Origin of the sequence: Buttiauxella ferragutiae (assembly GCF_022637515.1) — a bacterium.
GTDB classification, from domain to species: domain Bacteria; phylum Pseudomonadota; class Gammaproteobacteria; order Enterobacterales; family Enterobacteriaceae; genus Buttiauxella; species Buttiauxella ferragutiae.
The window spans coordinates 4,897,195-5,127,880 of sequence record NZ_CP093332.1 but is presented as its reverse complement, the minus strand read 5'-3'; the positions used below and the strand labels follow the sequence as shown (position 1 = coordinate 5,127,880).

Sequence of the window (230,686 nt, the reverse complement as noted above, 5' to 3'; positions counted from 1 at the left end):
ATCACCAGCAGCGCAGCCTTATACATTGCCACTGAGCTGCAATCCAGACTGTTTAACGCCAGCTCAATGACGTGCTCATATTTCTGCTCATCAAGGCCCAGCAATGCCGTGCCTCTTTCTTCGGCTTTGCGGGAATTGTCGTGAAATGCGGCGATATAACATTTGATCGGCGATACATCGCCAGCAGTCAGGAGCCTGGCCGCCCGTTTTCTTACTAGCTCGTTGCGATCCAGCAACAACGGTAAGAGTAACGATGGCGAAACAGGCAGTTTTTCCTCAACAATATAATGCAGCACCGCTTGTTTAATCGGTGCGTAGCTGTCTTTAAGCAGCCTGGCTATTCGTTCTGTTGTCACCATCGCGGGGCGCATCAACAATGCGTTGGTTGCCACTAACCTCACTACCGCGTCGTTGCTTTGTTTTGCGCGCTGAAAAAGCACATCTTCAGAGAAGATCTGATGCTCAAGCAGTACTCGCAGGGCTGCTCTGGCAACATTTTTATCTTGAGAAACCAATATATCTAATAGCACACCCCGGTTTTCAGAGAGTGCCAGGAAGTGAATAATTTGATTCACCAGCGACTGATGATCGTCACGCTTGCCGTCGAGCAGACGAAATAAATTGGGTAAGCAATTCGCCAGTGATTGTGCGTTTTCTGGTTTTATAAACCGCAAAATGCTCGTGCGGGCGGCCCTTCTGACCTGCATTGCCCAGTCATTTACCCTTTCAATCAGAGCTGGTAATGCCGGGACTGTCCCCATCAAACCCAGGCATAAAACGGCGCGTTCCCGAACGTGGCCGTTGTGATGTCGGGTTAATTGCTCAAGACGTTTTGCCAGGTCTGGCTCGGGCTTCTGCGAGTACCAAAAATCCCGGTTATTTGGCTCAGCCATAAATGCATCAAGCTGGCGCAGTAAGAATAATTCCGTTGCCATTAATTTAATCCTCAAACCATCACTGTTTTAAACAACAAGGCATCCAATGCCGCTGTGCCCTGCATCCGGCTTTCGGGAAGCAGCATTCGATCTTTATCAGTATTCAGCTCTTGCAGGATGAACTCGTGGATTCGTGGCCTGCGTGGGCCATATTTCGCTTCGCCTGCATTCTGTTTTACCTCCAGCAACTGGTGGATTTCCTCAAGAAGCAGGGGGTCAGTTACCGTTCCTTCCATTAATTGGTCGAAACGCACGGGTGGAAATCCTTTTCCTGCTTCCAGCCACTGCACTGCCAGTAAAGGCCGCAGCACATAGAAGTATTTTTTGAGGCGAACTTCATCTTCTTGTAGATAGCCGCGAAAGTTTTTGCGAGCCATCGAGAAGTAATGCCATCTTGCTCGCTGTGCCGAAAACCAATCTGGAACCTGTGCTCGTAGCGCATCCATACATTCATTGTCTTGTTCATAGACCAGCGGGGAGTGAAGCCACTCTTGTAACGTAGGGTTGGCGCTTTTTAACAGCCCCAGCGCTTTACGCCATTCCCAGCCGCAAACATCCAGCTCGCTGTCTATAGGCAGCTCAATCACATCACGCTGTGGCTCAACCCGCAAATACCACTCAGGTGGATGAACATAGAGAAATCGCACGTCATAATCGCTGTCTGGCGAAGCAAAGCCCCAGCCACGGCTGCCGGATTCGCAGGCATACAGCACGCGCACGTCGTGGCGTTTTTCGATATCCCGCAGCGCCTGTTGCACACGGCTACGCATAACCGCATCAACACTATTCAGTCCCGTTTTCATCTCTTATCCTTTTACACACACGACCTGGCGCAAAGTGTGAACAATTTCTACCAGCGAAGACTGCGCCGCCATTACTGCGTCAATATCTTTGTAAGCCATCGGTATTTCGTCGATAACGTCGCTGTCTTTACGGCATTCCACATGGGCCGTGGCGCGGATTTGATCCGCTACGCTAAAGCGCTTTTTTGCCTCTTTGCGGCTCATAGTACGCCCCGCGCCGTGGCTGCATGAGCAGAAGCTTTCTTCATTACCCAGGCCGCGCACGATAAAGCTTTTTGCCCCCATCGAACCGGGAATAATCCCCATCTGTCCTTTTTGCGCAGAGACTGCACCTTTACGTGTCACCAGTACCGATTCACCAAAATGAGTTTCCTGCTGCACATAGTTGTGGTGGCAGTTAACCGCTTCCTGCTGAGTGGTGAAGGGTTTTGTCACAATGCGCGAAAGTGCTGCCAACGTGTGTGCCATCATCACTTCACGGTTATGGCGGGCAAAATCCTGCGCCCAACTGACTGCCTCCATGTAATCCTCAAAATGCTGGCTCCCTTCTTCAAAGTAGGCGAGGTTACGATCCGGCAAATTGGCGATGTGCTGCTGCATATCTTGCTGTGCGAGCGAGATAAACAACGAACCGATGGCGTTGCCTACTCCGCGCGATCCGCTATGCAGCATTACCCAGACCTGCTGTGTTTCATCAAGGCACACCTCAATAAAATGGTTACCTGTTCCCAGTGTTCCGAGGTGCTGATAGTTATTGGTTTTCGCCAACTGCGGGTACTTATCCGTCAGGTGCTTGAAGCGTGGTGCCAGTTCGGCCCAGTGCTTGTCTACTTCTTGCGGAGGGGTTTCCCATGCTCCACGATCCCTTTTCGAACGGGTTGAAGTACGCCCATGTGGTACCGCCTGTTCGATGGCGCTACGCAAACCGGCAAGGTTATCCGGCAGGTCGCTTGCCAGCAGTGACGTCCGCACGGCAATCATTCCACAGCCAATATCAACGCCAACGGCCGCCGGGATAATTGCACCACGGGTGGGAATAACGCTGCCGATAGTCGAACCCTTACCCAGATGTACATCCGGCATTACGGCCATGTGTTTAAAAATAAAAGGCATTTTTGCTGTATACAGCAATTGCTCTTGTGCTCTGGGTTCCACAGGTACGCCCTGAGTCCACATTTTTATCGGCGCACCGTTGGTTTGATTCAAAAGTTGGTAATCGTTCAATATTTTGCTTTCCATAGTCTTGTCCCTTTTTGATTGTTGTCCCTGTAGATATAGCGAAAGCTGTGCCAATAACGAAAATAGCCATAAATATACTTTTAGTTATATGAAATTTAAGGATAAAAAATAATTACTTCGCTTGTGGTTAAATATCGCTTTGTAAGATATTTTATTTTTAAGGATATTGGTTTATATGAAGGGATAAAATGAAACGCAATGTTGTTATTGGCGTATTGGGGACCACGCTGGATAAACGAGGCAAGCGAGAAAATCGGTGGACGAAATGGCGCCCCACAATAGGGCTGTGCCAGCAGGATTGGCTAACGGTCGATCGTCTGGAATTATTGCACCAGCCTAAAGATAAAGGTATGGCTTTACAGGCTGCGGAGGACATTGGCAAAGTTTCACCCGCGACTCAGGTCGTGTTAAACGAAGTGGAGCTGAGTGACCCCTGGGATTTTGAAGTGGTCTACAATGCGTTGCTCGATTTTGCCAGCCGTTATCCTTTCGATACTGAATCAGAAGAGTATTTGGTACATATCACTACCGGTACGCATGTGGTGCAGATTTGCTGGTTCTTGCTGACAGAAGCACGCTATCTCCCGGCAAGACTGCTGCAAACGGCACCGGGGGAAAAAACCGATCGTGCGAACAGCCCCGAAGGAACGGCATCTGTCATTGATTTGGATCTCAGCCGCTATGCCACGCTGACCAGCCGTTTCTTGCGTGAACAGCAGCAGTCGGTCTCTTTCCTGAAATCCGGTATTGAAACCCGTAATAAAACGTTCAACACACTTATCGCTCAAATTGAACGAGTGGCGCTGCGCTCTGATGCACCAATGCTGCTGACTGGCCCGACGGGTGCCGGTAAATCATTTCTGGCGCAGCGAATCTACGCGTTGCGCGAATCCCGGCATCTGGTTAAGGGCAGTTTTGTTGCGGTGAACTGTGCCACGCTGCGCGGCGATAATGCGATGTCTACTTTATTCGGCCATGTGAAAGGGGCTTTTACCGGTGCGTTGCAAGCACGAACCGGGTTGCTTAGGGAAGCTAATGACGGTGTGCTGTTCCTTGATGAGATTGCTGAACTAGGGCTGGATGAACAGGCAATGTTGCTAAAAGCCATTGAAGAGAAAAAGTTCTTTCCCTTTGGCTCTGATAAAGAAGTCAGTAGTGATTTCCAGCTTATTGCTGGTACTCACCGCAACATGCAAGAGTGGATCGCGCAGGGCCGGTTTCGTGAGGATTTATACGCTCGTATCAACATGTGGACTTTTCGATTACCAGGACTTGCGGAACGCTGTGAGGATATCGCACCTAATATTGAATACGAATTACAGCGCTTTGCCCGTAATCAAAAAAGCCAGGTTCGCTTCGACAAAGGCGCAAAGGAAGAATATCTGGCTTTCGCGTGTTCTTCGCAAGCCACCTGGCGCGGTAACTTCCGTGAGTTGAGCGCCTCAATAGCGCGTATGGCAACGCTTGCAGAACAAGGGCGCGTGACAAAGGCGCTGGTTGATGAAGAGGTTGTCAGGCTGAAAACTAACGGGCAGGAACGAGGTTCAAGTACGGTATTTAGCGCCGTGCCCGAGCATATCGATCTCTTTGACAGACGTCAGTTGGAAACTGTTATTGAAGTGTGTCGCAACTCGCCTTCACTTTCAGAAGCGGGGCGACGGCTTTTTGCGGTGTCACGTGAACAAAAGAAACAACCCAATGACGCAGACAGGTTACGTAAGTATCTGGTGCGCTTTGGGTTGAGTTGGGATGACGTCAAAAATAGCTGAGTTAATTACGATACAGCACTTTGATGATGTGGTAACCAAACTGCGTGTGCAGCGGGCCGTATGGTTCGAGCAGCGGGCAGGAAAACACCACTTTATCGAACGCAGGAACCATCTGGCCCTGACGGAATTCACCTAAGTGACCGCCTTTTTTGCCTGATGGGCAGGTGGAATGCTTTTTAGCCAGTTTTTCGAAGTCGCCGCCATTCTGAAGCTGCGCCAGAATTTCCTGGGCCAGTTTTTCTTCCTTAACAAGGATATGCAATGCTGCTGCGGTTTTTGCCATGATAGTGCCTTGAGTCGCATGGATTAGGCTCGCTATACTACCACGCTCTTTTTCCCCTTCGTACCTTCCTGACTTCACTGAGTGACCTTATGCGTTTAAACCCTGGCCAACAACAAGCCGTCGAATTTGTCACCGGACCCTGCCTGGTCCTGGCGGGCGCAGGCTCGGGCAAAACACGTGTGATTACCAATAAAATGGCGCATTTGATTCGCGAATGCGGCTATCAGGCACGTCACATCGCAGCGGTCACGTTTACTAACAAAGCGGCCCGCGAGATGAAAGAGCGTGTGGCGCAAACGTTAGGGCGCAAAGAAGCACGTGGTTTGCTGATCTCCACTTTCCATACCTTAGGTCTTGAGATTATTAAACGCGAGTACGCAGCGCTGGGGATGAAGGCTAACTTCTCACTATTTGATGACACCGATCAGACGGCGTTGCTCAAAGAGCTAACCGAAGGTTTGCTCGAGGACGATAAGACTTTATTGCAGCAGTTGATCTCGACGATCTCAAACTGGAAAAACGATCTGATGACGCCTTCGCAGGCGGCTGCGCAGGCCAAAGGGGAGCGCGACCGAATCTTTGCTCACTGCTATGGCTTGTACGATACACATCTGAAATCCTGCAATGTTCTGGATTTTGATGATCTGATTTTGCTTCCAACACTGCTTTTACAGAGCAATGAAGAAGTTCGTGAGCGTTGGCAAAACCGCATCCGCTATTTGCTGGTGGATGAGTATCAGGATACCAACACCAGCCAGTATGAACTGGTGAAGTTGCTGGTAGGGGCGCGAGCAAGATTTACCGTGGTGGGTGATGACGACCAGTCGATTTACTCCTGGCGCGGCGCAAGGCCGCAAAACCTCGTCTTGCTAAGTCAGGATTTCCCGGCACTTCAGGTGATTAAGCTTGAACAGAATTACCGTTCTTCCGGGCGTATTCTGAAAGCGGCAAACATTCTGATTGCCAATAATCCACATGTGTTTGAAAAACGTCTCTTCTCTGAACTGGGTTATGGCACCGAATTAAAAGTAGTGACGGCAAACAGTGAAGATCATGAGGCTGAACGCGTTACTGGCGAGCTTATTGCCCATCACTTCATAAATAAGACTAATTACAAAGATTACGCCATTCTCTATCGCGGAAATTTCCAGTCGCGCGTGTTTGAGAAGATGCTGATGCAGAACCGCATCCCGTATCGCATCTCAGGTGGCACCTCGTTCTTCTCGCGACCGGAAATCAAAGACCTTCTGGCTTATCTGCGTGTACTGACCAACCCCGATGACGACAGTGCATTCATGCGGATAGTGAATACACCGAAGCGTGAAATAGGCCCGGCGACTCTGCAAAAGCTGGGTGCCTGGGCGATGCAGCGCAATAAAGGATTGTTTAGCGCCAGCTTCGACATGGGGTTGAGCCAGACGCTGAGTGGGCGTGGTCTGGAGTCGTTACAGCGCTTCACTCAGTGGTTACGCGATGTGGCGACTTTGTCAGAACGCGACCCCATTGCTGCCGTGCGCGATTTGATTCACGGCATTGATTATGAAAGCTGGCTATATGAAACCTCACCCAGCCAGAAAGCCGCCGAAATGCGCATGAAAAACGTCAATACATTGTTTAGCTGGATGACGGAAATGCTTGAGGGGTCGGAAATCGATGATCCAATGACGTTAACTCAGGTGGTCACTCGCTTTACGCTGCGCGATATGATGGAGCGCGGGGAGAGCGATGAAGAAGCCGATCAGGTTCAGCTCATGACGCTTCATGCTTCAAAAGGTCTCGAATTCCCGTATGTCTTTTTAGTCGGGATGGAAGAAGGGCTGCTGCCGCATCAGAGTAGTATCGATGAAGATAACATTGAAGAAGAGCGCCGTCTGGCGTACGTGGGAATTACTCGTGCGCAAAAAGAACTGACTTTTACGCTCTGCAAAGAACGCCGCCAGTATGGTGAGCTGATTCGCCCAGAACCCAGCCGTTTCTTGCTGGAATTACCACAAGATGATTTGCTGTGGGAAACGGAACGTAAAGTGGTATCAGCTGAAGAACGGATGCACAAAGGCCAGAATAATGTAGCCAACATTCGTGAAATGCTGGCAAAAGCACGTAAAAGCTGAGTTATTTGATAGTCAGCGACCAGTGGACATAGCTTTGCCACAGGCTTTCTTGTTCGAGTAATTCAGCTCCGAGTGGGTGGCATTCCAGCCACTTTTCGGGAAGCTCAAGAATTAAAGTTTCGCCTTCCACCTTCAGCGTAATATCCGGCAGAATGTCATCGCGACGGCGACTGGCGAAAATAATAGCCAGGCGTAACAGGCGGCAAAGATATTCTGCAATACGCGGTGGTACGGCATTTTGCTGGTGGAGAGACGAGAGATCAACGGGGTTTGTCTGGTTCAACATCAGTGTCGCCAGCAGTTTTTTCTGGGCTGGTGTATAACCCGGAAGATCGAGATTTTTCACCAGATAGGCGGCGTGCTGGGGCGCTTGCTTAAAGTCGACGCTCAGGCCAATTTCATGCAGCAGGGCCGCGCTGTCGAGCATTTCTACACTCAGTGGCGTCAGATTCCACGAATCCGTTACCTGGTTGGCTAGTGCCTGTGCCAGTTGCTGCACGCGTTCTGCTTGCCCGGTATCAACCATAAAACGACGCTGAATATTGCGTATGGTACGGCTGCGGATTTCCTGGTTAACGGACAAATGAAGCATTCCGTACACCAGACCTTCACGCAGCGCACCGCCAGCCAGCGTCATACAATTGATCGATAACTCTTCGAATATCGCGATTAAAATGGCGAGACCGCTTGGAAACACTAGGGCTCTTTCGAGCGTAAGCCCTTCAATTTCCAGCTCTTCGAGTCGCCCACATTGAATGGCTCTCTGCTTTAACTGCTGAAGCTTTGCAAGCGTAATTCGTTCGTCCATTCCCTGCGCCATCATGATTTCTTGCAAGGCTTGTACGGTGCCTGAAGCGCCAACGCAGACTTTCCAGCCATGATGTTTTAACCGATCGCAAATCGGCCTGAGAACCTCTTTTGCAGCGGTTTCGGCAGCATCAAAGTTTTCTTTTGCCAGATTTCGATCGCTAAAAAAGCGTTCAAGCCAGGTTACGCAACCCATTGATAAGCTAAAGAGTGCGGTTGTTTGCGCCCCCGAGCCTGTCACCAGTTCCGTGCTGGCACCACCGATATCAACCACTAAGCGCTGATCGGCACCGCCCGTCGTATGGGCAACACCCTGATAAATCAGGCGTGCTTCTTCTTCGCCGCGGATGATTTGCACCGGACAACCGAGGATTTTTTCAGCCTGCTGGATGAATTCATTGGCGTTGGTAGCCAGGCGTAGTGTCGCGGTGGCGACAACTCGAATTTGTGACTGAGGGATATCTTGTAGACGTTCAGCAAATAAGCGCAGGCATTGCCACCCGCGCTCCATCGCTTCGCGTGAAAGCGTATTGTCGCTGCTTAAACCAGCAGCAAGGCGTACTTTCCGTTTAATCCTGGCAAGGGTTTGTATGCTCCCCGCCACCTCACGTACAACCAACATATGAAAGCTATTTGAGCCTAAATCAATTGCTGCATACAGCGAGGTGGAGCTGAGCATAAATTTTTAACCTGTGCGACGACGATTACCACGGGAGGCGCCACCATTACGGCGAGGACCGTTACCCGGACGGGAACGTGTCAGACGCTTTGGTGGAGGAAGTTCGCTTAACAGTGCTTCAGTTTTGTACTTACTGACTGGGATTGAGTGACCGATATAGGTTTCAATGGCAGACAGGTTTAACGCATAGTCTTCACAAGCAAGGCTGATGGAATGGCCACTTTCGCCAGCACGACCGGTACGGCCAATACGGTGAACGTAGTCTTCGCAGTCATCCGGTAAATCGTAGTTGAAAACATGAGTGACAAGCGGGATGTGTAAACCACGAGCGGCAACATCGGTTGCAACTAAGATGTCGAGATCGCCACGAGTGAATTCATCAAGAATGCGCAGACGTTTTTTCTGAGCCACATCGCCGGTTAACAGACCAACACGATGCCCATCAGCAGCCAGATGACCCCAGATATCTTCACAACGGTGTTTGGTGTTAGCAAAGATAATGGCACGGTCTGGCCACTCTTCTTCGATTAGCGTCTGTAACAGGCGCATTTTCTCTTCGTTAGAAGGGTAGAACAGCTCTTCCTGGATGCGGTGACCGGTTTTTTGTTCCGGTTCAACTTCCACGTATTCCGCGTTGTTCATCTGTTCGAACGCCAGTTCACGCACACGGTAAGATAAGGTGGCAGAGAACAGCATGTTCAGGCGTTGGGTAACAGGAGGCATGCGGCGGAACAACCAACGAATATCTTTAATAAAGCCGAGATCGTACATACGGTCAGCTTCATCAAGCACCACAACCTGAATTGCACCTAAGTTGATGTGGTTTTGTTTGGCATAATCAATCAAACGGCCAGTGGTACCGATAAGAATATCAACACCGCTTTCCAGCACTTTAAGCTGTTTGTCGTAGCCGTCGCCACCATAAGCCAGGCCGAGTTTCAGGCCGGTCGATTGTGCAAGTGGCTCTGCGTCAGAGTGAATTTGTACTGCCAGTTCACGAGTCGGTGCCATGATTAAAGCACGCGGCTGGTTCACCTGGCGATTCTCTGGAACCGGGTGAGAGAGTAAATAATGGAACGTTGACGTTAAAAACGCCATCGTTTTGCCAGTACCGGTTTGCGCCTGCCCTGCAACGTCACGATTCGCTAGTGTCAGCGGTAGTGCCAGTGCCTGAATTGGGGTGCAGTTATGGAACCCTTTATTTTCAAGGGCTTCAATCACCTTAGGGTGCAGGGCGAAGTCGGAAAACTTCTGTTCGGTCAAATGTGTTTTGCTCATAGTGTGGTAGAATATCAGTTTACTATTGCTTTACGAAAGCACATCCGTTGAAATAAACGGGGTGAAATAAAGTCACCCCAAGTTGGTTGAGGCTACACCAACAAGGTAGACATAATCCTGCGGAGTAGAACATGAGCGATAAAATTATTCACCTGACTGACGACAGTTTCGACACGGACGTGCTAAAAGCTGATGGGTTGATCCTGGTTGATTTCTGGGCAGAGTGGTGTGGTCCATGCAAGATGATCGCCCCGATTCTTGATGAAATCGCTGATGAATATCAGGGCAATCTGACCGTTGCTAAACTGAACATCGATCAGAACCCGGGCACCGCACCGAAATACGGTATCCGTGGTATCCCAACTCTGTTGCTGTTCAAGAATGGTGAAGTGGCTGCGACCAAAGTTGGTGCGCTGTCTAAAGGCCAGTTAAAAGAGTTCCTCGACGCTAATCTGGCATAATGGAATCTCAGCCGGTGCGTGCGGGTTCGCAATTTTTTGTGAGCTGCTGGACGCCCGGCGTCAGTCATGCTAAGTTACTTTTACTGCATTTTGAACTTGTCTTGTAGTTTGAATCTTTGTATTACCCAATGCTTCCAGTTAACTTTCACTAAGACGCTGTTTTACAGTGAACATATGGTCGCAAAATCGATTTCGGGCATATCACCCATTCCGTCGTGTCGTTTCAGTTCTGCGTTTTTCCTATGACCAGACAGCGATAAGACATGTGGTGGTGGCCATTAAACAGGCATGGATGATCCTGCCATACCATTCACGATCATGTTCGAGATTTACCCCGAGTTTAAGAACCCACCATTATGAATCTTACCGAATTAAAGAATACGCCGGTTTCTGAGCTGATTACTCTCGGCGAAAATATGGGGCTGGAAAACCAAGCCCGTATGCGCAAGCAGGACATTATTTTCTCCATCCTGAAGCAACATGCTAAGAGTGGTGAAGATATCTTTGGTGACGGTGTGCTGGAGATATTGCAGGACGGATTTGGTTTCCTCCGCTCTGCAGACAGCTCCTACCTCGCCGGTCCTGATGACATCTACGTTTCTCCCAGCCAAATCCGCCGTTTCAACCTCCGCACAGGGGATACCATCTCCGGTAAGATTCGCCCGCCGAAAGAAGGTGAGCGTTACTTTGCACTGCTGAAAGTAAACGAAGTCAACTATGACAAACCGGAAAATGCGCGTAGCAAAATCCTGTTCGAAAACTTAACCCCGCTGCATGCGAACTCTCGTTTACGCATGGAACGTGGTAACGGTTCTACCGAAGACTTAACCGCACGCGTACTGGATCTGGCATCGCCAATCGGTCGCGGCCAGCGTGGCCTGATTGTGGCACCGCCGAAAGCCGGTAAAACCATGCTGCTGCAAAACATCGCTACCAGCATTGCGTATAACCATCCTGATTGTGTACTGATGGTTCTGCTGATTGACGAGCGTCCGGAAGAAGTGACCGAGATGCAGCGTCTGGTTAAAGGTGAAGTTATTGCTTCTACCTTTGATGAGCCAGCCTCGCGCCACGTTCAGGTTGCCGAAATGGTCATCGAGAAAGCAAAACGTCTGGTTGAGCACAAGAAGGACGTAATTATTCTTCTCGACTCCATCACCCGTCTGGCTCGTGCCTACAACACCGTGGTACCGGCATCAGGCAAAGTGTTGACCGGTGGTGTGGATGCTAACGCCCTGCATCGTCCAAAACGCTTCTTCGGTGCGGCTCGTAACGTGGAAGAGGGTGGTAGCCTGACTATCATCGCAACGGCTCTGGTTGATACCGGTTCTAAAATGGATGAAGTTATCTACGAAGAATTTAAAGGTACCGGCAACATGGAACTGCATCTGGCGCGTAAAATCGCTGAGAAGCGTGTGTTCCCTGCCATCGACTATAATCGTTCTGGTACCCGTAAAGAAGAATTGCTGACTACCCAGGAAGAACTGCAGAAAATGTGGATCCTGCGTAAAATCATCCACCCAATGGGTGAGATTGATGCCATGGAATTCCTCATCAACAAGCTGGCGATGACGAAAACCAACGAAGACTTCTTCGATATGATGAAACGCTCGTAAGCCATAAAAACTCGGGGAACGCCACGCTTAGTCGTGGCGTTTTTCTTTTCTGGTATATACGATATAGAATCAACTATCACGGTTAAGCATCAACCGTGGCAATGGATGCCATGATGTTATTAGTCGCAACGCTTGGATAGTGTTGTTTAAATAATAAACGGGTTGTTCAGGGATTCGATGTATATAACCATTGGACGGGGCAGACTTCGATTGAGTTTTCCTTGACCTTTTATTTTGCAGAGAGCTTGCACTGTGAATTTAATCACCGCTGGAACTGACCTGGTAAGTATTTTTTTATTCACTACCGTTTTTCTTTTTTTCGCTCGTAAGGTGGCAAAAAGAATCGGTCTGGTAGATAAACCAAACTTCCGCAAACGCCACCAGGGACTCATCCCTTTGGTCGGAGGCATTTCTGTTTATGCCGGGATCTGCTTTACTTTCCTGATTGCCAATTATTACATCCCACACGCATGGCTTTATTTGACCTGTGCCGGGGTACTGGTGTTCGTCGGTGCTCTGGATGATCGCTTTGATATCAGTGTAAAAATTAGAGCCTCGATTCAGGCATTAATTGGCATTGTTATGATGGTTGTCGGGAAATTATACCTGGTCAGCCTTGGGTATATATTTGGTTCCTGGGAAATGGTTCTCGGCCCATTCGGTTATTTTTTAACCCTGTTTGCCGTCTGGGCTGCAATAAACGCCTTCAATATGGTTGATGGTATTGATGGCCTGTTGGGTGGGCTTTCTTGCGTATCCTTTGCAGCAATGGGAATCATCCTTTATTTCGATGGGCAATTGAGCCTGGCGATGTGGTGCTTCGCAATGATTGCCGCCATCTTGCCTTATATTCTTTTAAACCTCGGGATACTTGGACGTCGCTATAAAGTATTTATGGGGGATGCGGGTAGCACGCTCATCGGATTTACGGTTATCTGGATCCTACTGGAAACCACTCAGGGTCAAACTCATCCAATCAGTCCAGTCACTGCTTTGTGGATTATTGCTATTCCTTTGATGGACATGATTGCCATTATGTACCGCCGTTTACGCAAAGGCATGAGTCCATTCTCCCCAGACCGCCAGCATATTCACCATTTAATCATGCGTGCTGGGTTTACTTCCCGTCAGGCTTTTGTGCTTATCACAGCCGCAGCAGCATTGCTTGCGAGTATTGGCGTGGCTGCTGAATATATTCATTCCATACCCGAGTGGGTAATGTTGGCATTATTCTTGCTTGCATTTGTCCTATATGATTATTGCATCAAACGCGCCTGGAAAGTGGCTCGTTTTATAAGACGCCATAAGCGTCGGCAACGTAGAAACAGCAGTAGCATTTCTTAATTCTGAATGTAATTGGGGAAGTGATGAAACAAAACGTGCCAGGAAATAACCCGGGAATGGTAGACAACGAGTTGGACATTCGTGGTTTATTCCGGACACTTTGGCAAGGGAAGCTGTGGATTATTGGCGTGGCAGCTTTGTTTGCTGCCGTAGCGCTGATCTATACTTTCTTTGCCAAGCAGGAGTGGAGTGCTAACGCGATAACCGATCGTCCAACCGTGAATATGCTGGGTGGTTTTTATTCTCAGCAGCAATTCCTGCGCAATCTTGACCTCAGATCTAACATGTTGCCGGTCGATCAGCCGTCGGTGATGGATGAAGCTTACAAAGAATTCATCATGCAGCTGTCTGCTTACGATACCCGTCGTGATTTTTGGCTGCAGACTGACTATTACAAACAACGTCAGGTTGGCAATAGTAAAGTGGATGCCGCGCTATTGGATGAAGTCATTGATAACATTCAATTTACTGCTGGTGATGCCACCCGTAACACTAGCGATAGCGTGAAGCTAATTGCTGAAACTGCCGCTGATGCTAACAACTTGCTGCGCCAATATGTCGCTTTTGCCAGCCAGCGTGCGGCAAGCCATCTCAATGAAGAACTGACGGGGGCCTGGGCTGCTCGTACTGTTCAGATGAAAGCGCAAGTTAAACGGCAGGAAGCAGTAGCGAAGGCAATTTTTGACCGCAAAGTGCACAGTGTCGAGCAAGCGCTGAAAATAGCACAGCAGCAAAATATTTCTAAAAGTGAAACAGAAGTTCCTGCCGACGAGTTACCAGATTCTGAAATGTTCATGTTAGGACGTCCTATGTTGCAAGCACGCCTTGAAAGCTTGCAAGCGGTAGGTCCAGACTATGACATCGACTATGACCAGAATCGAGCCATGCTGTCGACGCTGAATGTTGGGCCGACGCTCGACGCTCGCTTCCAAACCTACCGCTATTTACGTACCCCTGAGGAACCTGTGAAGCGTGATAGTCCGCGCCGGGCATTCTTGCTGATTATGTGGGGTATGGTTGGGGCCCTGATTGGTGCTGGTGTGGCATTAGCCCGCCGTCCAAAATTGTTATAACGCCCTCACCCGGTGAAAGCTCGATGGACGGCTTTCACCTTTTTTAATTAAAGAGAATCGCTGTGAAAGTGTTAACTGTTTTTGGCACGCGCCCAGAAGCCATTAAAATGGCTCCACTGGTTGATGCGTTGGCAAAAGACCCGTTTTTTGACGCAAAAGTCTGCGTGACAGCACAGCATCGCGAGATGCTGGATCAAGTGCTGAATCTATTTTCTATCGAGCCGGATTATGATTTAAACATCATGAAACCGGGGCAAGGGTTGACGGAAATCACCTGCCGCATCCTCGAGGGACTAAAGCCGATTCTTGAGTCATTTAAGCCGGATGTGGTTCTGGTACATGGCGATACCACAACGACACTCGCCACTAGTCTTGCTGCATTTTATCAGCGTATTCCCGTTGGGCATGTTGAAGCGGGTCTGCGTACTGGCGACCTGTACTCCCCGTGGCCAGAAGAAGCGAACAGAACCATTACCGGGCATCTGGCGATGTATCACTTCGCGCCAACAGAGAATTCCCGACAAAACCTCTTACGTGAAAATATCAGCGACAGTAAGATCTTCGTTACCGGTAATACGGTGATTGATGCGCTGATTTCCGTCCGCGATCGCGTGTTGGCTGATGATAGCTTGCGCAGCTCTTTGGCGGAGTGTCATCCGTTCCTCGATAACAGCAAAAAACTGATTCTGGTTACCGGTCACCGCCGCGAAAGCTTTGGCGATGGTTTTGAACGTATTTGTCACGCGCTGGCTGAAATTGCTAAAGAAAACAGCGATGTTCAGATTGTTTATCCTGTGCATTTGAATCCAAATGTTAGCGAGCCTGTGACGCGTATTCTTGGTGATGTTAAAAACGTGGTGCTGATCGACCCACAGGAATACTTGCCGTTTGTCTATTTAATGAACCATGCCTACCTGATTCTGACCGACTCCGGTGGTATCCAGGAAGAAGCGCCATCGCTGGGAAAACCCGTATTGGTGATGCGTGATACTACAGAGCGCCCGGAAGCGGTTGATGCAGGAACCGTTCGTTTGGTGGGTACGGATACTCAAGAGATTGTCCGCCAGGTAACGCGTTTGTTGAAAGACCAAAACGAATACGAAGTGATGAGTCGGGCACATAATCCTTACGGCAACGGTAAGGCCTGTGAACAAATTTTGGCTGCATTGAAGAAGAATCAGGTGACACAACAATGAGTTTTGCAACCATCTCTGTGATTGGTCTTGGCTATATCGGATTACCTACTGCGGCTGCATTTGCCTCTAAACAGCAACACGTCGTAGGGGTTGATATCAACCAACATGCTGTAGACACCATAAATCGTGGTGCTATTCACATCGTTGAGCCTGACCTGGATAAGGTGGTCAAAACTGCTGTGGAAGGTGGTTTTTTACGCGCCAGTACCAGGCCAGTTGAAGCTGATGCTTTTTTGATTGCGGTGCCAACGCCATTTAAAGGCGATCACGAACCGGACATGGTTTATGTTAAAGCTGCCGCCGAGTCCATCGCTCCCGTCCTCAAGAAAGGGGCTTTGGTGATTCTGGAGTCCACTTCTCCGGTCGGTTCAACCGAGCAAATGGCGCAATGGTTAGCCGAACTTCGCCCTGACCTGACATTCCCTCAGCAGGCTGGTGAAGCAGCAGATGTTAACGTGGCTTACTGCCCGGAACGAGTATTGCCAGGCCAGGTGATGGTTGAACTTATCAAAAACGATCGGGTTATTGGCGGCATGACGCCAATCTGCTCGGCTCGTGCCAGCGAACTGTACAAAATCTTCCTGGAAGGTGAGTGTGTGGTGACGAACTCCCGCACCGCTGAAATGTGTAAGCTCACTGAAAACAGCTTCCGCGATGTGAATATTGCCTTCGCCAACGAGCTGTCGCTGATTTGTGCCGCACAAGGGATTAACGTCTGGGAATTAATCCGCCTGGCGAACCGCCACCCGCGCGTCAATATCTTGCAGCCGGGTCCGGGTGTTGGTGGGCATTGCATCGCGGTTGACCCATGGTTTATCGTCGCGCAGAACCCAGAGCAAGCACAGTTGATCCGTACCGCGCGTGAGGTCAACGATGGCAAGCCGCACTGGGTTGTCAACCAGGTGAAAGCCGCCGTAGCTGACTGCCTGTCAGAAACAGGAAAGCGCGCCAGTGAAATCACTATTGCCTGCTTTGGCCTTGCGTTTAAACCTAACATTGACGACCTGCGTGAAAGCCCTGCCATGGAAATCGCTGAGCTTCTCAGCACCTGGCATAGTGGTAAAACTCTGGCAGTTGAGCCCAATATTCACCAGCTGCCGAAAAAACTGCTCGGACACTGTGAATTAGCCACTACGGATGAAGCCCTTTCACAAGCTGACGTGTTGGTGATGTTAGTCGATCACCTGGCATTCAAAGTTATTCCGGGTACACAAGTTCAGCAACGCTGGATTGTTGATACCAAAGGAGTCTGGCGCTAGTTCTCGCCAGACGCAGATGAAGCCGATGACGTCTAACTCTGTACCCGTTCACGCAAGAATTGAATCTCTCGACTGGGAGAACCAATTCTTTGCGGTGAATAGCGGAATTCTTCGTTTTGAAGATGACGCGCCCTTGCTGACTCCACCACTCCTTGCGGCGTTTACCCGTGTGCAGGCAAAAATCGCTACCCAGCAAACCCTCTTGCTTGATGGTTTGCAGCAACTCGGTTTTAAACTGGTTGAAGGAGAAGTCGATCTTGCACTGAAAGTTGGCACGCAACATGCTCCATCTTCTCTACAGCTAGCCACAGATGCGGATATCCCTGTATTACGGGATTTAGCCGCTAAAATTTTCACACAAAGCCGTTTTCGTGCGCCCTGGTATCAACCAGCTGATAGTGGAAATTTCTATGCACAATGGGTTGAAAATGCAGTGCTTGGTACTTTTGACCACGAGTGCCTGATATTGAAAAATGGTGATGTGATACAAGGCTTTGTCAGCATGCGCCAACTCAATGAGCGCGAGGCGCGTATTGGTTTACTGGCGGGACGTGGTGTGGGTGCCGAATTGATGGATACCGCGCGTTTATGGTGTCAGCAGCGTGGGTTACAAACGCTGCGCGTGGCTACACAAACCAGCAATACCGCAGCTCTGCGACGTTATATTCAAAGCGGTGCCAACATAGAAAGCACCGCCTTCTGGTTATACAGGTGAAAAAATGATTCCATTTAATGCTCCGCCAGTTGTAGGTACGGAAATCGAATACATGCAGGCTGCGATGGGTAGCGGCAAGCTCTGTGGCGACGGTGGTTTCACCCGTCGCTGTCAGCAATGGATGGAGCACCGTTTTGGCAGCAAAAAAGTGCTGCTGACACCTTCTTGTACCGCATCGCTGGAAATGGCCGCGTTGCTGCTGAATATTCAGCCCGGCGATGAAGTGATTATGCCAAGCTATACCTTTGTTTCTACAGCGAATGCCTTTGTTCTACGTGGCGCCAAAGTTGTCTTTGTTGATATTCGCCCGGACACCATGAACATCGACGAGAAGCTGATTGAAGCAGCCATCACCGAGAAAACGCGAGCCATTGTTCCGGTTCATTACGCGGGTGTTGCCTGCGAAATGGACACCATTATGGCGATTGCGACAAAACATAAACTCTTTGTGGTGGAAGATGCCGCGCAGGGTGTGATGTCGACCTACAAAGGCCGCGCCTTAGGGACAATCGGCCATATTGGTTGTTTCAGCTTCCATGAAACCAAAAACTACACTGCCGGTGGCGAAGGGGGAGCGACGTTGATAAACGACGCTTCACTTATCGAACGCGCGGAAATTATTCGCGAAAAAGGCACCAACCGCAGCCAGTTCTTCCGTGGGCAGGTCGACAAATACACCTGGCGCGATATTGGTTCAAGCTACCTGATGGCAGACCTCCAGGCTGCATATCTTTGGGCGCAACTGGAAGCCGCTGAAAAGATTAACCAACAGCGCCTGAAACTGTGGCATGCCTATTACGACGCGCTTGCACCACTGGCTAAAGCCGGGCGAATCGAATTGCCATCGATTCCAAAAGACTGTGTACAGAATGCGCACATGTTTTATATCAAGCTGCGTGATATCGAAGACCGCAGCGCGCTGATTGCGTATCTCAAAGAGGCAGAAATTATGGCGGTGTTCCATTACATCCCATTACATGATTGCCCGGCTGGCGAGAAGTTTGGTTACTTCCACGGCGAAGACCGTTTCACCACACAAGAAAGCGAGCGCCTGCTGCGTTTGCCACTGTTCTACAACTTGTCTCCAGCGAACCAACGTACCGTTATCAATACGTTGCTAAGCTTCTTCTCCTGATATGTCACTCGCGAAAGCCTCAGTGTGGACCGCAGGGTCCACACTGGTAAAAATTGCTGCCGGTTTGCTGGTGGTGAAACTGCTTGCGGTGGCATATGGCCCAGCTGGCGTCGGTCAGGCGGGAAACTTCCGCCAGATGGTCACGGTATTGGGCGTGCTTGCCGGCGCGGGGATCTTCAACGGCGTGACAAAATACGTCGCGCAGTATCACGATCAGCCCGAGCAATTACGCAAGGTTATCGGCACGTCGTCGGCGATGGTGTTGGGTTTCTCAACACTTTTAGCCATCATTTTTGTGGTTGCAGCAAAGCCCATCAGCCTTGGTTTATTTGGGCATGAGAATTACCAGGGATTAGTGCGTCTGGTGGCGTTAGTGCAGATGGGTATCGCCTGGGCGAACTTGTCGTTAGCCATCATGAAAGGTTTTCGTGATGCGCCTGGTAACGCGCTGGCACTGATTGGTGGCAGTCTTATTGGCGTGATGGCGTATTACCTTTGTTATCGCCTGGGCGGATATCAGGGGGCGTTGCTGGGGCTTGCGTTGGTGCCTGCGTTGGTACTTATTCCGGCAGGCATCATGCTGGTTCGCCGCGAGCACGTACCATTTGGCTACCTGAAACCGCAGTGGGATAAAGTTTACGCCAGTAGCCTTGGTAAATTCACGATCATGGCGCTGATCACCTCTGTGACGCTCCCAGTGGCTTATGTCATGATGCGTAACCTGCTTGCTGCTCACTACAGTTGGGAAGATGTCGGGATTTGGCAGGGCGTAAGCAGCATTTCGGATGCCTACCTGCAATTCATCACCGCTTCGTTTAGCGTTTATTTGCTGCCAACGCTTTCACGCTTAACCAACAAAACCGACATCAGCCGCGAGATTGTTCGTTCTCTGAAGTTTGTTCTGCCTGCGGTTGCGGCGGCAAGCGTCACCGTCTGGCTGTTACGCGACTTTGCTATCTGGCTGCTTTTTTCGCATAAATTCATTGCGATGCGCGATCTTTTTGCCTGGCAACTGGTGGGCGATGTGCTGAAAGTGGGCTCATATGTGTTTGGTTATCTGGTGATAGCCAAAGCCTCGCTTCGCTTCTATATCTTGACTGAAATCAGCCAGTTCACATTATTGACCGGTTTTTCACATTGGCTTATACCTGCGCATGGTGCCTTGGGGGCCGCGCAGGCATATATGGCAACGTACATCATTTACTTCACGCTCTGTTGCAGCGTTTTCCTCATTTATCGTAGACGAGCATGACGACACTGATTCACGTTTTGGGATCGGATATCCCACACCATAATCAAACGGTACTGCGCTTCTTCAATGACGCACTGGCTGTTTCAAATCTGCATGCCCGCCAGTTTATGGTGGTGTCAAAGGACGACGCTTTGCTTTCCGCTTTTCCGGCACTTACCGTAACGCTTTACCCAACTAAAAAAGCGCTGGCGCAGGCCGTGGTGGAAAAGGCGCGGGCTAATCGCCAACAACGCTTTTTCTTCCATGGGCAGTTTAACAGTGCGCTATGGATTGCCTTGCTGACCGGTGGTTTGAAGCCCACCCAGATGTACTGGCATATTTGGGGCGCTGATCTTTACGAGGCCTCGAAGAGCCTCAAGTTTCGGGTATTTTATCTGCTGCGCCGTATTGCGCAGGGGCGGGTGGGGCGAGTTTTTGCCACGCGCGGCGACCTGAACTACTTCCATAAACGTCACCCGAATGTAGCTGGCGATCTGATTTATTTCCCGACGCGCATGGATTCGTCGCTGAATACTTTGGACCCTGGTGACGTGATAACCGGCAAAATGACACTGCTGGTGGGCAATTCTGGCGATCTTAGTAATCAACACATTGTGGCGTTGAAAGCGATTCATGCCCAGTTTGGCGACACGGTACGCGTGGTGGTTCCGATGGGCTATCCCGCTAACAACGATGCGTATATTCATGAGGTACAGCAAGCAGGCCGAGCGTTGTTCAGCGAAGAGAACCTACAAGTGCTGACGGAAAAAATGGACTTCGACGACTATCTGGCGCTGTTGCGTCAATGCTCGCTGGGATATTTCATTTTTGACCGCCAGCAAGGAATCGGCACGCTTTGCTTGCTGATTCAGGCGGGCATTCCGTGCGTGTTGAGTCGCAAAAACCCGTTCTGGCAGGATATGGCTGAACAGCATATTCCCGTGCTCTTTGCTGGTGACACACTGGATGAGTCGATCGTCCGCGAAGCGCAGCGTCAACTACGCTTACTGGATAAACAACAAATTGCCTTCTTCAACCCTAATTACATTGACGGCTGGAAACGGGCGCTGGACATCGCTTCGGGAGAAACCGCATGAGTATGCTGCAATTTGGCGGTTTGTTTGTGGTCTGGTTCTTATCAGTGATGTTCATTGGCACGTTAACGTACCAGGAATTTCGCCGGGTGCGTTTCAATTTTAATGTGTTCTTCTCGCTGCTTTATCTGCTGACATTTTTCTTTGGCTTCCCGTTTACCTGCACGCTGGTGTTCCGCTTCGGCGTGGCGGTCGTACCGGCCGATGTGTTGCTACAAGCACAACTTGCAGCAGTCTGTTTCTACGGTATCTACTATGTTGCCTACAAAACGAGGCTGCGTGCGAAGAGAACTGAAACGGTGCGCCGTCCTGTCTTTACCATGAACCGGGTCGAGACTCATCTGACGTGGGTGATGTTGATGGTGGTGGCGCTGGTCAGTGTTGGCATCTTCTTTATGCATAATGGTTTTTTGTTATTTAAGCTGCACTCCTACAGCCAGATTTTCTCCAGTGAAGTGTCGGGCGTTGCGTTAAAGCGCTTCTTCTACTTCTTTATCCCCGCCATGCTGGTGGTCTATTTCCTTAAGCAAGATGGCCGCGCCTGGATGTTCTTCCTGGTCAGCACTGTAGCGTTTGGCTTGCTGACTTACATGATTGTTGGCGGGACTCGCGCCAATATCATCATCGCGTTCGCCATCTTTTTGTTCATCGGTATTATTCGCGGTTGGATTTCGCTGTGGATGCTGGCGGCGGCTGGCGTCTTCGGTATCGTCGGCATGTTCTGGCTGGCATTGAAACGCTACGGTCTCAATGTGAGTGGTGATGAAGCGTTTTATACCTTCTTGTACCTGACGCGCGATACCTTCTCTCCGTGGGAAAACCTGGGATTACTGCTGCAAAATTACGACAAAATTGAATTCCAGGGGTTGGCACCGATAGTACGTGATTTCTATGTCTTTATTCCGACATGGCTGTGGCCCGGTAGGCCTGGTATTGTACTGAATAGTGCGAACTACTTTACCTGGGAAATTCTCAACAACCATTCTGGCCTGGCGATTTCACCAACCTTAATTGGCTCGCTGGTGGTGATGGGCGGTGTGTGGTTTATCCCGTTGGGCGCAGTGGTAGTGGGGCTAATCATCAAATGGTTCGACTGGTTGTATGAGCTGGGGAATCGGGAAACCAACAAGTACAAAGCAGCCATTCTGCATAGTTTCTGTTTCGGGGCGATCTTTAACATGATTGTTCTGGCACGAGAGGGCCTGGATTCCTTCGTCTCACGCGTTGTATTTTTCCTGATGGTATTTGGTGCCTGCTTGCTGCTGGCTAAACTGCTCTACTGGTTATTTGATAGTGCGGGGCTGATACATCAACGGTTAAGACGTTCCCCGCAAGCTGTCTCAGGCACCCAAAAAGCATCACAAGGAATATCATGAACCGACTGACTACCGCCCCTTCCTATGCCATTCGCGGTCTGAACCTTCTGGGCTGGCGCGATATGCAGCATGCTTTGGATTACCTCTACACAGAAGGAACACTGCGTAGAGGTACGCTGGTGGCGATTAACGCAGAGAAAATTCTTGCCGCAGAACGTGAGCCGGAAGTGCGAACGCTGATCGAAGCCGCGGAATACAAATACGCCGACGGAATTAGCGTGGTGCGTTCCATTCGCAAAAAATTCCCTGGAGCGGTTGTGTCACGAGTGCCTGGTGCTGACCTATGGGAAGCTTTGATGCAGCGTGCGGGGCAAGAAGGTACACCAGTTTTCCTCATTGGCGGCAAACCAGAAATACTGGCGCAAACCGAAGCCAAACTGCGCGAACAGTGGCAGGTTAATATTGTCGGTTGCCAGGATGGTTACTTCAAAGCGGAACAGCAAGCGGCTTTGTTTGAACGTATTCGGGACAGTGGCGCGGCTATTGTGACGGTAGCGATGGGGTCGCCGCGGCAGGAAATCTTTATGCGGGATTGCCGTAAGGTTCATCCTGATGCGTTATATATGGGAGTGGGTGGTACCTACGATGTGTTTACCGGCCATGTGAAGCGTGCACCAAAGATATGGCAGAACCTTGGTCTGGAATGGCTTTATCGTTTGTTGTCGCAACCGAGCCGCATCACACGCCAAATAAAGTTGCTGCGTTATCTGGCCTGGCATTACACCGGTCGGTTATAAAACGCTACCCGACACACCGTTAAAGTGAGTTTTACGGCTGAATTTGGCTGGATAATCATCAGAATGTGCAAAGCATAACCAAATGCGCATTTTATTTAAATAAGCACTAGACAGGTGGGCATGAAGCCCGTAATATCCGACCCCGCAACGGCGCTATGCGCCCGTAGCTCAGCTGGATAGAGCGCTGCCCTCCGGAGGCAGAGGTCTCAGGTTCGAATCCTGTCGGGCGCACCATTAATTGAATGGCGCTGGAGCTGCGGCGGTACTTCTTCTTAGGAAGGTAGACCGCGCGAAAAGATTTACAGTGGTGGCTATAGCTCAGTTGGTAGAGCCCTGGATTGTGATTCCAGTTGTCGTGGGTTCGAGTCCCATTAGCCACCCCATTAATTTAGTGATATTGCGAAGGTGGCGGAATTGGTAGACGCGCTAGCTTCAGGTGTTAGTGTTCTTACGGACGTGAGGGTTCAAGTCCCTCTCTTCGCACCATCTCTAATTTAAAAGCAGTAAGAAGTAAAAGCAGTATTTCGGCGAGTAGCGCAGCTTGGTAGCGCAACTGGTTTGGGACCAGTGGGTCGGAGGTTCGAATCCTCTCTCGCCGACCAAATTCAAGAAAGCCCAATCGAAAGATTGGGCTTTTTTACGTCTGTAGTTTGCCGTTTCGTAGGTCGGATAAGCGCAGCGTCATCCGACACCCTTGCGAAAACAGTCCATCTCAATCCCAGTCTCTTATTCGCGACATTCCTGCTTTTGTTGTCGCCGTTTGGTGACTATTAACTCATTGATAAAAATGAATAATACCAGGATTGAGTTTATGTGTCTCTAAACAGAGACACTATTGCGGAAAACCTAAAGTCCAGACAAAACCCATCAGCTGCCAGTGCTATCAACGATAACAACATGAATACCAAACGATTATAGGTTCATGGCAATTATGGATTCAAACCTGGCACACATCGTGCAATAATATACAGGTAGATGCTCATTCCACTTCTTATGTTTGCTTAGGCTTCATAAACCCAGGAATGACGCAGAGCCGATTACGGTGCTTATCGTCCACCGACAGATGTCGTCTTTCAGACCTCATCCGACACCATGGACATAACGTTGAGTGAAGCACCACTTAGTTGTCATACAGACCTGTTTTAACACCTGCCAATTGGCAGGTGTTTTTTTTTGCATGCAGTAAGGGAAAGCGAGAAAGGGAAAAGGGCGAAAGATTTCGCCCCTGGGATCTACGGATTAGGATTATTTTGCAGAGTTAACAACAGGCCATCGCGACGCATGGTCGCGGCTTCCTCAGGTTGATGCAGCCTGTCCAGGCAATCAGCCAGCCAGGCGTAATCAAACGCATCAGGGCGTTGTTTAATGGCTTCGCGGAAGGCCTCGCATGCTGGCTGCCACTCACCGTGCTTCATCAGCAACTGGCCGAGAGTGCTGTACAACAACGGACGATCGCCTTGCGTTTTAATCTGCTGGCGAAGGGCTTTCTCGAGTTGCTCTGGGTTTCCAGATTTCAAACGCGGCATCAGTAACACCAGGCGTTCGTCAAACTGGCGTTTCAGGCCATCGAGAATGATTTCCTGCGCGGCGTCATGATCGTCACATTCAATCAGATGCTCTGCCATAGCGACCTGCAACACTGTCTCGTGGCGCGTTTTACGGCTTTGGTTTTTCCACCAGCTTTTCAGGCCATCGTTACCTTGATCTGCCATTGCCTGATCCATCAACCCAATCCATGCCTGGCGCTGAAGCTCTGCACGATGGGCTTCATCACTCACCTGAACTTTGTTCATTGCCGGTAAAATATCAAGCAGCGAGCCCCATGCTCCGGTACGGACATAGGCCATTTCAGCCAGACGCAGAACTTCCGGATGACGCGGAGCGGTTTCCAGCAATTTATCTACACCATGACGCGCCGCGTGATTCTCGTTACGAGCCAGTTGCAGGCGCACGCGAGTAATTTCTACCGGTAATTGATCGTGGTCTGCCAGTTCAGCTGCACGTTCTAGATGCTGATTTGCCCGGACTTCATCACCGCGCTGTTGTGCCGCTTCGGCTGCCAGCAAATAGTTCACCACTGGTTGTTCCGCATGATCGGCATTTTTCAGCATCAGCTTCTCAACCTGCTGGTAATCGCCTTCTGCCAGTTTCAGCAATGCCGCTTTGGTTTGCTTACGCGCACGGCTGCTTTTACGCCCTACGAACCAGCCACGAGTACGGGCACCGGTGCGGAAAACACGACGCAGCACCCATTCAATGGCAAACAGCACAACCAGACTTAAGATCAGAATGATCACCAGACCTGTGACGCTGGTTTCCACGTTGTAATTATCTGTCTGGATCAGCACATAACCCTGATGGCCCGCCAGCATTGGCCCGAGCACGATCCCGGCGATCAACAGCAGAAAGAGTAATAAGACTTTAATCATGCTTATTCTCCTTGAGTGGGTGCGGGAACCGGTGCAGGCGCGGGTTCAACTGGGGCAGGGGATGCCGTGCTGGCTGCGGGCTGGGCGAGTAAATTGCGTACCCGAGTCTGCATCAGCTTTTCCAACAGCGGCTGGCTTTCCAGCGTTTGCGGCACATCCATATTGATGCTTTGCTGGCTCAAAGAATCCAGTTCATCAAGGAACGACTTGGTGACGCTGTCATTGGTATCGTAATAAGCCCGAACCCATGTGGAGACATTCTCCAGCGATTGCTTATAGGTTTCATCCTGATGACGTGGAACAGCTTGCGCAGCAACCAGCAGACGTGAGCGGATATTCTCACGCAGATAAACATCCTGATTTGGTGCCAGCAGTGGCACCGCCGTTTCATCGCGACGGCGGATAGTAATGAAGCTATCCATAAAGTTGTGCCAGCTTTTTGCCAGGTTTTGACGCCATTCTGTGACAGTGCTTGAGAGCTCGTTACCGTCAGAGTCCATCGGCGTGTCATCGGTATTATTATCCGCAAGACGCAGGTTATCGACTTGATTAGATAGCTGATTTAGCTTGAGGATAATCCCGTCGTAATCCACCTGAGTAATCGCGGACAACGCAGAAATATCATCCGTTAGCGCACGGCGAGCAGCCAGCACGCTCGGGTCATTCATATCCGCAAGGCTGGCATCTGCACTTTTCAGAAGTGCTGCCGCGGTGGTGACATCCTGATCGCTCCACAGTTTTCGCCCTGCCAATTTCACCAGGAAATCGGACTGCGCTAGCAACCAGGTTTTCGCATCACTCCCGGAAATGGTCGCCACTTTTTGCTGCACTTCCTCAAGCTCACGCGCCAGATTCGCTTGTTGGCGATTCGACTCTTCGAGAGCAGACGCTTGCTGCTTGATAGTGGTTTCCAGCGTGGATTGCTGCTGTTCTTGCTGCTTTTGCAAGGCGATTAATTGTGTTGCCAGCGCATCGGTATTGGCAGTTTGCGCCGCCGACTGATGCTTGCCATAACTGTAAAGACCGCCACCTAACGCCAGCGCAATAGCAATGGCGATAGCACCCAGCGCAATTCCGGCAATACCACTACGATTTTTTTGTGGTGGTTGTTCTGGAAGCGGTGCGCTTTCCAGCCCTGGTTTGGTCTCTTCAACCATGGCGGAGTTAGTCTGTTGTTCCGTCATTGTGGCGTCCCATGTTATTGATTTATTGTAACGCGCGAAGCAGCGCATCATTGTCTGCGTTATCGGCGACCCGAATATCCTGCCAGCCCAGATCCCGGGCAAGGTCTGCCAGACGCTCACTAACAACTAATAGTTGGCAGTGTAGTAACCAGTTCTTTCGATACCATTCGGGAACGAGAGCATAAAGCTGTTGTAGCATTTCACCACTCGTCACGACCAGCGTTGAAACTCCACGTTCGCGCCAGCGAAAGGCTTCTTCCGTTCCGTCATAAATTCTGGCATTTCTTTGATAACATTCGCAGAAAGTGACTTCTGCACCGCGCGCTGTCAGCGTTTCGCCTAACAGTTCACGGCCACCATTGCCGCGTAAAATGAGTGCACGTTTACCAGCAACATTCTGTAATTCAGGTAATTGTAGCAAGACTTCCGTTGTTTCCCTGTCTTGCGGATAGCGAACCGGCAAATGGCTCACGGTATGAAACGCTAACGCAGTGGTGCGCCCAATAGCAAACCAGGCAAGATTTGCAGGCCATGGCATACCATTTTGGCTTAATTGCGGCTGGGCGTACTGTATGACGTGTTGTGATAACACGAACACCGGATCGCCTGTGGACAGGCTCGCTAGCATAGACGGCAGTTTGTCCAACTGCCGACCAGGGGAAAACTCGATGAGAGGGAAGCTATACGCCACCTGCCCCAGTGCGCGCAGTCTGCTCACTAACTCGTCCCCTGCTGGGGAAGGGCGGGTGACAAGGATCGTCATGCCGGGGCATCTCCGTCATAAACCGCGGCCAGAATTTCACGGGCTCCTTTATCAAGGAGTTCTTCCGCAAGAGAAATTCCCATCACTTCGGCCTCTTCTGGTTTACCACGGCGCTCACCACGAACCAGGATTGAGCCGTCTGGTGCGCCCACTAATGCTCGCAGCCAGAGCTCACCGTTAATCAACTCGGCATAACTGCCGATTGGCACCTGGCATCCGCCCTCAAGACGCATGTTCATGGCTCGTTCTGCGCTGACGCGAATCGCGGTTTCTTCATGATTCAGCGACTCAAGTAACTCTTGAGTGCGTATGTCGTCAAGACGGCACTCGATTCCTACTGCCCCCTGACCCACAGCAGGCAGGGATACTTCTGCTGGCAAGGCGTAGCGAATACGTGATTGCAGCCCCAGTCGATTAAGCCCGGCAACCGCAAGAATAATTGCATCGTAGTCACCGTTATCGAGCTTGCCCAAACGAGTCCCGACATTACCGCGTAATGAGCGAATGACCAGGTCTGGGCGGCGCTCAGCAATCTGGCACTGGCGGCGGAGGCTGGAAGTGCCGACTACGCTGCCAGCAGGCAGAGAGTCGAGGTCGGTGAAATTATTGGAAACAAAAGCATCACGCGGATCATCGCGCTCGCAAATGGTCACCAGACCCAGGCCTTCAGGAAACTCGACTGGCACATCTTTCATGGAATGTACTGCGATATCCGCGCGCCCTTCAAGGAGTGCAAGTTCTAACTCTTTGACAAACAATCCCTTGCCACCTACTTTCGCTAGCGGTGTATCAAGAATGATGTCGCCACGCGTAACCATTGGCACCAGTTCAACCGTGAGCTGGGGATGGTTCGCCTCGAGGCGTTGTTTGACATAATGTGCTTGCCAGAGTGCTAATGGACTTTGGCGGGTGGCAATTCTTAATACATTGTCTAACATTGCTAGTTACCGTAATTATCGTCCCTGACCATCCTACCACTCTTCACAGAAGACTGTCAGTTTCAACGGTTTTGCGGAAAAGAGGGACGTCTTTCGTATTATGGAATATAAAGCAGGGAGCCGGTAAGGAACTTGGCGCGTAGCGCATCTTTCTTTACGGTCAACCAGCAAGGTGTTAAATTGATCACGTTTCCAGCAATTCTTTGCCTTGTCGTTTATAATAGAGGCAACAACCGGGAAACGGGTTTTTTCGAAATACTGAAACCATCAGGCGATATGTCTTGTACCTCTATATTGAGACTCTTAAACAGAGACTGGATGCCATTAACCAACTGCGTGTAGATCGCGCACTTGCTGCCATGGGGCCTGCTTTTCAACAGGTCTACAGTCTTCTGCCAACATTGCTACATTATCATCACCCGCTGATGCCAGGTTACCTTGAGGGTAACGTTCCACACGGCATTTGCATTTACACGCCTGATGAAACCCAACGCCACTACCTCAACGAACTCGAATTGATGCGCGGCATGCCGCCGCAGAAAACCGAATCTGGCGAATTACCGATCACTGGCCTCTATTCAATGGGCAGCACATCGTCCGTTGGGCAAAGCTGTTCTTCCGATCTGGATATTTGGGTTTGTCACCAGTCATGGCTCGATAACGACGAGCGCCAGTTGCTGCAACGTAAATGTAGCGTACTGGAAAGCTGGGCCGCCTCTTTAGGCGTTGAAGTCAGCTTCTTCCTGATTGACGAAAACCGCTTCCGCCACAACGAAAGTGGTAGCCTGGGCGGCGAAGACTGTGGTTCAACACAACACATCTTGCTGCTTGATGAATTCTACCGCACCGCAGTGCGCCTGGCCGGGAAACGTATTCTCTGGAGTATGGTTCCGGGTGATGAAGAAGATCATTACGACGATTACGTGATGAGCCTCTACTCGCAGGGTGTGCTCACGCCAAACGAGTGGCTCGATCTCGGTGGTTTAAGCACCCTTTCGGCCGAAGAGTACTTTGGTGCCAGCCTGTGGCAGCTTTATAAAAGTATCGACTCCCCTTATAAAGCGGTGCTGAAAACACTGTTGCTGGAAGCTTATTCCTGGGAATACCCGAACACTCGTTTATTGGCAAAAGACATTAAGCAGCGTTTGCATGATGGCGAGATAGTCTCCTTTGGGCTTGATCCTTACTGCATGATGCTGGAGCGTGTGACTCACTACCTCACGCAAATAGAAGATACCGCACGTCTGGATTTAGTTCGCCGTTGCTTCTATCTCAAAGTGTGCGAAAAACTTTCCCGTGAACGCGCCTGCGTAGGCTGGCGTCGTGAAGTCTTGAGCCAACTGGTCAAAGACTGGGGTTGGGACGAGCCACGTCTGGCGATGCTGGATAACCGCGCTAACTGGAAAATTGACCAGGTTCGGGATGCACACAACGAGTTGCTTGATGCGATGATGCAAAGCTATCGCAACCTGATTCGTTTCGCGCGCCGTAATAACCTGAGCGTCAGCGCAAGCCCGCAAGATATCGGGGTGTTGACCCGTAAATTGTATGCCGCGTTTGAAGCGCTGCCAGGCAAAGTCACGCTGGTTAACCCGCAGATCTCCCCTGATTTGTCAGAACCGAACCTGACCTTTATTCATGTGCCGCCAGGCCGTGCTAACCGTTCAGGCTGGTATCTCTACAACCGTGCACCAAACATGGATTCCATCGTCAGCCATCAACCGCTGGAATATAACCGTTATCTTAATAAGCTGGTGGCCTGGGCCTACTTTAATGGCCTGCTGACTTCCCGCACCCGTCTGTTTATTAAGGGCAACGGTATTTGCGATTTGCCAAAACTTCAGGAGATGGTGGCTGACGTTTCGCACCACTTCCCGTTGCGTTTGCCTGCGCCAAGCGCGAAAGCGTTGTACAGCCCATGTGAAATTCGCCATCTGGCAATTATTGTGAACCTCGAATACGACCCGACGGCGGCATTCCGCAACCAGGTCGTGCATTTCGATTTCCGTAAGCTGGATGTGTTCAGTTTCGGGCAGCAGCAGCAGTGCCTGGTGGGCAGCGTTGACTTGCTTTATCGCAACTCCTGGAATGAAGTGCGTACCCTGCATTTTAACGGTGAGCAATCGATGATTGAGGCGCTGAAAACCATTCTGGGCAAAATGCACCAGGATGCTGCGCCACCAGATAGCGTGGAAGTATTCTGCTATAGCCAGCATCTGCGTGGGCTTATTCGCACGCGTGTTCAGCAACTGGTTTCGGAATGCATCGACTTCCGTTTATCGAGCACTCGCCAGGAGCCTGGGCGCTTTAAAGCGCTGCGTATTTCTGGCCAAACGTGGGGGCTGTTCTTCGAGCGCCTGAGCGTTTCAGTGCAAAAACTGGAGAATGCAGTCGAATTCTACGGCGCGATTTCGCACAACAAACTTCATGGCCTGTCAGTGCAGGTTGAAACCAACCAGGTTCAGCTACCGTCAGTGGTCGATGGGTTTGCCAGTGAAGGGATCATTCAGTTCTTCTTTGAAGAAGCGAGTGAGGACCACGGCTTCAATATCTATATTCTTGATGAAAGTAACCGCGCAGAGGTTTACCACCACTGCGAAGGAAGCAAAGAAGATTTAGTGCGTGACGTGAGCCGTTTCTACTCTTCGTCACACGATCGCTTTACCTACGGTTCAAGCTTTATCAACTTCAACTTGCCGCAGTTCTATCAGATTGTGAAAGTAGAGGGGCGCTCGCAGGTTATTCCGTTCCGTAACCAGGCTATTACAGCAGCGACGCCAGCTAATCATGACGACAGCAATACGCCGCTGCTTCAGCAGTACAGCAACAGCTAGCTAAAACTCACAGGCTCGCCCGCTTGCTGCGTGCAAGCTTCTTCCAGCAACGCCCAAAACTCAGCGCCGCTGCGATCGCAAATCCACTTATCGCCCTGCAAATTAAAATGGTAACCGCCGTTTTTGGTTGCCAGCCAGACCTGATGCAAAGGCTCCTGGCGATTAATAATAATCTTGCTGCGGTTCTCAAAACTCAGGCTCAGTACGCCACCGTTGATTTCACAGTCAATATCGCTGTCACCATCCCAGTCATCCAGGCGTTCTTCGATTGTTGACCACAGACCGTCGGCCAGGCGATGAAATTCACTGTCATTCATATCTGTTTCTCAGTTGTTCGTCTTCACGGCAGTATAGCAACAGTCGCGAAGAGAAAAGAGTATTGCTTTTCAGGGATCACCTGCGATGATAGAAGGCAGAATATTGGATTACAGGCATCTCAATAATGAAGAAAATTTTCTGCCCACTGGCATTTATGCTGGCACTTTTCAGTCTTTCTGGCTGCGGTCTTAAAGGTCCTCTGTACTTTCCACCTGCCGATGGCACAACCAAACCCACGAGCCAGGTCACTCCTGTAAAACAGCAGCAACCGGCGACCCCAGACCGAAATAACCGTGGTACGGATAACGCACCGACTCAGGTTGCCTACTAGCAAACTATTGATAAGTAGCCGCGTATATGGAGCAGAAGATGCAGTTTTCGAAGATGCATGGCCTCGGTAATGACTTTATGGTCGTCGACGCGGTGACTCAAAACGTCTATTTCTCCCCGGAGCTGATTCGCCGTCTGGCTGACAGGCATTTGGGAGTAGGGTTTGATCAGTTGCTAGTGGTTGAACCGCCTTATGATCCTGATCTCGATTTCCATTACCGTATTTTCAATGCCGATGGCAGCGAAGTTTCCCAATGTGGTAATGGTGCACGATGTTTCGCGCGATTTGTGCGCCTGAAAGGGTTGACTAACAAACGCGATATTCGCGTCAGCACCGCCAATGGCCGCATGGTTCTCAGTGTGACTGAAGACGAACTGGTGTGCGTAAATATGGGGGAGCCGAATTTCGAACCCTCTGCCGTACCGTTCCGCGCAAACAAAGCAGAAAAGACCTATATTATGCGTGCTGCCGAACAAACCATTATGTGCGGCGTCGTATCGATGGGTAACCCGCATTGCGTTATTCAAGTCGATGATGTGACGACAGCGGCCGTGGAAACTCTGGGGCCAGTGATGGAAAACCATGAACGTTTCCCGGAGCGAGCGAACATCGGTTTTATGCAGGTTGTCACCAAAGAACATATCCGCCTGCGTGTGTATGAACGTGGTGCCGGAGAAACACAAGCTTGTGGCAGTGGCGCTTGCGGCGCAGTTGCTGTGGGTATCTTGCAAGGAATACTTGCGGAACAGGTTCGCGTAGAGCTGCCTGGTGGCCGTCTTGATATCGCCTGGAAAGGGCCGGGAACTCCGCTGTTTATGACCGGTCCGGCGGCCCACGTCTATGATGGATTTATACATCTATGAAGAACGCCGAGGAACAGCAAGAAGCCGTACTGGAACTGGATGACCGTATGGTGGCGGAATATCTGCTGCGTCATCCTGATTTCTTTATTCGGAACGCTCAGCATGTAGAACAAATGCAGGTGCCACACCCGGTTCGTGGCACCGTTTCGTTGGTTGAATGGCATATGGCGCGTAGCCGTAACCACATCAATTTTCTTGAGGAAAACATGACCCTGCTGATGGAGCAGGCGAGTGCCAACGAAGGGCTGTTTTACCGCTTACTGAAGTTGCAAGGCCGGCTGGCCTCCGCCACCAGTTTGCAGGAAATGTTGAATCGTCTGCACCGTTGGGCGCGTGAAATGGGCCTCGCGGGCGCAAATGTGCGTCTTTTTGCCGATCGCTGGCGGATTGGTGCCCCTTCTGATTTCACTCACCTGGCGCTGAATCGACAGGCTTTCGAGCCGTTGCGTATTCAGCGTCTGGGCGACAGGCAACATTATCTCGGGCCGCTAAATGGCCCTGAATTACTGGTTGTTTTACCGCAGGCTAAAGCTATCGGTTCGGTTGCTGTTTCTTTGATGGGCAGCGATGCGGATTTAGGCGTGCTGGTTTTCAGTAGTCGCGATCCTCAACATTATCAGGATGGACAAGGTACACAACTCCTTCATGAACTGGCGCTGATGTTGCCAGACTTGCTGGAGCGCTGGGTCGAACGAGTATGACGGCCTCTCCGCTGCAATCTTTAGTCGATGGTTTCCTGCGCTACCTGAAAGTAGAGCGCCAGTTAAGCCCGCTGACACTTCTCAATTATGGCCGCCAGCTCAGCGCAATAATCGCTCTGGCGGGCGAGATGAAAATGAGTACCTGGCAACAGTGTGACGCCGCAGCGGTGCGTTCAATCACGGTTCGCAGCCGCAAGGCTGGCCTCGGCCCATCAAGCCTCGCATTACGTCTTTCCGCACTGCGCAGTTTCTTCGACTGGTGTGTCAGCCAGGGCGAACTCAAAGCCAATCCCGCAAAAGGGATAACCACGCCGAAAGCTGGCCGCCATCTACCCAAAAATATCGATGTTGATGACGTTAGCCGTCTGCTGGATATCGATATCAACGATCCGCTTGCGGTGCGTGACCGCGCCATGCTGGAAGTGATGTACGGCGCGGGTCTGCGCCTTTCAGAGCTGGTTAATATGGATTGTCGCCATATCGACCTCACCACGGGCGAAGTCTGGGTGATTGGTAAAGGCAGCAAAGAACGACGCGTGCCGGTGGGGAAATCCGCTGTTAGCTGGGTTGAGCACTGGCTCGATCTGCGCGAGCTTTTTGGCCCGGACGACGACGCGCTATTTCTCTCTAAACAAGGGAAGCGTATCTCGACGCGCAACGTCCAGAAACGCTTTAGCGAGTGGGGAATAAAACAGGGGCTGAACAGCCACGTGCATCCGCACAAACTGCGTCATTCGTTCGCCACGCATATGCTGGAATCCAGTGGGGATTTGCGCGGCGTGCAGGAATTATTGGGCCACGCCAACCTTTCGACCACACAAATCTATACCCATCTCGACTTCCAGCACTTAGCCACAGTGTATGATGCTGCGCATCCACGCGCTAAACGAGGGAAATCGTAATGCACTTTTATCGCCCGTTAGGGACTATTGCCGCGCTCACATTTGATCTCGACGACACGTTGTACGACAACCGCGCGGTGATTGAACGTACCGAACGTGAATCAATGAGCTTTGTGCAGAATTACCATCCAAAGCTTAACCATCTTCAACGCCCTGATTTTTTGCGCATCCGTCATGCGCTGCGGCTTGCAGAGCCGGATATTTATCACGATGTGACCGAATGGCGCCGCCGTGCAGTTGAACAAGCCATGCTGGACGCGGGCTTGTCAGCAGATGAAGCTGCCGCTGGCGCACTGGCTTGTATGGCGAATTTCGCCCACTGGCGCAGCCAAATCGACGTACCGCAAGAAACGCACGATACATTAGCGAAACTCGCTGAAAAGTGGCCGCTGGTGGCGATCACCAACGGTAACGCCGAACCGCATCTTTTTGGTCTCGATCATTACTTTAAGTTTGTGTTACGCGCTGGCCCACATGGCCGCTCCAAACCATTTAACGACATGTATCACCTGGCGGCAGAGAAGCTGGATGTGCCGCTTGCTCATATTCTGCATGTTGGCGATGACCTGACGACAGACGTCGCCGGAGCCGTTCGTTGCGGGATGCAGGCGTGCTGGATAAACCTGCGTGATGGCAACCTGATGCAGATAGATGACAGCCGCTTATTACCACATCTGGAAATTTCGCAGTTGGCATCCCTCACCGCGCTGATATAATCAACAAGTCTGTATAAAATTCCAGTATATTTTTATCTCCTCAACGGCGGTGCCAATGGACGTTTCTTACCTGCTCGACAGCCTCAATGACAAACAGCGCGAAGCCGTCGCAGCCACGCGAAGCAACATGCTAGTGTTGGCCGGGGCGGGCAGTGGTAAGACACGCGTATTGGTGCACCGTATCGCCTGGTTGATTAGCGTGGAAAACTGCTCGCCGTACTCCATTATGGCGGTGACGTTTACCAACAAAGCGGCAGCAGAAATGCGCCACCGTATCGGCCAGTTGATGGGCACCAGCCAGGGCGGCATGTGGGTCGGGACTTTCCACGGTCTTGCGCACCGCTTACTGCGCGCGCATCACATGGATGCCAACCTACCGCAGGATTTCCAAATCCTCGATAGCGAAGATCAGCTGCGTTTGTTAAAGCGCCTGATCAAAGCCATGAATCTCGATGACAAACAGTGGCCTGCACGCCAGGCGATGTGGTTTATCAACGGCAAAAAAGACGAAGGTTTACGCCCTCATCACATTGAAAGTTACGGCAATCCGGTTGAGCAAACCTGGCAAAAAATTTACCAGGCTTATCAGGAAGCGTGCGATCGTGCGGGTTTGCTGGATTTTGCCGAGCTGCTGCTGCGCGCGCATGAATTGTGGCTGAACAAACCACACATTCTTAACCACTACCGCGAGCGCTTTACCAACATTCTGGTGGATGAATTCCAGGATACCAACAGCATCCAGTATGCGTGGATTCGCATGCTGGCGGGTGAAACGGGCAAAGTGATGATCGTCGGTGACGATGACCAGTCAATCTACGGCTGGCGCGGCGCGCAAGTTGAAAACATCCAACGTTTTCTGACCGACTTTCCTGGCGCACAAACCATTCGCCTTGAACAAAACTACCGCTCGACCAACAACATTCTGAATGCTGCCAACGCCCTGATAGCCAACAACTCTGGTCGTCTGGGTAAAGAGCTATGGACGGATGGCAGTGACGGTGAGCCGATCTCACTGTATTGCGCATTTAACGAATTAGACGAAGCGCGTTTTGTGGTTAACCGCATCAAAACGTGGCAGGAAAGCGGCGGTGCGCTTGAGCACTGTGCGATTCTCTATCGCAGTAACGCCCAGTCGCGTGTACTGGAAGAGGCGTTATTACAGGTCGGTATGCCATACCGTATCTATGGCGGCATGCGCTTCTTCGAACGCCAGGAAATCAAAGATGCGCTCTCCTATCTGCGCCTGATTGCCAACCGTAACGACGATGCGGCGTTTGAACGCGTGGTTAACACGCCAACGCGTGGCATCGGTGACCGCACATTAGACGTGGTGCGCCAAACGTCGCGCGACCAGCAACTGACAATGTGGCAAGCCTGCCGTTTGTTGCTGCAGGAAAAAGCGCTGGCGGGGCGTGCTGCTTCTGCTCTGCAACGCTTTATGGAGCTTATCGACGCGCTGGCACACGAAACCATCGATATGCCGCTGCACGTCCAAACCGATCGGGTGATTAAAGACTCGGGTTTGATGATGATGTACGAGCAGGAAAAGGGCGAGAAAGGCCAGACGCGCATCGAAAACTTAGAAGAACTGGTCACGGCAACGCGCCAGTTCAGCTATCAGGATGAAGATGAAGACTTGATGCCGTTGCAGGCATTCTTGTCTCATGCAGCACTTGAAGCCGGCGAAGGGCAAGCCGATACCTGGCAAGATGCGGTGCAATTGATGACGCTGCACTCGGCGAAAGGGCTGGAATTCCCGCAAGTGTTTATCGTCGGCATGGAAGAAGGCATGTTCCCAAGCCAGATGTCGCTGGATGAAGGTGGCCGCCTGGAAGAAGAACGCCGCCTGGCGTATGTTGGCGTGACGCGTGCAATGCAAAAACTCACACTGACCTACGCTGAAACCCGCCGCCTGTATGGCAAAGAGGTTTATCACCGCCCGTCACGCTTCGTTGGTGAACTGCCAGAAAACTGCGTCGAAGAAGTCCGCCTGCGAGCCAGCATCAGCCGCCCGGTCAGCCATAAACGCATGGGCACGCCAATCTCTGAAAATGATTCTGGCTTTACCCTCGGGCAGCGTGTGCGCCATGCCAAATTTGGTGAAGGGACGGTCGTTAACCTTGAAGGCAGTGGTGAACATAGCCGAATCCAGGTGGCATTCCCTGGGCAAGGGATTAAGTGGTTAGTCGCCGCTTATGCGCGACTGGAAACGGTGTAAGTTAGCGAAATAACTCATCGTTTTTCACGCTTTTGCTACCTTATAAATATCACCTTAGTTTATTAGCCTATGGTGTCCCGTTGCGTGTTGACGCCATATTTTTGCTGGCGTAACATGCGCGCACGATTACGCTAAGAGGACACTCGCCTTGGACACACCCAGTAAATACTGGCTCAATAACCTGTCATCCAGGTACAACTTCTAAGGCTATCCTCGTATGCTGATAGCCTTAGTGGTTGTCGGCGACCTCATATCTCGTATATCCCGTCGCAATGAGTCAGACTTTTTAATGGTCTGAAACCTCGTTAGTTTCTGTCTGTGTGCCAACCGAACTGTCCCTGATATTTTTTGCATTGGGAGTACCGGTCATGCTGAGCGCATTTCAACTGGAAAACAATCGTCTGTCCCGTCTTGAATTAGATGAGACCGATAACCTGAGCAATTCTGTTTGGGTTGATTTGGTCGAGCCTGAAGAGAGCGAGCGTCAGCGCGTGCAAACGGAACTTGGTCAAAGCCTGGCAACCCGCCCGGAACTGGAAGACATCGAAGCATCCGCTCGTTTCTTTGAAGACGAAGACGGCCTGCACATTCACTCATTCTTCTTTTACGAAGATGCCGACGATCACGCGGGCAACAGCACCGTGGCATTTACCATTCGTGAAGGCCGCCTGTTTACGCTGCGTGAACGTGAATTACCGGCGTTTCGCCTTTATCGCATGCGCGCCCGTAGCCAGAGCATGGTGGACGGCAATGCTTACGAACTACTGCTCGACCTGTTTGAAACCAAAATCGAACAGCTGGCAGACGAAATCGAAAACATCTATAGCGATCTGGAAAAACTCAGCCGCGTGATTATGGAAGGGCACCAGGGCGATGAATACGACGCCGCACTTTCCACACTCGCAGAGCTGGAAGATATCGGCTGGAAAGTCCGTTTGTGTCTGATGGATACCCAACGCGCCCTGAACTTCCTGGTGCGTAAAGCGCGTTTGCCGAGCGGCCAGCTTGAGCAGGCGCGTGAAATCCTGCGCGATATCGAATCCCTGCTGCCACACAACGAATCGCTGTTCCAGAAGGTGAACTTCCTGATGCAGGCGGCGATGGGCTTTATCAACATCGAGCAGAACCGCATCATCAAGATCTTCTCGGTGGTATCGGTCGTTTTCCTGCCGCCAACGCTTGTGGCATCCAGCTACGGGATGAACTTCGAGTTTATGCCTGAGTTGAAACTGAGTTTCGGTTACCCGGCGGCGATTATCGTGATGATTCTCGCGGGCCTGGCACCGTATCTCTACTTCAAGCGCAAGAACTGGTTGTGAAATTGTCGGGTGGCGCTGCGCTTACCCGACCTACAAAACCATTTGATCGTAGGGTGGATAAGCGACAGCGTCATCCACCGTTAGGCTATTTTGCGCAACTTACGCTGGGTATAAACCGCATCAAGAATAAATAACGCCAGCGCTGCCCAAATAAACCCAAAGGTCAGCAACTTATCTTTGCCTATTACTTCACCGTAGAACGTTACTGCCAGCAGGAACATTAGCGTCGGGCCAATGTACTGGAAGAAACCCAGCGTCGAGAGGCGCAGGCGCGTTGCCGCAGCGGTGAAACACAGCAATGGGATCGTTGTTACCACGCCCGCAGCAATCAGCAGTAAGTTCAGCGACAGTGAGTTTTGCCCCATATGGCTGGTCGAACTGTCTGCGATGCCAAACAAATAGATGGCGGCAATCGGCAGCAACCACAGCGTTTCCACCAACATTCCGGTTTGCGCATCCACGGCAATTTTCTTACGCACCAGCCCGTAAAATGCGAAGCTGAACGCCAGACCAAGTGCGATGATCGGCAGCGAGCCAAACGTCCAAAGCTGAACTAAAACCCCACAGGCCGCCAGTGCCACGGCGACCCACTGCATGCGACGGAAACGCTCACCAAGGAAAATCATCCCCAGCACCACGTTAACCAGCGGGTTGATGAAGTAGCCGAGGCTGGCTTCCAGCATGTGATGATTATTCACCGCCCAGATATACAGCAGCCAGTTGCCGCCAATTAGCACCGCAGAAACCGCCATCGCCAGCACCTTTTTACGGTTCTGACAGGATTTTTTCACCTGCGGCCACTGGCGGCTAATGCTTATCAGCGCCACCATAAAGAAGAAAGACCAGATGATGCGATGAGTGAGGATTTCATCAGCCGGTACATCCTGGATCAGTTTGAAATAGGCGGGTGCAATGCCCCAAATAAAATACGCGATAAGTGCAAGAATCACGCCCTGGCGGGTTTGTTTCGCATCCATGAAATAAACTCTGAGAAAAATAGTGTGCAAATAGTAACAGGATTTATCTTCTCACCCCACCATGTAGGTCGCCGTGGCGCTGGCGATATGTAGCTTATCTTCGTTGTGTAACTCCACACGGGCAACCGCTACCTTATTCCCGGCACGTAGCAGGCTGCTGCTGGCGGTAAAGCGTTGCCCACGTCCCGGACGTAAATAATCGACGCGCAAATCGATAGTGCCCATTTTTGACAGGCGTTGGCGCAGCTCTTCTTCGTTAATGCTGTCGTGGCGCGTAAGCGTACTACCGACGCAAACCAGGCCTGCCGCGACATCCAGCGAAGAGGCAATCACCCCGCCATGCAGGATGCTTTGCGCCCAATTCCCGACCATCATGGGTTGATTATTAAAGCACAGCTCAGCGTAGTCTTTCTCATAGCGTATAAGCTCCAGACCCAGCGCGCGGTTAAACGGCATGTGATAAACAAAAATCTCACCGACCAGTTGCAAGGCGGCTTCAGGGGTCAGAAATGCGGTAGACATGGATCATCCTCGATCAAAACAAAATCATAATGTTAACCAATTGTTTATTTTATGCTTCGAAATCGTTGATTGCCACTTTAAGAAATGTAGACAGAGCTTGCGCATCCATATCTATGTAGAATGTGTCCGAGAAAATAATTTGAAACCTTTTTGTTCAGGAGAATATTGCCGATGCGCATGTTTCTGGGATGGCTATTGGCTGCCAGTCTGTTGCCAATGACGGCTTACGCACAGGAAGCCACGATTAAAGAAGTGCATGATAAACCTGCTGTTCGCGGCAGTATCATCGCTAACATGCTGCTGGAACACGATAATCCGTTCACACTGTATCCGTATGAAACCAACTATTTAATTTATACGGTGACAGATGACCTCAATAAAGAAGCGATCAAAAGTTACAACTGGTCTGATAACGCCAGAAAGGATGAAGTAAAATTCCAGCTTAGCCTCGCGTTCCCTATCTGGCGCGGTATTCTCGGCTCAAACTCGGTATTAGGTGCGTCGTATACCCAGAAATCATGGTGGCAGTTATCAAACAGCGGCGAGTCTTCACCTTTCCGCGAAACTAACTACGAACCGCAGGTTTTCCTCGGTTTCGCGACCGATGAGTCCTTTGCTGGCTGGACATTACGTGACGTGGAGTTTGGTTATAATCACGACTCCAACGGTCGCTCTGACCCGACTTCCCGTAGCTGGAACCGTTTATACACGCGCCTGATGGCTGAAAATGGTAACTGGATGGTTGAAGTGAAACCGTGGTATGTCATCGGCGACACCGACGACAACCCGGATATCACCAAATACATGGGCTACTACCAGTTGCGCGTTGGCTATCAATTTGGTGATGCGATCCTGAGTATGAAAGGCCAGTACAACTGGAATACCGGTTACGGCGGCGCGGAATTTGGCTTTAGTTATCCGGTCACTAAGCACGTTCGCCTCTATACCCAACTTTATAGCGGCTACGGCGAGTCATTAATTGATTACAACTTTAACCAGACACGCTTCGGTGTCGGCGTTATGCTTAACGATCTGTTCTAAAAATTTGGCGGTTTTTGTGGTGGGGAAAGCGTGACACAGGCGGAAGTAATTAATCAGGCAGTGCTGGCCAGACAGGTTTTGCAAGATACCTTTGGCTATCAACAGTTCCGCCCGGGTCAGGAAACCATCATCGAAACGGTGCTGGAAGGGCGTGATTGCCTGGTTGTCATGCCGACTGGCGGTGGTAAATCACTGTGCTATCAAATCCCGGCCCTGGTATTCGGCGGGTTGACCGTGGTGGTTTCCCCGCTGATTTCCCTGATGAAAGATCAGGTCGATCAACTGCTGGCAAACGGCGTTGCGGCGGCCTGTCTTAACTCCACACAAAGCCGCGAGCAGCAACAAGACGTGCTCGCCGGTTGCCGCACCGGGCAGATTCGCCTGCTTTACATCGCACCAGAGCGGTTGATGATGGATAACTTCATCGAGCAAATCAGCCACTGGCACTTGTCGATGGTGGCGGTCGATGAAGCGCACTGCATTTCGCAGTGGGGCCACGATTTTCGCCCGGAATATGCGGCACTGGGCCAATTGCGCCAGCGCCTGCCGACGGTGCCGTTTATTGCCCTCACCGCTACAGCAGACGACACCACACGTGCTGATATTGTTCGCCTGTTAGGTCTGCAAGATCCGTATATCGAAATTAGCAGTTTTGACCGCCCAAATATTCGCTACATGCTGATGGAGAAGTTTAAGCCTCTCGATCAACTGATGCGTTACGTGCAAGAACAGCGCGGGAAATCCGGCATTATTTACTGTAATAGCCGCGCAAAAGTCGAAGACACCGCCGCACGCCTGCAAAGCAAAGGGATCAGCGCTGGTGCGTATCACGCCGGGCTTGAACACCAGGTGCGTGCTGAAGTGCAAGAAAAATTCCAGCGTGATGATCTGCAAATCGTGGTAGCTACCGTGGCATTCGGTATGGGCATCAACAAGCCCAACGTCCGTTTTGTCGCACACTTCGACATACCACGTAATATTGAATCCTATTATCAGGAAACGGGCCGCGCCGGGCGTGACGGCCTGCCTGCGGAAGCGATGCTATTTTACGATCCGGCTGATATGGCCTGGCTGCGTAAATGCCTCGAAGAAAAACCCGTCGGGCAATTGCAGGACATCGAGCGCCATAAACTGAATGCGATGGGCGCGTTTGCTGAAGCGCAAACCTGCCGCCGCCTGGTACTGCTGAATTACTTTGGCGAAGGTCGCCAGCAGTCTTGCAGCAACTGCGATATTTGCCTCGATCCACCGCGCCGTTACGACGGGCTGATGGACGCGCAAAAAGCACTATCCTGTATCTATCGTGTCGGTCAGCGCTTCGGCATGGGGTATGTAGTCGAAGTGCTGCGCGGGGCGAATAACCAGCGTATTCGCGAATATGGGCACGACAAACTCAAGATCTACGGCGAAGGGCGCGATCATACGCACGAGCACTGGGTTAGCGTTATTCGTCAGTTGATTCACCTTGGTGTGGTGACGCAAAACATTGCTCAACACTCTGCGTTGCAGTTAACCGAAGCCGCTCGTCCATTTTTACGCGGTGAAGAACCTTTAATGCTCGCAGTGCCTCGCGTTGTGGCCATCAAATCGAAATCCAGCCCGAAAGTGTTCGGTGGCAACTACGACCGCAAGCTGTTTGCCAAGCTGCGTAAACTGCGCAAAGCCATTGCCGATGAAGAAAACATCCCGCCATACGTGGTATTCAACGATGCCACATTGATTGAAATGGCCGAGCAAATGCCGCTCTCGCCGGGTGAAATGCTGGGTGTGAACGGTGTGGGTACGCGGAAGCTTGAACGCTTTGGGCGCGAGTTTATGGCACTTATTCGTAGCCATGTCGACGGCGAAGATGAGTAGTAGCCAGCCCTGGCTGCAACTCGTATAGTTATTCTCCAAAATAATAATCCAGCGAGTTATTTCCTATGTTGACGCTTTTTCTGACCGTAGCGGTATTGCATATAGTTGCGCTGGTCACTCCCGGCCCGGATTTCTTTTTTGTTTCGCAGACCGCGGTGAGCCGTTCCCGTAAAGAAGCGATGATGGGCGTGCTGGGTATTACCGGTGGCGTGATGGTCTGGTCAGGTGTGGCGCTGCTCGGCCTTAACCTGATCCTCGAAAAAATGGCCTGGCTGCATAACATCATCATGATTGGTGGTGGCTTGTATTTGTGCTGGATGGGCTATCAGATGCTGCGTAGCGCACTGAAGAAAGAAAAGGTCACCCAGGAATTGCCAGCGGTCGAATTAGCACATGGCGGGCGCAGCTTCCTGAAAGGTCTGCTCACCAACCTGTCGAATCCTAAAGCTATTATTTACTTCGGGAGCGTGTTCTCGCTGTTTGTTAGCAATGATGTAGGAAGCGCTGAGCGTTGGGGATTATTTGTGATGATTGCGCTGGAAACTTTCGCCTGGTTTACCATCGTTGCCAGCTTGTTCGCACTGCCGCAAATGCGCCGGGGTTATCAGCGCCTTGCGAAGTGGATTGATGGTGTTGCCGGTGCATTGTTTGCCGGATTCGGCATCCACCTGATTATTTCCCGCTAATCCTTCCTTGTATACCCAAAATAATTCGAGTTGCAGCCAACACCCCTGCAACTTGAAGTATGACGGGTATTACTGGCGTGCTGAGGTGAGGAGTGCGCCAACCAACATAAACAGCGAACCAAACACGCGGTTCAACGCTTTCATCTGACGTGGCCCTTTAATCCAGCCCGCAATGCGTGTCGCAAGCCCCGCATAGCCAATCATCACAATAATATCGACCACCACCGTGGTGACACCGAGTATTAAATACTGCGCCGCTTGCGGCTGATTTGGTGCGATAAATTGCGGGAAAAGTGCCGCGAGAAAGACAATGCTTTTAGGGTTGGTGAGATTCACAAAAATCGCCCGTTTAAACAGGCGGCTACGTGGCTGGCTGGTGGCGAGCGTATTTAAATCAATCGCCCCTGCGGCACGCCATTGCTGAATACCCAACCAGACAAGGTAAGCGGCACCCGCCCATTTCAATATTTCAAATGCCAGCAGCGAGTGCGAAAAAATAGCGCCCAGTCCAATCCCCACCAACACGATATGAATCGCCAGGCCGGTTTGCAGCCCGGCAATGGACGCAGCCGCGCCGCGATAGCCGTGGCTGATGGCGGTGGTCATGGTATTAATCGCCCCAGAACCGGGGGAAAGACTCAGGATTATTGTGGTCACAAGATAGGTAAACCACCACTCAACACTCATGTGAAATTCCCTGAAAGAACACTTTTATGCCACAATACGCTATTGTTGATGAGCGTGCTACGAATCACAAAAAAGCGATATGACTCAGCATAAAAATGGATGGTCAAACAGGGAAAGCGCCTTTGCAGCTTTCACCACCGGTCCACTGATGGACTTCTGGCGGCAGCGCGAAGAGTGTGAATTTTCAGGCGTCGATGAAGTGCCGGTACGCTACGTACGCTTTCGCGCGCAGGATCATGACAGAGTGATTGTGGTTTGCCCTGGGCGTATCGAAAGCTACGTAAAATACGCTGAACTGGCTTATGACTTGTTCCACTGTGGGTTCGACGTTTTAATTATCGACCACCGTGGCCAAGGGCGATCCGGGCGAATGCTATCGGATTCACATCGCGGGCACGTGGCGAAGTTTAGCGACTATGTTGACGACTTTGACCGCTTTTATCAGCACGAAGTCGCCAATGGCCCGTGGAGAAAACGCTACGCTTTAGCGCACTCTATGGGCGGGGCAATCATCACCCTGTGGCTTGAAAAAAATTCACAATGCTTTGATGCCGTTGCGCTGTGTGCACCGATGTTTGGTATCGCCTTGCGCTGGCCTGACTGGATGGTGCGCCATATTCTTGATTGGGCGGAAGGCCATCAACGTATTCGCGAGGGTTATGCAATCGGAACTGGCCGCTGGCGCGCATTACCATTTAGCGTTAATGTCCTGACCCATAGCCGTGAACGTTACCGCCGCAATCTGCGTTTTTATGCTGATGAGCCAGCATTGCGGTTGGGTGGGCCAACGAATCACTGGGTAAGAGAAGGGATACTCGCAGGAGAACAGGTTTTAGCGGGAGCCACTGCTATCACCACGCCGATATTTATCCTGCAAGCAGAAGAGGAGCGCGTTGTTGATAACCGCGCGCATGACCAATTCTGTGAACTTCGAGCTGCGGCGGGCAACCCTTGTGAGGGGGAAACACCTTACGTCATAAACGGTGCGTATCATGAGATCCTGTTCGAAAAGGACGATATGCGAACCGAAGCGCTGAATGCCATCATCGCGTTTTTTGATCGGCATCGTTAATTTTCTTCACCAGAGGTTTACTAATCCTATGTACCATGTCGTTGCGTCTGACTTAGATGGCACGTTGCTGTCCCCCGACCACCTTCTGACCCCGTATGCTAAAGAAACGCTGAAACTGCTCACCGCTGAAGGCGTTCACTTCGTTTTCGCGACCGGTCGTCACCATATTGATGTCGGGCAAATCCGCGACAACCTCGAAATCAAAGCCTACATGATCACCTCAAACGGTGCGCGCGTTCACGATACAGACGGCAACCTGGTGTTCAGTCACGACCTTGATACCGACATCGCTCATGATCTGTTTGGTGTGGTGCATACCAATCAAGATATCGTGACCAACGTCTACCGTGGTGACCAGTGGTTTATGAACCGCCACCGCCCGGAAGAGATGAAATATTTTAAAGAAGCGGTGTTCAATTACAGCCTGTTTGAGCCTGGTTTGCTGGAATCCGATGGCGTCAGCAAAGTGTTCTTTACCTGCGATTCGCACGAAAAACTGCTGCCGCTTGAGCAAGCGTTAATTGCCCGTTGGGGTGACCGCGTCAACGTGAGTTTCTCAACCCTGACTTGCCTGGAAGTGATGGCGGGTGGCGTATCGAAAGGCCACGCACTGGAAGCGGTATCCAAAGCGATGGGTTATAGCTTGAAAGAGTGCATCGCTTTTGGCGACGGCATGAACGACGCTGAAATGCTCAGCATGGCGGGTAAAGGCTGCATCATGGGCAACGCTCACCAGCGCCTGAAAGACTTGTTGCCAGAGCTGGAAGTGATTGGTACCAACGCGGATAACGCCGTTCCACATTACCTGCGTAAAATGTTCCTCGGTAAAGATTAATTCGTGAAAAACGAGTGGTGAATTAATCACCACTCGTCAACCAAATAATTCAACTCCGCGTCATACCCTTCGCTACAATGGTGAATAAATTGCCTGTTGTAGAGACTTCATCGTGCCGTTACTCATCATCACCACCATTCTGTGGGCCTTCTCTTTTAGCCTGATTGGCGAATACCTTGCCGGGCATGTCGACAGCTATTTTTCCGTGCTGATGCGCGTCGGGCTTGCGGCGTTAGTGTTCTTGCCGTTCCTGCGTTTTAAAGGCTACAGCGTGAAAACACTGCTGCTTTATATGCTGGTGGGTGCGCTGCAACTTGGTGTGATGTACCTGTTTAGCTTCCAGGCTTATCTCTACCTCACCGTTTCGGAATTCCTGCTGTTTACGGTGATGACGCCGCTGTATGTCACGCTGATTTACGATTTGATAAGCGGTAATAAATTGCGCTGGGGATATGCATTGAGTGCAGGACTGGCGGTGATAGGTGCGGCGATTATTCGCTATGATAAAGTCAGCGATCACTTCTGGATTGGCCTGCTTTTGGTACAGGCGGCAAACATCTGTTTCGCCATCGGTATGGTCGGCTACAAACGCCTGATGGAAACGCGCCCGATGCCGCAGCACTGCGCATTTTCATGGTTTTATCTTGGCGCTTTTATCGTGGCGGTGACGGCATGGTTTGCGCTGGGGAACCCACAAAAGCTCCCAACGACCCATCTGCAATGGGGCATCCTGATATGGCTCGGCGTGGTGGCATCCGGGCTGGGTTACTTCATGTGGAACTATGGCGCGACTCAAGTGGATGCGGGGACACTCGGCATCATGAACAACGTGCATGTTCCGGCAGGGCTGCTGGTTAACCTCGCCATCTGGCAAGAGCAACCCCACTGGCCGAGTTTCATTATTGGTGGGACGGTGATAATGGCTTCGCTATGGGTGCATCGCCGTTGGGTCGCTCCGCGTTCCGCACAAACGGCAGATGCTCGCACGCGTGTGAACGCGTCGAGCGAATAAACGCTTCCGTAGCGGGTTGCCGCTGTTCGCCATCGCGCACGGCGGCATACAACCGGCTCCACAGTCCCTCGCCCAGGGTTTTGGTCACCACCAAACCCTGGCGTTCAACATTCTCCACCACCCAATGCGGCAGTGCGGCAATGCCCATGCGTGCTGATACCATCTGGATCAATAACAATGTGTTATCGACACTCTTCAGCGATGGGCTAACTCCAGCCGGTTGCAAGAAATGGCGCCAGATATCCAGACGTTGGCGCTGCACCGGGTAAATCAACAACGTTTCGCTGCTCAAATCTTCTGGCTCAATACGCGTTTTGTTTGCCAGCGAGTGATCCGTGGCCAGCACCAGGCGCACTTCATAATCAAACATCGGCGAATAGTGCAGGCCACTGCGCGGCAGAATGTCCGAGGTTAAAACGATATCCAGTTCGCTCTGCTGCAAAGCAGGCTGTGGGTCAAACGTCACGCCTGATTTGAAATCCAAATCCACCTGCGGCCAGCTCTTGTGGAAGTTCTCCAGCGCCGGTGTCAGCCACTGAATACAGCTATGGCATTCGATGGCGATTCGCAGCGTAGTCTGGTGTGGTTCGTTACAAGCCTGAAGGGCACGGCTTATTTGTGGCAGCACCTGTTCAGCCAGTTGTAACAGCACTTCGCCCTGCGGAGTAAAGCGCAGTGGCTGGCTTTTACGAACAAACAAGCGGAACCCAAGGCGCTGCTCCAGATCGCTGAACTGATGAGAAAGCGCCGATTGGGTTTGATGCAACGCGGCGGCGGCGGCGGCTAAAGAGCCGCAATTTCGTAACGCCTGTAGCGTCCGCAGGTGTTTGATCTCGATCATGAATGTCCTTCACTTCGGCATGAGCAAATTGCGCTTGAGGATTATACAGTACCTGTTGATTATAGATGTGTAAACATCTGGACGGCTAAATGCGTCGAATAATGAATATTGAGGAAAGAACATGACTATTAAAAATCACACCCTCGGCTTCCCCCGTGTTGGCCTGCGTCGCGAACTGAAAAAAGCACAAGAAAGTTACTGGGCGGGCAACTCCACTCAGGAAGAATTACTGGCGGTGGGCCGCGAACTGCGTGCCCGCCACTGGGAACAACAAAAAGAAGCGGGTGTGGAATTACTGCCTGTAGGCGACTTCGCCTGGTACGATCACGTTCTGACCACCAGCTTGCTGCTTGGCAATGTGCCGGCTCGTCATCAGAACGCGGACGGCAGCGTCAGTCTCGATACCCTGTTCCGCCTGGGCCGTGGCCGTGCGCCAACGGGTGAACCTGCCGCAGCCGCTGAAATGACCAAATGGTTTAACACCAACTACCACTACATGGTTCCGGAATTCACCCAAGGCCAGCAGTTCAAACTGACCTGGACGCAGCTTCTGGATGAAGTCGACGAAGCGCTGGCACTCGGCCACAACGTGAAACCTGTGCTGCTTGGCCCGGTCACTTATCTGTGGTTGGGTAAAGTGAAAGGCAAGCAGTTCGACCGCCTGAGCCTGCTGAAAGATATTCTTCCGGTTTACCAGCAGGTGCTGGCTGAACTGGCAAAACGCGGTATCGAATGGGTGCAAATTGACGAACCAGCGCTGGTGCTGGAGTTACCGCAAGTTTGGCTGGATGCTTTCAAACCGGCTTACGACGCGCTGGCTGGCAAAGTTAAGCTGCTGCTAACCACCTATTTTGAAGGCGTGACGCCAAACCTGAATACCATCACCGCGCTGCCTGTGCAGGGTTTGCACGTTGACTTCGTGCATGGCAAAGACGACATCAACGCGCTGCATCAGCAATTGCCTGCTGGCTGGCTGCTGTCAGCCGGCGTGATTAATGGCCGCAACGTCTGGCGTGCGGATTTGACTGAGAAATATGCGCAGCTTAAAGACCTTGTTGGTAAACGTGATCTGTGGGTTGCCTCTTCTTGCTCACTGCTGCACAGCCCAATCGACCTGAGCGTTGAAACACGTTTGGATTCAGAAGTGAAAAGCTGGTTTGCCTTCGCTCTGCAAAAATGTGCCGAATTGTCTTTGCTGACTGACGCGCTGAACAGCGGTAACACAGAAAAACTGGTTGAGTGGAGTGCGCCGATTCAGGCTCGCCGTCATTCACAACGCGTACATAATGCGGCAGTAGAACAGCGCCTGGCGACGATCACTGCGCAAGACAGCCAACGCCAGAACGACTACACCGTTCGTGCTCAGGCTCAGCGTCAGCGCTTCAATCTGCCAGCCTGGCCGACAACGACGATCGGTTCGTTCCCGCAAACCACTGAAATCCGTGGCCTGCGCCTCGATTTCAAAAAAGGCAATCTGGACGCCAACAACTACCGCACCGGTATTGCTGAACACATCAAACAGGCTGTTGCTGAGCAGGAACGTTTAGGTCTGGACGTGCTGGTTCACGGTGAAGCCGAGCGTAACGACATGGTGGAATATTTCGGCGAACACCTCGACGGCTTCGTGTTTACCCAAAACGGTTGGGTGCAAAGCTACGGTTCTCGCTGCGTGAAACCACCGGTTGTTATTGGTGACATCAGCCGCCCGGAAGCTATCACGGTGGAATGGGCGAAGTACGCGCAATCCCTGACCGACAAACCAGTGAAAGGCATGCTAACTGGCCCGGTCACCATTCTTTGCTGGTCATTCCCCCGCGAAGACGTGAGCCGTGAAACCATCGCTAAACAAATCGCCTTAGCGCTGCGTGACGAAGTGGCAGACCTGGAAGCTGCAGGTATCGGCATCATCCAGATTGACGAACCCGCACTGCGCGAAGGTTTACCGCTGCGCCAGTCCGACTGGCAGGCGTATCTGGAATGGGGCGTGGAAGCCTTCCGCCTGAATGCCGCCGTAGTGCGCGACGACACGCAGATCCACACTCACATGTGTTACTGCGAGTTCAACGACATCATGGATTCCATTGCGGCGCTGGATGCAGACGTGATCACTATCGAAACCTCACGTTCCGATATGGACTTGCTGGAATCGTTTAAAGAGTTCGAATACCCGAACGAAATTGGGCCGGGCGTGTATGACATCCACTCGCCAAACGTGCCAAGTGTGGAATGGATTGAAGCATTACTTAAGAAAGCGGCAGAGTCTGTTCCGGCTGAGCGCTTGTGGGTGAACCCGGACTGCGGGCTGAAAACCCGCGGCTGGCCGGAAACCCGCCAGGCGTTGGCAAACATGGTAAAAGCGGCACAGAACCTGCGTAGCGCTTGATTTTTTGCCCTCACCCTAACCCTCTCCCTCAGGGAGAGGGTATTCGTACATACCGTCGACTTAGCCAATTATTGATATTCCTGCTCCGATCACCATCGTCAACCCTGGTTTATTTTTTCGATTTTCCAGTTTCTCGGGTCGATGGTCTTACAGAGTTCTAAATCGGTAACATAATAGGCGCCGAGTCTTTCCTGAGGGCAGTTGCTATAAGGTGAGAACATCAACCATATAGGGAGCAGGAATGCGATAATTAAAAATATAAGAAATGTGAAAACACTAAATGCCCCCCCAAATAAGCTGATGCTGAAAGCAGCAATGCTACATTAGCGAACTTAATAATAATCCAATGTAAAATAGTCTCTTTACTCATTTTTTAGCTCGATGCATTAGAGAATAGATTGAAAAATAGCGACGTATGTTGGCTATTCCACTCCTTTGTTCGCTGTTCTTGTTGCGAGTGCAATGCGAAGTTTTTCTTTTAGGCTGGCAGATAAACCCATTTCGTTATCTAACGTATTTAACCCTACATTTAGACCGATACCTATTGCAATAATAAAAAATGTTGTAAGAACTATTGGTGCACTTAACAAAATTGCAATACCACCCACAAGCTTTAATGTTTTTATTTTTTTTCCGATAATATTGAGATGCAACATTTTTATAAATGAATTATCAACAATGAAATATTTATATGGTTAAGTGATAATTCATTGGTGGAAGGTATGTATTGTTGTGGCGGGAATGTAGTTTTCTATTTATTATTCTAATCAGAGTGACATGTTGTTTATCTCATTTACGCTATTTCCTTCACCCCTCCTTTGGTTAATACCCTGACCATGGCCAGGGTCGTATTCGTTACTTCTTCGCACCATAGCGTACGAACCACTGCAACATGCGTAGCCAGCCATCTTTTGCGGACTCTTCATGATAGCTCGGGCGGTAGTCAGCATTGAACGCATGGCCCGCTTCCGGGTAAACAATGATTTCTGCGTTGGCATTTGCGGCGCGCAGCGCATGACGCATGGTCTCCACAGTTTCAGGCGGAATACTGGTATCTTCTGCGCCATACAATCCCAAAACCGGCGCGTTCAAATTAATGGCAACGTCTACAGGGTAATGCGGTGAATTTAACGACTTTTCGCCGACCAGCTTGCCGTACCACGCTACCGCTGCTTTTAATTGAGGATTATGCGCGGCGTACAGCCAGGTAATCCGTCCGCCCCAGCAAAAGCCAGTCATCATCAGGCGATGAGCATCACCGCCGTTACGAGCCGCCCAATTGGCGACATGATCGAGGTCGGCCAGCACTTGTGCATCAGGTACTTTGGATACCAGCCCGCTGAATAAAGTTGGAATGTCGGCATACTCATTAGGATCGCCCTGACGGAAATAAAGCTCTGGCGCGATGGCGAGATACCCTTCCAGCGCCAGACGGCGGCAAATGTCGCGAATATGTTCATGCACACCGAAAATTTCCTGCACCACAATTACGATAGGCAAAGAACTTGCCGCGTCTTTTGGGCGGGCGTGATAAGCGGGCATATTCTCGCCCCGGGTGGGAATCGAGGTTTCCCCGGCCTGAATTGCGTCATCTGGGGTATGCAGTACTGTTGAAGCAGGTGGGGAGGCCGCTGGCGCAAAATTCCCGCCCGGCAAATGACCTGTGGCTTGTTCTTCTTTCATTAGCATTCTCCTTTTTGATTAGCGCAGTGCGATAACTATAGCCAGGATTTATTTAGGCTAATCTCCAGACTAAAATGTTTTCGCTGTCTGAAAAAGGAACAGGTAGCACGCTTAAATGTGACAGGAGTCACCAAAAAATATGAAATTGATGTAATTTGTTTCATTCAAAGTGAAATGCGTCACGAAATTTTTTGCAGGGGTTCTGTAAAGTACCTTCTTGAGGCGCAAGCCAATCTATTCAACGCAGGAGTTCTGTTATGTCCAAGTCTGATGTTTTTCACCTCGGCCTAACCAAAAGTGATCTGCAGGGGGCAACACTTGCCATCGTCCCGGGTGATCCTGAGCGAGTTGAAAAAATCGCTGTGCTGATGGACAAGCCGGTCAAACTGGCTGCCCACCGTGAATTTACTACCTGGCGTGCGGAATTAGACGGCAAGCCAGTTATCGTGTGCTCTACCGGTATCGGCGGCCCGTCTACTTCAATCGCTGTGGAAGAACTGGCACAACTGGGTATTCGTACCTTCCTGCGTATCGGGACGACAGGCGCTATTCAGCCGCATATTAATGTTGGTGATGTTCTGGTGACCACCGCGTCTGTGCGCCTTGACGGTGCCAGCCTGCACTTTGCACCAATGGAATTCCCAGCAGTTGCAGATTTTGCTTGTACCACCGCACTGGTTGAAGCCGCGAAATCTATCGGCGCGACCACGCACATTGGCGTGACGGCATCTTCTGATACCTTCTACCCGGGTCAGGAACGCTACGACACCTTCTCAGGCCGCGTTGTTAACCGCTACAAAGGCTCCATGGAAGAATGGCAGCAGATGGGCGTGATGAACTACGAGATGGAATCTGCGACCCTTCTGACCATGTGTGCAAGCCAGGGCTTGCGTGCGGGTATGGTTGCTGGTGTGATTGTAAACCGTACTCAGCAAGAGATCCCGAACGCTGAGACCATGAAGAAAACCGAAAGCCATGCGGTGAAAATCGTCGTGGAAGCGGCTCGCCGCTTAATCTAGTTTCCCCAAAGCCGGTGCAAGCCGGCTTAATTTTTACGCTTTGCGTAACACCTCGCAGGAAATCCCTTTTCATCTGGACATTTATACAGCAGAATTTTATTTTGCTGGGGTTTGGCATGGCTTGTAGGAGTGACTGTGGATCTTTCTATTTTATTCGGCATCGGCGTTACGCTGGTGGGGGTTTTGACGGGTTGGTTGCTGGCAAGTTTGCGGGCTGCCGGGCGGCAATCCGCACTGCATGAAGAACAACGAGAAATCTACGGCGAACTGACTGCGGCCCGGCAAGAGTTGCAGCAAAATCAGCACTGGAAAGCGGAGTGTGAGCAGCTTAATCGCGAGCTACGCACCCAGCTCGAAATCAACAGTGCGCAAGAAGCTGATATTCGCGAACTCTCCACATTGCTGGAACAAACCCGCCTGAATGCCGATGACAAACATCGCCAGATGCTCAACAGCGAACAACGCCTGAGCGAGCAATTTGAAAACCTCGCTAACCGTATTTTTGAGCAAAGTGGCCGCAAAGTTGAAGAGCAAAACCGCCAGAGTTTGAACGGGTTACTGTCGCCGCTGCGTGAGCAACTGGATGGTTTCCGCCGCCAGGTCCAGGAAAGTTTTGGCCAGGAGGCTCGTGAACGCCACACGCTGACTCATGAAATCCGCAGCCTGCAACAGCTGAATGCCCAAATGGCGCAAGAGGCACTGAATCTCACCAAAGCCCTGAAAGGGGATAACAAAACTCAGGGCAATTGGGGCGAAGTGATCTTGACGCGGGTGTTGGAGGCGTCAGGTTTACGCGAAGGTTATGAATACGAAACACAGGTGAATATTCAGCTCGAAAATAACAGCCGTATGCAGCCTGATGTGATCGTGCGTTTGCCACAGGGTAAAGATGTGGTGATCGACGCCAAGATGACGTTAGTGGCCTATGAACGTTATTACAATGGCGACGACGAGTTAACGCGAGAAAGTGCGCTCAACGAACATATTGCAGCGATGCGTAACCACATTCGTATGCTGGGCCGCAAAGATTATCAGCAATTACCGGGTTTGCGTTCGCTGGATTATGTTTTGATGTTTATCCCCGTCGAACCCGCATTTTTACTGGCGATTGACCGCCAGCCTGAACTCATCAGCGAAGCCCTGAAAAATAACATCATGCTGGTTAGCCCGACGACCTTGCTGGTGGCGTTAAGAACCGTTGCCAATTTGTGGCGTTATGAGCATCAAAGCCGGAATGCGCAACAAATTGCCGAACGTGCCAGTCGCCTGTATGACAAAATGCGCCTCTTTGTGGATGACATGTCGGCGATAGGCCAAAGCCTGGATAAAGCCCAGGACAACTACCGGCAGGCGATGAAAAAGCTCTCTTCAGGACGCGGTAATATTCTCGTGCAGGCCGATGCGTTTCGTGGGCTGGGCGTTGAGGTTAAACGTGAGATTAATCCAGAATTGGTCGAGCAGGCCAGATTTGAAGAAGACGAGAATTCAGTTCGCCACGAGCATGAAAACGACGAAGAAAAGAGCACGGACAACAGTTTAGAGAACCGACGTATCGTTGGTGAGCGTTAAGTTCAGGTTAATCCCTGCAGCTTGAAGCATAGGGCTTTAGGGCTCGTTCTGTTACACTTCATGAACATTTTTTGGATAAGCAGGCATTGAGATGGTTGAAGAATCCCAGGAAACAACACACTTTGGTTTTCGCACTGTAGCGAAAGAACAAAAGGCCGATATGGTCGCTAATGTGTTCCACTCTGTGGCCGCAAAATACGACGTCATGAATGACCTGATGTCATTCGGCATCCATCGCATCTGGAAGCGTTTCACCATTGATTGCAGTGGTGTCCGTCGTGGTCAGCGTGTACTCGATTTAGCGGGAGGCACCGGTGATTTAACCGCTAAGTTCTCCCGTCTGGTTGGCGAAACGGGCGAAGTGGTTCTGGCGGATATCAACGACTCAATGCTGAAAATGGGGCGCGAAAAACTGCGCAACATCGGTGTGGTTGGCAATGTGAACTATGTTCAGGCTAACGCTGAAGCCTTGCCTTTCCCGGATAACTTCTTTGACTGCATCACTATCTCTTTCGGCCTGCGTAATGTGACCGATAAAGAAAAAGCACTGCGTTCAATGTACCGCGTATTAAAACCAGGTGGTCGCCTGCTGGTTCTGGAATTCTCCAAACCGATTATCGAACCCCTGAGCAAAGCCTACGATGCCTATTCTTTCCATATTTTGCCGCGTATCGGTGAAATTGTTGCACAAGATGCCGAAAGCTACCGTTACCTGGCTGAATCTATTCGTATGCACCCGGATCAAGAAACATTGAAAGCGATGATGGAAGAGGCTGGCTTTGAAAATACCACCTACTTCAATCTGACCGCTGGCGTGGTTGCACTGCACCGTGGTTATAAATTCTGACAGGGAACTCGTGATGCCATTGCTGCTTTCTTCAGGTACGCCGCTAATCACTGCTGGAATAGAAAATATCCTCAATACATTTCTCTGGCGTGACCGTGGATTGAAAGCCGCGCGTCAGCGCTTAGTGGGTAAGGTGTTGCGTGTTGAACTCAAAGAGTTCTCATCGCCGATTGTGCTGGTCTTCAGCGAGCAACAACTTGATGTGTTAGCGCAGTGGGAAGGCGAAGCCGACTGTCTGGTGAAAACTGGGCTGAGCACATTACCGAAATTGCGTGACCGACAGCAGCTTACCGCGCTCATTCGCAGCGGTGAGCTGGAGGTGGAAGGCGATCTTCAGGTGGTCCAGAATTGGGTCGCGTTGATGGATCTGGCTGAGTTCGACCCTGCTGAATTATTAGCTCCGTATATCGGTGATATTGCTGCGGAAGGCATCAGCAAAGTGATTCGCGGTGGCGGTAAGTTGTTGAAAAAAGGATTTGCCCGTAACCAACAATACCTTTCAGAAGCCATTACTGAAGAGTGGAGAATGGCACCGGGGTCGTTGGAAGTCGCATGGTTTGCCGAGGAAACGGCAGCAGTCGAACGTAAGGTTGACGCACTCATTGCGCGACTGGACAAACTGGAGAACAAATGACGCCTGGAGAAATTCGTCGCCTCTATTTCATTATCCGTACTTTTCTCAGTTATGGTCTGGATGAGCTGATCCCATGCATTCGTATTACGCTGCCGTTACGCATCTGGCGGCGCATGCTTTTCTGGATGCCAAACCGCCATAAAGACAAACTTCTCGGCGAGCGTTTACGTCTGGCATTGCAGGAACTGGGGCCGGTATGGATCAAGTTTGGGCAGATGCTCTCTACCCGTCGTGACCTGTTCCCACCACAAATCGCTGACCAGCTCGCTATGTTGCAAGACCGTGTTGCACCTTTTGACGGGGCATTGGCTAAGAAACAAATCGAAGAGGCGATGGGGGGGATTCCCATTGAAACCTGGTTTGACGATTTCGACATAACACCGCTCGCATCGGCTTCTATCGCGCAAGTGCATACTGCTCGCCTGAAAGAGAATGGCCGAGATGTGGTCATCAAAGTGATTCGCCCGGACATCCTGCCAATCATTAAAGCGGATATGAAACTCATCTATCGCCTCGCACGCTGGGTACCGCGCTTGATGCCGGATGGCCGCCGTTTACGCCCGCTCGAAGTGGTACGCGAATATGAAAAAACCTTGATCGATGAGCTGAATCTGTTGCGTGAATCGGCAAACGCCATTCAGTTACGCCGCAATTTTGAAGACAGCCCGATGCTGTATGTGCCGGAAGTGTTCTCTGACTATTGCAGCCAGGACATGATGGTGATGGAGCGAATTTACGGTATTCCCGTTTCAGATATTGCGATGCTTCACAAGCAAGGCACCAACATGAAACTGTTAGCGGAACGCGGCGTGCAAGTGTTCTTCACCCAGGTTTTCCGCGACAGCTTCTTCCATGCGGATATGCACCCTGGAAATATTTTTGTCAGCTACGAGCATCCTGAAGATCCGCAATACATTGGTATCGACTGCGGCATTGTCGGCTCGCTCAATAAAGAAGACAAACGCTACCTGGCTGAAAACTTTATCGCTTTCTTTAACCGTGACTATCGCAAAGTTGCTGAACTGCACGTTGATTCAGGTTGGGTACCTCCAGAAACCAATGTTGAAGACTTCGAGTTTGCTATTCGCACCGTTTGCGAGCCTATTTTTGAAAAGCCATTAGCGGAAATTTCCTTTGGCCATGTGCTGCTGAACCTGTTCAATACGGCACGCCGCTTTAATATGGAAGTGCAACCACAGCTGGTTTTGCTACAAAAGACACTGCTTTACGTTGAAGGCCTGGGAAGGCAGCTTTATCCACAGCTGGATTTGTGGAAAACCGCCAAACCTTTCCTGGAAGACTGGATTAAAGATCAGGTTGGTATTCCGGCTCTTATTCGTACACTTAAAGAAAAAGCCCCGTTCTGGATAGAAAAAATGCCAGAACTTCCAGAACTGATGTACGACAGTTTGCGTCAGGGTAAACAATTGCAGCACAGTGTTGATAAAATAACGCGCGATTTGCAACGCAACCAGGTACGCCAGTCGCAGTCACGCTATCTGTTTGGTATTGGTGCGGTGTTGATGCTCAGTGGTACTTTGCTGTTGATTAATAAGCCAGAGTGGGAATTTATGCCCGCCTGGATAATGGCCGGTGGCATCGTGGCCTGGTTGATTGGCTGGCGGCGCTCATCCTGAGCTGTTTTTAATCGTTTTTAACGGACAACGTGCGGTACAATACAGACCGTAATCTATTCATCACAGTGATTTGAGGCAACATTATGGGTGGTATCAGTATTTGGCAATTGTTGATCATTGCTGTCATCGTGGTTCTGCTTTTCGGTACTAAGAAACTGGGTTCTATCGGCTCTGATTTGGGCGCATCCATCAAAGGCTTTAAAAAAGCCATGAGTGACGATGAAGACAAAGAGAAAGATAAATCTGCTCAGGATGCTGATTTCACAGCAAAAACACTGGCCGATAAGCAACCAGCTGATGTGAAAAAAGACGAAGCAAAGAGCAACGATAAAGAGCAGGTGTAAACCGTGTTCGATATTGGTTTCAGTGAGCTGCTACTGGTTTTTGTGATTGGCTTGATCGTACTCGGGCCACAGCGTTTGCCTGTGGCCGTTAAAACGGTCGTCGGTTGGGTCCGTGCTTTGCGTTCGCTGGCAGCAACTGTACAAAACGAACTGGTTCAGGAGTTGAAAATCCAGGAGCTACAAGACAGCCTGAAGAAGGTTGAAAAAGCGAGCATGGATAACCTCACTCCGGAACTAAAGGCATCAATGGATGAGCTGCGTCAGGCAGCAGAGTCGATGAAGCGCTCGTACACTCTCGGCCCTGAAAAGGCGAGTGACGAAGCTCACACCATCCATAACCCACTAGTGAAAGATGCCCAGGACAGCCATGATGGCGTGACTCCAGCTACTGCTGCGCATCAGGCCAGCGCGCCTGAGAAAGCGCCCGCTGTTGAAACTGAAGCAGTTGTTCCTGCATCAGCTGCAGCGGCAGCAGAGGTTTCTGAAGAGCTGATTCAACCTCAGATTAAACCTGTAGCAGAGCCCGTCAAAACTCCAGCGTCTTCCCCAACTTCGAGTGATAAACAGTAAACATGGCCGTTGAAGATACCCAACCGCTTATCAGCCATCTGATAGAGCTGCGCAAGCGACTGTTAAATAGCATTATCGCTGTGCTGGTGATTTTCCTGGCACTGGTTTACTTTGCCAATGACATCTATCAGATTGTCGCCTCACCGCTGATTAAGCAGATGCCTATTGGCTCAACGATGATTGCGACTGATGTGGCGTCACCGTTTTTCACCCCAATCAAACTGACGATTTATGTTTCGGTATTTTTGTCTGCACCGGTCATTCTTTATCAGATTTGGGCGTTTATCGCCCCTGCGCTCTATAAGCACGAGCGCAAGCTGGTTATGCCGTTACTGTTTTCCAGCTCAATGCTGTTTTATATCGGCATCGCTTTTGCTTATTTTGTGGTGTTCCCGCTCGCATTTGGTTTTCTGACAAAAACCGCCCCGATAGGTGTGGTGGTGTCGACTGACATCAGCAAGTACCTTGATTTTGTCATGACGCTATTTATGGCATTTGGCGTGGCTTTTGAAGTCCCCGTTGCCATTATTCTGTTGTGTTGGATGGGTGTAACAACGCCTGAAGCGCTTAAGAAAAAGCGTCCGTATATTCTGGTTGGTGCATTTGTTGTTGGCATGTTGTTAACGCCGCCTGATGTTTTCTCGCAAACGCTGCTGGCAATACCGATGTACTGCCTGTTTGAAGTTGGTGTATTTTTCTCTCGTTTCTACGTCGGTAAAGGGCGCAGAGGTGGAGAGGAAGACCCGGAAGATGCTCCAGAAGCAGAAGACGATCACTCTAAAAAAGAATCATAATTTCAGACCGCCCATTAGGGCGGTCGTCGTTTGGAAGACGCTATGTTTGATATCGGTGTAAATCTTACCAGCTCACAGTTTGCTAAAGACCACGCTGACGTTGTGGCTCGCGCACATCATGCCGGCGTGAGCGGCATGCTGCTTACCGGGACAAATATTCACGAAAGTCAGCAGGCATTGTTACTGGCACAACAGTATCAGGGCTGCTGGTCTACTGCGGGTGTTCATCCGCATGATGCCAGCCAATGGCAAGATGAAACTGCGGCTGTGATTTGCGAGCTTGCGGGTGCGCCGGAAGTGGTAGCTATTGGTGAGTGTGGCCTGGATTTCAACCGTAATTTCTCGACGCCAGCTGAACAAGAACGCGCTTTTACCGCACAACTGGCCCTTGCTGCAGACCTGATGATGCCGGTATTTTTACATTGTCGGGAAGCACACGAACGCTTTATTGCTCTGCTGGACCCGTGGCTGGATAAGTTACCGGGTGTGGTTTTGCACTGTTTTACCGGAACAGAAAATGAAGTTCGTGAATGCCTGGCCCGAGGCATTTTTATAGGTGTCACTGGCTGGGTATGCGATGAGCGCCGCGGCCTTGAATTACGTGAGCTGCTACCGGTAATCCCAGCACATCAACTGTTGCTGGAAACTGATGCCCCCTATTTGTTACCGCGGGATCTAAAACCAAAACCTGCTTCCCGCCGGAACGAACCCTGCTACTTGCCGCATATCCTGAACAAGGTAGCCGAATGGCGTCGAGAAGACCCCACCTGGCTTGCGCAAGTAACAGATGACAATGCCCGCCGTCTTTTCCGGCTGGCTTAAATCAGGAGAAAATTAATGAGCTATGCATTTCCCGGTACGTTTCCTGGCCGCCGTATGCGCCGCGTTCGTCGTCACGATTTCAGCCGCCGCCTGGTTGCAGAAAATCAGTTAACGGTTAACGACCTGATCTACCCTGTGTTCGTGATGGAAGGTCAAAACCGTCAGGAAGAAGTGTCGTCAATGCCGGGCGTTTACCGCATGACTATCGATTTGCTGCTCAAAGAAGCGGAGGCCGTTGCGAAGTTGGGTGTGCCGGTGCTGTCCCTGTTCCCGGTCATCGAGAGCGCAGGAAAGTCGCTGCATGCTGAAGAAGCTTATAACCCGAACGGCCTGGTTCAGCGTGCGGTTCGTGCACTGAAAGATGCCGTGCCAGAACTGGGTTTACTGACTGACGTTGCGCTTGATCCGTATACCACTCACGGCCAGGACGGCGTGATTGATGCAGACGGTTACGTTATCAACGACATTACTCGTGAGATTCTGGTACGTCAGGCGCTGTCTCATGCAGAAGCCGGAGCCGAAATCATCGCGCCAAGCGATATGATGGATGGGCGCATCGGCGCGATTCGCGATCAGCTTGAGCTGGATGGTTTAGTGAACACCCAAATCATGTCTTATGCAGCGAAGTACGCATCCTGTTATTACGGCCCGTTCCGCGACGCAATTGGCTCATCCGGCAACCTGAAAGGCGGCAATAAAAAGACCTATCAGATGGACCCGGCCAATAGCGATGAAGCATTGCAGGAAGTTGCGCAGGATTTGCAAGAAGGCGCGGATATGGTGATGGTGAAACCGGGTATGCCTTATCTGGATGTGGTTCGCCGCGTGAAAGATACTTTCGGCGTGCCGACATTTGCCTATCAGGTTTCTGGTGAGTATGCGATGCATATGGCGGCGATTCAAAACGGATGGCTGGCAGAAAAACCGGCCATTATGGAATCACTGTTGTGCTTTAAACGTGCCGGCGCAGATGGTGTGCTGACGTACTTCTCGAAGCGTGTCGCACAATGGCTGCACGACGAGCAAATGCAGCGCTAGGAACGGAATACAGACTAAGAGGCCAGCAATCGCTGGCCTTTTTTACGTCTTTTTGAAATCGGTATTCTTCACACTCTGCATCACTTGTTTATTCAACAAATTCAGCAGCAGCATAGAGCGGGCTTCACCGTCCGGTTCGCTGAAGATAGCTTCCAAACCTTCGAATGCCCCTTCAGTTATCACCACGCGATCGCCCTGATAAGGGGTGTCTGGGTCAGTCACGTTTTCTGGCTGATGATGGATAAGTTGTTCAATCACATCATTCGGTACAGTGGCTGGAAGGCTGCCGAAGCGGACGAAATGGCTGACGCCACGCGTTGAATGTATTGTCGTGGTGTGAATAGTCTCAGGATCAAAGCGGACAAACATATAATTTGGAAACAATGGTTCGTCGACCGCAGTGCGTTTTCCTCGCACGATCTTTTCAATTTTGATCATCGGGGTGAGGCAATTCACTTCCTGACGCTCAAGATGTTCTTGCGCCCGCAGTAATTGACCCCTTTTGCAGTACAAAAGATACCAGGATTCCATAATGTCTCTTTTTCCTAATCAGCCGCGGAAGAATAGCAAAAGGCTGGTATGAGAGATAGACAGCAGAAGTATAACCAATGACTGTTTGGTCATCAGGCAACCATCTACACCTTTTTAACAAAAATACAGCATGCGCTGCATGAAGCCCGTATAATGTCCGCCAAATCCTGACGATGATTAATGGCATGAAATACCACGACCTACGCGACTTTCTGGAACTACTTGAACAACGCGGCGAGCTAAAGCGTATCGCAATGCCTGTCGATCCGTACCTGGAAATGACTGAAATTGCCGATCGTACTTTGCGCGCTAATGGCCCGGCTCTGTTATTTGAGAATCCAAAAGGGTACGACATGCCGGTGCTGTGCAACCTGTTCGGCACTCCGAAACGCGTCGCGATGGGAATGGGGCAAGAAGATGTTTCTGCGCTGCGTGAAGTCGGGAAATTACTGGCCTTCCTGAAAGAACCCGAGCCACCGAAGGGTTTCCGCGATTTATTCGATAAACTTCCGCAGTTTAAACAAGTCCTGAATATGCCGACTAAGCGTCTGCGTAATGCCCCATGCCAGGAACAAATCTGGGAAGGGGATGAAGTCGACTTATCTCGTATTCCGATTATGCAGTGTTGGCCTGAAGATGCCGCGCCGCTGATTACCTGGGGTTTGACGGTAACGCGTGGTCCGCATAAAGAACGGCAGAATCTCGGGATTTATCGCCAACAACTGATTGGCAAAAATAAACTGATCATGCGTTGGCTTTCGCATCGCGGCGGCGCGCTGGATTTCCAGGAGTGGTGTGCTGAACATCCTGGTGAGCGGTTCCCGGTTTCTGTTGCACTGGGTGCTGATCCGGCAACCATTCTTGGCGCGGTCACTCCAGTGCCAGATACTTTGTCAGAATATGCTTTTGCTGGTTTGCTACGTGGTACAAAAACCGAAGTTGTTAAGTGTATTTCTAACGATCTTGAAGTGCCAGCTAGCGCTGAAATTGTGCTGGAAGGGTATATCGAGCCTGGCGAAATGGCACCTGAAGGGCCATATGGTGACCACACGGGCTACTACAATGAAGTAGATGACTTCCCTGTGTTTACCGTGACGCATATAACCCAGCGCCAGAATGCGATTTATCATTCAACGTACACCGGTCGCCCGCCAGATGAGCCTGCGGTTCTCGGCGTGGCATTGAATGAAGTGTTTGTGCCCATTCTGCAAAAGCAGTTCCCGGAAATTGTCGATTTCTACTTGCCGCCGGAGGGGTGTTCTTATCGCCTTGCGGTTGTCACTATCAAGAAGCAGTACGCTGGCCACGCGAAACGCGTGATGATGGGCGTCTGGTCTTTCTTGCGGCAGTTCATGTATACCAAGTTTGTCATTGTCTGCGATGACGATGTTAATGCGCGTGACTGGAACGATGTAATTTGGGCCATCACCACGCGGATGGACCCGGCACGTGATACCGTTCTGGTAGAAAACACGCCAATTGATTACCTGGATTTTGCCTCGCCGGTTTCCGGCCTTGGCTCAAAAATGGGATTGGATGCCACCAATAAATGGCCTGGGGAAACCCAGCGTGAGTGGGGGCGTCCTATTAAGAAAGATGCAGAAGTATGTGCGCGTATTGATGCTATCTGGGATGAACTGGCTATTTTCGACGACAGTAAAAACGCCTGATCGGCGGGTTTTACCGTTTTGCATTATTGACCCGACAGAGGGGAAGCATGACAACCTTAAGCTGTAAAGTGACCTCGGTAGAAGCGATAACTGACACGGTGTATCGCGTTCGATTACTGCCGGAAGCGAAATTCTCCTTTCAGGCCGGGCAGTATTTGATGGTGGTGATGGATGAGCGCGATAAACGCCCGTTCTCCATGGCATCCACGCCGAGCGACCAGGAGTTTATCGAACTGCACATTGGCGCATCAGATATCAATCTGTACGCCATGGCGGTGATGGATCGCATTCTGAAAGAGAAAGAAATCGTTGTTGATATTCCACACGGCGATGCCTGGCTGCGTGAAGATGAAGATCGCCCGTTGATTCTGATTGCTGGCGGGACCGGCTTCTCTTATGTGCGTTCTATTTTGCTGACGGCGCTGGCGCGTAACCCGCAGCGTGAAATCGCCATTTACTGGGGCGGCCGTGAAGATAAACATCTTTATGATCTGTCTGAGTTAGAAGCGCTGTCCGTGGTTCACCCGAATCTGCGTGTTGAAGCGGTGGTTGAGCAACCGGAAACAGGCTGGCGTGGGCGTACTGGCACTGTGTTAACCGCGGTGATGCAGGATTACGGAACGCTTGCCGGGCACGACATCTATATTGCCGGACGTTTTGAAATGGCGAAAATTGCCCGTGACCTGTTCTGCAATGAACGTAGTGCGCAGGCCGACCGCATGTTTGGCGACGCGTTTTCGTTTATCTAATGCAATAAAAAACCCGCCCCTGACAGGCGGGAAAAACGGCAACTAAACTTTTTTCTGCGTCCTTGGTGTTGTAACTTTGTTGGCTGCATTCGCTCACCCGAATCACTTACTTTAGTAAGCTCATCGGGATTCGCTCATTTGCCGCCGCGTTACAACATCAATGACTTTGAAAATTGGATCAATTCCTTAAACGCGTTCAATAACTGTGGCAATCCCCTGACCCAATCCGATGCACATGGTGGCGAGGCCAAACTGCGCATCGCGACGTTCCATCAAATTGAGCAGCGTGGTGCTGATTCGTGTACCGGAACAACCCAGCGGGTGACCCAGTGCAATCGCACCGCCATTCAGGTTAATCTTCTCGTCGATCTTATCCATCAGCCCCAGATCTTTAATACATGGCAGGATCTGTGCGGCGAAGGCTTCGTTCATCTCAAACAGGTCTATGTCGGCGGCAGTCAGGCCCGCTTTTTTCAACGCCAGTTGTGATGCCGGAACTGGGCCGTAACCCATAATGGATGGATCGCAGCCAACGACTGCCATAGAGCGAACATAAGCGCGGATCTTCAGGCCCAGCTCTTTGGCGCGTGACTCGCTCATCAGCAACATCGCTGAGGCACCATCGGAAAGCGCGGAAGAACTGCCTGCTGTAACGGTGCCATTGACCGGATCAAACGCAGGTTTCAATGCCGCCAGACCTTCAACTGTAGTTTCCGGGCGAATCACTTCATCGTAATCAAAACGTTTGAGCACACCGTCTGCGTCATGGCCGCTGGTTGCCAGAATTTCATTTTTGAAATGACCCGCTTCGGTTGCAGCCCAGGCTCGCTGGTGTGAACGTGCAGAAAACTGATCCTGCATTTCACGGCTGATACCATGCATACGAGACAGCATTTCGGCGGTTAAGCCCATCATGCCAGCTGCTTTTGCAACGTTGCGGCTCAGGCCTGGATGGAAATCAACACCATGGCTCATCGGCACGTGGCCCATATGTTCCACGCCGCCTACCAGACAAGCATGCGCATCACCGGTCTGAATCATACGAGCAGCATCGTGCAGCGCTTGCATCGAAGAACCACACAGGCGGTTCACTGTAACCGCCGGTACTGAATGTGGGATTTCTGCCAGTAGCGAGGCGTTACGAGCAATATTAAAACCTTGCTCCAGCGTCTGCTGCACACAGCCCCAATAAATGTCATCCAGTGCAGCGGCTTCTAAAGCCGGGTTGCGTGACAAAATGCCACGCATCAGATGGGCAGAAAGATCTTCCGCACGCAGATTACGAAACGCACCGCCTTTTGAACGGCCCATCGGGGTGCGGATGGCATCAACAATTACAACCTTTTCCATAATCACTCCTCAGGCACTTTTCAGGTCACTGGCTGGGCGCGCTGGCTCAACGGGTGGATAGTACGGCTCGTTACGGGACGCTTTAGTACGCAGACCGTCCGGCACCTGGTAAAGCGGGCCAAGATGTTCGTACTGTTGCGCCATATCGAGATATTTCGCGCTGCCGATGGTGTCTAACCAACGGAATGCGCCGCCGTGGAACGGAGGGAATCCCAGGCCGTAAACCAGTGCCATATCTGCTTCTGCCGGGCTGGCGATAATGCCTTCTTCCAGGCAGCGCACGACTTCGTTGACCATTGGGATCATCATGCGAGCGATGATCTCTTCGTCGCTAAAGTTTTGGCGCGGTTTGCTGACATCAGCCAACAAGCTATCGGTGGCTTCGTCTTGTTCTTTACGCGGTTTGCCTTTGCTGTCTTGTTTGTAGCGATAGAAACCCTGCTGGGTTTTCTGGCCATAACGGCCTGCGTCAAACATGGCGTCGACCGCATCGCGATAATCTTTCTGCATACGCTGTGGGAAACCGGCAGCCATAACAGCCTGCGCGTGGTGCGCGGTATCAATACCGACTACATCCAGCAGGTATGCCGGGCCCATCGGCCAGCCGAACTGCTTTTCCATTACTTTGTCGATCTGGCGGAAATCGGCACCGTCGCGCATCAGCTGGCTAAAGCCGGCAAAGTACGGGAACAGCACACGGTTGACGAAGAAGCCAGGGCAGTCGTTCACTACGATTGGCGTTTTGCCCATTTTGCTGGCCCACGCAACAACCTTCGCGATAGTTTGCTCAGAGGTTTTCTCGCCGCGAATCACTTCCACTAACGGCATGCGGTGCACAGGGTTAAAGAAGTGCATGCCGCAGAAGTTTTCCGGGCGCTTCAGGCTGTTTGCCAGTTCGCCAATTGGAATGGTGGAGGTGTTCGACGCCAAAACGGTATCCGCACGAACTTTATCTTCCACTTCTGCCAGAACGGCTTTCTTCACTTTCGGGTTTTCTACCACTGCTTCAACTACCACATCGACACGCTCAAAACCGGCGTAATCGAGTGTTGGATGAATGGTGGCAATCACACCCGCCAGTTTCATGCCGTCAATTTTGCCGCGTTCCAGCTGTTTGTTCAGCAGCTTGCTGGCTTCGTTAATACCCAGCTCCAGCGACTTCTCGTTAATGTCCTTCATTAATACCGGTACGCCTTTCCAGGCAGACTGGTAAGCAATGCCGCCGCCCATGATCCCGGCACCAAGAACGGCTGCCTGTTTCGGGGTTTCGGTATTTTTGGTCAGCTTCTTCGCCTGACCTTTTATGTATTGGTCGTTAAGGAAAATCCCGACCAGCGCACGGGCCTCATTGGAACGCGCCAACGGCACGAAACTTTGAGTCTCCAGTTGTAATGCTTCGTCACGGCCCATTCTTGCCGCGGCTTCGATGGTTTTGACTGCCGTCATCGGGGCAGGGTAGTGCTTGCCCGCAATCTGCATCACCATGCTTTTAGCAATGGTGAAGCTCATGGTGGCTTCGATTTTGCTCAGCTTCAGCGGCTGCAGTTTTGGCGCGCGTTTGGCTTTCCAGTCCAGATCGCCATTAATCGCCTGGCGTAATACCGCCAGTGCGCCGTCGCGCAGTTTCTCAGTTTTAACGATGCCGTCGACTAAGCCGAGCTTTTGCGCTTCAACCGCGCCGACATCTTTACCGGCGGTGATAATTTCCAGCGCGCTATCAGCACCCAGCAAACGAGGTAAACGTACAGATCCACCGAAACCAGGCATGATGCCGAGTTTGGTTTCTGGCAGGCCAATACGGGTATCTGGTGTTGCCAGGCGATAATCGGTTGCCAGTACACATTCACAACCGCCGCCAAGGGCGTAACCATTCACTGCTGCAATGGTCGGAACCGGCAAGTCCTCCAGACGATTGAAGACGCTGTTGGCAAATTGCAGCCAATGAGTCAGTTGCTCCGCAGGAACCAGGAACAGCGACAGAAATTCAGTAATATCCGCACCAACGATAAACGCGGCTTTGTTGGAACTGAGCAGCAGGCCTTTCAGACCAGGCTGCTTTTCCAGTACATCCAGCGCGTGGCCCAGGCTTGCTACGGTCGCGGTGTCGAGTTTGTTCACTGAACCGGGGGCATCGAATACCAATTCTGCGATGCCATCTTCCAGCCAGTCGAGATGTAAGGTTTCACCTTGGTAGAGCATGTCAGTCTCCTGAATCCAGCAATGGAATCTGGTCGTACCAGATGAAGGTGAGTGTGGAATTGATGTTAATGAAATGCAAATAACTCTTTAAATATTTGCAAAGATGATCACAGCCGCTGGAAATAAGTTCGCTCTGTTTACGGTGTGCTAAGATGCGTGGCGTTCAGTTTATAAAAAACCAGAAGGGTAAATCATGGATTCACTGGCCTCACTTTATAAAGATCATGTGGCAACTTTGCAGGAGCGCACCCGCAATGTTCTGGCGCGCTTCAATCTTGACGCGCTGTTGATTCACTCGGGCGAGCTAGTCAACGTCTTCCTCGATGATCATCCATATCCGTTCAAAGTTAACCCACAATTCAAAGCCTGGGTTCCGGTGACACAAGTGCCAAACTGCTGGCTGCTGGTGGATGGTGTTAACAAACCGAAGCTGTGGTTCTATCTGCCGGTTGATTACTGGCACAACGTTGAGCCGCTGCCAGAATCCTTCTGGACTGACGAAATTGAAGTGATTGCGCTGCCGAAAGCTGATGGCATTGGCAGCCAGTTGCCTGCCGCGCGTGGCAATATCGGTTATATCGGGCCGGTTCCAGAGCGTGCCGTACAGCTTGAAATCCAGGGCGCTAACATCAACCCGAAAGGGGTGATTGATTACCTGCATTATCATCGTGCTTATAAAACTGATTATGAGCTGGCATGTATGCGTGAAGCGCAGAAAACCGCAGTGGTTGGTCATCAGGCGGCTCACGAAGCGTTCCTGTCTGGAATGAGCGAATTTGACATTAATCTCGCGTATCTGACCGCAACCGGACATCGCGATACCGATGTGCCTTATGGCAACATTGTTGCGCTCAACGAGCACGCAGCAGTTCTTCATTACACCAAACTTGAGAACCGCGCACCTGCCGAAATGCGCAGTTTCCTGTTGGATGCTGGCGCGGAATATAACGGTTATGCGGCTGATTTAACGCGTACCTGGTCGGCAAAAAGCGATAACGATTATGCACAACTGGTTAAAGACGTTAACAGCGAGCAACTAGCGCTGATTGATACCCTGAAAGCAGGTGTGCGCTACACCGATTACCACATCCAGTTCCATCAACGTATCGCGAAGCTGCTGAGCCGCCATAAATTGGTTACCGGGATTAGCGAAGAAGCGATGGTTGAAACCGGCATCACTGGGCCATTTATGCCACATGGTCTGGGCCACCCGCTGGGTTTGCAGGTGCATGATGTTGCAGGCTTTATGCAGGATGATTCCGGTACACACCTTGCTGCACCTTCTCAGTATCCGTATCTGCGTTGCACGCGTATTCTTGAACCGCGTATGGTTCTGACCATTGAACCGGGCATTTACTTCATTGAATCTTTGCTCGCACCGTGGCGCGAAGGCCAGTACAGCAAGCACTTTGACTGGCAGCGCATTGAGGCAATGAAACCTTTCGGTGGCGTTCGCATTGAAGACAACGTGATTGTTCATGAAAATAGTATTGAAAACATGACGCGCGATCTGAAACTGGCGTAATGGATAGTTGGCTGATTCCCGCTGAAACCGTTGCGTTCAGTGAGGAAATCAAGAAAAGCCGCTTTATTACTCTGGTCGCTCATACGACTGGCGTAATTGCGGCGAAAGCATTTCTTGAAAAAGTACGTTCAGAGCACCCGACGGCCCGGCATCATTGCTGGGCCTGGGTGGCTGGTGCGCCAGATGACTCGCAGCAGTTAGGCTTTTCTGATGATGGTGAGCCTGCTGGCACAGCCGGTAAGCCGATGCTTGCCCAGCTTATGGGAAGTGGTATTGGTGAAATTACCGCAGTCGTCGTACGTTATTCTGGCGGCATCAAACTAGGTACTGGCGGCCTGGTGAAAGCCTATGGCGGCGGGGTGCAGGCAGCGTTAAATCAATTGCCTACCGTGCTCAAAACTCCGTTAACCGAATATACTTTGCAATGTGAGTACGCGCAGCTTGCCGGAATCGAGGCGTTGCTTAAACAGTGTGACGGCGTTGTGGTGCAAAGTGATTTTCAGGCGTCTGTTTTATTACTTATCGCGTTACCACACGCGAAACTTGCTGACTTTTCAGTCAGACTTGCTGATTTTAGCCGCGGTGCATTGCATTTATTGCCGGCTGAACAATAATCCCCACTCGTATTTTATTGATAGTTAAGGAAGCGGCTGAAATGCATTTTCGCGCCATAACCCGAATCGTTGGTCTGTTAGTCATTCTATTTTCCGTGACCATGATTATTCCTGGGTTGGTAGCTTTAATTTATCGCGATGGTGCTGGCCGAGCTTTCACCCAGACTTTCTTCGCAGCGCTACTGATTGGTTCTTTTTTGTGGTGGCCTAACCGGCGGCAAAAAAGTGAGTTGAAACCACGAGAAGGGTTCCTGATCGTCGTCTTGTTCTGGACGGTGTTGGGGAGCGTGGGTGCGCTGCCTTTTATCTTCGCGGAACAACCGAATCTCACTATTACTGATGCATTCTTTGAATCGTTCTCGGGTTTAACTACCACCGGTGCGACAACGCTTGTCGGGCTGGATACGCTTCCTCACGCCATTCTGTTTTATCGGCAAATGTTGCAGTGGTTTGGCGGCATGGGGATCATCGTGCTGGCAGTGGCCATTCTGCCGATTCTGGGCGTCGGCGGGATGCAGCTATACCGTGCCGAAATGCCGGGGCCGCTTAAAGATAATAAGATGCGCCCGCGTATTGCAGATACCGCAAAAACTCTGTGGATTATTTATGTTCTGTTAACTGTCGCTTGTGCGTTGGCACTTTGGTTTGCAGGGATGCCTGCGTTTGATGCAATAGGTCACAGCTTTGCGACTATCGCGATTGGTGGTTTTTCTACTCATGATGCCAGCGTCGGTTATTTCGACAGCCCAACCATTAATACAATTATCGCCATCTTCTTGCTGATTTCCGGTTGTAACTATGGCCTGCACTTCTCTCTATTAAGCGGGCGTAATATAAAAGTCTATTGGCGTGACCCTGAGTTCCGCATGTTTATTGGCGTGCAACTGACGCTGGTGGCTATCTGTACCTTAGTACTCTGGTTCCACAACACTTACCAAACCGCCCTGCTTACGCTAAACCAGGCATTCTTCCAGGTGGTCTCGATGGCGACGACCGCCGGGTTTACGACTGATAGTATTGCTCGCTGGCCTCTATTCTTACCGGTGCTGTTGTTGTGCTCTGCTTTTATAGGGGGGTGTGCTGGTTCGACCGGTGGTGGTCTGAAGGTCATCCGTATTCTGTTGCTGTTCAAACAAGGCAACCGCGAACTGAAGCGACTTGTTCACCCCAATGCGGTCTATAGCATCAAGCTTGGCAATCGAGCCCTGCCCGAACGTATCCTTGAAGCAGTATGGGGATTCTTTTCTGCCTATGCGCTGGTGTTTATCCTCAGCATGCTCGCGATTATCGCCACCGGCGTGGATGATTTCTCCGCCTTTGCTTCAGTGGCGGCAACGCTGAATAATCTCGGCCCAGGTTTGGGGGTTGTGGCTGATAACTTCGCCAGCATGAATCCTGTGGCAAAATGGATATTGATAGCCAATATGCTGTTTGGTCGTCTTGAAGTGTTTACTTTACTTGTACTGTTTACGCCAACCTTCTGGCGAGAGTAATCGGAGCCTGCTGTGAGAACGTTGATTCTATTTTCGACCCGCGATGGTCAAACTCGCGAGATTGCTTCTTATATAGCATCTGAACTTAAAGAGCTGGGCGCCGAGAGTGATGTGGTTAATCTGCATCGCAGTGGCGAGATCGCCTGGGGAAACTACGAACGCGTCGTTATTGGCGCTTCTATTCGCTATGGGCATTTCCATTCGTCAGTGGCTGCGTTTGTGAAAAAGCATCAGCAAGCATTGAATAAGATTCCCAGCGCTTTCTTTTCCGTAAACCTGGTCGCCCGTAAACCAGAGAAGCGTTCTCCTCAAACCAACTCTTATACGCGTAAGTTCTTGCTGACCTCCCCGTGGCAGCCAAATCATTGCGCGGTGTTTGCGGGTGCACTGCGTTATCCGCGTTATCGCTGGTATGATCGCGTGATGATTCGTTTGATTATGAAGATGACGGGCGGTGAAACAGATATCAGCAAAGAAGTTGTTTATACAGATTGGCCTCAGGTGGCGCGTTTCGCCCACGAGATAGCGCACTTAAACAGCAAATAGTGTCCAAAACACCCTGTTTGATGAAAAAAGATGCGCTCAGTCATTTATTTGCAATAAACACTTGTCAGCTCCCAGAAAATCCCTATACTGCGCCTCCACTGACACGGCACAACGGCTTACAAACCGGCCCGTCAGCCAGATGAAAAGCGAAAATAAACGCTTGACTCTGAAAGAGGAAAGCGTAATATACGCCACCTCGAGTTAGCAAGCGAAAGCGCCTGACTCACTGCTCTTTAACAATTTATCAGACAATCTGTGTGGGCACTCGCAGGATTGATATCTCAGATACCTTCGGGTATCAAAAAAATATCAAGTCTTGAAGAGTGACCAAGCAGTAATTCATTTAGTTGAATTATTACGAAAGTTAATTTTTGAGCACCGCTTCACGAGTTGAAGAAAATCAAGCTTTTAATTGAAGAGTTTGATCATGGCTCAGATTGAACGCTGGCGGCAGGCCTAACACATGCAAGTCGAGCGGTAGCACAGGGAGCTTGCTCCTGGGTGACGAGCGGCGGACGGGTGAGTAATGTCTGGGAAACTGCCTGATGGAGGGGGATAACTACTGGAAACGGTAGCTAATACCGCATAACGTCTTCGGACCAAAGAGGGGGACCTTCGGGCCTCTTGCCATCAGATGTGCCCAGATGGGATTAGCTAGTAGGTGAGGTAATGGCTCACCTAGGCGACGATCCCTAGCTGGTCTGAGAGGATGACCAGCCACACTGGAACTGAGACACGGTCCAGACTCCTACGGGAGGCAGCAGTGGGGAATATTGCACAATGGGCGCAAGCCTGATGCAGCCATGCCGCGTGTATGAAGAAGGCCTTCGGGTTGTAAAGTACTTTCAGCGAGGAGGAAGGCATTGTGGTTAATAACCGCAGTGATTGACGTTACTCGCAGAAGAAGCACCGGCTAACTCCGTGCCAGCAGCCGCGGTAATACGGAGGGTGCAAGCGTTAATCGGAATTACTGGGCGTAAAGCGCACGCAGGCGGTCTGTCAAGTCGGATGTGAAATCCCCGGGCTCAACCTGGGAACTGCATTCGAAACTGGCAGGCTAGAGTCTTGTAGAGGGGGGTAGAATTCCAGGTGTAGCGGTGAAATGCGTAGAGATCTGGAGGAATACCGGTGGCGAAGGCGGCCCCCTGGACAAAGACTGACGCTCAGGTGCGAAAGCGTGGGGAGCAAACAGGATTAGATACCCTGGTAGTCCACGCCGTAAACGATGTCGACTTGGAGGTTGTTCCCTTGAGGAGTGGCTTCCGGAGCTAACGCGTTAAGTCGACCGCCTGGGGAGTACGGCCGCAAGGTTAAAACTCAAATGAATTGACGGGGGCCCGCACAAGCGGTGGAGCATGTGGTTTAATTCGATGCAACGCGAAGAACCTTACCTACTCTTGACATCCAGAGAATTTGCTAGAGATAGCTTAGTGCCTTCGGGAACTCTGAGACAGGTGCTGCATGGCTGTCGTCAGCTCGTGTTGTGAAATGTTGGGTTAAGTCCCGCAACGAGCGCAACCCTTATCCTTTGTTGCCAGCGGTTCGGCCGGGAACTCAAAGGAGACTGCCAGTGATAAACTGGAGGAAGGTGGGGATGACGTCAAGTCATCATGGCCCTTACGAGTAGGGCTACACACGTGCTACAATGGCGCATACAAAGAGAAGCGACCTCGCGAGAGCAAGCGGACCTCATAAAGTGCGTCGTAGTCCGGATCGGAGTCTGCAACTCGACTCCGTGAAGTCGGAATCGCTAGTAATCGTAGATCAGAATGCTACGGTGAATACGTTCCCGGGCCTTGTACACACCGCCCGTCACACCATGGGAGTGGGTTGCAAAAGAAGTAGGTAGCTTAACCTTCGGGAGGGCGCTTACCACTTTGTGATTCATGACTGGGGTGAAGTCGTAACAAGGTAACCGTAGGGGAACCTGCGGTTGGATCACCTCCTTACCTAATAGATACGAACTTGCGTAGTGCTCACACAGATTGTCTGATGAAAGTAAATGAGCAAAAAGCGATATCCTGCAAAGGATTATTCGTGTCCCCATCGTCTAGAGGCCCAGGACACTGCCCTTTCACGGCTGTAACAGGGGTTCGAATCCCCTTGGGGACGCCATCTTAAGATAATGATGTGAAAGACATTATCACCGAATATCTCAAAACTGACTTTCGAGTCACGTTTGAGATATTGCTCTTTAAAAATCCGGAACAAGCTGAAAATTGAAACGACACACTGTTTCCTTTCTCCGTAATAAGAAAGGAAAATGCGGTGTGTTCGAGTCTCTCAAATTTTCGCAACATCGATTGTGTCTTACGAGACATCTTCGGGTTGTGAGGTTAAGCGACTAAGCGTACACGGTGGATGCCCTGGCAGTCAGAGGCGATGAAGGACGTGCTAATCTGCGATAAGCGTCGGTAAGGTGATATGAACCGTTATAACCGACGATTTCCGAATGGGGAAACCCAGTGCAATTCGTTGCACTATCGTTAAGTGAATACATAGCTTAACGAAGCGAACCGGGGGAACTGAAACATCTAAGTACCCCGAGGAAAAGAAATCAACCGAGATTCCCCCAGTAGCGGCGAGCGAACGGGGAGCAGCCCAGAGTCTGAATCAGTTTGTGTATTAGTGGAAGCGTCTGGAAAGTCGCAGGGTACAGGGTGATACTCCCGTACACAAAAATGCACATGCTGTGAACTCGAAGAGTAGGGCGGGACACGTGGTATCCTGTCTGAATATGGGGGGACCATCCTCCAAGGCTAAATACTCCTGACTGACCGATAGTGAACCAGTACCGTGAGGGAAAGGCGAAAAGAACCCCGGCGAGGGGAGTGAAACAGAACCTGAAACCGTGTACGTACAAGCAGTGGGAGCCTCTTTTATGGGGTGACTGCGTACCTTTTGTATAATGGGTCAGCGACTTATATTCTGTAGCAAGGTTAACCGTATAGGGGAGCCGCAGGGAAACCGAGTCTTAACTGGGCGTTAAGTTGCAGGGTATAGACCCGAAACCCGGTGATCTAGCCATGGGCAGGTTGAAGGTTGGGTAACACTAACTGGAGGACCGAACCGACTAATGTTGAAAAATTAGCGGATGACTTGTGGCTGGGGGTGAAAGGCCAATCAAACCGGGAGATAGCTGGTTCTCCCCGAAAGCTATTTAGGTAGCGCCTCGTGAACTCATCTTCGGGGGTAGAGCACTGTTTCGGCTAGGGGGCCATCCCGGCTTACCAACCCGATGCAAACTCCGAATACCGAAGAATGTTATCACGGGAGACACACGGCGGGTGCTAACGTCCGTCGTGAAGAGGGAAACAACCCAGACCGCCAGCTAAGGTCCCAAAGTCATGGTTAAGTGGGAAACGATGTGGGAAGGCACAGACAGCCAGGATGTTGGCTTAGAAGCAGCCATCATTTAAAGAAAGCGTAATAGCTCACTGGTCGAGTCGGCCTGCGCGGAAGATGTAACGGGGCTAAACCATGCACCGAAGCTGCGGCAGCGACGCTTATGCGTTGTTGGGTAGGGGAGCGTTCTGTAAGCCGTTGAAGCTGGACTGTGAGGTCTGGTGGAGGTATCAGAAGTGCGAATGCTGACATAAGTAACGATAAAGCGGGTGAAAAACCCGCTCGCCGGAAGACCAAGGGTTCCTGTCCAACGTTAATCGGGGCAGGGTGAGTCGACCCCTAAGGCGAGGCCGAAAGGCGTAGTCGATGGGAAACAGGTTAATATTCCTGTACTCGGTGTTACTGCGAAGGGGGGACGGAGAGGGCTATGTTAGCCGGGCGACGGTTGTCCCGGTTTAAGCATGTAGGCGGAGAGTTTAGGTAAATCCGGACTCTTATTCAACGCTGAGGTGTGATGACGAGGCACTACGGTGCTGAAGTAACAAATGCCGCACTTCCAGGAAAAGCCTCTAAGCATCAGGTAACATCAAATCGTACCCCAAACCGACACAGGTGGTCAGGTAGAGAATACCAAGGCGCTTGAGAGAACTCGGGTGAAGGAACTAGGCAAAATGGTGCCGTAACTTCGGGAGAAGGCACGCTGTCGGTAGGTGAAGCGATTTACTCGTGGAGCTGAAGGCAGTCGAAGATACCAGCTGGCTGCAACTGTTTATTAAAAACACAGCACTGTGCAAACACGAAAGTGGACGTATACGGTGTGACGCCTGCCCGGTGCCGGAAGGTTAATTGATGGGGTTAAGCGCAAGCTGAAGCTCTTGATCGAAGCCCCGGTAAACGGCGGCCGTAACTATAACGGTCCTAAGGTAGCGAAATTCCTTGTCGGGTAAGTTCCGACCTGCACGAATGGCGTAATGATGGCCAGGCTGTCTCCACCCGAGACTCAGTGAAATTGAAATCGCTGTGAAGATGCAGTGTACCCGCGGCAAGACGGAAAGACCCCGTGAACCTTTACTATAGCTTGACACTGAACACTGGTCCTTGATGTGTAGGATAGGTGGGAGGCTTTGAAGCGAGGACGCCAGTTCTTGTGGAGCCAACCTTGAAATACCACCCTTTAATGGCTGGTGTTCTAACGTAGACCCGTAATCCGGGTTGCGGACAGTGTCTGGTGGGTAGTTTGACTGGGGCGGTCTCCTCCTAAAGCGTAACGGAGGAGCACGAAGGTTAGCTAATCACGGTCGGACATCGTGAGGTTAGTGCAAAGGCATAAGCTAGCTTGACTGCGAGAGTGACGGCTCGAGCAGGTGCGAAAGCAGGTCTTAGTGATCCGGTGGTTCTGAATGGAAGGGCCATCGCTCAACGGATAAAAGGTACTCCGGGGATAACAGGCTGATACCGCCCAAGAGTTCATATCGACGGCGGTGTTTGGCACCTCGATGTCGGCTCATCACATCCTGGGGCTGAAGTAGGTCCCAAGGGTATGGCTGTTCGCCATTTAAAGTGGTACGCGAGCTGGGTTTAGAACGTCGTGAGACAGTTCGGTCCCTATCTGCCGTGGGCGCTGGAGAATTGAGGGGGGCTGCTCCTAGTACGAGAGGACCGGAGTGGACGCATCACTGGTGTTCGGGTTGTCATGCCAATGGCATTGCCCGGTAGCTAAATGCGGAAAAGATAAGCGCTGAAAGCATCTAAGCGCGAAACTTGCCCCGAGATGAGTTCTCCCTGACCCTTTAAGGGTCCTGAAGGAACGTTGAAGACTACGACGTTGATAGGCTGGGTGTGTAAGCGTAGCGATACGTTGAGCTAACCAGTACTAATGATCCGTGAGGCTTAACCTTACAACACCGAAGGTGTTTTGGTTGAGAGACTAAGCATTTGATTTTCAGCTTGAACCGAGATTAAGTTGATGGTTGTGTGAATAACGCAACGGTTAACAAAACAGAATATGCCTGGCGGCACTAGCGCGGTGGTCCCACCTGACCCCATGCCGAACTCAGAAGTGAAACGCCGTAGCGCCGATGGTAGTGTGGGGTCTCCCCATGCGAGAGTAGGGAACTGCCAGGCTCCAATTAAGCAAAAAGCCCTGTACTGACGTACAGGGCTTTTTGCTGTCTGCAATAAAATAGTCGTGAACAATGTTGAACACCGCTGGCGGTGGTCCCGGAGGGGAGTACCAGGATGATATGAGTAATTTATCAACCTCCTGGTATAACCCCTGTCACGCAAGCGAACCCCTGGCATATAAGGTAAACTAACTGGGTTTAAACTCAGGAAAGATACCCAACATGAGCACTTCTCTTAAACCTTTCAATACATTTGGTATTCAGGCTAACGCTTCACGTATTGTCATTGCTGAAACAGTACAGCAATTAAAAGACGCCTGGAGTGAGACAGTGGCAGCAAATATGCCCGTTTTGATCTTGGGTGAGGGAAGTAACGTTCTCTTTCTTGAGGATTACTCCGGTACCGTAATTGTTAACCGAATTTCAGGCATTCAAGTTACAGAAGAGCAAGATGCCTGGTATTTACATGTTGGCGCGGGGGAAAACTGGCATCATCTGGTTGAATATACCTTACAGCAAGGAATGCCAGGGCTTGAAAACCTGGCTTTAATTCCAGGATGTGCCGGATCTTCACCTATTCAAAATATCGGTGCCTATGGTGTAGAGCTCAAAAGCGTCTGTCATTACGTTGATTGTGTCGATTTGCTCAGCGGTGAGATGCATCGCCTGGATAATTCACAGTGCCAGTTTGGCTATCGCGACAGTATTTTTAAGCATGAATATCAGAATCACTATGCAATTATTGCTGTGGGATTACGTTTGCCAAAATTATGGCAGCCAGTATTAAGTTATGGTGATTTAACCCGGCTTGACGCTGCAAATGTCACGCCGCAGGAAGTGTTTAATGCAGTTTGCCATATGCGTATGACAAAACTTCCGGATCCGCGTGTTAACGGAAATGCGGGAAGCTTTTTCAAGAATCCAGTCATTACTGCCGAACAGGCATCTGTGCTTATTGCTACTTTCGCCGCCATTCCACATTACCCTCAGCCCGATGGGTCAATAAAACTGGCGGCAGGCTGGTTAATCGATCAGTGCCAGTTGAAGGGTTACAAGGTTGGTGGTGCAACAGTGCATCAACAGCAAGCTCTGGTATTAATAAATGAAAACGGCGCTTCCAGCCTGGATGTTGTGGGTCTGGCTCATCACGTTCGCCAGTGTGTCGGGGATAAATTTAAAGTATGGTTGGAACCCGAAGTTCGCTTCATAGGTACGTGTGGCGAAGTTAGCGCTGTGGAGACCATTGCATGAAAGATAATAAAATTCCTCTGACACTAATTAGTATTCTTGCAGATGGCGAGTTTCACTCTGGTGAGCAGTTAGGTGAGCAGCTTGGTATGAGTCGGGCGGCCATAAATAAACACATCCAAACTTTAAGAGATTGGGGTGTTGATGTTTTTACCGTGCCTGGAAAAGGGTATAGCCTACCCGATCCCATTCAGTTGCTTGATGAAGAACTTATAAAATTGCAGATTGATACAGGCTCAGTTACGGTTCTCCCTGTCATTGACTCCACCAATCAGTTTTTACTCGACCGACTTGAAACACTTCACTCGGGGGATGCCTGTATTGCTGAATATCAGCAGGCGGGTCGAGGTCGTCGAGGACGTCAGTGGTTTTCACCCTTCGGTGCTAATCTTTACCTGTCCATGTACTGGCGACTCGAGCAAGGTCCTGCGGCAGCTGTTGGCTTAAGTCTTGTCATTGGGATTGTTATGGCCGAGGTACTACGTGAACTAGGTGCTGAAGATGTCAGAGTTAAGTGGCCAAATGACCTATATCTCAACGATCGTAAACTTGCTGGTATTCTGGTTGAATTGACTGGTAAAACTGGAGATGCCGCGCAGATTGTTATTGGGGCAGGTATTAATCTTGCAATGCGTAATGTAGCGACGGATGTGATTAATCAAAGCTGGATTAATCTTCAGGAAGCCGGAATTAATATAGATCGTAATGCGTTAGCTATTAGAATCATAAAAGAATTGCGAAAAGCATTACAGTTATTTGAAGATGAAGGTTTAGTACCTTTCCTGCCGCGTTGGGAGCCACTGGATAACTTTATTCATCGCCAGGTGAAGTTAATAATTGGGGATAGAGAAATACACGGCATTTCAAGAGGGATTAACGAGCAAGGTGGATTGTTATTAGAGCAGGACGGAGTCGTTAAACCTTGGGTGGGTGGAGAAATATCACTGCGTGGCGTTAACTAATTCGCACGGGGGATTTTATCCCCCCGCTTTTTTATTTCCTTAGCCGTACGCACTCAACTTCGTGATTTGAGCTTTTCGTCATGATCAGGCTGGCACGCTCACGAGTTGGTAGTATATTTTCTTTTAGGTTCCGCCAGTTAATCTCTTTCCATAGCTGTAATGCGACATTAACAGCTTCATCCTCTGAGAGCTTCGCATAGCTGTGGAAATAAGAGTCAGGGTCGGTAAATGCACCTTCACGGAACTTCAGGAATCGCGTGATATACCAATCTTGTAGCAGATCTTCTGGCGCATCGACATAAATCGAAAAATCGACAAAGTCTGATACAAATACATGATGTGGATCGTGTGGGTAATCCATGCCGCTTTGCAAAACATTTAATCCTTCAAGGATTAAAATATCAGGCTGAGCAACTGTTTTATCACCATCAGGAATAACATCATAAATAAGGTGAGAATAGACTGGTGCAGTCACATTCGGTGCCCCTGATTTAATATCAGAAACGAACTTCACCAAACGGTGCATATCGTAGGATTGTGGGAATCCTTTTTTCTTCATCAGATTGCGTTCTTTCAACACTTTATTCGGATGCAGAAAACCATCAGTGGTAATCAATTCCACACGACGATGCTCAGGCCAGCGACTCAGCAGAGCTTGCAGCACGCGAGCGGTTGTACTTTTCCCGACCGCAACGCTTCCGGCGATACTAATGACGTAGGGAATACGTTGCCCATTAGTGCCGAGAAATTGCTCTAACACTGCCTGTCGGCGTAGGTTTGAACTGATATAAAAATTCAATAGCCGTGAAAGAGGCAGGTAAATTTCTGCAACTTCCTCTAAAGAGAGGTCCTCATTGATACCCTTCAACTGAGCGATCTCACCTTCAGTCAAGGTCATCGGTACTGAGTCGCGCAAGGCTGCCCATTGGTTGCGGTTGAACTGCATATAAGGAGTCGTCAACATTTGCTCTTTATTACTCATAAGCATGCTTCTGCCTGTAATTCAGGACAAAAATGAACGTAGTACGCGGACTGAGAAAAGGATACTCATCTCAGGAAATCAAAGGCGTGCAACGTATATTACTTTTCACAATGGGCAGGAGGGTAACACCAGATGAGTGAGAATAATAAGAAAAAAACAAAGTGATGATGCTTTCAGAGGAAAGCATCACGTTGTGGTGTGACTTCAACTTGCTATGCGCTGCGCAAATTGATTAACGGCGTATAAGCTATTTGTAATAGATGACGGCGGGAAGATAAAAGCCGTATGACGAACCGGTATAGTCAGGCAACACCCCAAACAGCGGTATCTTCATTCCTTCTCTTTGGTGGGCATATCAAACTCATGCCTCACTCAAACAAGTAGTGTTCCAAACGCCGCGTAGTGGGTATATCCATTGTTTCCAGACACCGGACACGAAATTTACATAAAAGAGCACATCGAAAAGAAAGGAATGCATGACGAAGATGCATTAAAGCGTGAAAAAAGGCAGTTTGAATACATCACCTCCGTATCCCGCGTACAAAAATCACTCTGTAATGATGATTAATCCACCAGTTTTACGAGCTATCGCGCAAAATATAAGCGGTAGTGCATTTTCTTTAATTTTTTTGTTGCATCATGGAGCCGGTGTTCCTAGAATGCGCGCTACTTGATGCCGACTTAGCTCAGTAGGTAGAGCAACTGACTTGTAATCAGTAGGTCACCAGTTCGATTCCGGTAGTCGGCACCATCAAGTGCTTGGTGGGGTTCCCGAGCGGCCAAAGGGAGCAGACTGTAAATCTGCCGTCATCGACTTCGAAGGTTCGAATCCTTCCCCCACCACCATTTTCAGGCAACGCTATGCGTAGCCCGAGGCGACGAGATCCAACTAGTCGACTCGAATACTAAGGAGCCTCTCCTTAGTTAAAACAGAATTCAAGCAGGTAGCCGAGTTCCAGAGATGCGGGCATCGTATAATGGCTATTACCTCAGCCTTCCAAGCTGATGATGTGGGTTCGATTCCCACTGCCCGCTCCAGATGTGCTGATATAGCTCAGTTGGTAGAGCGCACCCTTGGTAAGGGTGAGGTCGGCAGTTCGAATCTGCCTATCAGCACCACCTCCTTTATCCTTCCTGTTTCTCTTCTGTTAATGAATTCAACAAATTCAGGCTTTCGCCTGGTTGATGTGGTGATATCACCGATTTATCCGTGTCTTAGAGGGACAATCGATGTCTAAAGAAAAATTTGAACGTACAAAACCGCACGTCAACGTCGGTACTATCGGCCACGTTGACCATGGTAAAACCACTCTGACTGCAGCAATCACTACCGTTCTGGCTAAAACCTACGGTGGTTCTGCTCGTGCTTTCGACCAGATCGATAACGCACCAGAAGAAAAAGCTCGTGGTATCACCATCAACACTTCCCACGTTGAATATGACACCCCGACTCGCCACTATGCGCACGTTGACTGCCCAGGGCACGCCGACTACGTTAAAAACATGATCACCGGTGCTGCTCAGATGGACGGCGCTATCCTGGTTGTTGCTGCGACTGATGGCCCAATGCCACAGACTCGTGAGCACATCCTGCTGGGTCGTCAGGTTGGCGTTCCTTACATCATCGTGTTCCTGAACAAATGCGACATGGTTGATGATGAAGAGCTGCTGGAACTGGTAGAAATGGAAGTTCGTGAACTTCTGTCTATGTACGACTTCCCAGGCGACGATACTCCAATCGTACGTGGTTCAGCGCTGAAAGCACTGGAAGGCGACGCGGATTACGAAGCTAAAATCATCGAACTGGCTGGCTTCCTGGATACTTATATCCCAGAACCAGAACGTGCTATCGACAAGCCGTTCCTGCTGCCAATCGAAGACGTATTCTCCATCTCCGGCCGTGGTACCGTTGTTACCGGTCGTGTAGAGCGCGGTATCGTTAAAGTTGGTGAAGAAGTTGAAATCGTTGGTATCAAAGATACCGTGAAATCAACCTGTACTGGCGTTGAAATGTTCCGCAAACTGCTGGACGAAGGCCGTGCTGGTGAGAACGTTGGTGTTCTGCTGCGTGGTATTAAACGTGAAGATATCGAACGTGGTCAGGTACTGGCTAAGCCAGGCTCAATCAAGCCGCACACCCAGTTCGAATCTGAAGTTTATATTCTGTCCAAAGATGAAGGCGGCCGTCATACTCCGTTCTTCAAAGGCTACCGTCCACAGTTCTACTTCCGTACAACTGACGTGACTGGCACCATCGAACTGCCAGAAGGCGTTGAGATGGTAATGCCGGGCGACAACATCAAAATGGTTGTTACCCTGATCCACCCAATCGCGATGGATGACGGTCTGCGTTTCGCAATCCGTGAAGGCGGCCGTACTGTAGGTGCGGGCGTTGTTGCTAAAGTTATCGCTTAATCGCTGATAACATTTGACGCAACGCGCAAGAAAAGGGCATCATTTGATGCCCTTTTTGTACGCTCTCTACCCAGAACCTGGCTCATCAGTGATTTTTTACTCATAATCATTGCTGAGACAGGCTCTGAAGATGGCGTTATACCGAATAGCACCTGAGTAATAGCCGTTCGGTTTGGTTTTGCCTCGCATATGCGGGGCAAAAATGTTTGTCTGAATTACTGTGACGGGTTGGTTTATGAGTGCGAATACCGAAGCTCAAGGAAGCGGGCGCGGCCTGGAAGCGATGAAATGGCTGGCAGTTGCTGCTCTGCTTATTGTGGCGATCGTGGGCAACTACATTTATCGTGATGTGTCTCTGCCTCTGCGTGCCCTGGCAGTGGTTGTGCTGATTGCTGCAGCGGGTGGTGTCGCGCTGTTAACGACGAAAGGCAAAGCGACAGTTGCTTTCGCCCGCGAAGCGAGAACCGAAGTTCGTAAAGTGATTTGGCCAACTCGGCAGGAGACTTTACACACCACCTTAATCGTGGCGGCTGTTACAGCTGTAATGTCACTGATTTTGTGGGGGCTGGACGGTATTCTTGTCCGCCTGGTTTCTTTTATTACTGGCCTGAGGTTCTGAGATGTCTGAAGCCCCTAAAATGCGCTGGTACGTCGTTCAGGCGTTTTCCGGTTTTGAAGGCCGCGTAGCAACATCGCTGCGTGAGCATATCAAATTGCACAACATGGAAGAGTTGTTTGGTGAAGTCATGGTTCCGACCGAAGAAGTGGTCGAAATCCGTGGTGGCCAACGTCGCAAAAGCGAACGTAAATTCTTCCCGGGCTATGTTCTGGTCCAGATGGTAATGAACGATGCTAGCTGGCACCTGGTGCGCAGCGTGCCTCGAGTGATGGGTTTCATCGGCGGTACATCTGACCGTCCTGCACCAATCAGCGATAAAGAAGTTGATGCGATTATGAACCGCCTGCAGCAGGTTGGTGACAAGCCGCGTCCTAAAACGCTGTTTGAGCCAGGCGAAATGGTACGCGTCAGTGATGGTCCATTTGCCGACTTTAACGGTGTGGTTGAAGAAGTAGATTACGAAAAGAGCCGCTTGAAGGTTTCTGTATCTATCTTTGGTCGTGCTACGCCGGTTGAGCTGGATTTTGCTCAGGTAGAGAAAGCCTAATAATTAGGTTGTAAAAGCAGCGATTATTCGTTGCACAAGGCGCGAGATTGGACTACAATTTCGCGCCTTTTGTTTTTATGCGTCTTGTACGTATGAAACGATTTATTCACGGGGAGCCTTCATTGTGTAAGGCGCTATAACCCACTAGAGGAAATTAAGATGGCTAAGAAAGTACAAGCCTACGTCAAGCTGCAAGTTGCAGCTGGTATGGCGAACCCAAGTCCACCAGTTGGTCCAGCTCTGGGTCAGCAAGGTGTGAACATCATGGAATTCTGTAAAGCGTTCAACGCCAAAACTGATTCCATGGAGAAAGGTCTGCCAATTCCGGTTGTTATTACCGTTTACGCTGACCGTTCTTTCACTTTCGTTACTAAAACTCCACCAGCTGCTGTTCTGTTGAAGAAAGCTGCAGGTATCAAGTCTGGTTCTGGCAAGCCGAACAAAGACAAAGTGGGTAAAGTGACCCGTGCTCAGGTGCGTGAAATCGCAGAAACCAAAGCTGCGGACATGACTGGTTCTGACGTTGAAGCGATGACTCGCTCCATCGAAGGTACTGCTCGTTCCATGGGCCTGGTAGTGGAGGATTAAGAAATGGCTAAACTGACCAAGCGCATGCGCGTGATCCGTGACAAAGTTGATGCAACTAAACAGTATGACATCAACGAAGCCGTTGCTCTTCTCAAAGAGCTGGCCACTGCGAAATTCGTAGAAAGCGTTGACGTTGCTGTAAACCTCGGCATCGACGCTCGTAAATCTGACCAGAACGTACGTGGTGCAACTGTACTGCCGCACGGTACTGGCCGTTCAGTTCGCGTAGCCGTATTTGCCCAAGGCCCTAACGCTGAAGCAGCTAAAGCTGCTGGCGCTGAGCTGGTAGGTATGGAAGATCTGGCTGACCAGATCAAAAAAGGCGAAATGAACTTTGACGTTGTTATCGCATCTCCAGATGCAATGCGCGTTGTTGGCCAACTGGGCCAGGTTCTGGGTCCACGTGGCCTGATGCCTAACCCGAAAGTTGGTACTGTAACTCCTAACGTTGCTGAAGCGGTTAAGAACGCTAAAGCTGGTCAGGTTCGTTACCGTAACGACAAAAACGGCATCATTCACACCACCATCGGTAAAGTGGATTTTGACACTGACAAACTGAAAGAAAACCTGGAAGCTCTGCTGGTTGCGCTGAAAAAAGCTAAACCATCTCAAGCTAAAGGCGTTTTCATTAAGAAAGTTAGCCTGTCTACCACTATGGGTGCAGGTGTTGCGATCGACCAGTCTGGTCTGAGCGCAGTAGTGAACTAAGATTCACTGCTTTACGCGGGCGTTCGATTAGTCTAAAATCTTACGCCCGTTGCCTTGCAATGCAGGGCACACAGAATTTTCGGTTGGAGCCTGGCCTTATCCAGGCCTCCGTCCAAGACCGCAGGAGTTTCGCAAGAGACTTAATCCCCTGCGTAGACGGTGACAGAACCTGAAGAATATTTTTGATAGTCTTTGGCTTGTTTCTGCTCACCGTATGTCGACGTTCATTATCGTTTTGGTAATGAATGAAGTGAGTTCCGGGGGAAACCCCGGCTAATATCCAGGAGCAAAGCTAATGGCTTTAAATCTTCAAGACAAACAAGCGATTGTTGCTGAAGTCAGCGAAGTAGCCAAAGGTGCGCTGTCTGCGGTTGTTGCGGATTCCCGTGGCGTGACCGTAGGTAAAATGACTGAACTGCGTAAAGCAGGTCGTGAAGCTGGCGTTTACATGCGTGTTGTTCGTAACACCCTGCTGCGCCGCGTTGTTGAAGGTACTCAGTTTGAGTGCCTGAAAGACACGTTTGTTGGTCCAACCTTGATTGCATATTCTATGGAACACCCGGGCGCTGCTGCTCGTCTGTTCAAAGAATTCGCTAAAGCGAATGCAAAATTCGAGGTTAAAGCTGCAGCCTTTGAAGGTGAGCTGATCCCGGCGGCCCAGATCGATCGCCTGGCAACTCTGCCAACTTACGAAGAAGCAATCGCACGCCTGATGGCAACCATGAAAGAAGCCTCTGCAGGCAAACTGGTTCGCACTCTGGCTGCTGTACGCGATCAGAAAGAAGCTGCTTAATAGCACTTTTCTTTCTCACGCATTTGCTTACGTATAAACTTATTCTGATTTTCAGGAACAATTGTTATGTCTATCACTAAAGATCAAATCATTGAAGCAGTATCCGCTATGTCTGTAATGGACATTGTTGAACTGATTTCTGCAATGGAAGAAAAATTCGGTGTTTCCGCTGCTGCTGCTGTTGCAGGCCCTGCTGCTGCTGCTGAAGCTGTAGAAGAGAAAACTGAGTTCGACGTTATTCTGAAAGCTGCTGGCGCTAACAAAGTTGCCGTCATCAAAGCAGTACGTAGCGCAACTGGTCTGGGCTTGAAAGAAGCTAAAGACCTGGTTGAATCCGCTCCAGCTGCGCTGAAAGAAGGCGTGAGCAAAGATGACGCAGAAGCACTGAAAAAATCTCTGGAAGAAGCTGGCGCTGAAGTTGAAGTTAAATAAGCCAACCTTTCCGGTTGCAGCCTGAGAAATTAGGCTGATGGCTGGTGACTTTTTAGTCACCAGCCTTTTTGCGCTGTAGGGTACCAGTAGCGTTTCACACTGTTTGACTGCTGGTTTCCATTCAATGTTTGTCTCTATCTACGCCTTAATATACTACGACTTTCTACGCCGGGAGTTCCGGGGTAAAGCGTAGCGAAATGGTTTAAGAGTGATAGAAACAGGTATTGCGGAAAGTGTTCCACTTTCCGGTCCACAAAATAGTGTTGCACAAACTGTCCCCTTGTCGGGCAGATGGGTCGACTTGTCAGCGAGCTGAGGAACCCTAATGGTTTACTCCTATACCGAGAAAAAACGTATTCGTAAGGATTTTGGAAAGCGTCCACAAGTTTTGGACATTCCTTATCTCCTTTCTATCCAGCTTGACTCGTTCCAGAAGTTCATCGAGCAAGATCCTGAAGGCCAGTACGGTCTGGAAGCGGCTTTCCGTTCCGTGTTCCCTATTGCAAGCTACAGCGGTAACTCTGAGCTGCAATATGTGAGCTATCGTCTGGGTGAGCCGGTATTTGACGTTAAAGAATGTCAGATCCGCGGCGTGACGTATTCCGCTCCCCTGCGCGTAAAACTGCGTCTGGTGATCTACGAGCGTGAAGCGCCGGAAGGCACCGTTAAAGATATTAAAGAACAAGAAGTCTACATGGGTGAAATTCCACTCATGACTGATAACGGCACCTTCGTTATCAACGGTACTGAGCGTGTTATCGTTTCTCAGTTACACCGTAGCCCAGGCGTGTTCTTCGATAGTGACAAAGGTAAAACCCACTCTTCCGGGAAGGTGCTGTATAACGCACGTATCATCCCTTACCGTGGTTCCTGGCTGGATTTCGAATTCGACCCGAAAGACAACCTGTTCGTGCGTATCGACCGTCGCCGTAAACTGCCTGCGACTATCATTCTGCGTGCATTGCAGTTCACCACTGAGCAGATTCTTGATCTGTTCTTTGAGAAAGTTTATTTCGAAATCCGTGACAACAAGCTGCAGATGGAATTGGTGCCAGAACGCCTTCGTGGTGAGACTGCATCCTTTGACATCGAAGCTAACGGCAAAATCTATGTCGAAAAAAGCCGCCGTATTACAGCGCGCCATATTCGCCAACTGGAAAAAGACGATATTAAGCTTATCGAAGTTCCGGTTGAATACATTGCTGGTAAAGTCGCGGCTAAAGACTACGTTGATGCATCGACTGGCGAACTGATTTGCCCGGCGAACATGGAACTGTCTTTGGATCTGTTGGCAAAACTGAGCCAGTGTGGTCATAAGCGTATCGAAACGCTGTTTACCAACGACCTGGATCACGGCGCATACATTTCTGAGACCATCCGTGTCGACCCAACCAACGATCGCCTTAGCGCACTGGTTGAAATCTATCGCATGATGCGTCCTGGCGAGCCACCAACTCGCGAAGCGGCTGAAAACCTGTTCGAGAACCTGTTCTTCTCCGAAGACCGTTATGACTTGTCAGCGGTTGGTCGTATGAAGTTCAACCGTTCCCTGCTGCGTGATGAGATCGAAGGTTCAGGTATCCTGAGCAAAGACGACATCATCCAGGTAATGCGTAAGCTGATCGGCATTCGTAACGGTCAAGGCGAAGTGGATGATATCGACCACCTCGGCAACCGTCGTATCCGTTCCGTAGGCGAAATGGCGGAAAACCAATTCCGCGTTGGCCTGGTACGTGTTGAGCGTGCGGTGAAAGAGCGTCTGTCTCTGGGCGATCTCGATACCCTGATGCCTCAGGATATGATCAACGCCAAGCCTATCTCTGCTGCGGTTAAAGAGTTCTTCGGTTCCAGCCAGCTGTCTCAGTTTATGGACCAGAACAACCCGTTGTCTGAGATTACGCACAAACGTCGTATCTCCGCACTCGGCCCGGGTGGTTTGACCCGTGAGCGTGCAGGCTTCGAAGTACGTGACGTACACCCAACCCACTACGGTCGTGTATGTCCAATCGAAACCCCTGAAGGTCCGAACATCGGTCTGATCAACTCCCTGTCTGTTTATGCACAGACTAACGAATACGGTTTCTTAGAAACTCCGTATCGTCGCGTTGTTGAAGGTGTTGTCACTGACGAAATCCATTACCTTTCTGCAATTGAAGAAGGTAACTACGTTATTGCTCAGGCGAACACCAATCTGGACGAAGAAGGCCGTTTCGTAGACGACCTGGTAACTTGCCGTAGCAAAGGCGAATCCAGCTTGTTCAGCAACGACCAGGTTGACTACATGGACGTTTCCACCCAACAGGTAGTTTCCGTCGGTGCGTCCCTGATTCCGTTCCTGGAACACGATGACGCCAACCGTGCATTGATGGGTGCGAACATGCAACGTCAGGCCGTTCCAACTCTGCGTGCTGATAAGCCGCTGGTTGGTACTGGTATGGAACGTGCTGTTGCCGTTGACTCCGGTGTTACTGCGGTTGCTAAACGTGGCGGTACTGTTCAGTACGTTGATGCGTCTCGTATCGTTATCAAAGTTAACGAAGACGAAATGCTGGCTGGTGAAGCTGGTATCGACATCTACAACCTGACCAAATACACCCGTTCGAACCAGAACACCTGCATCAACCAGATGCCATGTGTTTCTTTGGGCGAACCTGTTGAACGTGGCGATGTGTTGGCAGACGGTCCGTCTACTGACCTCGGTGAACTGGCTCTTGGCCAGAACATGCGCGTAGCGTTCATGCCGTGGAACGGTTACAACTTCGAAGACTCCATCCTCGTATCCGAGCGTGTTGTTCAGGAAGATCGTTTCACCACTATTCACATCCAGGAACTGGCATGTGTGTCTCGTGACACCAAGCTGGGGCCAGAAGAGATCACCGCTGACATCCCGAACGTGGGTGAAGCAGCTCTCTCTAAACTGGATGAATCCGGTATCGTTTATATCGGTGCTGAAGTGACCGGTGGCGACATTCTGGTTGGTAAGGTAACGCCTAAAGGCGAAACCCAGCTGACTCCAGAAGAGAAACTGCTGCGTGCAATCTTCGGTGAGAAAGCGTCTGACGTTAAAGACTCTTCTCTGCGCGTACCAAACGGCGTTTCCGGTACCGTTATCGATGTGCAGGTCTTTACCCGCGATGGCGTGGAAAAAGACAAGCGCGCGCTGGAAATCGAAGAGATGCAACTTAAGCAGGCGAAGAAAGACCTGACTGAAGAACTGCAGATCTTTGAAGCTGGTCTGTTTGCTCGTATCCATGCTGTGCTGGTTGCTGGCGGTGTTGAAGCTGAGAAGCTCGACAAATTGCCACGCGATCGCTGGTTGGAACTGGGTCTGACTGACGAAGAGAAGCAAAACCAGCTGGAACAGCTGGCAGAGCAGTACGACGAGCTGAAGCACGAGTTTGAGAAGAAACTTGAAGCTAAGCGCCGCAAAATCACTCAGGGCGATGACCTGGCACCTGGCGTGCTGAAAATCGTTAAAGTGTATCTGGCCGTTAAACGTCAGATCCAGCCTGGTGACAAGATGGCAGGTCGTCACGGGAACAAAGGTGTTATCTCCAAGATCAATCCGATCGAAGATATGCCTTACGATGAAAACGGCACGCCGGTAGACATCGTACTGAACCCGTTGGGCGTACCATCTCGTATGAACATCGGTCAGATTCTGGAAACCCACTTGGGTATGGCTGCTAAAGGCATCGGCGAGAAAATCAACGCTATGCTGAAGAAGCAGGAAGAAGTTTCCAAGCTGCGTGAATTCATCCAGAAAGCCTATGATTTGGGTTCTGATATTCGTCAGAAAGTTGACCTGAACACCTTCACTGATGATGAAGTTCTGCGTCTGGCTGAGAACCTGAAAAAAGGTATGCCGATTGCTACTCCTGTCTTCGACGGTGCAAAAGAGTCGGAAATCAAAGAGCTGCTGAAACTGGGTGACCTGCCGACTTCTGGCCAGATCACACTGTTCGACGGCCGCAGTGGTGAGCAGTTTGAGCGTCCAGTAACCGTAGGTTACATGTACATGCTGAAACTGAACCACTTGGTTGATGACAAAATGCACGCGCGTTCTACCGGTTCTTACAGCCTGGTTACTCAGCAGCCGCTGGGTGGTAAGGCTCAGTTCGGTGGTCAACGCTTCGGTGAGATGGAAGTGTGGGCACTGGAAGCTTACGGTGCTGCTTATACCCTGCAGGAAATGCTGACTGTTAAATCTGATGACGTTAATGGCCGTACCAAGATGTATAAAAACATCGTGGATGGTAACCATCAGATGGAACCAGGCATGCCGGAATCCTTCAACGTATTGTTGAAAGAAATCCGTTCGCTGGGTATCAACATCGAGCTGGAAGACGAGTAATTACTCGCATCTGCTGTACTGGTTACAGGATGTCCGGGTCACACCGGACGTCTCTGAGAAGTCTCACTCCGACGGGAGCTAATCCGTGAAAGACTTACTTAAGTTTCTGAAAGCGCAAACTAAGACCGAAGAGTTTGATGCGATCAAAATCGCTCTGGCATCGCCAGACATGATCCGTTCTTGGTCGTTCGGCGAAGTTAAAAAGCCGGAAACCATTAACTATCGTACGTTCAAACCAGAACGTGACGGTCTGTTCTGTGCTCGTATTTTTGGGCCAGTAAAAGACTATGAGTGCCTGTGCGGTAAGTACAAGCGCCTGAAACACCGTGGTGTAATTTGTGAGAAGTGCGGCGTTGAAGTAACCCAAACTAAGGTGCGCCGTGAGCGCATGGGTCACATCGAGCTGGCTTCCCCAACTGCACACATTTGGTTCCTGAAGTCACTGCCGTCTCGTATCGGCTTGCTGCTGGATATGCCACTGCGTGATATCGAACGTGTACTTTACTTCGAATCTTATGTGGTTATCGAAGGCGGTATGACCAACCTCGAGCGTCGTCAGATCCTGACTGAAGAGCAGTATCTGGATGCGCTGGAAGAGTTCGGTGACGAATTCGATGCGAAGATGGGTGCGGAAGCTATTCAGGCCTTGTTGAAAAACATGGATCTGGAGCAAGAGTGTGAAACTCTGCGCGAAGAGCTGAACGAAACCAACTCCGAAACCAAACGTAAAAAGCTGACCAAGCGTATCAAACTGCTGGAAGCGTTCGTTCAGTCTGGTAACAAACCAGAGTGGATGATCCTGACAGTTCTGCCGGTTCTGCCGCCAGATCTGCGTCCATTAGTTCCGCTGGATGGCGGTCGTTTCGCAACGTCAGATCTGAACGATCTGTATCGTCGCGTTATCAACCGTAACAACCGTTTGAAACGCCTGCTGGATCTGGCTGCTCCTGACATCATCGTACGTAACGAAAAACGTATGTTGCAAGAAGCGGTAGATGCCCTGCTGGATAACGGCCGTCGCGGTCGTGCGATCACCGGTTCTAACAAGCGTCCTCTGAAATCTTTGGCTGATATGATCAAAGGTAAGCAGGGTCGTTTCCGTCAGAACTTGTTGGGTAAACGTGTTGACTACTCTGGTCGTTCTGTAATCACCGTAGGTCCATACCTGCGTCTGCATCAGTGCGGTCTGCCTAAGAAAATGGCACTGGAGCTGTTCAAACCGTTCATCTACGGCAAGCTGGAACTGCGTGGTCTTGCTACCACCATTAAAGCTGCGAAGAAAATGGTTGAGCGCGAAGAAGCTGTCGTTTGGGATATCCTGGACGAAGTTATCCGCGAACACCCGGTACTGCTGAACCGTGCACCAACTCTGCACCGTTTGGGTATCCAGGCATTTGAGCCAGTACTGATCGAAGGTAAAGCTATCCAGCTGCACCCGCTGGTTTGTGCGGCATATAACGCCGACTTCGATGGTGACCAAATGGCAGTACACGTTCCACTGACGCTTGAAGCTCAGTTGGAAGCGCGTGCGCTGATGATGTCTACCAACAACATCCTGTCACCAGCGAACGGCGAGCCAATCATCGTTCCTTCTCAGGACGTTGTATTGGGTCTGTACTACATGACCCGTGACTGTGTTAACGCCAAAGGCGAAGGCATGGTGCTGACTGGCCCTAAAGAAGCTGAGCGTATCTATCGCGCAGGTCTGGCCTCTCTGCATGCGCGTGTAAAAGTGCGTATCACCGAGTACGAAAAAGACGAAAACGAAGAGTTCGTTGCGAAAACCAGCATTATCGACACCACCGTTGGTCGTGCGATTCTGTGGATGATCGTACCGAAAGGTCTGCCTTACTCCATCATCAACCAGGCGTTGGGTAAGAAAGCAATCTCCAAAATGCTGAACACTTGTTACCGCATTTTGGGTCTGAAGCCGACCGTAATCTTTGCTGACCAAACCATGTACACCGGCTTTGCCTATGCGGCACGTTCAGGTGTTTCTGTTGGTATCGATGACATGGTCATCCCAGCGAAGAAAACTGAAATCATCTCTGAAGCGGAAGCTGAAGTTGCTGAAATTCAGGAACAGTTCCAGTCCGGTCTGGTAACAGCGGGCGAGCGTTATAACAAAGTTATCGATATCTGGGCTGCGGCGAACGATCGTGTATCCAAAGCGATGATGGACAACCTGCAAACCGAATCCGTTATTAACCGTGACGGCGTCGAAGAGCAGCAAGTTTCCTTCAACAGCATTTACATGATGGCTGACTCCGGTGCTCGTGGTTCTGCGGCACAGATTCGTCAGTTGGCAGGTATGCGTGGTCTGATGGCTAAGCCAGATGGCTCCATCATCGAAACGCCAATCACCGCGAACTTCCGTGAAGGTCTGAACGTACTCCAGTACTTCATCTCCACGCACGGTGCTCGTAAAGGTCTGGCGGATACCGCACTGAAAACTGCGAACTCCGGTTATCTGACGCGTCGTCTGGTTGACGTTGCACAGGATCTGGTTGTTACCGAAGACGATTGTGGCACCCTGGAAGGTATCACGATGACTCCGGTTATCGAAGGCGGCGACGTTAAAGAACCACTGCGCGATCGCGTACTGGGTCGTGTAACGGCTGAAGACGTCCTGAAACCAGGTACTGCTGATATCCTGATTACACGTAACACTCTGCTTCATGAGCAAATGTGTGACCTGTTAGAAGCTAACTCTGTTGATAGCGTGAAAGTACGTTCTGTTGTGGGTTGTGAAACTGACTTCGGCGTATGTGCACACTGCTATGGTCGTGACCTTGCGCGTGGCCACATCATCAACAAAGGTGAAGCAATCGGGGTTATCGCGGCACAGTCCATCGGTGAACCTGGTACTCAGCTGACGATGCGTACGTTCCACATCGGTGGTGCGGCATCTCGTTCTGCTGCTGAATCAAGCATTCAGGTTAAGAACAAAGGTAGCCTCAAACTCAGCAACGCTAAGTCGGTTGTGAACTCTGCCGGGAAACTGGTCATCACTTCTCGTAACACCGAGCTGAAACTGATTGACGAATTCGGTCGTACTAAAGAGAGCTATAAAGTTCCTTATGGTGCGGTAATGGGTAAAGGTGATGGCGAGCAGATTGCAGCGGGCGAGACCGTAGCAAACTGGGATCCGCACACCATGCCAGTCGTTTCCGAAGTAAGTGGTTTCATCCGCTTTACTGACATGATCGACGGCCAGTCCATTACTCGTCAGACCGACGAACTGACAGGTCTTTCATCTTTGGTTGTTCTGGATTCTGCAGAACGTACCACCGGTGGTAAAGATCTGCGTCCAGCGCTGAAAATTGTTGATGCCCAGGGCAATGACGTACTGATTCCAGGTACCGATATGTCTGCGCAGTACTTCCTGCCAGGTAAAGCAATTGTTCAGTTGGAGGATGGTACTCAGATTCACTCTGGTGACGCCCTGGCGCGTATTCCTCAGGAATCCAGTGGTACCAAGGACATCACCGGTGGTCTGCCACGCGTTGCGGATCTGTTCGAAGCACGTCGTCCGAAAGAGCCTGCGATCCTTGCTGAAATCAGCGGTATCATCTCGTTCGGTAAAGAAACCAAAGGCAAACGCCGTCTGGTTATCTCTCCACTCGACGGCAGCGATGCTTACGAAGAGATGATTCCGAAATGGCGCCAGCTGAACGTGTTCGAAGGTGAACGTGTTGAACGTGGTGACGTTGTTTCCGATGGTCCAGAATCTCCGCATGACATCCTGCGTCTGCGTGGCGTGTATGCTGTGACTCGTTACATCACCAACGAAGTGCAGGACGTTTACCGTCTGCAAGGCGTTAAGATTAACGATAAACACATCGAAGTCATCGTGCGTCAGATGTTGCGTAAAGCAACTATCGTTAGCGCTGGTGGTTCTGACTTCCTGGAAGGTGAGCAGGCTGAATACTCTCGCGTCAAGATCGCTAACCGCGAACTGGAAGCGAACGGCAAGATCAACGTGACCTTTGCGCGTGATCTGCTGGGTATCACCAAAGCCTCTCTGGCAACCGAGTCCTTCATCTCCGCGGCATCGTTCCAGGAGACAACTCGTGTGCTTACCGAAGCAGCTGTTGCGGGTAAACGTGACGAACTGCGCGGCCTGAAAGAGAACGTTATCGTGGGTCGTCTGATCCCAGCTGGTACCGGTTATGCGTACCACCAGGATCGTATGCGCCGTCGTGCAGCGGGCGAAGCGCCAGTTGTACCTCAGGTGACTGCAGCAGATGCAACTGCCAGCCTGGCAGAATTGTTGAATGCAGGTAATCTGGGCGGAAGCGATAACGATTAATCGTTAGAGACGCCAAAAACAAAAACCGCTCGAAAGAGCGGTTTTTTTTATGCCTGAAATAAATCAAAAATCAGTTAGCTAAAGGCAGGCGACGATACAGTTCAATCATGTCTTCGGCTAAATCCTGAATCACCATCGCATTCATCAGGTGATCCTGCGAATGAACAGTAATCAAGTTAACTGGCAGTTTGCCAGTACCTTCGTCTAAGCCGATAAGCTGGGTCTGGATTTTGTGAGCATGTTTCACAAACTCACGGGATTCTTCCATCGCTTGTTGAGCTGCTGCAAAATCACCTTTGCGTGCCATTTGCAGAGCTGTCAGTGCCTGGCTACGTGCGCTACCGGCATTGACCAACAATTCCATGATAATCGTTTCTAAATCTTCCACGTCTTATGACTCCATCATTTTCATGGCTTTATCCAGCACGACATCGCCTTTCATCATGCCGTAATCCATCATATCGATGACAGCCACGGTTTTACCCATGGGTTCTGCAATCGCCTGTAGCTTGGCGTGTTCATATTTAACTTGTGGGCCTAACAGCACAATATCGGCGGTGTCGATATTGTCTTTGAATTCGGCAACCGGCACTGCCTTGATAGAGACTTCAATACCTTTCTTCTGAGCGGCGTCCTTCATGCGTTGGACCAAAATGCTAGTCGACATACCCGCTGCACAACACAAAACGATATTCTTCATAGATCTGCTCTCAGTGTCCGTTGGATATACAGATAATTATCCGTGACGCCTCGATACAACAACCGCTTTGCGATGATTGTGTGTGAGGTATCACAAAAGAAACTCGTATGAGCTGAAACCGGTTACATATCGCGTTTCCCTGGTAGCTTGCGATTGTGGAGCTGCTCACAAAACCAGCTTAATCCTGGTAAACCTCATTGTGCTCCATTGACAGAAAACCCTGAACTACATAGTCTTCAATTTAGTGGTATATACCACTTACATCAAAACCAGCACAGTGAGCCACAACATGCAAAATTTCACTGCTTTTATGGAAAGGAAAATATTGCCTCTGGCAATGAAGATTGAAGGGAATGATTATCTCTCGGCCATTAAAGATGGCTTCATTCGGATTATGCCATTTTTAATTATTGGTTCTTTCTTTTTGCTGATAGCGAATTTACCTATTCCCGGTTATAGCGAATTTATTATTCGAATTTTCGGTGAGCATTTTATTGGGCAACTGAATTATATTCTTGATGCCACTTATTCTGTGATGGCATTGCTGGTGGTAGTCAGTACCAGTATCAGCCTCGCAAAGCGCTGGCAGTTAAATGAAATATCCTGTGTGTTAATTTCACTGGTGGCTTTTTTAATTGTTACGCCGTTCAGAATGCCACAAGAAAATGGCGGCGCAATCACGGATGTCATTCCGACCTTTGCGCTTGGTGCGCAGGGGCTTTTCCTGTCTTTAATTGTCACGCTGGTGGCGGTTCGGCTCTACAGGTTGTTCAACCATCCACGGCTGATGATTTCAATGCCGGACAGCGTTCCGCCAGCGGTTGCCAATAGCTTCAGCTCGCTCATTCCGTCATTTTTGATTGTTGTTATCTTCTGGCTGCTTCGTCTGGTCTTTGAAATCACGCCGTTTGGTACGGCCCAGGAGATGATTTTCAAAGTGCTGCAAGCACCGATGATGCATCTTGGTAACACGCTACCATCGCAGATGGTTGCAGAGTTCTTTGTCAGCTTCTTCTGGTTTTTCGGGCTGCATGGCGACTCTATCGTTACTGCCATCATGGGGCCAATCTGGCGTTCATTAACGCTTGAAAACATGCAGGCAATGAAACAAGGATTACCACCGGTCAACATCATTACTCAACAGTTTCGTGATGTGTTTTTGATTTGTGGCGGGACTGGATTTACCCTGGCGATGCTGTTGGTGATGTTGTTCCGCGCGAAGAGCAAACGCATGCGTGAAATCGCCAAACTTGCCTCTCCAGCCGCCATTTTTAATATTAATGAGCCCATTATATTTGGCGTTCCCATTGCTCTAAATCCACTGTTGTTTATCCCCTTTATTATCGTTCCGGTTGTGCTTTGCGTCATAACCTATAGCGCTATGGCTTTTGGCTGGCTGCCATTGACATCGGGTCTGGAAATTCCCTGGACTACACCTATTTTCATCAGCGGTTTTTTAATCTGCGGCTGGAAAGGTATGTTGTTCCAGGCCATTAACCTCGCGGTCGCGATGACAATTTATTATCCGTTCGTTATGACGCTGGATAAGCAGTATCTGCGAGAAGAAAACGAGCTGGAAGAAAATATCGTTAATCAGGATGAAATAGCCCTGGAATATAAAGAAGGATTACGTAATGAATAATAAATTAAAGATAGTGACCATCGGTGGCGGCAGTTCATATACGCCGGAGATTATCGAAGGTTTTATCCAACGCTATGCAGAAATGCCGATTAAAGAAATCTGGCTCGTGGACGTAGAAGCCGGACGCGAAAAGCTCGAGATTGTTGGAAACCTGGCAAAACGCATGGTTGAGGCTGCTGGCATCGACTGCCAGGTACATCTCACCCTCGACAGGCGTGAAGCGCTGAAAGATGCTGATTTTGTCACCACCCAACTACGTGTGGGGCAACTTGATGCGCGTATTAAAGACGAACGCATTCCATTGTCACATGGGTTAATTGGGCAGGAGACAAACGGTGCGGGCGGGCTGGCCAAAGCTTTGCGCACCATTCCGGTCATTCTGGATATCTGCCGCGACATGGAAGAGCTTTGTCCGGACGCGTGGCTGATTAACTTCACCAATCCGAGTGGCATCGTCACTGAAGCGGTTATCAAGCACAGCAAAATTAAATGCGTTGGGCTATGTAATTTATCCCAGTCAATGCAACGCATGGTGGCAGAAATTCTCGGTGTAGATAAATCTCGCTTCTTGCTGCAACTCGTTGGCTTAAACCATTTCCTGTATGGCACCCATGTCTACATGGATGGCAAAGATGTCATGCCAGACGTGCTGAAAAACCTTAAATATGACACTGAACACAAACCGAAAAATATCCCGGACATTCCGTGGCTTCAGGAGCAAATCCAGCATCTTGGCGTGATCCCATGCCCATATCACCAGTATTACTACGCCACCAGTGATGTGCTGGAAAAGCAGCTTCAGGAATTCGAAGAACATGGAACTCGTGGCGAAGTGGTGCAAGCGGTTGAGCATGAGTTATTTGAGCTGTACAGAAATCCACAGCTGCATGAAAAACCAAAACTGCTTGAGCAGCGCGGTGGGGCTTATTACTCCGAAGCAGCCTGCGAGCTAATCAGTGCAATTTACAACGATAAAAATCTCCTGATGACAGTTAACGTGCGCAACAACGGGGCAATTCGTTCACTGCCGGATAACGTCGCCATTGAAACGACCTGCGTTATTGGGCGCTACGGTGCGATTCCGCTGAACAACGATCCGTTGCCTGCCACTGTTTCAGGTTTAGTTTCTCTGATGAAAGCCTGGGAAGAAATGGCGGTCGAAGCCGCTGTCACCGGTGACTACGGTGCAGCTTTGCAAGCGTTAACCCTGAACCCGTTGGTTCCTTCGGGAAAAGTAGCAAAAGTGGTGCTTGATGAATTACTCGAAGCGCACCGCGAATATCTGCCGCAATTCTTTAAGGAATGAGATTTTTACGGCTGCGCATTCTGAAGAGGTCGCCACGGTTGTAACTCCACGAGTAGTTAAACACCGTGCCGTCCTCAAGCCAGGTGCTCTCTTTGATGTGCAACATGGGGGAGTTAACGGGGATGTCTAGCAGGGCCGCCATTACATCGTCAAACAAGCTGGCTCCTACCATTGAGTCTGTGCCGCCGATTTTTTGCTGGCACTTCTCTTCGATGAAGGCGTAAAGCGAGTGGTTTTGCAGAACGTCGTCGTCAATGGCATCGACAATCGCTAACGGAATGTAGCTGTCCTCAACTAGCACCGGCGTGCCATCAAACAGGCGAACGCGGCGGATAGCATGTACAGGCTCGTTTTCAGGCACGCCAAACTGGTTTGCAAGGTATTCACCGGCAGGTTGCTGGACATGGTAAATCAGCCGGCTGGTGATGGTGACTTTGCCACTGAGTTCTTTCGTGACGCCTAGCGCACTGCTTTCGCCGTCTGGGTTGAGCAAATAAACCGGTGGCGCAAAAGCGCGATTTACGTAGGTACCTTTGCCGACCACTTTTTTAACCAGGCCTTCTTGTTCCATATGGGCAATGGCTTTTTGCACCGTAGCACGCGTGACCTGGTAGGTTTCCGCCAGTTCGCGTTCAGAAGGGATCAGGGAGCCAACCGGGTACTTTTGGTTCTGAATATCGCTTTTCAGCGTATCGCGAATAAGGATGTACACCGGTTTCATGGTTCCCCCGATAGGGTTGTTAACGAATAAAAGTGCGAGTGTCGGCATGCTAAAGCAATTTTCCGGCGCGGCGCAAGTTCCATAAGAGGTGGAAAATAAACATGTTAAATCATAATGAAGCGTACTGGCAGCAAAAGGGAGCCAGTTTAACCGTTGAAGCCATCGTGGCTCAGCCACGTCTGTGGGAAGAAGGGCTAGCACAAATCAAAGCGCGTCAGTCGGATGTTGAAGCATTTTGGGCTAAATGCGATCCCGGTATGCGTATCCTCATTACTGGCGCGGGTTCATCTTTGTTGGCTGCACAGGCGAGCGTGAATTGGTTGCGTAGTGTGGTACCAAATCAAATTGATGTGGTGCCGGCAACCGACCTGGTACTCATGCCTGAAAGCTTACAAGAAAATACCGTGTTGGTTTCTGTGAGTAGTTCAGGTAACACACCAGAAACCGTTAAGGTTGTGGAGCGTGCTCTCGCAACGTATCCGAAAATGCGCCACCTCGCGGTGACAAATAATGCCAGTAGCCGCCTGGCTCAGCTTGCGCAGCAGCATCCCGAAGGGCTTTTTGTCCCGGTACCAGAGGGCACCTCTAACGGTAGCTTTGCCGCCACTTCCGAATTCACGGTTCCCCTGTGGTATTTGATGTTGCTGGTGGCTCCCGCGGGCTGGCCTGAAGCAGAAAAAGTCCTGCCGATTTTACAACGTGGTTTGAACCATTTCCTGGGCACCTATGCCGCGGATATCGAACAGTGGGCGGCAGAGTCTCGCAACAATGTCGTGGTGGTGGGTTCCCTGTCGCTAAAAGCCGTTGCCTGTGAAACCAGTCTCAAACTGCTGGAAATGGGTAACGGCCAGGTGATGACAGCCTGGCATTCAATGCTGGAATTCCGCCATGGGCCAAAGCTTATTATCAACCGCGATGCCACCGTCATCGGTTATCTTGCCGCGCGTGCCGACATCCACCGCTATGACAGTGACATGATGGCGGAGCTGACACGTGAGCGAAGCGCCACCGCGCAAATTATTGCCATCGGTCATGATGCTCTACCTGCTAGCGCTAAACCGGGGGATCGTTATTTTCATTTTGCCTCTCCGGAACTGGCGGATTACCACGAATCGTGGGCTACGTTAATTTATGTGGTGTTCGCACAACTGGCTGGGCTTTACCGTGCTATTGAGCTGGGCGTCACGCCTGATACGCCTTCCCGTGATGGTAAAGTCGCGAAGGTCGCGAAAGTCACCGTCTACTAATGGGAAGGTGGGGCGGCAATGAGAAGGGATGAGTTGCCGCCCCAGCCGGGTTTGCATTCCGACAGGGGCGACAATATTTTACTGAAGCCATCAAGACAACGGTGAATGAACCACTCTTCGGCACGGCTCGGGAAGCATTTTGCTTGTCCTGCAAACTTGCAATGCTACTGCGAGGCTCTTCCCAAAAAACTATCCCAATCCTTCCAGACAGGTTGTAAACCGGAATGTGTTAAGGCGGCTGCAACTTCTGCAGGTGTGCGTCCGTCGTGTGGCGCAAACTGTTCAAGCTCGGGATGATTATCGGCGTAGCCTCCGGGCTGGGTTTTGGAGAATGCACTGACGTTATTAATCGCAAGCGGGATCATATGGTCGCGGAACCAGGGCGATTCACGGGTAGAAAGCGAAAGCTCCACGTCTGGCGAAAGCAGACGAAACGCGCAAATCACCTGCACCAGCTGGCTTTCTGTCATCACCGATGCCGGTTCTACGCCACCTGCGCAAGGGCGTAATCGTGGAAATGAAATCGAATAGCGGCTTTGCCAGTAGTTTTGCTGAAGCCATAGTAAATGCTCTGCCACCATAAAACAGTCGGTACGCCAGCTATCCGATAAACCAATTAACGCACCGAGGCCAATTTTATCGATCCCCACACGACCAAGCCTGTCCGGTGTTTCCAGCCGCCAAAAGAAGTCCTGTTTGTTACCGCGCAAATGATGTTGCGCATAGACTGCCTGATGATAGGTTTCCTGATAAACCATGACGCCATCCAGGCCGAGGGTTTTCAGTTCGCCATACTCATGTTCATCCAGCGGCTGAACCTCCATTTGCAGCGAGCTGAACTGGCGACGAATCGTGGGCAGGTGCTGGCGGAAATAATCCATTCCCACTTTGCTCTGGTGTTCACCGGTCACCAACAGCAAATGCTCAAAGCCTAATTTGCGAATCGCCGCGCATTCCCGTTCAATCTCGTGCTCGTCCAGTGTTTTACGTTTGAGTTTGTTGCTCATCGAAAAACCGCAGTACGTGCAGTCGTTAGCGCACAGGTTCGAGAGATAAAGCGGCACGTAAAAACTCACCGTGTTACCAAACCGCTGGCGAGTTAAATGCTGTGCCTGCTGTGCGAGCGGTTCCAGATATTGGCTGGCTGCGGGCGAAAGCAGTGCCATGAGATCGTCGCGAGTAATTTTGCTGCTGCTCAATGCCCGTTCTACATCGGCAGCTGTTTTGCTGTTGATGCTAAGCCGGATGTCGTCCCAGTCCAGTTCACGCCAGCGGTCAGTGAAAGTTCGGGCCATCACGCATCCTCCTGGCCGAATTGCAGAAATTGCGTTAGTGGGCTGGAAGCCTGCGCATGCTGGTGGCGAGAGCCCAGTCCAGACTGCGCCGCGATTGCACCAGCTTCCACGGCCAAACGAAAAGCGTGTGCCATCTGAACTGGGTCGCGTGCCACAGCAATGGCGGTGTTAACCAGCACTGCGCAAGCCCCCATTTCTAACGCTTCCGCGGCGTGGCTTGGCGCACCAATTCCCGCATCAACTATCACCGGCACCCGGGCTTGCTCGATGATAATCTCCAACAGCGCCCGGGTTTGTAAGCCCTGATTTGACCCAATGGGAGCGCCTAACGGCATTACCGCCGCGCATCCTGCCTCTTCAAGCCGTTTGCATAAAACTGGATCGGCACCGCAATAAGGCAGTACCACAAACCCCAGTTTGACGAGCTTCTCAGCCGCTTTCAGCGTTTCGATCGGGTCGGGTAACAAATAGCGAGCATCCGGATGGATTTCCAGTTTTAGCCAGTTTGTGCCGAGCGCTTCACGTGCCAATTGGGCAGCAAAAATCGCTTCTTCAGCTGTTTTTGCACCGGAAGTGTTAGGCAGCAATTGCACGCCAGATTCGAGTAATGGCGCGAGGATAGCATCGTTATGGTTACGCAAATCGACACGTTTCATCGCCATCGTGACTAACTGTGAGCCAGAAGCGCGAATCGCTTCAACCATCATCTGTGGTGAGGAGAATTTCCCGGTGCCAGTAAACAAGCGTGATGAGAAAGTTTTATCAGCAATCTTTAGCATGTTAGCCCCCGGCTATAGCCTGAAAAAGCAGGATCTGGTCGCCATCACTCAACAAATAAGTTTCCCATTGCTCACGCGGAATGATGGTCTGGTTGATCGCCAGCGCGACGCCTGGCTGCAAGAAACGCAATTGTTCCAGCAGCTTTGCCAATGTCAGGTTTTCCACGCATTGTATCGGCTCGTCGTTAAACTGAATGTGCATCTTGCCCTCCGCATACCGGGCAGCCCGCCGCTTTCTGCATAGCGAGGGTGCGCCAGCTATGTTGACGGCCGTCGAACAGGCGCAAAGAACCGCTGGCCGGGAGCATTCCGCTCAGTAGTTTTATCGCTTCCAGTGCCTGCAATGTTCCCATTACACCCACCACCGGGCCGATGATTCCTGCGGTGCGGCAATTACGTTCCGGCTCGTGTTCATCCGGCCACACACAGCGATAACAGCCATTTTCCCACGGCGGTGTCAGCACCATCAGTTGCCCGCCAAAACCGACTGCGCTGGCGGAAATCAGCGGCTTGCTATGCGTAACGCACGCCGCGTTAATAGCATGACGCGTTGCCAGGTTGTCGCTGCAATCCAGTACTAAATCGGCGTTTTTTACCGTCTGCCTGAGTAATTTTCCCGCCAGCCGTTCACTAATAACCTGAAGTTCGATATCAGGATTAAGTTGCTGTAGATGGCGTTGGGCGACCAGGGATTTTGGTTGGTCTAGATCGTTTGAAGTGAACAAAATCTGGCGCTGAAGATTGCTAATATGCACAAGGTCATCGTCAGCCAGAATCAGCGTACCAACGCCCGCCGCAGCCAGATACAGCGCGGCTGGCGAACCTAGTCCGCCAAGCCCGACGATTAACACTTTGCTGGCGAGCAGTTTTTGCTGCCCTTCAATGGCGATGTCTTCCAGCAGCATCTGGCGGCTGTAACGCATGAAATCGGCATCATTCATCGCCGGCTCCCACAAGCTCCAGTAGCTGTGCGGTTGCCGCTCGCCAGTCTGGAGCCAGAGTAATTGCGCTCACCACCGCGACACTTCCAACGCCCGTGGCGAGTACCGCCGGAACGCGTTCAATACTTATCCCACCGATGGCGACAGTCGGGTAATCGCCCAACGTTTTGATATGCGCTGCGAGTTGCGAAAGCCCTTGCGGGGCCGACGGCATCTGCTTGGTGTTGGTAGGGAAAACATGCCCCAGCGCAATGTAAGAGGGGCGCGCCGACAGGGCGCGATCCATTTCCATATTGTCATGCGTGGAAAGCCCGAGGCGCAGGCCCGCATCGCGAATGGCATCCAGATTGGCAACGTCCATATCTTCCTGGCCCAGATGTACGCCGTAAGCGCGATGCTTGATTGCCAGTTGCCAGTAATCGTTGATGAACAGACGAGCTTTGGAGCTATGGGCGAGTTTGATTGCCGCAACAATATCGGCTTCAACCTCATCGTCACGCTTATCTTTGATACGCAACTGAATAGTGCGCACGCCTGCTTCTAGCAAACGGGCAATCCATTCAACGCTATCTACTACCGGATACAAGCCCAGCCGTCGTGGGACAGGGGGGAATGCGGATTGATTTATCACACTTCCTCCTGACGCAGATAAATTTCGCCACCTTTCGCACGGAAAGATTGCGACATGTCTTCCATACCAACTTCAATGGCTTGTTTGGCGGCGAAATCGCGGACTTCCTGGGAGATTTTCATTGAGCAGAACTTTGGCCCGCACATCGAACAGAAGTGCGCAACTTTGCCGGATTCCTGCGGCAACGTTTCATCGTGATAAGCGCGCGCGGTGAACGGGTCTAACGCGAGATTAAACTGGTCTTCCCAACGGAATTCGAAGCGCGCTTTTGACATGGCGTTGTCGCGGATTTGTGCGCCAGGGTGGCCTTTTGCCAGGTCTGCGGCATGTGCCGCAATCTTGTAAGTAATCAGCCCTTGTTTCACATCTTCTTTGTTTGGCAGGCCGAGATGCTCTTTTGGCGTGACATAACACAGCATCGCGCAACCAAACCAGCCGATCATCGCAGCACCAATGCCTGAAGTGAAATGGTCGTAACCTGGTGCGATGTCTGTGGTTAACGGCCCGAGGGTATAGAATGGTGCTTCGTGGCAATGCTCCAGTTCTTCGGTCATGTTGCGGCGGATCATCTGCATCGGCACATGTCCTGGGCCTTCAATCATCACCTGTACGTCATATTCCCAGGCGATTTTGGTTAACTCGCCCAGCGTGTGGAGTTCAGAGAATTGAGCTTCATCGTTGGCATCCTGAATAGAGCCGGGGCGCAGGCCGTCGCCTAAAGAGAGTGAAACGTCGTAAGCCGCGCAGATTTCACAGATTTCGCGGAAGTGTTCATACAGGAAGTTTTCCTGATGATGCGACAGGCACCATTTCGCCATTATTGAGCCGCCGCGCGAGACAATGCCAGTGAGGCGTTTCGCGGTCATTGGCACGTAGCGCAGCAGCACACCAGCGTGAATCGTGAAGTAGTCCACACCTTGCTCGGCTTGTTCCAGCAGTGTGTCGCGGAACATTTCCCAGGTCAGGTCTTCAGCGATGCCATTTACTTTTTCCAGCGCCTGATAGATAGGCACGGTGCCGATTGGCACTGGGCTGTTACGTAAAATCCATTCGCGGGTTTCGTGGATATAGCGGCCAGTGGAGAGGTCCATTACCGTGTCTGCGCCCCAACGCGTTGACCACACCAGTTTTTCTACTTCTTCTTCAATGGACGATGTGACCGCCGAGTTACCGATATTGGCATTCACTTTAACGAGGAAATTACGCCCGATAATCATCGGTTCGGATTCAGGATGGTTAATGTTGGCTGGGATAATGGCGCGGCCAGCCGCGACTTCTTCGCGCACAAATTCAGGCGTGATATTTTCCGGCAGCCGGGCACCAAAGCCCTGGCCTGGATGCTGGTGGCGTAACACTTCATCCCGAATGCGTTCCCGGCCCATATTTTCACGGATCGCGATGAACTCCATTTCCGGCGTCACGATTCCCTGGCGTGCATAGTGCAGTTGCGTGACGGTTTTCCCGGCTTTAGCGCGCTGAGGCGTGAGTTGTGTTTCAAAACGCAATTCGTCCAGACCGTCATCAGCAAGGCGCTCTTTGGTGTAGACAGAGCTGCGGTCGGTCAGGATTTCGCAATCATTACGTTCGGCAATCCAGTTTTCCCGTAGTGGCGACAACCCGCGCAGCACATCAATGTTGATAGCCGGGTCGCCGTAGGCGCCAGACGTGTCATACACCGGAATGGCATCGTTAGGGATGAATTGCGGCTTTTCTTTGCTGCCACCCGTGGTGGTTGGGCTTAGTTGGATTTCACGCATTGGCACGCGAATATCATCACGCGAACCAGTGAGGTAAATACGCTGAGAGTTAGGGAAAGCGGTGCCTTCCAGGGTATTGATAAAATGTTGGGCAGCAGCGCGCTGTTCGCGGCGGTTTGATTTTTTTTCAGTAATAGACATAGCTCATTCCAGTGGTTATCAGGAAGTGGCTTGTCAGAACAACGGAGGAGTAATGAATGTGGACCGCCCGAACACGGGGGAACCCAAAAGCAGAATTACTCTTGTTCCCTTCGCAGGTATTAGCCTGATCAGGTTCCGCGGATCCCGAATTAACGGTCTCAGCCGGTGCTTGACGCACTCGGCACTCCGACAAGAAGAAACCCGTATTACTACGGGTCGCTATGTAAACTACTCGTTAACAACGCAGAACTCAAGCAGGGCGTGCCAGCCCGCCGCTCTCATTAGCACTGTTATCTAAATCGTGGTTGGATGCTAACAGAATGAGCTTATCTTCCAGCGAAAAACGTGATTCCAGCGCTTCACCGATACCGGACAACGCTTTCTGGAACTCAATGTAGTTATCATCATCGATCGCGCTCTCGAGATGCGAATCGTAGAAATCCATGATGTGCTGGGTATTGGCTTCAATCTGAGAGTAGAGGTGAGTGGCGGCTAAATGTGGGTTACTGCCTTCCATTTCACTGATAATACGTTCATAAATATTGAAATGGCCGGATGAAAGATAATCCACCAGGTTGTGGCAAAAAGTATCCAGAGCCTTTTCATCGAGCGCAGTATGGGATTCCTTGTTAGGCTTTATCCCAACCATATTGTAGTAAGCCACCAATAATTGTTTGCGGGCATGAAGCCATTGGTCGATTAACGCATTACTACCACCAACGCGCTCAGTCAGATTTTCTAACTGGTTAAGCATGATTGACTCCGTGAGTAAAATGTAGCGCAAACGTACCCAAAATAGTTATGACTATTTGTTTATACCAGCGAACTCGGGGATGTGCACCAGGTTATGGAACGTGTAATTCAAAAGTTAGATCAAGGCTGGTTTATCGTCAGTCATGAGCAAAAATTGTGGTTACCAAAAGGTGAACTACCTCACGGAGCAGCGCAAGAATTCCAGCTTGATGGTGCGATGGGGATGCCCATCGGTGAGTGGGAAAATGAGCCGGTATGGCTGGTGCGGCAAAATCGCCGTGCGGATATGGGCTCTGTTCGTCAGGTCATTGACCAGGATGTGGGGTTGTTCCAGCTCGCCGGGCGTGGTGTGCAACTGGCGGAGTTCTATCGCTCGCACAAATTCTGCGGTTATTGCGGCCATGAGATGCACGTCAGCAAAACCGAATGGGCGATGCTGTGCAGCCATTGCCGCGAACGCTACTACCCGCAAATCTCACCGTGCATCATTGTGGCTATTCGCCGCGATGACCATATCCTGCTTGCCCAACACACGCGCCATCGCAACGGGATTTACACGGTATTGGCTGGGTTTGTTGAAGTCGGGGAAACCCTTGAACAAGCGGTGACACGGGAAGTCATGGAAGAAAGCAGTATCCGCGTGAAGAATTTACGCTATGTGACGTCGCAGCCGTGGCCGTTCCCGCAATCGCTGATGACCGCATTCATGGCGGAATATCACAGCGGTGAGATTGAAATCGACCCGAAAGAGTTACTTGATGCAGGTTGGTATCGCTACGATCAATTGCCATTATTGCCTCCGCCAGGCACGGTGGCGCGCCGTTTGATTGAAGATACTGTCGCCCTGTGTCGCGCGGAATATGAGTGATAAACTGGCGGCATACAGCCAAAGGAAATTAAACATGACTGAACTGAAGAACGATCGTTACCTACGGGCGCTGCAACGCCAGCCTGTAGATACCACGCCAGTATGGATGATGAGGCAGGCGGGTCGTTACTTGCCAGAATATAAAGCGACGCGTGCCCAGGCCGGCGATTTTATGTCACTGTGCAAAAACGCTGAGTTGGCTTGCGAAGTGACTCTGCAACCGCTGCGTCGCTACAAGCTTGATGCAGCGATCCTCTTCTCTGACATCCTCACCGTGCCTGATGCGATGGGGCTTGGTCTCTATTTTGAAGCGGGTGAAGGCCCACGTTTTCGCGCACCGATTACCAGCCGCGCCGATGTTGAAAAACTGCCCATTCCTGATCCAGAAGATGAACTGGGTTATGTGATGAATGCAGTGCGTACCATTCGCCGTGAGCTAAAAGGCGAAGTACCGTTGATTGGTTTTACCGGCAGCCCGTGGACGTTGGCGACTTATATGGTTGAAGGTGGTAGCAGCAAAGCCTTTACCGTTATCAAAAAGATGATGTATGCCGACCCGCAAGCGCTGCATCTTCTGCTCGACAAGCTGGCGCAAAGCGTCACGCTGTATCTGAATGCGCAAATCAAAGCGGGTGCGCAGTCGGTGATGATTTTCGATACCTGGGGCGGCGTGTTGACCGGGCGTGATTATCAGCAGTTCTCGCTGTATTACATGCATAAGATCATTGATGGCCTGCTGCGTGAAAACGAAGGTCGTCGTGTGCCGGTGACGATGTTTACCAAAGGCGGCGGCCAGTGGCTGGAAGCAATGGCTGAAACCGGCTGTGATGCGCTGGGGTTAGACTGGACGACCGACATTGCCGACGCTCGCCGTCGTGTGGGCCATAAAGTGGCGTTGCAGGGTAATATGGACCCGTCCATGCTGTATGCGCAACCGGCTCGCATTGAAGAAGAAGTGGCGACTATTCTGGCTGGGTTCGGTAAAGGCGAAGGGCATGTCTTTAACCTGGGCCACGGTATTCACCAGGATGTTCCACCAGAACACGCGGGTGCATTTGTCGAAGCGGTGCACCGTTTGTCGAAGCCGTATCACCAGTAAGGATCGGGGATGGATCTTGCAAGCTTGCGCGCACAACAGATCGAACTCGCTTCACAGGTCTGCCGCGAGGATCGCTTTGATCAAGATCCTCCCCGGTTAATCGCCGGGGCTGACGTTGGTTTTGAGCAGGGTGGTGATGTGACACGAGCCGCAATCGTACTGTTGAAATATCCTTCCCTCGAGCTGGTTGAATATCAGGTGGCGCGTGTCGCCACCACCATGCCTTATATCCCCGGATTCCTTTCGTTTCGCGAATATCCCGCACTGCTTGCCGCGTGGGAAATGCTATCGCAAAAACCTGACCTGCTGTTTGTCGATGGCCACGGCATTTCGCACCCACGGCGTTTGGGCGTTGCTGCCCATTTTGGCCTACTGGTGGATGTGCCGACGATTGGCGTTGCCAAGAAACGCTTGTGTGGGAAGTTTGACGCGCTCTCTGAAGAACCTGGCGCTTGCCAGTTGCTGACCGACAAAGGTGAAGCGCTTGCCTGGGTGCTGCGCAGTAAAAAGCGCTGCAACCCGCTGTTTGTCTCAACAGGCCATCGTGTCAGCCTTGATACCGCGTTGTTATGGGTTAATCGTTGCCTGGCAGGTTACCGTTTACCCGAGCCGACTCGCTGGGCGGATGCCGTAGCTTCGGGGCGTCCGGCTTTCACTCGGTGGCAAGCAATTCAAGGGTGATTAAGGTAAACTGCCGCTAATATTCCGTCTTTGAGACATCGTTATGTTACAAAACCCAATCCATCTGCGCCTTGAGAAACTGGAAAGCTGGCAGCATGTCACTTTCATGGCTTCTTTATGCGAACGTATGTACCCGAATTACGCCATGTTCTGCCAGCAGACCGAATTTGGTGATCCTCAACTGTATCGCCGCATTCTCGATTTGATTTGGGAAACATTGACGGTCAAAGATGCGAAAGTTAACTTTGATAGCCAACTCGAGAAATTCGAAGAAGGTATTCCAGTTGCTGATGACTACGATATTTACGGTGTTTATCCGGCAATCGATGCTTGCGTTGCGCTGAGTGAATTACTTCATTCACGTCTTTCAGGGGAAACGCTGGAACACGCAATTGAAGTCAGCAAGGCATCAATTACGACTGTTGCTATGTTAGAAATGACCCAGGCTGGTCGCGAAATGACCGACGAAGAACTGAAAGAAAACCCTGCTGTTGAAGAGGAATGGGACATTCAGTGGGAGATTTTCCGTCTGTTGGCTGACTGCGAAGAACGTGATATTGAGTTGATCAAAGGGCTTCGCTCGGACCTGCGCGAGGCGGGTAGCAGCAATATTGGTATAATTTTTCAGCAGTAAGACAGCAAAACGTGACTTACAGTCCGAATTGTCACCCCTGAAGGCTTCCAATTAGCCCCCCGTCTGGTCTACATTTGTGGGGCGAAAAATAGTGGCTATCGGTGCGTGTATGCAGGAGAGTGCTTTTTTGGCATTTCCGTCGCACTCGATGCTTAGCAAGCGATAAACACATTGTAAGGATAACTTATGAACAAGACTCAACTGATTGATGTAATTGCTGACAAGGCTGACCTGTCTAAAGTACAGGCTAAAGCTGCTCTGGAATCCACTCTGGCTGCAATTACTGAGTCTCTGAAAGAAGGTGATGCTGTACAACTGGTTGGTTTCGGTACCTTCAAGGTAAACCACCGTGCTGAGCGCACTGGCCGCAACCCGCAAACCGGTAATGAAATCAAAATCGCCGCAGCTAACGTGCCGGCATTTGTTTCAGGCAAAGCACTGAAAGACGCTGTTAAGTAAGTTAACAAGTGTCAGTGAACAGTTTTAGCAGGGGGGCGTTTACGCCCCTTTTGTTTGTCTGGCGTCCTTTGGCCGTTCTGACAGGCACATTGCTGTTAATGGCATGCAGCAGCAAACCTCCTCTCCCGCCATTTACCGCGAGCGGCTATATTGCCGATCAAGGTGTTGTGCGCATTTGGCGTAAAGACAACAGTGATGATGACACTATCCGCATGCTTACGGCGTTTAGCCCGAGGCAGAAGGGTGCAACCACCACCAGTGATTACCGTTGGCAGGGTGAGCAACTCATTTCGATTGAAATGACGATTTTGAGTCAGCCGTCAGAGCACGTAAAAGTGCGTTTTGACGATCACGGCGAACTGAGCTTTATGCAGCGCGAAGTAGACGGTCAAAAGCAGCAGCTCTCTAACGACCAAATCGCCTTGTATCAATATCAGGCGAGCCAGATGAAAGCCACAAGTGAAGCATTGCGTACTGGGCGTGTTGTTTTGCGACAAGGGCGCTGGCACAGCAATGGTACAGTGACGACCTGTGAAGGCGAGACAATCGAACCCAATCTCGATAGCGCGGCGCTAAGCCATATTGCGAATCGACAACGTCACTCATCGATGGATGTCAGCATTGCGTGGCTGGAAGCACCAGAAGGTTCACAACTATTACTGGTGGCGAATCAGGACTTCTGTAGCTGGCAACCGAAGCCTGCGAAATTCTAGATAAAAAAACCGCCACGCGGGCGGTCTTTCAGGAGCACTTCGAGTCTTATTTCGCGTTTTCACGCTCAATGGCACGATAACCAATGTCTGAGCGGCTAAAACTGCCATCCCAGTGGATATCCTTCATTAACTCATAAGCTCGCTGCTGCGCTTGTGCGACGGTATCGCCTAATGCGGTCACGCACAGAACGCGACCACCATTAGTCACCACCATATCGTCTTCACGCAATTTGGTTCCGGCGTGGAATACTTTGCCGTCTGCGACTTCTTCAAGTGGCAGACCGTGAATCACATCACCGTGACGGTAATCGGCAGGGTAGCCGCCAGCCGCCATCACTACACCCAGAGATGGGCGCTCGTCCCACTTCGATGTTGTCACGTCCAGCTTGCCATCACATGCGGCGAGGCACAGCTCAACCAGGTCTGATTGTAGGCGCAGCATAATAGGCTGGGTTTCAGGGTCGCCAAAGCGGCAGTTAAACTCGATAACCTTTGGGTTACCTTGCTTGTCGATCATCAGCCCGGCATACAGGAAACCGGTATAGGTATTCCCTTCAGCTGCCATGCCGCGCACGGTCGGCCAGATAACCAGATCCATAGCACGCTGGTGGACTTCATCAGTCACGACCGGAGCCGGGGAGTACGCACCCATACCGCCAGTATTCGGGCCGCTATCGCCATCGCCAACACGCTTATGATCCTGGCTGGTGGCCATTGGTAACACGTTTTCGCCGTCTACCATGACAATGAAGCTGGCTTCTTCGCCATCAAGGAACTCTTCCACCACGATACGGTGGCCGGCATCACCAAATGCGTTACCCGCCAGCATATCGTTAACGGCGGCTTCTGCTTCTTCCAGCGTCATAGCGACAATCACGCCTTTACCTGCGGCCAGGCCATCGGCCTTAATCACAATCGGTGCACCTTTTTCACGGACGTAGGCCAGAGCAGGCTCCACTTCGGTGAAGTTCTGGTATTCAGCAGTTGGGATTTTATGGCGAGCCAGGAAATCCTTGGTAAAGGCTTTAGAGCCTTCTAACTGCGCGGCACCTTGGGTTGGGCCAAAGATTTTCAGACCAGCGGCACGGAAGGCATCAACCACGCCAATCACCAGTGGTGCTTCCGGGCCAACAATCGTCAGGTCGATTTTTTCATTTTGCGCAAAACTCAACAGAGCAGGAATGTCCGTCGGGTTAATCGCCACGTTCTGCAAAGCAGGTTCCAGAGCTGTACCGGCATTGCCTGGTGCAACGAATACCGTGCGTACCAATGGCGACTGTGACGCTTTCCAGGCCAGCGCATGTTCGCGCCCACCATTACCTATCACTAATACTTTCATTTATAGATGCTCCAGGATTAATGGCGGAAGTGGCGCATGTCTGTGAAGATCATCGCGATCCCATGTTCGTCAGCGGCGGCAATCACTTCGTCATCGCGGATCGAGCCGCCAGGCTGGATAACACAGCTCACGCCAACTGCCGCTGCGGCATCAATACCGTCACGGAATGGGAAGAAGGCATCAGACGCCATTGCTGAACCTTTCACTTCCAGGCCTTCATCGCTTGCTTTGATACCGGCGATTTTGGCGGAGTAAACACGGCTCATCTGGCCCGCACCTATACCGATAGTCATATTCTCGCGGGCATAGACAATCGCGTTGGACTTCACGAACTTCGCCACCTTCCAGCAGAACAACGCATCACGTAGTTCTTGCTCTGTCGGCTGGCGCTTGCTGACAACACGCAGGTCTGCGGCCGTCACCATACCCAGATCGCGATCCTGTACTAACACACCGCCGTTAACGCGTTTGAAATCCAGACCCGGAACACGCTGCTGCCACTGGCCGCAAGTCAGAACGCGAACGTTTTGTTTAGCGGAAGTAATCTTCAGCGCTTCAACGCTTGCTGACGGGGCAATAATCACTTCGACAAACTGGCGAGAGATAATCGCCTGCGCGGTTTCGGCATCCAGTTCACGGTTGAACGCGATGATGCCGCCGAATGCGGAAGTTGGGTCGGTTTTATAGGCGCGGTCGTATGCATCAAATAAGGAATCGCTGACAGCCACGCCGCAAGGGTTGGCGTGCTTCACGATTACGCAGGCAGGCTCGCTGAACTCTTTCACACATTCCAGTGCTGCATCGGTATCAGCAATGTTGTTATAAGAGAGCGCTTTGCCCTGAACTTGTGTCGCGGTGGCAACCGACGCTTCTTTAATTTCTTCTTCTATATAGAAGGCGGCTTGCTGGTGGCTGTTTTCACCGTAGCGCATATCCTGCTTCTTAATGAAGTTCAGGTTCATCGTGCGAGGGAAGCGACCGGAAGGATCTTTGCTTTCGCCATGATAGGCAGGAACCATGCTACCGAAGTAGTTGGCGATCATGCTGTCGTAAGCGGCGGTGTGCTCGAAAGCCTTAATCGCCAAATCGAAACGAGTCTCGAGCGTCAGGGATCCTTCGTTAGCATCCAGCTCGCTAATGATCGCTTCGTAGTCACTGCTCTTTACTACGATTGCGACATCTTTATGGTTCTTCGCCGCCGAGCGCACCATGGTTGGGCCGCCGATATCAATATTCTCTACCGCATCTTCCAGAGAGCAACCTTCGCGGGCAACAGTCTGGGCGAATGGATAGAGGTTGACGACAACCATATCAATCGGGGAGATAGCGTGTTGTTCCATGATGGCATCATCCTGGCCGCGACGACCCAGAATGCCGCCGTGGACTTTTGGATGCAGGGTTTTGACACGTCCATCCATCATCTCCGGGAAACCGGTGTAGTCAGAGACTTCGGTTACCGGCAGGCCAGCTTTAGCCAGCAGATGAGCGGTTCCGCCAGTGGACAGCAGCTCCACGCCACGTTGGGAGAGCGCCTGGGCGAATTCGACGATACCGGCTTTGTCAGAAACACTGAGCAGAGCGCGGCGTACAGGACGACGTTGTTGCATGGTTTGATCCCTTAGCTTTGGTTCGCATATAGAAGAGCGTTAGCTGAATTTTAGTTATTTTCCCTAAAACTCAGCTAACGCCCCAAAACGGGGTGTCCTTTTAATGCGGGGGCATTGTAGCGAAAACGTTTGCGTCACGCTCGCAAAATTTGGGACTTCATCACAATTGTGGATAACTTTGTGCACAACTGCGTATAAGGCGGGGTTTTGCTGGGGATTGCAGCAGTCAGTCAAATTACTGCATATTTAGGCTTGCAGCCTCAGCAGAACTCCCTATAATGCGCCTCCATCGACACGGAACATGTGAACAACATCACAGAGTAACGGCGGCGATGAGAGTCAAATATCCTGAAATTAAGGGTTGACTCTGAAAGAGGAAAGCGTAATATACGCCACCTCGAGTTAGCAAGCGAAAGCGCCTAACTCACTGCTCTTTAACAATTTATCAGACAATCTGTGTGGGCACTCGCAGGATTGATATCTCAGATACCTTCGGGTATCAAAAAAATATCAAGTCTTGAAGAGTGACCAAGCAGTAATTCATTTAGTTGAATTATTACGAAAGTTAATTTTTGAGCACCGCTTCACGAGTTGAAGCAAATCAAGCTTTTAATTGAAGAGTTTGATCATGGCTCAGATTGAACGCTGGCGGCAGGCCTAACACATGCAAGTCGAGCGGTAGCACAGGGAGCTTGCTCCTGGGTGACGAGCGGCGGACGGGTGAGTAATGTCTGGGAAACTGCCTGATGGAGGGGGATAACTACTGGAAACGGTAGCTAATACCGCATAACGTCTTCGGACCAAAGAGGGGGACCTTCGGGCCTCTTGCCATCAGATGTGCCCAGATGGGATTAGCTAGTAGGTGAGGTAATGGCTCACCTAGGCGACGATCCCTAGCTGGTCTGAGAGGATGACCAGCCACACTGGAACTGAGACACGGTCCAGACTCCTACGGGAGGCAGCAGTGGGGAATATTGCACAATGGGCGCAAGCCTGATGCAGCCATGCCGCGTGTATGAAGAAGGCCTTCGGGTTGTAAAGTACTTTCAGCGAGGAGGAAGGCGTTAAGGTTAATAACCTTGGCGATTGACGTTACTCGCAGAAGAAGCACCGGCTAACTCCGTGCCAGCAGCCGCGGTAATACGGAGGGTGCAAGCGTTAATCGGAATTACTGGGCGTAAAGCGCACGCAGGCGGTCTGTCAAGTCGGATGTGAAATCCCCGGGCTCAACCTGGGAACTGCATTCGAAACTGGCAGGCTAGAGTCTTGTAGAGGGGGGTAGAATTCCAGGTGTAGCGGTGAAATGCGTAGAGATCTGGAGGAATACCGGTGGCGAAGGCGGCCCCCTGGACAAAGACTGACGCTCAGGTGCGAAAGCGTGGGGAGCAAACAGGATTAGATACCCTGGTAGTCCACGCCGTAAACGATGTCGACTTGGAGGTTGTTCCCTTGAGGAGTGGCTTCCGGAGCTAACGCGTTAAGTCGACCGCCTGGGGAGTACGGCCGCAAGGTTAAAACTCAAATGAATTGACGGGGGCCCGCACAAGCGGTGGAGCATGTGGTTTAATTCGATGCAACGCGAAGAACCTTACCTACTCTTGACATCCAGAGAATTTGCTAGAGATAGCTTAGTGCCTTCGGGAACTCTGAGACAGGTGCTGCATGGCTGTCGTCAGCTCGTGTTGTGAAATGTTGGGTTAAGTCCCGCAACGAGCGCAACCCTTATCCTTTGTTGCCAGCGGTTCGGCCGGGAACTCAAAGGAGACTGCCAGTGATAAACTGGAGGAAGGTGGGGATGACGTCAAGTCATCATGGCCCTTACGAGTAGGGCTACACACGTGCTACAATGGCGCATACAAAGAGAAGCGACCTCGCGAGAGCAAGCGGACCTCATAAAGTGCGTCGTAGTCCGGATCGGAGTCTGCAACTCGACTCCGTGAAGTCGGAATCGCTAGTAATCGTAGATCAGAATGCTACGGTGAATACGTTCCCGGGCCTTGTACACACCGCCCGTCACACCATGGGAGTGGGTTGCAAAAGAAGTAGGTAGCTTAACCTTCGGGAGGGCGCTTACCACTTTGTGATTCATGACTGGGGTGAAGTCGTAACAAGGTAACCGTAGGGGAACCTGCGGTTGGATCACCTCCTTACCTAATAGATACGAACTTGCGTAGTGCTCACACAGATTGTCTGATAGAAAACGAGCAGTAAAACCTTATAGGCTTGTAGCTCAGGTGGTTAGAGCGCACCCCTGATAAGGGTGAGGTCGGTGGTTCAAGTCCACTCAGGCCTACCAAACTTCTCTCCATGCTGTGTTGCGACCCCGCTCACATACTTTAGTATGCTTCGCGGTGACGCGCCTTGCCTGATGAGAAGTTAAAGGTAAATCAAAAGGTTTTACGAAATCGATGGGGCTATAGCTCAGCTGGGAGAGCGCCTGCCTTGCACGCAGGAGGTCAGCGGTTCGATCCCGCTTAGCTCCACCATCATTTCATGCTCACCCAATACTTCTAAGTGTACTGTTTAACAGTGTGCTGAGAAGTATTTGCTCTTTAAAAATCCGGAACAAGCTGAAAATTGAAACGACATGTCGTCTCATTCCTCCGTAATAAGGAATGGGAATACGATATGTTCGAGTCTCTCAAATTTTCACAACATACGATTGTGTCTTACGAGACATCTTCGGGTTGTGAGGTTAAGCGACTAAGCGTACACGGTGGATGCCCTGGCAGTCAGAGGCGATGAAGGACGTGCTAATCTGCGATAAGCGTCGGTAAGGTGATATGAACCGTTATAACCGACGATTTCCGAATGGGGAAACCCAGTGTGATTCGTCACACTATCGTTAAGTGAATACATAGCTTAACGAAGCGAACCGGGGGAACTGAAACATCTAAGTACCCCGAGGAAAAGAAATCAACCGAGATTCCCCCAGTAGCGGCGAGCGAACGGGGAGCAGCCCAGAGTCTGAATCAGTTTGTGTATTAGTGGAAGCGTCTGGAAAGTCGCAGGGTACAGGGTGATACTCCCGTACACAAAAATGCACATGCTGTGAACTCGAAGAGTAGGGCGGGACACGTGGTATCCTGTCTGAATATGGGGGGACCATCCTCCAAGGCTAAATACTCCTGACTGACCGATAGTGAACCAGTACCGTGAGGGAAAGGCGAAAAGAACCCCGGCGAGGGGAGTGAAACAGAACCTGAAACCGTGTACGTACAAGCAGTGGGAGCCTCTTTTATGGGGTGACTGCGTACCTTTTGTATAATGGGTCAGCGACTTATATTCTGTAGCAAGGTTAACCGTATAGGGGAGCCGCAGGGAAACCGAGTCTTAACTGGGCGTTAAGTTGCAGGGTATAGACCCGAAACCCGGTGATCTAGCCATGGGCAGGTTGAAGGTTGGGTAACACTAACTGGAGGACCGAACCGACTAATGTTGAAAAATTAGCGGATGACTTGTGGCTGGGGGTGAAAGGCCAATCAAACCGGGAGATAGCTGGTTCTCCCCGAAAGCTATTTAGGTAGCGCCTCGTGAACTCATCTTCGGGGGTAGAGCACTGTTTCGGCTAGGGGGCCATCCCGGCTTACCAACCCGATGCAAACTCCGAATACCGAAGAATGTTATCACGGGAGACACACGGCGGGTGCTAACGTCCGTCGTGAAGAGGGAAACAACCCAGACCGCCAGCTAAGGTCCCAAAGTCATGGTTAAGTGGGAAACGATGTGGGAAGGCACAGACAGCCAGGATGTTGGCTTAGAAGCAGCCATCATTTAAAGAAAGCGTAATAGCTCACTGGTCGAGTCGGCCTGCGCGGAAGATGTAACGGGGCTAAACCATGCACCGAAGCTGCGGCAGCGACGCTTATGCGTTGTTGGGTAGGGGAGCGTTCTGTAAGCCGTTGAAGCTGGACTGTGAGGTCTGGTGGAGGTATCAGAAGTGCGAATGCTGACATAAGTAACGATAAAGCGGGTGAAAAACCCGCTCGCCGGAAGACCAAGGGTTCCTGTCCAACGTTAATCGGGGCAGGGTGAGTCGACCCCTAAGGCGAGGCCGAAAGGCGTAGTCGATGGGAAACAGGTTAATATTCCTGTACTCGGTGTTACTGCGAAGGGGGGACGGAGAGGGCTATGTTAGCCGGGCGACGGTTGTCCCGGTTTAAGCATGTAGGCGGAGAGTTTAGGTAAATCCGGACTCTTATTCAACGCTGAGGTGTGATGACGAGGCACTACGGTGCTGAAGTAACAAATGCCGCACTTCCAGGAAAAGCCTCTAAGCATCAGGTAGCATCAAATCGTACCCCAAACCGACACAGGTGGTCAGGTAGAGAATACCAAGGCGCTTGAGAGAACTCGGGTGAAGGAACTAGGCAAAATGGTGCCGTAACTTCGGGAGAAGGCACGCTGTCGGTAGGTGAAGCGATTTACTCGTGGAGCTGAAGGCAGTCGAAGATACCAGCTGGCTGCAACTGTTTATTAAAAACACAGCACTGTGCAAACACGAAAGTGGACGTATACGGTGTGACGCCTGCCCGGTGCCGGAAGGTTAATTGATGGGGTTAAGCGCAAGCTGAAGCTCTTGATCGAAGCCCCGGTAAACGGCGGCCGTAACTATAACGGTCCTAAGGTAGCGAAATTCCTTGTCGGGTAAGTTCCGACCTGCACGAATGGCGTAATGATGGCCAGGCTGTCTCCACCCGAGACTCAGTGAAATTGAAATCGCTGTGAAGATGCAGTGTACCCGCGGCAAGACGGAAAGACCCCGTGAACCTTTACTATAGCTTGACACTGAACACTGGTCCTTGATGTGTAGGATAGGTGGGAGGCTTTGAAGCGAGGACGCCAGTTCTTGTGGAGCCAACCTTGAAATACCACCCTTTAATGGCTGGTGTTCTAACGTAGACCCGTAATCCGGGTTGCGGACAGTGTCTGGTGGGTAGTTTGACTGGGGCGGTCTCCTCCTAAAGCGTAACGGAGGAGCACGAAGGTTAGCTAATCACGGTCGGACATCGTGAGGTTAGTGCAAAGGCATAAGCTAGCTTGACTGCGAGAGTGACGGCTCGAGCAGGTGCGAAAGCAGGTCTTAGTGATCCGGTGGTTCTGAATGGAAGGGCCATCGCTCAACGGATAAAAGGTACTCCGGGGATAACAGGCTGATACCGCCCAAGAGTTCATATCGACGGCGGTGTTTGGCACCTCGATGTCGGCTCATCACATCCTGGGGCTGAAGTAGGTCCCAAGGGTATGGCTGTTCGCCATTTAAAGTGGTACGCGAGCTGGGTTTAGAACGTCGTGAGACAGTTCGGTCCCTATCTGCCGTGGGCGCTGGAGAATTGAGGGGGGCTGCTCCTAGTACGAGAGGACCGGAGTGGACGCATCACTGGTGTTCGGGTTGTCATGCCAATGGCATTGCCCGGTAGCTAAATGCGGAAAAGATAAGCGCTGAAAGCATCTAAGCGCGAAACTTGCCCCGAGATGAGTTCTCCCTGACCCTTTAAGGGTCCTGAAGGAACGTTGAAGACTACGACGTTGATAGGCTGGGTGTGTAAGCGTAGCGATACGTTGAGCTAACCAGTACTAATGATCCGTGAGGCTTAACCTTACAACACCGAAGGTGTTTTGGTTGAGAGACTAAGCATTTGATTTTCAGCTTGAACCGAGATTTTAAGTCGATGGTTACAGATAAGACTGTGACGGTTGATGAAACAGAATATGCCTGGCGGCACTAGCGCGGTGGTCCCACCTGACCCCATGCCGAACTCAGAAGTGAAACGCCGTAGCGCCGATGGTAGTGTGGGGTCTCCCCATGCGAGAGTAGGGAACTGCCAGGCTCCAATTAAGCAAAAAGCCCTGTACTGACGTACAGGGCTTTTTGCTGTCTGCGATTTACGAAAATTACACTCATCTCCTCCCTCTAATCCTCTGAAGATCATGCCTGTACGCAGTTTAATCCACTATTTCTAAAATCCGTGCTTAAGTGAAACATTTTCAACTATCTTATGAATACTCGACATTTGACATATGTCGGGTTATCTTCAGCTATCTGGATGTCTAAACGTTTAAACGTATGTTGTGAGGATATAAGGTTATGCCAATTCGGGTGCAGGATGAGTTACCAGCCGTCAATTTCCTGCGGGATGAGAATGTCTTTGTTATGACTACATCGCGCGCAAGCAACCAGGAGATCCGTCCGCTAAAGGTGCTCATACTTAATCTGATGCCGAAAAAGATTGAGACCGAAAACCAGTTTTTGCGTCTGCTTTCTAACTCTCCCCTGCAGGTTGACGTCCAGCTGTTACGCATCGACTCCCGTGAATCCCGTAATACACCGACTGAACATCTCAACAATTTCTACTGCAACTTCGAAGATATTCAGGATGAAAATTTTGATGGTCTGATTGTCACAGGAGCCCCACTTGGCCTGGTAGAATTTAACGATGTTGCGTATTGGCCACAGATCGAACAGGTGATTCATTGGGCAAAAGATCATGTTACCTCAACACTCTTTGTGTGTTGGGCTGTGCAGGCTGCACTGAATATTCTCTACGGCATCCCTAAACAAACGCGCAATGATAAGCTGTCTGGCGTTTATGCACACAACCTCACTTACCCACATGCCTTGTTAACTCGCGGTTTTGACGACACTTTTCTGGCACCACACTCACGCTACGCAGATTTCCCCGCATCATTGATTCGTGACTATACCGATCTTGAAGTTCTGGCTGAATCAGAAGAGGGGGATGCGTACTTATTTGGCAGCAAAGACAAGCGTATCGCATTTGTCACCGGCCATCCGGAATATGATTCGCACACACTGTCAGGTGAGTATTTCCGCGATGTAGAAGCAGGCTTGAACCCTGAAGTGCCATATAACTATTTCCCTGGTAACGATCCGCAGAAGAAGCCACATGCAACATGGCGTAGCCACGGGAATTTGCTGTTCACCAACTGGCTAAACTACTACGTCTACCAGATCACTCCATTCGATCTGCGCAATATGAATCCAACGCTCGACTAAGCGTTTCAGCATCCCGTCACCTCTACGATCAAGGCACTTTAAGGTGCCTTTTTTGTTTTCTAAAAACACATTCCCCAAATGAATAAATTTTAATTTCATATATATCAATGTGATAAATGATTTTCATTTCAAAAATGGAAATTGTTTTTGATTTTAAAAAATCATGAAGTAGTCTTAACTCTGTTGAATGAAAACCAGACACTGGACGTACCAGATCTATTTGGCATGATCGATGGGATAAGACGAGGGGAGAAATCCAATGACACAACAGACAGTTAGCGCAGAGTTGGCCTTTAGCCAGCCGTTTGGTGAACCAGAGCGACAGATTCTGACGCCTGATGCAGTAGAGTTTCTCAGTGAGCTCGTCACCCGCTTTACACCGCAGCGTAATAAGCTACTGGCGGCACGCACCGTTCAGCAGGCTGAGATTGACGCAGGGAAACTTCCAGATTTTATTTCGGAAACCAGTTCCATTCGTGAATCAGAATGGACTATTCGCGGTATTCCGGCCGATTTACTCGACCGCCGCGTTGAGATCACCGGGCCTGTCGAACGCAAAATGGTGATTAACGCGCTGAATGCTAACGTCAAAGTTTTTATGGCTGACTTTGAAGACTCCCTCGCTCCCAGCTGGAGCAAAGTGATCGACGGCCAAATCAACCTGCGCGACGCCATTCGCGGGACGATCAGCTGGACTAACGAAGCCGGTAAAATCTACCAGTTGAAGCCTGATCCAGCCGTATTAGTCTGCCGTGTTCGTGGCCTGCACTTACCAGAAAAACATGTCACCTGGCGTGATGAGCCTATTCCAGGCAGCTTGTTCGACTTCGCACTCTACTTCTTCCATAACGTGGACGCCTTGCAGGCAAAAGGTAGCGGCCCGTATTTCTACCTGCCAAAAACGCAATCCTGGCAAGAAGCGGCCTGGTGGAGTGAAGTCTTCAGTTTTACTGAAGATCATTTCTCTCTGCCGCGTGGCACCATTAAAGCGACGTTGCTGATTGAAACGCTCCCTGCGGTATTCCAGATGGACGAGATCCTGCATGCGCTGCGAGATCACATTGTGGGGCTGAATTGTGGCCGCTGGGATTACATTTTCAGCTACATCAAGACACTAAAGAATCATCCGGATCGCGTCCTTCCGGACAGGCAGTCCGTCACCATGGACAAACCCTTCCTGAATGCTTATTCGCGCTTGCTGATTAAAACCTGTCATCGCCGTGGTGCTTTCGCCATGGGCGGCATGGCGGCATTTATTCCAAGTAAAGACAGCCAGCGTAACTACTGGGTGCTTAACAAAGTTAAAGCCGACAAACAAATGGAAGCGACCAATGGCCATGACGGCACATGGATTGCGCATCCGGGCCTTGCTGACACAGTGATGGAGGTCTTTAGCAAAGCGTTGGGCGACGATAAAAACCAGCTTCCTGTTTTGCGTGAAGAAGACGCACCGATTACTGCCGCACAACTGCTTGAACCTTGTCCTGGTGAGCGCACAGAAGCGGGTATGCGAGCCAATATTCGCGTGGCGGTGCAGTACATCGAAGCATGGATTTCTGGCAATGGTTGCGTACCGATTTACGGCTTGATGGAAGATGCTGCGACCGCAGAGATTTCCCGTACTTCTATCTGGCAGTGGATTCATCATGAAAAAACGTTGAGTAACGGTGAGACAGTCACTAAGGCGCTGTTCAGCCAAATGCTGGCTGAAGAAATGTTCGTTATTCAGGAAGAATTAGGTGACAAGCGTTTCAGCCAGGGGCGTTTCGATGAAGCCGCTCGCCTGATGGAGCAAATCACCACTTCCGATACGTTAATCGACTTCCTGACGCTGCCAGGCTACCGCCTGCTTGCCTGAACCCTACACAAATAAAAATATGGAGCATCTACAATGAAAACCTCACGCACCCAACAAATCCAACAATTACAACAAGACTGGACACAACCACGCTGGGAAGGCATTAAGCGCCCGTATAGCGCAGAAGAAGTCATTAAGCTGCGCGGCTCGGTGAATCCGGAATGTACCCTGGCGCAAAATGGCGCGGCCAGGATGTGGCGTTTGCTACATGGCGAATCGAAAAAAGGTTATATCAATAGCCTGGGTGCGTTAACTGGCGGGCAAGCGTTACAACAGGCAAAAGCAGGTATTGAAGCCATCTATCTTTCTGGTTGGCAGGTGGCGGCAGATGCCAACCTGTCTTCCAGCATGTACCCGGACCAATCGCTATACCCGGCAAACTCAGTCCCTGCGGTGGTCGATCGGATCAACAATACTTTCCGCCGCGCCGATCAGATCCAATGGGCCTCGAACATTGAAGAAGGGGATCCGCGCTATGTCGATTACTACCTGCCGATCGTCGCCGATGCCGAAGCGGGTTTTGGTGGCGTACTGAACGCATTCGAGCTGATGAAATCGATGATTCAGGCCGGTGCCGCTGCCGTTCACTTTGAAGACCAACTGGCATCCGTGAAGAAATGCGGACACATGGGCGGCAAGGTACTGGTACCGACTCAGGAAGCCATTCAGAAACTGGTTGCTGCTCGTCTTGCTGCTGACGTTATGGGCGTATCGACGCTGGTGATTGCCCGTACCGACGCCGATGCTGCGGATTTGATCACCTCTGATTGCGACGAATACGACCGCGAATTTGTCACTGGTGAGCGCACACAAGAAGGCTTCTACCGCACTCGTGCTGGTATCGAACAAGCAATCAGCCGCGGCCTGGCCTATGCGCCGTACGCCGATTTGGTGTGGTGTGAAACGTCAAAGCCAGACCTTGAGCAGGCGCGCCGTTTTGCCGATGCCATTCATGCTCGCTTCCCTGGTAAATTACTGGCCTACAACTGCTCGCCATCATTTAACTGGAAGAAAAATCTTGATGACAAAACCATCGCGTCCTTCCAGGAGGAGCTGTCAGCAATGGGTTACAAATACCAGTTCATTACACTGGCAGGCATTCACAGCATGTGGTTCAACATGTTCGACCTGGCGCACGCTTACGCGCAGGGAGAGGGGATGCGTCATTACGTTGAGAAAGTCCAGCAACCAGAATTTGCCGCAGCACCTGAAGGCTACACCTTCGTTTCCCATCAGCAGGAAGTGGGCACGGGTTATTTCGACCGAGTGACGACGATTATTCAGGGCGGCGCGTCTTCGGTGACGGCGTTAACGGGTTCGACGGAAGAAGAACAGTTCTAAAACAACCCTCATCCCAACCTTCTCCCTGGGGAGAAGGAGAAAAACACGATCCATCCTTTCTTCCTCAGTTCACAGGGAGAAGGAGAAAAACACGATCAATCCCCTCTCCCTCAGGGAGAGGGCCAGGGTGAGGGTGGAAAACACCACGGAGTAACTCATGACTCGTCGGCTGGAACTGTTAATTGCCCACACCATCCTGCAAGGTTTTGACGCGCAGTATGGGCGCTTTCTTGAGATAACTGCCGGAGCGCAGCAGCGCTTCGAGCAGGCTGACTGGCATGCGGTTCAGCGGGCGATGAAAAGCCGCATCCATCTTTATGATCACCATGTTGGCCTGGTGGTGGAGCAATTGCGCTGTATCACGGGCGGCCAAAATACTGACGACGAGTTTTTATTGCGTGTTAAAGCGCAGTACACCCAATTGTTACCCGATTACCCTCGTTTCGAAATCGCTGAAAGCTTCTTCAATTCTGTTTATTGTCGCCTCTTCGATCACCGCTCGTTATCTCCCGAGCGGCTTTTTATCTTCAGCTCTCAGGATGAAAAACGTTTCCGTACTATCCCCCGTCCGCTGTCAAAAACCTTTACCCCGGCTTTAGGATGGCAGCCACTTTTGCGTTCCTTGCTCAGAGATTTACCTTTGCGCCTGCCGTGGCAAGATTTAGCACGTGATGCGGGTTACATCATTGCGCATCTCAACGAAACCTTTGGTGCTGAGGCTTTGCAGCAGGCTTCCCTCGACATTGCCAACGAGCTGTTTTATCGCAACAAAGCCGCCTGGCTGGTCGGGAAGCTGGTGCTTCCGACGGGCAAGGTGCCGTTTTTGCTGCCGATTCATCGCACCGATGACGGATATTTAGTGGTGGATACCTGCTTAACCAGCAGCGCCGAAGCCAGCATTGTTTTTGGTTTCGCCCGTTCCTACTTTATGGTTTATGCCCCACACCCTGCGGCTCTGGTGGAATGGTTACGTGAGCTGCTCCCCGGCAAAACCACCGCTGAACTGTATATGGCGATTGGCTGCCAGAAACACGGTAAAACCGAAAGTTATCGTGAATATCTGACCTACATTTCTGCTACCGATGAGCAGTTTATTGAAGCGCCAGGCATTCGTGGCATGGTGATGCTGGTGTTTACGCTCCCCGGTTTTGATCGGGTATTTAAGGTGATTAAAGACAAGTTTGCGCCGCAAAAAGAGGTGACCGCCGAACGCGTGCGCGAATGCTATCAACTGGTCAAAGAGCACGATCGTGTCGGGCGCATGGCCGATACCCAGGAGTTTGAAAACTTTGTGCTGTCTAAACATCAAATTAGCCAGCCGCTGTTGGCATTATTACAGCAGGAAGTTCCTGAAAAACTCACCGACCTCGGTGACCGCATCGCCATCAGCCATCTTTATATTGAACGCCGAATGGTGCCGCTGAATTTGTGGCTGGAACAGGTCGAAGGCCAGCAATTACGAGATGCCGTTGAGGAATATGGCAACGCGATTCGCCAGCTTGCGGCGGCGAATATTTTCCCCGGTGACATGCTGTTTAAGAACTTTGGCGTGACACGCCACGGGCGGGTGGTGTTCTACGATTACGATGAAATTTGCTATATGACCGAGGTGAATTTCCGCGACGTCCCGCCGCCGCGTTATCCGGAGGACGAACTCTCTGCCGAGCCGTGGTACAGCGTGGCGCCAGGCGACGTGTTCCCTGAAGAATTCCGCCACTACTTATGCGCCGACCCGCGTATTCGCCAGATATTTGATGAAATGCACAGCGACTTGTTCCGTGCGGATTACTGGCGCGCATTGCAGGAGCGTATCCGCAACGGGCATGTGGAAGATGTTTTTGCTTATCGCAAACGTCAGCGGTTTATTCTCCGTTTCGGAGAATTGAAGCAGGCGGGTTAACGCCCGCCGCCGTAAGCCTGGGTAATCTCTTTGGCTGCTTTTATCACTAACGCACCCAACTCGGTTACGCGATCATCTGTCACGCGAGAAATTGGCCCGGAAATCGAAATCGCCGCAAACGCTTCATGATGCTCATCATAAATACACGCCGCCACACAACGCAGCCCCAGCGCATGTTCTTCATCATCAAATGAATAACCGCGTTTGCGGGTTTGCGCTAAATCTTCTTTCAGATGCAGCGGGGAAGTGAGCGTGGCAGGCGTATAGCTGTGCAGCCCTTTGCGGTGCAGCAACGTCACGACTTCGTCATCACTCAGATTGGCGAGAAACACCTTGCCTGCGCCAGAGGCATGCATCGGCAATTTGCCACCAATCGGTGCCGACATCCGCATCAGTTGAGCGCATTGCACCTGGTCGATAATAATCGCCTGATGGTCGCTATGGTCAAGCACCGCCAGATTCACCGTTTCGCCGGAATCTTCCATCAGCTTGCGCAGCATCGGGTGAACAATCGCTAACAGATTACGGCTTTGCAGGAAGCTACTGCCGACGACAAACGCATGTGCGCCAATCGTCCAGTGGCCCAAATCGCCAATCTGGCGAACAAAGCCAAGCTGTTGCATGGTAGTCAGCAGACGATGCGTAGTGGAATTAGGTAAGCCAGCTTGCTGTGCAAGTTCAGTGAGTGCCACGCTACCGTGCGATTCGGCAATCCATTCAAGCAGTTTCAAACCGCGAGTTAATGACTGAACCTGTCCGGTAGGCTGTGGTGCAGCCACTGTGGCTGTACGTGGTTTTTTTCCACGTTTGGCGGGAACGGCAGCGACCATAACTGACTCCTGTTTTCATATCGTGGAAATCATTTTCGTTTTATTTGGCGATAATGCAACCTGCATCCAACTCATCGGATCAGTCAGGTGAACATGTCTCATGTTCCATTGCTTTGCGCCCATTACAACTTGTGACAGTATGATTGGTTAGGCTGACAGGCTTGGGTAAACAGGTGGGAGCGAGAGTGAGCAATAAATTAGAAAAACTGCATCAGCAGTTGCAGCAACGCATTTTGGTACTGGATGGTGGTATGGGAACCATGATCCAGAGCTACCGTCTTGATGAGAGCGATTTCCGGGGTGAACGCTTTGCAGACTGGCCGTGTGACCTGAAAGGGAACAACGATTTGCTGGTGCTGAGCAAACCGGAAATTATTGCCGCCATTCACTACGCCTACTTTGAAGCCGGTGCCGACATCGTCGAAACCAACACCTTCAACTCAACAACCATCGCGATGGCGGATTACCAAATGGAATCCCTGTCGGCGGAAATTAACTACGAGGCGGCAAAACTTGCCCGCGCTTGTGCCGATGAATGGACCGCACGCACACCGGAAAAACCGCGCTACGTGGCTGGGGTATTAGGCCCAACCAACCGTACTGCGTCTATTTCACCTGACGTGAACGACCCGGCATTCCGTAACGTCACTTTTGATCAGCTGGTGGAGGCTTATCGCGAATCCACACGTGCGCTGGTGGAAGGCGGTGCAGATCTCATCATGATTGAAACGGTGTTCGATACCCTGAACGCCAAAGCCGCTATTTTTGCGGTGAAAACCGAATTTGAAGCGCTGGGTGTCGACCTGCCAATCATGATTTCCGGCACCATTACCGACGCCTCAGGCCGCACCCTTTCCGGGCAAACCACCGAAGCTTTCTATAACTCATTACGCCATGCCGATGCGCTGACCTTCGGCCTGAACTGTGCGTTGGGGCCAGATGAACTGCGTCAGTACGTGGCTGAGCTTTCACGCATTGCTGACTGCTACGTCACCGCACACCCGAACGCCGGCCTGCCAAATGCTTTTGGTGAATACGATCTCGATGCCGATGAAATGGCGCGCCAGATTGGCGAATGGGCGCAGGCAGGTTTCCTGAACATCATCGGCGGCTGCTGCGGTACCACGCCTGCGCACATCGCGGCGATGAGCAAAGCCGTTGAAGGCGTTGCCCCACGTAAACTACCAGACCTGCCAGTGGCATGCCGTCTGGCAGGGCTTGAACCGCTGAACATCGGCGCTGACAGCCTGTTCGTCAACGTCGGTGAACGTACCAACGTCACCGGCTCCGCCAAATTTAAGCGCCTGATCAAAGAAGAAAAATATAACGAAGCGCTAGAAGTGGCATTGCAACAGGTCGAAAGTGGCGCGCAAATCATCGACATCAACATGGATGAAGGGATGCTCGATGCCGAAGCGGCGATGGTGCGTTTCCTCAACCTGATTGCCGGTGAGCCAGACATTGCCCGCGTGCCAATCATGATTGACTCCTCGAAATGGGACGTCATCGAAAAAGGCCTGAAGTGCATTCAGGGCAAAGGCATCGTTAACTCCATCTCAATGAAAGAAGGTGTTGAGGCATTTATCCATCACGCCAAACTGGTGCGCCGCTACGGTGCCGCGATGGTGGTGATGGCGTTTGACGAAGTCGGCCAGGCTGATACTCGCGAGCGCAAAATCGAAATTTGCCGCCGCGCCTATAAAATTCTGACTGAAGAAGTCGGCTTCCCGCCAGAAGACATTATTTTCGACCCGAATATCTTTGCCGTCGCGACCGGAATCGAAGAGCACAACAACTACGCCCAGGATTTTATCGGCGCGTGTGCTGACATTAAACGCGAACTGCCGCATGCGATGATTTCCGGCGGCGTGTCGAACGTGTCGTTCTCCTTCCGTGGCAACGACCCGGTGCGCGAAGCCATTCACGCCGTATTCCTCTATTACGCCATCCGTAACGGCATGGACATGGGCATCGTTAACGCCGGGCAACTGGCGATTTACGATGATTTGTCTGCGGAGTTGCGTGATGCCGTCGAAGACGTGATCCTCAACCGTCGTGATGACAGTACCGAACGTTTGCTGGATCTGGCCGAGAAATATCGCGGTAGTAAAAGTGACGACGGCGCGGCCGCGCAACAAGCCGAATGGCGTAGCTGGGACGTGAAAAAGCGCCTTGAATACTCACTCGTGAAAGGTATCACTGAGTTTATTGAACTCGACACCGAAGAAGCTCGTCAGCAGGCTGAACGCCCGATTCAGGTTATTGAGGGCCCGCTGATGGATGGCATGAACGTGGTTGGCGACCTGTTTGGCGAAGGGAAAATGTTCCTGCCGCAGGTGGTGAAATCTGCCCGCGTGATGAAACAGGCGGTGGCGTATCTCGAACCGTACATTGAAGCTAGCAAAGAAAAAGGCTCAACCAACGGCAAAATCGTGCTCGCCACGGTGAAAGGCGATGTCCACGACATCGGCAAAAATATCGTTGGCGTGGTGCTGCAATGTAATAACTACGAAATCATCGACCTCGGCGTAATGGTGCCAACCGAGAAGATTTTGAAAACCGCGCGTGAAGTGGGCGCAGATATTATCGGCCTGTCCGGGCTGATTACGCCGTCGCTGGACGAAATGGTTAACGTTGCCAAAGAGATGGAGCGCCAGGGCTTTACGTTGCCGCTGCTGATTGGCGGGGCGACCACTTCTAAAGCGCATACGGCGGTAAAAATCGAGCAGAACTACAGCGGCCCAACGGTTTACGTGCAGAACGCCTCGCGTACCGTCGGCGTGGTTTCAGCGCTACTCTCGCCAACACAGCATGACGATTTCGTAGAACGTACACGCAAAGAATATGTCACCGTGCGTACCCAACATGGCCGTAAAAAACCGCGCACTCCACCGGTGTCGCTTGCTGCCGCACGTGAAAACGATCTGGCATTTGATTGGTCAAGCTACACGCCTCCGGTACCACACCGCCCGGGTGTGCAGGAAGTGACCGCCAGCATCGAAACGCTGCGCAATTACATCGACTGGACGCCATTCTTTATGACCTGGTCGCTGGCCGGGAAATATCCGCGCATCCTTGAAGATGAAGTGGTGGGTGAAGAGGCACAGCGCCTGTTTAAAGATGCTAACGATATGCTGGACAAACTGCATACCGAAAAACTCCTGACGCCGCGTGGCGTGGTGGGGATTTTCCCGGCAAACCGCGTGGATGATGACATTGAAATCTACCGCGATGAATCTCGTACCCAAGTACAAACTGTGGCGCACCATCTGCGTCAGCAGACCGAGAAAGTCGGTTTTGCCAACTACTGTCTGGCTGATTTTGTCGCGCCAAAACATAGTGGCAAAGAAGATTACATCGGCGCGTTTGCGGTCACTGGCGGTATGGAAGAAGACGCACTGGCAGAAGGTTATGAAGCGCAGCATGATGATTACAACAAAATCATGGTGAAAGCGTTGTCTGACCGTCTGGCTGAAGCGTTTGCTGAGTATCTGCATGAGCGGGTGCGTAAAGTTTACTGGGGCTATGCACCAACAGAAAACCTCAGCAACGAAGAGCTTATCCGCGAAAACTACCAGGGGATTCGCCCGGCACCGGGCTATCCGGCCTGCCCGGAACACACTGAAAAAGCGACTATCTGGGAATTGCTGGATGTAGAAAACGTGATCGGCATGAAACTTACCGAGTCCTACGCCATGTGGCCTGGTGCTTCCGTTTCTGGTTGGTACTTCAGCCATCCTGACAGCAAATACTACGCTGTAGCGCAGATTCAACGTGACCAGGTGGAAGATTACGCGCGTCGCAAAGGGATGTCGGTGACCGATGTTGAACGCTGGTTAGCTCCGAACCTGGGCTACGACGCGGACTAACATTCGCACGCCTTCATCCCAACCTTCTCTCCCAGGAGAAGGAGCACACCGTTTATGCCCTCTCCCTCGTGGAGAGGAGCTTACCACCTTATTCCCTCCCCCTCGTGGAGAGGCGCTTCCCGCCTTATTCCCTCTCCCTCAGGGAGAGGGTCAGGGTGAGGGTGGTTTACATCTCGAATCGTTTAATTGTCGCCATGCGTTATATACTGGAATTTATTAAGTAAAAACCTCCAGGAGAACGCGTGCTTACTTTACTGCATCTGCTTTCTGCGGTGGCGCTACTGGTCTGGGGCACACACATTGTGCGTACCGGCATCATGCGAGTGTATGGGGCCAATCTCCGTAGCGTGCTCAGCCGCAGTGTTGAAAAAAAACCGTTCGCCTTCTGCGCGGGTATTGGTGTCACTGCGCTGGTGCAAAGCAGCAACGCCACCACCATGTTGGTGACATCGTTTGTTGCCCAGGATTTGGTGGCTCTCACACCGGCGCTGGTCATCGTGCTGGGCGCGGATGTAGGGACGGCGCTGATGGCGCGAATCCTGACTTTCGATCTTTCCTGGCTGTCGCCGCTACTCATCTTCCTTGGCGTGATTTTCTTCCTCAGCCGTAAACAGACGCGGGCGGGCCAACTCGGGCGCGTCGGTATCGGCCTTGGGTTGATTTTATTGGCGCTGGAATTGATTGTTGCCGCCGTCACGCCGATAACCCAGGCTTCCGGTGTACAGGTGATTTTCGCCTCGCTAACAGGCGACATCATGCTCGATGCACTGATTGGCGCGATGTTTGCGATTATCAGTTATTCCAGCCTCGCTGCCGTGTTGCTGACCGCCACGCTGACCTCTGCCGGTATCATCTCGTTTGATGTCGCGCTGTGTCTGGTGATTGGTGCTAACCTCGGTTCTGGCCTGTTGGCGATGATCAACAACAGCACCGCGAATGCAGCGGCGCGCCGAGTCGCGTTAGGGAGCCTGCTGTTCAAGCTGGTGGGCGGTATCATCGTGCTGCCGTTCGTGCATATTCTGGCGGATGCGATGCAGAAACTGTCGCAGCCGGAATCTGAACTGGTTATCTATTTCCACGTCTTCTACAACCTGATTCGCTGCCTGGCGATGGTGCCGTTTGCCGGGGCGATGGCGCGTTTTTGCCGTAGGGTGATTAGCGAAGTCCCTGAAGTCGATGCGCGTATGAAGCCGAAACATCTGGATGTCACCGCGCTGGATACTCCGGCGCTTGGGCTATCGAACGCTGCGCGTGAAACCTTACGCATGGGGGATGTGCTTGAGCAAATGCTGGATACCTGGAGCAAGGTGATGCACGGCGAACCGCGCCAGGAAAAAGAGCTGCGCAAACTCGCTGACGATGTCGATGTGCTGTATACCGCGATTAAACTGTATATGGCGCAGATGCAGAAAGAAGAGCTGGCGGAAGTCGAATCGCGACGCTGGGCGGAAATTATCGAGATGTCGCTAAACCTCGAACAGGCGGCGGATATTCTCGAACGTATGGGTAGTGAAGTCGCCGATAAATCGTTAGCTGCGCGCCGGGCATTTTCCCCGGATGGCCTGAAAGAACTGGATATTCTGCTTCAGCAACTCACCAGCAACCTGAAACTCAGTCTGTCGGTATTCTTCTCCGCGGATGTGAACAGCGCGCGCCGTTTGCGCCGTAATAAACATCGCTTCCGCATTCTGAACCGCCGCTTCTCGCATGCCCACGTTGATCGTCTGCATCAGCAAAACGTGCAGAGTATCGAAACCAGCTCACTTCATCTGGGCTTGCTCGGCGATATGAAGCGCCTGAACTCGTTATTCTGCGCCGTGGCCTACAGCGTTCTGGAACAACCCGACGATGATGATCGTGATGAATACTAATTTTCCTGCATGAATCATCAGCTTATAATCCGTTCTGTTGATGGATTAAAAATGGAATTTAATGATGAAGCTAAAACTAAAACAGATGTTGGCAGGTGTAGTGTGTATTGCAGCATTGGCAGGATGTTCGGCGTTAGACAGGACTGAACCGGTTCGCACGCCACGGACGATAATCACCTCTCATGTCACGACTGAGCAGGTTAAGGAGGCGATTATCACCGCCGGACAAGGGCGCGACTGGATTATGTCGGTAGCGGGGCCTGGCGTCATTAATGCGACACAAAACATTCGCAAGCACAGCGTCACTGTGCGTATTAACTACAGCGAGAAAGATTACTCAATTAACTATGTAAACAGCGTGAATTTACTGGCCTCTGGTGGCGAAATTCACCGCTCGTATAATCATTGGGTCAATAACCTCGATAAAGATATTCAGAAACGGTTAGCCATTGTTGCGGCGACACCTGCAAAATAAACACCCCTCTACGGGCAATGAACTTCGCGTTTGTTGCCCGAGTCTGTTCGCATCGCCCCTCAGGTAAGGTATATTCCAGGTTTTACGGAGGAACCATGCTGACCAACTCATCTATACGTCTGAACAAATACATTAGCGAGAGCGGTATCTGCTCCCGTCGTGATGCCGATCGTTACATCGAACAGGGAAATGTTTTCATCAACGGCAAACGCGCCGCGATTGGCGACCAGGTATTTGCCGGAGATGTGGTGAAGGTCAACGGTCAGTTAATTGAACCCCGTGATGAAGACGACCTGGTGCTTATCGCGCTGAACAAGCCTGTGGGTATCGTGAGTACCACCGAAGATGGCGAAAAAGACAACATTGTCGATTTTGTTAACCACAGTAAACGCGTGTTCCCGATTGGCCGTTTAGATAAAGACTCCCAGGGGTTGATTTTCCTCACCAATCACGGCGATTTGGTGAATAAAATCCTGCGTGCCGGGAATGACCATGAAAAAGAGTACGTCGTCACGGTCAATAAACCAGTCACCGACGAGTTCATACGTGGCATGGGCGCAGGTGTGCCTATGCTGGGAACGGTCACCAAGAAATGCAAAGTGAAGAAAGAAGCGCCGTTTGTGTTTCGCATCACTTTGGTACAAGGGCTTAACCGTCAGATTCGCCGTATGTGCGAACATTTTGGTTATGAAGTGACGAAGCTTGAGCGGACTCGCATTATGAACGTCAGCATGAAAGGGGTACCGCTGGGTGAATGGCGTGATTTAACCGATGATGAATTGGTTGAGCTGTTTAAATTGATTGAGAACTCTTCTTCCGAGGCGAAGCCTGCGAAAAAGCCAAAATCCAAACCTACCGTTGCCAAAAAACCGGTAAGTGCAGGGCCAAAGAGCAGCGCGAAAACCCCGGCAGAGCTTGCTTCGCGCAAACGCTTTGCCCAGCCAGGGCGCAAAAAGAAAGGGCGCTAGTTAGCGCTTTCCGCGTGAATGGCTGTTGGCAGACCAGGAATAGGTTGCAGAAGTATCTGGTTTTGCTGCTTTTTGCTTTTTGATTTGGCGAACTTTTTTAGCTGCTTGTTCACGCGCTTCCATTAGTTGGTCGATATAAGTTTTTTTAACGTGGTTGATTTCTGAGTTTGTCAGGGGACGACCATGGGCGATGCGTGCGCGGTCTAGCCGCGTTTTCAATTCGCGCTGCTCGGCTTCGGTCATATCTTGTTGTGTCAGTCTTGATGTGGACATTGTTGCGGCCTCTTAAGAAGTGGCCTCCAGTGTAAAGCAAAGTGCCCGCTAGCTCAGTAAAAATCAGCGTCTGGTCGCAAAGTTACCCTAAAATGTTGGTAAATATGCTCAGTTGCAATGGCAAGATTGTCATCGTTTCGCTGAGTTAAAAGCAAAAAGCCCGGTTTCCCGGGCAGTTTGCTCAATCAGAGTTGAATCAGGCGCGGCGTTTTTTCAAATGCTTACCGTTGTTTTCATCAATCGGTTTGCCAGACCAGTAACCCGCCAGAATCGAGCCGGACAGATTGTGCCACACCGAGAACAGTGCGCCAGGTAGTGCAGCTAATGGCGAGAAGTAGATCTTACCGAGAGTCGCCGCAAGGCCTGAGTTCTGCATACCCACTTCAATTGCCAGTGTGCGGCACGTGGATTCATCAAATCCAAACAGCTTCCCGCCCCAATATCCGCTCAGTAACCCAATACCGTTATGCAAAATCACAGCGATGATAACCATCAGGCCAACAGACGCGATATGCGAAGCTGAACCCGCCACTACGGCACTGATAATCGCCAGAATACAGAGCATCGAAAACGCCGGTAAATAGGGCTCTACACGCTTTACAAGGCGCGGGAAAAGATGATGCACAATCAATCCAAGGCCAATCGGAATGACCACGATTTGCAGGATGCTCAGCAACATACCCACTATATCCACTTTGATATCCGCATCGACATACAAACGCGTCAGCAAAGGTGTCGCAAAAACCCCGACCAGTGTGGAAACCGAGGAAATGGTTACTGAGAGCGCCACATCGCCTTTTGCCAGATAAATCATCACGTTTGACGCTGTGCCACTTGCCACACTTCCTACCAGAACCATGCCTGCGGAAAGGTCAGGTGGCATATGGAACAGCTTTGCCAGAACCCATGCTGCCAGCGGCATGATCAAATAGTGCAGAAAAGTCCCTGCCGCAACAGGAGCTGGGCGTGATAGCACCCGTTTAAAATCATCTATGCGCAGATGCACACCCATACCAAACATAATCAGCATCAACAGCGTGCTGACCCACGGGCCGATGGGCGTGAACGTTGCGGGAGTGTAATAGGCGAGTACAGACAGCAGAACCGCCCAGAGCGGAAACAGCCGGGTGAATACAGCGAGCATATTGAGATCCTTGCAAGTGTTGTGTTGTTTTATGGTTATAAAAATGCCGGGATCGAGCCCGGCACTTGGTATTCATGGCATGAGATTAAAATTTATTCAAACAGATTGTGATGAAGTTTTTGCACCACTTGTTCAACATCGTCTCCCGGCACCAGGAAGCACAGGTTATAGCTGGATGCGCCGTAGCAAATCATGCGGATATTGAACGGCTCGAGTACGCCGAAGACCTCTTTACCCACGCCACAAGCTTTGGACAGGTTGTTACCGATGATAGCGACCAACGCGAGGTTTTCTTCCACTTCCACACGGCATAACGAAGAAAGTTCGGTCAGCAATGCAGTGGTCAGCAGGCTTTCATCGGTAGACGTTGAGCCGGTGGTATCCAGCGTCAGTGCGATGCTCACTTCGGAAGTGGTAATCAAATCTACGGAAATATTGTGGTGTGCCAGAATATTGAACACTTCTGCGAGGAAGCCGTGAGCATGCAGCATACTCAGGCTGTTTAGTGTCACCAGGGTTTGCTTGCGACGGACCGCCAGCGCACGGAACAACGGCGGATTATCGGTTTGGTTGCACACCAGGGTGCCACCCGCTTTGGGATCTTTGCTGGAGCCAACAAACACCGGAATATCGCAACGCACAGCAGGCAATAATGTTGCAGGATGCAGGACTTTTGCACCGAATGTCGCCATTTCAGCGGCTTCTTCGAAGGCGATTTTATCGATGCGTTTTGCCGCTGGCACCATGCGTGGATCGGTGGTGTAAATGCCCGGAACGTCAGTCCAGATATCTACACGGGTTGCTTTCAACGCTTCACCCAACAGTGCCGCAGTATAGTCGCTGCCGCCACGGCCAAGCGTAGTGGTGCGGCCTTTGGCTTCGCTACCGATAAAGCCTTGAGTAATCACCAGAGATTGTACCAGACGCGGTTGAAGCTGCTGGGTCGCCAGTTCTGCTAAGGTTGCCACATCCGGTTCAGCACGGCCAAAACGGTCGTTGGTACGCATGATTTTACGAATATCAAACCATTGCGCATCCACTTTTCGTTCACGCAGGATTTCGACAAACAGCAGCGTAGACATTAATTCACCGTGGCTGACCAGTTCGTCAGTTAACGCGGTGGATGTCGCCAGTGATGCGGCTTCAGCAAGCGTGGTGATGTTTTCCAGCAGGCGTTCAATCTCTTCGCGAATAATCTGCGGATTAGCCAAACGCTCGACGATGTCATATTGAATTTTGCGAATAGCATCGAGCTTAACGAAACGCTCGGTCGCTTCCAGGCCTTGCGCCAGGGCAACCAGTAAATTGGTGATACCCGCAGAAGCGGAAAGCACCACTACGCGAACGTTTTCATCAGCAAGCACAACATCGGCGCTGCGGTTCATTGCGTCGTAATCGGCTACGCTTGTGCCGCCAAATTTGGCAATAACGGTTTGTGGGTAAGACATTACAACCTCGTGTCAGGGACCAATCCGTCATTCTTCAGCCTGCATCTTTGTTGGATACACTCGAATCATTACGGGGTAATGGCATTAAATTTTCAGCCTTGGCACAAGGGGGGAGCGGGAAAGGGGCAGACGTAGAAAAGAAGACTGAACTACGGATACACCCAGAAGCGCCCCACCTTGTCTACCCAGAGTCTGTACATCACAGCGCAATATTCCGGGTATAAGCATCCAACTGCCGAATGCTTCAGGTGACAACCCAAGGGATTCAGCCCTTGTAGTCGATAATATCCGCTGCCATACGCACATTACCTCGGCGTCGCTCCCCCTCCTGTGTCGTCTTCGGATTGGCTCCTCAAACACGATACCTGGGCGACGCACCTCTTCTGGCTTACTCACAAGTGAGCAAGTAGCCGTATACAAATAAAATGGAACGCGACAGAAGTCAACGCCTGGAAGTTGAGGAGTTTTCATTCTGCACCAGTGCAATCAGGGTGCAGGGTAAGGTCGGAGCAGTGGGGCCATTTATAGCAGTAGTTTTTCCTTCTTCCAGACGGGAAAATAATGGCACTACACCGCGATTTTTCTCCAAATAATCCAGCCAGCCAAAATTTTCATTTAGTCGCGTCGCTTTGATGGTTGCACCTTTGGCCAACTGACTGCTTAAACTGCTCCAGGTGACATCTTCAGGAAAAAATTTCTCGTGACGACGAAAACGAGCACTTTCGTTGCTGGTTCGACCTTTTAATGCGGAACCGGAGCGGATGGAAAAAACATTTTCACTGCCGAAAATATGGCTGAAATGATAAACCGCCAGTGCGTTTTGATGCCGATTGGGCGAAAGTACCAGCACTTGCGCAATATTGCTTAAATCGAAGTGGTTTTCCGCATGCTCAGACCACGCGTTCCCGAGCAACCATCCAAACAGCCCGCCGCAGGCTAAACCGAACACCACAGTTTGCGCCGCCCACGCCAGCCATCGTGCCGCCAGTGAGCTGATGGTGATAATCACCAATAGAAGAGGTACGGACAGTTCCGTAAATTTTTTACCTTACCTGGATTACGAAGCCATACTGTTTTTCTCAGTGTAGACGCGCTCTGCGTGGGCGGAACCAGGCGCGACGACTTTTTAGCTGGCACATAATCTGAAACGGTATTCCCGATACAAGGGTAGAAAAATCATCACAAATCCCGTTTTGTGGATATACAATTGACCGCAGTCACAGTTCTCAAATCAAAAGGGTATCGCTATGAAAAATATCAACCCAACGCAGACCGCTGCATGGCAGGCTTTGCAGGCGCATTTTGACGAAATGAAAGACGTCACCATCGCTGAGCTTTTCGCGCAGGATGCCGACCGTTTTGCTAAGTTCTCCGCTACTTTCGACGATTCAATGCTGGTGGATTACTCCAAAAACCGCATCACCGAAGAAACCCTGTCGAAGCTGCAGGCTTTGGCGAAAGAGACTGATTTGCAGGGCGCAATTAAGTCCATGTTCTCTGGTGAGAAGATTAACCGTACTGAAGACCGTGCTGTGCTGCACGTAGCGCTGCGTAACCGTAGCAACACGCCAATCGTCGTTGATGGCAAAGATGTGATGCCAGAAGTGAACGCAGTGCTTGAGAAGATGAAAACCTTCTCCGAAAGCATTATTAGCGGCAACTGGAAAGGCTACACCGGTAAAGCGATTACTGATGTGGTTAACATCGGTATCGGCGGTTCTGATCTTGGCCCATTCATGGTGACCGAAGCGCTGCGTCCGTACAAAAACCACCTCAACATGCACTTTGTGTCTAACGTTGATGGCACGCATATCGCTGAAGTGCTGAAGAACGTTGACCCGGAAACCACGCTGTTCCTGGTAGCCTCTAAAACCTTCACCACTCAAGAAACCATGACCAACGCCCACAGCGCGCGCGACTGGTTCCTGGCAACTGCTGGCGATAACAAACACGTTGCGAAACACTTTGCTGCGCTGTCGACCAACGCGAAAGCTGTCGGTGAGTTTGGTATTGATACTGCCAATATGTTTGAGTTCTGGGACTGGGTCGGTGGCCGTTACTCCCTGTGGTCGGCGATCGGCCTGTCGATCATTCTGTCTGTCGGCTATGAAAACTTTGTTGAACTGTTGTCCGGCGCGCATGCCATGGATAAACACTTCGCCAATACGCCAGCAGAACAAAACCTGCCAGTGCTGTTAGCGCTGATCGGCATCTGGTACAACAACTTCTTTGGTGCTGAAACCGAAGCGATTCTGCCATACGACCAGTACATGCACCGTTTTGCGGCTTACTTCCAGCAAGGCAACATGGAATCCAACGGTAAATACGTTGACCGTAACGGCAACGCTGTTGATTACCAGACTGGCCCAATCATCTGGGGCGAGCCGGGCACTAACGGCCAGCACGCGTTCTACCAGCTGATTCACCAGGGCACCAAAATGGTTCCTTGTGATTTCATCGCACCAGCAACCAGCCATAACCCGCTTTCCGACCACCATCCAAAACTGCTGTCTAACTTCTTCGCGCAGACAGAAGCGCTGGCGTTTGGCAAAGCTCGCGATGTGGTTGAGCAAGAATATGCCGACCAGGGTAAAGACCCGAAAACACTGGAACACGTTGTACCGTTCAAAGTCTTCGAAGGTAACCGCCCAACTAACTCCATCCTGCTACGTGAAATCACACCGTTCAGCCTCGGTGCACTGATTGCGCTGTATGAGCACAAGATCTTCACTCAGGGTGCCATTCTGAACATCTTCACGTTTGATCAGTGGGGCGTGGAATTAGGGAAACAACTGGCTAACCGCATTTTGCCGGAGCTGGGTGATAATGCAGAAATCAGCAGCCACGACTCTTCAACGAATGGTCTGATTAACCGTTACAAGTCCTGGCGCTAATACCCGTCATACTTCAAATATAAGCCGGCGTTATGCTGGCTTATTTATTTAAAGGGGAATATAAGATAATTCCCCTTGCCGCATAATATCTGTTTATTTCTCCGCTGAGGTTAATCCTAAAATTCACTATATCCTGATAATTCAGGAGGTTTACTTTCGGATTAATTAGATTGATATGCTTTTTATAAATATTTTAACTTGTTGTTTTATATGCATATGAATAAAAATTAATATCTGGTTGTTGTTATATTTCCATTTATCTTAAAGCACTGCTGATATTCCCCTCTGCGGCCTAACACTATTACTAGTTGTGTATACTCGAAACCGCCTGAAATTCCTTTTGGGCAAATCTCCATTCATTCAATGAAGGGAAATAGTTATGAAGAAAGTTCTTTATGGCGCTTTAGCCATATTCACGCTGGCAACTGCTGGCGCGGCGAGTGCTGACCCGGTAGCGGTGGGTGAAGCTGCCGGCGCACAAGCAACTTCTGTGTCCGCAGGTAGTTCTACTGCGACCAGCGCCAGCACTGTCGGGTCGGCAGTGGGTGTAGCACTTGCGGCAACCGGTGGCGGCGATGGCTCCAATACCGGAACCACCACTACCACCACGACCAGCACCCGTTAATTTCACGGGTGATTTAACCCTAACCACACTTCGGTGTGGTTATTTCGAATCCGGGAAAACCTCGTGCAGCGACTCGCAACTTTTCTTGTCTGCCTGTTACTTCAGGCCTGCTCCGACACCACTCAAGGTCTTGGTACCTCGCTTTGGCACAGCATTGTGGGTGAGGATGGCGTGCAGCTAACCCATGACGAAATCCAGAATATGCGCTACGCCAGCCAGTACATGCGCCTCAATAACGGCCCGCAAATATTCGTCGTGCTGGCGTATGACGAAAATGGCCAGCAAAAGTGGGTCACGCAAGACCGGGCGATGGTCGTCACTGAAAATGGCCGCATCGTAAAAACCACCGGTCTTGGTGACAACCTCCAGCAAGTGACCAATATGGCGAGCGACCCGCTGGCAAAAGCGAATCAAATTGTCGATGGCATAAGCTGGACGCGGCAAATGGCCTGGACCGAACACCAGCAAGTACGCATGGCTTCGGCGCGTTCAACGTTTACCTGGGACGGCACCGACACGCTGAACGTGGCTGAAAGCACCACGCCGGTGCGCATTCTTGATGAAGAAATCACCGCGCTGGATAAAACCTGGCATAACCGCTTCTGGATAGACAGCGCAGGCCAGGTACGCCAGTCAAAACAATATCTTGGCCCTGATTATTGGCCTGTCACCACGATTCTGTTGAAGGCGGCGAAAGAATGAAAATAAAAGCTATGACGCGTTCTTCAACCACATGGTGGATGACACTACGTTTATCCACCCTACGGTTTTGTAGGTCGGATAAGCGCAGCGTCATCCGACGGGTTTTAGCGGCATTTTGCTTATCCACCCTTCAATTTAGCGCTTACGCCGCTGGAAACGTGACGATTTATCCACAAAATCAAACCATTAAAAACGTAGAACGGCTGGCCGACTTAGTGACTCAACCTTCATTGGCGAACGCCTGGTGGCCGGGTGCGGTGATAAGCGAACGCCAGGCTTCGGCGGCTGAAGAACAACAACACCAGAAATTACTGGCTTCGTTGAGCGCATTAGCCGCCGGGGAAGACGGTGATGATGCGGCGGCAATTAACGGTGTGCGCCAGCAAATGCAGGCCGTTCACGCTACCGGACGCCAGTTTGTTGATCTCGACCCCGACTGGGTACGCGTGCATCCGCGGGCCAATGTCCCGCTGCAAGGCGATTACAGCCTGTGGGCAGGAGTGCAGCCGGCCACCATCACGCTGGTGGGGTTGGTGAGTTCACCAGGGGCGAAGCCTTTTGTGGCAGGGCGCAGCGCGGATGAATATCTCGATGGCATCGACAAACTCAGTGGTGCCGATCGCAGTTTTGCATGGGTTATCTATCCAGATGGCAAAACGCAAAAAGCGCCAGTCGCCTACTGGAATAACCGCCACGTCGAACTCACTCCGGGAAGCATCCTGTTTGTCGGCTTTAAAGAGCGCCTGCTTAATTCTGATTTTGAACAAATGAATCAGCAAATCCTTCACTCTCTGACGCATCGGAGACCGGATTGATGAAGAAGAAAACGCTCTACAGTTTGCTGGCGCTGGCAGTTTCATCGGCTTGCCAGGCTGAAACTTTCCCGGCTCCTGTTGGCCCATCGCAATCGGATTTCGGCGGCGTCGGTTTGCTGCAAACTCCCACGGCCCGCATGGCGCGCGAAGGGGAATTTAGCCTCAACTATCGCGATAACGATCAGTACCGCTTTTACTCGGCTTCAGTGCAATTGTTCCCATGGCTGGAAACGACGCTGCGCTACACCGATGTGCGCACCAAACAGTACAGTAGTGTCGACGCTTTCTCGGGCGACCAGACCTACAAAGATAAAGCCTTCGACATGAAAGTCCGTCTTTGGGAGGAAGGGTATTACTTGCCGCAAGTGGCGGTAGGGTTCCGTGACTTAGGCGGTACCGGGCTGTTTGACAGCGAATATATCGTGGCGAGCAAAGCCTGGGGGCCGTTCGATTTTACCCTCGGAATGGGCTGGGGTTACATGGGCACCAGCGGTAACGTGAAAAATCCATTCTGCGAAGTGAGCAATGGTTTTTGCTATCGCGATAACAGCTACAACCAGGCCGGTTCGTTCAACTTTAGCGGCATGTTCCATGGCCCTGCATCATTGTTTGGCGGCATCGAATACCAGACTCCGTGGCAACCGCTGCGCCTGAAACTGGAATACGAAGGTAATAATTACACGCAAGATTTTGCCGGGAAACTCGAACAGCGTAGCAACTTTAACGTCGGTGCTATCTACCGCGTCGCCGATTGGGCCGACGTTAACGTCAGCTATGAGCGTGGCAATACCCTGATGTTTGGCGTCACGTTACGCACTAACTTCAACGATTTGCGCCCAGGTTATAACGATAATCGCCGCCCGCAATATCAGCCGCAACCGCAAGATGAAATTTTGCAACCGACGGTGGTGGCGAATCAGCTCACGCAGCTCAAATACAACGCCGGTCTGGCGAACCCGAATATTCAGGTAAAAGGCGATACCTTGTATGTGACTGGCGAGCAGGTGAAATACCGCGACTCCCACGAAGGGATTGAGCGTGCCAACCGTATCATCATGAACGACCTGCCGGAGAATATCCGCACGGTTCGAATTACCGAAACGCGTCTGAATCTGCCGCAGGTAACGACAGAAACAGACGTTGCGAGTCTGCGCGATCATCTTGAAGGTGAGCCGCTGGGGCATGAAACGCAACTGGTACAAAAGCGCGTTGAGCCGATCATTCCTGAGAAAACCGAGCAGGGTTATTTCATCGATAAATCGAAGCTGAATTTCGCGATTAACCCGGTGCTCAACCAGTCTGTCGGCGGGCCAGAAAGCTTCTATATGTATCAGGTTGGCGTGATGGGCACTGCCGACTGGTGGGTGACGGATCACTTGCTGACCACCGGCAGTCTGTTTGCCAACATCGCCAATAACTACGACAAATTTAACTACACCAATCCTCCGAATGATTCGACGTTGCCGCGTGTACGTACTCACGTCCGTGATTACGTCGAGAACGATATTTACGTCAACAACCTGCAAGCTAACTACTTCCAGTATTTGGGCAACAGCTGGTATGGACAGGTGTACGGCGGTTATCTCGAAACCATGTATGGCGGGGTTGGGGCGGAAGTGTTGTATCGTCCGGTCGACAGTAACTGGGCAATTGGTGCCAATGCCAACTACGTCAAACAGCGTGACTGGACCAGCTCGCTGGACATGATGAAGTTCACCGACTACAGCGCGCCAACTGGCCATATCACCGGTTACTGGACACCACCGTTTGCCGAAGATGTGCTGGTTAAACTCAGCATTGGCCAATATCTGGCAAAAGATAAAGGCGGCACGCTGGAGATCTCGAAACGCTTCGACAGCGGCGTGGTGGTGGGGACGTACGCGACCATTACTAATGTGTCGAAAGAAGAGTACGGGGAAGGGGATTTCACCAAAGGTTTCTACGTCAATGTGCCGTTGGATCTTTTCTCATCATCACCAACCCGCAGCCGCGCGCAAGTGAGCTGGACACCGCTGACGCGTGACGGTGGGCAGATGCTGGGTCGTAAGTTTGAGTTGTATGGGATGACGAGCGATCGGGATATTAATTTCAGGTGATCATGCCCTCACCCCGGCCCCTCTCCCACAGGGAGAGGGGCCGGGGTGAGGGGGCAACATAAGCAGAAAAATTAGATTCAGATCACAGTTTTAACGTATAACAACACCTCGATACCCAAACATGAGGCGTTCTTATGACAACCACCCCCCGCGTTGAACTCATCGCTAAAGTTATGCAAACGGTCCTCAATCTGGCGTTGCTTGCGCTCGGCGTAATCCTCATCATCTTCCTGGGTAAAGAAACGCTGCACTTAGCCACCTCGCTGTTTGCGCCCAGCGATCAAGCCAGCAAGTATCAGCTGATTGAAGGGCTGGTGGTTTACTTTCTTTACTTCGAATTTATCGCGTTGATCGTGAAGTACTTTCAATCCGGTTATCACTTCCCACTGCGTTACTTTATCTATATCGGCATCACCGCCATTGTGCGGCTTATCATCATCGACCATAAAGATCCGCGCGATGTATTGATCTACTCGGGGGCGATTTTGTTACTGGTGATCACGCTGTGGTTGTGTAATAGCAGTCGCTTAAAACGAGAATAAAAAAAGGCGGCCCGAAGGCCGCCGGAAATGAGACTAAGTCAAATTGAGGGTTTGCAGTGGCATGACATAAGATGAAGCAATAATCTTATCCTTTCACCCCTCCCGCCGTCAGGCCGCTCACTAGCCAGCGTTGCGCCAGTAAGAACACGACGGTAATCGGGATGGCAGAGAGCACAGCGGCAGCAGCAAAGTCGCCCCACAAATAGTTTTGTGGGTTGAGATATTGCTGCATACCTACCGCCAGGGTGTAGCTGTTGACGTCACGCAGTAACAATGACGCGACTGGCACTTCGGTAATCGCGGCGATAAACGACAGAATAAATACCACTGCCAGAATTGGCACAGACAGCGGCAGCAACACCAGGCGGAAGGCTTGCCATGGAGTTGCACCATCCAGCGCTGCCGCTTCTTCCAGCGAGTTATCGATAGTTTCGAAGTAGCCCTTAATCGTCCACACATGCAGCGCAATACCGCCAAGATAGGCGAAGATCACCCCACCGTGCGTATTCAAACCAATAAACGGAATGTACTGGCCGAGGCGGTCAAACAAGGCATACAACGCCACCAGTGACAATACCGCCGGGAACATCTGGAAAATCAGCATCCCTTTGAGCAACGTGGCTTTGCCAGGGAAACGCATACGGGCAAACGCATAAGCACAAGTGGTTGAAAGCGTGACAATCCCCAGCGCGGTAATCGCCGCAATCTTGATGGAGTTCCACAGCCACAACAGCACCGGGAACGGCGGTGGCGTGGCGCTGCCATCGGCATGTTGCACGCTAAAGCCCAGTGCTAATTTCCAGTGCTCCCAGGAGATTTGATCCGGGATCAGGCTGCCAGTGGCGAAGTTACCCGGGCGCAGTGAAATCGCAATCACCATCAGCAGCGGGAACATAATTGCCGCGATAAATATCAGTAGTAGCAGATGCGTGGTAAACAGACGCAGCTTTTGAGATTTGGGTTGAACCATTGCCATGTGAATCGCTCCTTAATCAAACTTCATGCGGGTGGCTTTCAGGTTAACAATCGCTAATGCCCCAACCAGCAGGAAGATAAGCGTTGCGATAGCCGCCGCTAAACCAAAGTCCTGACCGCCGCCGCCTTCAAAGGCAATGCGGTAGGTGTAGCTCACCAGCAAGTCCGTGTAGCCCGCAGGCGTTGTGGTGCCGAGCCTGTCTGGCCCGCCATTGGTTAACAGCTGAATCAGCACGAAGTTGTTAAAGTTAAAGGCAAAGCTGGCAATCATCAGTGGTGTCAGCGGCTTAATCAGCAGCGGCAGCGTGATTTTAAAGAAATTCTGGAATGGGCCTGCACCATCCATTGCCGAAGCTTCGTATAAGTCGTCCGGAATCGCTTTCAACAAGCCCATGCACAAAATCATCATGTATGGATAACCGAGCCAGGTATTGACGATAATTATCATGGAACGTGCGGTGGTTGGGTCGCTAAACCAGGCGGGTTTGATACCAAACAGTGAGCTCAACATCATGTTGATTTCACCGAAACTTTGGTTGAACAACCCTTTGAAAATCAAAATAGAAATAAACGACGGTACCGCGTATGGCAGGATCAACATCACGCGATAAATCGCTTTGCCTTTCAGGGATTCCCACTGCACAACACACGCCAGAATCATGCCGACAGCCACGGTGAGAATCACCGTCAGGATTGAGAAGATCACCGTCCAGACGAAAATCGCCATAAATGGTTTTTGGATGCCTTCATCGTGGAACACACGTAAGAAGTTTTTCCAGCCGATGGTCACTGTGTAGCCCGGGCTTAATTGCTCGTTGCCCCAGTTGCCTTCGGCGTTAACAGACTGATAGAAACCAATATCGTTATTCGGGCGGTATTTAACGCCGCTTTGGTTGTTGGTCAGCTCACCGTTATCCGCCGCCGTATACAGTGGACGGGTGCCGGAAAACTGGCGCAGGGAACTCATGGTCAGCGTGCTTTGATCTGGCATTTGCGCGGTGATTTGCGTCAATGCCGCGCGGTTTTGCGTGATCACGCGCAGATTGGCTTTTTCGCCCGTTGGCAGCGCATCCGCTTCTTTCAATTTCAGGTGCTGCTCGCCGCCAAATTTAAAGGCGTCGGAGAGGTAATTTTTGCCAGTTTCTCCGTCGGTGAGGGCCAGTTGCCACTCATCGCCCGCCGGATAAAGGCCGAAGTTAAAGGTTTTGCCCGCCTGATATTGGCGGTCCATCAGCACTTCCTGTGCCCGTTCCTGGGTCAACTGGTTGGTGCTGCTGTAGTTGGTGAAGGCGATGGCGATGGTACAAACCAATGGGAACAGGACAAACAGCCCCATACCAGCCATTCCAGGGTAAACATAACGCCAGGCATAAGCCTTACGGTTGGCAAAAATATAGAGGCCAGCTGAGCTTAAAATCAGCGTCATGATGGCAAACAGGTACTCCCCCTGGGCGTACATTATGACAATAAGATAACCAACCAGCAGTCCCATCAGGCCGATGACTGACCACTTCAGTACATCGCTTTGCCACCAGTGGCTCTTTTTAACAACATCCATGGGGTCTTCCTCTACCTCTACAACTTATCATCTGAAACCACCCTCACCCTAACCCTCTCCCTTAGGGAGAGGGGATTGCGCGGTTCTCACCGTCCCCTGAGCTGGAGGGGATTGCTCGGTTATCTCCCTCGCCCCAGCGGGGAGAGGGCCGGGGTGAGGGGGAATGACTTACTTAGTAATACGTCCCTGAGCATCTTTCAGCGCTTCATCAACAGTCTGACGACCGCTAACTGCGTTGATGACGGCGGTGCGTGTGGCATACCAGAAGGCGGCCATTTGCGGGATGTTAGGCATGATTTCGCCTTTTTGGGCGTTATCCATGGTGGCGGCGATACGTGGATCTTTCGCCAGTTGATCCTGGTAAGATTTCAGAGCAACTGCGCCCAATGGCTTGTCTTTGTTGACTTCAGCCAGGCCCTGGTCGGTCATCAGGTAGTTTTCCAGGAACTCTTTCGCCAGTTCTTTGTTCGGGCTAGCCGCATTGATACCGGCACTCAGCACACCAACGAACGGTTTAGATGCTTTGCCTTTGAAGGTTGGCAGCAGCGCTACGCCGTAATTGATTTTGCTCTTATCGATGTTGGACCATGCCCACGGGCCGTTAATCGTCATCGCGGTTTCGCCTTTGTTAAAGGCCGCTTCTGCGATGGAGTAATCGGTATCCGCATTCATTTGTTTGTTTTTAATCATGTCGACCAGGAAGGTCAGGCCCGCTTTCGCGCCTGGGCTGTCCACGCCGACATCTTTCACGTCATATTTGCCGTTTTCGAGTTTGAACGCGTAACCACCGTCAGCAGCAATCAGCGGCCAGGTGAAGTACGGTTCTTGCAGGTTGAACATCAACGCGCTCTTACCTTTGGCTTTCAGCTGCTTATCCAGCGCCGGGATTTCTTCCCAGGTTTTTGGCGGGTTAGGGACTAAGTCTTTGTTATAAATCAGAGAGAGTGCTTCAACCGCGACTGGGTAAGCAATGATTTTGCCGTTGTAACGAACTGCGTCCCAGGTAAACGGATACAGTTTGTCCTGGAAAGCTTTGTCTGGAGTGATTTCGGCCAGCAGGCCAGATTGTGCGTAACCACCGAAACGGTCGTGCGCCCAGAAGATAATGTCAGGGCCATCGCCGGTCGCCGCGACTTGTGGGAATTTCTCTTCCAGTTTGTCCGGGTGCTCGATGGTCACTTTAATGCCCGTGTCTTTCTCAAACTTTTTACCCACTTCGGCCAGGCCGTTATAACCTTTGTCACCGTTAATCCAGATGACCAGTTTGCCTTCTTCTATTTTTGCCAGTGCAGAGGCGGAAAACATCATCGTTGTCAGGGCAGACAGAGCGAGGATGCGGGCGCCAGTTTTAATTTTCATATGTTCCCATCCTTTGAATGGTGGTTTGCGCGTGGATACATCAGGTCAAGCTAGTGGCGTTACGGTTGCCAGTTTGCGCAGATGGCAAGTGCTTCTCATCCTCCTTAGCCCTACGCCCCACCCCGATTATCTGTGATCCCCGTTACATAACTGGCAGTTATGTGTCCTGGAGCACACAAAACCACCCGGTTTTTTGAAACCACGATCACGAAAATCTCTTGTGCCGACTGTAACCGGTTGCAGAAACTCACTTCTCATCCTCCCGCCTCCTCCCCCATAAAAAACATCAGGGTGGAGGAGTTACCAAATGTATAGATCCGTCATAGTCCGACACATCTTGAATCACCTGCCCATTAGCATCGTGACGGAATGAATGAAGGGAGAAGTACATGGCAAGCGTACAGCTACGGAACGTAACAAAAGCCTGGGGGGATGTGGTGGTATCGAAAGATATCAATCTGGACATCCAGGAAGGTGAGTTTGTAGTTTTTGTTGGTCCGTCAGGCTGCGGTAAATCCACACTGTTGCGCATGATCGCTGGGCTGGAAACCATCACCAGTGGTGATTTGTTCATTGGTGAAACTCGCATGAACGACATTCCTCCCGCAGAGCGCGGTGTTGGCATGGTGTTCCAGTCTTATGCCCTGTATCCCCATCTTTCTGTTGCAGAAAACATGTCCTTTGGGCTGAAGTTGGCCGGTGCCAAGAAAAGCGAAATTAATCAGCGAGTCACACAAGTTTCAGAAACGTTGCAGCTGGCCCATTTATTAGATCGCCGCCCAAAAGCACTGTCTGGCGGACAACGTCAGCGTGTTGCCATTGGCCGTACGCTGGTGGCAGAACCGCGTGTCTTCCTGCTCGATGAACCACTTTCTAACCTTGATGCGGCACTGCGTGTGCAGATGCGTATTGAGATCTCCCGACTGCACAAGCGTCTTGGACGCACCATGGTTTATGTCACCCACGATCAGGTCGAAGCGATGACGCTGGCCGACAAAATTGTGGTGCTGGACGCAGGCCGCGTGGCGCAAGTTGGTAAACCGCTCGAGCTGTATCACTACCCGGCGGATCGTTTTGTTGCGGGCTTTATTGGCTCGCCAAAAATGAACTTCCTGCCAGTGAAAGTGACCGCCACTGCGATTGATCAGGTACAGGTTGAATTACCAAACCGTCAGCAAGTTTGGCTGCCGGTAGAGAGCAAAGAAGTCCAGGTCGGCGCCAATATGTCTCTGGGCATTCGCCCGGAACATCTGCTGCCAAGCGATATCGCTGACGTCACGCTTGAAGGCGAAGTTCAGGTGGTTGAGCAACTCGGTCATGAAACTCAGATTCACATCCAAATCCCCGCCATCCGTCAGAACCTGGTGTACCGCCAGAATGACGTGGTGTTGGTAAAAGAGGGTGCCACATTCGCTATTGGCTTGCCGCCAGAGCGTTGCCATCTGTTCCGTGAGGATGGCACTGCATGTCGTCGGCTGCATCAAGAGCCAGGTGTTTAAGCATTCCCATAAAAAAGAAAAGCAATGATTCAGGAGATAGAACGATGATTACTCTGCGCAAACTCCCACTGGCAGTTGCCGTAGCAGCAGGCGTTATGTCTGTTCAGGCTCTGGCTGTGGACTTCCACGGTTACGCCCGTTCTGGTATCGGCTGGACCGGTAGCGGCGGACCACAAGAATGCTTCCAGGCAACTGGTGCTCAATCTAAATATCGTCTGGGTAACGAATGTGATACTTACGCAGAAATTAAATTAGGCCAGGAAGTGTGGAAAGAAGGCGATAAGAGCTTCTACTTCGACTCCAACATTGCCTACAACTCATCACAGTTGAACGACTGGGAAAACGATAACACTCCAGCCATTCGTGAATTCAACGTGCAGGGTAAAAACCTTATCGATTCTCTGCCAGGCGCAAACATGTGGGCAGGTAAGCGTTTCTACCAACGTCATGACGTTCACATGATTGACTTCTACTACTGGGATATTTCTGGTCCTGGTGCGGGTCTGGAAAACATTGATGTCGGCGCAGGCAAACTTTCCTTCGCGGCCACTCGTTCTACAGAGTCTGGCGGTTCTTCTGCGAATGCGGAATTCGACCCGGCTACTGGCGAGCGTACATATAACAATAAAGTACCAAACGACGTGTTTGACGTGCGTTGGGCTGGTTTAGAAATTAACGACGGCGGCACACTGGAGCTGGGCGTTGATTACGGTCACACCAACATTCCTGACGATTACTACCTGGAACCAGGTGCGTCGAAAGATGGTTGGATGCTGACTGCAGAACATACGCAAAGTATGTTGAAAGGCTTTAACAAATTCGTTGTGCAGTATGCAACTGACTCTATGACTTCGCAGGGCAAAGGCCAGGCGCAGGGCGGTAGCGTTAACAACGACGGCAGCATGATCCGTGTCCTCGACCACGGCGCAATCACGCTGGCAGACAAATGGGACCTGATGTATGTCGGTATGTACCAGAACCTGGATATGGATGATAACCAGGGGACTGAATGGTACACCATCGGTATTCGTCCAATGTACAAATGGACGCCAATCATGAGTACCTTGCTGGAACTTGGCTACGACAACGTGAAATCCCAGGAAACTGGCGATCGCAACGGTCAGTACAAAATTACCCTGGCACAACAATGGCAAGCAGGTGACAGCATCTGGTCACGTCCGGCACTGCGTCTGTTTGCAACTTATGCCCGTTGGGATGAGCAGTGGGGTTACGCGAAAGACGCTAACGGCGACGCCACTCGCTTTGCCATCGCAGACAACACTGGTAACGGTAACTTCTCTACCAGCCGCGGCGATAACGACGAGTTCTCCTTCGGTGCCCAGATGGAAATCTGGTGGTAATACGGCTTTAACCTAATGTTATGAAACGATGAGGGGTTCGCCACTGAGCCCCTCGTTATTACCCTTGTATGCCAATGCCTGTTTCGATGGAAAGCGCTATTGCCTGGCTAACTTTCCACCGATTTCCCATTGAGGTTGATAACAATGAAAATGAAAAAAAGTCTCCTGGCACTCTGCTTATCCGCAGGGTTGTTCGCAAGCATGCCTGGCTTAAGCCTGGCCAATGTTAATATCGTGCCGCAGGATCTTTCTGCTGCACCTGCTATCCCGTCTTCCGCATTGCAACAGTTGCAATGGATCCCGGTTGATCAAACCCAAACCCAAAAGACTAATCTCGCAACCACCGGCCAGAGCTTGAATGCCGGTGATATCACCGGGCCAGTTGCGGCCTACAGCGTACCGGCAAGTATCGGGGAGCTGACGATTACGCTCTCAAGTATCGTGAATAAAGATACGGTATTTGCACCAAACGTGTTGGTATTTGACCAAAACATGACGCCTGCTGCTTATTTCCCATCGGCTTTCTTTGCCTATCAGGAACCGGGAGTGTTGTCTTTAAATCGCCTGGAAGGCGTCATGAAATTAACCCCAGCATTGGGGCAACAAAAACTTTATTTGTTGGTGTTCACCACCAATAAAGACCTGCAACAAACCACCACGATGGTTGACCCTGCAAAAGCCTATGCCAGGGGCAACGGTAATGCGGTACCAGATATTCCTGATCCGATTGCACGCCATGGTACTGAAGGTGAAATTTCACTGAAGGTCAAAACTTCTTCAAGTTCCAGTATTTTAGTTGGGCCGCTGTTTGGTTCATCAGGCCCAGGCCCGGTAACGGTCGGTAATACCGCCGCACCAGCCACCACTTACACTGCACCTGCGGCAGTGGCAACAACCGCCGTAGTGGCTCCAGCTCCGGCACCTGCGCCAGTAGTGGCTCCAGCTGCGAAAAAAGAGCCCGTGCTGAGTGATACGGAAACCTATTTCAACCAGGCAATCAAACAAGCAGTAGCCGCAGGTGATGTTGATAAAGCCCTGAAACTACTGGATGAAGCTGAACGCCTGGGCTCGACTACTGCCCGTAAAACTTTTATCAGCAGTGTAAAAGGCAAGGGGTAAGCGTTTCCCCGCAGTGCTGATGTTTGAGGTTTGGTGCGCTCACTGAGCGCACCTTTTTTTGCCCGTCATATTTCGAGCTGCCTCGGCGTTGGCTGCTCTCACTCACCCTAATCACTTACTCTAGTAAGCTCATAGGGATTCGTTCGTTTGCCGCCTTGATTCAACTCGAATGATTTAGAAGGTGTTTTGAATCCCCCGCTATACCCATTCTGCGTTACAATGACTGCCGGTTTTGTTTCGGAGAAATTCACATGTCTGACGCGCTTTCGCCACTGCGCGCCTTACGTTTTGAGGCTACGATTCCAGAGGAGCTGAGCGCATCGCTTCTTGACTGGTTGTTGCTTGAAGACTCAATGACTAAACGCTTTGAACAGTATTGTTCGCGAGTCACTGTTCGTATTGTGCGTGAAGGTTTTTTCGATTCACCTGTCGATTTTCCGGAAGCTGATATGATGCCTGAAGCCAAACGCTACTGGCTGCGTGAAGTTGTGCTCTGCGGTGACGATGAACCCTGGTTGCTGGGGCGCACCGTTGTACCAGAATCCACTCTTGAAGGGCCGGAGCTGGCTTTGCAACAGCTCGGCACCACGCCACTCGGGCGTTATCTATTTAGTGCATCATCCCTGACACGGGATTTTATTGAGATTGGTCGTAGTGCGGAGCTGTGGGGGCGTCGTTCCCGTCTGAGATTAGCCGGAAAGCCATTGGTGCTGACCGAACTATTCCTTCCCGCTTCGCCGTTGTATGCAGAGGAAAAATAATGGAGTGGAGTCTTAAACAGGGCAAATGGCAGGCCTGGCAACGCCTGATGAGGCTGGATAAGCCGATTGGCTCGCTTTTACTGTTATGGCCCACTTTATGGGCGTTATGGCTCGCGACACCGGGTGTCCCACCACTGACCATTTTATGTGTGTTTATCGCCGGAGTCTGGATGATGCGCGCCGCGGGTTGTGTGGTAAACGACTACGCCGATCGCAAGTTTGATGGCCACGTAAAACGCACCGCCCACCGTCCGCTACCGAGCGGAGCAGTCAGCGAAAAAGAAGCGCGTATCCTGTTTGTGGTACTGGTGTTGCTGTCGTTTTTACTGGTGCTGACGCTTAACACGATGACAATTTTATTGTCGGTGGCGGGGTTAGCATTAGCCTGGGTTTATCCCTTTATGAAACGTTACACCCATTTGCCACAAGTGGTGTTGGGTGCGGCGTTCGGTTGGTCCATCCCGATGGCATTTGCTGCGGTTAGCGAATCTGTACCGCTAAGTTGTTGGCTGATGTTTTTGACCAATATTTGCTGGGCGGTCGCTTACGACACGCAATATGCGATGGTTGATCGCGATGATGACCTGAAAATTGGCATCAAATCCACGGCGATACTGTTCGGGCGCTATGACAATGTGATTATCGGGATTTTGCAGATTGCGGTGATGGTTTTGCTGGCGGTGATTGGCTGGTTAAACGGATTAGGCGGGGCATTCTACTGGTCTATTGCGCTGGCGGGGGCACTGTTTATACATCAGCAGCGTTTGACGGCGAATCGCGATCGCGATGCTTGTTTCCGCGCATTCCTGAATAATAACTACGTTGGGCTGGTGTTGTTTATTGGCCTGGTGTTGAGTTACGTGCACTTCTAATATCAGAAATTAAATGGCGGATGACACTTCGTTTACCCGCCCTACAAGTCGAACCGTAGGGCGGATAAGCAATCGCGTCATCCGCCAGATTTTTTACTCAGTCGCAGCCTGCGACGTCGCACTTTCAATCGTCAAACGCACATCCGGCATGATCAGTTCTGCCAACATCTGGTAGACCTTCATGGTTTCAGTAGGCTCTGCATCCCCGGTATCGCTGATATAGCCTTCATCACGCAAGGTTAAAACCAGCGAGGTGAAGACGGCTTTATCAAAGAACTCCGGTGCATTAATGCCATGCAAAACAGACAAACGCTGGGCAACGGTGCGGCTTTCACGCTCCAGTGTCCCACGGTTAATCGACGGATTTGCGCTCAGCAGCCAGAAGGTAATCGCATAACGCTGTAGCGTTTCGCGAACACCTGCTGCCAGCAGCTGCATGGTGCGTGAACGAGCAGGATTAATCTGCACTTCATCGCCTGCCAGTGTCACCAGTTCCTGACGAGCCAGTTCATTGAGCATGATGTCAATTTCACCAGCAAGTTCGGTCGTGCTCCAGCGCAAGAACAGCTCAGCCTTCAGCATCGGGTAAAGCAGCTCGACCTGACGCAGCAGTTCGTTACGGTCAATACGGCGATGTTGAGTAATAATTGCCGCCAGCAGAGAAGGCAACACCAGCATATGCAGGATGTTGTTACGGTAATATGTCATCAGAACCGCCTGCTCGCGCGGCAGAATGATGATGTCACCGATGGTGTCTTTCTCAACTTCAAACTTGTTCATCTGCAATGCGTGTTCAATCAGCGCTTCTGCTGGCTGGTCTGGTGCGGTCGCGTCCGGTGAATACGGCACATTACGCAACAGGCTCAGGTAGCAGTTGAGCTGCTCGGTCAGTTGCTCACGGGTAAGTGAACGCTGACGCGAGGCCAACAGCGCGGTACAGCACAGGTTCATGGCATTTGCCGCACCGGCATTGTTAATACGCACCATCAGTTCAGCGGCAATTTCATTGACAGTTGGCGTCAACCATGCCGGGCGGATGGCCTCAATCGGGTCGATTGAATCGCGCCACTCTGGAACACGCTGGTTCAGGAACGTCATCAGCGGCATCGGTTCGCCAAAGTTAACATAGCCCTGGCCGAGGTTACGCAGCTTACTCAGCCCGCGCACCATCTGCATGAAACTCTCTTTCTCTTTGGTCGCGCCACGCAGCTCTTTCGCGTAAGTCCCCACTTCCATTACATGCTCGTAGCCAATGTAAATTGGCACCAGGGTAATAGGGCGAGTACCGCCGCGCAGCATGGCCTGGATGGTCATCGACAGCGTACCGGTTTTCGGGTCGAGCAAACGCCCGGTACGAGAACGGCCACCTTCCACAAAGTATTCAACGGAATAGCCACGGCTAAACAGCTCGCCCAGATATTCACGGAACACGGTGGAGTAGAGTTTGCTGCCTTTAAAGGTACGGCGGATAAAGAACGCACCGAGGCGGCGGAAAATCGGGCCGGCTGGCCAGAAGTTCAGGTTGATACCCGCTGCGATGTGCGGAGGAACCAGTCCCTGGTGATAAAGCACGTAGGACAACAGCATGTAGTCCATGTGGCTGCGATGGCAGGGCACATAGACAATCTCGTGGCCGTCATGAGCCAGTTGGCGCACGCGTTCAGCGTTATGAACGTTGATGCCCTGGTACAAACGGTTCCACGTCAGACCTAACACGCGGTCAGTCAAACGCACGGCTTCATACGAGAAGTTAGCGGCAATCTCTTCCATCAAAGCAACAGCATTCTGCTGGGCTTTTTCATGGGAGATTTTCTTGCTGCGCGCTTCATCTTCTACTGCACGAGCAATAGCTTTTGAGGCCAGTAGCTTATTGAACAGATCCTGGCGTACCGGCAGACGCGGGCCGACAGTCGCTAAACGCTGGCGAGCAAAGTGCATACGCGCTACGCGAGCCAGTTTTTGGGCGATTTTTTTGTCTGTACCGTGGTCGGTTGCCATCTGGCGCAGCGAAACCGGAGCGGAGAAACGCACAAAGCTGTCGCGCCCAAGCCAGGAAACAGCGAAAAATTTCTGGACGCCGTTCAGCATCTTTAATGGCGGATTCACTTCGCCTTTTTCGCGCCCAGGGGAGCGGCCAAACATCACCGATACTGGCACCATCTGCACATCCAGATTTGGATTGCTGCGGTGTAAGTCGAGGTAATCGTGGAACAGTTTGATCGACTCTTCTTTTGGCGTGTAATAAGTGAAAACACGCGGGCCGCCATGGATAAAGACATAGCGCGGCAATACCGCACCGTCGATTTCTAACGGCTCGAGAGGGTCGGGCAAGTTATGCGCGAGACATTGTGCGCGCAGCGTTAATAAGTCCGCCTTGGAGTTATACGGCAGGACATACATAATCGGGCGTGTGGGATCTAAGCCCAGTTCGGCTTGTGGATCTGCCGGAATGGACTTGCTCTTTACCAGAACGCCTAATGGTAAATTAAGTAATTTGTAGTAGATTCTTGGCCAGCCTGACATAAACGATGTAAAGCCTCAGGTTAATGATGCAAATTCGCCGCAAGAATATCAGAATCTGGCTCAGATTTCTGTGGCGTTGCAATATAGATAAGCATTGACCCAAATAATTTGAAAAGGTTTCCCAAAATGGCGAGCAGTACCACTGGACTTACCCGTATCATCAAAGCCGCAGGCTACTCATGGAAAGGGCTCAAAGCAGCCTGGATTAACGAAGCGGCTTTCCGCCAGGAAGGGGTTAGCGCGCTCATCGCCATCGCCATCGCTTGCTGGTTAGATGTTGACCCTATCACCCGTATTTTACTGATTGGTTCTGTTGTGCTGGTCATGATTGTCGAAATTCTCAATAGCGCTATCGAGGCGCTTGTTGACCGTGTTGGTACCGATTACCACGAGCTTTCAGGACGAGCCAAGGACATGGGGTCTGCTGCCGTATTAATCGCCATTATCCTCGCAGTTATTACCTGGGTCACACTGCTTTGGCCGCATTTGCGATGATCTTTCCAGAATAGTTAAGTCCCTGGTTTTTTGCTCAATTTGTGGTTCCAAAATCGCCTTTGACTGTATATACTCACAGCATAACTGTATAAACACCCAGGGGGCGGAATGAAAGCGTTAACTACCAGGCAGCAAGAGGTGTTTGATCTTATTCGGGATCATATCAGCCAGACCGGCATGCCACCGACTCGTGCCGAGATTGCTCAACGTCTGGGGTTCCGTTCTCCGAACGCCGCTGAAGAGCACCTGAAAGCACTTGCCCGTAAAGGCGTCATTGAGATTATCTCTGGTGCGTCGCGCGGTATCCGCTTGCTGGTGGAAGAAGTTACCGGTATTCCGCTGGTTGGGCGTGTTGCTGCGGGGGAACCACTCCTTGCACAACAGCACATCGAAGGCCATTACCAGGTTGACCCATCACTGTTTAAACCAAATGCCGATTTCCTGTTGCGCGTTAGCGGGATGTCTATGAAAGACATCGGTATTATGGACGGCGACCTGCTTGCAGTTCATAAAACTCAGGATGTGCGTAACGGCCAGGTTGTGGTGGCGCGTATTGACGACGAAGTGACTGTTAAGCGCTTAAAGCAGCAGGGTAATACCGTTCATCTTCTGCCTGAAAATAGCGAATTTGAACCTATTGTGGTTGACCTGCGCGAACATAGCTTCTCTATTGAAGGGTTGGCGGTTGGGGTAATTCGCAACGGCGACTGGCTGTAAACTTCTCCAGATGATGCGCTTTAATGCGCATCATCGTCTTAATTCTCTTATCTCTTCCTGGATTGGCCATGCGATTTTTCTCGACGGCTGACAGAGCTCTCTGGCGCCTCGCCTTACCCATGATTTTTTCCAACATCACCGTGCCTTTACTGGGCCTTGTTGATACCGCGGTAATTGGTCATTTGGATAGCCCTGTTTATCTTGGCGGTGTCGCTATTGGTGCGACGGCAACCAGCTTCTTATTTATGCTGTTGCTGTTTTTGCGCATGAGCACCACCGGTTTAACTGCCCAGGCATTTGGTGCCAATAATCCCTCTGCTTTAGCGCGTGCACTGGTTCAGCCCTTGCTATTGGCGTTAGGAGCAGGGGTGGCGATCGTCTTACTGCGTGAACCGCTGATATCCCTGGCCTTGCATATCGTCGGCGGCAATGAAGATGTTTTGTTGCAGGCCCGGCGATTCCTTGAAATACGTTGGCTTAGTGCGCCAGCCTCGCTTGCCAACCTGGTCTTGTTGGGCTGGTTGTTAGGCGTTCAGTATGCGCGTGCGCCAGTTATCTTGCTGGTTGTCGGAAACGTACTGAATATCGTGCTGGATGTGTGGCTGGTTATGGGGCTACACATGGATGTTCAGGGCGCGGCACTCGCCACCGTCACCGCAGAATATGCGACGTTTATCATTGGTTTGCTGATGGTGAAAAAGGTCATGGGTTTGCGCGGAATCAGCTTTGAGATGCTCAAAGAGTCCTGGCGCGGGAATGTGCGGCGTCTGCTGGCACTCAATCGCGACATCATGCTGCGCTCGCTGTTGCTACAGGTCTGTTTCGCCTCAGTCACTATCTTTGGCGCGCGGTTAGGTAGCGAAATCGTCGCGGTTAACGCCGTGTTGATGACGCTATTAACCTTCACCGCCTATGCGCTCGATGGGTTCGCCTATGCCGTTGAAGCCCATTCCGGGCAGGCGTTTGGCGCTAAAAACCGTGGTCAATTGCTCGAAGTATGGGGCGCTGCATGTCGCCAGGCGGGCTTAGTCGCTCTTATGTTCGCCGCTGTGTATGCGCTGTTTGGTGAGCACATTGTTTCGCTTCTTACCTCTATCCCTGAATTGCAGCTACAGGCAGACCGCTACTTGCACTGGCAGATTGTTTTGCCCGTTGTTGGTGTCTGGTGTTATTTGCTGGACGGCATGTTTATTGGCGCAACGCGAGGTACGGAAATGCGCAACAGCATGGCGGTTGCGGCATTGGGATTTGGGCTGACGTTGCTCACCGTGCCTTATCTGGGAAATCATGGTCTGTGGTTATCCGTGGCTGTGTTCCTGGCTTTGCGCGGACTGTCTTTGGGATGGATTTGGCGTCGCCATTGGCGGGATAACAGCTGGTTTCCGGCTGGAACTCCTGGTTAGTTACAGCTCATAGTTAGTTACAACTCATAGTTAGTTACAACTCATAGTTAGTTACAACTTCTGACGCGCTTTTAATCGCACTCCAGTATGCTGATTTGCCACTTGATTTTGGGGCAAGTCAGCATCATTTCTGTTACTTCTGTGGTTCAATGTTCTTAGTTTTCCCCTCACAGCCATATCCTTGACTACAATTATTTCCACGTCCAGCAGATAGTGAGTGTCAGCCAAACGGCAGCACCTGGGCGTTGTTAACTATTAGCAGTTCTTAACCGAACGATGAGGATATTATTATGAATAAAGACGAAATCGGCGGTAACTGGAAACAGTTCAAAGGCACAGTAAAAGAGAAATGGGGCAAACTGACAGACGATGACATGACCGTCATCGAAGGGAAACGCGATCAGCTTGTCGGTAAAATTCAGGAACGCTATGGATATGCGAAAGATCAGGCAGAGAACGAAGTCGTTGATTGGGAAAAACGTAACGATTACCGCTGGTAATCTCATCCCTCATATGTGTTAACTCTCATAGGCTAACCTGCCCTGGTACATGGATGTACCGATCCCCTCCATACTTCAAGCTACATCTTTTGGCTGCATTCACTTACCGCTTCAATGCAACTCGAATTATTTCGGGTTCAGGCTAGCGTGACTTCTTCTTACTCTGAATGGTGTGGTCATGCCCGCATTCTTCCGGGTGGCTACAGGCTTCAACTTCCGCACACGCGCTGCATAAACCATGCGCCTCAATGACATTGTGGTGTAGAGCAAATCCTGACTGGGCAGCCAGTTGATTCATAATATCTTCCACACCTTCCGCGCTATGCTCCTTCACCGCGCCACACCTGTCGCAAATCAACATCGCTGATGAGTGAGTCGGCTGATCAATCAGATGGCACAAAACATAGCTGTTGGTTGACTCGACGCGATGGACAAAGCCTTGTTCGAGAAGAAAATCGAGCGCACGATACACCGTCGGGGGTTTAGCTTGCGGTTCACTGGCGCGAAGTAAATCCAGCAAATCATAAGCGCTGATTGCACCCGCTTGCTGCGTCAATAAACGCAACACTTCCAGGCGTTGTGGTGTCAGGCGCACATTACGCTGTTCGCATAGTTTTTCAGCCTGCGCTAACACGTTTTGTGAAGTCGTGATGTCCATCAGCATTCCCCTGTAGATTAGCCCTACACTCTATCACAACGCGCAATAAACGCCGAGTGGTGCGCCATGCTGGCCACAGCCTTTTGAGATGACTATCCCGGAGTTTGCTATGAATAAACCTGATTGCATTCGTCACTGGAAAGAACTGGAAGGTGAAGATGACTCAACTTATCCAGACAGTGCTGAACTATTTTCCATTGGCGCGCCATTGGCTCGCAAACTTGGGCTAACACGCCTGGGGATTCACCACGAGCGCCTGCTCCCTGGCCGCCGGACGTCCTATCCGCATGCGGAAAGTAGCGAGGAAGAGTTTGCTTATGTTCTGGAAGGGCATCCACAGGTGTGGATTAACGGCCACCTTTACTCACTTGAACCGGGTGATAGTGTTGGTTTCCCGGCCGGGACGGGCGTCTGCCATACCTTCATCAACAACACCGAGCATGAAGTCCGGTTGCTGATTGTGGGTGAGGCCAACAAAGCCGAAAACCGAATTTATTACCCGCTAAACGCGAGCTATGCCGCACAACGCCAGGATCGCTGGATTGACCACCCGCCGCAGTTTTTTGGCCCACATGACGGCCATCCTTCACGAAAACCGAACGGTAAACTATAAATATGTTTACAGGGAATTTTTGAACTCATAATCCTGATGGAGAGAAACGGGATTTCGATGGGATAAACATCCCCCTTTTTAGCTTTTTATTCACAGCAATAGTCCGCCTCTGTTCAGTCATAACTGGCAGGGGCAAGTTATGCAATCTGATTAACAGACGGGCGAGCGGTGAATGAAAAAAATTAAAACTCTGGTGGCGTTCAGCGCCGCCTCTTTATTTGTGGCAAATCAAGCCAGTGCGGCAGGTACCTGGTCAGAAGCTCGTAGTGATGCAATGGGGGGTACGGGCGTTGCTTCAGCGAGTTATGGAAGTGGAGTGCTAACAAACCCTGCGCTGCTGGCAAAGGCAAAACAGGACGACTCAGTGACAGTTATTTTGCCCTCCGTGAGCGGGCAAATGACAGATAAAGATAACCTGCAGGATCAGATTGATGGCATTAGCGATACGGTCGATCAATACCAGAACGTTATCGACGATCTTACCCTGCAGGATATCCTTTTAAACCCAAATGGTTCACTTGGTCAGCTTCAGGGCGCTGCGGGGAGTTTGGCTGGCGAACTGGAAGATCTGCGAGGTAAAACAGCAAACGCGAAAGCCGGGGCGAGTATCGCAGTCAGTATTCCAAATGATGTGCTGTCGATGGCATTTGTCGCAAAAGCCTATGCGCGAGCACATGTGAGTTCCTCTATTGATCAACAAGATATTGATTATCTGCACAGCATCGCGAATTCCAGGGTTGTTGCCGGGGGAGTCGCACTAGATGCTGCCGTTAATGGCTCTGATGTTATCACCAGCAATCTCAACTCCACTGCATCTGGGCGCGGCGCAATTGTCTCCGACTATGGTGTGGCGCTGGCGAAACAGTTTGATCTAAACGGCGTGCCTGTCTCTGTTGGCATCACGCCGAAACTGCAAAAAACCTGGCTGTACAACTACACCACATCAATCTATTCCTACGACAGCAGCGACTGGAAAAATAGCCGCTATCGTAACGACGACACTGGCTTTAACGTTGATGCGGGTGTGGCAGCTGATTTTGGCGAAAACTGGACTGTCGGTCTGAGCGGCCAGAACCTGATTTCACATGACATTGATACCAAAGATATCTTGATCACTAATGGCAGGACGGGCGAAACCGTCAACTATAAAGACACTTATCAGATTCGCCCGTTAGTGACGGCGGGCTTAGCCTGGCATAACGATTTCATCACCCTTAGCGCCGACGGCGATCTCACCGAAACAAAAGGTTTCAAAAGCGAAGACGATTCACAGTACGTTGGCGTGGGCGCTGAAGTTACGCCGCTGCCGTGGCTTGCGGTGCGCGCCGGTTACCGGGCTGACGTCAAATCAAACGATAGCAACGTCTTTACCGGTGGGGTTGGCTTTGCGCCATTTAATCGCGTTCACATCGATTTAATGGGGCTGTACGGCGAAGACGAAACCTGGGGGGCAGGGGCACAGCTTAGCATGACCTTCTGATGAAAATAGCCGTCGGGACGAGCGAGTGTCCCGGCGCTGCTTTATGCTATAGTGGCGACCCTTTTTTAACCGTAGCCCGTAAACGCCCAGTGCCTATGTCCTCACAAACAAACCAGACCCTCTTCCAGCCACATCGTTTCTCTATTGCGCCGATGCTTGACTGGACTGACCGCCACTGCCGCTATTTTTTGCGTCAGCTTTCAAGCCAGACACTGCTGTACACCGAAATGGTGACCACCGGTGCGATCATTCATGGCAAAGGGGACTATCTGGCGTACAGCGAAGACGAGCATCCTATCGCGTTGCAGTTGGGGGGTAGCGATCCGGCGGCTTTAGCGCAATGCGCGAAACTGGCTGAAGAACGTGGCTACGACGAAATTAACCTCAACGTAGGTTGCCCATCTGACCGTGTACAAAATGGCATGTTTGGCGCGTGTCTGATGGCTGATGCCCAGCGGGTTGCCGATTGCATCAAAGCGATGCGCGACGTGGTTTCTATTCCCGTCACCGTCAAAACGCGTATTGGCATTGATGACCAGGACAGCTACGAATTCCTGTGTGATTTCATCGGTACAGTCGCCGGGAAGGGCGAATGTGAGATGTTCATTATCCATGCCCGTAAAGCGTGGCTTTCGGGCCTAAGCCCGAAAGAAAACCGTGAAATTCCGCCGCTGGATTACCCGCGCGTGTATCAACTCAAGCGTGATTTCCCACACCTGACGATGGCCATCAACGGCGGTATCAAAACGCTGGAAGAGGCAAAAGCCCATCTGGAACATATGGATGGCGTCATGGTCGGGCGCGAAGCCTATCAGAACCCAGGCCTGCTGACCGCGGTTGACCGTGAAATTTTTGGTATTGATGCGCCGGAAGTCGACACCGTTGCTGCGGTTCGTGCCATGTATCCGTACATAGAGCGTGAACTGGCAAACGGCACTTATCTTGGCCATGTCACCCGCCACATGCTGGGCTTATTCCAGGGGATTCCGGGTGCACGCCAGTGGCGTCGTTATCTGAGTGAAAACGCCCACAAAGCCGGTGCCGGGATTGATGTCGTGGAACATGCGTTGTCATTGGTTGCGGACAAGCGCTAACTTTTGTCGGTAATAACCTGGCTAGTTGCTCAGGTATTGCGGAGTTGATCACAACCTCGCATCTTTCTGGCTAAGTTTGCAGGCTGTGGCGTATCAATTATTTACCAAATCTGACAATATTACTGGGTCACGAAAAACGAATTCATCGCGCTGTACCCTACATACCGTGCGAACAAAAAAAGAATGGGCTTCCCTCGGGAGGCCCAAATTCTTTTATGGAATCAGCAGGCTAGAACCTTGCGTGCTACGGCTCTCCAGCGTTTTATGTGCCAAAGCGGCATCGCTTAAGGCGAATTTCTGGTTTTCAGCCACATCGACTTTTATCACGCCGCTGGCAATCAATGAGAACAGCTCATTGCAAGCTTCTTCCAGCTCTTCACGCGTGGTCACGTAACCATTCAGTGACGGGCGAGTAACATACAGCGAGCCTTTCTGGTTAAGAATCCCCAGATTCACCCCTGTAACCGGGCCAGATGAATTACCAAAACTCACCATCAATCCCTGGCGCTGTAAGCAATCCAGCGATGCCTCCCAGGTATCTTTCCCCACCGAATCATAAACAACCGCGACTTTCTTGCCGCCTGTCATCTCTTTTACGCGTTCGACAAGATTCTCTTCGCGATAGTTAATGGTTTGCCAGGCACCGGCGTTTTTGGCGCTTTCTGCTTTTTGCGCCGAACCCACCGTACCAATCAGTTTGGCACCCAGCGCTTTGGCCCATTGGCAGGCGATAAGACCCACACCACCGGCGGCGGCATGGAACAGGAAAACTTCGTTGGCTTTAATATCGTAGGTTTTACGCAACAGATAATAGACAGTTAGCCCTTTGAGGAATGACGCGGCGGCTTGTTCGAAAGAGATGGCATCGGGCAGTTTTGCGGCTTTATCCGCTGGCACGTTATGCACGCTGCTGTAGGCACCAAGCCCGGATTGCGCGTAGACAACTCGATCACCAACTTTAAGATGCGTGACCGCGCTGCCAACTTTACTGACGACACCCGCAGCTTCAGTACCGAGGCCACTTGGCAGCATCGGTGGCGGGTATAAACCACTGCGAATATAGGTATCAATGTAGTTGATACCAATCGCTTTGTTCTCAACTTGTACTTCGTTTTCTGCTGGGGCGTTTGGGGTGAATTCAACAACTTTTAAGACTTCAGGGCCGCCATGTTGACTAAATTCAATGCGCGTTGCCATGAGAACTCCTTCTGTTTCCTCGGAGGGAGATAGAGTAAACTCTCGTTCCTCTTATCTGATTTTGGTAACTCCCTCACTATGGCAGGAAATAAACCCTTCAACAAACCGAAAGAACCCCGCGATCGTCAGATGGAAGGGCTGAAAATGCCGCCACATTCTCTGGAAGCGGAGCAATCGGTGTTGGGCGGTTTAATGCTGGACAACGAACGCTGGGATAACGTTTCCGAGCGCGTCGTGGCTAACGATTTTTTCAGCCGTCCACACCGCATGATCTTCACCGAAATGCAGCGTTTGCTCGAAATGAGCAAGCCCATCGACCTGATCACGCTTTCTGAGTCTCTGGAATTACAGGGCAACCTCGAAAGCGTTGGTGGTTTCGCCTATCTGGCCGAATTATCTAAAAATACGCCAAGTGCTGCGAACATCAGTGCTTATGCCGACATCGTGCGTGAACGCGCCGTTGTTCGTGAAATGATTGCCGTGGCGAATGAAATCGCCGATGCCGGTTATGACCCGCAAGGGCGTACCAGCGAAGATTTACTCGATCTGGCCGAGTCACGCGTGTTCCAGATTGCTGAGAGCCGCGCGAATAAAGACGAAGGCCCAAAAAGCATCGACCAAATCCTCGAAGCGACCGTTTCGCGTATCGAAACGCTCTTCCAGACCCCACACGATGGTGTGACGGGCGTGGATACTGGCTACCATGATCTGAACAAAAAAACGGCCGGTCTACAGCGTTCCGACCTCATTATCGTGGCCGCGCGTCCATCGATGGGTAAAACCACGTTTGCGATGAACCTGTGTGAAAACGCCGCGATGTTGCAGGAAAAACCGGTGCTGATTTTCAGCCTCGAGATGCCAGGCGAGCAGATCATGATGCGTATGCTGGCGTCGCTGTCACGCGTCGACCAAACCAAAATCCGTACCGGCCAGTTGGATGATGAAGACTGGGCGCGTATTTCGAGCACCATGGGCATCTTGCTTGAAAAACGCAATATGTACATTGATGACTCATCCGGCCTGACGCCAACGGAAGTGCGATCACGTGCGCGCCGTATCTACCGCGAACATGGCGGCCTGAGCCTGATCATGATCGACTACCTGCAATTGATGCGCGTGCCGTCGCTTTCCGACAACCGTACTCTGGAAATCGCTGAGATTTCGCGCTCGCTAAAGGCGCTGGCAAAAGAGCTACAGGTGCCGGTCGTCGCGCTCTCGCAGCTTAACCGCTCCCTGGAACAACGTGCCGATAAACGCCCGGTCAACTCCGACTTACGTGAATCTGGCTCCATCGAGCAGGATGCCGACTTAATCATGTTCATCTACCGTGACGAAGTTTATAACGATAACAGTGACGAGAAAGGCATCGCGCAAATCATCCTCGGTAAACAGCGTAACGGCCCAATCGGCACCGTGCGCCTGACGTTCAACGGGCAGTTCTCACGCTTTGATAACTACGCTGGCCCGCAATACGACGAAGACTAAATCCTCGTCATCCTTCGTGCCACAACTGCGTTGGCTGCGCTCACTCGCCCGAATCACTTACTTGCGTAAGCTCGTCGGGACGAGTTCTCTTGCCGCCTTGTTGTGACGCGAATGATTTTGAGGATTTGCGTAATCAAATATTAAATTTTAGCAAGGAACGAACATGCAAGCGGCAACCGTAAAAATTAACCGCCGCGCTCTGCGACACAACCTGCAACGCCTGCGCGAACTGGCTCCTGCCAGCCGTATGGTGGCGGTGGTGAAAGCAAACGCATACGGGCATGGTCTGCTGGAGACTGCCCAAACCCTGGCTGATGCCGACGCCTTTGGTGTCGCCCGCCTTGAAGAAGGTGTTCGGTTGCGTGCAGGGGGAATTACTCAGCCCATCCTGCTGCTCGAAGGTTTCTTCAATGCAAGCGATCTGCCGACAATTGCCGAGCAGAATTTCCAGACTGCCGTTCACTGTATCGAGCAGCTTGAAGCGCTGGAGCAGGCCGAGTTAAGCCAGCCGATTACCGTGTGGATGAAACTGGATACCGGCATGCACCGTTTGGGCATCTTGCCTGAAGAAGCCGAAGCGTTTTATCAGCGTCTTTGCCGCTGTAAAAACGTCAGCCAGCCGGTGAATATCGTCAGCCATTTTGCCCGCGCTGATGAACCTGAATCCGACGCCACACCGCGCCAGCTTGATATCTTCAATTCGTTTACCGCAGGCAAACCAGGACAGCGTTCTATTAGCGCGTCTGGTGGCATTTTGCTGTGGCCGGACTCGCATATGGATTGGGTTCGCCCAGGTATCATTCTTTATGGTGTTTCACCTCTTGAGCAAAAACCGTGGGGCGTCGATTTTGGCTTCCAGCCGGTGATGTCACTGACTTCCAGCCTGATTGCCGTGCGTCAACATAAAGCCGGTGAAGCAGTGGGTTACGGCGGCACCTGGATTGCTGAGCGCGATACACGTCTGGGTGTGGTAGCGATGGGTTATGGCGACGGTTACCCGCGCGCGGCACCATCTGGTACACCTGTGCTGGTGAATGGCCGGGAAGTGCCGATTGTCGGGCGTGTCGCGATGGACATGATTTGTGTCGACCTCGGCCCACAATCAGAAGACAAAGTGGGCGATAGCGTGGTGATGTGGGGTGACAATTTGCCGGTTGAGCGCATCGCTGAAATCACAAAAGTGAGTGCTTACGAACTTATCACGCGCCTGACTTCAAGGGTTGCGATGGAATACCTGGATTAATTTTCTTGTCTTCCCCCTCACCCTCGGGGCTGTCTCTTAGTCTCTCCTTTTAAGTAGGGAGACTGTTCCGTTCACCCGATGTTCCGTGTTTCATATAGCTACTGTACCGGTGAACGACTTAGGGTGGCCACCGTCGCCACCCTAAGAACTCGGACTCCCGGCAAATCAATCGCCGCAAGCGGTAAACACCGTTTTTCACCCAACATTCAGGGTCGTTCGCGACTCGTTCCAGACGATCGCTCACTCACGTGGCTCCCGGCCACGTGACCCCGACTGAAGGGTGAAAAACGGCGCGATTGAAGCCGGAACCGAAGGTCAACGTCAAAACCCAAAGACAGCACCGAGCAGGTTTTGACCTTGTACCTGGTATAAATTGCCCCAGTGTTCCCCATAAATCAGGGTTGAGCTGCCGGGAGCAGCGAAAGAGAGCGATCCGCCGGGAGCGAGTCGCGAACGACCCTGATGTTGGGGATAAGCTGGGGTTTACCGCGTAGCGGCAATTTAATGACCGGGCGCCAGGATTATCAAGGAGAGGGCGTTCTCTCCTTGATACGTTCACCGTTTTCGGGAATGAAAGAGATAACTGAACGCACGGGTGAACGGAAAATCAACGAGGCTTAAAGATCTCACCCTGACAAGATTGCCTGAGTGAGTTGTGTATAAGAGACCGCCCTCAGGGAGAGGGGTGTTTCTAAGCACAAACCCCTCGATCTCGCCCCAACTTCCGGTTTACAGTGGTTGTCCGCAACACTGTAAACCAGGAGAACCTCACCGTGTTTCAAAAAGTTGACGCCTATGCTGGCGACCCAATCCTTTCCTTAATGGAACGTTTCAAAGTTGACTCGCGTAGTGACAAGGTAAACCTCAGCATTGGCCTCTATTACAACGAAGATGGGGTCATCCCGCAGTTGCAGGCTGTTGAAGAAGCTGAAGAACGCCTGAATTCTCAACCACATGACGCATCGCTTTACCTGCCGATGGAAGGCCTGAGCAGCTATCGCAGCGCGATTGCACCGCTGCTGTTTGGCGCAAACCATCCTGCGCTGCTTGAAGAACGTATCGCGACCATTCAAACCGTTGGCGGTTCTGGTGCGTTAAAAGTGGGTGCGGACTTCCTGAAAACCTATTTTCCGGATTCACAGGTATGGGTCAGCGATCCGACCTGGGAAAACCACATCGCAATCTTTGGTGGTGCGGGTTTTAAGGTGAATACCTACCCGTGGTTTGATAGCGAAACCAATGGTGTGCGCTTCGAAGCGTTGCTGGAAACCCTGAACACGCTGCCTGCGCAAAGTATCGTGTTGCTCCATCCGTGCTGCCATAACCCGACAGGTTCTGACCTGACGGATGCGCAGTGGGATGCGGTGGTTGAAATCCTCAAAGCGCGTAACTTAATTCCGTTCCTCGACATTGCCTATCAGGGTTTTGGCGCGGGTATGGAAGAGGATGCATACGCGATTCGCGCAGTTGCCAGCGCTGGCCTGCCAGCTTTAATCAGCAACTCATTTTCCAAGATTTTCTCAATGTATGGCGAACGCGTGGGCGGGTTATCGGTCGTCTGTGACGATGCCGAAACAGCAGGCCGTGTATTGGGCCAACTAAAAGCTACCGTGCGCCGTAACTATTCCAGCCCGCCAAACTTCGGTGCGCAGGTTATCGCTGCGGTTCTGAACGACGAACAGCTGAAAACCAACTGGCTGGCAGAAGTCGAAACGATGCGTCGCCGTATTCTCGACATGCGCCAGGCACTGGTTTCAGTACTGAGGGCTGAAATGCCGGAACGTAACTTCGACTACCTGCTGCAACAACGTGGGATGTTCAGTTATACCGGCCTGAGTGCGGAGCAAGTCGATCGTCTGCGTGATGAGTTTGGTGTCTATCTGATTGCCAGCGGACGCATGTGTGTCGCGGGGCTAAACAGCAATAACGTACAGCGCGTGGCGCAGGCGTTTGCCGCTGTAATGTGAGTACTTACTCACATTAATTCTGGTTTACTCCTTCGCCCTCAGGGCGAAGGCTGGGATGAGGGTGATTCTTCACAAATTCAATTCTGTGATCATCACCTTTTTCTATGACAAATCCTGATAAATTCCTTTTACTATCAGCCTCTCGCGAGTATGGTCGGGTAGGTTTTTGACCAGTTGTTCCACTTTCTAACGATAAAAACTGATGAAAATAAAGGGAAAATGATGCGTAAAATTACCCTGGCATTAAGTGCCGCGTGTTTGTTATTAGGATTGAACCAGTCTGCCGTTGCTAAGGAATCTGCACCCGCTCCTCTGAATCCTGGCGTCACCGTTGCGCAGTTAGCACAGCAAGTCCCCATTCACTGGGTTTCTGTCGCTCAAATTGAAAATAGCCTGATGGGGCGTGCGCCGATGGCGGTGGGTTTCGATATTGACGACACGGTGCTGTTCTCAAGCCCAGGTTTTTACCGTGGGCAAAAAGAATTCTCACCGGGCAAACAGGATTACCTGAAAAACCCATCTTTCTGGGAAAAAATGAACAACGGCTGGGATGACTTCAGCATGCCGAAAGAAGTCGCGAAAAGTCTTATCGCCATGCACCTCAAACGAGGTGACAGCATCTATTTTGTGACTGGCCGCAGCCAAACTAAAACCGAAACCGTAACTCAGACACTGCAAAAAGACTTCTTAATCCCGGAAGCCAATGTAAACCCAGTTATTTTTGCCGGTGACCAACCTGGACAAAATACCAAAACCCAATGGCTGAAAGATAAGAAAATCAAAGTGTTCTACGGCGATTCTGACGGTGATATTACCGCGGCTCAAGATGTAGGTGCCCGTGGCATCCGTTTATTACGCGCTTCGAATTCCAGCTACCAACCGCTGCCAAAAGCCGGGGCTTTTGGCGAGGAAGTGATTGTTAACTCTGAATATTGATCATATTGACTGATATTAGACGGCGATGCGCGCAAGCAAGTCGCCGTTTTTTTCATCAAAAATCCCCTGTCGGGTTTTACCTTTTGGTGAGTTGCTCGCACACTTAGAGGTGCCAGTTTCATAAACTGGGCGTGACATTGAATCCACTGGAGCAGGTAAAAGGGGAAAAAAATGACCAATTCGGAGCTATTGCAGTACTGCATGAACAAACCCGGAGCGGAACAAACTGTTCATAGCGACTGGAAGGCCACACAAATCAAAGTAGCGGATGTGATGTATGCCATGGTGCATGACATCGAAGCACGCCCGGCTGTTTCGTTAAAAGCCAGTCCGGGGCTGACTGATTTACTGCGTGAGAGCCACAAAGACGTGTTCCCCAGTGCGCATTTGAACAAAGCACACTGGAGCACGTTATATCTGGATGGGTCGCTGCCCGACTCGCAAATTTATTATCTGGTGGATGCCTCTTACCAGCAGGCATTATCGCTGCTGCCACAGGAAACCAGGCAGCAGCTCTCTGACTGACTACTTCAGCAAAGGTTTGAGGAAACGAGCGGTATGTGAAGCTTCGCATTCCGCGACGGTTTCTGGCGTACCGGAAACCAGAATCTCTCCGCCGCCGCTACCGCCTTCTGGGCCAAGGTCGACAATCCAGTCTGCCGTTTTAATCACGTCCAGGTTATGTTCGATAACCACAATGGTGTTGCCCTGATCGCGCAACTGATGCAGAACTTCCAACAACTGCTGGATATCGGCAAAATGCAGGCCAGTGGTTGGCTCATCAAGGATATACAACGTCTGGCCAGTGCCACGCTTAGAAAGCTCACGCGCCAGTTTCACACGCTGTGCTTCACCGCCTGACAACGTCGTTGCTGACTGCCCAAGCCGAATGTAAGACAAGCCTACGTCGATGAGCGTTTGCAGCTTACGCGCCAGCGCCGGTACGGCATCAAAGAATTCACGAGCATCTTCAATGGTCATATCCAGCACTTCGTGGATGCTTTTGCCTTTGTACTTAACTTCCAGCGTTTCGCGGTTATAGCGCTTCCCTTTGCACTGGTCGCATGGCACGTAAATATCCGGCAAGAAGTGCATCTCGACTTTGATCACGCCATCGCCCTGGCACGCTTCGCAGCGCCCGCCACGCACGTTAAAGCTAAAACGCCCTGGCGTATAACCTCGCGCACGGGATTCCGGCACGCCCGCAAACAGCTCGCGCACTGGTGTAAACACGCCGGTATAAGTCGCTGGGTTTGAACGTGGTGTACGGCCAATCGGGCTTTGGTCGATATCAATAACTTTGTCGAAATGCTCCAGACCATGAACTTCGCGGTACGGCGCAGGTTCTGCAAGCGTTGCACCGTTCAATTGGGTTTGAGCAATCGGGAAAAGCGTATCGTTAATCAGCGTCGATTTACCGGAACCTGAAACCCCGGTCACGCAGGTAAACAAGCCGACGGGCAGCGTCAACGTCACATCTTTCAGGTTGTTGCCCTTCGCACCAACCAGCTTCAACACCTTCTCTGGGTCAGCGGGAACGCGGTGTTTCGGCAGCGCAATTTCACGCTTACCGCTGAGGAACTGCCCGGTCAGAGATTCCGGCGCATCGATAATATCCTGCATGGTGCCTTCGGCAACGACATGGCCGCCGTGAACACCCGCACCCGGGCCGATATCGATAATATGGTCTGCGGCACGAATCGCATCTTCGTCGTGTTCGACGACAATCACGGTATTACCGAGATCGCGCAGGTGAATCAGCGTTTCCAGTAAACGTTCGTTATCGCGCTGATGCAGACCGATTGACGGCTCATCGAGCACGTACATCACGCCCACAAGACCCGCGCCAATCTGGCTTGCCAGACGAATACGCTGCGCTTCACCGCCCGAAAGTGTCTCTGCGGAACGGGAAAGTGACAGATAATTTAGGCCGACATTCACCAGGAATTTCAGGCGATCGCCAATCTCTTTCAAGATTTTTTCAGCGATTTGCGCACGTTGCCCACTGAGCTTCATGTTGTGGAAGAACTCCATCGCATGACCAATGCTCATATCAGAGATAGTTGGCAGCGGCGTGTTTTCAACAAACACGTGGCGTGCTTCACGGCGCAGACGCGTACCTTCGCAGCTTGCGCATGAACGGTTGCTGATAAATTTCGCCAGTTCTTCACGCACCGCGGAAGATTCGGTTTCTTTATAGCGACGTTCCATATTATGCAGAACGCCTTCAAACGGATGGCGGCGCACCGAGGTATCACCACGGTCGTTTATATATTTGAATTCAATGCTTTCTTTACCCGAACCATTCAGCACCACGTTTTTCACGCTGGCGCTCAGTTCGTTCCATGGCGTTTCGACATCAAACTTATAATGCTCTGCCAGCGAACGCATCATGGTGAAGTAATAGAAGTTACGGCGATCCCAGCCGCGAATTGCACCGCCAGCCAGCGAAAGTTCACCGTTTTGCACCACGCGTTCCGGGTCGAAATACTGCTGTACGCCAAGCCCGTCACAGGTTGGGCAGGCACCGGCCGGATTGTTGAACGAGAACAGACGTGGTTCCAGCTCGCGCATGCTGTAGCCGCAAATCGGGCAGGCAAAGTTGGCAGAGAACAGCAACTCTTCGGCTTTTTCATCGTCCATATCGGCGACAACCGCAGACCCACCGGACAAATCCAGCGCAGTCTCAAACGACTCAGCCAGGCGCTGTGCTAAATCCTCACGCACCTTGAAACGGTCAACCACCACTTCAATGGTATGTTTTTTCTGTAATTCCAGCTTTGGCGGATCGGAGAGATCACACACTTCGCCGTCGATCCTCGCGCGGATATAACCCTGGCTTGCCAGGTTTTCCAGCGTCTTGGTGTGCTCGCCTTTTCTGTCTTTAATAATCGGCGCAAGCAACATCAGGCGCTTACCTTCCGGCTGCGCTAAAACGTTATCGACCATCTGGCTGACCGTTTGTGCTGCCAGCGTGACATTGTGGTCTGGGCAACGCGGTTCACCGACACGCGCATACAACAGGCGCAAGTAGTCATGAATTTCAGTGATGGTGCCGACGGTTGAACGCGGGTTGTGCGAAGTGGATTTCTGCTCGATAGAAATCGCCGGCGACAAACCTTCAATGTGGTCGACATCCGGCTTTTCCATCAATGACAGGAACTGACGCGCATAGGCGGAAAGGGACTCAACGTAACGACGCTGCCCCTCGGCGTATAAGGTGTCGAAAGCCAGTGAGGATTTGCCAGAACCCGAAAGCCCAGTCACAACAATCAGCTTGTCGCGTGGAATAACGAGGTTAATATTTTTGAGATTGTGGGTGCGGGCGCCCCGAACTTCGATCTTATCCATTCACCTTTCCCGGTTTAAACGCTTTTTGCCAGGCCGCACTGGAGGCCGCCGACGATCACAAACGGCTAATTATGACACAATAAAACCTGAATGAATATCCAGTGTTTTAATGCAACAATGTATACCCCGAAGACATTCTGGAATGCATCCCGCAGCTATAAAGATTAGGGGTGGCGTGGTAGAATCGAGGGTTTACACTACTTATTAAACGTTTCAGGAGACACGACCATGGCCAGCAGAGGCGTAAACAAGGTGATTCTCGTCGGGAATCTGGGTCAAGACCCGGAAGTACGCTACATGCCAAATGGTGGCGCAGTTGCCAACATTACTCTGGCCACGTCAGAGTCCTGGCGCGATAAGCAAACCGGCGAAACCAAAGAAAAGACTGAATGGCACCGCGTAGTGCTGTTTGGCAAACTGGCAGAAGTCGCGGGTGAATACCTGCGTAAAGGCTCCCAGGTTTATATCGAAGGTGCATTGCAGACGCGTAAATGGACTGACCAGGCAGGCGTTGAAAAATACACCACCGAAATCGTGGTTAACGTTGGCGGCACCATGCAAATGCTGGGTGGCCGTGCAGCAGGCGGTGCTCCAGCAGGTGGCGGTAACCCAGGTCAGCAGCAAGGTGGTTGGGGTCAGCCTCAGCAACCGCAGCAGGGTGGCAACCAGTTCAGCGGCGGCGCGCAATCTCGTCCGCAGCAGAGCGCACCAGCACCATCTAACAATGAACCACCAATGGACTTCGACGACGACATTCCTTTCTAAAATTAATTTTAGAAATCATCGTTAAGAAACCTGTTATCAAACCCCGATCTTTTCGGGGTTTTTTTATTTATAGATGAATACGTTATCAACAGTTATTAGATTTAATAACTTCAAAAACCCATTAATACATTTCTAATGATGTCAGATAAATCCTAATACCTGGATTCCCGTCACTCAGGAGAAGCGGCAAAAAGAGTAAAATCTGCGCACCGATTTTCGCCTGTACGAATACCCAAAAGCCTGGGCAGCAAACCAAATCAATAATTCGGTATACCCTCCCGTGATGACAACTATTCACGCGGGCCGCTTAATTTAAACAGGGAAATAATCCGTTATGTCTCGACCCGTCCGCATGCCAGTTGTTGTTTCCTGGCTGTTCGCCAGTATTGTTACGCTATTACTGACCGCGTGTGGTGGAAGTGAAACTCCATCAAAAACCACTGCTCAGACTTCACCGCCAGCGGTACAAACAAAAATCGAATTTCTGGAACGCTGGGATGTCGATCGTTTGAATCGTATCCTGAAAACCGATACGCCTCAGCAGTTCGGTGTTCATACCACCTACACACCGGCACGCAATGCCGTCAATCTGTACCGGGTCACTTACGCTTCAGTGATTCCCAACATGGGAAATAAACCAACCGTAGCATCAGGTTTGCTGGCGATACCGGATAACGCGGCAACAACACATACATTGCCGATGGTTTCCTACCAGCACGGCACGGTCTACGGGCGTCAACAAGTGCCATCATTCCCTGACCAATCCCCGGAAACTCAGCTAATGATTGCTCAGTTCGCAGGCCAGGGTTATGTGTTGATTGGTGCGGATTACTTTGGGCTTGGCACGTCGACAGAGCCTGAAGGGTACATGGTGAAAGCCAGCCATCAGCAGGCGACTTATGACATGCTAATGGCCAGTCGGAACGTACTGAAGCAGAAGAATATTTCGACCAATAAACTCTTTCTTGCAGGCTGGTCGCAAGGCGGCTTTGTTTCGATGTCATTGCTGCAAAAACTTGATGTTATGGGTGTGAAGGTCGATGCCACTGCGACAGCTAGCGCGCCGCTGGATTTATATGCGCTGGTGAGTGGTGCGCTCTACACACCGCAAGCGCATCCTGCGGTCTGGCTGAATAGCATTTTCATCCTTGCCGCCTTCTCCTTCGAAAACTATTACGATTCGCCTGACTTAGCGCGATCCGTGATTGCCGATAAGTACTATACGATGTCAAAAGCAGCTTACGACCGCACGCCGTACACCGGTGCGATCCCGACGGATCTGCATATCCTGCTTCGCCCTGAAATGTACGATCCTCAGGCTTTAAAAGCGTCAGCTTTCGGGAAATTGCTCAGTCAGACAGAAGCCTACAAATGGGATTACCGTTCTGCGGTGCGCAATTATTATGGCGACGCGGATGAAGCCGTTCCGGTAGACGACGCGCGTATGGCAATGACTTATGCAATGCAGAAGGGTGACTCGATGGTGAAGGCCATTTCCACTGGGGAAACCGATCATCGTGGTACGTTTGCGACAGCGGTGCCGGAATGGAAAAGCTGGTTTGATGGGTTGTCGAAGCAGTAAAACAGTTTGATTGCAGTGGTCAATATGAACTTGAGGGGGCTTTGCCCCCTCAATTTGATCAGGTCATCACCATCGGCCATTCAGGTGGGGTGTGGCTTGAGATCTCAATCATAATGTCTTTAAACGATTCCCAGATAACCGGGAAGTCGGCCAATGTCAGGCCCAATAAACCGGTCGCAAACCACAATGAAGCCGCGATGCCCAGGCCACTGCTGATCGCGGCTAAAAACGCGTAATCAGATTTGCGAAATTGAATATTCAACGTGCTGGCTAAAAACATCAAAACCGCACTGACTAAAGGCCAGCGCATTAGCAAAACGCTGGTTGTGATTGCCGCCATGAATCTGTGCCTCGGAACGAAAATGTAAGAGAATTCCTGTTTCACAGGATTTGTGAACTATATCACAATCGTTCTTTTAATAGCCACTTGAGCAGCACATTTTCTGTTCCGTTTTTTCGATGAACTCAGGTACAAATATTTAGCGGACAGCGTCAGGCGTGATGGCGATAGTCGGTTGGTGTGCGGTCAAACTCACGGCGGAAAACGCGTGAAAAAGTCTGCTGAGACACGTAACCGTAATCCATCGCGATATCGAAAATCGGGCGCTGAGTGTTGCGTAACTCTTTCGCCGCCATCAGTAGTCGGCGCTGACGAATGTATTCACCCAACGTCTGGCGTTTCACGGTACGGAACATCCTTTGTAGATACCATTTTGAATAACCAGATTTTTTTGCCACAGCGTCAATGCTCAGCGGCTGATCAATGTGATCGTCAATCCATTCAGTCAATGTTTGAATAATATCCTGGTGTGCCATAAACCATCCCCATAGCCGGATTTGTTGGCAGCGAGTATAATTCCTCAAGTTAACTTGAGGTAAAGAGCAAAATGGAAAAGAAATCACCGCGCTTTAAATCATTACTGAGTCCGGGAGAAGTGGCGAAGCGTAGCGGCGTCGCCGTGTCTGCGTTGCACTTCTATGAGAGCAAAGGGTTAATCAAAAGCGTACGAAATAGCGGCAACCAACGGCGCTACACGCGTGATGTGCTGCGAAACGTGGCGATTATTAAGATTGCCCAGCGCATTGGTATTCCACTGGCGACGATTGGTGAAGAATTTGGTGTGCTGCCTGATGGGCATAAAATTAATAAAAACGACTGGAAAAAGATGTCGTCACAATGGCGTGAAGAGCTGGAGCGGCGCATTCATACATTAACCGCATTGCGGGATGAACTGGATGGCTGCATCGGTTGCGGCTGTTTATCGGGTGCCGATTGTCCATTGCGCAATCCTGGCGATAAACTCGGTGAGCAGGGGACGGGCGCGCGTCTTCTTGAGGATTAACACTGGCGTGAAGCGATGGAATGGCAGGCAAAACTAAAGCGCCCAACTTCGGCGCTTTAGTTTGTTCCCGGTCTTTGTCTTTCGATCTATCCCGCTTTTCGCAAGGAGGGTTTCCCCCGACATCAGCGTCCCTCAATCACACATTCTCAGGAGGTTCCGGATTGCGCTGACAACTTAATTGTAGATCCCTTCGGCCAGGTTTCAAGGTGATTTGCATCTTTTTTGTACAGTTCTAATACTTCACTTTTTGCTCATTTACCTATAGTTAACTCATCTTGTTAAACAGAAGGTTGACTCATGCTTATCGTCCATCACCTCAATAACTCCCGCTCGCAGCGTATTTTATGGATGCTTGAAGAACTGCAAGTGCCGTACCAGATTGTTCGCTATCAGCGCGAACCGACCATGCTGGCACCTGAGTCATTAAAATCTGTGCACCCGTTAGGGAAGTCGCCAGTGGTGGAAGATAATGGCAATATTCTCGCCGAGTCAGGGGCAATCATTGAATATCTGCAAGAAACCTACGATTTAGAAAGCCGCTTCAAACCGATTTCCAGCCAGGAAAAACTGCGTTATCGCTTTTGGCTGCATTACGCCGAAGGATCGTTAATGCCATTGCTAATGATGAAACTGGTTTTCGGCAGCCTGGGAAAAGAGCCTGTTCCGTGGTTACTGCGTCCGGTTGGTAATCTACTGGGGCAAGGTGTGCAAAAGGCCTATCTGAATAAACAGATTATGACCCATGCGCGTTATCTCGAAGATTCGCTACAAAAAAATCCGTGGTTTGCAGGCCAGGCGTTTAGTGCGGCAGATATACAGATGAGTTTCCCGGTTATCGCGTTGCTCTCTCGCGGCGGCATCAACGATTTACCGAATCTCCAGAATTGGCACAGTAAAGTGCAAATGCGCCCTGCCTGGCAGAGAGCAATTCAGCAAGGTGGGCCGTTCGAAATCCCTTAATTCCTTCTATCGAAAAATCCTATGAGTCAGGAAAATATATAACCAGTATCTTGCATCATTGTTGCTAAATTGCGCATTGACGATAACGTTTGCGCACGAGGTGGCGATAATTTCGCCTGCTAACGCTTTTTTCCGCAAAAAGCGGCAAAGTTCGGTTGAAAATCCATGTAAGAAGGCCGGATAATCGTTTGCCTTAATTTTGACGCTCAGTTTGTATGCGCGGAGTTAAACGTTTGCTTTTTTTGTGACGCCCCTTTTTTGTCGCAAACGCAGCACAGGGATCAATTCGTATTCTTTAAGAATTTGAACGTTTAATTGGCAGCGGTCTGCCAACCACGCATACCAACGTAATCATAAAAATCTCAGGGGATTTTTCACTATGTCTAATCATTCTCCGCGTGCAACCGGCGGTCTCGATGCCTGGTTCAAAATATCTGCACGTGGCAGTACCGTTCGTCAGGAAGTGGTGGCGGGTTTAACCACTTTCCTCGCGATGGTGTACTCCGTGATCGTCGTGCCGGGCATGCTCGGTAAAGCAGGTTTCCCTCCTGCGGCGGTCTTTGTGGCAACTTGCCTGGTCGCCGGTGTTGGCTCTTTGGTGATGGGCCTGTGGGCAAACCTGCCGCTGGCCATTGGTTGCGCTATTTCACTGACTGCCTTTACCGCATTTAGCCTGGTATTAGGTCAACACATCAGTGTGCCTGTTGCTCTGGGTGCTGTTTTCCTGATGGGTGTGCTGTTTACTATCATCTCTGCAACCGGCATTCGTAGCTGGATTTTGCGTAACTTACCGATGGGTGTTGCGCATGGCACGGGTATTGGTATCGGCTTGTTCCTGCTGCTGATTGCGGCAAACGGTGTCGGCCTGGTTATCAAAAACCCGCTGGATGGCTTGCCCGTTGCGCTGGGCCATTTCGCCAGCTTCCCGGTCATCATGTCTTTGATTGGCCTGGCGGTCATCATCGGTCTGGAAAAGCTGAAAGTCCCTGGCGGCATTCTGCTGACCATCATCGGTATTTCTATTTTTGGCCTGATTTTCGATCCAACCGTGCATTTCTCTGGCATCTTCGCGATGCCATCGCTGAAAGATGAAGCGGGCAATTCACTGATTGGTAGCCTGGATATTATGGGCGCGCTGAATCCAGTGGTGTTACCGAGCGTTCTGGCGTTGGTGATGACGGCGGTATTCGATGCAACCGGCACCATCCGTGCTGTCGCGGGCCAGGCAAATCTGCTGGATAAAGACGGTCAAATCATTGATGGCGGTAAAGCACTGACTACCGACTCCCTGAGCTCCGTGTTCTCAGGCCTGGTGGGTGCAGCGCCAGCGGCCGTTTACATCGAGTCTGCGGCAGGTACTGCGGCGGGCGGTAAAACCGGTCTGACAGCCATCACCGTCGGCGTGCTGTTCCTGCTGATTCTGTTCCTTTCTCCGCTCTCTTATCTGGTTCCTGCTTACGCCACCGCTCCGGCGCTGATGTATGTGGGTCTGCTGATGCTGAGCAACGTGGCAAAAATCGACTTCGCTGATTTCGTTGATGCCATGGCTGGCCTGATCACTGCGGTATTCATCGTGCTGACCTGTAACATCGTTACCGGCATCATGATTGGCTTTGCATCGCTGGTCATTGGCCGCGTTGTTTCTGGTGAATGGCGCAAGCTGAACATCGGTACCGTGGCTATCGCAATCGCCTTAGTCGCATTCTATGCCGGCGGTTGGGCAATTTAATTTTACTCGTCATACTTCAAGCTGCAGGGTTGTTGGCTGCACTCGCGAACCCCAGTCACTTACTTTAGTAAGCTCCTGGGGATTCGCTCTCTTGCCGCCTACCTGCAACTCGAATTATTTAGAGCAAAAACTCTGAATACTCCTTTCAAAACCAATCAAATCTTTTCCTGTTTCCTTCCTGTGTAAAAAGTTGTTTTACTATTGGGTATAACAACATCCTGCAAAAAGGGTTTCACAAAACACTGCGACTAAGGAAAGCATGGAAATCTTCTTTACTATTCTCATCATGACCCTTGTGGTTTCGCTCTCTGGTGTGGCTACACGTATGCTGCCGTTCCAGATCCCGCTTCCGTTAATGCAAATTGCGATAGGTGCCGTGCTTGCCTGGCCTCACTTCGGTTTGCATGTTGATTTCAATCCGGAACTCTTTCTGGTGCTGTTTATTCCACCATTGCTGTTTGCCGATGGCTGGAAAACACCGACCAACGAATTTCTTCGTCACGGGAGGGAAATCATTGGCCTGGCGCTGGTTCTGGTGCTGGTCACTGTGGTTGGCATTGGCTTCCTGATTTACTACCTGGTGCCAGGCATTCCGCTACTTCCGGCATTTGCTCTGGCGGCGGTGCTTTCACCGACCGATGCCGTGGCGCTTTCCGGTATCGTCGGAGAAGGGCGCATTCCTAAAAAAATTATGGGGATATTGCAGGGCGAAGCGCTGATGAACGACGCATCCGGCCTGGTATCGTTAAAAATGGCCGTCGCGGTGGCGGTTGGGTCGATGGTCTTTAGCGTCGGCGGAGCGACCTTCGAGTTCTTCAAAGTGGCGATTGGCGGCCTGCTGGCGGGGATTGCCGTCAGTTGGCTGTACGGAAAATCACTGCGCCTGATGAGCCGCTGGAGCGGTGATGAACCCGCCACGCAAATCCTGCTGCTGTTACTGCTGCCGTTTGCTTCTTACCTGATTGCTGAACACATTGGCGTTTCCGGCATCCTGGCCGCCGTGGCCGCCGGTATGACGATCACCCGTTCTGGTGTGTTGCGCAGTGCTCCACTGGCGATGCGCCTGCGTGCCAATAGCGTCTGGGCGATGCTCGAGTTTGTGTTCAACGGCATGGTGTTCTTGCTGCTGGGCCTGCAATTACCAGACATCATGAAAACGTCGATTGCTGCCGCAAACGCCGATCCGAACGTCGAATTGTGGATGCTATTTGTTGACATCGGGCTTATCTATTTTGCCCTCATCGGCTTACGTTTCTTGTGGCTGTGGACCATGAAACGCCTCAGCTTGCGCTTTATGAAAAAACGCCCGCTGGAGTTCGGTTCCTTTTCCACGCGCGAGCTGTGTATTGCTTCGTTCGCCGGTGTACGCGGGGCAATTACGCTTGCTGGTGTGCTTTCCATCCCGCTGTTACTCGGTAATGGCACGCCATTCCCGGCACGTTATGAGCTTATTTTCTTGTCGGCTGGGGTGATTTTATTCTCGCTGTTAGTCGGGGTGATCATGCTGCCGATTCTGCTGCGCAATGTCGAAGTCCCTGACAAATCGATGGCGCGCCAGGAAGAGCGTATTGCCCGTGCCGCCACGGCTGAAGTGGCGATCACCGCCATTGAGAAAATGGAAGAACGCCTGCAATCTGATGTCAACGAGAACATTGACGATCAGTTGCTCAAAGAGGTGAGCTCACGCGTGATAGGGAACTTGCGCCGCCGTGCTGATGGGCGAAATGATATGGAAAGTAGCGAGCTTGAAGAGAACCTTGAGCGCCGCTTCCGTCTGGCCGCGTTACGTTCCGAACGCGCCGAGCTTTATCATTTACGCGCGACGCAGAAAATCAGCAACGACACTTTAATGAAGCTGCTGCACGATCTCGATTTGCTCGAAGCGCTATTGGTCGAGCAGCAATAATTTTCCCGGTTCCTCTCCCTCAGCAGGGGGAGAGGATGAAGAGCGTTAATTTAAGGCATAGCGCTCAATCGAGATAAGAAAGTACTTATTATAATATTGAGAAAAGAGATGCGTCAGAAATGTAGCCATTCCCTCACAACGCCCTTGTTCATAAGGGTAAGTTACCTCTCCATAATTAGGGTCAAACAATTTTATTTTGCCCTGTTCCTGGCGTATTGCTAATGAGTGTCCACCCCCAGCTCTTTTAATAGACAAATGATAACCAAACCCTTGTTCTATATTATTTAATATTCCAGTGCTGATTTCTTCAGCAGTATTTGTTGGGGAGACTCTATTCTCATTAATAAAATTCACATTATTATTCTTGAGAATAGTATGAAGTACCGTTTTCATCGCCGCCATGTTGCCAACTTTGCTTAATTGCTCCTGGTAATTCACGATGCCACGGACTAAGCCTTTCCCCCTTTCGCCTGCGATATACGGCTTGAATGTCTCCCAGATTTTACCCGCCATCAGGTATGTTCCCGCCAGTCCCAGACAAACCCCGCCTTCTACACCATATTCAGTCACGTAGCCTTTACTGTCATGATTATTACCAATCCATGCTCCCTGTCTTTTAGAGGGGTCCGCATGTCCCCATTTATTTTTCACGATATAATCATTTTGACTATAGTGGTTATACTTTCCACCAGTCCGGGAGATCAGTTGTATGGAAGCACTTCTCATGTTAATTCCTTTTATACGATGAATTGTAGTCATTCAGTGTTTTGGCCGATGTTACGTAATTGAAATATCGATTTCTTAAGGTGGATCAATAAAATCTCTATATCAGAGCTTTCTTGTAACAATATAACTACGGACATATAATCCACATTGGATTTTATATCCGTAAATAATTGATGCTATTTACTCTGTTCTAAACCGGCCAAAACTCCTTACAACACGAAATCCACGCCTGCGCACTTTGCGAAATATAAACCCCTTCACGCCAAATCATCGCCAGTTGCCACGTCAAATCGCTGTTTAACGGCAGCCACATCAAGGTGTTTTTATCCAGCTTCTGGCAAATCGTTTCTGGCAAAATCGCAATTCCAACACCCGCTTGTACCATCGCGGCAAGGAAATCCCATTGCCCGCTACGCACCGCGATACGCGGCGTAAATCCATGCTCCTGAAACAGCTGAATGAGCTGGCGGCTCAGGGCGAAATCTTCGTTGTAGATAAGCAGCGGATGCGCGGCAAGTTCAATAGGGTCGATGCTGGTGCGCGTCGTCCACGGGCCAGATCGTGGCACCAGAACGCACAGCGGATTCTGGATCAACGGCAGCGTGGAAAAGGTATGTTCGTCATCAACGGGTAGCGCGGTCATGGCTAAATCCAGCTCGCCATTAAGCACCGCCTGTTGCACCGTCAAACCCCCGAATTCGGAAATCTTCAGCTCGACGCCAGGGTAGCGCTGGCGGTACAGGCTAATTGGCCCTGCCATCAACATGCCGACCATCGGGGGAATACCAAGGCGCAGTACACCTTTATTGAGATGATTAATATCACCAAGTTCGGCTTCCAACTGGCGAAACTCCGCCAAAATTGCCAAACCGTGCTGATAAACCACCTCACCGGTGTCGGTGAGTAACAGCTTGCGGCCATCGCGAATCAGCAGCGTGCAGCCCAGTTCATCTTCGAGATTGCGCAGCATTTTACTGATGGTCGGCTGAGTGACGAACATCTTCTGGGCAGCGCGGGTAAAACTTTGCTGGCGAACCACCTCAACAAAATAACGCAGTGTCCTGATGTCCATAACTATTCCCGTTGACTATACCTCTGATGATTTTAATTCATTTCTTTCAATGGAGTTGGCTAACTATAATCGCCACCTGATCTTTTTTTGGAGTGTGGCTCTCATGGCCGTGGCGTTACGTGAATTTACGCCAGTTTTTTTTCGCCGTATTCAGGTGCCAGTACAAGTGGCGCTATACGCGGGATTGTTTATTTTTGCCCAACAGTTGGTGGAATGGTGGCATTTGCCGCTGCCTGCGAACCTGGTAGGAATGCTGTTACTGCTGGCGTTAATCGTTTTCCGCGTGGTGCCCCTGAAATGGGTACGGGCAGGTTCTCGCTGGTTGCTGGCCGAAATGTTGTTGTTCTTCGTCCCCGCCGTGGTCGCGGTGGTGAATTACGCCGAACTACTAATGGTCGACGGCTGGCGCATTTTCCTGGTGATTGCTATCAGCACCACGCTGGTACTCGGTACTACTGCGCTGGTGGTGGATAAAGTCTATCGTTTTGAACTGGCGCGAGAAGCCCGCAGGCAGGCACGCGGTGAATAATTTCCAGCTAAGCATGCTGTGTCTGGTTATCACGCTCGGGCTCTATTTTGCGAATAAAAAACTCTATCGCCGTTTCCGAAAGTTGCCATTAATGCCGCTGGTATTAACGCCATTACTGCTGGTGGCGATGCTCATTTTTGGCCACATCTCCTATCAAAATTACATGGGTGAAGCGCACTGGCTATTGTGGCTACTTGGCCCGGCGACCATCGCTTTTGCGGTGCCGGTTTATGACAATCTCAGGGTGATTAAACGCCACTGGATGTCACTCACAGCCGGCGTTATCACCGCAACGGTGGTGGCTGTCACTAGTTCAGTCTGGCTGGCACGCTTATTTACCCTTTCCGACGAAATTCAGCGCAGCCTGGCTGTGCGCTCGATTACCACGCCTTTTGCATTAGCCGCTGCCAAACCGCTTGGCGGGCAACCAGAACTGGTGGCGTTATTTGTGGTGGTGACAGGCGTATTTGGTATGGCTGTGGGAGACGTGTTGTTTTTGCGCCTTGCTATTCGTGAAGGAATGGCAAAGGGTGCTGGTTTTGGTGCAGCGTCACATGGCGCAGGTACCGCTCGCTCCTACGAATTGGGTCCGCAGGAAGGCGTGGTAGCAAGCCTGGTGATGATGTTTTCCGGCGTAGTGATGGTGTTGATCGCACCTTTGGTCGGTTGGCTGATGTTTTAAACACTTTCCCCACTTTGCTTGAGGGAGAGGGCATTACCTCTTTCCCCACTTTGCTTGAGGGAGAGGGCATTACCTCTTTCCCCACTTTGCTTAAGGGAGAGGGCATTACCTCTTTCCTCCCTCTCCCTCAGGGAGAGGGCCGGGGTGAGGGCGGTATGAACGTTATCCCCATCAGTTCTTTCTCAATCTAATGCAATATCATGTTGCTTATCGTTATTTTATTTGGCTATTAACTCAGCAAAGATAATTCTCTTGTTTATTTTTTTTCTGACGCGTAGGGAATAATTTCTTCTGCAGAAGTATTAATCGGGCACTACTGTCACGGGTTATTAATAAAGTTTAATATATCATTAATAAATGGCATGTTGACAGTGCAGGTCTTAATGTTTATTCATGAGTGTGCGGACTGAATATTTTTATGGCATCTAAGGTAATTAGATGTCATTTAAGTTTTGTCGTTTAGTTAGTCATATGCCTATTCCCTTTGTTGTGGATATAATGAAAAAAATAATATTAATTAAACCAGTGATTTTTTCACTGCTTTCCCTCATGAGTGGCTGCACGATAATTCCTGGCACTCATCTGGATGTTTCCAGTAAAAACATGGTTAAAGAGCACGGCACTGCGGTAGATATCAACTCATTGGTGAATATTTACCCGATATCGCCAAAGCTTACCTCTTCGCTGCTGACGCCAAAAATCACTGCCCAGGCCAACCCCGAACTTGAGAAGCTCATTCAGCAATACCATTACCGGATTGGTGTGGGCGATATACTGATGGTGACAGTCTGGGATCATCCGGAATTAACGACCCCTGCCGGGCAATATCGTAGCGCCAGTGACACAGGGAACTGGGTACAAGCTAATGGGACGATTTTTTATCCCTATGCGGGGAAAATTCATGTCGATGGAAAAACATTAGAAGATGTGCGTCAAACGTTAACGGAAAAACTCGCACCGTGGATTGAATCCCCGCAGGTTGATGTTAGCGTCGCCAATTTTCGTTCTCAAAAAGCCTATATTACCGGTGAAGTCACAAATTCCGGGCAACAAGCGATTACCAATGTTCCTCTGACAATTATCGATGCACTCAATAACGCCGGTGGGTTAACCGAGTTTGCTGACTGGAATCACGCGGTATTAAGCCGGGCAGGTCAAAAAGAAATGATCTCGCTAAAAGCATTGTTGAAATCAGGAGACCTGACGCAAAACAGGTTATTACTCGCCGGAGATATTCTTTATGTCCCACGCAATGACGAGCTGAAAGTTTTTGTGATGGGTGAAGTCAATAAACAAACCATGCTTAAAATGGACAGTAGCGGCATGACGCTGACAGAAGCGCTGGGACGAGCAGAAGGCATTAATCAAATGACTTCAGATGCGACAGGTATTTTCGTCATTCGCGCCCAAAGCAATAATCAATCTGACCATAAAATTGCCAATATTTACCAACTGGATGCCTCCGATGCCAGCGCTCTTGTGATGGGTACCAGCTTTCAGTTAGAACCCTACGACATTGTTTATGTCACTAGCGCACCCATTGCACGTTGGAATCGCGTCATTAGTCAGTTAATCCCAACCATTAGTGGAGTCAAAGAAATTACTGAGTCTGCTAACTTTATTCATAATTGGGGTAAATAAATGATTACCTCCATCCTGGTCATTTGTACGGGAAATCTTTGCCGTTCACCGGTTGCTGAACGGCTATTGGCTCAATTACTTCCGCGCATTACTGTCCATTCGGCGGGGTTAAATGCCAGTAAAGGAATGCTGGCAGATAGCGTAATGATAGAGCTTGCGGAAGAAAAAGGTATTGTTCTTACTGACCATCGTTCGAAGAGATTCACTCCTGAAAAAGGTCTTGAGTATGATCTCATTTTGGTGATGGAAACGAAGCAAGCGGAAGTTATTAATCACCAATACCCACAACTCAGTGGTAAATGCCATCTATTAACTCACTGGAATGGAAGAGCTGATATTCCTGACCCTTACAGGAAAAGTCATGAACTCTATCGAATGACTTTTCAGAGGATGATGGATGCGACAACAGCATGGAAAAAAGCATTACTATTTTAAAATGGACTGAATAATAACTATGAAAATGAATAAAGAACATTCTTCTGATAGAGATAATGTGGATGAAATTGATCTCATTCAGATTGTACTAATGCTTTTCTCTCATAAGTATAAAATAATTATTACTACGGTGCTTTTTGCTGTGCTGACTTTTTTATATACGGCGACGAAACAGCCAACCTATATTGCCAGCGTATTAATTCAATTAGATAAAAACCCTAAAAATAACCTTATCAGTAAATTGATGAGCCCACTGGGCAATGACGAACCTTCCTCGGCAACAGAAATGGGTATCCTCAAATCCCGACGGGTTCTCAGTATGACAATTGAGGAAATGGGTTTACAGCTTGTTGTTCGTGAGAAACGTCTCCCTTATATTGGCGATTTCCTGGCTGCATTTTCCAGTAAAAAATCTCCCACCATTATTGTCCCAACGTTCAGCGTCCCGCCGGAAAGTGAAGATATGGATTGGGAGCTGACAGTGCTTTCCCCCGACAGCTACCAGCTTAATCTGGGAGAGAACGGTGTTTTTTTAGGAAAGGTTAATCAAACCCTAAATCAAAGTGGTTTTATCATTAATGTGGCAAACATCACTGCGCCAGCAGGAACTAAATTTACTCTCACCATCTACTCAAAATTTACGGTGATACAGGATTTACTCAAACGCCTGACAGCTGAAGAATTGAATAAAACGAGCGGGCTGATCCATGTCTCACTTACTGGAGACAATAAACAAAAGATTACGCAAATCCTCAACAATATCAGCCTGAATTTCCGAGAAGACAATATGACGCAACGGGCTGAGGAGGCATCCAAAAGCCTTGATTTCGTGAACAAATTACTCCCCGTCGCACAGGAAAGTCTTAACCGGGCTGACAAGCAACTCAATGTTTTTAAGCAAGAAAATGGATCTATTGATCTCCCTCTGGAAGCGAAAGCGGTTCTGGAATCATCGGTTACCATTCAATCACAGCAAAATGAATTACAACTGGCGAAGGCTGAGCTTTCGAAACTGTACACCAAAAGCCACCCAATTTATCGTGCCTTGCTGGAAAAGGAAGCGCTGATTAATGAAGAGAAAGTCGCACTCTCTCAGGCAATTTCGACAATGCCAAAAAAACAGCAGGAAATATTGAGCATTAAGCGTGATGTAGAAGCCGGGCAGGAAATTTATATGCAGTTGCTGGCAAAGCAGCATGAGTTCGGCATTGCAAAAGCCAGTACTGTTGCGAACATCAGGATAGTTGATGAAGCTATTAGCGACCCGAAGCCGGTCGGTAAATTAAAAGGAGTGAGTGCGGTATTAGGCGCTTTTCTCGGGTTCATTTTTTCCAGCGGATATTGCTTAATTGCATCCCTATTCCGCCGTCTTCTGGAAGACACTCAATCTATTGAAAATTATGGCGTGGAGGTTCTGGCCTCAGTTCCGTGGAGTAAACGGCCACAAAGCCAAACCTTCCGAAAAATTAAAACCAAACCTATACGCAAAGATTTTTGGCTGGCCCGGGAACATCCTGATGACCTGGCTATTGAGGCAATGCGCAGTTTGCGAACGGCTATTTTTATCGCACTTAAACAGGCTGATAAAAATAGCTTCCTGATTTCTGGTGCGACACCGGGTGCTGGAAAAACATTTATATGCGGTAACCTGGCCGCTGTAATGGCGGATACCGGGAAACGCATTTTACTCATTGATGCTGATATGCGGCTTGGCTATCTGCATGAAATGCTTGGACTTAAAGAACAATATGGTCTGAGTGAGATTTTACAGAATAACATTGAGTTTAAAGATGCGGTCCAGCCTTCGACTCAATCAGGCCTCGATTTTATCTCCCGTGGAGCGGGAGCGGTGTTGTCCTCCGAGCTTTTAATGCACGATAACTTTGCGCAGTTAATGCAATGGGCGCAGCGTGAATATGACTACGTGATCGTCGATACACCGCCGATATTGTCCATCACTGATGCGGCTATAGCGGCTCAACATATTGGCCTGTCACTGCTTGTTCTGCGCTATAAAATTAACACTGTGAAAGAGTTGGTTACGGCAATAAACCGCTTTAAAAAATGTCATGTTGAACTGGATTACGTGGTGTTTAACGGAGTGCAAAAAGGGGCCATTTCGGCATACGAATATCCATACTATTCCCAAAGTGTTTAGCGAGCGAAGAAGATAGCGTGGCGACCCCCTCTCCCCCAGGGAGAGGGCTGGGGTGAGGGTTGTTTCAATCTGATACATCGCCCTCATCCCCGCAGAAAAGTTAAAAACTAGCGTTTCAACCGTGAAACCAACTCAAACTCTTTAAACGCCACTGGTCGTTGCTGCTGCATCGAAATATTCCCGGCAATCCCGGTCAAAATCGACATCGCTCCGTCATGGTGATCGGCGGCGCGTTGCAGTGGATCATGGCCCGGTTCGCCAAACAAATCCGCCAGCATCGCGTTATCGCCACCGCCGTGGCCACCCGCACCAACAGTGAAATCGGCTTTATAAGGTGCGGCAAACATCGGGAACACGGTGATATCACAGCTTTCCAGACTGCCTTCATTTTCACGCTCGCCACCGGCGTTGACGTAAGACATCTCCACCAGTTTCATTTCCAGCCGCCCACGGCTGCCGTTGAACACCACATTCAACCCTTCCCACGGCAAATACGCATTCAGCGAATAAGTCATCTGCACCTGGTTTTGGTATTTCACCATCACTGACAGCGTATCTTCGATGTTAATACCCTCGCTGAATACGCTCTGATCGCGGAAGTAGTTATCTTCGTGCTCCGCATCCAGATACAGCGCTTTGAGCTGCGCATTTTCTTCCATGTGCAGTGCAAACGGATCATCTTTCGCGGCAGCAAAACCATTTGCGCGTGGATAAAACTGCGAAACACCACGCTTTTCGGCATTCTCTTTGCCATAAAAACGCAAACCGCCTTCCGCATACACCCGTTCCGGATAACTGCCCAGCCAGAAGTTCATCAGGTCAAAGTGATGGGTCGATTTATGCACCAGCAGGCCGCCGCTGTTACGTTTTTCACGGTGCCAGCGACGGAAGTAATCTGCGCCATGCTCCGTGTTGAGCAACCATTCGAAATGTACTGAAAACACCTCGCCAATGGTTTCTTCCATCAGTAACTCACGGATTTTGCTGTGGTGCGGCGCATAACGATAATTGAAAGCGACGCGCACTTCGCGGCCGGTTTGCTCAATAGCATCCAGAATACGCAGGGCACGCTGTTCATCAATGGTCATCGGTTTTTCGGTAATCACATCACAACCGGCGTGCAGCGCGCGCACGATGTAATCATCATGCGTACGGTCCATGGTGGTGACAATGACGATATCCGGGCGTGTCTCGCGGATCATGGTTTCGAAATCTGCGGCTTTCCAGGTTGACGCGGGTGCCGCACCGGTGTTGGTCAGAAGCTTATTAGCGTAATTCATACGCGTCTGATTGGTATCGCAAAATGCCACCAGTTGCGCATTGTCTTTCCATTTACCGCCGATCGCTTCGATATACAACCCGGCGCGACCGCCCGTTCCTACCAACGCATATTTTTTCATAATGTCCTCAATTTAAATAAGTGGTAGATGACGCTCGCGCTTATCCACCCTACAATTCCTGCCTGGTTTTATTTCCGGTAATGCTTATGAAACTGGTTCCGCATCAATTAATGGAGTTAAACAGCCCGTTTATTTGGCACTGGCCGTGGTTGGTTTCCTGTGTCAACGCCGCCAAAGTTCATGGTTTTACCGGCATTATTCTTCATCAGCAGGAGCTGCTTTCGCTGCTGGCGACACCGTCACCCCTCAGTCACCGCTTCGACGTTGAAAATCTGATTCATCAGCAAAATAACGCCCTGCAATATTTAAAAAAGGTCAGTGCTTATTTGCAGGAATTTAATCTCAGCTTCTGGCTGCAAGGCGAAGCCGCGCCGACCGATGACATCATCAGACGTAAATTCCCGGAGTTTGCATTTGATGAGCGCAGCACGCCCGATTTCTGGCAACAGTTTTATTCGTCGAGCCTGACCCGCTTATTGCCGTTATTACCGCATCTCAGCGGCGTGATATTAAGCCTGACCACCCCACAATTTCAGACCGACGGCTGGCAACAAAGCCTGCATCACGTCTGGAGTCTGTTACGCGCTCAGGGCAAAAAGCTCATCCTGCGCGATTTCATTGATACCAGTTGGCCACGCCAGCAACTTTCCCGCGTGTTATCTGGCCTGCCGGATGATGTTCGCGCCTCGATTAAAGCCACGGAACTGGATTACCATCCAGGTTTTGCTAACCATCCGAATATTGTTGCGCTCAGCGGGCGTAAAAAATGGATCGAATACGATCTCTGGGGCATTGGCTACGGCTGGACTGTTCTGCCGTGTTATCTGGCCGATGAAATCCAGGGACGCCTGAGCTGGGCGACCAGCCTCGCCGACCACAATATCGAAACCATTACCGCGCGCGTTTCATGGCAGTGGCTGTCTGACGGACTGACAATGGATTCCGCCAATGGCATCAATCTTTTCGGCCTGAGTGCCGCGAATAACACCGCACCTTCTTCGGTTATCGACAGCTGGATTGAGCATCAAAAACTCGCTTTCCGCAGCAAGCGTGATCGCCAGCGTTTCAGCGATTTGTACACCTCAAGCTACGACTGGCTATGCAAAACGCCGAATCTGCTTGGGCGGCGTATGCACTACCAAAGCCAAATCCCGGAAAGTTATGCCCAGGCGCAACAACTGCTGCATACCGATGTTCGCAGCGCCAACTGGGCGCAGGCGTTTCAGCCACTTTTCCCGACCGATGACCCGGCGCTCGGTGCTGAACAGCGCCAGTTGATTGAACTGGAAAAACAGAGCGCCCGGTTCCTTGCAAGCTCCGCCGTACAGCAACTGCGTGAACTGCGCATCACCTGCCACAACGACACGCTGGAGCGCCTCGATGCCGCCTGGCGCAACGCCGATATGTATGGCCAACTCTTTTCGCATGTCGCCTTCGCGGTCAGCGATATGCAAATCAGTGAGCATTATGGCGGCAGTGCTCTGGTGGCGAAAACCGCCGTTCAGCATCGCGAAACGTTACTGCGTTTTGCCGATACGCTTGAACGCTGGGCGGATTCGCCGCCCTCAGGCAGCCCGCACTATGTTTCATTACTGCTCAATGCCGAACGGTTACGCGGATTCGCTGTGAGCTTGTTGGGATAATCATAAGTAGGCGGGGAAGGGTTGTCGTGCGGGAACAGGTGGGCAACACGGAGCTTAAGCTAACAATGGCAAAACCCGCGATCTGTCTCGCAAAATCGAGAAATTCTCTGTGACACATATCACGTATAGGCGGCGGGAAACTGTGAGCAATGCTGTATTGAGCGGGGGGAAATGCGAAGTCGATCGGCAAGAGATTATTTACATGGGGAAGTATTCTTAATTCCCCGATATCGAGCAGACTCAATCATTCAGTTCTCGCAACAAACGTGTATTCAAATACAACCGCTCGCGCCCTGCCGTGACTTCTTCCAGTACGCCAATATCTACTAGTTGTTTGAGATAGACAGATGCCGTTTGGCGTTTTGCTATTCCGCCATCGACCAGGTTTTCAATTCGGCAGTACGGTTGTGCAAATAACACTTGTACCAGTTCCCATGAATAGATTTTTGGAAGTTTTTCGCGAATCCAGGCTGTTGTTGTTTCGATTAGCTCTCGAACGACGGCAATTTTCTTTGTCGTCCAGTTAGCGGTGTTTTCGACTGCCTCCAAAATAAAGAGAATCCATGGCTCCCAATTCCCCTCAGCAGTTACGTTACGCAGCAAGGAGTAATAATCGTTACGTCGCTCAAGAATGAAACGAGAAAGGTAGAGAATGGGCAATGATAATAAACCGCTCTGGATTAAATACAGGATATTCACTATGCGGCTTGTACGCCCGTTTCCGTCCGGGAATGGGTGAATGCATTCAAACTGGTAATGCAAAATAGCCATTTTAACCAGTGGGTCTAGCTCATCCTGCGCGTGAATGAAGTTTTCCCAGTTGCTCAGCAGATCGCGTATTGCAGCCTCGCCTTCTGGTGGGGTATAGACAATATTCATATGCTGGTCACGCAGCACAGTGCCAGGCGTTTTGCGTATATCGGTATCAATCGCTCGTAACGTCGTACAAATTTCTACTGCTGTATTGGCACATAGCGGATGGGTTATCAGGTGGTTAACGCCTTCATAAAGCGCAGTGCGGTAGCGCAACGCTTCTTTGGTCGCCGGGTCGGCGTGTTCAGCGCGGTTAACAAACTGGAAAAGTTGATCGCTGGTCGTCACGATGTTTTCAATGCGCGAGGAGTCTTTTGCTTCCAGCATAGGTAGCAGGTTGATCAGCAATCCTTGATCAGGAAGTAATTCTCCAGCGGTTTTCAGTTCAGCTAGTGCTGCCCTGGCATTGATGCAGGCCTTAAGCACATTCCGAGTTTCGATATTTTCAATATCTGGTGGCAAGAGAGGAAGTTGATTGTAAGGCTTATCCGCTGTCCAATTCATATGTTTAAAAAATCCTATTTTATCGACATGTCACGGCGATATGTCGATACGATAAACATATCACGGCAATATGTTTAAAAAATATGATTTCATCGACATATTCCGAAAATGTGTCGATGCCATAAACATAGCCCGGCTCAAACGAGCCGGGAAAGGATAATGCTAATTAGTGCGCACGGCCTTGTTCAATACCAATCCCGGTCTGGGAACGGATGAACTGAGCACGGAATTTCTCACGTTCGAGATTGCCTTCCGGGCTGTTATCAGTGGCTGAGAACACCCAGATACCCACAAACGCCACCAGAATCGAGAACAGTGCCGGGTATTCGTACGGGAAGATGGCCGTTGCGTGACCCAGAACCTGCACCCAAACGGTTGGGCCGAGGATCATCAACAGCACCGCCGTAATCAGGCCGAGCCAGCCGCCAATCATCGCGCCACGCGTGGTCAGTTTTGACCAGTACATTGACAGCAGAATAATGGGGAAGTTACAGCTCGCGGCAATCGAGAATGCAAGTCCGACCATGAAGGCGATGTTTTGTTTCTCGAACAAAATCCCCAACAAGATTGCCACCACGCCCAACACCAGAACGGTGATTTTCGACACTCTCAGCTCATCACGTTCAGACGCACCTTTACGGAATACGTTAGCGTAAAGGTCATGCGAAACCGCAGACGCGCCTGCCAGCGTTAAACCTGCTACCACTGCAAGAATGGTGGCGAAGGCAACCGCCGAGATAAAGCCTAAGAACAAGCTGCCACCGACGGCGTTAGCCAGGTGAACGGCAGCCATGTTGTTACCACCAATCAACGCGCCAGCCGCATCTTTAAAGGCAGGGTTTGCCCCAACCAACATGATGGCGCCAAAGCCGATGATAAAGGTCAGGATGTAGAAATAACCCATAAAGCCGGTGGCAAACAGCACGCTTTTACGCGCTTCGCGGGCATCGCTCACGGTGAAGAAACGCATCAAAATGTGTGGCAAACCGGCGGTACCAAACATCAAACCTAATCCCAGCGACAGCGCTGATATTGGGTCTTTCACCAGCCCGCCAGGACTCATAATCGCCACACCTTTCGGGTGCACGGCAATGGCTTCGGCAAACAGATTGTTGAAGCTGAAGCCCACGTGTTTCATCACCATAAAGGCCATGAAACTTGCGCCGAACAGCAACAACACCGCTTTGATGATTTGCACCCAGGTGGTTGCCAGCATGCCGCCGAACAACACGTACATCACCATCAACACGCCAACCAGCACCACCGCAACATGGTAGTTCAGGCCAAACAGCAACTGGATAAGTTTACCCGCGCCGACCATTTGGGCAATCAGGTATAACGCGACGACCACCAGAGAACCGCAGGCCGACAGAATACGGATTGGCCCCTGTTTCAGGCGATAGGAAGCCACGTCAGCAAAGGTATATTTACCGAGGTTACGCAGGCGTTCAGCAATCAGGAACAGGATAATTGGCCAGCCGACCAAAAAGCCCAATGAGTAAATCAGGCCGTCGTAGCCGGAGGTAAATACCAGCGCCGAAATACCGAGGAACGAAGCGGCAGACATATAGTCACCCGCAATCGCCAGGCCATTCTGGAAGCCCGTAATATTGCCGCCCGCCGTGTAATAATCGCTACGCGTGCGGGTACGTTTTGACGCCCAATAAGTAATACCCAACGTAAAGGCGACGAAAATCACGAACATGATAATTGCCTGCCAGTTGGTAGGCTGGCGTTGCACAGCCCCCGTAATAGCATCAGCGGCAAACGCAGAGGCTGGCAGGCTTAACAGCGGTGCGGCAGCAAGGCCGAGAAGACGTTTCATGATACCTTCACCTCGCGCAGCACAGCGTTATTCAGACGGTCAAATTCACCGTTCGCCCGCCAGACATAAACGCCCGTGAGGAAGAATGAAATCAGAATCACGCCAACCCCAATCGGTATGCCGCGGGTGACGGTGGTGCCTGCGTGCAAAGGTGTGCCCAGCCAGCCAGGCGCGAAGGCAATAAGCAGGATAAAGCTGATATAAATCACCAGCATGATGATGGACAAAATGGTGGCAAACCGTTGCCGTTTAGCGACTAACTCCCTGAAATGCGCACTGTCTTCTATCCGTTGATAAAGTTGATCACTCATCACAGATCTCTCCAGAGTAGGGGTTGGGTTTTTTATTGTTTTGTTTTGGCTCCTTCTCCAGGGGGAGAAGGTTGGGATGAGGGCATTTCACCATGGAAACTCCCTCACCCCGGCCCTCTCCCAAAAGGAGAGGGGAAGAGCAGTTAAGGCATGGTAATAGATTGTTTTTCTTCCAGTAACTTCTCAACAACGCCCGGATCGGCAAGCGTTGAAGTATCACCAAAGTTGCTGGTATCGCCGGCGGCGATTTTGCGCAAAATACGACGCATAATCTTGCCAGAGCGGGTTTTCGGTAGTGAATCTGTCCAGTGCAAAATATCCGGTGTGGCAAGTGGGCCAATCTCTTTACGCACCCAGTTTCGCACTTCGGTGTACAACTCAGGCGTTGGCTCTTCGCCGTGATTTAGCGTCACATAGGCATAAATCGCCTGGCCTTTAATGCTATGTGGAATGCCGACCACTGCCGCTTCCGCCACTTTTGGATGCGACACCAGCGCGGACTCGATTTCTGCGGTACCCAGACGGTGACCGGAAACGTTGAGCACATCGTCCACACGTCCGGTTATCCAGTAGTAACCGTCTTCGTCGCGACGTGCACCGTCACCGCTGAAATACATGTTTTTGAAGGTCGAGAAATAGGTCTGCTCGAAACGTTCGTGGTCGCCAAACAGCGTGCGCGCCTGGCCTGGCCATGAATCGGTGATCACCAGGTTACCTTCGGTTGCACCTTGTTGCGGGTTGCCTTCGTTATCTACCAGCGCCGGTTGCACGCCAAAGAATGGACGAGTCGCGGAACCGGCTTTCAGCTCGGTGGCACCAGGCAGTGGCGTAATCATGAAACCGCCGGTTTCGGTCTGCCACCAGGTGTCGACTACCGGGCATTTCTCGTTACCAATTTTCTTCCAGTACCATTCCCACGCTTCCGGGTTGATAGGCTCGCCCACGGAACCCAAAATGCGCAGCGACGAACGATCGGTATTTTCAATCGCTTTGTCACCTTCGGCCATTAAGGCGCGAATCGCAGTTGGCGCGGTATAAAGAATATTCACTTTATGCTTATCAACGACTTGCGCCATGCGGTTTGGTGCAGGCCAGTTTGGCACGCCTTCAAACATCAGCGTGATCGCACCACATGCCAGTGGGCCGTACAGCAAATAACTGTGGCCGGTGACCCAACCCACGTCGGCGGTACACCAGTAAACGTCGCCCTGATGGTAATCAAAGACATATTTAAAGGTGGTTGCGGCATAAACCAGGTAACCGCCGGTGGTGTGCAGCACGCCTTTTGGCTTGCCTGTTGAACCGGAGGTGTAAAGGATAAACAGCGGATCTTCGGCGTTCACTTCGACGGGCTGGTGGTGGGTGCTGGCTTTCTCAACCAATTCGCTCCACCACAAGTCGCGGCCTTCTTTCCACTCAATATTCCCGCCAGTACGTTTAAGCACAATCACGTGTTCAATAGTTTTAACGCCAGGGTTTTTCAGCGCTTCATCAACGTTTTTCTTCAGGGGAATCGAGCGTCCTGCACGAACGCCTTCGTCGGCGGTGATCACCAGCTTAGAGCTGGAATCGATAATGCGCCCGGCGACCGCTTCTGGTGAGAAGCCACCAAAAATCACCGAATGTACCGCGCCAATACGCGCGCAAGCCAGCATCGCAACGGCGGCTTCCGGCACCATCGGCATATAAATCGCCACCACATCGCCTTTCTTGATGCCGAGTTCTACCAGGGTATTGGCAAAACGGCACACTTCACGATGCAGTTCACGATAGGTAATAGTTTTGCTCTGGGTTGCGTCGTCGCCTTCCCAGATGATCGCGGTCTGATCGCCGCGATCTTTAAGATGACGATCCAGGCAGTTTGCGGCCAGATTCAGCGTGCCGTCTTCATACCATTTGATTGACACGTTTCCAGGTGCGAAAGAGGTGTTTTTCACCTTTTTATAAGGTTTGATCCAATCAAGGATCTTCCCTTGCTCGCCCCAAAAAGCGTCGGGGTCATGCACCGAGTGTTGGTACATGGATTGGTACTGCTCCGGTGTTATCAGGCAATTGTCCGCGATATTGGCGGGAATGGCGTGTTTATGTATTTGGCTCATGGCTTTTTTTCTCCTTGTAGGATGTTAATAATATGTCAAGCAAACGTTAATTGTAGGGGCTTGGGGAGCTTTGTTTACTATTTGGGCGACAGATCACGCATTAATTAAATTGTTGAAAATCTAATCAATACATCCCGCACAGAGAGGGGAAAAAGGCAAAAAAAAAGCTGCCGAATAGGCAGCTTTAGCGTGTTTTGTAGGGCGGTTAAGCGCAGCGTCAACCGCCACAACTTGCGAAAATGGTGGATGACGCCTGCGGCTTATCCACCCTACATTTTTAACCCGCCGCGCTTTCGCGCAAACTGGCTTTTAGCTTGTTGTACTCGTCAATCACATACTGTTCAGCAGCTTTCTGATCGGCAATCGGCTCGACGCGCACAGCACAGTACTTGTACTCCGGCGTTTTAGTAATCGGGCTGAGGTTTTCAGTCACCAGCTCGTTACAGGCACCAATCCACCACTGATACGTCATATAAACGGCGCCTTTATTAGGGCGTTCGCTTACATTCGCACGGGTGATGACGCGACCTTTGCGAGAATTGACCCAAATCAGCGCTTCATCTTCAATGCCCAAACGAGCGGCATCGTCGATGTGGATTTGCGCATAACCTGGTTCATCTGCCAGGGCTGCCAGGGCTGCACAGTTACCGGTCATTGAACGGCAAGAGTAGTGGCCCACTTCACGCACCGTGGAAAGTACCATTGGGTACTCTTCGGTGACTTTGTCGATTGGCGGTGCCCAGTCGCAAGTGAAGAACTCGCCCAGACCGTTTTCGCGGTCAAACTTACCGTCATACAGGAACGAGGTTCCCTGGTCGCTTTCAGCTACATCGCGGCAAGGCCACTGGATATAACCCAGTTCACCCATTTTCTCGTAAGTGGCACCGTAGAAATCCGGGCACAGACCACGCAACTCATCCCAAATTTCCTGGGTGTTGTTGTAGTGCATCTGGTAGCCCATACGGGTGGCAATTTCACTGATAATCTGCCAGTCCGTTTTCAGGTCCCACTTCGGCTCTACCGCTTTAAAGAAGCGCTGGAAACCACGGTCAGCGGCGGTATAAACGCCTTCATGTTCGCCCCACGAGGTAGACGGCAAAATTACATCGGCCGCCGCCGCGGTTTTGGTCATGAAGATGTCCTGCACAATGACCAGTTCCATATCGGCAAACGCCTGACGAACTGCCGAAAGCTCGGCATCCGTTTGCAGCGGATCTTCACCCATAATGTAAGCTGCGCGAACTTCGCCATGTGCCACACGGTGAGGTATCTCACTGATGCGATAGCCCGTGTGAGCCGGTAGCGATGGCACGCCCCAGGCTTTGGCGAACTTCTCGCGACTGACTTCGTCTTTCACGTACTGGTAGCCAGGATAGGTATCCGGCAGTGCGCCCATATCGCAGGCACCCTGAACGTTGTTCTGGCCGCGAACCGGGTTCACGCCAACATTCGCTTTACCCAGGTTACCGGTCATCAGCGCAAGGCTGGTCAGCGAGCGCACAGTTTCCACGCCCTGATAGAACTGGGTGACACCCATGCCCCACAGAATGGTGGCCGTTTTTGCGTTCGCATACATACGCGCTGCGCCGCGAATTTCCGCCGCGGTCACGCCGGTAATTTCTTCAACGGACTCAGGCGTGTAGCCCGCAACAATTTTGCGATACTCGTCGAAACCTTCGGTACGAGAAGCCACGAAGGACTGGTCATACAGATTTTCTTCGATAATCACATGCCCGATTGCGTTAAGCAGGGCGATGTTAGAACCATTTTTTAACTGCAAATGCATGTCAGCGATGCGCGCGGTTTCAATTTTACGCGGATCGACCACAATGATTTGCGCCCCTTTTTGCTTCGCGCGGATGACACGGTTAGCAACGATAGGGTGTGAATCTGCCGGGTTATACCCGAACACAAACACTAAATCGGTATCCTCAATCTCGACGATTGAGTTGCTCATAGCGCCGTTACCGACCGATTGGTGCAGACCTGCAACCGATGGGCCGTGTCAGACGCGTGCGCAGCAGTCAACGTTATTGGTACCAATAACGGCGCGCGCAAACTTTTGCATAACATAGTTGGTTTCGTTGCCAGTACCACGGGAAGAACCGGTGGTCATGATGGCATCGGAGCCGTGTTTCGCTTTGATTTCACTCAGACGAGTACTGACGTAGTTCAGTGCTTCATCCCAGGAAACGTTTTCGAGTTTGCCGCCCTTCTGGCGACGAATCATTGGTGATTTGAGGCGCGGAGTGAGGATTTTAGTATCGTTAATAAAATCCCAGCCGTAGTAACCCTTCAGGCAAAGATCGCCCTGGTTGGTTTTACCTTGAGCTGCTTCCGCCTTGACGACTTTGCCGTTATCGACCACGAGATTGATTTTGCAACCCGAGGCACAATAGGGGCAAACCGTGACGACTTTTTTCATCAGTGTTGCTCCAGTCAATATTGCTTACCTTGCAACTTTCTATGCATTATCTATGCCACATAGAAAGAGTGGGAATTACAGGCATCTTACGGTGATAAAAGCAGCAAAACCCTGACGAAAAACAGGACATCGTCAAAAGTGACGTGTCGAGCGGAACACGGTTTGTGACACCGGTTGAAAATTCAGCATGGGTATTTATCTTTTGTGCGGCACTCCTTCCACAATCACCCACACTTACCCCATGTCTCTTTTCATCCTCCGGAGTTCAATAATGAAGCCTGCCATTTTGCTGGTGGATGACGATTTGGCGATCTGCGAGGTGCTGCGCGATGTGCTCAATGAGCACGTGTTTGAGGTGAGGGTTTGCCACTCCGGGAATGACGCGCTGATGGCGATTGCTCAGCACCCAGAAATCGCCCTGGTGCTGCTGGATATGATCCTGCCGGATATTAACGGGTTACTGGTGCTGCAACATATTCAGCGTCAGCGTCCTGATTTACCGGTAGTAATGCTAACTGGCCTTGGCAGCGAATCCGATGTAGTCGTGGGGCTGGAGATGGGCGCCGATGACTACATCGCCAAACCGTTCAACCCGCGCGTGGTGGTGGCGCGCGTTAAAGCGGTGCTACGGCGTTCTGGCGCACTGGCGGTGGAAACGACGACGACAAAAAGCAGCGGCCTGCATTTCAACGGTTGGCGGCTGGACACCGAACGTTGTCAGTTATTGAATGCTGCCCATGAACAAGTCGACCTCACCCAGGGCGAATACGGCTTACTGCTGGCATTAATGCAAAATTCTCGCAAAGTGTTATCGCGTGAACGACTGCTGGAGTTGACCCACAGCGAAAGCCTGGAGGTCTTCGACAGAACGATTGATGTGCTGATTATGCGCCTGCGGCGAAAAATAGAATTAAACCCGCATCAGCCCGCTTTAATCCGCACCATTCGCGGTATTGGCTATGTATTTTCGGCTGATGTTATTCAGGCGGAGAATAATGCGGCTTGAATTATAAATAATAAATGGGTGCTTAAGACTTTTCCCTTAATTCCTTCACAAGTTGGGCGGGGCGAACCCCGCCCGGATAGCTTTACTATTCGGAGCAGGCCAGCCTGGCCGCTACCTCCTGTTTATCATTCCTTATTTTCACTTCGCATAAATTACGGCGTGTTAATAAGGTAATTGCTATTAATGTTAAGCAAACAATTAATAAACATATGACAACAGTCTTTGTAGGCTTCATGCCTTTTTACTCCTTGCCTTGCGGCGAGTAAGAGGCTAACCTCAACTTGTTGGGAGTTGAGGATCAGCCTCGGGTTAACGTTAAAGTTGCCCGGGGCTTTCTTATTCTTAAAGTTTAAGAATATCCCTCACTTATGCTCAGGACAGAAAGCCCTAAGCACCCGCCGCATAGTTTACTGAGTTTTTATTTATTAGATATTAATTGCTAATGTAATTCATTTATCATGATTACATCGTTCTGGAATATCCCTCGCAAATAATCTTAATCATATTGATGTCGTGATTATTAGCGGATGGCTTAATAAATCTCAACTCCGCTCACTAATAAAACTCTGCAATTCCGTTAATGTTTTTGCGCCATCGATCGCATTTGCACATAACAAATTCGCGCGAGCGCAGGCGTGAGCTAATTTAAGGCTATCGACCAGCGGCCATTTTTCATGGCAGCCATATAATATTCCGGCGCAAAAAGCGTCACCCGCACCAACGCTGCCGACAATTTCCTCTTGAGCCAACATAAACGACGGCACCCATGTGCCTTCGCCTCCACGTTCTATGCCCCATGCACCTTCCGGGCAATGAATCACTACTCTTTGCTTCACACCCGATTCCAGCAGCAACGTTGCCGCTTGCGCAATATTTTCGACATGCGGTGCACCGTTAGCATGGCGGATTTCCAGCCCGCTAAACTCACCGGCTTCCAGTTCATTAATCACCAGGTAATCCAGCCAACGCAGGGCAGGGAGCACCATCGGGCGGTAACGCGGGTCGCCCTGACGCGACACTAAATCCAGCGAGGTTTCATAGCCTTGCAGGGACATCATGGCCAACAATCGGGCGCTGCGTGTGCCGTATTCCGCATCTTCCATATCAAGACTATCAAGCAGCAACAAATAGCCAAGGTGGAAGATTTTGAAGGATGTTTCAAGGCGGTCAAAGGCGGGTAAATCAAGCAAACGATTAGCGCCAGGCGAGTGGAAAAACGTGCGTTGCCCGCTCGGGTCGGTCATTACTTGCGACATCGACGTTGGCGCGAAAGTAGTGCGGTGCACATGCTGGCGATTGACATGATACTGATCCAACATGGCCATAATATAGTCGCCGTCATGATCGTCACCGACCAATCCCACAGCTTGCAGCGGTAGCCCGACATGCATTTTTGCCAGTGTCAGCAACACATTTAACGGCGCGCCGCCAGTTGAGCGTTCACTGTGAACGATTTCTGCCAGCCACCCGCGCTGCGGCCATTGCACAATTTGATGTACATGGTCGACCAACATATTTCCGGCGGCGATAATCCCGCTGCGCTCTGTCATAACCTCTCCTTACGCCTTTCCTGAACTGCCAAAAATCTGCATTTGTTGCGCGACGACATCGGTAATCGCCTCTTCAATACCCAGCAATAACTCGGCGAACTCGTCATAAATGGCGTGACGTTGATTCATGCGTTGCTCGATGGCACCGAGGGCCGCTTGCGACATGCCGGTATAGAAATTTATCTTGTGAATACCGAGGGTTATCGCTTTGCGAAAATCCTCATCGCTGATGCCTGAACCGCCATGTAATACCAGCGGCAGGCCGGTTTGTTGGCGAATCGCCGCCAGACGGTCGAAATCGAGTTTTGGCTCGCCTTTATACTTGCCGTGGGCGTTGCCAATGGCGACCGCCAGTGTGTCGATGCCAGTTCTGTCGACAAAATCACGCGCCACTGCCGGGTCGGTAAATTTGTTGCTGTCGGCCTCGCCATACAGCGCACCGCCTTCGTCACCGCCCACTGCGCCCAGTTCGGCTTCGACCGAGACCCCCACCGCGTGGCACATTTTCACCACTTCTCTGGTCTGGCGGACGTTCTCTTCATATTCAAGTGTAGAACCATCGAACATCACTGAGCTAAAACCGAGGCGTAAAGCGCGCACTACCGCTTCAAAATGCAGGCCATGGTCGAGATTGAGCACCAGCGGAATATCGTGGCGAGCTGCTTCGAATTTGACGGCTTCGACCAGTGATTCCAGCGACACATACTTAAAATGCACTTCGGCAATGTTGATGATAAACGGCGAGTTTTCTTGTTTTGCAGCGGCAAAAAGGGCGCGCAGAAAATGGCTGTCCAGAACGTTAAAAGCGCCGAGTGCATAGCCGTTTGCGCGGGCATGAGCCAGGCCATCTGCGAGCGATATCAAAGCCATAATAGTTTCCCCTGGTGTTGGGACAAAATGGTTGAAAATTAAAGGTATTGGCGATATTCGTTGCACAGCAATTGCTGGATTGGCGCGTCTTCAATGATGGAATTAAAGCGCTCAAGCGGTTTGAGAAAACGGTTGTCGCGGTCGTCATCATTGACCATCGACACTTCGCCAACCAGCACGTCGCCGTAACCCGCCTCTCCCCAGAAACTGTGGTAAATGCCGGGCACCAGGCAAATGCTCTCACCGGGTGACAGGCGCAACTGGCTGCCTGCGGCGTGAGTCTGGCGACAGCCATCGATAACCACAGTGACATCGCTGTCTTCGGTCTGCTCGAACTGATCGGAATTCCACAGTTCGACAATCAAATTACCGCCGCCGCGATTGATAATGTCCTCGCGTTTGCGCCAGTGAAAATGCATCGGCGTGAGTTGCCCTTCGCGCACATGGATGATTTTTTCGGCGTAGCATTTGGCATAGGGTGCGCCATCGGGTGAGCCGTTACGCAGGGTGAAAAGCGTCAGCCCCTGAGCCAAAAAATCGCTGCCGCCAAAAGCGGTCACGTCCCATCCCAGTTTGAGATTGAACACCTCTTGCCAGATTTGTTTATCCGTCTGCTGCCATTTAGCCAGGTTATACGAGGCGAATGGCGGCAAATGAACATCGTGCTGCATAAAGAAATGGCGTGTTTGCGCGAGGATCTGGTTTATTTCGGAGCGTTTCATTTTGTCTCCTTTCAACAACCCTCACCCTGGCCCTCACCCTGAGGGAGAGGGAACAGGTCGGTTTTCCCCTCTCCTTTGGGAGAGGGTTGGGGTGAGGGGAAAAGTTATTTCACCGTCCAACCCTTATACGTCCCGATATTATTTTTATCGATCATGGTTACTGGAATCAGCACCGGCTCTTTCGGCGCAGGCTTGCCTTGCAGAATGTCGTAACCAATCTCAACCGCTTTGGCAGCCATCACTTGCGGGTCTTGCGCAGGTGTGGCGACAAACAGCGTATTTCCGCCGCGTTTCAGGGCTTCTTCCGCATCAGGGCTGCCATCCACACCAACGATGAAGAACTCGTTGCGTTGGGCTTGTTTCGCTGCCAGATCGGCACCGATCGCTGTCGGATCGTTGATCGCAAACACGCCGTCGATCTTCGGATTTGCCGCCAGCAAAGAAGTCATCACTTCAAGTCCACCTTCGCGGCTGCCTTTGGCGTTCTGGTTAGAAGAAAGGATCTTGATATCAGGATGCTTTTTAAACTCGGTTTCGCAGCCTTCTACACGGTTCTGCACGGCGGAAACCGGCGGCCCGTTGATGATCACCACGTTGCCTTTGTTTTTCAGGCGATCCGCAATGTACTTACAGGCGATTTCACCCGCCTGAGTGTTGTTCGAGGTGATCGTCGCATCCGCCCCTTCCGCTGCCACGTCCACCGCAACCACCACGATCCCCGCGTCTTTCGCACGTTTCACCGCCGGGCCGATCCCTTTGGAATCCGCCGCGTTCAAAATGATCATGTCGACTTTGGCGGCGATAAAATTATCAATTTGAGAAACCTGTTGGCCGAGATCGTAACCGCTGGAAACCAGCGTCACTTTCACGTTATCTCCCGCAAGCTTACGGGCTTCCAGTTCGGCACCTTTGGTTATCTGCACGAAGAACGGGTTGGCGAGGTCACCCACCGTCACCCCGATGGATTTCAGCTCTTTTGCCTGAACAAACGGTACGGCGGCAATCATGAGTGCTGCAGCTAGTATCTTCAAACGCATGGTGAATCTCCTGTCTGGTTTTGTCGGATGACGCTCACGCTTATCCGACCTACGAAAGAGCATGGTTATCGGTTTGGTAGGGTGGATAAGCGATAGCGTCATCCACCGTTTACGTTATGCACTTTGATGGTGGCGGGTACGGTATTTGTCGATCAGCACCGCAATGATGATCACCGCACCCTTGATCACCAGTTGCCAGAAATATGAGACGCCCATTAGCGTCATACCATTGTTGAGCGTGGCAATAATCAGCGCACCGACCAGCGTGCCGGTAATGGTGCCAATCCCGCCGACGAAGCTAGTGCCGCCGAGGATCACCGCAGCGATAGCATCCAGCTCATAACCGGTGCCAAGATTGCCGTTGGCGCTATACAACCGCGAGGCGCTCATCACACCGCCCAGCCCGGAAAGCAGCCCGCTCATGCCATACACGAACAGCAACACCATCCAGACTTTAATGCCCGTCAGACGGGCGGCCTGCATGTTGCCGCCGACCGCGTAAATATGAACGCCGAGCGTGGTGCGCCGCAGAATGAACCAACAGACGACAATCACCGCCAGCGCAATCACCACCAGCCACGGAATCGGCCCGAGATACGCATTGCCAATCCATTCAAAATTGATATTCGAGTTAATCACCGTGGTGCCGTCAGCCAGCAAATAGGCCGCACCGCGTAATGCCGTATAGGTGCCGAGGGTGACAATAAACGGCGGTAATCCAGCCCAGGCCACCAGCATGCCGTTAAACAACCCAAGCCCGGTGCCCATCATCAGCGCGGCAGGAATCGACAGTGATTCCCAACCCGGCATGAGTGAAACCACCATCGCCGTCACCGCCGTGGTACCCAAAATAGAGCCAACGGAAAGGTCGATACCACCGGTCAAAATAATGAACGTCATCCCCGCCGCGAGAACGATATTGATCGACGACTGGCGGGCGATATTCAGCAGGTTAGATTCGGTAAAAAAGTTGGGCGTGATAAACCCAAAAATGGCGACGATCAGGATCAATATTGGCAAAATGCCGACGGTTTGCATCAAGTCGCCGAACAGCGCTTTTTTCAGCGAGGCAGATTTGGCGACTTGTTGTGGTGTGGTTGGGCTAGCCATGGTGAATCCCCTTTTTATGGGCATCTTCAACGCCCGTTGCCAGCGTCATAATATTCTCTTGAGTGATCTCGGCGGGGTGCAATTCGCCCGCGATACTGCCTTCGCGCATCACATAAACCCGGTCACTCATGCCGACGATTTCCGGCAACTCACTGGAGATCATCAGGATCGCCACGCCTTGTTTCGCCATCTGGCTCATGATCCGGTAGATCTCGCTTTTCGCCCCGACATCCACGCCGCGCGTCGGTTCATCGAGGATCAAAATACGCGGGCCGATCGCCACCCAGCGCGAGATCAGCAGTTTTTGCTGATTACCGCCGGATAACCCGCCAGCCCGCACTTGCGCGTGCGGCACTCGGATATTCAGCAGGCTGATAGCATCGTCAGAAATGGTCTGGGCTTTTTTGCGATCCAGCCAGCCGTAGTGTGCGTCGCGTTCCAGCGTCGCCATGGTGATGTTGTCTTGTGCGGCGAGTTCGAGGAACAAACCCTGCTCTTTGCGGTTCTCGGTCAGGAAACCGATCCCGTAGTGAATAGCTTCACGCGGTGAATGAATCTTCACCGGCTTGCCATCAATTTCGATGTTGCCGCCGGTCGATTTGCGCACGCCAAAAATCAGCTGTGCCAGCTCGGAACGTCCGGCACCCACCAGCCCCGCCAGCCCGACGATTTCACCGGATTTCACTTGCAGACTGACCGGCTGCACTTTTGCGCCATCCGTCAGGTGGTGAACGTTCAGGCGCACATTCCCCTGCGGAATATCGCGTTCTTTATTGAACAGATCGCTTAGCGGGCGGCCGACCATCATGCGCACCAGTTCGTTAGCGTTGAGGTTTTCACGCGTCAGACTGCCGACGTATTGCCCGTCGCGCAGCACGCTGACGCGGTCAGACAGCTCGTACACTTCCGCCATGCGGTGGCTGATATAGATAATCGCCATCCCTTCATCGCGCAGCCGCATAATCAGCTCGAACAGGCGGTGCGTTTCACGGGACGACAGTGCGGCGGTGGGTTCATCCATCACTAAAATGCGGCTGTTACGGTGTAATGCGCGGGCGATTTCCACCTGCTGCTGCTCGGCAATCGTCAGGCGCGAGACTAAATCGCTGGCCTTAAATTGTGCGCCGAGGCGGTCGATAACCGTCTGCGCCTGCATCAGCATCTCTTTGCGCTTCACTAAACCGGCGCGTGAAAGCTCGCTGCCGAGGAAAATATTTTCTGCCACGGTGAGGTTAGGGGCGAGCTGCATTTCCTGGTAAATCAGCGTGATGCCGGCGTTTAACGCATCTTTTGGCCCCTTGATGCTGTACGGTTCGCCGTTAATTAAAATCTCGCCGCTGGTGGCGGTATACGCCCCGGCAAGGATTTTCATCAGCGTGCTTTTACCCGCGCCGTTTTCCCCCATTAAGGCGTGTATTTCGCCGGGGAACACCGTTAAATCGACCCCTTTCAACGCAAAAAATTTGCCGAATGACTTGGCAATATTGCGCATCTCCAGAATGGGAACGTGACTCATGTCGCAGCTCCTGCAGGTAAGGTTTCGATTGCTGCCAGTTGAACACGTCTAAGTAAATGCAAAATGTCAGAAGTCGTTCATATTTGTCATATATCCACCCTCACCCCAGCCCTCTCCCTGAGGGAGAGGGGACCAATCGGTTTTCTCCCTCTCCTGGGGGAGAGGGTTGGGGTGAGGGCAAACCACACTGAAAATCATCACCGGAGCCAAATCATGCCTGCACCCCGCACACCGTTCCTCACCAGCGCTCGCGGACGCTTGCTGTCCTTTAACTTGCTGGTGGTGGCGGTGACCTTAATGGTGTGCGGTGTGGCAATTCTCGGCTTTAATCATGCCAGCCGTTTGCAGGAACAAGTGCAGGGGCAAACGCTCAGCGACATGTCCGGCAGCATGGAGTTGGCGCGGGATACCGCGAATGTGGCGACGGCGGCGGTGCGCCTCACGCAAGTGGTTGGTGCGCTGGAATATCAGAGCGAAGCGCAGCGTTTACAGCAAACCCAGCAGGCGTTGCAAAACTCGCTCAATCACCTGGCGAACGCGCCGCTCGCCAGCCATGAACCGCAGTTGGTCAAGCGCATCACCGAGCGCAGTAACGAACTGGAAAGCAGTGTTACGCGCATGCTGGAACTGGGGCATCGTCGCCATCTGGAACGTAATGCGCTGCTCAGTGCGCTGTATCAAAACCAAAGTTATCTGCATCATATTCAGGACATCAATGCCCGTGACGGACGGACGACGCCCGAAGCGCGGCTGTTAACGGAAATGGACCGCCTGATTCTGATTGCCATCCAAACCCCTTCGCCGAAAGCCACCGTGGTGCAACTCACCGAAGTCATGGCGCAGCTTCCGGCGCATGATGATTCACCGCTAGTTGATGAGATATTGCAGGAGTTCACCGCACATTTGCAGCAATTACTGCCACTTTCTCAGGCGCTGGATAACAGCGATTTGGGCATCTCGTGGTTTATGTATCACATCAAAGCGCTGGTGGCGTTTTTGAATGATGACATCAACCAGTACGTGCAAAAAGTGGCACAGGAGTCGCTCAACCGCAGCGAACAGAGCCATCAAGAGCTGCAATCGATGATTGCTTTTATTGGCCTGTTTGCCTTGCTGGCGCTGGTGATTACCGGCTTTGCGGGCTGGTATATCTATCGCAATCTTGGCTCGAACCTGACGGCAATTTCCCACGCCATGACACGGCTGGCGCGGGGGGAGCGCGATGTCAGCGTGCCTGCGTTGCAGCGCCGTGATGAACTGGGCGAGCTGGCGCGTGCCTTTAACGTGTTTGCGCGCAATACCGCCTCGCTGGAACACACCTCGAAATTACTGAAAGAAAAAAGCACTCAACTGGAAACCACTTTCCATGCCATGCGCGATGGTTTTGCGTTGTTCGATAACGACGGCATTTTGGTGGTGTGGAACCCGCAGTATCCGTTGCTGCTGGGGCTGGCAGCGGAACGTTTGCAGCGCGGGCAGCATTACATGAATCTGTTAAAACAGGTGTCGCCGCTCCAGGAACATATCCTTGAAAACCTCTCACGCCCGTTACCCAAACCACAAGAACTACGGCTTGCCGATAATCGCACTATCGAGCTGCGTTTTAGCCCAGTGCCGGGGCGCGGCATGGTGAACGTGGTGCTGGAGCGCACCGAGCGTAAAGCACTGGAAGAAGCACTGGTTCACAGCCAAAAAATGAAAGCAGTGGGGCAACTCACCGGCGGCCTGGCGCATGATTTCAATAATTTGCTGGCGGTGATTATCGGTAGTCTTGAGCTGACATCGGTGGATTCGTCAGATGCCACGCGCATTCAGCGTGCCTTAAAAGCCGCCGAACGCGGTGCGCAACTCACTCAGCGTCTGCTGGCCTTTTCGCGCAAACAATCGCTGCATCCTCATGCGGTGGCGATGAAAAACCTGCTGGAAAACCTCGACCCGCTGATTCGCCATTCACTTCCTGCGACGTTGACGCTGGAAATTGAAGCGCAGCATCCGGCGTGGCCGGCGTGGATCGATGTGAATCAACTTGAGAATGCGATTATCAATTTGGTAATGAATGCGCGTGATGCGATGGAAGGGCAAAGCGGCACGATTAAAATCCGCACCTGGAACCAACGAGTGGTGCGATCTGGCGGTGGCAAACAAGATATGGTGGCGCTGGAAGTGACCGACCGTGGGCATGGCATGTCGGCGGAAGTCAAAGCGCAAGCTTTTGAACCCTTCTTCACCACCAAACAGACTGGCAGCGGCAGTGGGCTGGGGTTGTCGATGGTGTATGGTTTTGTGCGCCAGTCCGGTGGGCGAGTGCAAATTGAAAGTGCGCCGGGACAGGGAACGTTAGTGCGCTTGCAACTGCCGCGTGCATCTGCGCAGGCCGTCAGTGAAACGGTGCCGCTAATGCTTGTGGAAAATCCGCTTCAGGACCAACTGGTGTTAGTGCTGGAAGATGAACACGATGTGCGCCAGACGCTGTGTGAGCAACTGCATCAACTGGGTTATTTGACACTGGAAACCAGCGACAGCCAGCAAGCGCTACAGTTTCTCAAAGAGGTGCCAGATATTCAGATTCTCATCAGCGATTTGATGTTACCGGGGCCGATGAACGGAGCCGATGTGGTGCAGCATGCGCGCGAGCATTATCCACATCTGACTTGCCTGTTGATCAGCGGGCAGGACCTGCGGCGTAGCGGGCAACAATTACCGCCGGTCGAGCTTTTGCGTAAGCCGTTTAATCAGCAAAAACTGGCAAAAGTATTACGACGTGTTACTCAACTTGAAGTATGACGGGTGAATTGCAAATCAATGAAAAGGTCAGTTCCAAACAATTGACTCTGAGTCCAGAAGCGGACATTAATAGAACGACCCCTTCCAGTATCCCAGGAGGAAGGGGTGGGTTTTGGAATGTAACTTAGCCGCCTCATTAAATGATATGCACCTCATTGAGCATCCTGTAGCAAGGACTAAGCCCCTCTGCAAAGAGGGGCTGACTTTGGTCGCTGTTTGGTGGATGACGCCTGCGGCTTATCCCCCCTACAAAACCCCCAAATTTTAATGCGCGTTGTTTGAAACCATTTGTTTTCGTAGGTCGGATAAACGCAGCGTCATCCGACATTCATGCCAGGACGCTGCTGAAATTACCCCTCTTTGCCCATTCCCGTTTGCTGAATCAACATCAATGACACACTATTAAACCAACGATGCGCAAGACTCTGGCGCGAGCTTGCCACTGAAATATCCGCGAGATTTTCCCGGTTCAACACTGCCGCTTTACCATCACCTTCAATCGATACGCGATACCAAACCCCTTGCGGGTGCAAATCTTTGGCCTGCGCCGTCGGGTTTAATGCCACCGGCCCGCCATGCTCTTTCGCTAAAAGCAACGAAGGCAGGCGCGTCACCACATTATGGTCGATGGACACCACGCGTCCGATAAGCGGTTGCCACTCGCCAGGTTGATAAATCCTGGCTGTTGCACCTACCCGTAAACGCGCCAGATCCTCTTCCCCGACCAGCGCTTTGACCCGCCAGCGATCGGCATTCACCAGCGTGGCGATATGCGTGGATGCTGAGATCCAGCTTCCAGGCTGCAAAGAAAGATCGCGATCTTCAATGCGCCCATTCGAGGCGGCAACTAACCGCAGGCGCAGCAATTCGCTATTCCCCGCGCTTTGTTGCAGTGAATACTGGCGTGCCATTTGATCCGCCAGCACCTGTTTGGCGGGGCCGTCTTTCTCCAGCCCTAATGCACCACGGGCGCTGTATTCCCAGGCGCGGCGCATTTCTTCCGCCTTACGTTGCGAGGTTTCTGGCAACGGCGCAATCAGCTCAAACAGCGGTTGCCCAGCTTTTACTTGCTGGCCGTCGGTGACAAAAACTTTCTCAAGGCGTGCGCTGTAGGGCGTGTAAATCGGTTGCACAAAACCGGCTTCCACTACACCTGGCAGGCTCACTTTATTTGACCACGGCACAAAAATAACCAGCAGCGCGGCAATAGCAATCAGCAGCAACCTGCGGCGATAAAACGGCTGGCTTTCCTCGCGCCTGGCCCAACAGTGTTTGATCTCTTTGATCATCGGTTGCACCACAAAAGTGACAATTTCTACCAAAAATAAAATCACGCCCAGCGCTTTAAAAAAGGCGTGATACACCACCACCGCAATGCCGATAAACAGCAGCAGGCGGTAAATCCAGGTGGCAAAAGCGAACAGCGTCAGAAAGCGCGCAAAGGCCGGAGTGACGTTATCGGGTGCGGGATCGTTAATGCCAAACAGGTGCCAGCGCATCGCTCGTTTTGCCCAGTTTCCGGCGCGTTCGTGCAGGCCGGGGAAATCGAGCATATCGCTGAGAATGTAGTAGCCGTCAAAGCGCATAAACGGGCTGGCGTTGACCACCACTGTCATCACCCAGGCGGTGGTCGCCAGGAAAAACAGCGCGTTTTTGATGCTGCCTTCCGGTGCGAATGACCACAGCAGCGTCGCCCATGCCGCCAGCACCAGCTCGGAAACAATCCCGGCGGCGGCGATTTTTAGCCGATCGCGCGAACGAAACAGCTTCCAGCTTTCGCCGGTGTCGGTGTAGGCCATCGGCAGCATCACCAGCAACGCAACACCCATATGCCCAACCCGCACACCGTGGCGCGTGGCGGTTAACGCGTGCCCCATTTCATGCCAGCATTTGGAAAACACCAGCGCGATAGCAAAGGCCGCCGCACCTTGCCAGCTCACCGAATTATGCAGCGTGGCAACCACGGTATCCCACTGGCGCGCCGCCAGCACAATGCCGGCCATCGCCACTAACAGCGTCAGCCACAAGAAAGTTTTGCTGAACAGCGGCTGCAACCACGGCAGCGCTTTACGCAGGGCTTTTTCAGGGTGAATCAACGGAATACGAATAAACAAATAACTGTGCAACAGCCATTTCCACACCGATGACGCCGGGCGATAACGCGCAGTGCGCAGCAATTGTTGCTGCTGCAAAAACAGCACAAACGCTTTGACGTCCTCTTCATCCACATTCAGCGTGGTGTGTTGATTAATCGCCTGTGCGATTTTTGCGGTATCAGCCAGTTGCCAGCGTTTGAGAATTTCGATTTCCAGCCAGCCGAGGCGGAAAAACAGGTTGCGCACCGGATCGGCCAAATGCCAGGCCGGCGAACCATCGCGGTTGCTGCCTGCGCTATTGAGGCGCAGTTCATCACGCAGCGCAGGCCACGGCGGCGCTGTGGCGGCACCGCTTATCACCAGCCGCTCCCGGCACGCAAGGTGGCGATAGGGCGGCGCAGCAACAGGTAACCGAGCATTGCCCAGTCACCGGTCACTCGCGCGGTTCCTTGTAAGCCAATACGCGCCACTTCTGGTTTACCTTCAAGCGTGCCGCGCAGCAAATAACTGGCCACGCCGTTGGGCGCTTCAACGGTTTGATAGCCTGCGTAATCCAGTTTCGCGCTAAAAGAATCGAGCGGGGCGACTTTCAAAAATACCGTCATCGGTGCGCCGCGATTCAGGTTGGTGGATTCGCTGACCGGTGCCCAGGCGCGTACGCCGAGGCTATTGGGGTCAGCCAGCAGGCCAATACGCTCACCCGTTTGCACCGGGCGGCCAGCCCAGTCGTCCGGGTCGGAATAGACGAAAACACCGTTGCCTGGGGCGCGAATCGTGAGTTTATCGATGTCACGGACTATCGACTCCACTTCCACTTTTTTCTCGCGCCATTTGCCTTCGGCCATCGCCAGTTCTGACTTGGCCTGTTGATCTTCAATCGCTTGCTGAGAAGCCTGATGCAGCGTGGTTTCAGCGGTTTCCAGCTCCGCCTGTGCCACCGCCAGCCGGTTATGCAGCGTGGTGTCGTCGAGAGTCGCCAGCACCTGGTCTTTCACTACATCGCTGTTTGGCAACACCACCATGCGCTTAATCACCCCGGAATCGGGCGCGGCAATCACTTCACTTTGCAGCGAGATAATTTCCGCTGGCACCAGCGTGTATTCGCGCACCGGAATACACAGCACCAGCAGCACTGCCAGCAGGATATAAGCGAGGCGGCGTCCGGTGTTGCGCTGCCAGAATTGCTTAAAGCGCGACGGGCGCGCGGTTAACGCCCACCAGGCGTAACCGTACAAACCGCTCAGTTGCAGCAGGGTAAATTCTGGCGATGCTGGAGTCAGCGAGGTTGGCCACGGTTCGTCGCGCCCTAAAAACCACAACGCGTGTATTTCGCCGTCGGCACCGGTGAGCGGCAGTACCCAAACCTGTGGCGGCAACCACTCGTTCCACAGCTTAGCCAGCGTTTCGCTTAATTGTGCGGGTGCCAGCGCCAGCACGCGGGCTTCCGGCGGTAAGGCTCGGCAATGTGGCGCAATTTCCTGCGCCACATCCGCCAGCCATAAGGCATACGGCGTGTTGTTGTCGGTATCGCTCAGCCCTGAATGGGCCACCAGTTTGGCGCGGTTATTGGGCGCAAGCGACAGCAGTGCGGCCTGGCGGTAATCCACCAGTTGGCGCGTTTCATTACAGATAGCAAACCCGAGTTCAGCGGCATTGCTGATGGTTTCGACTCGGGCGGCCAGTTGGTAAAAAGCTACACTGCTGGTCACGAATTGGCGGTCTCGCTTTTCAGGCAACGGTTTTCATCCGGCGGGCAAACCGCTACTGCTTGTCCGCTCATGCCGGGTAATACGTCGTCGGTTTTGTCCGGGAAGCGGGTTTCGATTTCGATGGTCTGGCTAACGGCATCCACTTTGCCGCTAATGTGCGTCACCGTGAGCGGGTATTGTTTGCCGGTTTCACCGACCGAGGCATTCAGCTGCGAGCCGATTTTTAGCCACGGCACCCAGCTTGACGGCACGTTTAACCGTGCGCGCAAAGTCCCGCTACCGACCAGATCAATCACTGGCGCACCCGCACCAATCCCCTGGCCTTCTTTGACATAGATTTTAGCGACGCGCCCATTGAATGGAGCCACGAAGCGGCACTGCGCCAGTTGGGCGTCAAATATCCCCATCTGGCCTTTGGTGCGGTTCACTTCGGAAGCGGCTAAACCCACTTCTAGTGCCGCAGCCGATTGTAACCCTTGCAGTTTGGCTTTGGCTTCATAGCGCAGTTGGGCGGCGTGAAACTCCGCTTCAGCGGCATTTTTGCGGGCTACCAGGTCGCTACAATCCATGTTCGCCAGCAGTTTGCCTTGCGTGACGGTATCGCCCAACTGGACGTTAATTTTCGCCATCCGCCCAGGAACCACGCTGGAAAGCGGGCTTTCACGATTGGCGAGTACCAGGAAGCGCACCGCAGCGGAGCCATCCGCGGCAAACGCGGGCGCGGATATGCAGGAAAGTGCGCAGATCAACCCGACCATCCATTTTTGTCGGATGACGCTGTTGTTTTTGTAGGGTGGATAAGCGTTAGCGTCATCCACCATTATTTTTGTCTTCATAAATACCTCATGGCGTCGCGGTCAACACGGGGGTCGCCCCGGCAATTCGTTGTAAATCGCTGGTAATCGATAACGTTGCCGCTTCGGCCAGGGCGCTGATAGAACGCGTGCTGGCTTCGTTTGGCAGATAACTCACGTACTGACGCGCCAGCACTTCGGCACCGGTGGCATCTTTGACACGCATCGTCCACACGCCTTTGCGCATGCCATTGTTGGTGCCGCCGCTAAAGCTCATTTGCAAATGGATACTGCTCGGAGACGGTTCCAGCGACAGGTGGTTCGCTTCAATGACCCGCCCGACGGATTGCTCGATGCTGCCACGCGAAACGCCTGCGGGCAGGCGTGTGACCTGAATCGACACCGGGTGTTTTTCAACAGTAATACCGGCGGCATGGGCAAATACCGCACTTTCTTGCTGGCGCAAACTGGTCTGAATTTGTCGCGATAAGCTGGCAACGTCGGTTTTTGTCACCTGATCTGGCAGCAAATCAATACCTACTGAGTTCAGCACTCGGCCATAAGCGGCCTGCGCTTCGGCATACGATGACGCTTCCTGGAAGCGGGAAACAATCGAACGCGCCTGGGTTCTTAATGTTTCCAAATCACTGGTCAGCGAGTTGTCCGATCCGGCGCGGGAAATACTCGCCAGGCGCTGGTCAACTTGCGCCGATTGCTCGGCAATCTGGAAGTCATAGGAGGCGAGTTTGTAGCGTTCGGTGGCGACACGCACCTGTGTGAGCACCGCCATGCTCAGCGCCATACGGCGGGCATCATCGGTTTGCGCGCGCGCGTCGTTGGCGGTGCTAATCGACGGAATGCTCAACAGTTTGAACAGGTTCATCGAAACCCCCACGCCACTCTCAATCCAGTTACTGTTGTAGAGATAGTCGTTGGAGTCGTAGTTAATCCCGGCGAACAGGTTCAGGTTCGGGAATAACGAGGCAATTTGCCGCTTGGTTTCGTAGCTGTCGATGCGTGTTTTGTAATCTTCTTCACGCAATTCAGGTCGGCGTTCCAGCGCCATTTGCTCGAGCTTATCGATGTTAGTCGGTGCCGGAGCCAGCGGCGTTGGGGTGTCTTGCAACACCAGCGGCGTGCCTGGCGGCAGGTTGATCAGCGCTGTCAGCTCGCTTTTCGCCAGCTCCATTTGCTGGCGTTTCTGGTTGAGCAACGTCATGCCATCCAGCAGGGCGCGTTGGTACTCCAGCCCTTCAACCGGTGGCAAAATCCCCGCCTGTTCGGCTTCGCGGGTTTTATCCAGCGCCTGGGCAATTTGCTCGGCCAGCGGTTGGGTTTCATCCAGCAAACGCTGCGCGCCCAGCGCTCGCCAGTAGGCATCACGCACTTCCTGGACGATGTTTTGCAGCACTTTGCGGCGGCGTTCTTCGGCGATGTTCACTTCATCCGCCTGCTGTTTAGCGCGGAAGTAGCTCATCCCGAAGTCGAGCACATCCCAGGAGAACGTGGCGCTGGCAAGGTAATGTGAGCGCTCTTCCGAGGTGGAAGGACGCAGGCTGATCACGCCATCGTCAATGCCCACGCTGGTGCCGCCCGAATCGTTATCACGCCAGCGATAACCGGCATCCGTCATCAGTTTTGGCAGCATGTCTTGTTGCGAGACATCCAGCAGGCTGCGTGACAGTGCGGTTTCCATCATTTTCAGGCGGTAATCGAGGTTATATTTTAACGCTCGCGCCATCGCGTCGGATAACGTCAGTGGGCCATGCAGGGCTTCCTGCCCGCGGTACATTTCCGCCCGGTCGCGATTCACGCGTGCGGTGATTTCATCCTGAGTCATCGGCTCCGGTTTCACCGTGCCACAGCCTGCCAAAACCAGCACCGCAATCAAACCGGCCACGGGTTTGATTAACGGTACGCCACGTTTTTTATATTGCGCCACCACGTATGCGTTCATCGTTGTTTTTTCCATCTTAAACAATTGCTCTCAGCCAGTTACCGGCGAGTGATTGTCGGGACTGTAATGTGCTTCCCGGACGCCAAAGTTTTTCTTTCAAGGGCTGCGAGCTGTGCCGATAAAGGCTGTGCTCCCAGGGTGATAACCGAAGGTTGTTCACCTGCTGATCGTTCCAGAGCGGGTCTTTCTTGTGCCATGGCGATGGGTGGGGTTGCGCTTCGTTCACTGTCTTGCCCGATGCCAAACGGGCCAAACGAATTCCCCAGTGAGTTTTGCCCCAGCCCGTTGCTTGCTAAACCAGGCAAGTCCCGTTGTTCACGGCTGTCGTTGTACCAGCGCGAGAACAGCACGGCCTGCTGCATCACTGGCGAACTGGCTTGTTCGATGCCGTAACCGATCGCGGCAAACTGGCTGTTGAGGCGAGTTTGCAGACCAGTAGCATCACTTTGTAAGTCATACACTAATGGCAGAATAAACAGCCCTGGCTGGTAGCTTTGGCGGTAAGGGGTCAGCAACTCGTCGTCGTCACGGCCAAAGATTTGCTCGCCATCACGGTCGTTGTTGTCATTGGGCATCGCGGTGACGCCATAAATGCGGATCGTCAGGCGTGCTTGGCTGGTGTCGCCATCGCTGTCGGTGATGGTGTAGACAAACACTTCGCTCAGAGTGGCGTTGACATCCAGTGCTGCCACACGTGGATCGGCACTGTTGACCTGATAGCGCCAGTTGCCCTGGCTATCTAAAAACAGCGTGCCGTACTGGCCGCTGCTGGTGCCGCCAATCGTCCCGGCCGCGCCAGTATTTTCTGACATCACACCCGTGACGGGGCCGTTGTCTGCGGCCCGGTCAGCACCGATGCGGTCGTCGTTAAACAGGTTACCGCTGACGTTTTGCTGGCCTTGATCCTGCAAGATTTCCGCGCTGTCATCGGTGGCGGTCGGCTGGTCGTTCACCACCGTAATGCGCAACTGCCCGACGTTGACGCCGTTCACTTCCACGGCGTAATCGTTGTGGGTGCTGATTTGGCCTGGCTGCGCCACCGCTTCGCGCAACACAAAGCGATAATCCAGATGCCCTTCGCCATCGGCTGCGCTGTAGTAAGCCAGCAGCGTGATGGTGCCGGTCACGGTTTCGATGGTGATTGGCGACAGCGGATTGAGCTGCAATAGCTGCTCGGCGGTGATCACCCGGCCCTGGAAAGTGAAGGTTTTCAGTTTATCGAGCGACAGCAAATCAAGCGTGCCGCTGACTTCCTGAGCGCCAGGGTCGAGCGGCGTCAGGCCATCTTCGCGCACCTGAATTTCCACCGACGGTGCTACCAGAATGCGCAGCGTACCGTTGGTTTCCCCAACGGCGTAACCGTCACTGACGGTGTAAGTAACCGCAGGCACGAAGCCATGCCAGTTGTTTACCGGCGTAAAGGTGTAGCTGCCATCGGCTTGCACCGTCAGGCTGCCAATGCCCGCCAGCAGCGCGGTTTCGCCCGCGTTGTAGCGCGTACCACCCACCTGGAACACGGAGATATGCAGCGGGTCGCCGTTCGGATCGCTGTCGTTAGTTAACAGATTTCCGGAGATCGGCGTGTTTTCCTGGGTGATCACCGCTTCCGGGTTAACGATCGGCGCGAGATCGGCGACGCGCACTACCACAGTGGCGGTTTCCAGAATGCCGCCGCTTAGCACGGTGTAGGTGTAGCTGTCGTTGCCGACATAACCCAGATTCGGCGTGTAGGTGATTTTTCCGTTTTCGACACTGACGGTGCCGTGGTTGCCCTGGCTGATGCTAACGATAGCGTTATCGTTGTTGCTGAAAGTGTCGTTTGCCAGCACATCGCTGGTCACCGAGCTGTTGCCGTTGACGGAAATCAGGTCGTTAAAGGCATCCTGAACTGGCGCGATGGTAATGCTTAACGAGGAACTGGAAACCCCGCCGTCGTTGCCGTCACTCATGTCGTAACTCACCACCGGCAGGGTGCCATTCCAGTCAGCGACCGGAACGAAAGTCCAGTTGCCGTTGGCGCGTAACGTCAGTACGCCCATGCCGCTTAACGTCACCACGCTGCCTGGCGCATACACGTTGCCGTCAATAGTAAAACGGGTGACGTGAAGTGCCGCAGCGTCGTCAGGGTCGGCATCGGTGTCGTTAGTCAGCACGTTGCCGTGCGCCACGGTGTCTTCCAGCGTGGTGTTAATGTCCGGGTTGGCCACTGGTGCGCTGTTGGTGATTTGCACCGTCACCGTGGTGGTTTCCAGCTTGCCGCCGCTGGTGACGGTATAGGTGAAGCTGTCGCTGCCAACAAAACCCGCCACCGGGGTGTAGACGATTTTGCCATCGACAATGCTGGCACTGCCGTGCGCGCCGCTGCTGGTGGCGGTAATCTCACGGTCGCCATTTTCGAAACTGTCGTTGCTCAGCACGTCGATAGTGACCGGCTGCCCCGCGTGGGTGCTGGCGGAATCCGGCGCAATATCATCGACCGCTGTGATTTCCAGCGTCAGCGTGCTGCTGGCAGTGCCGCCCGTGTGGCCGTCGCTGATCTGATAGGTGATGAGCGGAATCGAGCCGTTCCAGTCGCCAACCGGCACAAATTGATAGCTGCCATCAGCGTTTAATGTCAGCTCGCCAATGCCGCTAATGGTGACGGTTTCGCCCGCCAGATGCGCCACGCTTTCACCTGGTAAGGTAAAGCTGGTGACGCGCAACGTGTCCTGCACCGACGTGTTGTTATCAGGATCGCGGTCGTTATCCAGCACGTTGCCGGTGATTGTCGAATCTTCGTTCACCGTCTGTGTATCAGGGTTAGCGATGGGTGCGGTGTTCTCGACGGTGACAAACACCGTGGCGGTTTCTGTCACGCCGCCGCTGGTGACGGTGTAGGTGTAGCTGTCAGTACCAACAAATTCCGGCGACGGCGTATATGTCACGTTGCCGTTCGTGCCAATAGTGACGGTGCCGTTTTGCGCAGCGCCAACGAGGGTGACAGCGCGATCGTCATTCTCAAAATTGTCGTTGGCGAGCACGTTGATCGTCGAACTGCCTCCGGCGTGAAGAGTCGCAGTGTCATCAGCGATGTCGACCACCGGATTCACCGTAATATCCACATGCCCGACGGCGGTTGCGCCGCCGTTATCATCGGTCACGGTGTAAGTGATTTTTGGCACGTCACCGTTCCAGTCCGCCAGCGGCGTGAAGGTGTAGTGGCGGTCATACGACAGCGTAAAGGTGCCGACGCCCGGAATAATGGCGCTGGTGGTGCCAAAATTGCCGATCAGGAAATCATCGCTAATACCGTCGACATGGAATGACGTCACCCGCACTACGTCGGAATCGACATCGCTGGCAGTCAGCAAACCGCTCAACGACGTACCGTCTTCATCCATCGTCAGTTCCATATCTCTGGCGGTTGGCGCGGTGTTGGTGACTACTACCGTGACGGTGCTGGTTTCGGTAATTCCGCCGCTGGTCACCGAATAGCTAAAGGTATCGGTGCCGACAAATCCTGGCGGTGGGGTGTAGCGAATGGTGTTATTAGACAATACTTCTACGCGCCCAAGCGTGGTGCCGTCACTGCTGGCGGTCACGGTTTTGGTGTCGTTGCTGAAGCTGTCGTTATGCAGTACGTCGATGGCGACCGGGTTATCGGCATGCGTGGTGGCGTCGTCCGGCAGAATATCGGCCACCGGCTGGACAATAATCACCAGGTTGCGGGTGACCTGGCCGCCGTTGTTGCCATCGCTGACGGTAAAGGTGACAGGCGGTACCTGCCCGTTCCAGTCCGGCACCGGAACGAAGGTGTAAAGCCCGTCGCTGTGGATGGTCAGCGTGCCTTTTCCTTCAATCTCGACGGACTCATCCGCCGCATAGACTACGCCGTCAATCGTGAAGTTGGTGACCGTCAGCGTGTCTGAATCGGCATCGCGCGCGCCATCCAGCAAATCGCCATTAGTAATCGTTGTATCTTCCGGGGTTCGCACTACCGAGTTGCGCGGTTCCGGCAAGGTGTTGGTCATGGTGACGGTGACGGAGGCGGTTTCTTCAATGCCGCCGCTTTTCACCGTGTAAGTAAATACATCGTCACCGACATATCCGGCATTCGGCGTGTAGACCAGTTTGTTGCCGACAAGAGTGACGGTGCCATGCGCTGCCGAGAATACGGTCTGCTGGATGGCCGCATCGGAGTTGCTGAAATGGTCGTTAGCTAACACATCAATGGTCACTGGCGTACCGGCGTGGGTGGTCGCGGTATCGTGGGTAATGTCGACCATCGGGCGCACGGTGATGTCCAGCGAGCTTTCGGTTGGCGGCACGCTGGTGTTATCGGAAACGTGGAAGGTGATGGTCGGCACTTTGCCGTTCCAGTCTGGAACGGGCGTAAAGAGGTAACTGCCATCGGTATTTAGCGTGAAATCGCCTTTGCCGGCGATAGTCACTTTTTGCCCGGCGGCAAATGTCCCGCTGATACCGTCAATCTGGAAATCGACCACATGAAGCGGGTCGCCGTCCGGGTCAATAATCAGGTGTAAAACATCGCCGCTGGCTGGCGTGTCTTCATCGGTGACCGCGAATTGGTTGGAAGCGTCTGGCGGGGTGTTAGTCATAAAGATAAACACCGTCGCGGTTTCCGTCACTCCGCCGCTGGTCACGGTGTAGTTGTAGCGGTCGCTGCCGACAAAACCCGCATCCGGGGTATAAATCAGCTTGTTGTTTTGCCCGAGCGTCACGGTACCGTGTTGTGGCTGAGTGAAACTGGTCACGGCTTGATCGATATTGCTGAAGGTGTCATTTCCCAGCACATCGGTGGTGATCACCGTGCCAGTGTGCTCGATTTCGACATCGTTTTTCGCATCGTCAACAGCGGCGACGTGGATACCGAGCACCGCACTGCTGTCGCCGCCCATATTGCCATCGCTGACCACATAACTGACGGCAATGTCACCATGCCAGTCACCGCCGGGCGTATAGAGGTAACTGCCATCGGCGTTGATGAGTAAGGTGCCGTGGCTGCCCGTCAGTTTCACGGTGGTACCTGCTGCGTAAGTGTTGCCCTCAACGGTGAAATTCTTCACGGTTAAGGTATCGACTGCGCCATCGGGGTCGCTGTCATTGGTGAGCACGTTGCCGAGGGTTAACGGGCTATCTTCGTCAATCGACAGGTTATCGGTGACGCCAGTTGGAGCCTGGTTGGTGACGTTAATCGTCACGGTCGCGGTTTCGGTGATGCCGCCGCTGACCACGGTATAGGTGTAACTGTCGGAGCCGACATACCCGGTATCTGGCGTGTAAGTCAGCACATTGTTGACTAACGTCAGCGTGCCGTGCGACGGCTGCGTCACGGCGGTCACGGTTTTATCGCTATTGCTGAAGGTGTCGTTGAGCAGTAAATCGCTGGTGTTATTCACCAGTGGCACATTGGCGTGGGTGGTGAAGCTGTCGTTGGCGGCGTCGGTCACTGGCGTCACCGTCACGGAAAGCCTGGCGGTATTCGACCAATGTGACGTCTGGTCGCCGTCTTTGGCGAAATCGAAGAAATTCACCCGCCCATTCGTCACCCCTGCGCCTGACGACGAAGTATCGGTGGTATCCGAGGCGCGCAGTTGCAGGCCGCCACTCACCGGGCCGTTGTAATCGCCTAATGGCACAAAGCGCAGTTGCGTGGTGCTGGCGAGAACCAGCGCGTTGCTGGCGCTGACATCTGACGGGATCGTCAGCCAGTTGCTACCATCGGTGCTGTATTCCCAGTGGCCTTTGCTGGCGTCAGTGTCGTCACCATAAATGGCGATAAACCCCAGTGCGCCGCTGGCGTTTCCACCGCCTGCAATAGCGGTCTGGTTGTCTGTGGCATCACCATAAACTGACTGGAAAATTTGCCCGATGGTTTGTGGTGTCGGGGTGTCTTCGGCAATGGTGACGGTGGTGTCGCCAAGAGTTGGGCGGTCATTAATATTGGTGACCTCTGTGCTTAGCGTGATGACGGTTTCACTGTAGATCGAGGTGCCGCCATGCCCGCCTGTGGCATCAATATTAATTTGCTCGCCGTTGTCAGGCAGCGCAGGTGTGCTGGAAACATCGCCATTGGCGTTGGTTTCCACTAAACGCACACCGAGTGTTACCGGATCGCCGAAATAGTTGGCTGCCGGAACAAAACGCAGCGAGGCGCTGGCGGTAAGCACCAGGGCGTTGCTGTCGCTACGCGCCCCAACGTTCTGCCAGCTGGTACCGCCATCAAGCGAATATTGCCAGTCGCCCTGCGCGGTATTCGGCGTGTGGCTGGTAATCGCCACACCATAGAAGCTGTCTGCGCTGCTACCGCCGCCCACGCCAACGGTGCCGTCGTTATTGATGGTGTCGCGTTCATCGTTAAAGAAATCGAAGAACAGGTCGTGAATGTTGCTGCCCGCAAGCGAACTGCCGAGGGTATCTTCTTCAAGCGTCGGGATGGTGACGGATGGCGTGCCGACCACCTCTGGCGCATCGTTCACCGCATTGACCGTGAAGGTAAATTCACGCGTGGTGATAAGCGCAGATGGGTCATCGCCTTCTTCGTATTCCACCTGTCCTGGGTCTTGATGCGGGTCGTTGCCACTTCCTGGCAGCGATCCCGGCCTTGAGCCGGAATTGCCGTGGTCGTTAACCGTTACCTTGACGCCGAAATTGCCGTTCCAGTCAGCCGCCGTGGCGCTGCCATCTGCGTCAGGCAGTGTGACTCTCAGCCCCGCCAGATAACTGTTAATTTGCGTGTAAGAACCGTTGAACGTCAGCGTGTCGGTGCCTGCTCCCGTGAATGTTCCGCCGCTACCGGTGGGGGCCACAAACACAAAACCGTTCGGCAGTTTCACGGTGACCGTCATGCTCTGGCTACCCGCATCCGAATCACTGATGGTAATCGGCGGCAGCGTCACGGTGGCACTGTTTTCATCGGTATTCAGTACTGGATTTTCACCGAGCTTGATTTGTGCCGGGTCGTTAACGCTGCTCTGGAAAATAGTGCGGTAAGTGGAGGCTACGTTTTGCCCCAGCCCGCCGGGAATCGCGGCGTAAGGGCTTATCACCGTGTTGGGGACTTGCGAGGTGCCAACACCGCCAGGACCGATGTTATCGCCGCCGTTTGCGGAGCTGGTCAGGTTGCCATTGGCATCACGCACGCGGTCATCAACAATCACTTCAACGCGGAAATACTGGTCAGCATCGTCAAGAATCGCCCCGCGCATAGTGACTTGCAGTTGCGCGAGGTAAGCGTTGATTTGCGCGACGGTACCGGTTATCACCAGCGGCGCGTTTTGCCCGTTGGAGGGCGGCGTCACGCCGTCCTGGCTGGTGTTCTGGATAAACACGCCAGAGGTGGTGTTGAGCGACGAAATGGTAATCGCCGAGTTTTGCTGATCGCGATACTGCGACACGCTCAACGGGTTGCCGTTTTCATCGGTGATGCGTACCGTCACCTGTACGATGTCGTTTTCACCTGCCGCAATACCGCCTGCATCCGCAACATCCGGGTCGCCAATCACAAAGCCGTCGACGTTATTGCCGCCCGGCGCGTTGTTGTCGAGCAGAATGGTGTCCGAAGGCGCGGTGATGGTTGGCGGGTCGTTCACTGGCGTAATCGTCAGCGCTATTTGCACATCGGCAGGCGGCAGGCCACCGGTGTCGCCGACGCTGGCAGTGCTGGTGTCGAGATGAACATTCAGCGTCACATCGCCTGCTGCCGAGCCGTTCTGGTCGTGGTTGGCATTCAACGCACTTTTGTAGGTCAGGCCGTTGGTCGGGTCGTTGAGCAAGGCCTGAATTGCGCTGGCGGTGCCGGTCAAAATCAGGGTGCCGGAATTATCGCCCTGAATCGTCACACCGTTAATTTCCAGGTTGCTGTCATTGGCAGCACCGCCAATCCCCAGTTGCCCCTGGCCGACCGTCAGCGTCACCGTCACCGGTTTGCCAAAGGCGCTGGATTCCACGTCAGTAATGACGAAATCACCGCCAATCCAGGTAGCTTGATCTTCAAAGGTGTTTTTGTCGCTATCGGTGACGACCAGCGTGCCAGGGTCGTTGACTTCCGAGGCGTTAATCGCCACCTGGTTTGCCGAAATATTGCCGTTATTGGCGGGGACGCCATCCTGATACCAGTCGTAATTGACGTTATCGACAGCGCCTGGCAGCGAGCCGGTTGCCGGGTTAGTCGGCTGGTTGACCGGCCCGCCGTTGGCTGAGCCATTGAGCTGACCATTGCCGGTACGCAAGCGGTCATCGGTAATCACCTGCACCTGATAAACGGTGTTGCGGTCATCAGGGAAGGTGACGGTCAAACCGCTCAGCGCACTGTTGATCTGCGCGACAGTCCCGGTGATCACCAGATAACCGCCGTCGCCGCCGGTAATCAGTGCGCCACTTGCACCATTGGCCGCCAGCCTGATGTTGTTGTATTCGCTTTGGCTGAACGCACTGCCATCGTTGTGTAGCAGGCGCACGGTGGTCTGGAGAATATTGGTCGCGCTGCTGGTGCCAGTGATATCCGGGTCGGCAACGGTAAATCCGCTGACCGCATGGGAATTGCCACCGATGTCAATTGGCCCGGAAGGGGCGGTGACAGTGGGTTTGTCGTTTGCCGGAGTAATATTAATCGCGAAATGATTAGCGGCTTGTTCTTTGTCACCATCAGACAGCGTGAAGTCGAAACCATCGGCATTGAGGCCGTCGCCGCTGATTTCATCGCCGTCATTCAGGTAATAAATATAACCGTTGTTAATGTCGGCCTGCGTGAAGGTTGAGCCATTGCCGATGGTGCTAAAATTCACGCCGTCGCGGGAAAAGGCCAGATGCCCGTGGTCCGGTGAGTTGGTGACGGTAAATTGCACCTGCTCAGGGCTGCTGTCGGGGTCGTAAGCCTGCAACTGCGAGCCATTGATTTGCACATAGCTGCCTTCAACCACTGTCGCCGGGTTGTTGGCCGGTTGGCCGCCGAGATTGTTCGGTGAATCTGGCGGTACCACAAGTTCCGGGCTATCCGGCGTCTGGGGGATTTTCGGCCCATCGTTGACGTTGGTGATGGTGATGCCCACCGTGGCGTTGGTCGCCGACTGCATGCCCCAGCGGTCCACCGCATAAGCCACAAAGCTGGTGCTGCGGACTTCAGATCCGTTGCTGACAAAGCGCAGGCCGCTGGTGCTGTCGTTTTTCAGCAAACTGGCATCGAGCTTTAAGGTGCCGATATCTGCATCAGTGATCGTCACCCAACTGGTGCCGTTAAAGTATTGCAGCACGCCGCCGGTCGGCAGAGTCAGGAAGGCAAACTTCAGCGCCCTGTCGCCTGTGAGATCGTTATTGTAAGCGTAGTTATTGTCGTTGCCGTTGATCGTTGGGCCATCTTCCCACGGTGAGCCGCTGTTGGCGTCATCTGGGTCGCCCAGTTGCAGCTGCGAGTTGGTGATGATCACCGTTTCGCCTTCTGCCAGCACGGTGTTGGAAGAACCAGCAATCACCGGCGCGTCGTTCACCGGTGTGACGAACACTTTCAGTTCCGGGTTCCAGGTCACCGCCATTGGGTTGCCGGTGCTATCGAGCGTGACTTGTCCTGCGGAAACCGAAAACTTGCCATCGAAGTGGAAGTTTTCGCCACCGTCATGGCGAACGCTGATTAACCCGTTGTTCAAATCGGCCTGGGTAAAGGTACCGAAAGCGTTGATCACCGTGTAACCGCCGTTGCCATCGCTTTTCAGGATGGACAGGCCGGTTTGCCCGCTGCCGCTGCCCAGGAAGGTATAGACAATTTGCTCGGGCTGAACACCCGGAACCACGTAACTCATGCCCGGCGTGGCATCGCTAATATTACCGGTGCCGGAAAGGGTCAGTGAGCCGCCTTCCAGAATAATGCCATGCGCCGCGCCATTGGGGTCATCGCCAATATAGCCAGAGCTGGTACTGTCCCCAGAAGTATCCAGCGGCGGGACTTGATCCGGTGGCGGGTTGTTGGCCAGCGGCACCAGGCCAATGGTGAAGTCGAAATGGGTCAATTTGGCATCGGGACTTTCGCTGTCCCAAATCCCGCCCTGGCGCGTGAAAGTGCTGCCGTCGGCGTTCCAGCGCAGAGCGGTGGAGTGGTCGATGACGCGGAAACTAAATTTGTCGATGCCATCGATGGGCGCGTTCAAATACTGGGTATAAACCACCCGTCCTTCCACCACGTCTTCCATGGTGAAGGTGTCGCCGTTCTGCATGCGCGCGCCGTTCAGCGTCAGGTAACCGTGTGTTAGCCCGTCAACGTTAACCACAAAGCTGACGCGGTCTGGTGGGGAGTCCTCATCGATGCTGGCGAGCATTTCTGGCATCAGCACCACGCTGTCCGGCCCATCCGCCACATCGGCGAGCAGGGTGGAATCCGGATTGAGAGCCGGGTCGTCATCCACCGGCTGGATAGTCAGCGCAATCAGCGCATCGCTGCTGGCAGGTGTTGCGGTGCCGCCGCCCTGGTCGGTGACGCGCACGCCGAAGGTGTCTTGTGTAATGCCTTCTTCGCCGTTGTTTTCATAGGTCAGCAAGTTGCGGTCGTTATAACTGATCTGCTGTCCCTGAATCACCGCCACACCATTAAAATAGAGCGTGCCGTGAGTAGGCAGCGCCGTAATCGTTAAGGTGAGTTCGCCGTCCTGGGTATCGCCACCGCCATCGGCGACAATATATTGCCCAACGTTGCCGGTGTTGGCCGCGTTGGCAGGCTGCCCTTCAAAGACAATCCCACCGCCTGAAACGGTTGGCGGCTGATTTTCAGGGGCGATTTCCAGCGTCACTTTCACAGTGTCGGAAAGATTAATTGGCGTTGCGCCGTCGTTCACTTTGGCGGTGAAACTGTCGGCGGTGTTTTGTGCACTGCCTGTTGCAGTGTGGACATACACCAGCTTGTTATCGCGCACATCTTGCTGGGTAAATACCGAACCGACCCCCAGTCGCGTGCCGTTTAAGGTCAGATAACCGTATTGCGGCATCTCGGTCAGGCTGTAGACAATTTGCGAGGCACTTTGCGCACCCGCGGCTAATTCTGGATCCAGCGCTGCGAGCGTGGCTTCGGTAATCACGGTTCCCGCACCGTTATTTTCTGGCACGATCAAGGTGCTGTTATCCACCACCACCGGGTCGTTGGCAGGTGTGACGGTGATATGCGTTACCAGGCTGTCGTTGCCGGACAGCGTCAGGATATAAAACTGCACGTCGGTTGTGGCAGATTGCTGGCCGAGTTCGCTATCGCTGGCGGTAAATTTCAGCGCGTTAAGCCAGGCTTGCGCATCCGCCACCGAACCGACGAACTCCAGCGTTTTCCCCGCCGAGCTACCATTAACCAGATCGCCTGCGGCACCGTTGGTCAGCGTGACACTGATGGCAACTTTTTCATCACTGACATTCAGTGTTAAGCCGCTAAAGCTGCCGGTTTCCGCACCTGGGTGCAGTACGCTGGGTTCGGAAACCACCATGTCCGGCACGCGGGTGGTCAGTTCAGGTGCCTGCAAAACGCCGTCGTAAGCCAGCTCGAGCGAACGGGTTTCAATCACCCCGGTGTGGGATTCCAGCGTCCAGTCGGCGGCTTTTAACGCGCTGCCGGTTTCATCACTGGATGCGGCAACATCTGCGTGGGTGTAATCCGCCATACGCGTAATCAGCGTGGTGTCTTGCGCCGTGACGTTGCAGCCATACAGCAAAATATCGCCGTCAGTCGTCAGCTTTTCGCCAAGTTTTTCTAATTGCTGCTGGTACTGCGTAATGGTCTGATCGTTAAGTTTGTCGCTACCCAGGGTGATTTCATCGCTGGCACCGTGGCTGATGATATGAATCGCGGTGATATTTTTATCGTTCTTAAGCGCTTCATTAATCTGTTCCAGCCCGGAATGTTGTGCGTCGAGCACCACCACGCGGCTGCCTTCCGGCAATTGATTTACCAGTGATTGCCAATTCTGTACATGGCTGTCGACCACATACACTTCATGTGCGGCAGGGGCATCGGTAGGCGCAGGGGCGGTTATTGACGCAGGCGCTGGCACCGGTGCTGGTGGCACAAACACCGCTTTTGCGGCGTCAGGGGCGTTGTCATGATGCGTGGCATCTAATGGGTTATCTGCATGATTAGCGCTTTCAACGGCTGCCGCACCGTCGAATAACTGGCGTGGCTCAAGAGCGAAACGGTGGTGACGAGGGCGGGTGGGATTATCGTTTCGAGGTCTGGACATGGCA

The 230,686-nt window shown here is 51.6% G+C and carries 177 protein-coding genes, 11 tRNA genes, 6 rRNA genes, 1 pseudogene and 2 riboswitches (1 of these 197 cut by a window edge); of the genes and pseudogenes, 128 read left to right on the top strand and 67 right to left on the bottom strand.

The window, feature by feature from the left end:
* The 3 genes in view from MNO13_RS23575 to MNO13_RS23565 are tightly spaced (at most 11 nt apart) and all read right to left on the bottom strand, a layout consistent with a single transcriptional unit that may run on beyond the window.
* Positions 1-935, bottom strand: the 5' portion of a protein-coding gene (locus tag MNO13_RS23575; RefSeq protein ID WP_064541603.1) for a HEAT repeat domain-containing protein. Its footprint begins 418 nt before the window's first position; only the first 935 of its 1,353 coding nucleotides appear in the window; its start codon is at positions 933-935; the stop codon falls past the left edge of the window.
* A gap of 11 nt (positions 936-946) precedes the next feature.
* The gene (locus MNO13_RS23570; RefSeq protein ID WP_064541600.1) at positions 947-1,738 is read right to left on the bottom strand and encodes a nucleotidyltransferase domain-containing protein; all 792 of its coding nucleotides are present in this window, start codon (positions 1,736-1,738) and stop codon (positions 947-949) included.
* A 3-nt stretch (positions 1,739-1,741) separates the two neighbouring features.
* A complete protein-coding gene (locus tag MNO13_RS23565; protein WP_241939370.1) occupies positions 1,742-2,977 on the bottom strand; it encodes an RtcB family protein in 1,236 nt (411 codons plus the stop codon).
* Positions 2,978-3,165: 188 nt separating this feature from the next.
* On the opposite strand from MNO13_RS23565, the gene rtcR reads away from it, so the two are divergent.
* Entirely contained in the window at positions 3,166-4,746 is a 1,581-nt protein-coding gene (gene rtcR / locus MNO13_RS23560) for an RNA repair transcriptional activator RtcR (RefSeq protein WP_064541593.1), read from the top strand.
* Between the two features lies 1 nt (position 4,747).
* Here rtcR and ppiC read toward each other — a convergent pair whose 3' ends face one another.
* Positions 4,748-5,029 carry a peptidylprolyl isomerase PpiC gene (ppiC, locus tag MNO13_RS23555; protein WP_064541590.1) on the bottom strand — a complete coding sequence of 94 codons (282 nt, stop codon included), beginning with the start codon at positions 5,027-5,029 and terminating at the stop codon, positions 4,748-4,750.
* A gap of 89 nt (positions 5,030-5,118) precedes the next feature.
* On the opposite strand from ppiC, the gene rep reads away from it, so the two are divergent.
* The gene (rep, locus tag MNO13_RS23550) at positions 5,119-7,140 is read left to right on the top strand and encodes a DNA helicase Rep (protein ID WP_064541587.1); all 2,022 of its coding nucleotides are present in this window, start codon (positions 5,119-5,121) and stop codon (positions 7,138-7,140) included.
* 1 nt (position 7,141) lies between these two features.
* Here rep and gppA read toward each other — a convergent pair whose 3' ends face one another.
* Together gppA and rhlB are read right to left on the bottom strand one after the other, a co-directional pair.
* Entirely contained in the window at positions 7,142-8,626 is a 1,485-nt protein-coding gene (gene gppA / locus MNO13_RS23545) for a guanosine-5'-triphosphate,3'-diphosphate diphosphatase (RefSeq protein ID WP_064541584.1), read from the bottom strand.
* 6 nt (positions 8,627-8,632) lie between these two features.
* Positions 8,633-9,904 (bottom strand): ATP-dependent RNA helicase RhlB, encoded by a 1,272-nt coding sequence (gene rhlB / locus MNO13_RS23540; RefSeq protein WP_064541580.1) that lies wholly within the window; start codon positions 9,902-9,904, stop codon positions 8,633-8,635.
* A gap of 131 nt (positions 9,905-10,035) precedes the next feature.
* Here rhlB and trxA point away from each other — a divergent pair, with 131 nt between their 5' ends.
* The 16 genes from trxA (at position 10,036) to MNO13_RS23460 (ending at position 23,743) form a co-directional block, all read left to right on the top strand.
* Complete coding sequence (trxA, locus tag MNO13_RS23535; RefSeq protein ID WP_034461718.1) at positions 10,036-10,365, top strand: thioredoxin TrxA; 330 nt, start codon at positions 10,036-10,038, stop codon at positions 10,363-10,365.
* Between the two features lie 356 nt (positions 10,366-10,721).
* Complete coding sequence (gene rho, locus MNO13_RS23530; RefSeq protein ID WP_034492237.1) at positions 10,722-11,981, top strand: transcription termination factor Rho; 1,260 nt, start codon at positions 10,722-10,724, stop codon at positions 11,979-11,981.
* Positions 11,982-12,233: 252 nt separating this feature from the next.
* On the top strand, positions 12,234-13,325 hold the full coding sequence (gene wecA, locus MNO13_RS23525; RefSeq protein WP_133523148.1) for a UDP-N-acetylglucosamine--undecaprenyl-phosphate N-acetylglucosaminephosphotransferase: 1,092 nt from the start codon (positions 12,234-12,236) through the stop codon (positions 13,323-13,325).
* A 23-nt stretch (positions 13,326-13,348) separates the two neighbouring features.
* Positions 13,349-14,398, top strand: a complete 1,050-nt coding sequence (wzzE, locus tag MNO13_RS23520) for an ECA polysaccharide chain length modulation protein (RefSeq protein WP_133523147.1) — start codon at positions 13,349-13,351, stop codon at positions 14,396-14,398.
* A 62-nt stretch (positions 14,399-14,460) separates the two neighbouring features.
* The gene (wecB, locus tag MNO13_RS23515; protein WP_064541569.1) at positions 14,461-15,594 is read left to right on the top strand and encodes a non-hydrolyzing UDP-N-acetylglucosamine 2-epimerase; all 1,134 of its coding nucleotides are present in this window, start codon (positions 14,461-14,463) and stop codon (positions 15,592-15,594) included.
* Positions 15,591-16,853, top strand: coding sequence for a UDP-N-acetyl-D-mannosamine dehydrogenase (wecC, locus tag MNO13_RS23510; RefSeq protein WP_241939369.1), 1,263 nt, complete (start codon positions 15,591-15,593; stop codon positions 16,851-16,853). The genes wecB and wecC overlap by 4 nt, the downstream gene beginning before the upstream one ends.
* A 25-nt stretch (positions 16,854-16,878) precedes the next feature.
* A complete protein-coding gene (gene rffC, locus MNO13_RS23505; protein ID WP_064541632.1) occupies positions 16,879-17,568 on the top strand; it encodes a dTDP-4-amino-4,6-dideoxy-D-galactose acyltransferase in 690 nt (229 codons plus the stop codon).
* A gap of 4 nt (positions 17,569-17,572) precedes the next feature.
* Positions 17,573-18,703, top strand: coding sequence for a dTDP-4-amino-4,6-dideoxygalactose transaminase (rffA, locus tag MNO13_RS23500; RefSeq protein WP_133523146.1), 1,131 nt, complete (start codon positions 17,573-17,575; stop codon positions 18,701-18,703).
* Between the two features lies 1 nt (position 18,704).
* Entirely contained in the window at positions 18,705-19,955 is a 1,251-nt protein-coding gene (gene wzxE, locus MNO13_RS23495) for a lipid III flippase WzxE (RefSeq protein ID WP_241939368.1), read from the top strand.
* Positions 19,952-21,031, top strand: coding sequence for a TDP-N-acetylfucosamine:lipid II N-acetylfucosaminyltransferase (locus tag MNO13_RS23490; protein ID WP_241939367.1), 1,080 nt, complete (start codon positions 19,952-19,954; stop codon positions 21,029-21,031). The genes wzxE and MNO13_RS23490 overlap by 4 nt, the downstream gene beginning before the upstream one ends.
* The gene (gene wzyE, locus MNO13_RS23485; protein ID WP_241939366.1) at positions 21,028-22,404 is read left to right on the top strand and encodes an ECA oligosaccharide polymerase; all 1,377 of its coding nucleotides are present in this window, start codon (positions 21,028-21,030) and stop codon (positions 22,402-22,404) included. Before MNO13_RS23490 ends, wzyE begins: the two co-directional genes overlap by 4 nt.
* Positions 22,401-23,141 (top strand): lipopolysaccharide N-acetylmannosaminouronosyltransferase, encoded by a 741-nt coding sequence (gene wecG / locus MNO13_RS23480; RefSeq protein WP_133523142.1) that lies wholly within the window; start codon positions 22,401-22,403, stop codon positions 23,139-23,141. The genes wzyE and wecG overlap by 4 nt, the downstream gene beginning before the upstream one ends.
* A gap of 157 nt (positions 23,142-23,298) precedes the next feature.
* Positions 23,299-23,375, top strand: a tRNA-Arg gene (locus MNO13_RS23475).
* 73 nt (positions 23,376-23,448) lie between these two features.
* Positions 23,449-23,524: transfer RNA gene (locus MNO13_RS23470), tRNA-His, on the top strand.
* A gap of 16 nt (positions 23,525-23,540) precedes the next feature.
* Positions 23,541-23,627: transfer RNA gene (locus MNO13_RS23465), tRNA-Leu, on the top strand.
* Positions 23,628-23,666: 39 nt separating this feature from the next.
* Positions 23,667-23,743: transfer RNA gene (locus MNO13_RS23460), tRNA-Pro, on the top strand.
* A 630-nt stretch (positions 23,744-24,373) separates the two neighbouring features.
* Here MNO13_RS23460 and hemY read toward each other — a convergent pair.
* Genes hemY through hemC form a run of 4 tightly spaced genes read right to left on the bottom strand, consistent with a single transcriptional unit; the run spans position 24,374 to position 28,455 of the window.
* Entirely contained in the window at positions 24,374-25,570 is a 1,197-nt protein-coding gene (gene hemY / locus MNO13_RS23455) for a protoheme IX biogenesis protein HemY (RefSeq protein ID WP_064541549.1), read from the bottom strand.
* Positions 25,571-25,572: 2 nt separating this feature from the next.
* Positions 25,573-26,754, bottom strand: coding sequence for a uroporphyrinogen-III C-methyltransferase (gene hemX / locus MNO13_RS23450; protein ID WP_241939365.1), 1,182 nt, complete (start codon positions 26,752-26,754; stop codon positions 25,573-25,575).
* Between the two features lie 22 nt (positions 26,755-26,776).
* Complete coding sequence (gene hemD / locus MNO13_RS23445) at positions 26,777-27,517, bottom strand: uroporphyrinogen-III synthase (protein WP_241939364.1); 741 nt, start codon at positions 27,515-27,517, stop codon at positions 26,777-26,779.
* On the bottom strand, positions 27,514-28,455 hold the full coding sequence (gene hemC / locus MNO13_RS23440; protein WP_064541540.1) for a hydroxymethylbilane synthase: 942 nt from the start codon (positions 28,453-28,455) through the stop codon (positions 27,514-27,516). Before hemC ends, hemD begins: the two co-directional genes overlap by 4 nt.
* 281 nt (positions 28,456-28,736) lie before the next feature.
* Between hemC and cyaA the strand changes: the two genes are divergently transcribed.
* Positions 28,737-31,289, top strand: coding sequence for a class I adenylate cyclase (cyaA, locus tag MNO13_RS23435; protein ID WP_064541537.1), 2,553 nt, complete (start codon positions 28,737-28,739; stop codon positions 31,287-31,289).
* Here the strand turns inward: cyaA and cyaY are convergent.
* Positions 31,286-31,606, bottom strand: coding sequence for an iron donor protein CyaY (gene cyaY / locus MNO13_RS23430; protein ID WP_064541534.1), 321 nt, complete (start codon positions 31,604-31,606; stop codon positions 31,286-31,288). The genes cyaA and cyaY overlap by 4 nt on opposite strands.
* Positions 31,607-31,731: 125 nt before the next feature.
* Between cyaY and lptM the strand changes: the two genes are divergently transcribed.
* From lptM to corA, 8 genes are all read left to right on the top strand, one after another.
* Complete coding sequence (gene lptM, locus MNO13_RS23425; protein ID WP_121814575.1) at positions 31,732-31,938, top strand: LPS translocon maturation chaperone LptM; 207 nt, start codon at positions 31,732-31,734, stop codon at positions 31,936-31,938.
* A gap of 38 nt (positions 31,939-31,976) precedes the next feature.
* Positions 31,977-32,801, top strand: a complete 825-nt coding sequence (gene dapF / locus MNO13_RS23420) for a diaminopimelate epimerase (protein WP_064541528.1) — start codon at positions 31,977-31,979, stop codon at positions 32,799-32,801.
* The gene (locus tag MNO13_RS23415) at positions 32,798-33,502 is read left to right on the top strand and encodes a DUF484 domain-containing protein (protein ID WP_064541525.1); all 705 of its coding nucleotides are present in this window, start codon (positions 32,798-32,800) and stop codon (positions 33,500-33,502) included. Before dapF ends, MNO13_RS23415 begins: the two co-directional genes overlap by 4 nt.
* A complete protein-coding gene (gene xerC / locus MNO13_RS23410; protein ID WP_064541522.1) occupies positions 33,499-34,404 on the top strand; it encodes a tyrosine recombinase XerC in 906 nt (301 codons plus the stop codon). Before MNO13_RS23415 ends, xerC begins: the two co-directional genes overlap by 4 nt.
* Positions 34,404-35,120 carry a 5-amino-6-(5-phospho-D-ribitylamino)uracil phosphatase YigB gene (gene yigB, locus MNO13_RS23405; RefSeq protein WP_241939363.1) on the top strand — a complete coding sequence of 239 codons (717 nt, stop codon included), beginning with the start codon at positions 34,404-34,406 and terminating at the stop codon, positions 35,118-35,120. The genes xerC and yigB overlap by 1 nt, the downstream gene beginning before the upstream one ends.
* A gap of 55 nt (positions 35,121-35,175) precedes the next feature.
* Positions 35,176-37,338 (top strand): DNA helicase II, encoded by a 2,163-nt coding sequence (uvrD, locus tag MNO13_RS23400; protein ID WP_064541517.1) that lies wholly within the window; start codon positions 35,176-35,178, stop codon positions 37,336-37,338.
* A 148-nt stretch (positions 37,339-37,486) separates the two neighbouring features.
* On the top strand, positions 37,487-37,543 hold the full coding sequence (ysgD, locus tag MNO13_RS24575) for a YsgD/CorL family protein (RefSeq protein WP_367597360.1): 57 nt from the start codon (positions 37,487-37,489) through the stop codon (positions 37,541-37,543).
* Between the two features lie 163 nt (positions 37,544-37,706).
* Positions 37,707-38,657, top strand: coding sequence for a magnesium/cobalt transporter CorA (gene corA, locus MNO13_RS23395; RefSeq protein ID WP_064541513.1), 951 nt, complete (start codon positions 37,707-37,709; stop codon positions 38,655-38,657).
* 80 nt (positions 38,658-38,737) lie between these two features.
* Here corA and rarD read toward each other — a convergent pair whose 3' ends face one another.
* Together rarD and MNO13_RS23385 are read right to left on the bottom strand one after the other, a co-directional pair.
* Complete coding sequence (rarD, locus tag MNO13_RS23390) at positions 38,738-39,634, bottom strand: EamA family transporter RarD (RefSeq protein WP_064541508.1); 897 nt, start codon at positions 39,632-39,634, stop codon at positions 38,738-38,740.
* 51 nt (positions 39,635-39,685) lie between these two features.
* Positions 39,686-40,156, bottom strand: coding sequence for a thioesterase family protein (locus tag MNO13_RS23385; RefSeq protein ID WP_064541505.1), 471 nt, complete (start codon positions 40,154-40,156; stop codon positions 39,686-39,688).
* A gap of 171 nt (positions 40,157-40,327) precedes the next feature.
* Between MNO13_RS23385 and pldA the strand changes: the two genes are divergently transcribed.
* The 3 genes from pldA to rhtC all read left to right on the top strand — a co-directional run bounded on the left by pldA (position 40,328) and on the right by rhtC (position 43,740).
* On the top strand, positions 40,328-41,197 hold the full coding sequence (pldA, locus tag MNO13_RS23380) for a phospholipase A (protein WP_064541503.1): 870 nt from the start codon (positions 40,328-40,330) through the stop codon (positions 41,195-41,197).
* 30 nt (positions 41,198-41,227) lie between these two features.
* Positions 41,228-43,054, top strand: coding sequence for an ATP-dependent DNA helicase RecQ (gene recQ, locus MNO13_RS23375; RefSeq protein WP_064541501.1), 1,827 nt, complete (start codon positions 41,228-41,230; stop codon positions 43,052-43,054).
* Positions 43,055-43,119: 65 nt separating this feature from the next.
* Positions 43,120-43,740: a threonine export protein RhtC gene (gene rhtC / locus MNO13_RS23370; RefSeq protein WP_064541498.1), complete on the top strand. Its 621-nt coding sequence runs from the start codon at positions 43,120-43,122 to the stop codon at positions 43,738-43,740.
* Between the two features lie 69 nt (positions 43,741-43,809).
* Here the strand turns inward: rhtC and rhtB are convergent, their stop codons facing one another.
* Entirely contained in the window at positions 43,810-44,427 is a 618-nt protein-coding gene (rhtB, locus tag MNO13_RS23365) for a homoserine/homoserine lactone efflux protein (protein ID WP_241939362.1), read from the bottom strand.
* A gap of 79 nt (positions 44,428-44,506) precedes the next feature.
* Between rhtB and pldB the strand changes: the two genes are divergently transcribed.
* The 3 genes from pldB (at position 44,507) to MNO13_RS23350 (ending at position 47,346) form a co-directional block, all read left to right on the top strand.
* Complete coding sequence (gene pldB, locus MNO13_RS23360; RefSeq protein ID WP_064541491.1) at positions 44,507-45,499, top strand: lysophospholipase L2; 993 nt, start codon at positions 44,507-44,509, stop codon at positions 45,497-45,499.
* 28 nt (positions 45,500-45,527) lie between these two features.
* Entirely contained in the window at positions 45,528-46,334 is an 807-nt protein-coding gene (gene yigL / locus MNO13_RS23355; RefSeq protein WP_064541488.1) for a sugar/pyridoxal phosphate phosphatase YigL, read from the top strand.
* A gap of 112 nt (positions 46,335-46,446) precedes the next feature.
* Complete coding sequence (locus tag MNO13_RS23350) at positions 46,447-47,346, top strand: carboxylate/amino acid/amine transporter (protein WP_241939361.1); 900 nt, start codon at positions 46,447-46,449, stop codon at positions 47,344-47,346.
* Here MNO13_RS23350 and metR read toward each other — a convergent pair.
* Positions 47,234-48,187, bottom strand: a complete 954-nt coding sequence (gene metR, locus MNO13_RS23345) for an HTH-type transcriptional regulator MetR (RefSeq protein ID WP_241939360.1) — start codon at positions 48,185-48,187, stop codon at positions 47,234-47,236. The genes MNO13_RS23350 and metR overlap by 113 nt on opposite strands.
* Before the next feature lie 121 nt (positions 48,188-48,308).
* Between metR and metE the strand changes: the two genes are divergently transcribed.
* Positions 48,309-50,570, top strand: coding sequence for a 5-methyltetrahydropteroyltriglutamate--homocysteine S-methyltransferase (gene metE, locus MNO13_RS23340; protein WP_241939359.1), 2,262 nt, complete (start codon positions 48,309-48,311; stop codon positions 50,568-50,570).
* Positions 50,571-50,992: 422 nt separating this feature from the next.
* On the opposite strand, the gene MNO13_RS23335 is transcribed toward metE, so the two are convergent.
* Positions 50,993-51,226 (bottom strand): hypothetical protein, encoded by a 234-nt coding sequence (locus MNO13_RS23335; protein WP_237930873.1) that lies wholly within the window; start codon positions 51,224-51,226, stop codon positions 50,993-50,995.
* Positions 51,227-51,425: 199 nt separating this feature from the next.
* Entirely contained in the window at positions 51,426-52,253 is an 828-nt protein-coding gene (locus MNO13_RS23330; RefSeq protein WP_237930881.1) for a dienelactone hydrolase family protein, read from the bottom strand.
* Between the two features lie 257 nt (positions 52,254-52,510).
* On the opposite strand from MNO13_RS23330, the gene udp reads away from it, so the two are divergent.
* From udp to hemB, 10 genes are all read left to right on the top strand, one after another.
* Positions 52,511-53,272: a uridine phosphorylase gene (gene udp, locus MNO13_RS23325; RefSeq protein ID WP_034492150.1), complete on the top strand. Its 762-nt coding sequence runs from the start codon at positions 52,511-52,513 to the stop codon at positions 53,270-53,272.
* A gap of 135 nt (positions 53,273-53,407) precedes the next feature.
* Positions 53,408-54,841, top strand: a complete 1,434-nt coding sequence (rmuC, locus tag MNO13_RS23320; protein ID WP_232887265.1) for a DNA recombination protein RmuC — start codon at positions 53,408-53,410, stop codon at positions 54,839-54,841.
* Positions 54,842-54,932: 91 nt separating this feature from the next.
* Positions 54,933-55,688, top strand: coding sequence for a bifunctional demethylmenaquinone methyltransferase/2-methoxy-6-polyprenyl-1,4-benzoquinol methylase UbiE (gene ubiE / locus MNO13_RS23315; RefSeq protein WP_064541465.1), 756 nt, complete (start codon positions 54,933-54,935; stop codon positions 55,686-55,688).
* A 13-nt stretch (positions 55,689-55,701) separates the two neighbouring features.
* A complete protein-coding gene (gene ubiJ, locus MNO13_RS23310; RefSeq protein ID WP_064541462.1) occupies positions 55,702-56,322 on the top strand; it encodes a ubiquinone biosynthesis protein UbiJ in 621 nt (206 codons plus the stop codon).
* Complete coding sequence (gene ubiB, locus MNO13_RS23305; protein WP_241939358.1) at positions 56,319-57,959, top strand: ubiquinone biosynthesis regulatory protein kinase UbiB; 1,641 nt, start codon at positions 56,319-56,321, stop codon at positions 57,957-57,959. The genes ubiJ and ubiB overlap by 4 nt, the downstream gene beginning before the upstream one ends.
* Positions 57,960-58,042: 83 nt before the next feature.
* Positions 58,043-58,303 carry a Sec-independent protein translocase subunit TatA gene (tatA, locus tag MNO13_RS23300; RefSeq protein ID WP_064541456.1) on the top strand — a complete coding sequence of 87 codons (261 nt, stop codon included), beginning with the start codon at positions 58,043-58,045 and terminating at the stop codon, positions 58,301-58,303.
* A gap of 3 nt (positions 58,304-58,306) precedes the next feature.
* Positions 58,307-58,873: a Sec-independent protein translocase protein TatB gene (gene tatB, locus MNO13_RS23295; protein ID WP_241939357.1), complete on the top strand. Its 567-nt coding sequence runs from the start codon at positions 58,307-58,309 to the stop codon at positions 58,871-58,873.
* Between the two features lie 2 nt (positions 58,874-58,875).
* Positions 58,876-59,667 carry a Sec-independent protein translocase subunit TatC gene (gene tatC, locus MNO13_RS23290; protein WP_064541450.1) on the top strand — a complete coding sequence of 264 codons (792 nt, stop codon included), beginning with the start codon at positions 58,876-58,878 and terminating at the stop codon, positions 59,665-59,667.
* A gap of 42 nt (positions 59,668-59,709) precedes the next feature.
* Positions 59,710-60,489, top strand: a complete 780-nt coding sequence (gene tatD, locus MNO13_RS23285) for a 3'-5' ssDNA/RNA exonuclease TatD (RefSeq protein WP_121814562.1) — start codon at positions 59,710-59,712, stop codon at positions 60,487-60,489.
* Between the two features lie 15 nt (positions 60,490-60,504).
* A complete protein-coding gene (gene hemB / locus MNO13_RS23280; RefSeq protein ID WP_121814561.1) occupies positions 60,505-61,527 on the top strand; it encodes a porphobilinogen synthase in 1,023 nt (340 codons plus the stop codon).
* Positions 61,528-61,569: 42 nt separating this feature from the next.
* On the opposite strand, the gene rfaH is transcribed toward hemB, so the two are convergent.
* A complete protein-coding gene (gene rfaH, locus MNO13_RS23275; RefSeq protein WP_064541440.1) occupies positions 61,570-62,058 on the bottom strand; it encodes a transcription/translation regulatory transformer protein RfaH in 489 nt (162 codons plus the stop codon).
* A 176-nt stretch (positions 62,059-62,234) separates the two neighbouring features.
* Here rfaH and ubiD point away from each other — a divergent pair, with 176 nt between their 5' ends.
* A complete protein-coding gene (gene ubiD, locus MNO13_RS23270) occupies positions 62,235-63,728 on the top strand; it encodes a 4-hydroxy-3-polyprenylbenzoate decarboxylase (protein WP_133523153.1) in 1,494 nt (497 codons plus the stop codon).
* A 47-nt stretch (positions 63,729-63,775) separates the two neighbouring features.
* Positions 63,776-64,477 (top strand): NAD(P)H-flavin reductase, encoded by a 702-nt coding sequence (gene fre / locus MNO13_RS23265; protein ID WP_121814560.1) that lies wholly within the window; start codon positions 63,776-63,778, stop codon positions 64,475-64,477.
* Positions 64,478-64,663: 186 nt separating this feature from the next.
* Here the strand turns inward: fre and fadA are convergent, their stop codons facing one another.
* Complete coding sequence (fadA, locus tag MNO13_RS23260; protein ID WP_121814559.1) at positions 64,664-65,827, bottom strand: acetyl-CoA C-acyltransferase FadA; 1,164 nt, start codon at positions 65,825-65,827, stop codon at positions 64,664-64,666.
* Between the two features lie 9 nt (positions 65,828-65,836).
* Complete coding sequence (gene fadB / locus MNO13_RS23255) at positions 65,837-68,026, bottom strand: fatty acid oxidation complex subunit alpha FadB (protein WP_064541431.1); 2,190 nt, start codon at positions 68,024-68,026, stop codon at positions 65,837-65,839.
* 193 nt (positions 68,027-68,219) lie between these two features.
* Between fadB and pepQ the strand changes: the two genes are divergently transcribed.
* The 10 genes from pepQ (at position 68,220) to birA (ending at position 79,882) form a co-directional block, all read left to right on the top strand.
* Positions 68,220-69,551, top strand: a complete 1,332-nt coding sequence (gene pepQ, locus MNO13_RS23250) for a Xaa-Pro dipeptidase (protein WP_064541428.1) — start codon at positions 68,220-68,222, stop codon at positions 69,549-69,551.
* Entirely contained in the window at positions 69,551-70,165 is a 615-nt protein-coding gene (locus tag MNO13_RS23245; protein ID WP_064541425.1) for an IMPACT family protein, read from the top strand. Before pepQ ends, MNO13_RS23245 begins: the two co-directional genes overlap by 1 nt.
* Before the next feature lie 41 nt (positions 70,166-70,206).
* A complete protein-coding gene (gene trkH, locus MNO13_RS23240; RefSeq protein ID WP_064541422.1) occupies positions 70,207-71,658 on the top strand; it encodes a Trk system potassium transporter TrkH in 1,452 nt (483 codons plus the stop codon).
* A 12-nt stretch (positions 71,659-71,670) separates the two neighbouring features.
* Positions 71,671-72,204 carry a menaquinone-dependent protoporphyrinogen IX dehydrogenase gene (gene hemG / locus MNO13_RS23235; RefSeq protein WP_064541421.1) on the top strand — a complete coding sequence of 178 codons (534 nt, stop codon included), beginning with the start codon at positions 71,671-71,673 and terminating at the stop codon, positions 72,202-72,204.
* A gap of 409 nt (positions 72,205-72,613) precedes the next feature.
* Positions 72,614-74,153: ribosomal RNA gene (locus MNO13_RS23230) — 16S ribosomal RNA — on the top strand.
* 90 nt (positions 74,154-74,243) lie between these two features.
* Positions 74,244-74,319, top strand: a tRNA-Glu gene (locus tag MNO13_RS23225).
* A gap of 219 nt (positions 74,320-74,538) precedes the next feature.
* A 23S ribosomal RNA gene (locus MNO13_RS23220) occupies positions 74,539-77,447 on the top strand.
* A gap of 110 nt (positions 77,448-77,557) precedes the next feature.
* Positions 77,558-77,673: ribosomal RNA gene (gene rrf / locus MNO13_RS23215) — 5S ribosomal RNA — on the top strand.
* Together the 16S, 23S and 5S rRNA genes with 1 tRNA gene alongside form the textbook arrangement of a ribosomal RNA operon.
* A gap of 221 nt (positions 77,674-77,894) precedes the next feature.
* Positions 77,895-78,923, top strand: a complete 1,029-nt coding sequence (gene murB / locus MNO13_RS23210) for a UDP-N-acetylmuramate dehydrogenase (protein ID WP_064541417.1) — start codon at positions 77,895-77,897, stop codon at positions 78,921-78,923.
* A complete protein-coding gene (gene birA / locus MNO13_RS23205; protein ID WP_121814556.1) occupies positions 78,920-79,882 on the top strand; it encodes a bifunctional biotin--[acetyl-CoA-carboxylase] ligase/biotin operon repressor BirA in 963 nt (320 codons plus the stop codon). The genes murB and birA overlap by 4 nt, the downstream gene beginning before the upstream one ends.
* A gap of 31 nt (positions 79,883-79,913) precedes the next feature.
* On the opposite strand, the gene coaA is transcribed toward birA, so the two are convergent.
* Positions 79,914-80,864 (bottom strand): type I pantothenate kinase, encoded by a 951-nt coding sequence (gene coaA, locus MNO13_RS23200; protein ID WP_064541419.1) that lies wholly within the window; start codon positions 80,862-80,864, stop codon positions 79,914-79,916.
* Positions 80,865-81,539: 675 nt separating this feature from the next.
* Here coaA and MNO13_RS23195 point away from each other — a divergent pair.
* The 13 genes from MNO13_RS23195 (at position 81,540) to rpoC (ending at position 95,632) form a co-directional block, all read left to right on the top strand.
* Positions 81,540-81,615, top strand: a tRNA-Thr gene (locus MNO13_RS23195).
* 10 nt (positions 81,616-81,625) lie between these two features.
* Positions 81,626-81,710: transfer RNA gene (locus tag MNO13_RS23190), tRNA-Tyr, on the top strand.
* A 117-nt stretch (positions 81,711-81,827) separates the two neighbouring features.
* Positions 81,828-81,902, top strand: a tRNA-Gly gene (locus MNO13_RS23185).
* A 5-nt stretch (positions 81,903-81,907) separates the two neighbouring features.
* Positions 81,908-81,983, top strand: a tRNA-Thr gene (locus tag MNO13_RS23180).
* A gap of 111 nt (positions 81,984-82,094) precedes the next feature.
* On the top strand, positions 82,095-83,279 hold the full coding sequence (gene tuf / locus MNO13_RS23175; protein ID WP_121814555.1) for an elongation factor Tu: 1,185 nt from the start codon (positions 82,095-82,097) through the stop codon (positions 83,277-83,279).
* 235 nt (positions 83,280-83,514) lie between these two features.
* Complete coding sequence (gene secE / locus MNO13_RS23170) at positions 83,515-83,898, top strand: preprotein translocase subunit SecE (protein WP_034461807.1); 384 nt, start codon at positions 83,515-83,517, stop codon at positions 83,896-83,898.
* Position 83,899: 1 nt separating this feature from the next.
* Positions 83,900-84,445, top strand: a complete 546-nt coding sequence (nusG, locus tag MNO13_RS23165; RefSeq protein ID WP_034461806.1) for a transcription termination/antitermination protein NusG — start codon at positions 83,900-83,902, stop codon at positions 84,443-84,445.
* Positions 84,446-84,604: 159 nt separating this feature from the next.
* The gene (gene rplK / locus MNO13_RS23160) at positions 84,605-85,033 is read left to right on the top strand and encodes a 50S ribosomal protein L11 (RefSeq protein ID WP_064541401.1); all 429 of its coding nucleotides are present in this window, start codon (positions 84,605-84,607) and stop codon (positions 85,031-85,033) included.
* Between the two features lie 3 nt (positions 85,034-85,036).
* Positions 85,037-85,741, top strand: a complete 705-nt coding sequence (gene rplA, locus MNO13_RS23155; RefSeq protein ID WP_064541398.1) for a 50S ribosomal protein L1 — start codon at positions 85,037-85,039, stop codon at positions 85,739-85,741.
* 295 nt (positions 85,742-86,036) lie between these two features.
* Positions 86,037-86,534, top strand: a complete 498-nt coding sequence (gene rplJ / locus MNO13_RS23150) for a 50S ribosomal protein L10 (protein WP_034461803.1) — start codon at positions 86,037-86,039, stop codon at positions 86,532-86,534.
* 66 nt (positions 86,535-86,600) lie between these two features.
* A complete protein-coding gene (rplL, locus tag MNO13_RS23145; RefSeq protein WP_034461801.1) occupies positions 86,601-86,966 on the top strand; it encodes a 50S ribosomal protein L7/L12 in 366 nt (121 codons plus the stop codon).
* Between the two features lie 325 nt (positions 86,967-87,291).
* The gene (gene rpoB / locus MNO13_RS23140; protein ID WP_064541394.1) at positions 87,292-91,320 is read left to right on the top strand and encodes a DNA-directed RNA polymerase subunit beta; all 4,029 of its coding nucleotides are present in this window, start codon (positions 87,292-87,294) and stop codon (positions 91,318-91,320) included.
* Positions 91,321-91,405: 85 nt separating this feature from the next.
* Positions 91,406-95,632, top strand: coding sequence for a DNA-directed RNA polymerase subunit beta' (gene rpoC, locus MNO13_RS23135; protein ID WP_064541391.1), 4,227 nt, complete (start codon positions 91,406-91,408; stop codon positions 95,630-95,632).
* Positions 95,633-95,702: 70 nt separating this feature from the next.
* Here the strand turns inward: rpoC and MNO13_RS23130 are convergent, their stop codons facing one another.
* Together MNO13_RS23130 and MNO13_RS23125 are read right to left on the bottom strand one after the other, a co-directional pair.
* On the bottom strand, positions 95,703-96,020 hold the full coding sequence (locus MNO13_RS23130; protein ID WP_064541387.1) for a PTS lactose/cellobiose transporter subunit IIA: 318 nt from the start codon (positions 96,018-96,020) through the stop codon (positions 95,703-95,705).
* Between the two features lie 3 nt (positions 96,021-96,023).
* Positions 96,024-96,332, bottom strand: a complete 309-nt coding sequence (locus MNO13_RS23125; RefSeq protein WP_064541379.1) for a PTS sugar transporter subunit IIB — start codon at positions 96,330-96,332, stop codon at positions 96,024-96,026.
* Between the two features lie 289 nt (positions 96,333-96,621).
* On the opposite strand from MNO13_RS23125, the gene MNO13_RS23120 reads away from it, so the two are divergent.
* Both MNO13_RS23120 and MNO13_RS23115 read left to right on the top strand, forming a co-directional pair.
* The gene (locus tag MNO13_RS23120; protein ID WP_133523181.1) at positions 96,622-97,974 is read left to right on the top strand and encodes a PTS sugar transporter subunit IIC; all 1,353 of its coding nucleotides are present in this window, start codon (positions 96,622-96,624) and stop codon (positions 97,972-97,974) included.
* The gene (locus tag MNO13_RS23115) at positions 97,967-99,280 is read left to right on the top strand and encodes a 6-phospho-beta-glucosidase (RefSeq protein WP_121814552.1); all 1,314 of its coding nucleotides are present in this window, start codon (positions 97,967-97,969) and stop codon (positions 99,278-99,280) included. Before MNO13_RS23120 ends, MNO13_RS23115 begins: the two co-directional genes overlap by 8 nt.
* Here the strand turns inward: MNO13_RS23115 and MNO13_RS23110 are convergent.
* Positions 99,270-100,049, bottom strand: a complete 780-nt coding sequence (locus MNO13_RS23110; RefSeq protein WP_083963232.1) for a GntR family transcriptional regulator — start codon at positions 100,047-100,049, stop codon at positions 99,270-99,272. The genes MNO13_RS23115 and MNO13_RS23110 overlap by 11 nt on opposite strands.
* Before the next feature lie 53 nt (positions 100,050-100,102).
* On the opposite strand from MNO13_RS23110, the gene MNO13_RS23105 reads away from it, so the two are divergent.
* Positions 100,103-101,248: an SIS domain-containing protein gene (locus tag MNO13_RS23105; protein WP_064541375.1), complete on the top strand. Its 1,146-nt coding sequence runs from the start codon at positions 100,103-100,105 to the stop codon at positions 101,246-101,248.
* A gap of 164 nt (positions 101,249-101,412) precedes the next feature.
* On the opposite strand, the gene thiH is transcribed toward MNO13_RS23105, so the two are convergent.
* The 7 genes from thiH to rsd form a co-directional block, all read right to left on the bottom strand.
* Positions 101,413-102,543, bottom strand: coding sequence for a 2-iminoacetate synthase ThiH (gene thiH, locus MNO13_RS23100; RefSeq protein ID WP_121814551.1), 1,131 nt, complete (start codon positions 102,541-102,543; stop codon positions 101,413-101,415).
* Entirely contained in the window at positions 102,543-103,322 is a 780-nt protein-coding gene (thiG, locus tag MNO13_RS23095; RefSeq protein ID WP_064541368.1) for a thiazole synthase, read from the bottom strand. The genes thiH and thiG overlap by 1 nt, the downstream gene beginning before the upstream one ends.
* Before the next feature lies 1 nt (position 103,323).
* Positions 103,324-103,524, bottom strand: coding sequence for a sulfur carrier protein ThiS (thiS, locus tag MNO13_RS23090; RefSeq protein ID WP_241939356.1), 201 nt, complete (start codon positions 103,522-103,524; stop codon positions 103,324-103,326).
* Positions 103,508-104,263 (bottom strand): HesA/MoeB/ThiF family protein, encoded by a 756-nt coding sequence (locus MNO13_RS23085; protein WP_241939355.1) that lies wholly within the window; start codon positions 104,261-104,263, stop codon positions 103,508-103,510. Before MNO13_RS23085 ends, thiS begins: the two co-directional genes overlap by 17 nt.
* Positions 104,256-104,891, bottom strand: coding sequence for a thiamine phosphate synthase (gene thiE / locus MNO13_RS23080; RefSeq protein WP_232887436.1), 636 nt, complete (start codon positions 104,889-104,891; stop codon positions 104,256-104,258). The genes MNO13_RS23085 and thiE overlap by 8 nt, the downstream gene beginning before the upstream one ends.
* A complete protein-coding gene (thiC, locus tag MNO13_RS23075; protein WP_133523179.1) occupies positions 104,891-106,792 on the bottom strand; it encodes a phosphomethylpyrimidine synthase ThiC in 1,902 nt (633 codons plus the stop codon). The genes thiE and thiC overlap by 1 nt, the downstream gene beginning before the upstream one ends.
* 88 nt (positions 106,793-106,880) lie before the next feature.
* Positions 106,881-106,991: riboswitch (TPP riboswitch) on the bottom strand.
* Positions 106,992-107,042: 51 nt separating this feature from the next.
* Positions 107,043-107,546, bottom strand: a complete 504-nt coding sequence (rsd, locus tag MNO13_RS23070; protein ID WP_241939354.1) for a sigma D regulator — start codon at positions 107,544-107,546, stop codon at positions 107,043-107,045.
* A 93-nt stretch (positions 107,547-107,639) separates the two neighbouring features.
* Between rsd and nudC the strand changes: the two genes are divergently transcribed.
* From nudC to MNO13_RS23040, 6 genes are all read left to right on the top strand, one after another.
* Positions 107,640-108,413, top strand: a complete 774-nt coding sequence (gene nudC / locus MNO13_RS23065; protein ID WP_064541351.1) for an NAD(+) diphosphatase — start codon at positions 107,640-107,642, stop codon at positions 108,411-108,413.
* A gap of 34 nt (positions 108,414-108,447) precedes the next feature.
* Positions 108,448-109,512 carry a uroporphyrinogen decarboxylase gene (hemE, locus tag MNO13_RS23060; RefSeq protein ID WP_064541349.1) on the top strand — a complete coding sequence of 355 codons (1,065 nt, stop codon included), beginning with the start codon at positions 108,448-108,450 and terminating at the stop codon, positions 109,510-109,512.
* 9 nt (positions 109,513-109,521) lie between these two features.
* Positions 109,522-110,193, top strand: a complete 672-nt coding sequence (gene nfi, locus MNO13_RS23055; protein WP_064541346.1) for a deoxyribonuclease V — start codon at positions 109,522-109,524, stop codon at positions 110,191-110,193.
* A 43-nt stretch (positions 110,194-110,236) separates the two neighbouring features.
* Positions 110,237-110,827, top strand: a complete 591-nt coding sequence (locus tag MNO13_RS23050) for a YjaG family protein (protein ID WP_064541343.1) — start codon at positions 110,237-110,239, stop codon at positions 110,825-110,827.
* Between the two features lie 186 nt (positions 110,828-111,013).
* Positions 111,014-111,286: a nucleoid-associated protein HU-alpha gene (gene hupA, locus MNO13_RS23045; RefSeq protein WP_032615913.1), complete on the top strand. Its 273-nt coding sequence runs from the start codon at positions 111,014-111,016 to the stop codon at positions 111,284-111,286.
* A gap of 14 nt (positions 111,287-111,300) precedes the next feature.
* Positions 111,301-111,999, top strand: coding sequence for a DUF1481 domain-containing protein (locus MNO13_RS23040; RefSeq protein ID WP_064541404.1), 699 nt, complete (start codon positions 111,301-111,303; stop codon positions 111,997-111,999).
* 46 nt (positions 112,000-112,045) lie between these two features.
* On the opposite strand, the gene purD is transcribed toward MNO13_RS23040, so the two are convergent.
* Together purD and purH are read right to left on the bottom strand one after the other, a co-directional pair.
* Positions 112,046-113,338, bottom strand: coding sequence for a phosphoribosylamine--glycine ligase (gene purD / locus MNO13_RS23035; RefSeq protein ID WP_064541340.1), 1,293 nt, complete (start codon positions 113,336-113,338; stop codon positions 112,046-112,048).
* A gap of 17 nt (positions 113,339-113,355) precedes the next feature.
* On the bottom strand, positions 113,356-114,945 hold the full coding sequence (purH, locus tag MNO13_RS23030; RefSeq protein ID WP_237931507.1) for a bifunctional phosphoribosylaminoimidazolecarboxamide formyltransferase/IMP cyclohydrolase: 1,590 nt from the start codon (positions 114,943-114,945) through the stop codon (positions 113,356-113,358).
* 610 nt (positions 114,946-115,555) lie between these two features.
* Between purH and MNO13_RS23025 the strand changes: the two genes are divergently transcribed.
* From MNO13_RS23025 to aceK, 9 genes are all read left to right on the top strand, one after another.
* Positions 115,556-117,095 (top strand): 16S ribosomal RNA (locus tag MNO13_RS23025).
* Positions 117,096-117,164: 69 nt separating this feature from the next.
* Positions 117,165-117,241, top strand: a tRNA-Ile gene (locus tag MNO13_RS23020).
* Positions 117,242-117,355: 114 nt separating this feature from the next.
* A tRNA-Ala gene (locus MNO13_RS23015) sits at positions 117,356-117,431 on the top strand.
* 207 nt (positions 117,432-117,638) lie between these two features.
* Positions 117,639-120,547, top strand: a 23S ribosomal RNA gene (locus MNO13_RS23010).
* A 113-nt stretch (positions 120,548-120,660) separates the two neighbouring features.
* A 5S ribosomal RNA gene (rrf, locus tag MNO13_RS23005) occupies positions 120,661-120,776 on the top strand.
* A gap of 257 nt (positions 120,777-121,033) precedes the next feature.
* Positions 121,034-121,963 carry a homoserine O-acetyltransferase MetA gene (metA, locus tag MNO13_RS23000; protein WP_133523052.1) on the top strand — a complete coding sequence of 310 codons (930 nt, stop codon included), beginning with the start codon at positions 121,034-121,036 and terminating at the stop codon, positions 121,961-121,963.
* A gap of 259 nt (positions 121,964-122,222) precedes the next feature.
* Positions 122,223-123,821: a malate synthase A gene (gene aceB, locus MNO13_RS22995; protein ID WP_241939353.1), complete on the top strand. Its 1,599-nt coding sequence runs from the start codon at positions 122,223-122,225 to the stop codon at positions 123,819-123,821.
* A gap of 33 nt (positions 123,822-123,854) precedes the next feature.
* On the top strand, positions 123,855-125,162 hold the full coding sequence (aceA, locus tag MNO13_RS22990; protein WP_241939352.1) for an isocitrate lyase: 1,308 nt from the start codon (positions 123,855-123,857) through the stop codon (positions 125,160-125,162).
* Positions 125,163-125,319: 157 nt separating this feature from the next.
* A complete protein-coding gene (gene aceK, locus MNO13_RS22985) occupies positions 125,320-127,062 on the top strand; it encodes a bifunctional isocitrate dehydrogenase kinase/phosphatase (RefSeq protein WP_064541325.1) in 1,743 nt (580 codons plus the stop codon).
* On the opposite strand, the gene iclR is transcribed toward aceK, so the two are convergent.
* Positions 127,059-127,892: a glyoxylate bypass operon transcriptional repressor IclR gene (gene iclR / locus MNO13_RS22980; RefSeq protein ID WP_064541323.1), complete on the bottom strand. Its 834-nt coding sequence runs from the start codon at positions 127,890-127,892 to the stop codon at positions 127,059-127,061. The genes aceK and iclR overlap by 4 nt on opposite strands.
* A gap of 185 nt (positions 127,893-128,077) precedes the next feature.
* On the opposite strand from iclR, the gene metH reads away from it, so the two are divergent.
* The 4 genes from metH to rluF all read left to right on the top strand — a co-directional run bounded on the left by metH (position 128,078) and on the right by rluF (position 135,075).
* Positions 128,078-131,761: a methionine synthase gene (gene metH, locus MNO13_RS22975; RefSeq protein WP_064541318.1), complete on the top strand. Its 3,684-nt coding sequence runs from the start codon at positions 128,078-128,080 to the stop codon at positions 131,759-131,761.
* Between the two features lie 242 nt (positions 131,762-132,003).
* Positions 132,004-133,632 carry a Na/Pi cotransporter family protein gene (locus tag MNO13_RS22970; protein ID WP_064541300.1) on the top strand — a complete coding sequence of 543 codons (1,629 nt, stop codon included), beginning with the start codon at positions 132,004-132,006 and terminating at the stop codon, positions 133,630-133,632.
* A 61-nt stretch (positions 133,633-133,693) separates the two neighbouring features.
* Positions 133,694-134,107, top strand: a complete 414-nt coding sequence (locus tag MNO13_RS22965; protein ID WP_370090666.1) for a hypothetical protein — start codon at positions 133,694-133,696, stop codon at positions 134,105-134,107.
* Between the two features lie 95 nt (positions 134,108-134,202).
* Positions 134,203-135,075: a 23S rRNA pseudouridine(2604) synthase RluF gene (gene rluF / locus MNO13_RS22960; RefSeq protein ID WP_064541294.1), complete on the top strand. Its 873-nt coding sequence runs from the start codon at positions 134,203-134,205 to the stop codon at positions 135,073-135,075.
* On the opposite strand, the gene MNO13_RS22955 is transcribed toward rluF, so the two are convergent.
* From MNO13_RS22955 to MNO13_RS22940, 4 genes and pseudogenes are all read right to left on the bottom strand, one after another.
* The gene (locus MNO13_RS22955) at positions 135,076-135,348 is read right to left on the bottom strand and encodes a YjbD family protein (protein WP_064541291.1); all 273 of its coding nucleotides are present in this window, start codon (positions 135,346-135,348) and stop codon (positions 135,076-135,078) included.
* 196 nt (positions 135,349-135,544) lie between these two features.
* Positions 135,545-136,492, bottom strand: coding sequence for a ketopantoate/pantoate/pantothenate transporter PanS (panS, locus tag MNO13_RS22950; protein WP_064541288.1), 948 nt, complete (start codon positions 136,490-136,492; stop codon positions 135,545-135,547).
* A gap of 92 nt (positions 136,493-136,584) precedes the next feature.
* Positions 136,585-137,940 carry a lysine-sensitive aspartokinase 3 gene (gene lysC, locus MNO13_RS22945; RefSeq protein ID WP_064541285.1) on the bottom strand — a complete coding sequence of 452 codons (1,356 nt, stop codon included), beginning with the start codon at positions 137,938-137,940 and terminating at the stop codon, positions 136,585-136,587.
* Between the two features lie 157 nt (positions 137,941-138,097).
* Positions 138,098-138,331: riboswitch (Lysine riboswitch) on the bottom strand.
* A 51-nt stretch (positions 138,332-138,382) separates the two neighbouring features.
* A pseudogene (locus tag MNO13_RS22940) lies at positions 138,383-138,847 on the bottom strand (sodium:proton antiporter); the annotation flags it as partial.
* 340 nt (positions 138,848-139,187) lie between these two features.
* On the opposite strand from MNO13_RS22940, the gene pgi reads away from it, so the two are divergent.
* The 6 genes from pgi to psiE all read left to right on the top strand — a co-directional run bounded on the left by pgi (position 139,188) and on the right by psiE (position 145,614).
* Entirely contained in the window at positions 139,188-140,834 is a 1,647-nt protein-coding gene (gene pgi / locus MNO13_RS22935) for a glucose-6-phosphate isomerase (protein ID WP_241939351.1), read from the top strand.
* Between the two features lie 379 nt (positions 140,835-141,213).
* Complete coding sequence (gene yjbE / locus MNO13_RS22930; RefSeq protein WP_064541276.1) at positions 141,214-141,459, top strand: exopolysaccharide production protein YjbE; 246 nt, start codon at positions 141,214-141,216, stop codon at positions 141,457-141,459.
* A gap of 63 nt (positions 141,460-141,522) precedes the next feature.
* Positions 141,523-142,161, top strand: coding sequence for a YjbF family lipoprotein (locus tag MNO13_RS22925; protein ID WP_064541274.1), 639 nt, complete (start codon positions 141,523-141,525; stop codon positions 142,159-142,161).
* A gap of 38 nt (positions 142,162-142,199) precedes the next feature.
* On the top strand, positions 142,200-142,976 hold the full coding sequence (locus MNO13_RS22920) for a capsule biosynthesis GfcC D2 domain-containing protein (RefSeq protein ID WP_241940097.1): 777 nt from the start codon (positions 142,200-142,202) through the stop codon (positions 142,974-142,976).
* Entirely contained in the window at positions 142,976-145,072 is a 2,097-nt protein-coding gene (locus tag MNO13_RS22915; protein ID WP_064541270.1) for a YjbH domain-containing protein, read from the top strand. The genes MNO13_RS22920 and MNO13_RS22915 overlap by 1 nt, the downstream gene beginning before the upstream one ends.
* A 134-nt stretch (positions 145,073-145,206) precedes the next feature.
* Positions 145,207-145,614 carry a phosphate-starvation-inducible protein PsiE gene (gene psiE / locus MNO13_RS22910; protein ID WP_064541267.1) on the top strand — a complete coding sequence of 136 codons (408 nt, stop codon included), beginning with the start codon at positions 145,207-145,209 and terminating at the stop codon, positions 145,612-145,614.
* Between the two features lie 85 nt (positions 145,615-145,699).
* On the opposite strand, the gene malG is transcribed toward psiE, so the two are convergent.
* The 3 genes from malG to malE form a co-directional block, all read right to left on the bottom strand.
* Complete coding sequence (gene malG, locus MNO13_RS22905; RefSeq protein ID WP_241939350.1) at positions 145,700-146,590, bottom strand: maltose ABC transporter permease MalG; 891 nt, start codon at positions 146,588-146,590, stop codon at positions 145,700-145,702.
* Positions 146,591-146,602: 12 nt separating this feature from the next.
* Positions 146,603-148,147, bottom strand: coding sequence for a maltose ABC transporter permease MalF (gene malF, locus MNO13_RS22900; RefSeq protein ID WP_121814537.1), 1,545 nt, complete (start codon positions 148,145-148,147; stop codon positions 146,603-146,605).
* Between the two features lie 168 nt (positions 148,148-148,315).
* Entirely contained in the window at positions 148,316-149,506 is a 1,191-nt protein-coding gene (gene malE, locus MNO13_RS22895) for a maltose/maltodextrin ABC transporter substrate-binding protein MalE (RefSeq protein WP_064541261.1), read from the bottom strand.
* Between the two features lie 389 nt (positions 149,507-149,895).
* Between malE and malK the strand changes: the two genes are divergently transcribed.
* From malK to ubiA, 5 genes are all read left to right on the top strand, one after another.
* A complete protein-coding gene (malK, locus tag MNO13_RS22890) occupies positions 149,896-151,005 on the top strand; it encodes a maltose/maltodextrin ABC transporter ATP-binding protein MalK (protein WP_064541259.1) in 1,110 nt (369 codons plus the stop codon).
* 44 nt (positions 151,006-151,049) lie between these two features.
* On the top strand, positions 151,050-152,366 hold the full coding sequence (locus tag MNO13_RS22885) for a maltoporin (protein ID WP_064541256.1): 1,317 nt from the start codon (positions 151,050-151,052) through the stop codon (positions 152,364-152,366).
* Between the two features lie 144 nt (positions 152,367-152,510).
* Complete coding sequence (gene malM, locus MNO13_RS22880; protein ID WP_064541254.1) at positions 152,511-153,485, top strand: maltose operon protein MalM; 975 nt, start codon at positions 152,511-152,513, stop codon at positions 153,483-153,485.
* Positions 153,486-153,736: 251 nt separating this feature from the next.
* The gene (gene ubiC / locus MNO13_RS22875; RefSeq protein WP_064541251.1) at positions 153,737-154,246 is read left to right on the top strand and encodes a chorismate lyase; all 510 of its coding nucleotides are present in this window, start codon (positions 153,737-153,739) and stop codon (positions 154,244-154,246) included.
* On the top strand, positions 154,246-155,118 hold the full coding sequence (gene ubiA, locus MNO13_RS22870) for a 4-hydroxybenzoate octaprenyltransferase (RefSeq protein WP_064541248.1): 873 nt from the start codon (positions 154,246-154,248) through the stop codon (positions 155,116-155,118). The genes ubiC and ubiA overlap by 1 nt, the downstream gene beginning before the upstream one ends.
* Positions 155,119-155,211: 93 nt before the next feature.
* Here the strand turns inward: ubiA and plsB are convergent, their stop codons facing one another.
* On the bottom strand, positions 155,212-157,641 hold the full coding sequence (plsB, locus tag MNO13_RS22865) for a glycerol-3-phosphate 1-O-acyltransferase PlsB (RefSeq protein WP_241939349.1): 2,430 nt from the start codon (positions 157,639-157,641) through the stop codon (positions 155,212-155,214).
* 126 nt (positions 157,642-157,767) lie between these two features.
* On the opposite strand from plsB, the gene MNO13_RS22860 reads away from it, so the two are divergent.
* The 4 genes from MNO13_RS22860 (at position 157,768) to MNO13_RS22845 (ending at position 160,756) form a co-directional block, all read left to right on the top strand.
* Positions 157,768-158,136: a diacylglycerol kinase gene (locus MNO13_RS22860; RefSeq protein ID WP_133523047.1), complete on the top strand. Its 369-nt coding sequence runs from the start codon at positions 157,768-157,770 to the stop codon at positions 158,134-158,136.
* Positions 158,137-158,244: 108 nt separating this feature from the next.
* A complete protein-coding gene (lexA, locus tag MNO13_RS22855; RefSeq protein ID WP_121814535.1) occupies positions 158,245-158,853 on the top strand; it encodes a transcriptional repressor LexA in 609 nt (202 codons plus the stop codon).
* 68 nt (positions 158,854-158,921) lie between these two features.
* On the top strand, positions 158,922-160,256 hold the full coding sequence (dinF, locus tag MNO13_RS22850) for an MATE family efflux transporter DinF (protein ID WP_121814534.1): 1,335 nt from the start codon (positions 158,922-158,924) through the stop codon (positions 160,254-160,256).
* Between the two features lie 290 nt (positions 160,257-160,546).
* Complete coding sequence (locus tag MNO13_RS22845; RefSeq protein ID WP_064541231.1) at positions 160,547-160,756, top strand: CsbD family protein; 210 nt, start codon at positions 160,547-160,549, stop codon at positions 160,754-160,756.
* A 142-nt stretch (positions 160,757-160,898) separates the two neighbouring features.
* Here the strand turns inward: MNO13_RS22845 and zur are convergent, their stop codons facing one another.
* Positions 160,899-161,414 (bottom strand): zinc uptake transcriptional repressor Zur, encoded by a 516-nt coding sequence (zur, locus tag MNO13_RS22840; RefSeq protein WP_064541227.1) that lies wholly within the window; start codon positions 161,412-161,414, stop codon positions 160,899-160,901.
* Positions 161,415-161,523: 109 nt separating this feature from the next.
* On the opposite strand from zur, the gene MNO13_RS22835 reads away from it, so the two are divergent.
* The 3 genes from MNO13_RS22835 to dusA all read left to right on the top strand — a co-directional run bounded on the left by MNO13_RS22835 (position 161,524) and on the right by dusA (position 164,601).
* Complete coding sequence (locus MNO13_RS22835; RefSeq protein ID WP_241939348.1) at positions 161,524-162,027, top strand: cupin domain-containing protein; 504 nt, start codon at positions 161,524-161,526, stop codon at positions 162,025-162,027.
* Between the two features lie 172 nt (positions 162,028-162,199).
* Complete coding sequence (locus MNO13_RS22830; protein ID WP_237930334.1) at positions 162,200-163,507, top strand: conjugal transfer protein TraF; 1,308 nt, start codon at positions 162,200-162,202, stop codon at positions 163,505-163,507.
* Positions 163,508-163,602: 95 nt separating this feature from the next.
* Positions 163,603-164,601: a tRNA dihydrouridine(20/20a) synthase DusA gene (gene dusA / locus MNO13_RS22825; protein ID WP_064541312.1), complete on the top strand. Its 999-nt coding sequence runs from the start codon at positions 163,603-163,605 to the stop codon at positions 164,599-164,601.
* Positions 164,602-164,814: 213 nt separating this feature from the next.
* Here dusA and MNO13_RS22820 read toward each other — a convergent pair whose 3' ends face one another.
* Complete coding sequence (locus MNO13_RS22820; RefSeq protein WP_064541218.1) at positions 164,815-165,798, bottom strand: quinone oxidoreductase; 984 nt, start codon at positions 165,796-165,798, stop codon at positions 164,815-164,817.
* Positions 165,799-165,876: 78 nt separating this feature from the next.
* Between MNO13_RS22820 and dnaB the strand changes: the two genes are divergently transcribed.
* The 5 genes from dnaB (at position 165,877) to MNO13_RS22795 (ending at position 171,954) form a co-directional block, all read left to right on the top strand.
* On the top strand, positions 165,877-167,283 hold the full coding sequence (gene dnaB, locus MNO13_RS22815; protein ID WP_064541215.1) for a replicative DNA helicase: 1,407 nt from the start codon (positions 165,877-165,879) through the stop codon (positions 167,281-167,283).
* 163 nt (positions 167,284-167,446) lie between these two features.
* The gene (alr, locus tag MNO13_RS22810) at positions 167,447-168,526 is read left to right on the top strand and encodes an alanine racemase (protein ID WP_241939347.1); all 1,080 of its coding nucleotides are present in this window, start codon (positions 167,447-167,449) and stop codon (positions 168,524-168,526) included.
* Between the two features lie 773 nt (positions 168,527-169,299).
* A complete protein-coding gene (tyrB, locus tag MNO13_RS22805) occupies positions 169,300-170,493 on the top strand; it encodes an aromatic amino acid transaminase (RefSeq protein ID WP_232887090.1) in 1,194 nt (397 codons plus the stop codon).
* Between the two features lie 222 nt (positions 170,494-170,715).
* Entirely contained in the window at positions 170,716-171,429 is a 714-nt protein-coding gene (aphA, locus tag MNO13_RS22800; protein ID WP_064541206.1) for an acid phosphatase AphA, read from the top strand.
* Between the two features lie 171 nt (positions 171,430-171,600).
* Positions 171,601-171,954 carry an MmcQ/YjbR family DNA-binding protein gene (locus MNO13_RS22795; RefSeq protein WP_064541203.1) on the top strand — a complete coding sequence of 118 codons (354 nt, stop codon included), beginning with the start codon at positions 171,601-171,603 and terminating at the stop codon, positions 171,952-171,954.
* On the opposite strand, the gene uvrA is transcribed toward MNO13_RS22795, so the two are convergent.
* Entirely contained in the window at positions 171,955-174,780 is a 2,826-nt protein-coding gene (uvrA, locus tag MNO13_RS22790; protein WP_064541200.1) for an excinuclease ABC subunit UvrA, read from the bottom strand. It lies immediately after the preceding gene.
* Positions 174,781-175,008: 228 nt separating this feature from the next.
* Here uvrA and ssb1 point away from each other — a divergent pair, with 228 nt between their 5' ends.
* Positions 175,009-175,545 carry a single-stranded DNA-binding protein SSB1 gene (ssb1, locus tag MNO13_RS22785; RefSeq protein WP_064541197.1) on the top strand — a complete coding sequence of 179 codons (537 nt, stop codon included), beginning with the start codon at positions 175,009-175,011 and terminating at the stop codon, positions 175,543-175,545.
* A gap of 334 nt (positions 175,546-175,879) precedes the next feature.
* Complete coding sequence (locus MNO13_RS22780; RefSeq protein WP_241939346.1) at positions 175,880-177,127, top strand: alpha/beta hydrolase family protein; 1,248 nt, start codon at positions 175,880-175,882, stop codon at positions 177,125-177,127.
* Positions 177,128-177,185: 58 nt separating this feature from the next.
* Here the strand turns inward: MNO13_RS22780 and MNO13_RS22775 are convergent, their stop codons facing one another.
* Together MNO13_RS22775 and soxS are read right to left on the bottom strand one after the other, a co-directional pair.
* Positions 177,186-177,467: a YjcB family protein gene (locus MNO13_RS22775; protein ID WP_064541194.1), complete on the bottom strand. Its 282-nt coding sequence runs from the start codon at positions 177,465-177,467 to the stop codon at positions 177,186-177,188.
* 152 nt (positions 177,468-177,619) lie between these two features.
* A complete protein-coding gene (gene soxS / locus MNO13_RS22770) occupies positions 177,620-177,943 on the bottom strand; it encodes a superoxide response transcriptional regulator SoxS (RefSeq protein ID WP_064541192.1) in 324 nt (107 codons plus the stop codon).
* A 71-nt stretch (positions 177,944-178,014) separates the two neighbouring features.
* Between soxS and soxR the strand changes: the two genes are divergently transcribed.
* The 4 genes from soxR (at position 178,015) to MNO13_RS22750 (ending at position 183,065) form a co-directional block, all read left to right on the top strand.
* Positions 178,015-178,470, top strand: coding sequence for a redox-sensitive transcriptional activator SoxR (soxR, locus tag MNO13_RS22765; RefSeq protein WP_064541190.1), 456 nt, complete (start codon positions 178,015-178,017; stop codon positions 178,468-178,470).
* 297 nt (positions 178,471-178,767) lie between these two features.
* Entirely contained in the window at positions 178,768-179,430 is a 663-nt protein-coding gene (locus tag MNO13_RS22760; RefSeq protein WP_064541188.1) for a glutathione S-transferase family protein, read from the top strand.
* A 379-nt stretch (positions 179,431-179,809) separates the two neighbouring features.
* Complete coding sequence (locus MNO13_RS22755; protein ID WP_064541185.1) at positions 179,810-181,159, top strand: NCS2 family permease; 1,350 nt, start codon at positions 179,810-179,812, stop codon at positions 181,157-181,159.
* 259 nt (positions 181,160-181,418) lie between these two features.
* Positions 181,419-183,065, top strand: coding sequence for a Na+/H+ antiporter (locus MNO13_RS22750; protein WP_064541181.1), 1,647 nt, complete (start codon positions 181,419-181,421; stop codon positions 183,063-183,065).
* 45 nt (positions 183,066-183,110) lie between these two features.
* On the opposite strand, the gene MNO13_RS22745 is transcribed toward MNO13_RS22750, so the two are convergent.
* Both MNO13_RS22745 and MNO13_RS22740 read right to left on the bottom strand, forming a co-directional pair.
* Positions 183,111-183,791: a YopT-type cysteine protease domain-containing protein gene (locus MNO13_RS22745; RefSeq protein ID WP_241939345.1), complete on the bottom strand. Its 681-nt coding sequence runs from the start codon at positions 183,789-183,791 to the stop codon at positions 183,111-183,113.
* Between the two features lie 190 nt (positions 183,792-183,981).
* A complete protein-coding gene (locus tag MNO13_RS22740) occupies positions 183,982-184,863 on the bottom strand; it encodes a LysR family transcriptional regulator (RefSeq protein WP_241939344.1) in 882 nt (293 codons plus the stop codon).
* 103 nt (positions 184,864-184,966) lie between these two features.
* On the opposite strand from MNO13_RS22740, the gene MNO13_RS22735 reads away from it, so the two are divergent.
* From MNO13_RS22735 to MNO13_RS22715, 5 genes are all read left to right on the top strand, one after another.
* Positions 184,967-185,392 carry a CidA/LrgA family protein gene (locus tag MNO13_RS22735; protein WP_064541309.1) on the top strand — a complete coding sequence of 142 codons (426 nt, stop codon included), beginning with the start codon at positions 184,967-184,969 and terminating at the stop codon, positions 185,390-185,392.
* The gene (locus MNO13_RS22730; protein WP_064541172.1) at positions 185,385-186,074 is read left to right on the top strand and encodes an LrgB family protein; all 690 of its coding nucleotides are present in this window, start codon (positions 185,385-185,387) and stop codon (positions 186,072-186,074) included. Before MNO13_RS22735 ends, MNO13_RS22730 begins: the two co-directional genes overlap by 8 nt.
* A 498-nt stretch (positions 186,075-186,572) precedes the next feature.
* The gene (locus MNO13_RS22725; protein ID WP_064541169.1) at positions 186,573-187,715 is read left to right on the top strand and encodes a polysaccharide export protein; all 1,143 of its coding nucleotides are present in this window, start codon (positions 186,573-186,575) and stop codon (positions 187,713-187,715) included.
* Positions 187,716-188,150 carry a low molecular weight protein-tyrosine-phosphatase gene (locus tag MNO13_RS22720; protein ID WP_064541166.1) on the top strand — a complete coding sequence of 145 codons (435 nt, stop codon included), beginning with the start codon at positions 187,716-187,718 and terminating at the stop codon, positions 188,148-188,150.
* A gap of 19 nt (positions 188,151-188,169) precedes the next feature.
* Positions 188,170-190,308: a polysaccharide biosynthesis tyrosine autokinase gene (locus MNO13_RS22715; protein WP_241939343.1), complete on the top strand. Its 2,139-nt coding sequence runs from the start codon at positions 188,170-188,172 to the stop codon at positions 190,306-190,308.
* Between the two features lie 107 nt (positions 190,309-190,415).
* Here the strand turns inward: MNO13_RS22715 and MNO13_RS22710 are convergent, their stop codons facing one another.
* Positions 190,416-191,708, bottom strand: coding sequence for a Gfo/Idh/MocA family protein (locus tag MNO13_RS22710; RefSeq protein WP_064541160.1), 1,293 nt, complete (start codon positions 191,706-191,708; stop codon positions 190,416-190,418).
* A gap of 86 nt (positions 191,709-191,794) precedes the next feature.
* Here MNO13_RS22710 and MNO13_RS22705 point away from each other — a divergent pair, with 86 nt between their 5' ends.
* A complete protein-coding gene (locus tag MNO13_RS22705; RefSeq protein ID WP_241939342.1) occupies positions 191,795-193,351 on the top strand; it encodes a hypothetical protein in 1,557 nt (518 codons plus the stop codon).
* Between the two features lie 240 nt (positions 193,352-193,591).
* Here MNO13_RS22705 and fic read toward each other — a convergent pair whose 3' ends face one another.
* From fic to fdhF, 5 genes are all read right to left on the bottom strand, one after another.
* On the bottom strand, positions 193,592-194,668 hold the full coding sequence (fic, locus tag MNO13_RS22700; protein ID WP_064541155.1) for a protein adenylyltransferase Fic: 1,077 nt from the start codon (positions 194,666-194,668) through the stop codon (positions 193,592-193,594).
* Positions 194,669-194,834: 166 nt separating this feature from the next.
* On the bottom strand, positions 194,835-196,493 hold the full coding sequence (gene actP, locus MNO13_RS22695; protein ID WP_064541152.1) for a cation/acetate symporter ActP: 1,659 nt from the start codon (positions 196,491-196,493) through the stop codon (positions 194,835-194,837).
* Positions 196,490-196,804, bottom strand: coding sequence for a DUF485 domain-containing protein (locus MNO13_RS22690; protein ID WP_064515424.1), 315 nt, complete (start codon positions 196,802-196,804; stop codon positions 196,490-196,492). The genes actP and MNO13_RS22690 overlap by 4 nt, the downstream gene beginning before the upstream one ends.
* A 143-nt stretch (positions 196,805-196,947) precedes the next feature.
* Complete coding sequence (gene acs / locus MNO13_RS22685; RefSeq protein ID WP_121814521.1) at positions 196,948-198,903, bottom strand: acetate--CoA ligase; 1,956 nt, start codon at positions 198,901-198,903, stop codon at positions 196,948-196,950.
* Between the two features lie 277 nt (positions 198,904-199,180).
* Positions 199,181-201,328, bottom strand: a complete 2,148-nt coding sequence (fdhF, locus tag MNO13_RS22680; RefSeq protein WP_083963226.1) for a formate dehydrogenase subunit alpha — start codon at positions 201,326-201,328, stop codon at positions 199,181-199,183.
* A 271-nt stretch (positions 201,329-201,599) separates the two neighbouring features.
* On the opposite strand from fdhF, the gene MNO13_RS22675 reads away from it, so the two are divergent.
* A complete protein-coding gene (locus MNO13_RS22675; protein ID WP_064541143.1) occupies positions 201,600-202,334 on the top strand; it encodes a response regulator transcription factor in 735 nt (244 codons plus the stop codon).
* Between the two features lie 85 nt (positions 202,335-202,419).
* Here MNO13_RS22675 and MNO13_RS22670 read toward each other — a convergent pair whose 3' ends face one another.
* The 7 genes from MNO13_RS22670 to MNO13_RS22640 all read right to left on the bottom strand — a co-directional run bounded on the left by MNO13_RS22670 (position 202,420) and on the right by MNO13_RS22640 (position 209,139).
* On the bottom strand, positions 202,420-202,569 hold the full coding sequence (locus MNO13_RS22670) for a Hok/Gef family protein (RefSeq protein WP_074388493.1): 150 nt from the start codon (positions 202,567-202,569) through the stop codon (positions 202,420-202,422).
* Positions 202,570-202,876: 307 nt separating this feature from the next.
* The gene (locus tag MNO13_RS22665) at positions 202,877-203,884 is read right to left on the bottom strand and encodes a carbohydrate kinase family protein (RefSeq protein WP_241939341.1); all 1,008 of its coding nucleotides are present in this window, start codon (positions 203,882-203,884) and stop codon (positions 202,877-202,879) included.
* 9 nt (positions 203,885-203,893) lie between these two features.
* The gene (locus MNO13_RS22660; protein ID WP_064541136.1) at positions 203,894-204,754 is read right to left on the bottom strand and encodes a ketose 1,6-bisphosphate aldolase; all 861 of its coding nucleotides are present in this window, start codon (positions 204,752-204,754) and stop codon (positions 203,894-203,896) included.
* Positions 204,755-204,792: 38 nt separating this feature from the next.
* Complete coding sequence (locus MNO13_RS22655) at positions 204,793-205,476, bottom strand: D-lyxose/D-mannose isomerase (RefSeq protein WP_133523039.1); 684 nt, start codon at positions 205,474-205,476, stop codon at positions 204,793-204,795.
* A gap of 104 nt (positions 205,477-205,580) precedes the next feature.
* Positions 205,581-206,513, bottom strand: coding sequence for an ABC transporter substrate-binding protein (locus MNO13_RS22650; RefSeq protein WP_064541130.1), 933 nt, complete (start codon positions 206,511-206,513; stop codon positions 205,581-205,583).
* Between the two features lie 114 nt (positions 206,514-206,627).
* Positions 206,628-207,623, bottom strand: coding sequence for an ABC transporter permease subunit (locus MNO13_RS22645; RefSeq protein WP_064541127.1), 996 nt, complete (start codon positions 207,621-207,623; stop codon positions 206,628-206,630).
* Positions 207,616-209,139: a sugar ABC transporter ATP-binding protein gene (locus MNO13_RS22640; RefSeq protein WP_121814514.1), complete on the bottom strand. Its 1,524-nt coding sequence runs from the start codon at positions 209,137-209,139 to the stop codon at positions 207,616-207,618. The genes MNO13_RS22645 and MNO13_RS22640 overlap by 8 nt, the downstream gene beginning before the upstream one ends.
* A gap of 213 nt (positions 209,140-209,352) precedes the next feature.
* On the opposite strand from MNO13_RS22640, the gene MNO13_RS22635 reads away from it, so the two are divergent.
* Positions 209,353-211,923, top strand: coding sequence for an ATP-binding protein (locus MNO13_RS22635; protein ID WP_064541112.1), 2,571 nt, complete (start codon positions 209,353-209,355; stop codon positions 211,921-211,923).
* A gap of 350 nt (positions 211,924-212,273) precedes the next feature.
* Here the strand turns inward: MNO13_RS22635 and MNO13_RS22630 are convergent, their stop codons facing one another.
* Genes MNO13_RS22630 through MNO13_RS22610 form a run of 5 tightly spaced genes read right to left on the bottom strand, consistent with a single transcriptional unit; the run spans position 212,274 to position 230,682 of the window.
* Positions 212,274-214,379: a site-2 protease family protein gene (locus tag MNO13_RS22630; protein WP_241939340.1), complete on the bottom strand. Its 2,106-nt coding sequence runs from the start codon at positions 214,377-214,379 to the stop codon at positions 212,274-212,276.
* Positions 214,376-215,728, bottom strand: a complete 1,353-nt coding sequence (locus tag MNO13_RS22625) for an efflux RND transporter periplasmic adaptor subunit (RefSeq protein ID WP_241939339.1) — start codon at positions 215,726-215,728, stop codon at positions 214,376-214,378. The genes MNO13_RS22630 and MNO13_RS22625 overlap by 4 nt, the downstream gene beginning before the upstream one ends.
* Positions 215,725-216,564, bottom strand: coding sequence for an efflux RND transporter periplasmic adaptor subunit (locus MNO13_RS22620; RefSeq protein WP_241939338.1), 840 nt, complete (start codon positions 216,562-216,564; stop codon positions 215,725-215,727). The genes MNO13_RS22625 and MNO13_RS22620 overlap by 4 nt, the downstream gene beginning before the upstream one ends.
* 7 nt (positions 216,565-216,571) lie before the next feature.
* Positions 216,572-218,479, bottom strand: coding sequence for a TolC family protein (locus MNO13_RS22615; protein WP_232887082.1), 1,908 nt, complete (start codon positions 218,477-218,479; stop codon positions 216,572-216,574).
* 38 nt (positions 218,480-218,517) lie between these two features.
* A complete protein-coding gene (locus tag MNO13_RS22610) occupies positions 218,518-230,682 on the bottom strand; it encodes an Ig-like domain-containing protein (protein WP_241939337.1) in 12,165 nt (4,054 codons plus the stop codon).
* Positions 230,683-230,686 lie beyond the last annotated feature (4 nt).

Coding starts and splice junctions, on each gene's coding strand:
- rsd (WP_241939354.1), bottom strand. CDS start 107,546: ATGCTTAACCAGTTAGAAAATCTGACTGAGCGCGTTGGTGGTAGTAAT.
- MNO13_RS22620 (WP_241939338.1), bottom strand. CDS start 216,564: ATGAAGACAAAAATAATGGTGGATGACGCTAACGCTTATCCACCCTAC.
- metR (WP_241939360.1), bottom strand. CDS start 48,187: ATGATCGAGATCAAACACCTGCGGACGCTACAGGCGTTACGAAATTGC.
- nudC (WP_064541351.1), top strand. CDS start 107,640: ATGGAACGTGTAATTCAAAAGTTAGATCAAGGCTGGTTTATCGTCAGT.
- rplJ (WP_034461803.1), top strand. CDS start 86,037: ATGGCTTTAAATCTTCAAGACAAACAAGCGATTGTTGCTGAAGTCAGC.
- tatA (WP_064541456.1), top strand. CDS start 58,043: ATGGGTGGTATCAGTATTTGGCAATTGTTGATCATTGCTGTCATCGTG.
- rfaH (WP_064541440.1), bottom strand. CDS start 62,058: ATGGAATCCTGGTATCTTTTGTACTGCAAAAGGGGTCAATTACTGCGG.
- ubiA (WP_064541248.1), top strand. CDS start 154,246: ATGGAGTGGAGTCTTAAACAGGGCAAATGGCAGGCCTGGCAACGCCTG.
- hemD (WP_241939364.1), bottom strand. CDS start 27,517: ATGACGATCCTTGTCACCCGCCCTTCCCCAGCAGGGGACGAGTTAGTG.
- fadA (WP_121814559.1), bottom strand. CDS start 65,827: ATGGAAAAGGTTGTAATTGTTGATGCCATCCGCACCCCGATGGGCCGT.
- yjbE (WP_064541276.1), top strand. CDS start 141,214: ATGAAGAAAGTTCTTTATGGCGCTTTAGCCATATTCACGCTGGCAACT.
- secE (WP_034461807.1), top strand. CDS start 83,515: ATGAGTGCGAATACCGAAGCTCAAGGAAGCGGGCGCGGCCTGGAAGCG.
- rplA (WP_064541398.1), top strand. CDS start 85,037: ATGGCTAAACTGACCAAGCGCATGCGCGTGATCCGTGACAAAGTTGAT.
- rep (WP_064541587.1), top strand. CDS start 5,119: ATGCGTTTAAACCCTGGCCAACAACAAGCCGTCGAATTTGTCACCGGA.
- MNO13_RS23565 (WP_241939370.1), bottom strand. CDS start 2,977: ATGGAAAGCAAAATATTGAACGATTACCAACTTTTGAATCAAACCAAC.
- tatD (WP_121814562.1), top strand. CDS start 59,710: ATGTTTGATATCGGTGTAAATCTTACCAGCTCACAGTTTGCTAAAGAC.
- wzxE (WP_241939368.1), top strand. CDS start 18,705: ATGTCACTCGCGAAAGCCTCAGTGTGGACCGCAGGGTCCACACTGGTA.
- MNO13_RS23335 (WP_237930873.1), bottom strand. CDS start 51,226: ATGTTGCATCTCAATATTATCGGAAAAAAAATAAAAACATTAAAGCTT.
- MNO13_RS23120 (WP_133523181.1), top strand. CDS start 96,622: ATGCAAAATTTCACTGCTTTTATGGAAAGGAAAATATTGCCTCTGGCA.
- thiS (WP_241939356.1), bottom strand. CDS start 103,524: ATGCACATTCAGTTTAACGACGAGCCGATACAATGCGTGGAAAACCTG.
- MNO13_RS22760 (WP_064541188.1), top strand. CDS start 178,768: ATGCTTATCGTCCATCACCTCAATAACTCCCGCTCGCAGCGTATTTTA.
- udp (WP_034492150.1), top strand. CDS start 52,511: ATGTCCAAGTCTGATGTTTTTCACCTCGGCCTAACCAAAAGTGATCTG.
- MNO13_RS22755 (WP_064541185.1), top strand. CDS start 179,810: ATGTCTAATCATTCTCCGCGTGCAACCGGCGGTCTCGATGCCTGGTTC.
- wzyE (WP_241939366.1), top strand. CDS start 21,028: ATGAGTATGCTGCAATTTGGCGGTTTGTTTGTGGTCTGGTTCTTATCA.
- thiC (WP_133523179.1), bottom strand. CDS start 106,792: ATGTCTATTACTGAAAAAAAATCAAACCGCCGCGAACAGCGCGCTGCT.
- panS (WP_064541288.1), bottom strand. CDS start 136,492: ATGCTCGCTGTATTCACCCGGCTGTTTCCGCTCTGGGCGGTTCTGCTG.
- MNO13_RS22635 (WP_064541112.1), top strand. CDS start 209,353: ATGCCTGCACCCCGCACACCGTTCCTCACCAGCGCTCGCGGACGCTTG.
- hemE (WP_064541349.1), top strand. CDS start 108,448: ATGACTGAACTGAAGAACGATCGTTACCTACGGGCGCTGCAACGCCAG.
- MNO13_RS23330 (WP_237930881.1), bottom strand. CDS start 52,253: ATGAAAGAAGAACAAGCCACAGGTCATTTGCCGGGCGGGAATTTTGCG.
- malF (WP_121814537.1), bottom strand. CDS start 148,147: ATGGATGTTGTTAAAAAGAGCCACTGGTGGCAAAGCGATGTACTGAAG.
- MNO13_RS22885 (WP_064541256.1), top strand. CDS start 151,050: ATGATTACTCTGCGCAAACTCCCACTGGCAGTTGCCGTAGCAGCAGGC.
- plsB (WP_241939349.1), bottom strand. CDS start 157,641: ATGTCAGGCTGGCCAAGAATCTACTACAAATTACTTAATTTACCATTA.
- MNO13_RS22835 (WP_241939348.1), top strand. CDS start 161,524: ATGAATAAACCTGATTGCATTCGTCACTGGAAAGAACTGGAAGGTGAA.
- rplL (WP_034461801.1), top strand. CDS start 86,601: ATGTCTATCACTAAAGATCAAATCATTGAAGCAGTATCCGCTATGTCT.
- ubiB (WP_241939358.1), top strand. CDS start 56,319: ATGACGCCTGGAGAAATTCGTCGCCTCTATTTCATTATCCGTACTTTT.
- yigB (WP_241939363.1), top strand. CDS start 34,404: ATGCACTTTTATCGCCCGTTAGGGACTATTGCCGCGCTCACATTTGAT.
- MNO13_RS22705 (WP_241939342.1), top strand. CDS start 191,795: ATGAAACTGGTTCCGCATCAATTAATGGAGTTAAACAGCCCGTTTATT.
- MNO13_RS22640 (WP_121814514.1), bottom strand. CDS start 209,139: ATGAGTCACGTTCCCATTCTGGAGATGCGCAATATTGCCAAGTCATTC.
- zur (WP_064541227.1), bottom strand. CDS start 161,414: ATGGACATCACGACTTCACAAAACGTGTTAGCGCAGGCTGAAAAACTA.
- fre (WP_121814560.1), top strand. CDS start 63,776: ATGACAACCTTAAGCTGTAAAGTGACCTCGGTAGAAGCGATAACTGAC.
- MNO13_RS23050 (WP_064541343.1), top strand. CDS start 110,237: ATGTTACAAAACCCAATCCATCTGCGCCTTGAGAAACTGGAAAGCTGG.
- wecC (WP_241939369.1), top strand. CDS start 15,591: ATGAGTTTTGCAACCATCTCTGTGATTGGTCTTGGCTATATCGGATTA.
- corA (WP_064541513.1), top strand. CDS start 37,707: ATGCTGAGCGCATTTCAACTGGAAAACAATCGTCTGTCCCGTCTTGAA.
- MNO13_RS23115 (WP_121814552.1), top strand. CDS start 97,967: ATGAATAATAAATTAAAGATAGTGACCATCGGTGGCGGCAGTTCATAT.
- MNO13_RS22820 (WP_064541218.1), bottom strand. CDS start 165,798: ATGGCAACGCGCATTGAATTTAGTCAACATGGCGGCCCTGAAGTCTTA.
- malM (WP_064541254.1), top strand. CDS start 152,511: ATGAAAATGAAAAAAAGTCTCCTGGCACTCTGCTTATCCGCAGGGTTG.
- yigL (WP_064541488.1), top strand. CDS start 45,528: ATGTACCATGTCGTTGCGTCTGACTTAGATGGCACGTTGCTGTCCCCC.
- uvrA (WP_064541200.1), bottom strand. CDS start 174,780: ATGGATAAGATCGAAGTTCGGGGCGCCCGCACCCACAATCTCAAAAAT.
- MNO13_RS22915 (WP_064541270.1), top strand. CDS start 142,976: ATGAAGAAGAAAACGCTCTACAGTTTGCTGGCGCTGGCAGTTTCATCG.
- gppA (WP_064541584.1), bottom strand. CDS start 8,626: ATGCTCAGCTCCACCTCGCTGTATGCAGCAATTGATTTAGGCTCAAAT.
- MNO13_RS23110 (WP_083963232.1), bottom strand. CDS start 100,049: ATGCCGACACTCGCACTTTTATTCGTTAACAACCCTATCGGGGGAACC.
- MNO13_RS22845 (WP_064541231.1), top strand. CDS start 160,547: ATGAATAAAGACGAAATCGGCGGTAACTGGAAACAGTTCAAAGGCACA.
- MNO13_RS22660 (WP_064541136.1), bottom strand. CDS start 204,754: ATGGCTTTGATATCGCTCGCAGATGGCCTGGCTCATGCCCGCGCAAAC.
- rplK (WP_064541401.1), top strand. CDS start 84,605: ATGGCTAAGAAAGTACAAGCCTACGTCAAGCTGCAAGTTGCAGCTGGT.
- tatC (WP_064541450.1), top strand. CDS start 58,876: ATGGCCGTTGAAGATACCCAACCGCTTATCAGCCATCTGATAGAGCTG.
- fic (WP_064541155.1), bottom strand. CDS start 194,668: ATGAATTGGACAGCGGATAAGCCTTACAATCAACTTCCTCTCTTGCCA.
- aceK (WP_064541325.1), top strand. CDS start 125,320: ATGACTCGTCGGCTGGAACTGTTAATTGCCCACACCATCCTGCAAGGT.
- MNO13_RS22740 (WP_241939344.1), bottom strand. CDS start 184,863: ATGGACATCAGGACACTGCGTTATTTTGTTGAGGTGGTTCGCCAGCAA.
- soxR (WP_064541190.1), top strand. CDS start 178,015: ATGGAAAAGAAATCACCGCGCTTTAAATCATTACTGAGTCCGGGAGAA.
- rluF (WP_064541294.1), top strand. CDS start 134,203: ATGCTGACCAACTCATCTATACGTCTGAACAAATACATTAGCGAGAGC.
- actP (WP_064541152.1), bottom strand. CDS start 196,493: ATGAAACGTCTTCTCGGCCTTGCTGCCGCACCGCTGTTAAGCCTGCCA.
- MNO13_RS22955 (WP_064541291.1), bottom strand. CDS start 135,348: ATGTCCACATCAAGACTGACACAACAAGATATGACCGAAGCCGAGCAG.
- MNO13_RS22675 (WP_064541143.1), top strand. CDS start 201,600: ATGAAGCCTGCCATTTTGCTGGTGGATGACGATTTGGCGATCTGCGAG.
- acs (WP_121814521.1), bottom strand. CDS start 198,903: ATGAGCCAAATACATAAACACGCCATTCCCGCCAATATCGCGGACAAT.
- MNO13_RS22720 (WP_064541166.1), top strand. CDS start 187,716: ATGATTACCTCCATCCTGGTCATTTGTACGGGAAATCTTTGCCGTTCA.
- rffA (WP_133523146.1), top strand. CDS start 17,573: ATGATTCCATTTAATGCTCCGCCAGTTGTAGGTACGGAAATCGAATAC.
- iclR (WP_064541323.1), bottom strand. CDS start 127,892: ATGGTCGCTGCCGTTCCCGCCAAACGTGGAAAAAAACCACGTACAGCC.
- MNO13_RS22745 (WP_241939345.1), bottom strand. CDS start 183,791: ATGAGAAGTGCTTCCATACAACTGATCTCCCGGACTGGTGGAAAGTAT.
- MNO13_RS22610 (WP_241939337.1), bottom strand. CDS start 230,682: ATGTCCAGACCTCGAAACGATAATCCCACCCGCCCTCGTCACCACCGT.
- MNO13_RS22650 (WP_064541130.1), bottom strand. CDS start 206,513: ATGCGTTTGAAGATACTAGCTGCAGCACTCATGATTGCCGCCGTACCG.
- coaA (WP_064541419.1), bottom strand. CDS start 80,864: ATGAGTAATAAAGAGCAAATGTTGACGACTCCTTATATGCAGTTCAAC.
- rho (WP_034492237.1), top strand. CDS start 10,722: ATGAATCTTACCGAATTAAAGAATACGCCGGTTTCTGAGCTGATTACT.
- nfi (WP_064541346.1), top strand. CDS start 109,522: ATGGATCTTGCAAGCTTGCGCGCACAACAGATCGAACTCGCTTCACAG.
- ssb1 (WP_064541197.1), top strand. CDS start 175,009: ATGGCCAGCAGAGGCGTAAACAAGGTGATTCTCGTCGGGAATCTGGGT.
- ubiE (WP_064541465.1), top strand. CDS start 54,933: ATGGTTGAAGAATCCCAGGAAACAACACACTTTGGTTTTCGCACTGTA.
- fadB (WP_064541431.1), bottom strand. CDS start 68,026: ATGCTCTACCAAGGTGAAACCTTACATCTCGACTGGCTGGAAGATGGC.
- pldA (WP_064541503.1), top strand. CDS start 40,328: ATGCGCATGTTTCTGGGATGGCTATTGGCTGCCAGTCTGTTGCCAATG.
- MNO13_RS22690 (WP_064515424.1), bottom strand. CDS start 196,804: ATGAGTGATCAACTTTATCAACGGATAGAAGACAGTGCGCATTTCAGG.
- hemX (WP_241939365.1), bottom strand. CDS start 26,754: ATGACGGAACAACAGACTAACTCCGCCATGGTTGAAGAGACCAAACCA.
- thiH (WP_121814551.1), bottom strand. CDS start 102,543: ATGGCCCGAACTTTCACTGACCGCTGGCGTGAACTGGACTGGGACGAC.
- MNO13_RS23085 (WP_241939355.1), bottom strand. CDS start 104,263: ATGAATGATGCCGATTTCATGCGTTACAGCCGCCAGATGCTGCTGGAA.
- rhtC (WP_064541498.1), top strand. CDS start 43,120: ATGTTGACGCTTTTTCTGACCGTAGCGGTATTGCATATAGTTGCGCTG.
- metA (WP_133523052.1), top strand. CDS start 121,034: ATGCCAATTCGGGTGCAGGATGAGTTACCAGCCGTCAATTTCCTGCGG.
- wzzE (WP_133523147.1), top strand. CDS start 13,349: ATGAAACAAAACGTGCCAGGAAATAACCCGGGAATGGTAGACAACGAG.
- dnaB (WP_064541215.1), top strand. CDS start 165,877: ATGGCAGGAAATAAACCCTTCAACAAACCGAAAGAACCCCGCGATCGT.
- nusG (WP_034461806.1), top strand. CDS start 83,900: ATGTCTGAAGCCCCTAAAATGCGCTGGTACGTCGTTCAGGCGTTTTCC.
- MNO13_RS22965 (WP_370090666.1), top strand. CDS start 133,694: ATGATGAAGCTAAAACTAAAACAGATGTTGGCAGGTGTAGTGTGTATT.
- MNO13_RS22920 (WP_241940097.1), top strand. CDS start 142,200: ATGACACTACGTTTATCCACCCTACGGTTTTGTAGGTCGGATAAGCGC.
- MNO13_RS22725 (WP_064541169.1), top strand. CDS start 186,573: ATGAAAAAAATAATATTAATTAAACCAGTGATTTTTTCACTGCTTTCC.
- aphA (WP_064541206.1), top strand. CDS start 170,716: ATGCGTAAAATTACCCTGGCATTAAGTGCCGCGTGTTTGTTATTAGGA.
- MNO13_RS22645 (WP_064541127.1), bottom strand. CDS start 207,623: ATGGCTAGCCCAACCACACCACAACAAGTCGCCAAATCTGCCTCGCTG.
- lexA (WP_121814535.1), top strand. CDS start 158,245: ATGAAAGCGTTAACTACCAGGCAGCAAGAGGTGTTTGATCTTATTCGG.
- ubiJ (WP_064541462.1), top strand. CDS start 55,702: ATGCCATTGCTGCTTTCTTCAGGTACGCCGCTAATCACTGCTGGAATA.
- thiG (WP_064541368.1), bottom strand. CDS start 103,322: ATGCTAAAGATTGCTGATAAAACTTTCTCATCACGCTTGTTTACTGGC.
- MNO13_RS22780 (WP_241939346.1), top strand. CDS start 175,880: ATGTCTCGACCCGTCCGCATGCCAGTTGTTGTTTCCTGGCTGTTCGCC.
- ppiC (WP_064541590.1), bottom strand. CDS start 5,029: ATGGCAAAAACCGCAGCAGCATTGCATATCCTTGTTAAGGAAGAAAAA.
- pepQ (WP_064541428.1), top strand. CDS start 68,220: ATGGATTCACTGGCCTCACTTTATAAAGATCATGTGGCAACTTTGCAG.
- MNO13_RS22795 (WP_064541203.1), top strand. CDS start 171,601: ATGACCAATTCGGAGCTATTGCAGTACTGCATGAACAAACCCGGAGCG.
- psiE (WP_064541267.1), top strand. CDS start 145,207: ATGACAACCACCCCCCGCGTTGAACTCATCGCTAAAGTTATGCAAACG.
- purD (WP_064541340.1), bottom strand. CDS start 113,338: ATGAAAGTATTAGTGATAGGTAATGGTGGGCGCGAACATGCGCTGGCC.
- MNO13_RS23415 (WP_064541525.1), top strand. CDS start 32,798: ATGAAGAACGCCGAGGAACAGCAAGAAGCCGTACTGGAACTGGATGAC.
- dusA (WP_064541312.1), top strand. CDS start 163,603: ATGTCCTCACAAACAAACCAGACCCTCTTCCAGCCACATCGTTTCTCT.
- murB (WP_064541417.1), top strand. CDS start 77,895: ATGAGCACTTCTCTTAAACCTTTCAATACATTTGGTATTCAGGCTAAC.
- ubiC (WP_064541251.1), top strand. CDS start 153,737: ATGTCTGACGCGCTTTCGCCACTGCGCGCCTTACGTTTTGAGGCTACG.
- malE (WP_064541261.1), bottom strand. CDS start 149,506: ATGAAAATTAAAACTGGCGCCCGCATCCTCGCTCTGTCTGCCCTGACA.
- lptM (WP_121814575.1), top strand. CDS start 31,732: ATGAAGAAAATTTTCTGCCCACTGGCATTTATGCTGGCACTTTTCAGT.
- malG (WP_241939350.1), bottom strand. CDS start 146,590: ATGGCAATGGTTCAACCCAAATCTCAAAAGCTGCGTCTGTTTACCACG.
- MNO13_RS23125 (WP_064541379.1), bottom strand. CDS start 96,332: ATGAAGAATATCGTTTTGTGTTGTGCAGCGGGTATGTCGACTAGCATT.
- rhtB (WP_241939362.1), bottom strand. CDS start 44,427: ATGAGTGTTGAGTGGTGGTTTACCTATCTTGTGACCACAATAATCCTG.
- metE (WP_241939359.1), top strand. CDS start 48,309: ATGACTATTAAAAATCACACCCTCGGCTTCCCCCGTGTTGGCCTGCGT.
- alr (WP_241939347.1), top strand. CDS start 167,447: ATGCAAGCGGCAACCGTAAAAATTAACCGCCGCGCTCTGCGACACAAC.
- hemB (WP_121814561.1), top strand. CDS start 60,505: ATGAGCTATGCATTTCCCGGTACGTTTCCTGGCCGCCGTATGCGCCGC.
- MNO13_RS22710 (WP_064541160.1), bottom strand. CDS start 191,708: ATGAAAAAATATGCGTTGGTAGGAACGGGCGGTCGCGCCGGGTTGTAT.
- MNO13_RS22665 (WP_241939341.1), bottom strand. CDS start 203,884: ATGACAGAGCGCAGCGGGATTATCGCCGCCGGAAATATGTTGGTCGAC.
- dinF (WP_121814534.1), top strand. CDS start 158,922: ATGCGATTTTTCTCGACGGCTGACAGAGCTCTCTGGCGCCTCGCCTTA.
- rpoB (WP_064541394.1), top strand. CDS start 87,292: ATGGTTTACTCCTATACCGAGAAAAAACGTATTCGTAAGGATTTTGGA.
- tuf (WP_121814555.1), top strand. CDS start 82,095: ATGTCTAAAGAAAAATTTGAACGTACAAAACCGCACGTCAACGTCGGT.
- uvrD (WP_064541517.1), top strand. CDS start 35,176: ATGGACGTTTCTTACCTGCTCGACAGCCTCAATGACAAACAGCGCGAA.
- MNO13_RS22750 (WP_064541181.1), top strand. CDS start 181,419: ATGGAAATCTTCTTTACTATTCTCATCATGACCCTTGTGGTTTCGCTC.
- pldB (WP_064541491.1), top strand. CDS start 44,507: ATGACTCAGCATAAAAATGGATGGTCAAACAGGGAAAGCGCCTTTGCA.
- MNO13_RS22715 (WP_241939343.1), top strand. CDS start 188,170: ATGAAAATGAATAAAGAACATTCTTCTGATAGAGATAATGTGGATGAA.
- MNO13_RS22860 (WP_133523047.1), top strand. CDS start 157,768: ATGGCGAGCAGTACCACTGGACTTACCCGTATCATCAAAGCCGCAGGC.
- MNO13_RS23385 (WP_064541505.1), bottom strand. CDS start 40,156: ATGTCTACCGCATTTCTGACCCCTGAAGCCGCCTTGCAACTGGTCGGT.
- rtcR (WP_064541593.1), top strand. CDS start 3,166: ATGAAACGCAATGTTGTTATTGGCGTATTGGGGACCACGCTGGATAAA.
- MNO13_RS23105 (WP_064541375.1), top strand. CDS start 100,103: ATGTTAAATCATAATGAAGCGTACTGGCAGCAAAAGGGAGCCAGTTTA.
- hemY (WP_064541549.1), bottom strand. CDS start 25,570: ATGATTAAAGTCTTATTACTCTTTCTGCTGTTGATCGCCGGGATCGTG.
- MNO13_RS22775 (WP_064541194.1), bottom strand. CDS start 177,467: ATGGCGGCAATCACAACCAGCGTTTTGCTAATGCGCTGGCCTTTAGTC.
- MNO13_RS22615 (WP_232887082.1), bottom strand. CDS start 218,479: ATGAACGCATACGTGGTGGCGCAATATAAAAAACGTGGCGTACCGTTA.
- MNO13_RS22670 (WP_074388493.1), bottom strand. CDS start 202,569: ATGAAGCCTACAAAGACTGTTGTCATATGTTTATTAATTGTTTGCTTA.
- cyaY (WP_064541534.1), bottom strand. CDS start 31,606: ATGAATGACAGTGAATTTCATCGCCTGGCCGACGGTCTGTGGTCAACA.
- purH (WP_237931507.1), bottom strand. CDS start 114,945: ATGCAACAACGTCGTCCTGTACGCCGCGCTCTGCTCAGTGTTTCTGAC.
- hupA (WP_032615913.1), top strand. CDS start 111,014: ATGAACAAGACTCAACTGATTGATGTAATTGCTGACAAGGCTGACCTG.
- birA (WP_121814556.1), top strand. CDS start 78,920: ATGAAAGATAATAAAATTCCTCTGACACTAATTAGTATTCTTGCAGAT.
- xerC (WP_064541522.1), top strand. CDS start 33,499: ATGACGGCCTCTCCGCTGCAATCTTTAGTCGATGGTTTCCTGCGCTAC.
- MNO13_RS22830 (WP_237930334.1), top strand. CDS start 162,200: ATGAAAAAAATTAAAACTCTGGTGGCGTTCAGCGCCGCCTCTTTATTT.
- aceB (WP_241939353.1), top strand. CDS start 122,223: ATGACACAACAGACAGTTAGCGCAGAGTTGGCCTTTAGCCAGCCGTTT.
- MNO13_RS22735 (WP_064541309.1), top strand. CDS start 184,967: ATGGCCGTGGCGTTACGTGAATTTACGCCAGTTTTTTTTCGCCGTATT.
- rffC (WP_064541632.1), top strand. CDS start 16,879: ATGACGTCTAACTCTGTACCCGTTCACGCAAGAATTGAATCTCTCGAC.
- rhlB (WP_064541580.1), bottom strand. CDS start 9,904: ATGAGCAAAACACATTTGACCGAACAGAAGTTTTCCGACTTCGCCCTG.
- MNO13_RS23570 (WP_064541600.1), bottom strand. CDS start 1,738: ATGAAAACGGGACTGAATAGTGTTGATGCGGTTATGCGTAGCCGTGTG.
- malK (WP_064541259.1), top strand. CDS start 149,896: ATGGCAAGCGTACAGCTACGGAACGTAACAAAAGCCTGGGGGGATGTG.
- rarD (WP_064541508.1), bottom strand. CDS start 39,634: ATGGATGCGAAACAAACCCGCCAGGGCGTGATTCTTGCACTTATCGCG.
- trxA (WP_034461718.1), top strand. CDS start 10,036: ATGAGCGATAAAATTATTCACCTGACTGACGACAGTTTCGACACGGAC.
- MNO13_RS23245 (WP_064541425.1), top strand. CDS start 69,551: ATGGATAGTTGGCTGATTCCCGCTGAAACCGTTGCGTTCAGTGAGGAA.
- MNO13_RS23490 (WP_241939367.1), top strand. CDS start 19,952: ATGACGACACTGATTCACGTTTTGGGATCGGATATCCCACACCATAAT.
- MNO13_RS22655 (WP_133523039.1), bottom strand. CDS start 205,476: ATGAAACGCTCCGAAATAAACCAGATCCTCGCGCAAACACGCCATTTC.
- lysC (WP_064541285.1), bottom strand. CDS start 137,940: ATGTCTTACCCACAAACCGTTATTGCCAAATTTGGCGGCACAAGCGTA.
- aceA (WP_241939352.1), top strand. CDS start 123,855: ATGAAAACCTCACGCACCCAACAAATCCAACAATTACAACAAGACTGG.
- pgi (WP_241939351.1), top strand. CDS start 139,188: ATGAAAAATATCAACCCAACGCAGACCGCTGCATGGCAGGCTTTGCAG.
- trkH (WP_064541422.1), top strand. CDS start 70,207: ATGCATTTTCGCGCCATAACCCGAATCGTTGGTCTGTTAGTCATTCTA.
- dapF (WP_064541528.1), top strand. CDS start 31,977: ATGCAGTTTTCGAAGATGCATGGCCTCGGTAATGACTTTATGGTCGTC.
- wecG (WP_133523142.1), top strand. CDS start 22,401: ATGAACCGACTGACTACCGCCCCTTCCTATGCCATTCGCGGTCTGAAC.
- soxS (WP_064541192.1), bottom strand. CDS start 177,943: ATGGCACACCAGGATATTATTCAAACATTGACTGAATGGATTGACGAT.
- hemC (WP_064541540.1), bottom strand. CDS start 28,455: ATGTTAGACAATGTATTAAGAATTGCCACCCGCCAAAGTCCATTAGCA.